This is a genomic window from Methylobacillus draconifructus, from assembly GCF_045984355.1.
Lineage (GTDB): Bacteria > Pseudomonadota > Gammaproteobacteria > Burkholderiales > Methylophilaceae > Methylobacillus > Methylobacillus flagellatus_A.
This window is the reverse complement of sequence record NZ_JBJQII010000001.1, coordinates 457,191-687,260: the sequence shown is the minus strand read 5'-3', so window position 1 is coordinate 687,260 and position 230,070 is coordinate 457,191. Positions and strand designations below refer to the sequence as shown.

General features: G+C 58.9%; 204 protein-coding genes, 1 tRNA gene and 1 riboswitch (2 of these 206 running past the window's edge). Of the genes, 85 read left to right on the top strand and 120 right to left on the bottom strand.

The window, feature by feature from the left end; genetic code table 11:
- The 11 genes from ACJSDX_RS03180 to ACJSDX_RS03130 all read left to right on the top strand — a co-directional run.
- Positions 1 to 442, top strand: the 3' portion of a protein-coding gene (locus tag ACJSDX_RS03180; RefSeq protein ID WP_407993457.1) for a sigma-70 family RNA polymerase sigma factor. Its footprint begins 77 nt before the window's first position; the window shows 442 of its 519 coding nt (coding positions 78-519); its start codon lies beyond the left edge, outside the window; it ends in the stop codon at positions 440 to 442.
- Entirely contained in the window at positions 439 to 1,422 is a 984-nt protein-coding gene (locus ACJSDX_RS03175; RefSeq protein ID WP_407993456.1) for a FecR family protein, read from the top strand. The genes ACJSDX_RS03180 and ACJSDX_RS03175 overlap by 4 nt, the downstream gene beginning before the upstream one ends.
- Positions 1,423 to 1,622: 200 nt before the next feature.
- Positions 1,623 to 4,049, top strand: a complete 2,427-nt coding sequence (locus ACJSDX_RS03170; RefSeq protein ID WP_407993455.1) for a TonB-dependent siderophore receptor — start codon at positions 1,623 to 1,625, stop codon at positions 4,047 to 4,049.
- A gap of 127 nt (positions 4,050 to 4,176) precedes the next feature.
- Positions 4,177 to 4,707, top strand: coding sequence for a sigma-70 family RNA polymerase sigma factor (locus tag ACJSDX_RS03165; RefSeq protein ID WP_407993454.1), 531 nt, complete (start codon positions 4,177 to 4,179; stop codon positions 4,705 to 4,707).
- A 4-nt stretch (positions 4,708 to 4,711) separates the two neighbouring features.
- Positions 4,712 to 5,680 (top strand): FecR family protein, encoded by a 969-nt coding sequence (locus ACJSDX_RS03160; protein ID WP_407993453.1) that lies wholly within the window; start codon positions 4,712 to 4,714, stop codon positions 5,678 to 5,680.
- Between the two features lie 82 nt (positions 5,681 to 5,762).
- Positions 5,763 to 8,222, top strand: a complete 2,460-nt coding sequence (locus tag ACJSDX_RS03155) for a TonB-dependent siderophore receptor (RefSeq protein ID WP_407993452.1) — start codon at positions 5,763 to 5,765, stop codon at positions 8,220 to 8,222.
- Between the two features lie 257 nt (positions 8,223 to 8,479).
- Complete coding sequence (locus tag ACJSDX_RS03150; protein ID WP_407993451.1) at positions 8,480 to 10,078, top strand: PepSY-associated TM helix domain-containing protein; 1,599 nt, start codon at positions 8,480 to 8,482, stop codon at positions 10,076 to 10,078.
- Positions 10,075 to 10,365, top strand: coding sequence for a DUF3649 domain-containing protein (locus ACJSDX_RS03145; protein ID WP_309565937.1), 291 nt, complete (start codon positions 10,075 to 10,077; stop codon positions 10,363 to 10,365). Before ACJSDX_RS03150 ends, ACJSDX_RS03145 begins: the two co-directional genes overlap by 4 nt.
- Complete coding sequence (locus ACJSDX_RS03140) at positions 10,362 to 11,165, top strand: DUF3325 domain-containing protein (protein WP_407993450.1); 804 nt, start codon at positions 10,362 to 10,364, stop codon at positions 11,163 to 11,165. Before ACJSDX_RS03145 ends, ACJSDX_RS03140 begins: the two co-directional genes overlap by 4 nt.
- Before the next feature lies 1 nt (position 11,166).
- A complete protein-coding gene (locus ACJSDX_RS03135; protein ID WP_407993449.1) occupies positions 11,167 to 11,502 on the top strand; it encodes a hypothetical protein in 336 nt (111 codons plus the stop codon).
- Between the two features lie 160 nt (positions 11,503 to 11,662).
- Positions 11,663 to 11,899 carry a DUF2789 domain-containing protein gene (locus ACJSDX_RS03130; protein ID WP_309565934.1) on the top strand — a complete coding sequence of 79 codons (237 nt, stop codon included), beginning with the start codon at positions 11,663 to 11,665 and terminating at the stop codon, positions 11,897 to 11,899.
- Positions 11,900 to 11,912: 13 nt separating this feature from the next.
- Here the strand turns inward: ACJSDX_RS03130 and ACJSDX_RS03125 are convergent, their stop codons facing one another.
- On the bottom strand, positions 11,913 to 13,145 hold the full coding sequence (locus ACJSDX_RS03125; protein WP_407993448.1) for a Fic family protein: 1,233 nt from the start codon (positions 13,143 to 13,145) through the stop codon (positions 11,913 to 11,915).
- Between the two features lie 270 nt (positions 13,146 to 13,415).
- Complete coding sequence (locus ACJSDX_RS03120; protein ID WP_407993447.1) at positions 13,416 to 14,000, bottom strand: MSMEG_1061 family FMN-dependent PPOX-type flavoprotein; 585 nt, start codon at positions 13,998 to 14,000, stop codon at positions 13,416 to 13,418.
- 146 nt (positions 14,001 to 14,146) lie between these two features.
- Here ACJSDX_RS03120 and ACJSDX_RS03115 point away from each other — a divergent pair, with 146 nt between their 5' ends.
- The 5 genes from ACJSDX_RS03115 (at position 14,147) to ACJSDX_RS03095 (ending at position 21,525) form a co-directional block, all read left to right on the top strand.
- Positions 14,147 to 14,641 carry a sigma-70 family RNA polymerase sigma factor gene (locus ACJSDX_RS03115; protein ID WP_407993446.1) on the top strand — a complete coding sequence of 165 codons (495 nt, stop codon included), beginning with the start codon at positions 14,147 to 14,149 and terminating at the stop codon, positions 14,639 to 14,641.
- Positions 14,642 to 14,654: 13 nt separating this feature from the next.
- Positions 14,655 to 15,617, top strand: coding sequence for a FecR domain-containing protein (locus ACJSDX_RS03110; protein ID WP_407993445.1), 963 nt, complete (start codon positions 14,655 to 14,657; stop codon positions 15,615 to 15,617).
- A 216-nt stretch (positions 15,618 to 15,833) separates the two neighbouring features.
- The gene (locus tag ACJSDX_RS03105) at positions 15,834 to 18,992 is read left to right on the top strand and encodes a TonB-dependent receptor (RefSeq protein WP_407993444.1); all 3,159 of its coding nucleotides are present in this window, start codon (positions 15,834 to 15,836) and stop codon (positions 18,990 to 18,992) included.
- Between the two features lie 232 nt (positions 18,993 to 19,224).
- Positions 19,225 to 20,004, top strand: coding sequence for a HupA family protein (locus ACJSDX_RS03100; RefSeq protein ID WP_407993443.1), 780 nt, complete (start codon positions 19,225 to 19,227; stop codon positions 20,002 to 20,004).
- Positions 20,005 to 20,115: 111 nt separating this feature from the next.
- Complete coding sequence (locus ACJSDX_RS03095) at positions 20,116 to 21,525, top strand: surface lipoprotein assembly modifier (RefSeq protein WP_407993442.1); 1,410 nt, start codon at positions 20,116 to 20,118, stop codon at positions 21,523 to 21,525.
- Positions 21,526 to 21,811: 286 nt separating this feature from the next.
- Here the strand turns inward: ACJSDX_RS03095 and ACJSDX_RS03090 are convergent, their stop codons facing one another.
- The 6 genes from ACJSDX_RS03090 to argS form a co-directional block, all read right to left on the bottom strand.
- Positions 21,812 to 22,114, bottom strand: coding sequence for a HigA family addiction module antitoxin (locus ACJSDX_RS03090; protein WP_407993441.1), 303 nt, complete (start codon positions 22,112 to 22,114; stop codon positions 21,812 to 21,814).
- A 16-nt stretch (positions 22,115 to 22,130) separates the two neighbouring features.
- Complete coding sequence (locus ACJSDX_RS03085) at positions 22,131 to 22,412, bottom strand: type II toxin-antitoxin system RelE/ParE family toxin (RefSeq protein ID WP_407993440.1); 282 nt, start codon at positions 22,410 to 22,412, stop codon at positions 22,131 to 22,133.
- A 95-nt stretch (positions 22,413 to 22,507) separates the two neighbouring features.
- Positions 22,508 to 23,302, bottom strand: a complete 795-nt coding sequence (locus ACJSDX_RS03080) for an SDR family oxidoreductase (RefSeq protein ID WP_407993439.1) — start codon at positions 23,300 to 23,302, stop codon at positions 22,508 to 22,510.
- A 16-nt stretch (positions 23,303 to 23,318) separates the two neighbouring features.
- Complete coding sequence (locus tag ACJSDX_RS03075) at positions 23,319 to 23,954, bottom strand: thiol:disulfide interchange protein DsbA/DsbL (protein WP_407993438.1); 636 nt, start codon at positions 23,952 to 23,954, stop codon at positions 23,319 to 23,321.
- A 75-nt stretch (positions 23,955 to 24,029) separates the two neighbouring features.
- Positions 24,030 to 24,641 (bottom strand): SPOR domain-containing protein, encoded by a 612-nt coding sequence (locus ACJSDX_RS03070; RefSeq protein ID WP_407993437.1) that lies wholly within the window; start codon positions 24,639 to 24,641, stop codon positions 24,030 to 24,032.
- Between the two features lie 134 nt (positions 24,642 to 24,775).
- Positions 24,776 to 26,434, bottom strand: coding sequence for an arginine--tRNA ligase (gene argS / locus ACJSDX_RS03065; protein WP_407993436.1), 1,659 nt, complete (start codon positions 26,432 to 26,434; stop codon positions 24,776 to 24,778).
- A 106-nt stretch (positions 26,435 to 26,540) separates the two neighbouring features.
- Between argS and ACJSDX_RS03060 the strand changes: the two genes are divergently transcribed.
- Both ACJSDX_RS03060 and ACJSDX_RS03055 read left to right on the top strand, forming a co-directional pair.
- Entirely contained in the window at positions 26,541 to 28,751 is a 2,211-nt protein-coding gene (locus ACJSDX_RS03060; protein WP_407993435.1) for a primosomal protein N', read from the top strand.
- A 62-nt stretch (positions 28,752 to 28,813) separates the two neighbouring features.
- Positions 28,814 to 29,653: a hypothetical protein gene (locus ACJSDX_RS03055; RefSeq protein ID WP_407993434.1), complete on the top strand. Its 840-nt coding sequence runs from the start codon at positions 28,814 to 28,816 to the stop codon at positions 29,651 to 29,653.
- Here ACJSDX_RS03055 and ACJSDX_RS03050 read toward each other — a convergent pair.
- Complete coding sequence (locus tag ACJSDX_RS03050; protein ID WP_407993433.1) at positions 29,650 to 29,940, bottom strand: DUF5666 domain-containing protein; 291 nt, start codon at positions 29,938 to 29,940, stop codon at positions 29,650 to 29,652. The genes ACJSDX_RS03055 and ACJSDX_RS03050 overlap by 4 nt on opposite strands.
- Positions 29,941 to 30,228: 288 nt before the next feature.
- Here ACJSDX_RS03050 and ACJSDX_RS03045 point away from each other — a divergent pair, with 288 nt between their 5' ends.
- On the top strand, positions 30,229 to 31,017 hold the full coding sequence (locus tag ACJSDX_RS03045) for an SDR family NAD(P)-dependent oxidoreductase (protein WP_407993432.1): 789 nt from the start codon (positions 30,229 to 30,231) through the stop codon (positions 31,015 to 31,017).
- Positions 31,018 to 31,084: 67 nt separating this feature from the next.
- On the opposite strand, the gene ACJSDX_RS03040 is transcribed toward ACJSDX_RS03045, so the two are convergent.
- From ACJSDX_RS03040 to thiD, 7 genes are all read right to left on the bottom strand, one after another.
- A complete protein-coding gene (locus ACJSDX_RS03040) occupies positions 31,085 to 31,339 on the bottom strand; it encodes a hypothetical protein (protein WP_309565923.1) in 255 nt (84 codons plus the stop codon).
- 18 nt (positions 31,340 to 31,357) lie between these two features.
- Entirely contained in the window at positions 31,358 to 31,834 is a 477-nt protein-coding gene (gene lysM / locus ACJSDX_RS03035; protein WP_309565922.1) for a peptidoglycan-binding protein LysM, read from the bottom strand.
- Between the two features lie 135 nt (positions 31,835 to 31,969).
- A complete protein-coding gene (gene hemE / locus ACJSDX_RS03030; RefSeq protein WP_407993431.1) occupies positions 31,970 to 33,034 on the bottom strand; it encodes a uroporphyrinogen decarboxylase in 1,065 nt (354 codons plus the stop codon).
- A 58-nt stretch (positions 33,035 to 33,092) separates the two neighbouring features.
- Positions 33,093 to 33,656, bottom strand: a complete 564-nt coding sequence (locus ACJSDX_RS03025; protein WP_407993430.1) for an ATP-binding protein — start codon at positions 33,654 to 33,656, stop codon at positions 33,093 to 33,095.
- Positions 33,653 to 34,939 (bottom strand): glutamate-1-semialdehyde 2,1-aminomutase, encoded by a 1,287-nt coding sequence (gene hemL / locus ACJSDX_RS03020; RefSeq protein ID WP_407993429.1) that lies wholly within the window; start codon positions 34,937 to 34,939, stop codon positions 33,653 to 33,655. Before hemL ends, ACJSDX_RS03025 begins: the two co-directional genes overlap by 4 nt.
- A 9-nt stretch (positions 34,940 to 34,948) precedes the next feature.
- Positions 34,949 to 35,578 carry a thiamine phosphate synthase gene (thiE, locus tag ACJSDX_RS03015; protein WP_407993428.1) on the bottom strand — a complete coding sequence of 210 codons (630 nt, stop codon included), beginning with the start codon at positions 35,576 to 35,578 and terminating at the stop codon, positions 34,949 to 34,951.
- Positions 35,565 to 36,404, bottom strand: a complete 840-nt coding sequence (gene thiD / locus ACJSDX_RS03010) for a bifunctional hydroxymethylpyrimidine kinase/phosphomethylpyrimidine kinase (protein ID WP_407993427.1) — start codon at positions 36,402 to 36,404, stop codon at positions 35,565 to 35,567. Before thiD ends, thiE begins: the two co-directional genes overlap by 14 nt.
- A 399-nt stretch (positions 36,405 to 36,803) precedes the next feature.
- Between thiD and ACJSDX_RS03005 the strand changes: the two genes are divergently transcribed.
- The 3 genes from ACJSDX_RS03005 to ACJSDX_RS02995 all read left to right on the top strand — a co-directional run bounded on the left by ACJSDX_RS03005 (position 36,804) and on the right by ACJSDX_RS02995 (position 40,804).
- Positions 36,804 to 39,494, top strand: coding sequence for a cation-transporting P-type ATPase (locus ACJSDX_RS03005; protein WP_407993426.1), 2,691 nt, complete (start codon positions 36,804 to 36,806; stop codon positions 39,492 to 39,494).
- 14 nt (positions 39,495 to 39,508) lie between these two features.
- Positions 39,509 to 40,375 (top strand): universal stress protein, encoded by an 867-nt coding sequence (locus tag ACJSDX_RS03000; protein ID WP_407993425.1) that lies wholly within the window; start codon positions 39,509 to 39,511, stop codon positions 40,373 to 40,375.
- Between the two features lie 177 nt (positions 40,376 to 40,552).
- Positions 40,553 to 40,804 (top strand): DUF2171 domain-containing protein, encoded by a 252-nt coding sequence (locus ACJSDX_RS02995; protein WP_407993424.1) that lies wholly within the window; start codon positions 40,553 to 40,555, stop codon positions 40,802 to 40,804.
- Between the two features lie 30 nt (positions 40,805 to 40,834).
- Here ACJSDX_RS02995 and ACJSDX_RS02990 read toward each other — a convergent pair whose 3' ends face one another.
- Positions 40,835 to 42,154, bottom strand: coding sequence for an OmpP1/FadL family transporter (locus ACJSDX_RS02990; RefSeq protein WP_407993423.1), 1,320 nt, complete (start codon positions 42,152 to 42,154; stop codon positions 40,835 to 40,837).
- 134 nt (positions 42,155 to 42,288) lie between these two features.
- On the opposite strand from ACJSDX_RS02990, the gene ACJSDX_RS02985 reads away from it, so the two are divergent.
- Positions 42,289 to 43,179 (top strand): crotonase/enoyl-CoA hydratase family protein, encoded by an 891-nt coding sequence (locus tag ACJSDX_RS02985; protein WP_407993422.1) that lies wholly within the window; start codon positions 42,289 to 42,291, stop codon positions 43,177 to 43,179.
- Positions 43,180 to 43,182: 3 nt separating this feature from the next.
- Here ACJSDX_RS02985 and ACJSDX_RS02980 read toward each other — a convergent pair whose 3' ends face one another.
- From ACJSDX_RS02980 to ACJSDX_RS02965, 4 genes are all read right to left on the bottom strand, one after another.
- Complete coding sequence (locus ACJSDX_RS02980; protein ID WP_407993421.1) at positions 43,183 to 45,321, bottom strand: ATP-binding protein; 2,139 nt, start codon at positions 45,319 to 45,321, stop codon at positions 43,183 to 43,185.
- A gap of 150 nt (positions 45,322 to 45,471) precedes the next feature.
- Positions 45,472 to 46,533: an HD domain-containing phosphohydrolase gene (locus ACJSDX_RS02975; RefSeq protein ID WP_407993420.1), complete on the bottom strand. Its 1,062-nt coding sequence runs from the start codon at positions 46,531 to 46,533 to the stop codon at positions 45,472 to 45,474.
- Between the two features lie 404 nt (positions 46,534 to 46,937).
- Complete coding sequence (locus ACJSDX_RS02970) at positions 46,938 to 48,119, bottom strand: MFS transporter (RefSeq protein ID WP_407993419.1); 1,182 nt, start codon at positions 48,117 to 48,119, stop codon at positions 46,938 to 46,940.
- A gap of 231 nt (positions 48,120 to 48,350) precedes the next feature.
- Positions 48,351 to 48,424, bottom strand: a tRNA-Gly gene (locus ACJSDX_RS02965).
- A 142-nt stretch (positions 48,425 to 48,566) separates the two neighbouring features.
- On the opposite strand from ACJSDX_RS02965, the gene ACJSDX_RS02960 reads away from it, so the two are divergent.
- Positions 48,567 to 50,717: a TonB-dependent receptor gene (locus tag ACJSDX_RS02960; protein WP_407993418.1), complete on the top strand. Its 2,151-nt coding sequence runs from the start codon at positions 48,567 to 48,569 to the stop codon at positions 50,715 to 50,717.
- Here the strand turns inward: ACJSDX_RS02960 and ACJSDX_RS02955 are convergent, their stop codons facing one another.
- From ACJSDX_RS02955 to ACJSDX_RS02890, 14 genes are all read right to left on the bottom strand, one after another.
- Positions 50,718 to 51,656 (bottom strand): hypothetical protein, encoded by a 939-nt coding sequence (locus tag ACJSDX_RS02955; protein ID WP_407993417.1) that lies wholly within the window; start codon positions 51,654 to 51,656, stop codon positions 50,718 to 50,720.
- A 169-nt stretch (positions 51,657 to 51,825) separates the two neighbouring features.
- Positions 51,826 to 52,032, bottom strand: coding sequence for a CsbD family protein (locus ACJSDX_RS02950; protein ID WP_226758103.1), 207 nt, complete (start codon positions 52,030 to 52,032; stop codon positions 51,826 to 51,828).
- A gap of 144 nt (positions 52,033 to 52,176) precedes the next feature.
- Complete coding sequence (locus ACJSDX_RS02945; protein WP_407993416.1) at positions 52,177 to 55,710, bottom strand: glycosyltransferase; 3,534 nt, start codon at positions 55,708 to 55,710, stop codon at positions 52,177 to 52,179.
- The gene (locus ACJSDX_RS02940; RefSeq protein WP_407993415.1) at positions 55,707 to 57,998 is read right to left on the bottom strand and encodes an N-acetylneuraminate synthase family protein; all 2,292 of its coding nucleotides are present in this window, start codon (positions 57,996 to 57,998) and stop codon (positions 55,707 to 55,709) included. The genes ACJSDX_RS02945 and ACJSDX_RS02940 overlap by 4 nt, the downstream gene beginning before the upstream one ends.
- A 2-nt stretch (positions 57,999 to 58,000) precedes the next feature.
- A complete protein-coding gene (locus ACJSDX_RS02935) occupies positions 58,001 to 58,693 on the bottom strand; it encodes an acylneuraminate cytidylyltransferase family protein (protein WP_407993414.1) in 693 nt (230 codons plus the stop codon).
- Entirely contained in the window at positions 58,681 to 59,853 is a 1,173-nt protein-coding gene (locus ACJSDX_RS02930) for an FkbM family methyltransferase (RefSeq protein ID WP_407993413.1), read from the bottom strand. The genes ACJSDX_RS02935 and ACJSDX_RS02930 overlap by 13 nt, the downstream gene beginning before the upstream one ends.
- Positions 59,854 to 59,877: 24 nt before the next feature.
- Positions 59,878 to 61,812 carry a hypothetical protein gene (locus ACJSDX_RS02925; RefSeq protein ID WP_407993412.1) on the bottom strand — a complete coding sequence of 645 codons (1,935 nt, stop codon included), beginning with the start codon at positions 61,810 to 61,812 and terminating at the stop codon, positions 59,878 to 59,880.
- A 151-nt stretch (positions 61,813 to 61,963) separates the two neighbouring features.
- Entirely contained in the window at positions 61,964 to 62,599 is a 636-nt protein-coding gene (locus ACJSDX_RS02920; RefSeq protein ID WP_407993411.1) for an acetyltransferase, read from the bottom strand.
- Positions 62,596 to 63,171 carry an SDR family NAD(P)-dependent oxidoreductase gene (locus ACJSDX_RS02915; RefSeq protein WP_407993410.1) on the bottom strand — a complete coding sequence of 192 codons (576 nt, stop codon included), beginning with the start codon at positions 63,169 to 63,171 and terminating at the stop codon, positions 62,596 to 62,598. Before ACJSDX_RS02915 ends, ACJSDX_RS02920 begins: the two co-directional genes overlap by 4 nt.
- Positions 63,168 to 63,932 carry an SDR family NAD(P)-dependent oxidoreductase gene (locus ACJSDX_RS02910; RefSeq protein WP_407993409.1) on the bottom strand — a complete coding sequence of 255 codons (765 nt, stop codon included), beginning with the start codon at positions 63,930 to 63,932 and terminating at the stop codon, positions 63,168 to 63,170. Before ACJSDX_RS02910 ends, ACJSDX_RS02915 begins: the two co-directional genes overlap by 4 nt.
- On the bottom strand, positions 63,929 to 64,981 hold the full coding sequence (locus tag ACJSDX_RS02905; RefSeq protein ID WP_407993408.1) for a ketoacyl-ACP synthase III: 1,053 nt from the start codon (positions 64,979 to 64,981) through the stop codon (positions 63,929 to 63,931). The genes ACJSDX_RS02910 and ACJSDX_RS02905 overlap by 4 nt, the downstream gene beginning before the upstream one ends.
- A 7-nt stretch (positions 64,982 to 64,988) precedes the next feature.
- Positions 64,989 to 65,213, bottom strand: coding sequence for an acyl carrier protein (locus ACJSDX_RS02900; RefSeq protein WP_407993407.1), 225 nt, complete (start codon positions 65,211 to 65,213; stop codon positions 64,989 to 64,991).
- Positions 65,214 to 65,240: 27 nt separating this feature from the next.
- Complete coding sequence (locus ACJSDX_RS02895; protein ID WP_407993406.1) at positions 65,241 to 66,401, bottom strand: DegT/DnrJ/EryC1/StrS family aminotransferase; 1,161 nt, start codon at positions 66,399 to 66,401, stop codon at positions 65,241 to 65,243.
- Complete coding sequence (locus ACJSDX_RS02890) at positions 66,398 to 68,056, bottom strand: O-linked N-acetylglucosamine transferase, SPINDLY family protein (protein WP_407993405.1); 1,659 nt, start codon at positions 68,054 to 68,056, stop codon at positions 66,398 to 66,400. The genes ACJSDX_RS02895 and ACJSDX_RS02890 overlap by 4 nt, the downstream gene beginning before the upstream one ends.
- Before the next feature lie 315 nt (positions 68,057 to 68,371).
- On the opposite strand from ACJSDX_RS02890, the gene thiS reads away from it, so the two are divergent.
- Genes thiS through mltA form a run of 4 tightly spaced genes read left to right on the top strand, consistent with a single transcriptional unit; the run spans position 68,372 to position 71,026 of the window.
- On the top strand, positions 68,372 to 68,578 hold the full coding sequence (gene thiS, locus ACJSDX_RS02885; protein WP_309565888.1) for a sulfur carrier protein ThiS: 207 nt from the start codon (positions 68,372 to 68,374) through the stop codon (positions 68,576 to 68,578).
- Positions 68,579 to 69,358: a thiazole synthase gene (locus tag ACJSDX_RS02880; protein ID WP_309565887.1), complete on the top strand. Its 780-nt coding sequence runs from the start codon at positions 68,579 to 68,581 to the stop codon at positions 69,356 to 69,358. It abuts the gene before it with no gap.
- Between the two features lie 24 nt (positions 69,359 to 69,382).
- Entirely contained in the window at positions 69,383 to 69,766 is a 384-nt protein-coding gene (apaG, locus tag ACJSDX_RS02875) for a Co2+/Mg2+ efflux facilitator ApaG/CorD (protein WP_309565886.1), read from the top strand.
- 3 nt (positions 69,767 to 69,769) lie between these two features.
- A complete protein-coding gene (gene mltA, locus ACJSDX_RS02870; protein WP_407993404.1) occupies positions 69,770 to 71,026 on the top strand; it encodes a murein transglycosylase A in 1,257 nt (418 codons plus the stop codon).
- A gap of 177 nt (positions 71,027 to 71,203) precedes the next feature.
- On the opposite strand, the gene ACJSDX_RS02865 is transcribed toward mltA, so the two are convergent.
- Both ACJSDX_RS02865 and ACJSDX_RS02860 read right to left on the bottom strand, forming a co-directional pair.
- A complete protein-coding gene (locus ACJSDX_RS02865; protein WP_407993403.1) occupies positions 71,204 to 71,971 on the bottom strand; it encodes a DODA-type extradiol aromatic ring-opening family dioxygenase in 768 nt (255 codons plus the stop codon).
- A gap of 191 nt (positions 71,972 to 72,162) precedes the next feature.
- Positions 72,163 to 72,549, bottom strand: coding sequence for a DoxX family protein (locus ACJSDX_RS02860; RefSeq protein WP_407993402.1), 387 nt, complete (start codon positions 72,547 to 72,549; stop codon positions 72,163 to 72,165).
- A gap of 126 nt (positions 72,550 to 72,675) precedes the next feature.
- Between ACJSDX_RS02860 and ACJSDX_RS02855 the strand changes: the two genes are divergently transcribed.
- A complete protein-coding gene (locus ACJSDX_RS02855; protein ID WP_407993401.1) occupies positions 72,676 to 73,533 on the top strand; it encodes a LysR family transcriptional regulator in 858 nt (285 codons plus the stop codon).
- A gap of 78 nt (positions 73,534 to 73,611) precedes the next feature.
- On the opposite strand, the gene pqqA is transcribed toward ACJSDX_RS02855, so the two are convergent.
- The 5 genes from pqqA to ACJSDX_RS02830 all read right to left on the bottom strand — a co-directional run bounded on the left by pqqA (position 73,612) and on the right by ACJSDX_RS02830 (position 77,721).
- Positions 73,612 to 73,683: a pyrroloquinoline quinone precursor peptide PqqA gene (pqqA, locus tag ACJSDX_RS02850; protein WP_081774944.1), complete on the bottom strand. Its 72-nt coding sequence runs from the start codon at positions 73,681 to 73,683 to the stop codon at positions 73,612 to 73,614.
- A gap of 151 nt (positions 73,684 to 73,834) precedes the next feature.
- A complete protein-coding gene (locus ACJSDX_RS02845; RefSeq protein WP_309565881.1) occupies positions 73,835 to 73,969 on the bottom strand; it encodes an entericidin A/B family lipoprotein in 135 nt (44 codons plus the stop codon).
- Positions 73,970 to 74,064: 95 nt separating this feature from the next.
- Positions 74,065 to 75,273, bottom strand: coding sequence for a lysophospholipid transporter LplT (gene lplT, locus ACJSDX_RS02840; RefSeq protein ID WP_407993400.1), 1,209 nt, complete (start codon positions 75,271 to 75,273; stop codon positions 74,065 to 74,067).
- 2 nt (positions 75,274 to 75,275) lie between these two features.
- Positions 75,276 to 77,399, bottom strand: a complete 2,124-nt coding sequence (aas, locus tag ACJSDX_RS02835) for a bifunctional acyl-ACP--phospholipid O-acyltransferase/long-chain-fatty-acid--ACP ligase (protein WP_407993399.1) — start codon at positions 77,397 to 77,399, stop codon at positions 75,276 to 75,278.
- A gap of 16 nt (positions 77,400 to 77,415) precedes the next feature.
- Positions 77,416 to 77,721: an ArsR/SmtB family transcription factor gene (locus ACJSDX_RS02830; RefSeq protein WP_309565877.1), complete on the bottom strand. Its 306-nt coding sequence runs from the start codon at positions 77,719 to 77,721 to the stop codon at positions 77,416 to 77,418.
- A 149-nt stretch (positions 77,722 to 77,870) separates the two neighbouring features.
- Between ACJSDX_RS02830 and ACJSDX_RS02825 the strand changes: the two genes are divergently transcribed.
- The 7 genes from ACJSDX_RS02825 (at position 77,871) to ACJSDX_RS02795 (ending at position 87,239) form a co-directional block, all read left to right on the top strand.
- Complete coding sequence (locus ACJSDX_RS02825; RefSeq protein ID WP_407993398.1) at positions 77,871 to 78,620, top strand: 2OG-Fe dioxygenase family protein; 750 nt, start codon at positions 77,871 to 77,873, stop codon at positions 78,618 to 78,620.
- Between the two features lie 256 nt (positions 78,621 to 78,876).
- Positions 78,877 to 82,563 carry an EAL domain-containing protein gene (locus ACJSDX_RS02820; RefSeq protein WP_407993397.1) on the top strand — a complete coding sequence of 1,229 codons (3,687 nt, stop codon included), beginning with the start codon at positions 78,877 to 78,879 and terminating at the stop codon, positions 82,561 to 82,563.
- Positions 82,564 to 82,646: 83 nt separating this feature from the next.
- A complete protein-coding gene (locus ACJSDX_RS02815) occupies positions 82,647 to 82,928 on the top strand; it encodes a DUF5666 domain-containing protein (protein WP_407993396.1) in 282 nt (93 codons plus the stop codon).
- Between the two features lie 289 nt (positions 82,929 to 83,217).
- Positions 83,218 to 85,017: a GGDEF domain-containing protein gene (locus tag ACJSDX_RS02810; RefSeq protein ID WP_407993395.1), complete on the top strand. Its 1,800-nt coding sequence runs from the start codon at positions 83,218 to 83,220 to the stop codon at positions 85,015 to 85,017.
- Positions 85,017 to 85,445: a GNAT family N-acetyltransferase gene (locus ACJSDX_RS02805; protein WP_407993394.1), complete on the top strand. Its 429-nt coding sequence runs from the start codon at positions 85,017 to 85,019 to the stop codon at positions 85,443 to 85,445. The genes ACJSDX_RS02810 and ACJSDX_RS02805 overlap by 1 nt, the downstream gene beginning before the upstream one ends.
- Positions 85,446 to 85,573: 128 nt before the next feature.
- On the top strand, positions 85,574 to 85,936 hold the full coding sequence (locus tag ACJSDX_RS02800) for a VanZ family protein (protein WP_407993393.1): 363 nt from the start codon (positions 85,574 to 85,576) through the stop codon (positions 85,934 to 85,936).
- Between the two features lie 67 nt (positions 85,937 to 86,003).
- A complete protein-coding gene (locus ACJSDX_RS02795) occupies positions 86,004 to 87,239 on the top strand; it encodes an MFS transporter (RefSeq protein ID WP_407993392.1) in 1,236 nt (411 codons plus the stop codon).
- 21 nt (positions 87,240 to 87,260) lie between these two features.
- Here the strand turns inward: ACJSDX_RS02795 and ACJSDX_RS02790 are convergent, their stop codons facing one another.
- Positions 87,261 to 88,175, bottom strand: a complete 915-nt coding sequence (locus tag ACJSDX_RS02790) for a LysR family transcriptional regulator (RefSeq protein WP_407993391.1) — start codon at positions 88,173 to 88,175, stop codon at positions 87,261 to 87,263.
- Between the two features lie 178 nt (positions 88,176 to 88,353).
- On the opposite strand from ACJSDX_RS02790, the gene ACJSDX_RS02785 reads away from it, so the two are divergent.
- From ACJSDX_RS02785 to ACJSDX_RS02775, 3 genes are read left to right on the top strand one after another with little or no spacing between them, the layout of a single operon-like run.
- Positions 88,354 to 88,815 carry a (2Fe-2S)-binding protein gene (locus tag ACJSDX_RS02785; RefSeq protein WP_407993390.1) on the top strand — a complete coding sequence of 154 codons (462 nt, stop codon included), beginning with the start codon at positions 88,354 to 88,356 and terminating at the stop codon, positions 88,813 to 88,815.
- Positions 88,812 to 91,112: a xanthine dehydrogenase family protein molybdopterin-binding subunit gene (locus tag ACJSDX_RS02780; RefSeq protein WP_407993389.1), complete on the top strand. Its 2,301-nt coding sequence runs from the start codon at positions 88,812 to 88,814 to the stop codon at positions 91,110 to 91,112. The genes ACJSDX_RS02785 and ACJSDX_RS02780 overlap by 4 nt, the downstream gene beginning before the upstream one ends.
- Before the next feature lie 4 nt (positions 91,113 to 91,116).
- Positions 91,117 to 92,121 (top strand): XdhC family protein, encoded by a 1,005-nt coding sequence (locus tag ACJSDX_RS02775; RefSeq protein ID WP_407993388.1) that lies wholly within the window; start codon positions 91,117 to 91,119, stop codon positions 92,119 to 92,121.
- Positions 92,122 to 92,295: 174 nt separating this feature from the next.
- Here the strand turns inward: ACJSDX_RS02775 and ACJSDX_RS02770 are convergent, their stop codons facing one another.
- The 16 genes from ACJSDX_RS02770 to ACJSDX_RS02695 form a co-directional block, all read right to left on the bottom strand.
- On the bottom strand, positions 92,296 to 92,892 hold the full coding sequence (locus tag ACJSDX_RS02770; protein ID WP_407993387.1) for a nucleotidyltransferase family protein: 597 nt from the start codon (positions 92,890 to 92,892) through the stop codon (positions 92,296 to 92,298).
- A 19-nt stretch (positions 92,893 to 92,911) separates the two neighbouring features.
- Positions 92,912 to 93,343: an NUDIX hydrolase gene (locus ACJSDX_RS02765; protein ID WP_407993386.1), complete on the bottom strand. Its 432-nt coding sequence runs from the start codon at positions 93,341 to 93,343 to the stop codon at positions 92,912 to 92,914.
- Positions 93,344 to 93,405: 62 nt separating this feature from the next.
- Positions 93,406 to 93,906, bottom strand: coding sequence for a ProQ/FinO family protein (locus tag ACJSDX_RS02760; RefSeq protein ID WP_407993385.1), 501 nt, complete (start codon positions 93,904 to 93,906; stop codon positions 93,406 to 93,408).
- Positions 93,907 to 94,037: 131 nt separating this feature from the next.
- Positions 94,038 to 94,859 carry a mechanosensitive ion channel family protein gene (locus ACJSDX_RS02755; RefSeq protein ID WP_407993384.1) on the bottom strand — a complete coding sequence of 274 codons (822 nt, stop codon included), beginning with the start codon at positions 94,857 to 94,859 and terminating at the stop codon, positions 94,038 to 94,040.
- A gap of 17 nt (positions 94,860 to 94,876) precedes the next feature.
- Entirely contained in the window at positions 94,877 to 96,829 is a 1,953-nt protein-coding gene (locus ACJSDX_RS02750) for an amylosucrase (RefSeq protein WP_407993383.1), read from the bottom strand.
- A 31-nt stretch (positions 96,830 to 96,860) separates the two neighbouring features.
- A complete protein-coding gene (locus ACJSDX_RS02745) occupies positions 96,861 to 99,038 on the bottom strand; it encodes an HAD-IIB family hydrolase (protein WP_407993382.1) in 2,178 nt (725 codons plus the stop codon).
- The gene (locus ACJSDX_RS02740; protein WP_407993381.1) at positions 99,035 to 99,970 is read right to left on the bottom strand and encodes a carbohydrate kinase family protein; all 936 of its coding nucleotides are present in this window, start codon (positions 99,968 to 99,970) and stop codon (positions 99,035 to 99,037) included. Before ACJSDX_RS02740 ends, ACJSDX_RS02745 begins: the two co-directional genes overlap by 4 nt.
- A 163-nt stretch (positions 99,971 to 100,133) precedes the next feature.
- Positions 100,134 to 101,147, bottom strand: a complete 1,014-nt coding sequence (locus ACJSDX_RS02735; protein ID WP_407993380.1) for a T6SS phospholipase effector Tle1-like catalytic domain-containing protein — start codon at positions 101,145 to 101,147, stop codon at positions 100,134 to 100,136.
- 168 nt (positions 101,148 to 101,315) lie between these two features.
- Positions 101,316 to 104,384, bottom strand: coding sequence for a type I restriction endonuclease subunit R (locus ACJSDX_RS02730; RefSeq protein WP_407993379.1), 3,069 nt, complete (start codon positions 104,382 to 104,384; stop codon positions 101,316 to 101,318).
- 11 nt (positions 104,385 to 104,395) lie between these two features.
- Complete coding sequence (locus tag ACJSDX_RS02725; protein WP_407993378.1) at positions 104,396 to 105,694, bottom strand: restriction endonuclease subunit S; 1,299 nt, start codon at positions 105,692 to 105,694, stop codon at positions 104,396 to 104,398.
- Positions 105,691 to 106,773 (bottom strand): virulence RhuM family protein, encoded by a 1,083-nt coding sequence (locus ACJSDX_RS02720; RefSeq protein ID WP_407993377.1) that lies wholly within the window; start codon positions 106,771 to 106,773, stop codon positions 105,691 to 105,693. The genes ACJSDX_RS02725 and ACJSDX_RS02720 overlap by 4 nt, the downstream gene beginning before the upstream one ends.
- Positions 106,770 to 108,956 carry a type I restriction-modification system subunit M gene (locus ACJSDX_RS02715; protein WP_407993376.1) on the bottom strand — a complete coding sequence of 729 codons (2,187 nt, stop codon included), beginning with the start codon at positions 108,954 to 108,956 and terminating at the stop codon, positions 106,770 to 106,772. The genes ACJSDX_RS02720 and ACJSDX_RS02715 overlap by 4 nt, the downstream gene beginning before the upstream one ends.
- An 82-nt stretch (positions 108,957 to 109,038) precedes the next feature.
- Positions 109,039 to 110,019 carry a restriction endonuclease gene (locus ACJSDX_RS02710; protein WP_407993557.1) on the bottom strand — a complete coding sequence of 327 codons (981 nt, stop codon included), beginning with the start codon at positions 110,017 to 110,019 and terminating at the stop codon, positions 109,039 to 109,041.
- Positions 110,020 to 110,205: 186 nt separating this feature from the next.
- A complete protein-coding gene (locus ACJSDX_RS02705) occupies positions 110,206 to 110,940 on the bottom strand; it encodes a dienelactone hydrolase family protein (protein WP_407993375.1) in 735 nt (244 codons plus the stop codon).
- Positions 110,941 to 111,098: 158 nt separating this feature from the next.
- On the bottom strand, positions 111,099 to 111,506 hold the full coding sequence (locus ACJSDX_RS02700; protein WP_407993374.1) for a PsiF family protein: 408 nt from the start codon (positions 111,504 to 111,506) through the stop codon (positions 111,099 to 111,101).
- Between the two features lie 121 nt (positions 111,507 to 111,627).
- Positions 111,628 to 111,750 (bottom strand): hypothetical protein, encoded by a 123-nt coding sequence (locus ACJSDX_RS02695; RefSeq protein ID WP_309565856.1) that lies wholly within the window; start codon positions 111,748 to 111,750, stop codon positions 111,628 to 111,630.
- A gap of 201 nt (positions 111,751 to 111,951) precedes the next feature.
- Between ACJSDX_RS02695 and ACJSDX_RS02690 the strand changes: the two genes are divergently transcribed.
- Positions 111,952 to 112,197, top strand: a complete 246-nt coding sequence (locus tag ACJSDX_RS02690; protein ID WP_407993373.1) for a hypothetical protein — start codon at positions 111,952 to 111,954, stop codon at positions 112,195 to 112,197.
- A gap of 22 nt (positions 112,198 to 112,219) precedes the next feature.
- Here the strand turns inward: ACJSDX_RS02690 and gnd are convergent, their stop codons facing one another.
- On the bottom strand, positions 112,220 to 113,731 hold the full coding sequence (gene gnd, locus ACJSDX_RS02685; protein WP_407993372.1) for an NADP-dependent phosphogluconate dehydrogenase: 1,512 nt from the start codon (positions 113,729 to 113,731) through the stop codon (positions 112,220 to 112,222).
- Between the two features lie 176 nt (positions 113,732 to 113,907).
- Complete coding sequence (locus tag ACJSDX_RS02680; protein WP_407993371.1) at positions 113,908 to 114,318, bottom strand: MerC domain-containing protein; 411 nt, start codon at positions 114,316 to 114,318, stop codon at positions 113,908 to 113,910.
- Positions 114,319 to 114,661: 343 nt separating this feature from the next.
- On the opposite strand from ACJSDX_RS02680, the gene ACJSDX_RS02675 reads away from it, so the two are divergent.
- The 3 genes from ACJSDX_RS02675 to ACJSDX_RS02665 all read left to right on the top strand — a co-directional run bounded on the left by ACJSDX_RS02675 (position 114,662) and on the right by ACJSDX_RS02665 (position 116,147).
- Positions 114,662 to 115,015 (top strand): hypothetical protein, encoded by a 354-nt coding sequence (locus ACJSDX_RS02675; RefSeq protein WP_407993370.1) that lies wholly within the window; start codon positions 114,662 to 114,664, stop codon positions 115,013 to 115,015.
- A 14-nt stretch (positions 115,016 to 115,029) separates the two neighbouring features.
- Positions 115,030 to 115,566: a glycine zipper family protein gene (locus ACJSDX_RS02670; RefSeq protein WP_309565852.1), complete on the top strand. Its 537-nt coding sequence runs from the start codon at positions 115,030 to 115,032 to the stop codon at positions 115,564 to 115,566.
- Positions 115,567 to 115,637: 71 nt separating this feature from the next.
- On the top strand, positions 115,638 to 116,147 hold the full coding sequence (locus ACJSDX_RS02665; protein ID WP_407993369.1) for a hypothetical protein: 510 nt from the start codon (positions 115,638 to 115,640) through the stop codon (positions 116,145 to 116,147).
- Positions 116,148 to 116,169: 22 nt separating this feature from the next.
- Here ACJSDX_RS02665 and ACJSDX_RS02660 read toward each other — a convergent pair whose 3' ends face one another.
- Positions 116,170 to 116,868 carry a uracil-DNA glycosylase gene (locus ACJSDX_RS02660; protein ID WP_407993368.1) on the bottom strand — a complete coding sequence of 233 codons (699 nt, stop codon included), beginning with the start codon at positions 116,866 to 116,868 and terminating at the stop codon, positions 116,170 to 116,172.
- A 166-nt stretch (positions 116,869 to 117,034) separates the two neighbouring features.
- Between ACJSDX_RS02660 and ACJSDX_RS02655 the strand changes: the two genes are divergently transcribed.
- Positions 117,035 to 117,331: a hypothetical protein gene (locus tag ACJSDX_RS02655; protein WP_407993367.1), complete on the top strand. Its 297-nt coding sequence runs from the start codon at positions 117,035 to 117,037 to the stop codon at positions 117,329 to 117,331.
- Position 117,332: 1 nt separating this feature from the next.
- Here the strand turns inward: ACJSDX_RS02655 and ACJSDX_RS02650 are convergent, their stop codons facing one another.
- The gene (locus tag ACJSDX_RS02650) at positions 117,333 to 118,232 is read right to left on the bottom strand and encodes a LysR family transcriptional regulator (RefSeq protein WP_407993366.1); all 900 of its coding nucleotides are present in this window, start codon (positions 118,230 to 118,232) and stop codon (positions 117,333 to 117,335) included.
- A gap of 117 nt (positions 118,233 to 118,349) precedes the next feature.
- Here ACJSDX_RS02650 and ACJSDX_RS02645 point away from each other — a divergent pair, with 117 nt between their 5' ends.
- Positions 118,350 to 119,102 (top strand): SDR family NAD(P)-dependent oxidoreductase, encoded by a 753-nt coding sequence (locus ACJSDX_RS02645; protein ID WP_407993556.1) that lies wholly within the window; start codon positions 118,350 to 118,352, stop codon positions 119,100 to 119,102.
- Positions 119,103 to 119,193: 91 nt separating this feature from the next.
- On the opposite strand, the gene ACJSDX_RS02640 is transcribed toward ACJSDX_RS02645, so the two are convergent.
- The 11 genes from ACJSDX_RS02640 to ACJSDX_RS02590 all read right to left on the bottom strand — a co-directional run bounded on the left by ACJSDX_RS02640 (position 119,194) and on the right by ACJSDX_RS02590 (position 131,827).
- The gene (locus ACJSDX_RS02640; protein ID WP_407993365.1) at positions 119,194 to 120,411 is read right to left on the bottom strand and encodes a hybrid sensor histidine kinase/response regulator; all 1,218 of its coding nucleotides are present in this window, start codon (positions 120,409 to 120,411) and stop codon (positions 119,194 to 119,196) included.
- Entirely contained in the window at positions 120,401 to 121,012 is a 612-nt protein-coding gene (locus tag ACJSDX_RS02635; RefSeq protein WP_407993364.1) for a chemotaxis protein CheB, read from the bottom strand. Before ACJSDX_RS02635 ends, ACJSDX_RS02640 begins: the two co-directional genes overlap by 11 nt.
- Positions 121,009 to 121,824 carry a CheR family methyltransferase gene (locus ACJSDX_RS02630; protein ID WP_407993363.1) on the bottom strand — a complete coding sequence of 272 codons (816 nt, stop codon included), beginning with the start codon at positions 121,822 to 121,824 and terminating at the stop codon, positions 121,009 to 121,011. Before ACJSDX_RS02630 ends, ACJSDX_RS02635 begins: the two co-directional genes overlap by 4 nt.
- Before the next feature lie 51 nt (positions 121,825 to 121,875).
- On the bottom strand, positions 121,876 to 125,340 hold the full coding sequence (locus tag ACJSDX_RS02625) for a response regulator (protein WP_407993362.1): 3,465 nt from the start codon (positions 125,338 to 125,340) through the stop codon (positions 121,876 to 121,878).
- Positions 125,341 to 125,559: 219 nt separating this feature from the next.
- A complete protein-coding gene (locus ACJSDX_RS02620; protein ID WP_407993361.1) occupies positions 125,560 to 125,757 on the bottom strand; it encodes a DUF3008 family protein in 198 nt (65 codons plus the stop codon).
- Between the two features lie 90 nt (positions 125,758 to 125,847).
- Positions 125,848 to 126,753: an efflux RND transporter periplasmic adaptor subunit gene (locus ACJSDX_RS02615; RefSeq protein ID WP_407993360.1), complete on the bottom strand. Its 906-nt coding sequence runs from the start codon at positions 126,751 to 126,753 to the stop codon at positions 125,848 to 125,850.
- A 13-nt stretch (positions 126,754 to 126,766) separates the two neighbouring features.
- Positions 126,767 to 126,964, bottom strand: coding sequence for a DUF1656 domain-containing protein (locus tag ACJSDX_RS02610; RefSeq protein ID WP_407993359.1), 198 nt, complete (start codon positions 126,962 to 126,964; stop codon positions 126,767 to 126,769).
- Entirely contained in the window at positions 126,957 to 129,140 is a 2,184-nt protein-coding gene (locus ACJSDX_RS02605) for an FUSC family protein (RefSeq protein WP_407993358.1), read from the bottom strand. The genes ACJSDX_RS02610 and ACJSDX_RS02605 overlap by 8 nt, the downstream gene beginning before the upstream one ends.
- The gene (locus ACJSDX_RS02600; RefSeq protein ID WP_407993357.1) at positions 129,140 to 130,576 is read right to left on the bottom strand and encodes an efflux transporter outer membrane subunit; all 1,437 of its coding nucleotides are present in this window, start codon (positions 130,574 to 130,576) and stop codon (positions 129,140 to 129,142) included. Before ACJSDX_RS02600 ends, ACJSDX_RS02605 begins: the two co-directional genes overlap by 1 nt.
- Before the next feature lie 51 nt (positions 130,577 to 130,627).
- Positions 130,628 to 131,131: a MarR family winged helix-turn-helix transcriptional regulator gene (locus ACJSDX_RS02595; protein ID WP_309565839.1), complete on the bottom strand. Its 504-nt coding sequence runs from the start codon at positions 131,129 to 131,131 to the stop codon at positions 130,628 to 130,630.
- Between the two features lie 96 nt (positions 131,132 to 131,227).
- Positions 131,228 to 131,827 (bottom strand): TetR/AcrR family transcriptional regulator, encoded by a 600-nt coding sequence (locus ACJSDX_RS02590; RefSeq protein ID WP_407993356.1) that lies wholly within the window; start codon positions 131,825 to 131,827, stop codon positions 131,228 to 131,230.
- 102 nt (positions 131,828 to 131,929) lie between these two features.
- Between ACJSDX_RS02590 and ACJSDX_RS02585 the strand changes: the two genes are divergently transcribed.
- The 4 genes from ACJSDX_RS02585 to ACJSDX_RS02570 all read left to right on the top strand — a co-directional run bounded on the left by ACJSDX_RS02585 (position 131,930) and on the right by ACJSDX_RS02570 (position 134,689).
- On the top strand, positions 131,930 to 132,721 hold the full coding sequence (locus ACJSDX_RS02585; protein ID WP_407993355.1) for a quinoprotein dehydrogenase-associated SoxYZ-like carrier: 792 nt from the start codon (positions 131,930 to 131,932) through the stop codon (positions 132,719 to 132,721).
- A gap of 89 nt (positions 132,722 to 132,810) precedes the next feature.
- A complete protein-coding gene (locus tag ACJSDX_RS02580; RefSeq protein WP_407993354.1) occupies positions 132,811 to 133,086 on the top strand; it encodes a DUF4242 domain-containing protein in 276 nt (91 codons plus the stop codon).
- Entirely contained in the window at positions 133,086 to 133,433 is a 348-nt protein-coding gene (locus ACJSDX_RS02575) for a c-type cytochrome (protein ID WP_407993353.1), read from the top strand. Before ACJSDX_RS02580 ends, ACJSDX_RS02575 begins: the two co-directional genes overlap by 1 nt.
- Entirely contained in the window at positions 133,430 to 134,689 is a 1,260-nt protein-coding gene (locus ACJSDX_RS02570; protein WP_407993352.1) for an FCSD flavin-binding domain-containing protein, read from the top strand. Before ACJSDX_RS02575 ends, ACJSDX_RS02570 begins: the two co-directional genes overlap by 4 nt.
- A gap of 36 nt (positions 134,690 to 134,725) precedes the next feature.
- Here ACJSDX_RS02570 and ACJSDX_RS02565 read toward each other — a convergent pair whose 3' ends face one another.
- The 3 genes from ACJSDX_RS02565 to ACJSDX_RS02555 form a co-directional block, all read right to left on the bottom strand.
- Positions 134,726 to 135,658 carry a GGDEF domain-containing protein gene (locus tag ACJSDX_RS02565; protein WP_407993351.1) on the bottom strand — a complete coding sequence of 311 codons (933 nt, stop codon included), beginning with the start codon at positions 135,656 to 135,658 and terminating at the stop codon, positions 134,726 to 134,728.
- A 177-nt stretch (positions 135,659 to 135,835) separates the two neighbouring features.
- The gene (locus ACJSDX_RS02560) at positions 135,836 to 136,750 is read right to left on the bottom strand and encodes a DMT family transporter (RefSeq protein WP_407993350.1); all 915 of its coding nucleotides are present in this window, start codon (positions 136,748 to 136,750) and stop codon (positions 135,836 to 135,838) included.
- Positions 136,751 to 136,835: 85 nt separating this feature from the next.
- Complete coding sequence (locus ACJSDX_RS02555) at positions 136,836 to 137,732, bottom strand: LysR family transcriptional regulator (RefSeq protein ID WP_407993349.1); 897 nt, start codon at positions 137,730 to 137,732, stop codon at positions 136,836 to 136,838.
- A gap of 118 nt (positions 137,733 to 137,850) precedes the next feature.
- Between ACJSDX_RS02555 and ACJSDX_RS02550 the strand changes: the two genes are divergently transcribed.
- The 3 genes from ACJSDX_RS02550 to ACJSDX_RS02540 all read left to right on the top strand — a co-directional run bounded on the left by ACJSDX_RS02550 (position 137,851) and on the right by ACJSDX_RS02540 (position 140,556).
- A complete protein-coding gene (locus ACJSDX_RS02550; protein WP_407993348.1) occupies positions 137,851 to 138,717 on the top strand; it encodes a pirin family protein in 867 nt (288 codons plus the stop codon).
- Between the two features lie 42 nt (positions 138,718 to 138,759).
- Positions 138,760 to 139,383 carry an isochorismate family cysteine hydrolase YcaC gene (gene ycaC / locus ACJSDX_RS02545; protein WP_407993347.1) on the top strand — a complete coding sequence of 208 codons (624 nt, stop codon included), beginning with the start codon at positions 138,760 to 138,762 and terminating at the stop codon, positions 139,381 to 139,383.
- A 174-nt stretch (positions 139,384 to 139,557) separates the two neighbouring features.
- Positions 139,558 to 140,556 carry a catalase family peroxidase gene (locus ACJSDX_RS02540; protein WP_407993346.1) on the top strand — a complete coding sequence of 333 codons (999 nt, stop codon included), beginning with the start codon at positions 139,558 to 139,560 and terminating at the stop codon, positions 140,554 to 140,556.
- 106 nt (positions 140,557 to 140,662) lie between these two features.
- On the opposite strand, the gene metE is transcribed toward ACJSDX_RS02540, so the two are convergent.
- On the bottom strand, positions 140,663 to 142,948 hold the full coding sequence (gene metE, locus ACJSDX_RS02535) for a 5-methyltetrahydropteroyltriglutamate--homocysteine S-methyltransferase (RefSeq protein WP_407993345.1): 2,286 nt from the start codon (positions 142,946 to 142,948) through the stop codon (positions 140,663 to 140,665).
- A gap of 105 nt (positions 142,949 to 143,053) precedes the next feature.
- Between metE and ACJSDX_RS02530 the strand changes: the two genes are divergently transcribed.
- Positions 143,054 to 143,944 carry a LysR family transcriptional regulator gene (locus ACJSDX_RS02530; RefSeq protein ID WP_407993344.1) on the top strand — a complete coding sequence of 297 codons (891 nt, stop codon included), beginning with the start codon at positions 143,054 to 143,056 and terminating at the stop codon, positions 143,942 to 143,944.
- A 223-nt stretch (positions 143,945 to 144,167) separates the two neighbouring features.
- Here ACJSDX_RS02530 and ACJSDX_RS02525 read toward each other — a convergent pair whose 3' ends face one another.
- On the bottom strand, positions 144,168 to 144,494 hold the full coding sequence (locus ACJSDX_RS02525; protein WP_407993343.1) for a hypothetical protein: 327 nt from the start codon (positions 144,492 to 144,494) through the stop codon (positions 144,168 to 144,170).
- A 185-nt stretch (positions 144,495 to 144,679) separates the two neighbouring features.
- Here ACJSDX_RS02525 and ACJSDX_RS02520 point away from each other — a divergent pair, with 185 nt between their 5' ends.
- The 3 genes from ACJSDX_RS02520 to ACJSDX_RS02510 all read left to right on the top strand — a co-directional run bounded on the left by ACJSDX_RS02520 (position 144,680) and on the right by ACJSDX_RS02510 (position 149,703).
- Positions 144,680 to 145,039: a hypothetical protein gene (locus ACJSDX_RS02520; protein ID WP_407993342.1), complete on the top strand. Its 360-nt coding sequence runs from the start codon at positions 144,680 to 144,682 to the stop codon at positions 145,037 to 145,039.
- Between the two features lie 323 nt (positions 145,040 to 145,362).
- Complete coding sequence (locus ACJSDX_RS02515) at positions 145,363 to 146,556, top strand: efflux RND transporter periplasmic adaptor subunit (RefSeq protein ID WP_407993341.1); 1,194 nt, start codon at positions 145,363 to 145,365, stop codon at positions 146,554 to 146,556.
- Between the two features lie 21 nt (positions 146,557 to 146,577).
- On the top strand, positions 146,578 to 149,703 hold the full coding sequence (locus tag ACJSDX_RS02510; RefSeq protein WP_407993340.1) for an efflux RND transporter permease subunit: 3,126 nt from the start codon (positions 146,578 to 146,580) through the stop codon (positions 149,701 to 149,703).
- Positions 149,704 to 149,876: 173 nt separating this feature from the next.
- Here ACJSDX_RS02510 and ACJSDX_RS02505 read toward each other — a convergent pair whose 3' ends face one another.
- Entirely contained in the window at positions 149,877 to 150,695 is an 819-nt protein-coding gene (locus ACJSDX_RS02505; protein WP_309565821.1) for an IclR family transcriptional regulator, read from the bottom strand.
- 154 nt (positions 150,696 to 150,849) lie between these two features.
- On the opposite strand from ACJSDX_RS02505, the gene ACJSDX_RS02500 reads away from it, so the two are divergent.
- The gene (locus tag ACJSDX_RS02500; RefSeq protein WP_407993339.1) at positions 150,850 to 151,506 is read left to right on the top strand and encodes a pyridoxamine 5'-phosphate oxidase family protein; all 657 of its coding nucleotides are present in this window, start codon (positions 150,850 to 150,852) and stop codon (positions 151,504 to 151,506) included.
- Between the two features lie 21 nt (positions 151,507 to 151,527).
- Here the strand turns inward: ACJSDX_RS02500 and ACJSDX_RS02495 are convergent, their stop codons facing one another.
- From ACJSDX_RS02495 to ACJSDX_RS02475, 5 genes are all read right to left on the bottom strand, one after another.
- The gene (locus ACJSDX_RS02495; RefSeq protein WP_407993338.1) at positions 151,528 to 154,080 is read right to left on the bottom strand and encodes an ATP-binding cassette domain-containing protein; all 2,553 of its coding nucleotides are present in this window, start codon (positions 154,078 to 154,080) and stop codon (positions 151,528 to 151,530) included.
- Between the two features lie 45 nt (positions 154,081 to 154,125).
- A complete protein-coding gene (locus tag ACJSDX_RS02490; RefSeq protein ID WP_407993337.1) occupies positions 154,126 to 155,133 on the bottom strand; it encodes a sugar ABC transporter substrate-binding protein in 1,008 nt (335 codons plus the stop codon).
- A gap of 26 nt (positions 155,134 to 155,159) precedes the next feature.
- The gene (locus ACJSDX_RS02485; protein ID WP_407993336.1) at positions 155,160 to 156,137 is read right to left on the bottom strand and encodes an ABC transporter permease; all 978 of its coding nucleotides are present in this window, start codon (positions 156,135 to 156,137) and stop codon (positions 155,160 to 155,162) included.
- A 124-nt stretch (positions 156,138 to 156,261) separates the two neighbouring features.
- Positions 156,262 to 156,918, bottom strand: coding sequence for a pyridoxamine 5'-phosphate oxidase family protein (locus tag ACJSDX_RS02480; RefSeq protein WP_407993555.1), 657 nt, complete (start codon positions 156,916 to 156,918; stop codon positions 156,262 to 156,264).
- A gap of 362 nt (positions 156,919 to 157,280) precedes the next feature.
- The gene (locus ACJSDX_RS02475; protein WP_407993335.1) at positions 157,281 to 157,910 is read right to left on the bottom strand and encodes a TetR/AcrR family transcriptional regulator; all 630 of its coding nucleotides are present in this window, start codon (positions 157,908 to 157,910) and stop codon (positions 157,281 to 157,283) included.
- 128 nt (positions 157,911 to 158,038) lie between these two features.
- Between ACJSDX_RS02475 and ACJSDX_RS02470 the strand changes: the two genes are divergently transcribed.
- Genes ACJSDX_RS02470 through ACJSDX_RS02460 form a run of 3 tightly spaced genes read left to right on the top strand, consistent with a single transcriptional unit; the run spans position 158,039 to position 160,885 of the window.
- Positions 158,039 to 158,695, top strand: coding sequence for an O-methyltransferase (locus ACJSDX_RS02470; protein ID WP_407993334.1), 657 nt, complete (start codon positions 158,039 to 158,041; stop codon positions 158,693 to 158,695).
- A gap of 46 nt (positions 158,696 to 158,741) precedes the next feature.
- The gene (locus tag ACJSDX_RS02465; protein WP_407993333.1) at positions 158,742 to 159,608 is read left to right on the top strand and encodes an SDR family oxidoreductase; all 867 of its coding nucleotides are present in this window, start codon (positions 158,742 to 158,744) and stop codon (positions 159,606 to 159,608) included.
- A gap of 56 nt (positions 159,609 to 159,664) precedes the next feature.
- The gene (locus ACJSDX_RS02460; protein ID WP_407993332.1) at positions 159,665 to 160,885 is read left to right on the top strand and encodes an arabinose transporter; all 1,221 of its coding nucleotides are present in this window, start codon (positions 159,665 to 159,667) and stop codon (positions 160,883 to 160,885) included.
- A 210-nt stretch (positions 160,886 to 161,095) separates the two neighbouring features.
- Here the strand turns inward: ACJSDX_RS02460 and ACJSDX_RS02455 are convergent, their stop codons facing one another.
- A complete protein-coding gene (locus ACJSDX_RS02455) occupies positions 161,096 to 161,809 on the bottom strand; it encodes a TSCPD domain-containing protein (protein ID WP_407993331.1) in 714 nt (237 codons plus the stop codon).
- A gap of 71 nt (positions 161,810 to 161,880) precedes the next feature.
- Positions 161,881 to 164,040 (bottom strand): adenosylcobalamin-dependent ribonucleoside-diphosphate reductase, encoded by a 2,160-nt coding sequence (locus ACJSDX_RS02450; protein WP_407993330.1) that lies wholly within the window; start codon positions 164,038 to 164,040, stop codon positions 161,881 to 161,883.
- Between the two features lie 465 nt (positions 164,041 to 164,505).
- Between ACJSDX_RS02450 and waaA the strand changes: the two genes are divergently transcribed.
- Entirely contained in the window at positions 164,506 to 165,783 is a 1,278-nt protein-coding gene (gene waaA, locus ACJSDX_RS02445) for a lipid IV(A) 3-deoxy-D-manno-octulosonic acid transferase (RefSeq protein ID WP_407993554.1), read from the top strand.
- 21 nt (positions 165,784 to 165,804) lie between these two features.
- Here waaA and ACJSDX_RS02440 read toward each other — a convergent pair whose 3' ends face one another.
- The 6 genes from ACJSDX_RS02440 to ACJSDX_RS02415 all read right to left on the bottom strand — a co-directional run bounded on the left by ACJSDX_RS02440 (position 165,805) and on the right by ACJSDX_RS02415 (position 173,565).
- Positions 165,805 to 166,362 (bottom strand): isochorismatase family protein, encoded by a 558-nt coding sequence (locus ACJSDX_RS02440; RefSeq protein ID WP_407993329.1) that lies wholly within the window; start codon positions 166,360 to 166,362, stop codon positions 165,805 to 165,807.
- 26 nt (positions 166,363 to 166,388) lie between these two features.
- Entirely contained in the window at positions 166,389 to 167,768 is a 1,380-nt protein-coding gene (locus tag ACJSDX_RS02435) for a TolC family outer membrane protein (RefSeq protein ID WP_407993328.1), read from the bottom strand.
- 25 nt (positions 167,769 to 167,793) lie between these two features.
- Complete coding sequence (locus ACJSDX_RS02430; protein ID WP_407993327.1) at positions 167,794 to 170,970, bottom strand: efflux RND transporter permease subunit; 3,177 nt, start codon at positions 170,968 to 170,970, stop codon at positions 167,794 to 167,796.
- Positions 170,967 to 172,061, bottom strand: coding sequence for an efflux RND transporter periplasmic adaptor subunit (locus tag ACJSDX_RS02425; protein WP_407993326.1), 1,095 nt, complete (start codon positions 172,059 to 172,061; stop codon positions 170,967 to 170,969). Before ACJSDX_RS02425 ends, ACJSDX_RS02430 begins: the two co-directional genes overlap by 4 nt.
- 9 nt (positions 172,062 to 172,070) lie before the next feature.
- On the bottom strand, positions 172,071 to 172,715 hold the full coding sequence (locus ACJSDX_RS02420) for a TetR/AcrR family transcriptional regulator (protein WP_407993325.1): 645 nt from the start codon (positions 172,713 to 172,715) through the stop codon (positions 172,071 to 172,073).
- A gap of 193 nt (positions 172,716 to 172,908) precedes the next feature.
- On the bottom strand, positions 172,909 to 173,565 hold the full coding sequence (locus tag ACJSDX_RS02415; RefSeq protein ID WP_407993324.1) for a protein-L-isoaspartate O-methyltransferase family protein: 657 nt from the start codon (positions 173,563 to 173,565) through the stop codon (positions 172,909 to 172,911).
- 170 nt (positions 173,566 to 173,735) lie between these two features.
- Positions 173,736 to 173,846: riboswitch (TPP riboswitch) on the top strand.
- Positions 173,847 to 173,914: 68 nt separating this feature from the next.
- Here ACJSDX_RS02415 and thiC point away from each other — a divergent pair.
- Positions 173,915 to 175,801 carry a phosphomethylpyrimidine synthase ThiC gene (thiC, locus tag ACJSDX_RS02410; protein WP_407993323.1) on the top strand — a complete coding sequence of 629 codons (1,887 nt, stop codon included), beginning with the start codon at positions 173,915 to 173,917 and terminating at the stop codon, positions 175,799 to 175,801.
- A 48-nt stretch (positions 175,802 to 175,849) separates the two neighbouring features.
- On the opposite strand, the gene ACJSDX_RS02405 is transcribed toward thiC, so the two are convergent.
- Positions 175,850 to 176,245: a type II toxin-antitoxin system death-on-curing family toxin gene (locus tag ACJSDX_RS02405; RefSeq protein ID WP_407993322.1), complete on the bottom strand. Its 396-nt coding sequence runs from the start codon at positions 176,243 to 176,245 to the stop codon at positions 175,850 to 175,852.
- Complete coding sequence (locus ACJSDX_RS02400; protein WP_407993321.1) at positions 176,242 to 176,466, bottom strand: AbrB/MazE/SpoVT family DNA-binding domain-containing protein; 225 nt, start codon at positions 176,464 to 176,466, stop codon at positions 176,242 to 176,244. Before ACJSDX_RS02400 ends, ACJSDX_RS02405 begins: the two co-directional genes overlap by 4 nt.
- Positions 176,467 to 176,582: 116 nt before the next feature.
- Here ACJSDX_RS02400 and ACJSDX_RS02395 point away from each other — a divergent pair, with 116 nt between their 5' ends.
- The 5 genes from ACJSDX_RS02395 to mutY all read left to right on the top strand — a co-directional run bounded on the left by ACJSDX_RS02395 (position 176,583) and on the right by mutY (position 182,974).
- Complete coding sequence (locus tag ACJSDX_RS02395; protein ID WP_407993320.1) at positions 176,583 to 177,767, top strand: pseudouridine synthase; 1,185 nt, start codon at positions 176,583 to 176,585, stop codon at positions 177,765 to 177,767.
- Between the two features lie 26 nt (positions 177,768 to 177,793).
- A complete protein-coding gene (locus ACJSDX_RS02390; protein ID WP_407993319.1) occupies positions 177,794 to 178,189 on the top strand; it encodes a YidB family protein in 396 nt (131 codons plus the stop codon).
- A 95-nt stretch (positions 178,190 to 178,284) separates the two neighbouring features.
- Complete coding sequence (locus ACJSDX_RS02385) at positions 178,285 to 179,094, top strand: undecaprenyl-diphosphate phosphatase (RefSeq protein WP_407993318.1); 810 nt, start codon at positions 178,285 to 178,287, stop codon at positions 179,092 to 179,094.
- Positions 179,095 to 179,178: 84 nt separating this feature from the next.
- A complete protein-coding gene (locus ACJSDX_RS02380) occupies positions 179,179 to 181,860 on the top strand; it encodes an AsmA family protein (protein WP_407993317.1) in 2,682 nt (893 codons plus the stop codon).
- 1 nt (position 181,861) lies between these two features.
- Complete coding sequence (mutY, locus tag ACJSDX_RS02375; protein ID WP_407993316.1) at positions 181,862 to 182,974, top strand: A/G-specific adenine glycosylase; 1,113 nt, start codon at positions 181,862 to 181,864, stop codon at positions 182,972 to 182,974.
- Positions 182,975 to 183,070: 96 nt separating this feature from the next.
- On the opposite strand, the gene ACJSDX_RS02370 is transcribed toward mutY, so the two are convergent.
- Positions 183,071 to 184,267: a PepSY-associated TM helix domain-containing protein gene (locus ACJSDX_RS02370; protein ID WP_407993315.1), complete on the bottom strand. Its 1,197-nt coding sequence runs from the start codon at positions 184,265 to 184,267 to the stop codon at positions 183,071 to 183,073.
- A gap of 235 nt (positions 184,268 to 184,502) precedes the next feature.
- Between ACJSDX_RS02370 and ACJSDX_RS02365 the strand changes: the two genes are divergently transcribed.
- Positions 184,503 to 186,623: a TonB-dependent siderophore receptor gene (locus ACJSDX_RS02365; protein ID WP_407993314.1), complete on the top strand. Its 2,121-nt coding sequence runs from the start codon at positions 184,503 to 184,505 to the stop codon at positions 186,621 to 186,623.
- Positions 186,624 to 186,690: 67 nt separating this feature from the next.
- Here the strand turns inward: ACJSDX_RS02365 and fae are convergent, their stop codons facing one another.
- Complete coding sequence (gene fae, locus ACJSDX_RS02360) at positions 186,691 to 187,242, bottom strand: formaldehyde-activating enzyme (RefSeq protein WP_309565772.1); 552 nt, start codon at positions 187,240 to 187,242, stop codon at positions 186,691 to 186,693.
- A gap of 344 nt (positions 187,243 to 187,586) precedes the next feature.
- On the opposite strand from fae, the gene ACJSDX_RS02355 reads away from it, so the two are divergent.
- Genes ACJSDX_RS02355 through ACJSDX_RS02330 form a run of 6 tightly spaced genes read left to right on the top strand, consistent with a single transcriptional unit; the run spans position 187,587 to position 194,485 of the window.
- Positions 187,587 to 188,012, top strand: coding sequence for a type IV pilin protein (locus ACJSDX_RS02355; protein ID WP_309565771.1), 426 nt, complete (start codon positions 187,587 to 187,589; stop codon positions 188,010 to 188,012).
- A 3-nt stretch (positions 188,013 to 188,015) separates the two neighbouring features.
- Complete coding sequence (locus ACJSDX_RS02350; RefSeq protein WP_309565770.1) at positions 188,016 to 188,555, top strand: GspH/FimT family pseudopilin; 540 nt, start codon at positions 188,016 to 188,018, stop codon at positions 188,553 to 188,555.
- On the top strand, positions 188,546 to 188,998 hold the full coding sequence (locus ACJSDX_RS02345) for a type IV pilus modification PilV family protein (protein ID WP_309565769.1): 453 nt from the start codon (positions 188,546 to 188,548) through the stop codon (positions 188,996 to 188,998). The genes ACJSDX_RS02350 and ACJSDX_RS02345 overlap by 10 nt, the downstream gene beginning before the upstream one ends.
- Positions 188,995 to 190,032, top strand: coding sequence for a PilW family protein (locus ACJSDX_RS02340; protein ID WP_407993313.1), 1,038 nt, complete (start codon positions 188,995 to 188,997; stop codon positions 190,030 to 190,032). Before ACJSDX_RS02345 ends, ACJSDX_RS02340 begins: the two co-directional genes overlap by 4 nt.
- Positions 190,029 to 190,637: a pilus assembly PilX family protein gene (locus ACJSDX_RS02335; protein WP_407993312.1), complete on the top strand. Its 609-nt coding sequence runs from the start codon at positions 190,029 to 190,031 to the stop codon at positions 190,635 to 190,637. Before ACJSDX_RS02340 ends, ACJSDX_RS02335 begins: the two co-directional genes overlap by 4 nt.
- A gap of 32 nt (positions 190,638 to 190,669) precedes the next feature.
- The gene (locus ACJSDX_RS02330; protein ID WP_407993311.1) at positions 190,670 to 194,485 is read left to right on the top strand and encodes a pilus assembly protein; all 3,816 of its coding nucleotides are present in this window, start codon (positions 190,670 to 190,672) and stop codon (positions 194,483 to 194,485) included.
- Between the two features lie 52 nt (positions 194,486 to 194,537).
- Here ACJSDX_RS02330 and gshB read toward each other — a convergent pair whose 3' ends face one another.
- The 5 genes from gshB to ACJSDX_RS02305 form a co-directional block, all read right to left on the bottom strand.
- Positions 194,538 to 195,479, bottom strand: a complete 942-nt coding sequence (gene gshB / locus ACJSDX_RS02325) for a glutathione synthase (protein WP_407993310.1) — start codon at positions 195,477 to 195,479, stop codon at positions 194,538 to 194,540.
- A 13-nt stretch (positions 195,480 to 195,492) separates the two neighbouring features.
- Positions 195,493 to 196,776: a glutamate--cysteine ligase gene (gshA, locus tag ACJSDX_RS02320; RefSeq protein ID WP_407993553.1), complete on the bottom strand. Its 1,284-nt coding sequence runs from the start codon at positions 196,774 to 196,776 to the stop codon at positions 195,493 to 195,495.
- A gap of 378 nt (positions 196,777 to 197,154) precedes the next feature.
- Positions 197,155 to 198,540 (bottom strand): ammonium transporter, encoded by a 1,386-nt coding sequence (locus tag ACJSDX_RS02315; protein WP_407993309.1) that lies wholly within the window; start codon positions 198,538 to 198,540, stop codon positions 197,155 to 197,157.
- Positions 198,541 to 198,550: 10 nt separating this feature from the next.
- Positions 198,551 to 198,889: a P-II family nitrogen regulator gene (gene glnK / locus ACJSDX_RS02310; RefSeq protein WP_309565763.1), complete on the bottom strand. Its 339-nt coding sequence runs from the start codon at positions 198,887 to 198,889 to the stop codon at positions 198,551 to 198,553.
- A 68-nt stretch (positions 198,890 to 198,957) separates the two neighbouring features.
- Positions 198,958 to 199,740: a TorF family putative porin gene (locus ACJSDX_RS02305; RefSeq protein WP_407993308.1), complete on the bottom strand. Its 783-nt coding sequence runs from the start codon at positions 199,738 to 199,740 to the stop codon at positions 198,958 to 198,960.
- Between the two features lie 254 nt (positions 199,741 to 199,994).
- Here ACJSDX_RS02305 and ACJSDX_RS02300 point away from each other — a divergent pair, with 254 nt between their 5' ends.
- The 6 genes from ACJSDX_RS02300 to ACJSDX_RS02275 all read left to right on the top strand — a co-directional run bounded on the left by ACJSDX_RS02300 (position 199,995) and on the right by ACJSDX_RS02275 (position 209,143).
- Positions 199,995 to 200,237, top strand: coding sequence for an accessory factor UbiK family protein (locus tag ACJSDX_RS02300; protein ID WP_309565761.1), 243 nt, complete (start codon positions 199,995 to 199,997; stop codon positions 200,235 to 200,237).
- A gap of 2 nt (positions 200,238 to 200,239) precedes the next feature.
- The gene (locus ACJSDX_RS02295) at positions 200,240 to 201,730 is read left to right on the top strand and encodes a YifB family Mg chelatase-like AAA ATPase (protein ID WP_407993307.1); all 1,491 of its coding nucleotides are present in this window, start codon (positions 200,240 to 200,242) and stop codon (positions 201,728 to 201,730) included.
- A gap of 5 nt (positions 201,731 to 201,735) precedes the next feature.
- A complete protein-coding gene (locus ACJSDX_RS02290) occupies positions 201,736 to 202,779 on the top strand; it encodes a VIT1/CCC1 transporter family protein (RefSeq protein ID WP_407993306.1) in 1,044 nt (347 codons plus the stop codon).
- A gap of 184 nt (positions 202,780 to 202,963) precedes the next feature.
- Positions 202,964 to 206,752, top strand: coding sequence for a methionine synthase (metH, locus tag ACJSDX_RS02285; RefSeq protein WP_407993305.1), 3,789 nt, complete (start codon positions 202,964 to 202,966; stop codon positions 206,750 to 206,752).
- Positions 206,753 to 206,810: 58 nt separating this feature from the next.
- Entirely contained in the window at positions 206,811 to 208,193 is a 1,383-nt protein-coding gene (gene mpl, locus ACJSDX_RS02280; protein ID WP_407993304.1) for a UDP-N-acetylmuramate:L-alanyl-gamma-D-glutamyl-meso-diaminopimelate ligase, read from the top strand.
- Positions 208,193 to 209,143, top strand: coding sequence for an energy transducer TonB (locus ACJSDX_RS02275; RefSeq protein WP_407993303.1), 951 nt, complete (start codon positions 208,193 to 208,195; stop codon positions 209,141 to 209,143). Before mpl ends, ACJSDX_RS02275 begins: the two co-directional genes overlap by 1 nt.
- A 311-nt stretch (positions 209,144 to 209,454) precedes the next feature.
- Here the strand turns inward: ACJSDX_RS02275 and ACJSDX_RS02270 are convergent, their stop codons facing one another.
- Positions 209,455 to 209,916, bottom strand: coding sequence for an HIT family protein (locus tag ACJSDX_RS02270; protein ID WP_407993302.1), 462 nt, complete (start codon positions 209,914 to 209,916; stop codon positions 209,455 to 209,457).
- A gap of 161 nt (positions 209,917 to 210,077) precedes the next feature.
- Between ACJSDX_RS02270 and ACJSDX_RS02265 the strand changes: the two genes are divergently transcribed.
- Positions 210,078 to 210,995: an SdiA-regulated domain-containing protein gene (locus ACJSDX_RS02265; protein ID WP_407993301.1), complete on the top strand. Its 918-nt coding sequence runs from the start codon at positions 210,078 to 210,080 to the stop codon at positions 210,993 to 210,995.
- Here the strand turns inward: ACJSDX_RS02265 and ACJSDX_RS02260 are convergent.
- Positions 210,992 to 211,558: an NADPH-dependent FMN reductase gene (locus ACJSDX_RS02260; RefSeq protein ID WP_407993300.1), complete on the bottom strand. Its 567-nt coding sequence runs from the start codon at positions 211,556 to 211,558 to the stop codon at positions 210,992 to 210,994. The genes ACJSDX_RS02265 and ACJSDX_RS02260 overlap by 4 nt on opposite strands.
- A 30-nt stretch (positions 211,559 to 211,588) precedes the next feature.
- A complete protein-coding gene (locus ACJSDX_RS02255) occupies positions 211,589 to 212,245 on the bottom strand; it encodes a pyridoxamine 5'-phosphate oxidase family protein (RefSeq protein WP_407993299.1) in 657 nt (218 codons plus the stop codon).
- 140 nt (positions 212,246 to 212,385) lie between these two features.
- On the opposite strand from ACJSDX_RS02255, the gene ACJSDX_RS02250 reads away from it, so the two are divergent.
- From ACJSDX_RS02250 to ACJSDX_RS02235, 4 genes are all read left to right on the top strand, one after another.
- The gene (locus tag ACJSDX_RS02250; RefSeq protein ID WP_407993298.1) at positions 212,386 to 212,901 is read left to right on the top strand and encodes a sigma-70 family RNA polymerase sigma factor; all 516 of its coding nucleotides are present in this window, start codon (positions 212,386 to 212,388) and stop codon (positions 212,899 to 212,901) included.
- 8 nt (positions 212,902 to 212,909) lie between these two features.
- Positions 212,910 to 213,875 carry a FecR domain-containing protein gene (locus ACJSDX_RS02245; RefSeq protein ID WP_407993297.1) on the top strand — a complete coding sequence of 322 codons (966 nt, stop codon included), beginning with the start codon at positions 212,910 to 212,912 and terminating at the stop codon, positions 213,873 to 213,875.
- Between the two features lie 116 nt (positions 213,876 to 213,991).
- Complete coding sequence (locus ACJSDX_RS02240; RefSeq protein ID WP_407993296.1) at positions 213,992 to 215,557, top strand: TonB-dependent siderophore receptor; 1,566 nt, start codon at positions 213,992 to 213,994, stop codon at positions 215,555 to 215,557.
- A gap of 52 nt (positions 215,558 to 215,609) precedes the next feature.
- The gene (locus ACJSDX_RS02235) at positions 215,610 to 216,461 is read left to right on the top strand and encodes a TonB-dependent siderophore receptor (RefSeq protein ID WP_407993295.1); all 852 of its coding nucleotides are present in this window, start codon (positions 215,610 to 215,612) and stop codon (positions 216,459 to 216,461) included.
- Positions 216,462 to 216,532: 71 nt separating this feature from the next.
- Here the strand turns inward: ACJSDX_RS02235 and ACJSDX_RS02230 are convergent, their stop codons facing one another.
- The 15 genes from ACJSDX_RS02230 to ACJSDX_RS02160 form a co-directional block, all read right to left on the bottom strand.
- Positions 216,533 to 216,940 (bottom strand): PIN domain-containing protein, encoded by a 408-nt coding sequence (locus ACJSDX_RS02230; protein WP_309565748.1) that lies wholly within the window; start codon positions 216,938 to 216,940, stop codon positions 216,533 to 216,535.
- A 3-nt stretch (positions 216,941 to 216,943) separates the two neighbouring features.
- Positions 216,944 to 217,177: a type II toxin-antitoxin system Phd/YefM family antitoxin gene (locus tag ACJSDX_RS02225; protein ID WP_309565747.1), complete on the bottom strand. Its 234-nt coding sequence runs from the start codon at positions 217,175 to 217,177 to the stop codon at positions 216,944 to 216,946.
- Between the two features lie 93 nt (positions 217,178 to 217,270).
- Positions 217,271 to 218,539: an FAD-dependent monooxygenase gene (locus tag ACJSDX_RS02220; RefSeq protein WP_407993294.1), complete on the bottom strand. Its 1,269-nt coding sequence runs from the start codon at positions 218,537 to 218,539 to the stop codon at positions 217,271 to 217,273.
- Positions 218,529 to 219,842: a hemolysin family protein gene (locus ACJSDX_RS02215; protein WP_407993293.1), complete on the bottom strand. Its 1,314-nt coding sequence runs from the start codon at positions 219,840 to 219,842 to the stop codon at positions 218,529 to 218,531. Before ACJSDX_RS02215 ends, ACJSDX_RS02220 begins: the two co-directional genes overlap by 11 nt.
- Before the next feature lie 12 nt (positions 219,843 to 219,854).
- The gene (gene lipA, locus ACJSDX_RS02210) at positions 219,855 to 220,832 is read right to left on the bottom strand and encodes a lipoyl synthase (RefSeq protein ID WP_407993292.1); all 978 of its coding nucleotides are present in this window, start codon (positions 220,830 to 220,832) and stop codon (positions 219,855 to 219,857) included.
- Between the two features lie 220 nt (positions 220,833 to 221,052).
- The gene (gene lipB / locus ACJSDX_RS02205; RefSeq protein WP_407993291.1) at positions 221,053 to 221,754 is read right to left on the bottom strand and encodes a lipoyl(octanoyl) transferase LipB; all 702 of its coding nucleotides are present in this window, start codon (positions 221,752 to 221,754) and stop codon (positions 221,053 to 221,055) included.
- Positions 221,755 to 221,775: 21 nt separating this feature from the next.
- Complete coding sequence (locus tag ACJSDX_RS02200) at positions 221,776 to 222,069, bottom strand: HP0495 family protein (RefSeq protein ID WP_407993290.1); 294 nt, start codon at positions 222,067 to 222,069, stop codon at positions 221,776 to 221,778.
- A gap of 5 nt (positions 222,070 to 222,074) precedes the next feature.
- Positions 222,075 to 222,941 (bottom strand): D-amino acid aminotransferase, encoded by an 867-nt coding sequence (locus ACJSDX_RS02195; protein WP_407993289.1) that lies wholly within the window; start codon positions 222,939 to 222,941, stop codon positions 222,075 to 222,077.
- Positions 222,942 to 222,952: 11 nt separating this feature from the next.
- Complete coding sequence (locus tag ACJSDX_RS02190; protein ID WP_407993288.1) at positions 222,953 to 224,110, bottom strand: D-alanyl-D-alanine carboxypeptidase family protein; 1,158 nt, start codon at positions 224,108 to 224,110, stop codon at positions 222,953 to 222,955.
- 50 nt (positions 224,111 to 224,160) lie between these two features.
- Positions 224,161 to 225,093: a septal ring lytic transglycosylase RlpA family protein gene (locus ACJSDX_RS02185; protein WP_407993287.1), complete on the bottom strand. Its 933-nt coding sequence runs from the start codon at positions 225,091 to 225,093 to the stop codon at positions 224,161 to 224,163.
- A gap of 43 nt (positions 225,094 to 225,136) precedes the next feature.
- Positions 225,137 to 226,231 carry a rod shape-determining protein RodA gene (gene rodA / locus ACJSDX_RS02180; protein WP_407993286.1) on the bottom strand — a complete coding sequence of 365 codons (1,095 nt, stop codon included), beginning with the start codon at positions 226,229 to 226,231 and terminating at the stop codon, positions 225,137 to 225,139.
- Positions 226,221 to 228,158, bottom strand: a complete 1,938-nt coding sequence (gene mrdA, locus ACJSDX_RS02175; protein ID WP_407993285.1) for a penicillin-binding protein 2 — start codon at positions 228,156 to 228,158, stop codon at positions 226,221 to 226,223. The genes rodA and mrdA overlap by 11 nt, the downstream gene beginning before the upstream one ends.
- Before the next feature lie 9 nt (positions 228,159 to 228,167).
- The gene (gene mreD, locus ACJSDX_RS02170; protein WP_309565736.1) at positions 228,168 to 228,647 is read right to left on the bottom strand and encodes a rod shape-determining protein MreD; all 480 of its coding nucleotides are present in this window, start codon (positions 228,645 to 228,647) and stop codon (positions 228,168 to 228,170) included.
- Positions 228,634 to 229,566 (bottom strand): rod shape-determining protein MreC, encoded by a 933-nt coding sequence (mreC, locus tag ACJSDX_RS02165; protein ID WP_407993284.1) that lies wholly within the window; start codon positions 229,564 to 229,566, stop codon positions 228,634 to 228,636. Before mreC ends, mreD begins: the two co-directional genes overlap by 14 nt.
- 122 nt (positions 229,567 to 229,688) lie before the next feature.
- On the bottom strand, positions 229,689 to 230,070 hold the 3' portion of the coding sequence (locus ACJSDX_RS02160; protein ID WP_230342680.1) for a rod shape-determining protein. The gene runs 662 nt beyond the window's last position; the window shows 382 of its 1,044 coding nt (coding positions 663-1,044); its start codon lies beyond the right edge, outside the window; the stop codon is at positions 229,689 to 229,691.

Here is a 230,070-nt window from a genome sequence, read left to right as displayed (position 1 = left end):
GCTGAGACGCAAGCTTGAGGGCGCGGCGCAGGCCGATGATCTGGCCCAGGAGGCGTTCGTGCGCTTGTTCAAGGCGCCGCAGCTGGAGGACGTACGCGAACCCCGCGCCTTCCTCACGGTGGTGGCCAAGCGCGAACTGTACAATTTCTGGCGGCGGCGCGAGCTGGAACAGGCCTATCTCGACGCCCTGGCGCAGATGCCGGAAGAGTTCGGCCTTTCACAGGAGGAATATGCCTTGCTCAAGGAAGCCATCCTCATCATAGACCGCCAGCTTGAAGGCTTGCCAGGCAAAGTGAAGCAGGCGTTCCTGCTCAACCGCCTGGAAGGCCTGACCTATGTGGCGATCGCGAAAGAAATGAATCTCTCTGTCGCGACCATCGAGCGCTACATGAAGCAGGCCATCATGCATTGCCACCTGGCGCGTCTTGAGGGCAGGTTATGAACCAACAAGCCTTGTCCCGTGAAGCGATCGAGGCCGCCGTCGACTGGCTGGTCAAGCTGAGTTCGGGCGCCGTGAGCGACGAGGTGAATACGCAATTCCAGTCATGGCTGGATGCCGACACCCATCATCAGGCGGCATGGCAGCAGCTTGCCCAGAGCATGACAGGTTTCGAGCAGGTCCACCACCTAACGAACCGGCAGGCGGGACATGCGAATGCGGTGCGCCAGGCATTGGCAGGCCATGTCTCCGCAGAGCGCCGCCATTTTATGAAAGGCGGCGTTGCCGTCGTGGCGCTCGGCTTGGGCACGGCATATCTGACCAACCGGGTCACCCCCCTCACCCACATCACGTCGGACCATGTCACGCCTACCGGCGAACGCAAGGACATTGCCCTCGCAGATGGCACCCGGGTGCAGCTCAATGCACGCTCCGCGCTCGACATTGCTTTTTCCGAGAAGCAACGCGTGCTCACCTTGCATCAGGGCGCCTGTATCGTCGATGTGTCGCCGGACCCCTTGCGGCCTTTGCTGCTGCGCACCGTGCATGGCGTGGTTCGGGCCGGTGGCGGGTGCCGCATGCTGGCAGGAATCTCCGGCGGGCAAAGTTATGCCATGGTGCAGCAGCAATCGCTGGTGGTCGCGCCGCTGCATCACCGCGAAGCCATATTGACCTCAGGCGAAGCCATGGCGGCCTGGTTCGATCAACACGCCCTGATCTTGAAGCCGGCCAATGTGAACGCCAGCATGGCGTGGGAACAAGGCCTGCTGGATGTGCGCGACCAGAGCCTGGAAGAAGTGGTGGAGAGCCTGCGCGCCTACCATACAGGCTGGATCAGGCTTGCGCCGCGCGCTGCGGGCTTGCGCGTGTTCGGCATGTTCCAGCTGGATGACGTCGGGCAGGCCATGCATGCATTGCAGGCCATCCTGCCGGTCAGCATTCGTCGGTACGGCAACCTGCTGACCATGATCGACCTGGTTTAGAACTGCCCACAAAATTCTTCTGTCGTTGTTGCTCTGCCTTGTCGTACCACTTGTACTGCCTGCGGCAGAGCGCTAGCCGGAATCGTTTCTCTGAATTTGTTGGCAAATTCTTAGCAAATGTTCAGAAAAAATTGAGGGGTTTTCCCGGGATTGTTGGACAAGGAAATAGAAGCCTTCGATAACACTCAGGGAGCAACTCAATGCAGTCCACAGTTTTCCGGCCTTGCCTACTGGCACTGGCCATTTCCTCAATCTCCCCGCTTATGCCGGCATTCGCGGCCGAGCCAGCCTCGCAAGCCGCTGCCGTGCAGTACAACATTGTGGTGGCAAGCTTGGCGGACGTATTGAGCCAGATTGCCGCTGCCAGCGGCCAGAATATCGTCGCCGAGCCCAAGCTGGTTGAAGGCAAGCGCGGCAGTGCGGTGCGAGGAAACTACACGCCGCGCCAGGCCATAGAACAGGCGCTGGTGGGGACCGGCCTGCAAGTCTTTGCCAATGAGGCTGGCGGTTTTGTCATCCGCGCGAGCGCACAGCTCAATAGCGCAGTGCAGGAAAACGCCTTGCCGGAAGTTGCCGTGAAGGCGGCGGCCTTCGAGGCGGTAACGGAAGGCAGCGGCTCCTACACCACGCAGGCCATGAGCACAGCCACCCGCCTGCCGCTGTCCATGCGGGAGACGCCCCAGTCTGTCACGGTAGTCACGCGCCAGCGCATGGACGACCAGGGCATGCTCAATATCAACGACGTGGTCAAAAGCACGCCAGGCATTTTCCTCAGTAACGCGGATGGCCCGGGGCGTCCCAACTTCGAAGCGCGAGGGTTCGGGATCAGCAACATCATGTACGACGGGGCGCTGGTGCCATGGTCTTCCTACATTCCAAGCGCACAGGCCAACCTGGCGATGTACGACCGTGTGGAAGTGGTGCGCGGCGCGACTGGGCTCATGCAAGGGGCCGGCAATCCTTCGGCCGCGATCAACCTGGTGCGTAAAAGGCCGACCAGCGAATTTCAGGGCTCCTTGACTGCCTACGCAGGAAGCTGGGATAGCTACGGCAGTATTCTTGACATGGGCGGCGCATTGAATGAGGCGGCTTCGTTGCGCGGGCGCGTAGTGGCTTCCGTGCAGGAGGCGGGAAGTTTCCGCAACGGGCAGAGCTATGACAACCATCTTTTCTACGCAATCGGGGAAGCCGACCTATCGGAGAAAACCACGCTGACCGTGGGCGCCTATAGCCAAAAAGACGGGACAAACGGGGCCTGGTGGGGAGGACTCCCCGTCAACCCGGATGGCAGCCACGTCAAGCTCAAGCGTTCTGCAACCCTGACGAATAGCTGGGAATACCTGGACCAGGAAACCAAGAGCATTTTCGCTATTATTGAACATAACTTCAACGACGACTGGAAGCTGAAGCTCAACACGACATACATGTGGAGCCACATCGACGGCCTTGGCACCTTCATGCGCAGTACGGTGACCGGAGGCAATATCAATCGCGACCTCATGGCATGGTGCGGAGAGCAGGAAAACAAGGCATCCAGCTATGACTTGGTCGTGAACGGCAAGTATGAGGTGTTTGGGCGGCAACATGAGCTGGTGTTCGGCGCTAATCGGAACCAGTTCGACTCCAGCCCGAGAAATTACGGAACGACGTATATCGGCAGCAATACGGATATATACAACTGGAGCAGGAGCGCATTGCTCAAGCCCAACCTTCCCTACACCAGCACCGGCCATACGCGCACGAGCCAGGACGCGGCCTATGTGACGACGCGCCTCAATCTAGCCGACCAATGGAAACTGATACTGGGCGGCCGGTTGGATTGGTACGACTACGACAACTACCGTAATGCCTCGGATTACAAAGTGGTGCGCAACGTCACGCGGTATGCGGGGCTGATATACGATATCAACGACCAGCATTCGCTATATGCCAGCTTCACGGATATTTTCAGTCCGCAAAGCAGCATTGGGCGGGATGGCAACGTGATCCGCCCGATTGATGGCGAGAATTATGAACTGGGGCTCAAGGGCGAATACCTGGACGGCGCGTTGAATGCCAGCATCGCCTTGTTCCAGGTGAACCAGAAGAATCGTTCGCGCGCAGTCAGGGATGTCAGCGAATGCCAGGTAGGTACAAGTTGCGCGGAAGCCTCGGGCGAGGTGCGCAGCCGGGGCGTGGATATGGAGCTGCAAGGCGCATTGCAGCCCAATTGGCAAGTCGGGGCAGGCTATACCTATACCAACACCGAATACATCAAGGACAACACTTATGACAAGGGTGACCGTTTCAATACGATGCTGCCAGAGCACATGTTCAAGCTGACGACCATTTATCGTTTCCTCGGCGATTGGGAAAAATGGAGGGTGGGCGCTAACTTATATCGCCAAAGCCGGATGTATGCGATGGCAGAAGAATCCGGCACTGCTAATGATGTCGAGCAAAAAGCCTATACCTTGGTGGATGTGATCGTAGGCTACAAGGCCAGCAAGAACCTTGATTTCCAGCTCAATATCAACAACCTGCTGGACAAGAGCTATTACCGAGGCATTTCCAACAGTGCTCAGTGGGCCTGGGAAAGCTATGGCGAGCCCAGGAGCGCCAGGTTGACCGCCAGATATACTTTCTAACCGTTCTTCATCGTATCGACCGCTTTCCAGGCTGCACCGCCGGAAAGCGGTTTTTTTATTGCTTAACCCAGGCATAAAATAATAAAATGAGAACCATTTCCATTCATTGACTGTGGTTCCTGCTGCCATGTCTTCGGCAAACACCCCTTCCCGCACCGAGATTCTGCGTACCTTGTACCTCGACCATCAAGGCTGGCTGCAAAACTGGTTGCGGCACAAGCTGGGGTGCCATCACCAGGCGGCAGACTTGGCGCAGGAGACGTTCTGCCGCCTATTGTCGGCATCCCGCGTCGATCTTGTGGATATTAAAACGCCTCGCGCCTATCTCACCACCACCGCTACCCGCCTGCTGATCGACCAGGCCAGGCGGCAGAAGGTGGAGCAAGCCTACCTCGAAGCATTGTCGCTGGCATGCGAGGGAAGCCATTCCGTCGCGCCCGAGCAGCATCTCGAAGTCATAGAGACCCTGACCCTGATTGCCGGCATGCTGGAAAGCATGCCCGAAAAGCCGCGCCAGGCTTTCATGCTGAGCCGCCTCGAGAATCTTACCTACCTTGAAATCGGCATCGTGCTCGGGGTGTCCAGCAGCATGGTCAAGCAATACATCGCCCTCGCCATGGTGCATTGCCACAATATCGCCTATGGCACGGATGGGTGACCGCATGCGAAGCCCTGCTTCCCCCATTGCCCCCGGCATCATTGAGCAAGCCGCCAAGTGGCATGCGCAGGTGCATTCCGGCGAAGCCACCGAGGCTGAGCGCGCGGAATTCGAGCAATGGCGCCAAGCGGATGCGACACATGCGGAGGCGTATGCGCGCATGGAAAATCTATGGTCCAGCTTCGACGAGGCGCAGGATGCGCCGGGCAAGGCCGCATTGAATGCCGTGCTCAAGCCGCGCCGTGGCAAACGCATGAAGACGGCTACCAGGATACTTTCGCTGCTGGCGGTTACCGTGGCGGCCGGATTGGCATCGCAGACCCAGCCCGCCCGGGTCATGCGGGCGGATTACAACACCGGCATCGGCGAGCAACGCGTGATCCAGCTGGCGGACAGCAGCCGGATCACGCTGGATACTCATAGCGCGGTGAACGTGGATTTCAGTCACGGGCAACGCCGGATAGAACTGTTGCAAGGCAAGGTTTTCGTGGACGTGGCCAAGGACAAGCAGCGGCCTTTCATCGTCGAAACCGCCGAAGGTACGGCAAGGGCGCTGGGCACGCAATATGCCGTCAGGCGGCAGAAGAAAGCGACGCAGGTCACGGTGATCGAGTCCAGCGTCGAGGCCTGCGGCCTGCAGTCCGAGTGTGTGACCCTGCAGCCTGGCGAGTCGGCCCGCCTGCAGCGCGGTCTGGCGCTCACCAAGGCCCAGGCCGACGTCCAGGCCGAAACCGCCTGGACGCGCTTCAAGCTGGTGGCGGACGACATGCCGCTGCCGTTGTTGCTGAAGGAATTGCAGCGCTACCATCGCGGGCATCTCTACTTCAACGACGAAGCGGTTGGCAACGTCCATGTGTCTGGCGTATTCGCGCTCGACGACACAGCCCACACCCTTAAGATGCTTGCGGATACGACTCCCGTCGTCATGACGCAATACACGCCCTGGCTGACGGTCATCACGCCTATCAAATAAAAATATTTCGCATTCGCTGTCCCTCCCTGCTTTTGATGCGTCATCGTTGATGAAGACAATACAACAGGGAGCACTACCTTAAATGCAACATTTTGACTCTAGGAGAAAGCCGTTGTCCGCAGCCATGCGGGTGGCGCTGGCTTTTTCATCCGTTTCCTTGCTTGCTTACGCATCATCCAGCCAGGCTGAACCTGCTGTGCAGGCTGAAAGTGTAAAGTTCTATGAGATTGCCGCCGGTTCCCTTACCGGCGTACTCAATAGCTACGCGCAAGCGGCGGGCGTGATTTTGTCGTTTGATCCTACCCTTACTTCAGGGAAAACCAGCTCCGGGCTTAAAGGCAGCTACACTATCAAGCAAGGCTTTGACCTAGTGTTGCGGAATTCCGGGCTGCAGGTGACACCGGCGGCGGATGGCGGCTACACATTGAAGAAAGTGCCGTTAGGCAGTATTTCATCAAGTCCTGATGTATTGCCGGAAATCTCCGTCAAGGCCGTGGCGGAAACCACGACTGTGACGGAAGGCACAGGTTCGTACACCACAAAAAGCATGAGCACTGCGACCAAGATGAACCTATCCTCCAGAGAAACGCCGCAATCTGTGAGCGTGCTGACGCGCCAGCAGATCGAGGACCAAGGCCTGATCACCTTGGACGACGCCGTACAGAACATCACCGGCTTGATCGTGCAGAAAGGCTATTACACAGGGGATTCAGGCGGCTTCTTCTCGCGGGGTTTCCAGATTTCCAACTTGTTGCTGGATGGCTTGCCAACCAGCACGGGGGCGAACGGTACGTTCAATGCCGATAACGACGCCCTGGATATCTACGACCGTGTGGAGGTCGTGCGCGGGGCTACAGGCCTGACCACCGGTGCCGGCACGCCATCGGCAGCGCTGAATCTCGTGCGCAAGCGGCCGACGGCGGAAGCGCAATCCAGCGTGACCTTGAGTGCGGGGAGCTGGAACAATTTCCGTGCGGTGCTGGATGCGAGCGGCCCGCTGAATGCCGCAGGCACCCTGCGTGGACGTACCGTGGTCACGGCACAGGATAACGATTACTTCTACGATGCTGCGCATGGGCGCAACCAGCAGTTTTATGGCATTTTGGAAGCAGACCTGGGCGATGCCACGGTCGCTGCGCTGGGCATACATTATCGCAGGGTAGATAACGACGGCCTGATTCCCGGCCAGCCTACCAATGCGGACGGCAGTTTTCTCTCCGGGCTCAAGCGCTCCACCAACCTTGCCAACGATTTCGACTATTGGAAACAAACGGACGTCACGTTATTCGCTGACTTGACCCACAAGTTTGCCAATGACTGGCAACTCAAGGCGGCTGCCGTCTGGAAGCGCCCGGAGCAGGACATGATGTTTTCAGGGCTGAGCCGCAACGGCGGCGTGCTCTACCAGAACAGCCAAAGCTACCGGCTAGATAACAAGCAGGATAGCTACGATGCCTCGCTCAATGGCCCATTTACCTTGTTCGGGCGCAGCCATGAATTGATGTTGGGCGCCAATTACCGCCAGTATGACAACAAGAACTGGGGCGGCTGGGCATCTTATAGCTGGTCGACCTCCGGCCCGGTGGTCGACCCCTACAACTGGAGTTCATCCAGCGTTGTTGAGCCGGGCATTAATATGTCGTTGTGGGAGATCGATACCACGACCCGGCAGAAAGGCGCTTATGCCGCGACACGCTTGAATATTGCCGACTCTCTCAAGGTTGTCCTGGGTGCGCGTTCCAATTGGTATGAAAACCAGAATCACCTGAAACACTCCGAATATAAGGTGACGCGAGAGATTACGCCTTATGCCGGCATTATTTACGATGTGAATGAAGCACACTCGGTCTATGCCAGCTGGACCGAGATTTTCGAGCCGCAAAGCAGCGTGGATAAGAGCGGCAACCTGCTTGATCCGATCACGGGCACCAATTATGAAGTGGGGGTGAAAGGGGAGTATTTTGGCGGCAGGCTGCATGCCAACCTGGCTACCTTTATCGTCAGACAGCAGAACCGCGCTGTCAACGACTTGAACGGCCCCAATCCTTGCCCAGGCACCACCGGGGGATATTGCCAGCGCGCCTCCGGCGAGGTGGAAAGCAAAGGCGTGGAGCTGGAAGTCAGCGGTGCGTTGACGCCAAACTTGCAGGTCATGACCGGCTATACCTATGTGGCGGCCAAATATACCAAGGATGACGACCCTGACAATATCGGCAGGCTGTATAACAGCAATTTGCCGCGCCACCAGTTCAAGCTGATGACGAATTACCGTCTGCCGGGCGAACTTTCACGCTGGCGCGTCGGCGGCAGTGTGTATGCGCAGAACAGCATCAAGGCGAACGACGACCCGCGTATCCAGCAATCTGCCTACGCGATTGTGGGGTTGAATGGCAGCTACACCTTGAACGAAAGAACGGAATTCCGCCTGAATATTAATAACTTGTTCGACAAGTATTATTACCAGACCATAGGCTGGGACACCGGGGGCAATGTATTCGGCACTCCCCGAAGCGTGTTGCTGACGGCACGCTACCGGTTCTAAGCTGTTACTATGATGCATACTTGGGATTGATATCCCCATCATGCAGGCCGCCTCTGTGCGGCCTGTTCGTTTTTATTGATGGCTAGGCAAAAAAATTTTGGGTTTGGGGTGTCCTTTTTGCATTCTCAAGTGTCATTACTAATAAGAGGGTAATATTTCGAAATATTGGCCCATCCGCATGATGGGCTGCCTCAATGAATATGCAAGGCGGATAGCGGCCCTATCCGCCTTTTGATTGAACCGAGCAAGGATTTGTCGTGAAAGAAGGTTTTCGCCAGAGCATGGCCTGGCTGCACACCTGGGTGGGCCTGCTGGTCGGCTGGGTGTTGTTTTTCGTATTCGTCACCGGGACGACGGGCTATGTGAACGCCGAAATTACGCGTTGGATGCAGCCGGAGCTGCCTCTGCCCAAGAAAGTGGTCGAGGTACCGTCCGCCCAGGTGCTGAAGCTAGGCCTGGACCGGCTCGAGCAGGTGGCGCCCGACGCCAAGATGTGGAGCATCACCTTGCCGCATCGCGGGCTGGCCGAGCGCACGGACCGTGAAGCCGGCATCGCCTGGGAAGACATGCCCCGTCCAGGGCTGGAGCGCGGGCGACGCGGCAACGAGAATTTCGACCCGGTGACCGGCGTTCCGGACCAGCCTGTGGAAGGCCGGGAGACCGGCGGCGGCTGGGAGCTGTATGAAATGCACTACGCGTTGCATTACATTGATTACGATGTCGCGTTCCGCATCGTCGGCGTATGCACCATGTTCATGCTGCTGGCGATCGTCAGCGGCGTGATTACGCACAAGAAGATTTTCAAGGACTTTTTCACCTTCCGCCCCGGCAAGGGCCAGCGCAGTTGGCTGGATGCGCACAACCTGGTGAGCGTCATGGCATTGCCGTTCTTCCTCATGATCACCTACAGCGGGCTGGTGTTCTTCGCATTCCAGTACATGCCGACCGTGAAGGACACCTTGTACGGCTCCTCGGAAAAGCAATTGCGCCAGCTGTACGACGAACTGTTCAAGCGCGACCCGGTGGATAAGGTCTTCGAACCGGTGAAGCGCCCTGCCGCTTCCGTGGAGAATATGATCGCGACGGCCCAGGCGGCCTGGGGCAAGGTGCCGGTCGCCACAGTGATGTTGCGCCACCCTGCCGCCGAAGGGCCGTACGTGGAGATCATCGGCGATTACTCCACCACGCTCAACCGCGGCTTTCCGCCCAAATTGCGTTTCGATGCGGTGACGGGCGAGCCGGTGGAATTCGACAATGAGACCAATGCCTCCATGCTGACGCGCAACGTGATGTTGGCCTTGCACGAAGGGCATTTTGCCGGCTGGTGGCTGCGCTGGCTGTATTTCCTCTCCGGCGTGCTCGGCTGCGCGATGATAGGCACCGGCCTCGTATTGTGGACGGTGAAGCGTCGCAACAACTACCTAGGCAAACACGGCGGCACGCCGGGCTTCGGCCACCGCCTGGTGGAAGTGCTCAACGTCGGCACCATCGTCGGCCTGCCCGTGGCCGTGGCCGCGTATTTCTGGGCCAACCGCCTGTTGCCGATAGAAATGGCGGATCGCGGCGAATGGGAAATGCATTGCCTGTTTGCCGCCTGGGGCTGGATGTTCATCTATGCCGGCCTGCGCCCTCTCAAGCGCTCCTGGCTGGAAAGCCTGTATATCGCCGTGGCGGTGTTCGGCCTGATCCCGGTGCTGAATTTCCTCACCACCGACAAGCACCTGGGCGTCACGCTGCTGCATGGCGACTGGGTGCTGGCGGGCTTCGACCTGACCATGCTGGCGTTTGCCGCCGCCTTCGCCTATATCGCCCATAAGCTTAAGAAGAGGTGGCTCAAGCAGGAGGGCAAGGCATGAGCGAAACGGCACGTTACCGCCTGGCGGTCGCCTCGCGCATAGTGGCCGCGGTCGTCGCCGGCTACGCCCTGGCTTCCGCGGTATCCATATTGTTCGCGCTGTTGCTGCCGGTCTCCAAGGCCGAGGCCGTGCTGGCTTCCACCATGTTGAGCTTTGCCGTCTATGCGGGCATCGTCATCTGGGTGTTTCATGCGCGCAGCGCGACGCGGGCCTGGATCGGCCTGCTGGTTCCCCTGGCCGTGATTTCGCTGGCTTGCTGGCTATTGATGCCGGGAGGCGCCGCATGACCGCATACCATGTCGCCGTGTTGCTGTTCGCCCTGGCAGGCTTTGCCGCGCTGGCCGCCAGCATGGAGAAGCACGGCAGGGAGCTGACCGGAAGAGAATTGAGCGCTGGCCAGCGCAAGTGGGTCTACTGGCTGGGCTGGAGCCTGCTGGCAATCGCATTGGCATGCGGCGTGGCGGGATGGCGCTGGAATATCGGCCCGGTGGTGCTGCTTGGCTGGCTGAGCGTGGTGGGCGTGCTGATCGCGTTCATGCTGCCCTGGTGGCCTCTGCAGCCGAAGCATGCGCCGCGCAAGGAAAAGCCGCTGCCGCAACTGCAGGATACAGTCCTGTCCTTGCCGTTGCGGGCCTTGCTGGTCCTGGCGTTGCTTGCCGTACCGGCATGGGTGGTGTTCAATGCCTGGAAAATGTCGGAGCAGGCTGTGCTGCGCGAGGACGCCATTCACGGCAAGATCGGTCCCTGGACGTTCGTGATCGCCGAAGAAAGCCAGGACGGCCCGGAATTCTTTGCCGGCAAGACGCCGGTCAAGGAATTCCATCTGCGCTTCTGCGAAGCCTGCGATGGCGAAATTCGCGCAGCCTACCTGAAGATACGCAAGCCGCGCTCCCTGCGTGCTGCAGGCCTGGCGTTCCAGGGTGCAAGGTGGACGAGGGAAGTGGCCATTTACATTCCTCCCGCTGCCACGCTGGAAGACCAGATCTGGCTGACGGTGGAAAGCAAGCGCGGCGAGGTGTATCACCAGGCCTTCGATATCGAGCGGCTATCTCCCGCCACCGCCAAGTTCATCAAGGAGAAGCGATAGCATGCAAGTTGGCAAAACCTTCATTTCCCGTATCCTCGTCCTGCTGGCTTTGCTGGGCAGCTCGCCGGCATGGGCGCACGGCGTGCATATCCCGATAGGCAAATGCTGGGCGGAAGCCAAGGAAATCGTCTGCGAGGGCGGCGAATCCGACGGCCATCCGCTGCTCAACGCGCTGGTGGAAGTGATCGACTACAACGAAAACATGCAGTTTTCCGGCAAGCTGGACGACCATTCCCGCATCCGTTTCAAGCGCCCCCAAGGCGAGTTCTACATCCTGATTGATGCGGGGCCGGGACAAGTGATCGAAATCGACTGGAAGGACATCAAGGGCGTTTAGCGCGGCTGGCACAATGCTCCTGGTGTCCCGCACGCTTGCAGGCCGCTCTTGCTTCCGATGTAGGCGTAGCGCTGATTGAACGGCATCACCGCCTATGCTTAAATCGACGGGTGATTGACCTGTGCAATGTTCACCAACGATTTGAGACGAGGTGCCACCCATGAGCCAGACCTTCCACCCTTTTTCCGAACTGTTTGCCCAGCTTGGCCTTCCCACCGATGAATTGGGCATCCGCCGGTTTCTCGCCGAACACTCTCCCCTGCCTCATGACGTTCTATTGCCTGACGCCCCTTTCTGGACGCCCGCACAGGCAGCCTTCCTGCGCGAAGGCTGGCTACAGGATGCCGACTGGGCCGAAGTGATCGACCAGCTCAATATCGCATTGCGTCCGAGCTGACTGGCAGATGATGTCATCGTGAGTTTGCCGGACGATATATTTGAGCTTCGGCCTCGGGCCAGAGGTTGGGGAATAGAAAACGCAGGCTACGCAGAGGAATGCCAAAATAGATTTTGCCTTTTGGGGTATCAGAACGTAGCAGCCCATAGTCCAGCAACGATTTGAGAGCGCGTTCGGCCGTTCGGTCCGACATGCCGGTCATGGGCTTGAACTGACCGCGCTCCATGGGACCATTGATCGCAATATAGTGTAAGGGGATCAGGGTTTCTTTGCGCAAGCCTGTTCCGGATTTCGCGCCTTCGAACGACAATAGCGCATCCAAACGCTCCCTGAATTCGGCTAGGTTGAGCATGCGCCCCATAAACTGTGCCTGGTCCAGACAAATCTGCAGAAAGAATTCGGCAAAGCGGACCAGACCCTGTTCAGACAGTGCCCCACGCCCATCGTAATCACCTTGCCGTGGTTCATCGGCATCGACGAGGCGGGCGTAATATTCCTCATGGCGTCGTGCGAGCCCCCGCATCGGGGACCATAGCCCATTGGTCAGGCCCATGTTGTGCAGGGCAAGATGTGAATGCAGCCTGGTGACGCGGCCATTGCCATCCCGGAAAGGATGTATCCAGGCTAGCCGGTGATGTGCGCAGGCCAACCCTATGAGCGCATGCTCGCCGTCAGGCAGTTTGCTGTAGGCTGCCTGCCAGCGCTGAAGAAAAAGGGGGAGCGATTCAACTGTGGTTGCCATATGCATGCCCACCTTTACTGTATGATCGCGCAGCATGCCTTCATTGACTGGCTCCCCGCTATCGGTGACCCTGTCCTCTATTGGCAATCCTTCATACAGGTGACGGTGCAGGCTGCAAATCACATCGGGCGCGAAAGTATTTCTCCAGTCAGCGGCGGCATATGTATTTTCTGCCCATTGCTCCGTGTCGAGATGGGCGAGCGCCAGGCGTTGCCGCCTGGCTTTGTCCGGGTTCGAAGAAAATCGCGAATGCAAGGCATCCTCGATATCCGCAGGTAGTGTTTGCTGGCCCTCGATCTTGTTGGTGTAATAGGAGTTCATTGCGCGCAGCAATGGCGTTAGGCTGGTATGCAGGCCGGGCATGGCGTTGCCGCCGAGCTTCCAGCAAGCGGTTTGCAGTTGATGTGCTAATGACAGCAGCGGTTCAAGTTTCGCTTGTGAAGGAAACAGTGGTTCGAATTGTTCAATCCCAGAAGCTGCAGGGGCGCGGATGATTGAGCTCATATTGGCGAAAGTTTATTTAAATGATTTAAAAATTATATATTGAAAAACAATAACTTGAAAATTAATTTAATCAGTATGGCGGAACTTTTGACGGATATTTTGGCGAAAATGGCAATGACGGGGTTTGATGGCGGCACTGAGTACTAAACCCTGGTTAGGCATTCTGCCGCAGGCAGTGCGATTGATACGGCAAGGCAGGATGTCAAAAGGACGTTATTAGCCGCCCCTAGTACAAATTCTTCTTCGCATCATGGTCCAGCGCCAGGTCGATCAGCTTGGCCGGGACAAATAGCTTGTACTGATCCTTGGCATCTGCCCCAGGGTGGGAAACTCCTTCCGGCTGATCTGCTTGTCCGTATTCCACAGTTCCGAGCGCCGCAACGCCTTGGAGCAATGCATATACACCTCCTTCACCTCCACCATGATCACGGCACGCGGCGGCTTGCTTTGGTGCACGAAGCGCTGCATGAGGTTCTCATCCAGGGTAATGGACGCCACGCCGTTGATGCGCAGCATTTCATGAATGCCCGGCAGGAAGAACAGCATGCCCACCCCAGGCGAAACAAGGATGTTGGTCAGCGTATCCAGCCGGTTGTTGCCCGGCCGGTCTGGAAAGGCAATGTGCCGGTCATCCAGCACATGGACGAACCCCGGTTCCCCGCCGCGCGGCGAAAGGTCGCCCAGGCCCTCCTGCCCATGCGAGCTGATGCAGAAAAAAGGCGATAGCCCGATAAACCTGCGACTATGTTCGTCCAGACCGGGCAATGCCTTGTCGCGGATGGCTTTGGCTGGCTCATCGTAAATAGCCCTGAGCTCCGACAGGGAGGAAATGGCAGTAATGCCGGGCAATGACATGGCATGCTCCTGAGTAAAAGTGATTGCATGGGAGATTGACCGTAGTTTATCATGATGTTAATAGTTCTTATTTGCGATAATCGCGGCGAATTGTCACTCCATGCTGACAGTTCATATTCATATCCAAGAATGAGTGCATAACTGAAATGACAATCTGTCATGTGGAGCAGCTATATAGCCATTACCGTGGCTGGCTGCATAATTGGCTGCGCGGGAAACTGGGCTGCAGCGAGCAGGCGGCGGATCTGGTGCAGGACACCTTTATCCGCGTGATGGCGGCGCGGCCCAATATCGCCAATCTCGGACAGCCTCGGGCCTATCTTTCTTCCATTGCCAGGAATCTGGTCATCGATCACTGGCGGCGCAAGGAGCTGGAGCAGGCCTATCTGGCGGCCATCTCTCTGCTTCCCGAGCAGGAAGCGCCTTCGCCCGAGCAGTCCCTGCTGGTGCTCAAGGCGCTGGAGCAGGTGGACAGAGTGCTGCAATCCCTGCCGCCCGCCACCAGGCAGGTGTTCCTGCTTTCCCAGCTGGACGGAATGACCTATGCCGCGATTGCCGAACGGATGAATTGTTCGGTGCCCACCATCAAGCGCCACATGCACAAGGCGTTCATCGCCTGCATGCAGGTAGAGCCGCTATAGGAGGCCAGCCGCCATGAAACCTGTCGATATCGATCCGACCATCCTGGAGCAAGCTGCGGATTGGCTGGTGCAAATGCATTCCGGGGAAACCGCAGCGGTCAACAATGCCGAGATAGCGCGGTGGCGCGCACAAAGCGAGCAGCATGAAGTGGCGTGGCAGCGGGCGCAGCAATTCATCGGCATCGTCCATACCCTGCCGCCGGAACTGGGAAAGACCGCGTTGCAGCGCCCGGTTTCCCCTGCCCGCCGCCGCGCAATCAAGAAACTCGCCGTATTGCTGGCGCTCAGTCCGGCAGCCTGGCAGGCATGGAAGGCGCAGCCCTGGCTTGAATACACCAGCGATTATCATGCGGCCACCGGCAGGCAGCGGCATGTCACGCTTGCTGACGGCACGGCGCTCCTCCTCAACACGGCAACCAGCGTAGACGTCATCTATGACCGGCATCAACGGCTTGTATGGCTGAAGCAAGGCGAGCTGCATATCACCACCGCTGCCGACTCAAGCGGCATGGACCGCCCATTCAGGGTGCAGACCAGGGATGGCGTGGCGCGTGCGCTGGGCACCCGATTCAGCATCCGGCAACTGGAACATGGCAGCCATCTTGCCGTATTTGAAAGCGCGGTCGAAGTCACCCCCAGATCCAGGCCGGACCGCAAGGCCATCATCCAGGCAGGCCAGCAAACGGAATTCGGCGAGATGGCGATGCAGAACGCCAGGCCCGTCGCCCATGCCCAGGAGGCGTGGACGCAAGGCATGCTGGTCGTGCGCGACCAGCCGCTTGCCGCCGTGGTTGACGAGCTACGGCGCTATCATGTGGGCGTACTGCGCTGCCATCCCGACATTGCCGATCTGCGTGTCTCAGGTACCTTTCCGCTCATGGAGGTCGGCCGCAGCCTCAACCTCCTGCAAAGCACCCTGCCTGTAAGCGTGACCAGGGTTTCGCCTTACTGGGTCAGCCTGGTTCCTTTGGCTTGAGGGCCAACTGATCAAGACCCAGGTTGTGATCCAGCTTTTCCTTATCCTCCGCCATTCCGGTAAGTAGGCAAAATATCGCTCCAATCGGCTTCGCTAGCCACACTGATTCAGCATTTCAGGCATTAATGATTCTCATTGTGATCCTTTTTTGTTTCCGGTTCGTCTTATTGAAGTAAGCAAAATTTTTATAACTCAACAGGAAGCAAGGAAATTGAAATGGGGAAATCGTCCAACCAAGGCGATGACAAGCCGCTGCAGGCAATGCGGCATCAGTTGATTCAGGGCGCCGTGGCTGGCGTGCTGGCCGGGATGGTGGCAGCCATGACCGCGGCGCATCCGGCCATGGCGGCCGATTTGGCAGGGGAAGTCAGGCAATACAGTATCCCGGCAGGATCGCTGCACGACGTCCTGACCTCCTATACCGTCACCAACAAGATCGCGTTGTCGTTCGATCCCGCATTGGTCGCGGACAAGCAAAGCGCGGGCCTACAAGGCAGCTATTCGCCGCGCGCAGGCCTGGAGCAAATACTCCAAAACAGCGGCCTGGGGCTGATGCCCAGAGGGGAGGACGGATACACCCTGTACAAGCTGTCCCCCACGGTGCCTAACCAAGCGGCTACTGCAAAAACGTCTGCAGGCGTGATGTTGGAAGAGGTCGAGGTCAAGGCGCTGCGGCCAGACGAAGAGCAAAAACGCGCCGTCTACCGGCAATCCGTGTCCACCATCTATATGGATGATACCAACTTCACCAAGTTCAAGGGCAGCAACGTCGCCGACATCTTCCGCGGGCAAGTGGGCGTCTACAGCGGCGACGCGCGCAACGGCGACGTGCTCGACCCCAACATTCGCGGCATACAGGGCCAGGGCCGCATCCCCTTGACCATAGACGGCACCGAGCAGTCCATCACCAAGAGCAAGGGTTTTTATGTCGGGGCGAACAATGCCAACTACATAGACCCCAACCTGATCGCGGGCGGCACCGTGGTCAAGGGCGCGGCGATCGACCGCAACGTGCAAACCGCCAGCGGCGGCGGCATTGCGTTACGTACCATCGGTGCACAGGACATCCTCAAGCCGGGCCAGCGCTTCGGCGTGCGGCTCAGGATAGACGGCGAGACCAACACCACCAGCCCTCGCTTCCCCGATACGATGCCGGAAGGACAGGTATATCACGTCAACAATGGTGCCGAGGCAACGCAGTTGATGCAGGAGTTTAGCAACCGCTATCCAACCAATATGACGCCTCGCGACAACCCTACATTGTTCAACTCCAAGTCCGGTTCGGCAATGGCGGCCGTTGCGTGGCAGAACGAGGATTTCAACTTCCTGGCAGCCTACAGCTACCGCAAGCGCGGCAATTACTTCGCCGGCAGGCATGGCGCCGAGAAATACCAGAATGCCGGCATGTACAGCAATAGCCTGCCTCAGCAATACACTACCACGGCTTCTATTGCCGAGTTCTACAAAGCCGGCAAGGAGGTCACCAATACCAGTAGCGAGGCCGAATCGTTCCTAGCAAAAGGGGAATGGAACATTACGGACGACATGTTGCTCGGCTTTGGCGTGCGCACGACGGAAATGCATACCGGCGCTATTTCTCCAACTGCCATCCGCAACGTGACCGAGGCGCAGCTGGCAAGCGGGCAAGTGTTTCAATGGCCGGAAGGCGAGTCGAAACAGAAAGCCTACAACCTAGATTATGCCTGGAAGCCGGAAGATAACCGCTTTGTCGATTTGCAGGCCAAGCTCTGGAAGACAGAGACCAATTCTGACGATTTTTCCGGGCGCGGCGTATTGAACGGATTGGTGGAGATCGTGCCTGACAGCGAATATATCAGTGCGCAATCTAACCGGTTGGACGTACAGAACGACCGCACCGGATTTTCCATCAGCAATAAATTCCAGTTGCATGACACCTTGAGCCTGCTGGTAGGCGGCAACTACCAGTATGAAACCCTGGACGTGAATGCCAGGTGGGCAGGCAATGTGCGCGGAGGCCAGCGGCACGAAAACGACATTTACTTCAATTTCAATTGGCAGCCGCTGAGCTGGCTGGAACTGGATGCAGGCTCCAAGCGCCGGGCTTTTTCCATGAAAGATAAAGGGTACCTTGAGTATCTAAAAAATAACCCTGGCGAAGCGGAGCGTCGTGAAAATCCGCTTGCGGCTATACCTTTTATGGTGACTGTAAAAGCCGAAAGTCAAACACGGTTAAGGAATGTTTTAAGAAGTAATTACAATTATCTCTCATACTCAGCTTATACCACGGCCGCTGAGCTAGATAACTATTTGAATAAAGTCTATCGGATGGATACCTTCTCGGTAGCAACTTATGTACAAGTGGATAGCGATGGCAAGCTGACGGGAAATGGCCTGAGTGATCTGCAGAGCAAACTAGATGCTACTTATGGCGCAGGGGTGGTTACTGTCGCCGATCTGGATTTATCGAGTATGTCGGTACTTAATTCGGCCTACCTGCAGTTGAGCGATGCGCATCGTGCAGCTCCAAACGGTAAGGTCAAGGAGACAGACTGGGTGCCATCTTTTGGCGTGACTTTTAAAGGATTACATTCGCGCCTGTATTTCCGTTATGCCCAGGATATCCGCATGCCTTCACTCGCCGAGGGTACGCAGGGTGGTTATATTGCGGTGTTATATAACCGAGATTATTTGGGTTTCGACCCTTTGCAGCCTGAAAAGTCGCGCAACATCGAGGTCGGCCTGAGCCATGATTTCAGCCGTTTCTTTAAGCAAGGTACGGTAGCGGATGCCAAGATCGCTTATTTTGACCAGAACACAAAGAATGTAATCGACACGGTGGTAGCAGGCGGCAGGTTTATTTCAGCCAATCTGGACCAGCAAAAAATAAAGGGGGTGGAATTCCAGAGCCGTTTCGACAATGGCCGTTTCTTTGCCGACTTCAGCGCCATCAAGAATCTCAAGAATGAGGTCTGCGACAAGACCGAAGCCATCCAATATTCAAGCTACCCAGGAGAGATTTCTGAATGTGTTAATTATGGTTTTCCGCACGGTATTTTGCTTAATACCAAGCAACCTGAACACTCCCTCAATCTGATATTGGGCAGCCGTTTGTTTGACAACAGGCTGGAATTCGGTACCCGGGTGACTTATTTCACAACTTATGACCGGGAAACCCAATACACCAGATTGACCAGCAACCTGGTCGGAATGCCGGTGAACTGGGCATCCACTACGGTGGTAGACGCCTATGCGAATTATCAGATCACCAAAAATACCTTGGTCGAGTTTTCCGCGATGAACCTGACGGATCGCTATTATGTGGACCCGCTCGCGCGTAGTTGGATGCCTGCCCCAGGCAGGACGGTGCGGATCGGGTTGCGTATCGACATATAGCGTGGTCGCCAGTTGCCTAAATAAGCAATGAAATGCCTGGGAGGCAGGCATAAAGCAGTTAGGAATGGTAGTGATGCAGTTTGTTCCCCCTGGAGTTACGGTTTGTAATCCGCTGCGTTATTGCCAATTTTTAATAACAACAAAAAATAATAAAAATCATTATGAGAATTATTTTTCAGATTACGCCTGACTTGAAAAGGCATTTATCCACATAAAACTAGGAAAGGAAGTAATGATGAAAAAGTTATCTTTGGCTTCGTTGGTTTTATTAACTGTCTCCAGCGTGAGCTTCGCAGCTGGTGAAAATGTAGAGGGTTTTACTACAAATGGTGGCTTGGTGAAGATAGGCCCATCGGTGTTTACAGGACCTACTCATGGTGCTGCAAATGAGCCTGGCATCGGCGTCTATTCGGTTGGCAACGGTCTTGCTGTTAATGCCCATGTTTTGTATGACACCCTGCGTACATCTATAGATAGCAATGGCATCGCCACGATTTCCGGCGGCACAGGCAGCCATGCAGGGATGGGTACTTGGGCTCTTGGCAGGGTTACCGGTAGCGATAGCAACAGGGTCTATTTTGGAGTATGGGAAGGTGTTTCACCGTCCAATTCTTCTGTTCCTGTCTATGCTGCTTATGTGGTGGGCGACAATGTGACTCGAAGCTTGGATTCCGTCAAAGGAAATTCTTATAACTACACTACCAGTGGCGTAGGCCAAGGTAATGAATTTTATACCGGTACATTGACTGCCAATTTTGCTTCAAATGGAACAAGCGGCACACTGACAGGCAGTATTGCTAGCGCAAACACTACCATTACATTGGATAGTGGCACTGATATATTCATTGTAGGAAGTGGGGCAACAGCTACTGCAAGGTTTGCAGGCTCAGCCAATAGTGATGCTTATTACATTGATGGTTTGTTCTATGGTAACAGCGCCCAGGCATTGGCTGGTACGGCTGACCATGCAACAGATGCAAGCAAGAGCGTCGGTTTTGCTGGCACTCGCTAATTGATTCTCTAGTCGTGTAAGTACAAGCCTTCGGGCTTGTACTTTTCATCGATGTCGTCAGACTGAGGTTAGCACTTGAAAGCCCTCTTCCCCTCCCTGATTTGCCTATGCTTGTCGTCCATATCATGGGCCAATGATTTTCTCGATAATAGTTCCAACCAGTGGCAGTTGATTGACCAGGCGCGTGACCGGCTCGATAACAGTCGCGGCCAGCCCACGCTTGAGGAGCTGATTCAGCCAGAGCCTGTGTTCACATTGGATGACGATCAGAGCAGCGTCGCTGCATTGGAGCAGGAAATATTCAATCAGATCAATCAGCAGAATTGGCCGCGGGTGAAGAGCCTCATGAGCCATTACCTGGTTTCGCCGCGTCGCGATCCCAGTTTGATAGCCTATGTAGAAGCCAACCTGGCCGAAGCCCAAGGCAATTTACCTCTGGCGCTGGAGAAATATGAGCGCGTGTTGTCCTACCTGCCGCAATTTACCCGGGGGAAAATGGATTATGCGCGGGCCTTGTTCAAGAATAGCGAGGATAAAGAGGCCAAGCAGATTTTCCTTTCGGTATTGACGCCCGACCTGCCAATGGCGGTGCAGAGCAATATCAATTTATATCTGGACGCGCTGGAAAAGCGTAATGAGTGGAAATTCTATGCGGCCCTGGATTATTTCAAGGACGACAACATCAACCTGACTTCCGACGCGTCGCTCTGCCTGCTTTCAATCGGCAATGATCTATGCGCGGCCCGGTGGTCTGCGCCCAAGGCGTTGCCGAGCCATGGGGTGAATTACACGTTGACGGCGGAGAAGTTCACGCCCTTGAAAGGCCGCCATGGCCTGATGTTCCGTTCGCTCGTCTATGGTTCCGACTATACGCAGGATAATCTGTACAACATCGGGCTATGGAATGTAGCGCTGGGTTATGCCTATCGCACGCCCAAACATCGCTTGTTTATCGCGCCTACCTTTGAGGCATATTGGCAAAGCAACCGCAGGCTTTACACTGCGGGAGGACTGATGGCCGAAGCGCGCAGCCAGATCACGCCCAATTGGCAGAATACCCTGACCATCAACTGGCAGGATATCCGTTACGTGAGGGATGAGGAAAAGGATAACGACGCCCGGCAATACCTGGTGACGTTGAATCAGCTATATGCGCTTTCCAATAAAACATTGTTGTTCGGCGGCGTGGATTACATTCGCCGCAAGCTGGATTTCCCGGTTGCCAGCTTTCATCGTTCCGGCGTGCGGGTGGGTATATTCCACACCTTCAACTCATGGTTGGACGTGACCATGTCAGCATCCAGGCGCTGGCGTAAATATGACGAATACAACGCCCTTTTCGGTGGGTTAAGGAAGGATACCGAGGATTTCTACAGCCTGGCGTTGGGTTTCCCCGGCTTGCAGGTGCAGGGCATCAAGCCTTCACTTTACGTGCAACATTACGACACCGAAAGCACGCTGCCGCTGTTTTTCTCCTATCGCCGGACACAGGCCGGGATCAGGATGGAAAAGTCGTTCTGAGTGCCGTGCGGTAATTGTTCGTGTCGATCATCGGGTGCGGATTGATTTGTAGTTGATGGCTATCTTGGCTTTTGTGCCGGGCTAGGCATGGCTGGAAATATAGAGGTGAACGCAACGTAGGAGGAGATGCCGGATTGAATCCGGCATGACAAAGAGAGAGAATTTTTACCGGGAATGACTGTTTCACTTGTCATTCCGGGCTCGACCCGGAATCTCGTCATTAGGCTGTAAATGGTAATGAGCGCTGCCAGGGTATGCTGCGGGCGAATGGCAAAGGCATAACGGGTTAAACGCGCGCGGGTTCAAATTTACGGATGCGCTCCAGTACATCGGCCATGCGTTCCTTTGCGATGATGGCATCGTAATCGAATTGCAGGCCGATCCAGAATGCATCGGATGTGCCAAAGAACTTGGATAGCCGCAGCCCGGTGTCTACAGAGATGGCGCGAGTTCCCGCCACGATGTCGCCAATGCGGCGTTGAGGCACGCCAATTTCTTTTGCCAGCCGGTATTGCGTGATGCCCATCGGCTTGATGAATTCATGCAGCAGGATTTCGCCGGGGTGCGGCCATTTGACTTCACGTGTCATGATGAACTCCTTTCTTTCAATGGTAATTGACGATTTCGACATCCTTTGGCCCTGTGGCAGACCATACGAAGCATATGCGCCATTGGTCGTTGATGCGGATGCTATATTGGCCTGCCCGGTCGCCTTCCAAGGCTTCGAGTCGATTTCCTGGCGGAATCCGTAAGTCTTCGAGTAGCGCGGCACGGTTGAGCATCGCCAGCTTGCGTAGCGCTACTGTTTCGATATTGACAAAACGCCGTGTGCGCTTGCCGTCAAATATGGATTCGGTATCCCGACATTTAAAGGATAGTATCGCCATGCGTTAATAGTATCGTATGGCGATACTATCGTAAAGTGATAGTAATATTGAATTCCAGATTTTACTTGTGAATTGATGGGGGCATGTGATGCAGTTCATATTCCAATGCGCGGTTTGTGCGGCGCGTTTTTGGTCAACCTATCCCATAACCATCGCGGGATGATGCGCAGGATGCGCGCTACCCAGCCCATTTGCCAGGGGATGACGACAAACCGCTTGCGCCGGGCGATGGCGTGGGCAAACTTTGCCGCGGCGATATCGACGTCCATGAGGAACGGCATGCTGTAGCCATTCACATCGGTCATTGGCGTACGGATGTAGCCTGGGGCAATGGTGGTGACGGCGATACCGTGGTGCTGCATCTCGGTACGCAGGCTTTCGAGGTAGGTGATCGCGGCGGATTTCGAGGCGCTGTAAGCGCCAGCCCCCGGCAGGCCGCGTATGCCCGCGACGCTGGCGATGCCGACCAGCTGGCCTTGCAGTCTGGATGCCCGCATGGCGGCAATAAATGGTTGGAAGGTATGCACCATGCCGAAGACGTTGATCTCGAACACGGTATGGAACGCTGCGGTATCTTCGGCCTCGGCGGTCAGGGTGCCGCAACTGACGCCTGCATTGGCGATGACGATATGCGGCACGCCCGCGGCCTGGATGAACGCCCGGGCAGCACCCTGCATGGCGTGGGCGTCACGCACATCTACTTGGTAGGGCAGGCATTGAGCGGCAGGAAATTCTGCGGCGAGTGATTCCAGCAGGGTCGATCTGCGGGCAGTGACGCCGACGATGGCGCCCTGCCTGAGGTAATGCCGTGCAAGCGCCAGGCCGATACCGCTGGAGGCACCGGTAATAAAAACCCGCTGGCCGGCAGCGGGTGTGGATGTGTGCAGCATCGCGACAGGCGGAAGATTACTTGGCGCCGCCGCTCTTTTCCTTGCGCACGTTCTCGATGAGGTAGTCGGCTACCTTGAGCACGTTCTGGTTGCCACCCGCCATGGAGCTGGAGGTGATGTAGCGGCCGTCAATGATGATGGCAGGCACGCCGGTGGCGCCGGAATCGCGGAAGGTGTTCATCGCGCGTACGACATTGTTGTTGGTGGAGAATGAGTTGAATGCTTCTTCCACTTTTTTGCGGTCCTGTCCGCCTTGCTTGGTGATCCAGTCGATCAGTTGCGCTTCCACGGTCGGGTTCACAGTGCGAGCCTTGTGGATGGTGTCGAACAGCTGGTTGTGCAGTTTCTCGGTCAGGTTGAGGGCTTCCAGCGCATAAAACGCCTTGCCAGCAGGCGCCCAGTCTGGACGAGGGACGCCGGGAACGCGCTTGAAGTAGACATCCTGCGGCAGCTTCTTCACCCAGGTCGCCAGGCTTGGTTCCAGGTGGTAGCAATGCGGGCAACCGTACCAGAAAATTTCCAGCACTTCGATCTTGGCCGGGTTGTCGGTCTTGATGGTCTTGGCTGTCTGGTTGAATTCGTTACCCAGTTGCGGATCCGCCATGGCCGTTGCAGATACCAACAGCATCAAGGCAGCGAGAAGCTTTTTCATATCATGTCCTTACGATCGAGTTTAAGTGGTTAACGTTGTGCAAATTGTTCTGGATGACCTTGGCTAATTGTCCGCTTATTGTCCAGGACTATTCACTTTGATCAGATCCGCCTTGAAGCCGTTTTGCGCAAGATCAGACTTGGCGCTATTGATTTGGTTCAGGTCGGCGAACGGGCCTACGCGCACGCGATGCCACACGCCCTTGCCGGGAATCGTGGCCGTCTGCACGATGGCTTCTTGCCCCAGCAAGGCCAGCTTGGCCTTCATGTTGTCGGCCTCTTGCTCGGTCTGGAACGCCCCGACCTGCAGGAAATAGCTTTCCTGCGTTTGCGCGGGGGCCGGGTCGGCCTCCTTCTGCTTGATTTCCTGCTCCGTTACCTGGCTTTCGGTGCCAGGCAGGATGGTGTAGAAATCGAAACGCGGCTTTTCGCTGGCGGATTGTCCATTGCCGGCTTCATTGGCTGGCTTGCTTTCCGGCTTGGGCAATGCGATTTCGCCAGGTTCCAGCTTGGGCTTGCCTGCCTTGTCCGAGAACGGGCTGTCGCTCTTCATGACGACGATGGCGACGCCGACGGAAATGCCGACACCCAATAGCAGGCCGACCAGCAAGCCGGTGAAAAACGGGCTGCCTTTGCTGTTGCCGCCGGAGCTCGATTTGCGCTGTGCTGGCTTGTAATCTCGACTCACGATAATTCCTCTTCCTCTTTCATTCACGTCCTGGCAGGCCTTGCATGGAGGCCTGCCTAGCGACTTGACTCAGGTTGCGATGGTTCCCCGTCAACAATCAATTCTTAAGCAATGCTTGAAGTTTACATGTTCGATTACATTTTTTCTGGCGCGCTCACGCCGAGCAGTTCCAGGCCGTTGCGCAGCACCTGGCGCGTAGCGCTGACCAGTGCCATGCGCGCTGCAGTGATATCGGCGTTTTCCACCAGGAATTTATGCGCGTTGTAATAACTGTGCAGGTCGCCGGCAAGATCCTTGAGATAGGTTGCCACCATGTGCGGCGCCAGTTCCTGCGCGGCATTGGCAACCAGCTCGGGAAACTCGCCCAGGCGCTGCATCAGCACGGCTTCGTGCTCGGTATCCAGCGGGCTGAGGTCGGCCTGGGCCAGGCTGGCGATGTCGCCGCCCCATTCGTTCAATACGCTGCAGATGCGCGCATGGGCATACTGGATGTAATAGACCGGGTTGTCGTTGCTCTGGGCGCGGGCGAGGTCGATGTCGAACACCAGTTGCGAATCGGCGCGGCGCGCGGCCAGGAAGTAGCGCGTGGCATCGCAGCCGACTTCCTCGATCAGGTCGCGCAGCGTGACGTAGCTGCCGGCACGCTTGGAAATTTTCACCTCCTCGCCGCCGCGCATCACGGTGACCATCTGGTGCAGCACGTATTCCGGCCAGCCCTTGGGGATGCCGACATCAAGCGCCTGCAAGCCGGCGCGCACGCGGGTGATGGTGCTGTGGTGGTCGGCGCCTTGCTCGTTGATCACGCGCTCAAAGCCGCGCTGCCATTTGTCGAGGTGGTAGGCCACGTCGGGGACGAAGTAAGTATAGCCGCCCTCGCGCTTGCGCATGACGCGATCCTTGTCGTCGCCGAAATCGGTAGTGCGCAGCCAGAGGGCGTCGTCCTGCTCGTAGGTGTGGCCGCTCTTGACGAGGTTGCCGACAGTGCTTTCCACCTTGCCGTCGCGATAGAGCGCGGATTCGAGCGAGAACACGTCGAAATTGATCTTGAACGCCTTGAGGTCGAGATCCTGCTCGTGGCGCAGGTAGGCCACGGCAAACTGGCGGATCGCCTCGGCGTCCTCGGCGTCGCCCTTGCCCGTGACGGCCTGGTCGTCGGCGGTGACGGTTTCCTTCGCCATGTAGGCGGCCGCGACATCGGCGATGTAGTCGCCGCGGTAGCCGTCTTCCGGCCAGGCGGCATCGTCAGGCGTGATGCCTTTGCAGCGCGATTGCACGGAGATGGTGAGGTTGTCGATCTGCGCGCCGGCATCGTTGTAATAGAACTCGCGCGTGACCGCCCAGCCGTTGGCGGCGAGCAGGCGTGCGAGACAGTCGCCGACTGCCGCGCCGCGCCCATGGCCGACATGCAGCGGCCCGGTCGGGTTGGCGGAAACGAACTCCACTTGCACCTTGCGCGCCTGACCTGCGTCGTTGCGGCCGTATTGCGCGCCCTGGCGCTGGATTTCGCGCACCACCGCCTGCTTGGCAGCCGGGCTCAGGTAGAAATTGATGAAGCCCGCGCCTGCGATCTCGACCTTGGCGACGTATTCGGAAGCAGGCAATGCCTTGATCAGGGATTCGGCAATCGCGCGCGGATTCTGGCGCAACGGCTTGGCCAGGGTCATGGCGAGGTTGGTGGAAAAGTCCCCATGCTGCGTGTTCTTGGGACGCTCAAGCTGGATGGCGCTGGTGCCCGCGTCGGCAGCTAGGCTGTTTGCGGCGACCTGCAGTAATTCGGTAAGATGTGCTTTCAAGGCGAGCGACGAACGTGAATAAAAGCATTATTTTAACCTACTGCAAGCTTGCACTGATATGCAATTGTCGAACTTCGTCATGCGGACGGCAGATGATGGAGACGGCATGAGCCAGCATTCTTCCGATATGCATATCCTCAAAGTCGCGCTGGATGTCCCGCTGGACGGCGTGTTCGATTACCGTAGCGATGTGCCCGTGCAGGTTGGGCAGCGCGTCGTCGTGCCATTCGGCCCGCGCAAGCAGGTGGGCGTGGTGGTCGATATTGCCTCCGCCAGCGATATCGCCCCGGCCAAGCTCAAGTCCATCATCCGGCATTTCGACCACGAGCCCGTGCTCGACAGCGAATTCTTCTCGCTGCTGAAGTTCTGCGCCGATTACTACCAATACCCTTACGGACAGGCCTTGCTCTCGGCACTGCCCGCGCGCCTGCGGCAGACCGAGCCGGCGCAGGCGAGGCAGCAGTTCCGCTATTGGCTCAACGCGGCCGGTCAGGCCGCCGACGTAGCGTCCATCCCGGCCCGCCAAACGGTCCAGCGCCGTATTTTCACAGCATTGCGCGAGCATGGCCGCCTGAACGAGGCGGAGCTGGCGGCACTCAGCCCGGGTTGGCGCAAGGGGCTGACGGCCCTGCGCGAACAGGGCTGGATAGAGGAAGAGCAAGTCTATGCAGGCTTGAGTTCGACATTGCACGCTTCCAACGTGCAGCCCGAACTGAACGACGAACAATCCCATGCCGTGCACAGCATCCTGCAGCAGCGGGACACGTTCAAGCCATGGCTGCTGCACGGTATCACCGGCAGCGGCAAGACCGAGGTCTACATCCGCCTCCTGCAGGCGGTGCTGGAGGGCAATCACGACCAGGCGCTGGTGCTGGTGCCGGAAATCAACCTCACGCCACAGCTGGAGGCGCGGTTCCGCACCCGGTTGCCGCAATATCCGTTGGTCACGCTGCACAGCAATCTCAGCGAAAGTGAGCGCTTGCAAAACTGGCGGCTGGCGCAAACAGGCGCCGCACGTATCGTGATCGGTACCCGCCTGTCGGTCTTTACTCCTCTACCCGGGCTCAAGTTCATGATCGTAGACGAGGAGCACGACACTTCCTACAAGCAGCAGGACAGCATGCGCTACCATGCCCGCGATGTGGCGCTGGTGCGCGCGCAACGCCGCAATATCCCCATCGTGCTGGGTTCGGCCACTCCGGCGCTGGAAACCTGGCATAACGCCCAAAGCGGGCGCTACGGCCTGCTCGGCATGCAGCAGCGGGCGGTGAGCCAGTCGCAGCTGCCGCGGGTGAATTGCGTGGACGTTTCCCGCGTGCAGATGCAGGAAGGCTTGTCGCCGCAGCTGATAAAAGCATTGAAAGCCCGCCTGGAGCGCGGCGAGCAGAGCCTGCTCTTCATCAACCGCCGCGGTTATGCGCCCGTGCTGCTGTGCAACGCCTGCCATTGGATCGCGCCCTGCATGCGCTGCAGCAGCAGGCTGGTGGTTCACCTGCGCCAGGGTTTCCTGCGTTGCCATCATTGCGGCCACGAACAAAAAATCGTGCGGCAATGCCCGAGTTGCGGCAATGCCGACTTGCACCCCACCGGGAACGGCACGCAGCGGCTGGAGGAAACCCTGGCCAAGCTGCTGCCCGATGCGCGCGTATTGCGGGTGGACCGCGACAGTACAAGGCGCAAAAATGCCTTGAGTGAGATGCTGTCCGCAGTGCATGCGGGAGAAGTGGATATCCTGGTGGGGACGCAAATGCTGGCGAAAGGCCATGATTTCCCCAACCTGACGCTGGTGGGCGTGCTCGATACCGACAGCGCCCTGTTCAGCCCGGATTTCCGCGCCGCCGAGCGCCTGTTCGCCCAGCTCATGCAGGTCGCAGGGCGTGCGGGCCGGGCGGATAAGCCGGGCGAGGTTTTGATCCAGACCACCTTCCCGGAGCACCAATTGTTCAATGCCTTGCGCGCTCAGGATTACGCAGCTTATGCCGCCGGCCTGTTGCAGGAGCGCGAAGTCGCCCAGTTCCCGCCCTACGAGTTCCTGGCCTTGATCAAGGCTGAGGCCAACGAATACGGCCCTGTGCAACGCTTCCTGCAATATGCTGCCGATGCCGCACGCGAGCTGGGCACCGACGCGCTGGTGTACGACCCGGTTAGGCCGCAGATGGAGCGCCTGAAAGGCATGGAGCGCGGGCAGTTGCTGTTCCAGGCGGCAACCAGGCAGGCCCTGCAATTGGTCCTGAGACAGCTCACACCGCAATTGCGCGCGCATCCGCTCGGCAACAAGATACGCTGGGCGGTGGACGTGGACCCGCAGGAGTTCTAGCCCGTGTCCAGCAAGCGCATAGCCCTTGGTACGCCGATTTTGCCACCGCCAGGAACGCGGCGTTGGAATTATCCAGCGCTGATTGGGACGCGGACGAGTGGATTGTCTCCGGCGGCGATGCATTGACCGCATTGCGGTATTGCAACGAGGAGATGATCGGTATATTGCGCCGTGACGATGAGGCCGAGGTGGACGGGGAGCTACAGGTTTCCAGCAGATGGATATCCCGCATCCTGCCGCGCCACGTGCGCTATGTTGGGCGTATTCATGAGCAGCCCGTCTGTCCCGGTATGCCGAGACGGCAACTGGCTCTGGTCGTCGGACATGACGGCTATTTGGAGCAGCACAAGGCGACCAAGCAAGGGCGCAACGAGGCTTTGCTGCGGTTGGAACTGGCATCGAACCCGGAGGATGCCTACCTCAATTACCAGCTAGGCAAGGAGCTGGAAATCTATGCGCGTTTTGCCGAGGCGGTGCCGTTTTACGAGAAGGCGTTGCTGCATACCGGCGCCAATGCCACCTGGCGGCACGACCTAGTGGTGCGCTGCCTGTTCAGCCTGAAGAAGGCAGGCCGTTTCAGTCAGTCTGTCGACCTGGCTGAGGCCGAGATGCCGCATTGGCAGCATTCGCCCGACTTTTTCTTTGCGCTCGGCGACGTCCTGCTGGACTGGGCAATTGCCGATCCTTCGCAAGCCGAGGCCCTGCTGCCAATGATTGCCTCAAGCTGGGAACGATGCCTGGAAATCGGCGACAACCCCGCCCTCAACAGCACAGTAGTCGGCAGGGGCAGCTTCCTGGCTGCCAAAAACCTGCACGCCTTCTACCTTAGCCTGGGACAGGCGGACCAGGATGAATACTTCGCCAACCTTAAACGCGAGCTGCTGCGGCAACGCCGTGTTTAGTTCTTGCCGCATTTTTCAGGCTTGACGGTTTCGATCTCGGATACCACGCCCTTGTCATGCTCTACCTCGACACAGGCGCCTACTACCAACGGGCCTTGATCGGGATCGATATCGGTCTTCTCGGTGACTTCCACCTGTTGCCCGCTGATCGTCCAGATACCCAGGTTGCCGGCTGGACGCGCGTCGATACGGCCGACGAATTCTTTATCCGCCATCGCGGGGGTGCTGACCAGCAAAGTACTGACAGTGAGTAGGGAAATAGCGCTGAATAGATTGGCGAGCTTCATATTGTTATCCTCTTGATGTTGAGCTTGGATGAAAGCAAGGTTAACCACTGGAATATGGCCGCCGTATCGGTATCAGGCTGATCTTGATGTAGGACTGCTTCTGAGAAGTTAGACACTGTCTAGCTGCAAATTGCAGGAGTTAGCAAACTGGCAGGTGCTTTGGCGTATGCCAGCCGGGTAATATTTGCACTGTGGAATAGTGCACTTATCACCTTCCATGCGAACTGCTTATCAAGTCCGTATATGGAGTGCATACTTGACCCCATTCATTGATCCATAGGAGCCATCATGCAACTCAACCTGGAAAATAAATTGGCGCTTGTGACCGCATCCTCCGCCGGGATCGGCCTGGAAATAGCGAAATCGCTGGCAAGGGAAGGGGCGCGGGTCATCATCAACGGGCGCAGCCAGGCCAGCGTGGACAAGGCGATCGACAAGGTCAGGCGGGATGTGCCACAAGCTGATTTGCTGGGGCTGGCGGCGGATAACGGCACGGTGGAAGGCACGCAGACGACGCTGGCGCAATTTCCGCAAGTCGATATCCTGGTGAACAACCTGGGCATCTACGAGGCGGTTGGCTTTTTCGACGAAACCGACGCTGCCTGGCAGCATTTGTTCGAAGTGAACATCATGAGCGGTGTCAGGCTGGCCAGGCACTACCTAGGCAAGATGCTGGAAAACAAGGCCGGGCGCATTGTGTTCATCTCGAGCGAGTCCGGCGTTACGCCTGCCCCTGAAATGGCGCATTACAGCGCTACCAAAACTATGCAACTCGGGATTTCGCGCTCCCTGGCGGAGTTGACCAAACAGACGGCGGTGACGGTGAATGCCGTACTGCCTGGCCCCACCCGCACTGAGGGCGTGGAGAAATTCATCCAGGATATTTATCCAGGCATCAGCCTGGAGGAAGCGGAAAAGAAATTCATCAGCGAGAACCGCCCCACTTCGTTGATCGGCAGGTTGATCGACCCGGCGGAAATCGGCGACATCGTGGCATTTGTCTGCAGCGAGCGTGCCGCCGTGATTAACGGCGCCACTATACGTGCAGAGGGCGGATTAATCCGCTCCGCTTTTTGATTAGGCAGGTGCCAGGTGAGAAATCTGTAGGAAGATACCCGGGCGCAGGCCCGGGTATTGATGGGAGTTAGTGCTCGGCGGAATGTTCTTCCTGATGCTCGGCAGCGGCTTCGCGCGCCTTCTCGATAGCGTCTTCAGCAGCGTCCTTTGCGTCGTCGACCGCTTCCTCGGCCCTGTCGGCAGCGTGTTCCGCATGCTCCTGGGCTTGCTCTACGGCTTCCGCTGCGGCAGCTTCAACATTCTCTTCTTCCTTGTTGCTGCAACCTCCCAGCGCCAGGCTGGCAAGGAAAATGGCAAGGACGGACGTTGATAGTAATTTCATCTGAATCTCCTGTTGATGTTATTGGGGGATACGTAGGGTCTGGCCCGGATAGATTTTATCGGGATGGTTCAGCATGGGCTTGTTCGCCTCGAAAATCTTCATGTAGGCATTGGCGTTGCCGTAGTGCTCCTTGGCAATCTTGGACAAGGTATCGCCGCGTACCACGGTGTAGAACACGGGGGCGGTTTCTGCCGCAGTGACCTTGAGGTTGTCCACGACATCGCTGACGCCGTTGATGTTGCCGCAACAGAGCAGGATCTTTTCCTTGATCTCCTGGGTGGCCGCAGTGCCGCTGACCGTGACCTTGCCCGTGGCGCCGTCGAAATCCACCTGCAGGCCGTCTGCGTCAAGCTCCATTTTGTGGATGTAGTTGAGTATGGCCTTGCTGGCCTCGGCATTGGCGGAAGCTACCGGATTTTCGGTTTTTGACTCGACGGCGGGGTGGGTGCCAAACAGCTTTTCGCCGGCGTCCTTGATGAATGAAATCAAACCCATTTGCTTATCTCCTTGTTGTTATGAAGTCGTGACAAACGAAACGCGTTAATAGTTCATCTTACTCCCATATTGCGGGAGATGGCGGCCGCGAATGTCATTTTTTGTCAATCGCGGCCATGGGGTATTAATGGGCTCTTACAGGTGATATTTGCTGCTGATGGCATGCACTGCCTTGATCATGGCCCCTGCATTCTCGGGCGGGGTGAATTGCGTGATGCCGTGGCCGAGGTTGAAGACATGGCCGCTGCCTATGCCGTAATCGGCGAGGATGCGTGCGGCTTCCTTTTCCACGGCTGCAGGGGTGGAAAGCAGGATGGCGGGATCCATGTTGCCTTGCAGGGCGACTTTGCCGCCCACGCGCTTGCGCGCTTCGCCCAGGGAGACCGTCCAATCCAGCCCCAGTGCGTCCGCGCCGGTTTCCGCCTGGGATTCGAGCCAGAGTCCGCCGCCCTTAGTGAACACGATGCTGGGCACGGCGCGGCCTTCGTTTTCCTTGGTCAATCCGCTGACGATCTGCTTCATGTACTGCAGCGAGAACTCCTGGTAGGCATGGTGGGAAAGCGCCCCGCCCCACGAGTCGAATATCATCACGGCCTGCGCGCCGGCGGCAATCTGCGCATTGAGGTAGTCGGTGACGGCCTGGGCCGTTACCGACAGGATATGGTGCAGCAGGTCCGGCCGGGCGTAGGCCATCTGCTTGATGGTGAGGAAATCGGTGCCGCCGCGGCCTTCCACCATATAAGTCGCCAATGTCCATGGGCTACCGGAAAAGCCGATCAGGGGCACGCGGCCGTCAAGCGCGCGGCGGATCTGGCTCACGGCGTCGGTGACATAGCCAAGCTCGCTACCGATGTCCGGCACGGCAAGCTTGCGGATGTCGCTTTCCTCGCGCAATGTGCGCTCGAACTTGGGGCCTTCGCCTTCCTCGAAATACAGCCCCAAGCCCATCGCATCGGGAATGGTGAGGATATCCGAGAACAGGATGGCGGCATCGAGCGGGAAGCGGTCCAGCGGCTGCAGGGTGACTTCGGTCGCCAGGTCCGTGTTCTTGCACAGGTCCATGAAGCTGCCTGCTTTTTTGCGCGTTTCGCGGTACTCCGGCAGGTAACGCCCTGCCTGGCGCATCATCCAGACCGGGGTGTAAGGCGTACGCTGGCGTTGCAGTGCGCGGAGGAAAACATCATTTTTCAGTGAAGTCATTACGGCTGATCCTGTCAATCAAGGCTTTATTCTAACGGCATAAGCGAGGCAAGGGCTATTAATGGAGCTCATGCCCAGGCAAGGCGGAAACGACTTGTGCCGCCAGGCGGTCGGGATGGTCGGTGCCGTCCAGGCGCAGGACCGGCAATGACTGCTGTGCAAGCCAGTTTTCATGTCGCGCCAAATTCCGCCCGGTATGGCCGGGTCCGGGCGATTCGTACTGAGATGCCCATTCGGCAAACGCAAGGTGCGCCTCGTACATGTCGCCGCCCGGCGCTATCCGTTCTCCATAACGTTGTTTTTCACGCTTTCTTAGCCTGTCCATGCGCACCGCATGGGGCGTGACCACAAACACGATCAGGCTGGCATGCTCGATCAGGGCGTCGCCCCAGCCATCGAACGAGCCGGCCAGGATCCAGCCATCCTCGCCCAATGCGTCGCGGATCAGGCTGACGCGCTCTTGCGGAGGGCGCTTGAGCGAAAAAGGCGGGTCGGTGGGCAGCCAGTAGAACTGGTCCACATCGATATGCGGCAGCCTTAACTGCCGTGCAAGCGTAGCGCCCAGCGTCGTGACGCCGGCACATGACGCACCCGTGATATAGATGCGCGGCCGGTTGGTCATTGGGCGTTGATTTGGCTGAATACGCTTTCTGCCGCGGCAATGGTCTGGTTGATATCCGCCTCGCTGTGTGCGATCGAGACAAAACCGGCTTCGAAAGCGGATGGCGCCAGGTAAACGCCCTCTTCCAGCATGCCGTGGAAGAAGCGGTTGAATGCGTGTTTGTCCGCCTGCATCACCTCGGCGAAGCTGGCGGGGCATTCGGCGCTGAAATAGACGCCGAACATGCCGCCGACGCTTTGTGCACTGAACGTGACGCCGGCATCGCGTGCCGCCTGGGCCAGGCCGTCGGTGAGTTGGCGTGTTTTCGCGGAAAGCGCTTCATGAAAGCCGGGCCGCTGCAATTGCTTCAATGTCGCCAGGCCGGCGGCAACGGCGACCGGGTTGCCGGACAAGGTGCCGGCTTGGTACACCGGTCCCAGGGGCGCGAGGAAGGCCATGACGTCGGCACGGCCGCCGAAGGCGCCCACTGGCAGGCCGCCGCCGATCACCTTGCCGAGCGTGGTGAGGTCGGGCTTGATGCCGAACAATTGCTGTGCGCCGCCCAAGGCGACACGGAAACCGGTCATGACCTCGTCAAAAATCAACAGGGTGCCGGATTGGGTGCAGAGCGAGCGCAATGCGGCAAGAAATTCCGGCGTGGGGCGCACCAGGTTCATGTTGCCTGCCACCGGCTCGAGGATGACGCAGGCGATCTCCTTGCCTAGTTCCGCGAACCGTTGTTCTAGCGCCTGCACATCGTTGTAGGGCAAGGTCAAGGTATGGGCGGCGAGCTCGGGCGGCACGCCGGCAGAGCTGGGCTGGCCAAAAGTGAGCGCTCCCGAACCTGCCTTGACCAGCAGGGAGTCGGCATGGCCGTGGTAGCAGCCCTCGAACTTGAGTATCTTGCTGCGGCTGGTGAAGCCGCGCGCCAGTCGGATGGCGCTCATGGTGGCTTCCGTCCCCGAGCTGACCAGCCGCACTTGCTCCATGCTGGGGACGAGCTGCGTGATCAGTTGCGCCATTTCCAGTTCCAGCGCGGTCGGCGCGCCGAAGGACAGGCTGTTGGCGGCGGCGGCCTGCACGGCGGCAACCACGTCGGGCTGCGCATGGCCGAGGATCATCGGCCCCCAGGAGCCAACGTAGTCGATGTATTCCTTGCCGTCTTCGTCCCATAGCCGCGAGCCAAGGCCGCGCTTGAAGAACACCGGCGTGCCGCCTACCGAGCCGAAAGCGCGCACCGGCGAGTTCACGCCGCCCGGGATCAGGGTTTGGGATTGTTCGAATAATTGCTGGTTTCTGCTCATGGCCTGGCTCTAACTGAAAAGTTGGTTGAATTGACTGGCTTGTGCCTGGATGTCGGGAGTGTTCCACAATGCCCCGATCACGGCGACGGCATCGGCGCCCGCGCTGATGATGCTGGCGGCATTCTCCAGATTGATCCCCCCTATGGCAACGACTGGCAGCCCGAGTTCATGCGCCCTGGCGAACAGGGCGATGTCGGCACGTGGCGCGTTTGGCTTGGTGGAGGAAGGAAAACATGCGCCGAAGGCGACGTAATCCGCGCCCAGGCCGGCGGCCTGCCGGGCGAGGGCGAGGTTGTTGTAGCAGGAGGCGCCGATGATCTTGTGTTGGCCCAATGCCGCCCGTGCGGCGGCAATATCGCCGTCGTCTATGCCCAGGTGCACGCCGTCCGCATCCAGCCCGGCGGCAAGCTGGACGTCATCGTTGATGATCAGAGGCACCTGGAAACGGCGGCACAAGGCCAGGAGCGCGCTGGCCTGGACGTAGGCCTGTTCGCCCGAAACTCGCTTGTTGCGGTATTGCAGCACCCCGGCGCCCCCGGCGAGGGCAGCCTCGCTGATGGTCAGCAGCCTGGGCGTGTCGGTTTCATCCGGGGTGATGGCATACAGTCCGTGGATTGCCGGGAGCTTATTCCGCGTCATCAGACTCTTCGCGCGCCCAGAACAAGCGGTCGGGGATATATTGCCCCATGCCGGGACGGAAGGCGTGGCGCAGCGAGTGCCAGGTATATTCCTGCGCTTCCGCGATGGCTTCCTCCATGCCCAGCCCATGCGCCAGGCAGGCCGCGATCGCCGAGGCCAGCGTGCAGCCGGAGCCGTGATAACTGCCCGGCAGGCGCTCGCAAGGATAGGAGCGCAACAGCTTCTGCGAGCCGTAAAGATTGTTGACGACTTGCGGCGAGCGCTCATGCGTGCCGGTAATCAAGACATATTCAGGCCCGAGCGCCAGCAGGCGTTCCGCCACCTCTTCGATAGAGGCGTGCTCGCTTTCGTCGGTATAGTCGCCGGTGAATGCCAGCCGCCGTGCTTCCAGGCTGTTCGGCGTGATCAGCGTCGCCTGCGGGAACAGCAAGTCTATCATTGCTTCCTGCATTGCCTCGTTGGCCAGCTCGTCGCCACGGCCCGAAGACAGGATCGGGTCTATCAGCAACGGCACATCGGGATAATCGGCGACGATCTCGGCAATCACGGCGATATTTTCCACGCTGCCGAGCATGCCGAGCTTGAAGGCCGATATCTGCATATCTTCCAGGATGGTACGCGCTTGTTCGTTGATGAGTTCCGCATCCAGGGGGACGACATTTTCCACTCCTACCGTATCCTGTACGGTGACCGCCGTGACGACAGACAAGGGGTGGCAGCCGATGCTGGCCAATGCCAAGAGATCTGCCTGCAGGCCTGCGCCGCTGCTCGGGTCGGTAGCGGCAAAGGTGAGTACGCTGGGAGGCATGAGGTTGATTGTTTCCATGGCGGATCCTGTCAGATGGATAAACTGGCTCGAATCAGGCAATGACTGGCCGGGCCGATGTTTGAGCCGCTGACAAAACCCTTCTGTCGTTGTTGCTCTGCCTTGCCGTACTCTTTGTACTGTCTGCGGCGGAGCGCCTAACCAGAATCACTTCGCTGGGTTTTGTTAGAGGCTCTTATTCAAGAGGTCTATTTTAGCCTAATCACTCCTGAAAGGAGAGGATTGGGTTGCGATGGGCAGATCCGGATGCCGGGTGACGCGCATCATTGTGGATTCAGGAGGAAATATGGCGAGTGTAATCGACATGCTTGATTAAGCCATATTTAAAAAATGGTTTTGCCTGATCGCGGCAAAGCCTTTTAGAATAAAAAGACACCGACCATTGAAAGGCCATTGCCCATGCCGCAATCCAGCCAGAATGATGCAGTTGCCGCACCGCCGTGGCATGCCCTCAAGTCGAGCGAAGTGCTTGAGCGCGTGCAGTCCAGCCCAGAGGGCCTGAGCAGCAGCGAGGCCGAAAAGCGGTTGCGGGAACATGGGCGCAACGAACTGCCCGCCCCGCGCCGGCAGCATCCCGTCATGCGCTTCCTGTCCCAGTTCAATAATGCCTTGATCTATTTCATGCTGTCCGCGGCGGTGATTGCATTCTTCCTTGAGCACGCCGTCGATTCGGCGGTGATACTCGCCGTGGTGCTGATCAACGCGATTGTCGGGTATATCCAGGAGGGCAAGGCCGAACAGGCGCTGGATGCCATACGCAACATGATGGTGCCGCATGTCACTGCATTGCGGGACGGACACCGCCAGCACCTGGACGTGGCCGACCTAGTGCCCGGGGACGTGATCGTGCTCGAGGCGGGAGACAGCGTGCCCGCGGACGCGCGTTTGCTCAAGGCGCGGCAGCTTTCCAGCGAGGAGGCCATCCTGACCGGCGAATCGGTCCCTAGCCAGAAGCAGGAGCAAGCCGTGGCAGAGGACGCCGACCTGGGCGACCGCCATTGCATGCTGTATTCCGGCACCATCGTGGCGGCGGGCCAGGGCCGTGCCGTGATTGTGGAAACGGGCAGCGCGACGGAAATCGGGCGCATCAGCAGCATGATTTCCAAGGTGGAAACCCTTGAGACTCCCCTCTTGCAGCAAATCAACCATTTCGGGCGCCTGTTCACCTGGTTCGCCCTCAGCCTGGCCGTGGCGTTGCTCGCGTTTGCCAAGCTGGTGCAAAACTACAGCTGGATCGACGGATTCATGGTGGTGGTGGCGATCTCGGTCGGGCTGGTGCCCGAAGGCCTGCCTGCCGTGATTACCATCACGCTGGCGATCGGCGTGCAGCGCATGGCGAGGCACAACGCCATTATCCGCCGCCTGCCCGCGGTGGAGACGTTGGGCGCCACCTCGGTGATCTGCTCCGACAAGACGGGCACCCTCACGCGCAACGAAATGACGGTCAGGCGCCTGGTGGCAGGCAAGGCGCATTATCTGGTCGAAGGCACGGGGTACGTGCCCGAGGGCAAGATCAAGCCGCAGGACGGTGCGTCAGACCATGAGTGGGAGGGCCTGGTGCGGGCAGGCCTGCTTTGCAACGATGCCAAGCTGGAGGAAGAGTCCGGGCAATGGCATGTCCTGGGCGACCCGATGGAAGGCGCGCTGGTGGCGCTGGCGATGAAGGCCGGCAAGGATGTCCAGCAGGAGCGCAACGCCTGGAAGCGGCTGGACGAGGTGCCTTTCGACAGCAAGCACAAGTTCATGGCGACGCTGCACCATCACGAGAAACACGGCACCTGGATGTTCATCAAGGGCGCGCCGGAAAGCGTGCTGGAAAGGTGCGGGCAGCCTGACCACGAGTACTGGGCGGAGCGCATCAGCGAGGCGGCACAGCATGGCGAGCGCGTACTGGGCTTTGCCGTCAAGCGTTGCGAGGACGGCAAGCAGCATCTCGAATTCAAGGACGTGGAGGGCAGCCTGGAACTGCTGGGCGTCATGGGCTTCATCGATCCGCCGCGAGAAGAGGTGCTCGATGCCATAGCCAGCTGCCGTTCCGCCGGTGTCAAGGTCAAGATGATTACGGGCGACCATGCCGCCACGGCGCAAGCGATCGCCAAGCAGTTGCACCTGGCGGATGAGCCGGGCGTCATGACCGGCGCCGAGCTCGACAAGGTGCCGGATGAGGAGTTGAGCGCCGTGCTGACGAAAACCAGCGTGTTTGCACGTACCACGCCCGAGCACAAGCTGCGCATCGTCAAGGCCTTGCAGCAACAGGGCGAGGTGGTCGCCATGACAGGAGACGGCGTCAACGATGCGCCCTCCCTCAAGCAGGCCGACGTGGGCATCGCCATGGGCAAGAAAGGCACGGAAGCGGCCAAGCAGGCCTCGGAAATGGTGCTGGCGGACGACAACTTCGCCACCATCGTCTCTGCGGTGCATGCCGGACGCACGGTCTACGACAACGTGCGCAAGGTGATCGCCTGGACACTGCCGACCAACGGCGGCGAGGCGCTGGCGGTGGTGGTGGCCCTGCTGCTGGGCATGTCCTTGCCCATGACGCCGGCACAGATTCTCTGGATCAACATGGTGCTGACGGTGACGCTGGGGCTGGTGCTGGCGTTCGAGCCTTCCGAGCCCGACGTCATGGAGCGTCCGCCGCGCCCGCGCAATGCCGCCCTGCTTTCCCCTTTCCTGCTCTGGCGCGTGGGTTTTGTCTCGGTCTTGTTCACCATGGGCGTTTTCATTATTTTCGAATATGCCATGCGGCGCGAACTTGGCGAGGAAGTGGCACGCACCATGGTGGTGAATACCCTGGTGGTGCTGGAAATCTTCTACTTGTTTAATGTGCGCTATCTCAATGCCCGGTCGTTCAGCTGGCGCGGGCTGGTCGGCACGCCGATACTGCTGATCGCGCTTGCGGTAGTGATCTTGGCGCAATTGGCCTTCACCTATGCCGCCCCCTTGCATGCCTTGTTCGCTAGCGCGCCGATTGACTGGAAAGACGGTCTCGTGATCATATTGATCGGTATTGTCTTCATGCTGGTGTTGGAATTCGAGAAAATGTTGATGCGAAAACGCGGCAAAACCAATGTGCTGGCAGAATCTTAAGGAAGGAAACCCTGGTGACGACAGAATTCAAGGCCAAACGGCCAAGCCAGTTGTTATTGGCTACCGATCTCGGCGCGCGTTGCGACCGTGCGCTGGACCGTGCGGTGCAGCTTTCGCGGGAATGGCATGCCCCGCTGACGGTGGTGCACGCCTTTGAGCAGATAGAACCGATCGCAGACGAGCCCGGCTGGCGCCAGCCGCAAGATGCCGCCTTGGCGATCCAGGCCGAGCTGGAGGATGAGCTGGATGAGACCGGCTTGCCCGGCATCACCGTCCGCGTGCTGAAGGGCAAACCGAGCGAGGTGGTATTGAATGTGGCCGAGGAGGTGCAGGCCGAGCTGATCCTCACCGGGGTCAAGCGCGACGGGGCCTTCGAGAAGGCGCTGCTTGGGGATACCGTGACGGAGCTGGCGCGCCATTCCAAGGTGCCGGTGCTGGTAGTGAAGAAACGCCTGCGCAAGCCTTACGGCAAGATCGTCGTGGCAACCGACCTTTCCGAGTTGTCCCGTGCGGCGCTTGCCCGCGCTGTGGACTTGTTCGGGCCGGAAAACCTGGTGGTGTTCCACGCCTCCTTCGCCCATTTCGCCAGCCGAATGGATGACCGGGTGGCGTATGAGAGCGAGCTACGCAGCGACGCCATCCAGAACTGCCGTGACTTTATCCGCGACGTGGCGGGCGACGCGGCTGCCGTCAGCATCGAAGTGGTGGTGGAATATGGCGAACCAGACCTGCTGCTGGAGAAATATGTGCAGGACAAAAAAGTGGACCTGGTTGTCGCTGCAACCCGCGGCCGCAGCGGCCTGCTGGGCGTATTGTTGGGCAGCGTCGCCATCCGCATACTGGATAGCGTCGCTTGCGATGTGCTGATTGTGCGGAGCTGAGCCGGTCATGATCCAGGGCTTGACCAGACGGATTGGGGTTGCTTGCTTTACCCAATGTTTTGTTAAGTTTTATTAGCCGCTGTTTAGGTAATTCTGACAGGGTTTTCAGAGCATTGCCTATCCAGCCAGACGTGGCGCACCCGTAAGCTGTAAGCTCATTTTGCAAGGAGCAATATCATGAGTCTTTCCCATGGAATCTTGCCCGGTATGCCGGTCATCTGTTCCCAGGGCGGCAAGTTCGCCACGGTGGACCATATGGAAGGCAGCAACCAGATCAAGCTGCAGAAGGATGAAAACGGCCAGCACCACTACATTCCGGTGAGCTGGGTGACTGCTACCGACAATGCCGAAGTCACGGTCGACCGCCCCGGCAAGCAGGCGATGCAGGACTGGTCCACTAGCCCATTGCCGGAGAAGCTTGATAGCTAGCAGAAATCTTCAGCTGTCATGGCCTGCTGATCAGAACGAGCGGCTCCACTGTGCGCTCAGTATGTCGACCCTGGAGGAGAATTCTCCTTGGATGTTGTGGCGCACAGCCCCCTCACTACTGTTGTCCATGCTGGAGTCCTTCATGCGCAGATAGGCGTAGCCGAGATCGATGGTATTGAAGGAGTCCAGCTTCCAGCTTGCGCCAACCGCGAACCACGTACGGTCGGCATCCGGGATGCGCGGGGTGCGGTGGCTGGAGTCGGGGACAGGCGTCTGATCATAGGCGATGCCTGCACGCAGGGTAAGCTGGTCGTTATAGCGGTAGTTACCGCCTAGCGAAATCCGGTAGCTGTCGTTCCACTTGGTGGTAGTGACATTGTCATCCAGCCCGCTGTCAAACTGGATGCGCAATTCTTTGAAGCGGCTCCAGTTGGTCCAGGTGACATCGGCCAGCAATTCCACTTTGTCGTTCAATTGTTGTGCCAGGCTGAACGAAACGGTTTCTGGCATGGAGAGGTTGGCAGTGATGTCAGAATTGCGCAACCTATTTGCCAACAGAGGGGAGGAAAGTCTAAAGTCTGCCTTCCCTTCCAAGGTGTGTTTAATATGCGAGCGGTAGCTGGCACCGAGCGTGGTTCCTTCCCATGGCTTATAAATTGCACCCAGGTTGAATCCCCAACTCAAGTCGTCCCCAGACATTTTGCTATAGCTGTCCGCAGTTACGAAGCCACTGGTGATGGTGCGTGCATCTATGGCGTTTGTAAGTTCAGCCTTGACATATTGCAGGCTGATGCCGCCGCCAATCGACCATTTCTCCGACGGTTTGAATGAAAGCGCCGGGTTGACATTGATAGTTATTACTTCAGATTTCAAGGCTTGGTAGCGGCCTTTCCAGCCGTTATCGTATTCCGAGGTCAGCCCATAAGGCACCGTAATCCCCAAACCAAACTTCAGGTCAGTGCTCAGGTCGCTGGCGAAATAGAAATTAGGTACCAGTTCCAAGGACGCGGCATCACCGCCATTGTTGCCGGAAATCGCCGTGCCAGTGTTTAGATTGCTGGCATTTGCATCACTCAGCTTCGCGCTGGGAAGAATGGCGCTGCCGCCCAACACGATCTGCCTGCCTGCAGGCAGCCATGAAAGGCTGGCCGGGTTGAAGAATTGGACGCTGGCGTCGTCTGCTCGGGCAGCCATGCCCGCATAGGCATTGCCGAACCCGGAAGCGCTTTGCTCAATCAGGGCAAAACCTGCCGCATGCGCCGTCATGTTCGCTCCACTGCTGATTCCCAAAATCGACAAAAAGCATAAGCGCTTGATCATTTTTTTATTTCCATCGGTGGTATTTGGCATCAAGAGTGGATATTAACGGCAAAGTTTAAAGAATGTTGAATTTCTAATAATCAATCAGGCATTTACCTTGCAATACAATTGTGCTACGTCTGTGCGTGTAGTGTGATTTTTTTAACCTTCATGGGGAGTTCTTTATGAATGCCGTTGTTGATTTCAATCCTTTAAACACTGTTCAATTTGAGCAAGTACGTGCCCACTATGAGCCCGAGTTCGGTATTACATGGCTATTTATGCAACCCAACCCGCGGCCGTGCTTCAACCGGATTTGCATGAGCGAGCTGCTGATGAACCAGACGCAGATCGAAGCATCGCATGCCAATCCGCTTCACCGTCCGCAGCAGGCTACAAACTACCTGGTGCTGGCGTCCGATGTGGAAGGCGTGTTCAACCTGGGCGGCGACCTGGCAACATTCAAGGAAGCCATCGAGAAGAAGGAAAGGAGCAAGCTGCTGGAATATGCCCATTTGTGCATAGACAACCTGTGGACCTTCTACAATATGCAGGCCCCGATCACCACGATTTCCCTGGTCAAGGGCCAGGCCATGGGAGGCGGATTCGAGGCTGCCTTGTCCGCGCATGTGCTGATCGCCGAGAAAGGCGCGCTCATGGGCTTGCCCGAGGTGTTGTTCAACCTGTTCCCCGGCATGGGGGCGATGAGCTTCCTGTCGCGCCGGATCGGATTGAGCGCCGCCGAGAAGATGATCCGCTCGGGCAAGGTGTACACTGCTGAAGAACTTTATGACATGGGCGTGGTGGACGTGCTGGCAGAAACCGGCCAGGGCGAGAAGGCGTTGCATGACTGGGTGCGCAAGACGCATAAGTCGCTGAACTCGTTCCAGGCGATCCAGAAGGCCAAGCAGCGCGTGAACCCGTTGACTAAGCAGGAGCTGCTCGACATCACGGAAATCTGGGTGGATGCGGCATTGCGGCTGACCGAGCGCAACCTCAAGGTGATGGAGCGCCTGGTGCGCGCCCAGAACACCAAGGTAGGAGATCAGGGAGAAGCCGTCAGGGCAGCAGGATGACAGCTAGCTCGAGGCAGCCTGCCGACTACTCAAGTAGTCGTTGATGGCTTGCGTGGCTGCCTCGAACTCTTTCTCGAGTTGATCCAGCATGATGGTGCCGCGGAAACGCAGCTCCTCAGGACTGGCTTTGTCCATCATATCCGCTTGTTTGCTCACGGTGACCGCACCGACGCTCAGGCTATTGCCCTTGAGCGCATGGCAAAATTCGTGCAGTTCGCCATAGCGCTTGGCGCCGAGATTCTGCTTGATGACTTTGACCAACGCTCCACAGTCGGTGACGTACTTGCTTAGGAGGCGGGGTACGAACATGCTGTCCTGCCCGCCCAGCAGTTCCAGTTCCGACAGCGTCGCAGGCGACAATACGTCGTTTGCCTTTGCCGCTTCCTGCGGCGGGGCCGCATTCTTTTTCGCATAAAACTGGGCCACCTGGCCCGAAACCGGCAGGCCGCCCTTGAGGCTGGCTATCGTGTCGAACAACAGCTTGGTTTCGATCGGCTTGGTCAGGTAGGCGTCGAAGCCCGCCACCTCGGCTGCAGATTTGGTTTCCACCGTCGCGTCGGCAGTGAACAGGATGAATTTGGTTTCCCTGTCGTCCGGTCGCAGGAAGCGATACAGCTTCAGCGCATCTATCCCGTTCATCCCGGCCATGTTGAGGTCGGACACCACGAGGTCGAATTGCTCGATTTCCAGCCTGTCCAGCAGCTCATCGGCATTGTCGACCACGGCGACGTTGTGGCCGGGCAATTGCAGCAGCTTGACGATGATGGTCTGGTTGGTGACATTGTCCTCGCAAACCAGGATCTTGAGCGGCTTGGTGTTGGTGGCAGATTGGGGATTGCTGTCGACCGCGGCAAGCGAAGCGGCTGGCGCAAGTGCGACGATTTCCAGCGTAAGGTCGAACCAGAAGCGGCTGCCGACATTGAGGCCGCTGTTCAGGTGCAGCTCGCTGCCCAATGCTTCGACCAGGCGCTTGGCGATGGTGAGGCCTAGGCCGCTGCCGCCAAATTTGCGTGTGGTGGAGATGTCCGCCTGGGTGAAGCTTTCAAAAATGCGTTCGCGCTGCTCGTCGGAAATGCCGATGCCGGTATCGATGACCTCGATGCGGTATATGCCCTGGTTGGCGGTCGACTCCAGTGTGTGCACGGCAAGCGTGACCGAGCCGCGCTCGGTGAACTTGACGGCGTTGCCTACCAGGTTGGCCAGGATCTGCTGCAGGATGTAGGGATCGCTTTTGACGCGTACCTCCTCGAGGTCGATGCTTTTTTCCAGGGTGATGCGCTTGTTGAGCGCCTGGCCCTTGAACACCTCGATGGTTTGCTCGGCCAGCTCGCGCAGGGAAAGCTCGGTTTTTTCCACTTGCAGCTTTTCCTGCTCGATCTTGGAAAAGTCCAGCACGTTGTTGAGCTGGGAGAGCAACAGCTTGGACGAGCTCTCGAGCGTGCGCAGCAGTTCGTCTTGCTCATGGTTGAGCTGCGTGTTGCGCAACAAGGTGCTGATGCCGATGATGCCGTTGAGCGGGGTACGGATTTCATGGCTCATGTTGGCGACGAAGCGGGTTTTTGCGTGGTTTGCGACCTCGGCCTTCTGCCTGGCCTCCTCGATGCGCGTGATCAGGGTGGCGACGTAGAGCGGCAACGCCACCAGCATGAGCAACAGGCTGTAGCTGATGGCCCTGTGTTCCAGCCAGAACGGGTTGACGTTGATGGTGTAGAGAAAGCCGATCAAGCTCAGCGCCTGGGAGTGCAGCAGGTATTTCTTGCCGAAGCGGAAGCCGTTGCCGAAAGTCACCCATAGGTATACCCCGACCAGGATGACCCCCAGTTCGCCGGTCATCGCCATGAACATGGTAGGCAGGCCGATATCGAGCCATGCGCCGGACAGCCTGCGCAAGGCGGCGTGGCTTGTCGTGAACAGGATCAGCCCGATCAATACGAAGGACAGCACCTGGAACACCACCGTCATCGGGATGGCGAGCGGGAAGGCATGGCTGATGGTATTGAGGCCGGTGACTTCGCGGTAGATCAGGAAAGACAGGAACGCCATGCACAGCCAGATGCGGATGATGGCCTGCTCAAGCTCCAGCGGGTCGCAATGCCTGCTCAGAGTCAGCCAGTACTGCCTGGCCCGCTTGAAGGGTTGCATCAATGACATAGGCTGGTCGAGTATTAAAAGTTGGAAAGCGCTGCAATCGAGATTGCAGCTTCTATTATTCCGGTGCGTGTATTAGGTTGCGCTTAGATAAAGTTATATTCAAGTCCCCTGAAGGGGAATTTGCAACTTTTAAACAGGCTCTTAGGAAGCATGACGCTTGTGAATTTCCTCGAACAGCATATGCACATCGGGTATGAGCTTGATCAATTCGGGGTCGAAATGCTTGCCGTTTTCCGCAATCAGGTATTCGATCGCCTTATCCACGCTCCATGGTTCTTTGTAGGGGCGGCGGCTGGTGAGTGCGTCGAATACGTCCGCTACCGCCACAATACGGGCCGATAGAGGAATTTCCTGGCCGGACATGCCATAGGGGTAGCCCGAGCCGTCAAACTTCTCGTGGTGCGCGAGCGCGATCTCGCTGCCTTTCTGCAGGTACTTGGACGGGCTGCCCTGCAGGATTTCATAGCCGATCAGCGGGTGCCGCTGCATGACCTTTTTCTCTTCCGGCGTGAACGGCCCTTGCTTGAGCAGCACGCTGTCGGGGATGCCGATCTTGCCGATGTCATGCAGCGGGGCGGCCAACTCGATCAGCTCTGCCTCGTCTTCAGGGAAGCCCAGCGCCTCTGCCAGCACGCGGCTGTAAAGCGACATGCGCAGCAGGTGCTGTGCGGTGTCGTAATCGCGGTATTCCCCGGCGCGGGCAAGGTGCATCAGGGTTTCCTTTTCCCGCATGAGGATGTTCTCGGTGGCCTCGCGCACCATGCTTTCCAGCAGCCGGCTTTTGTCTTCCAGGGTGAGCCGCTGCTGGCGCAAGGTGATCAGGTTCTTGCAGCGCGCCATGCATTCATGCATGTCCACCGGCTTGGTGAGGAAATCGGTGACGCCCGCATCCAGCGCGGCGTAACGGATCTCCACATCCTGCTTGATCGTGATCATGATGGTGGGCACGGTTTGATATTGGGGCAGGCGCGTGATTTCATTGATGAAGCACAGGCCGTTCATGCCCGGCATTTCATAATCGACCAGCAGCAGGTCTGCGGTGTTGTCTTGCGCCCAGAGCAATGCCTCGGTAGGCGAGGAAAACTCGAATGTTTTGATACCGCGCCCGAGGTTCCTGACAATTTTGGACAGGATAGAGCGGCTGACGGCCTGGTCATCAAGGATCAGCACCTTGGCGGTATCAACGAGGTTGAGGGTCTTCATAATTACCTATGTTCTTAGTCCAGGGGGGTACTAGGCACAGCCTCCACAATCGCTTCGAATGACGGACAATCGTTAATGCAGAGGATCAGTTGCATTATTATCATACAGCCAGATGCAAAAGATTGAAGCATTGATGACATTGATTCATATTCACCAAGATCAAATCCCAGCAAGCTATTGCAGGAAATTAGGCTTATTACCGTACTAAAATCATTGAGCAAAACTCGCCTGACATTGCGCTCTACCCTACCCCGCCCCTTGTACCGCCTGCGGCACGGCGTATGGCCAGAATCGCTTCACTGAATTCTGTCAGCCCTAAATAGCAGAATATCGGCAATCGCCAGCATTTCTGTAAAACTTGGTAAAACCTGAGTCCAATTAACACCCTCGCCGATATGCGGCCGTCAACTGCGCGGGGATACTGCACGCGCGAGGAAGAACGCCAGCCCCACAAAGAACAGTACCACCAATAAGGCATGGCGCAAGGAATAATGTTCCCCAATAAATCCCAGCAACGGCGGGCCTGCCAGGAAAGCGACATAACCAGCCGTCGCGACGATGCTGACGCGCGCGGTGGAATGGCCGCCGTCCCCGGTGTCGCCGGCCGCGGAAATGGTCAGCGGGAAACCAAGCGAAGTACCCAGGCCCCAGAACAGGACTGCCGCCGCGGCAACATAAGGATGATTGGCAAAAATGACCATGCCGATCCCGATGACGCCAAGCAGCGCGCTTGCTCGAACTACCGACACCCTGCTGTAGCGTTCGAGAAAGTAGTGGCCGCTGAAGCGGCCCAGCGCCATCATGCCGGCAAAGCCGGTATAGATCATGGAACCGATGGCGGCGCTGAAATGATGCTCATCCACCATGAGGATGGGAATCCAATCCGTCGCCGAGCCTTCTGCCAGCGCCATGCCCAGCACGATCAGGCTGATGCACATCAGTTGTAGGTCGCGCCATGGTTTGAACGGCTGGGCCGTCTCTTGCCTCAGTATGGATTGGCCGGATTTAGGCGACTCGATTCCTACCCCGGATGGAATAGCCCGCAATCCCCACAAGACAACCGGGACTCCCGCCAGCGCAGTGAGGGCAACATGCCATGTCACCGGGAACGCAATGCTGGCCAGGCCAATACCCACGATGCCTCCCAGGAAGGTGCCCAGGCTGAAACCGGCATGCAGCATGGCAAGCGCAGGCTTATGAGTGATGCGCTCGACTTCGGCGCCTTCGACATTGAGGGCGATCTCGCCCAGCCCGATGCCCAACCCGAACACCATGAGGCCCAGTGCGACCAATAGCGCCAGCGTCAATGCCAACCCCGCCGCCATGACGCCCAGGCCGACCAGCAGGGTCAGCATGCCTACGCGGATCACGGGCTTTGTGCCCCAGTGCTGTACCAGTTTACCCGAGCTCAAGATACCGGTCATGGCACCTACGGATATGCTGAATAGGATCAAGCCCATTTCTGCAATCGAGACCCCGAGCTGATCCCTGATGGCTGGAGTCCGCGTGACCCAGGAGGCAACGGCCAGCCCGGTCAGCAGGAAAAATGCGAATAATGCCTGGCGGCGGTGTATTGCGGTTTTCATGGATAAATACAGGCGTATAGGGCAATATCCGCTCGGTTGACAGCGACCAAGGTTAAAAAAACCAGGGCCTTGAAATCAGTTGGGCATCGTAACGTTGCCTTTGCCGCAGAAAATGTTATTGCCGTGAAATTTCTCGATGCTGCAATGGCCTGGCTAAGTGAATAACGACCAAGGGATTCATACTTCACCTCTTGCCGAAAGACTCCGGTCTACCGGGAAATTGCGAGGTATTGGAGCGGGCGACGGGAATCGAACCCGCGTATCAAGCTTGGGAAGCTGGCGTTCTACCATTGAACTACGCCCGCACAGGCGAGCAATTATACCTGTTTATCCCATGCAGCACATGTTCATGGTGCGACATTATGACGCATCGTTGAGATACCCCATTCCAACTACAATCCAGCGTTTTGCAATGTATCAATAACAGTTTTGGAGTCGGGAGCGGAAATGAAGGTCAAGGTAAGAGCGCGCGCGGGAGCGCATCAGGCAATGCCGCTGAAATGGACGGCACTGGTGCTGGCATCCGTATTCAGCAGTGTTGCGCATGCGGAGCATGAGCATCTGGAGCACCTGCCGGAAATCGAGGTGACGGCGCACGCGCATGACGGCAATAGCGATCTGCACAAGCGTATGGTCAACAGCCCTGACGCAGCCAGCCTGCTGCAGGATTACACGGGCGTGTATTCCTATCAGGCAGGGGGAATCTCCGCCCTGCCTAATATCCGCGGGATGAACGACAACCGCATCCGTATCCTGGTCGACGGTGCGGAATTGACGGCCGCCTGCGCCAACAACATGAATGGGCCGCTGACCTATATTTCGCCAGCCGCGGTGGCCAATGTCAGCGTGCTGGCCGGCATTACGCCCGTGAGCATGGGAGGCGACAGTATTGCCGGCACGATCGCCGTGGATTCCGCCAAGCCCATCTACGCCGCCAATGCTGATGCATGGCTATACCAGGGCAGCTTCTCCACGGTTTACCGCAGCAGCAACAACGGCTTGAGCACTGCGCTCAATGCGACCGCAGCCAGTGACAACCTCAGCCTGAACTTCACCAGCACCATGGATCGCGGCCAGAGCTACCGCGACGGCAATGGCGACAAGGTGCGTGCGACCCAGTTCGAGCGTCATATTCAGACCTTGACGATCGGCGCCAAAGGCGAGAATGAGGATTTCGTGCTGCGCCTCAGCCACCAGGAAGTGCCCCACCAAGGCTTCCCCAATCAATACATGGACCTGGTCGACAACAAGGCGGACTCCATCAATGCGAGCTACAGCCGCCGTTTTGCCTGGGGCGATCTGGATACCCGCGTCTATTGGCAGGAGGTGCGCCATGAAATGGGTTTCTTCACATCCGAGAAGACCGGCGCCATGCCGATGAAGACGCATGGCAAGGATATGGGCTATAGCCTGAAGGCGACAATTCCGCTCGACGATGTCCATATCCTGCGACTTGGGAATGAACTGCATCGCAATACGCTGGATGATTTCTGGCCTGCGATACCCGGCGATACCATGATGATGGGGCCTAACACTTATGTGAATATCAATGACGGCCGGCGTACCCGCGCCGGCATATTTGCGGAGGTGGAATCCCAATGGGACAGCCGTTGGAGCTCCCTGCTGGGTGCCCGTATTGACCATGTGCGCACCAGCACCGGCGAGGTACAGGCTTATGGCGGCATGATGGGTATGGCGGATATTGCCGCTGCGAGCGCGTTCAACGCGGGCAGCCGTTCTGCCAGCGACAATCACTTCGACCTGACTGCGACAGGGAAATACGAGATTTCCGAGAGTTCCAGCGTGGAGTTCGGATATGCACGCAAGACACGTTCGCCAAATCTATATGAGCGCTACTCCTGGGGAGCTGGCACCATGGCGCGCACCATGATTGGTTGGTTTGGCGATGCCAATGGCTATGTTGGCAACCCTGATTTGCGCCCGGAGAAAGCGAACACGGTAAGCGCCACCCTGGATTGGCATGATGCCAGGAAGAAGTCCTGGCAGGTGCGGGTGACGCCTTATTTCACCTACGTGCAGGATTACATCGGTGTCGAGCGTATCGGGACGTTCAATCCTCTGAGTCGCGTCGGCACCACCAATGCTTTGCTGCGTTTTGACAATCAGGATGCACGCTTCTATGGCATCAATGCCGATGGTGCCAAGCAGCTATGGCAGGACAGTGCCTGGGGCGAGGGCCGGCTGCGTGGCAGCTTGGCCTGGACGCGCGGGGAGCGCACCAACGGGGATTCGCTCTACCAGATCATGCCGCTCAATGCGCGCATCAGCCTGGAGCAGAAGAAGGGGCCCTGGTCGAATGGCATCGATGTGCAGTTCATCGACAGCAAGACACGCGTCGACGATGCGCGTTTTGAGCCTGAAACAGGCGGCTATACCCTGGTGGACCTGCGCAGCAGCTACCAATGGCAGAAGGCCCGTCTCGATTTCAGCGTGACTAACCTGTTTGACCGCTATTATCTGTTGCCCACCGGTGGCGTGAACTATGCAAATTGGAAAGCGGAGAATGCGGCAGGCCCGATGAGCGCGCTGGCTGGCATGGGCCGCTCGGTCAATGTTGGTTTGACGCTGGATTTCTGATCAGGCGCCCGCCTTGACGGGCCATTCCGCCCCGAACATCCGGACATAGCGTTCACGCATGGTGGCGCTGCCCTTCATGCCGCCCTGGTGCAGGTAAAGCCAGGGCTGCTTGAAATGCTCGCGGTGTTGCAGGATGCAGGCCCAGGCAGGCAGGTCGTACAGCAGGTCGAAACTGATGCCGGTTTCTGCCGCCAGTTCGGCCTGCAACTCCCACAGCTCGCGGTATAGCGAGCCAAAGCGGTAGTGCGGCTCATGTGTCAGGATGGCAGGAAGGTTTTGCTGCGGCAGGGGTGAGAATACCTGCTGCAGATAGGGCGTATCGCCATAAACCGGCGTCGTCATGACCGCCATTTCTGGCATCAAGGCGGCCAAATGGCACGCACTGGTCCCGGTCCCTGACGGCAGGAATACCTGGCGGAACCCCAATGTGTTGCCCACCTCAGCGATTTCATCGCCCAGGTATGCGAAGCCGTGCGCCGCATGCGCATGGTTGGCTCCCTCGGCGAATATCCATTCATCATCGCCTGGCACGAACGCCTGCTGCGTCATGCGGCGGTACAGTTTGCTGTCGATATGCAATTGCATGCCGCGATCCAATGCCAAGGCCAGGTTGCCCTTGGGCTGCGTTTTCAGCTCGTCGGCGATATATGGCAACACGTAATGAAATTCCGTGCCCATGAGTTGTGCGAGTGCACTCAAGGCCAGCATGGCATTGGACTGGGCTGAGCCATAACTCCAGATGCGTTTGGCAGGCGGCAGCGACGCAAGGTTTTCCAGGCAATAAGCCAGTTTGTAGAGTTTATTGCCTTCGATCGCTTCGAAATATTCTGCCGGAACGGCCTGGCAGAATGCGGGAGCCGGCATGGTCTTGAGAATGCGGTTGCCGGAAAGGATCGCGGGCGACAACAACCTGGACTCGATGCGCAGGATGAAATCCATTCCGGCAAAACTGCATTGTAGATAGCTGAAGCTGGGCAAGGCCATGGGCGAGACTCGGTAAATTCTTATGATGATACTTAAGCAAAACCCAGACCATCAACAAGAAAAAACCGGCCAAAAGGCCGGCAGAGGGAGTATTACTAGAGGAGAATCAAATCACACTATTTGACTAGTGTTTGGTACAGCTCTTGTTGAAGGACTCGATTTGCTTCTCGGCTTCTTCCTTGGAGATGCCATAGAGTTCCTGCAACTTGCCGGATAACATTTCGCGGTTGCCCTTGATTTGCTCGAATTGGTCGTCGGTGAGCTTGCCCCACTGCTGGCGCACCTTGCCCTTGAGTTGCTTCCAGTTACCTTCTACTTGATCCCAGTTCATGGTGTACTCCTTGTTGAATTGTTCAGTAGAAAATCGCATGGCGATTCATCTGGTAACCATGGTAGAGCACGTGCGGCTCGGAGAGAGTCGGGATGAGGATGAATTGCATGTCAGCATGCACTGACATGCAACGATGCGCCGACGTTAATCGCCGTCCGGCAACCAGGCGCGGCGCCAGTGGTATAGGTGCTCTCCTTCCAGCATCCAGTTGCTGAGCACTTCCTGGCGCAACGCATCCCCCGCCTCGGCTGCCGCATCCAGGTCTGCAATATGCGTGCGGATGGCATCCACCCAGTCGCGGAAGCGGTTCTTCACCCGGGTGACGGGCAGGTCATCCTCCTGGTAGCAACGGATGTCGCTGCAAATGACAGGAAAGCCGCATGCGCCGTATTCCAGCAGGCGCAGGTTGCTTTTGCACTCATTGAACAGGTTCTGCTCGACCGGTGCCAAGGCAAGGTCGAGATTCAGGCCGGCCAGGGCTGACGGGTATTTGTCGATGGCGACCCCGCCATGAAATTCGTGCACGTAGGGGCGCAGCATTTCCGGGCACATGCCGAAGAACACCCACTCCACCTCGTCCGCCAGTTCCTTGACCACATCGGCGATCAGTTCCAGATCCCCGGTATGGCTGTTGCCTCCGGCCCAGCCCACGCGAGGCTTTGCCGCGGTGCGGCGCTGGCTTTGCAGGTCTTTCCACCAACTGACGGGCAAGCGGTTCTTGACGACGCGGATATCGGCATGCAGACCGGCAAACGCTTCGGCCAGGGCGGGGGTAGAGACGACAAAGCGGTCGACGAACCCCAGCCCCTGCCGCAAGGCTTTGACGGCATCCTTGGTGACGTGCTTGCGGTACATGCTTTTCATCGGCAGGTTGGGCAGGTAGTCGTCCAATTCATACACCTTGAAAGCCTGGGAAAAGGCCTTGATCCTGCGGATCGCCTCGACCCGGTCTTCCGTGGTCTGGCGCTGCAGTACGACGGCATCGGGCTGGTAGCGCTCAAGCTCGACCGGCGATAGCAGGTCTCCGGATATCGTGCCATCGATGAGCGCCGCTGCACGCATGGCGATGAGGGGCTGGATGACGCGGTAATGGCCGCACCCGTAGGGATCGGCATGATGGGCGAGGATGGCCGGGAGCGGTTTCCAGGCTTGCAACGGTCGCCACGACAATGACGGCTCGGCAAGCTTGAAGCCTGGCTCGGCTTTGACCGAGAAGCCGGGATTGTAGGCAGGGTCGCGCGCAAGCACGGGCAGCCAGCGGGCGTACATGGCATCCTCTTCCCGTGCGCTGGCGGCAGCGGCGGCCGGCATGTCCATCAGCAGCGTCACCCGCGGTGTCCAGACGTTGAGGAAGCCCGCCTGCTGCAGTTTCAGGCACAAGTCGGCATCGCACCAGCGCGAGAGCAAGGGGTCCTCATCGAAACCTCCTGCCTGCAGGAATAATTCGCGGCGCAGCAATAGGCATTCCCTGCTCAATGCAGAGTACTGCTGGTCGACCTGCAAGCGTTGCATGTAGCCGCCCTCGTCGTGGGACAGGCCTTCAAACACGCGCCCCGCCGGGCCGTTGAGGCCGAGCAACAAGCCGGCATGGCGTATCTTGCCGTCGGCGGAAAGCAGCTTGCCGCCGACAGCCCCTACTTCGGGGCGCAAGCCGTGGTTGAGGAGCTGCTGCAGCCAGTCCTGGTTGAGGATGCCGGCGCCGTCTCCCAGCCAGAGCAGGAAGTCGCCATGGGCATGCTGGGCTGCCTGGTTGCACAGGGCCTCGCGCGCGATCCCAGCATCGAAGCGCAGGACGCGCAATTGCGGCAAGGCCATGGACTCAATGCCCGCCAGCCAATTGCGAATGTCCGCGGCCTGGTTGCCATGGTCCAGCAACAGTACCTCGTAATTGGGGTAGCTGGTGTGCTCGAGCAAGGTTTCCAGGCAGCGCTGCACTTGCGGCAGCCGGTCCTTGACGACGACCAGGATACTGACGCCGGGCTGCTGCGCATGGCCGTAATCGATTGCATAGCACCTCGGCAAGTGGCTGTGGACGACAGGTTGCTCGTAGCCGCGTGCGGCCAGGTGCTGCGCGATGACGGCCTGCTCTTCCGGATATGCCTGCAGGTCCAGCTGCTTGCCGATCAGCAGCGGCTCGCTGACGTGGGCGATGCTGCCCAAGCCCAATTGCTCGATCAGGCGCAATTGATATTCCAGCTCAAAGGCACGGCCCGATGTGGCGGAGAAGCCGCCTTGCTCAATCAGGGTCGTCCTGCGGAACAGCCAATGCGGCGACATGCTGGCGGGGAAGCTGAGCAGCAAGTCCAGGTTGAGGTCCGGGCGCAGGTTGAGGCCCAGCTCGTTGTCTTCCAGGCGGATGATGTCGTCGGCATAGGCGGCATGGCAGGATGCCGGCAGCGTCGGCAAGTCCAGCGCGGCGATCAGCAGTCCGCTGGGCATGAAGTCGGACCCGGCCTCGGCCAGCAGGACCCACTCCGCCTGCGTTTCGGCAATGGCGCCGTTGATGGCGATGGCGCTGTTCCCGCCTGGATCGAGCGCCACGACCTTGGCCTTGTCTGCAAGATGGGGCAAGGCCAAGGAAGAGAATACCCATATTTCCAGGTTGCGGTAGAGATTGCCTTCTTGCAGGCTGGCCAGCGTATGTTCGATAGCCTCGGCCGAGCCTGCGCGATCGAGCAGCATGACGGCAATGCGCGGTCCGCCCTGTTGCGCCGCCAGGCGCTGGTCGATGAGCGCCTGCTGTACCGTTGTCGGGCGGCGTATGCCCATCCAGTTTGCCAACGACACACTGCCTAGCCCTGCTGCGCGGTGCAGCGCCGCCAGCAGGTTGACCGGCTTGAATACCCGCGCCTTCAATTGCGTGATGGGCGCGACGCCGACCAGCTTGTTGTCGCCCGACGTGCGATACCAGCCCAGGTCGCGAATCGCCTTGCGGAAGTCGGCATGGCCCTTGTCGCCGATGCCGACCTGGTCGCGGCCTACCTGGCTGAACTGCGCGCTGGAGACGCGGAATTTGGTCAAGGGCTTGGCAAGAAACGCCAGGTTGCCCCGCTGCAACAGCTTGGCATACAGCGCCAGGTCGCCAACCCAATGAATGACCTTGCCATTGAGCGACATCAACTCGTCGGCAATCTCCAGCAAATCATCTCGCCGTGCCAATATACAACTGGGTTCACCAATGAAATTGATCGTGTGGTCGCCAAGAAACGAGACCAGCTCCTTGCCATTAATAATCACATCCCCGGTAAATGGGAAACAGGTGTGGAGAATATCCGGCAATGGCTCGCCATCATCGCCGATACGCTGGCGACGCGAAGAGGCCAGCGCGATGTCGGCTTCGTTTTCCAGTGCGGCTACCAGGGAGGCGACGCAGTCGGGCGCTAGTTCATCGTCGTCGTGCAGGAGCTTGACGTATTTTCCTTCGGCGAGCCGGATGCCTCGGGCTGTGTTGCTGAGCTCGCCAAGGCGCGTGTCGTTGCGGAAATACCGGATGGGGGAACCTGCGGCGGCCTTCTTCCGTTCGATCAGTTCGGTGACGCGGTCGTCCTTGCTGTCGTCGCAAATGACCAGTTCCAGCGCGGGGTAACTCTGGGACAGCGCGCTGTCCAGTGCAAGTTCCAGATACTGGAACTTGTATGCGGGCATGACGATGCTGACCAGGGGAAATTCATTTGTCATCTCTGACGACCTTTGTTGCGTGATAACGGGTAAATGGCGGCAGGCATCAGCGGCTCCAGCCGGTCCAGTGCCTTCCACGCGCCTTCGCCGCCGTTTTTGTGTCCCTGCCAGATTTCGGGGATGAAACTCGGGCGACTCTCCAGGTGTGCTAACTGGGCGAGTAATGACGGCCAGTCGATATCGCCATCACCAATCTGCAGACCCTCTCCATCCACGCCACGCGCGTCGGCAAGATGCAGGTGTGCGGTATGAGGGGCGACCTTTCGTACGAACTCCTCGAACGATTGCCTGTAGTGGTTGCAGGCGAGTTTGGAGTGGGAAACGTCGAGGCAGATACGCATGGCGTTGCGGCGGCAGAAGTCGGCGATGCTATCGGCATCCACGAACAGATTGTGGAATTGCTGTCCGCCGAAGTGCCAGGGAAAGGGTGGCATCGTTTGCGGGATGATTTCCACGCCGTCCATGTCAAGCTGCGCCAGGCTTTGTTCCAGCCGCGCATAAAGGGCTGGCAATACCTCGGCCGGCAGATGCGTGGTGCGGGAAAAGCCGCCGATATTGACGACGATGCATGGGCGGGCAGTGCGGCGAAAGAGCGGCGTCAACGAACGTGTCAGGTCGATCACCCGTTGCAGTTCGGCGATGGAGCGCTGGCGATAGGTGTCATCGTCCGAGCACAGATCCAGCGTATGATCGCCTGCGAACAATTCGGGCGCATGAACGACCAGGCCGAGATCCAGCGGTTCGGGAAGAAACGGGCGGAAGTCCAGTTCCATGTCCTTGTAGCTGAGATGGATCTCCAGCAGGTCCATGTTGGATTGCACGCGCATTTCCTGCAGGTCGTGATAGCGCACCGGCACTCCCCATGCAAGCGGAAAATGGTAATCGCGTGCTTCCGTCCTGCCCTGGTCGAGATCGGCAGGGAAGAAGAACTCGCCGCTCCTTTTGGCGACAGTGAGGACCTTGCCTATCAATTCGTGCTTGCGGTTGGGCTGCAATCCCTGTCCCGGACTGCAAACGCCGATCATGTCCATCGTGATGGCGATGCCGGCGGGAATCTCCCGCAATGCCACCAGGCTCTTGGCAAGATTCTCCCGATTCATCATCTCGCCTTGCGAGATGGATCGCTCTTCATCGGTGCCAAGTGCCTCCTCGACCTGGCGAATGCCTTTCACCATGCTGGTGAATTCATCGGGCAGCAGACTGACCTTGTGGTCATTGCCTTCGAGTGTCTTGTCCAGCGTGAAGTGCTTCTCGATAAGTTTCGCACCCAGCGCGACGGCTGCGATGGGAATGTGGATGTCGCGTTCATGCCCCGAGTAGCCGACCAGTCCCCCGCTGATGTCCTGCAGATGCCGGATGTAATGCAGGTTGACATCGCGGAAAGGGGCGGGGTAGGTGGAATTGCAATGAAGCAGGATGAAGTCGGCACCAATCTGCTGCAGATGGCGTATGCCATCGCGGATTTCCGCTTCGGTGGACATGCCGGTCGAGCAGATCATGGGTTTGCCTGTGGCGGCAATGGCATCCAGCAGGTCGTGATGCGTGAAATCCGCAGAAGCGACCTTATAGGCAGACATGCCGTAGCGTTCGAGTTTCTGCAGGCTGGCTTGATCCCAGGGTGTGCATAACGGAACCAGCCCCTTGCTGCGGCAATGGTCGAACGCTTCGAACAGGTCGCTATCGCTCAACTGGAAGCGTGACAGGATATCCAGCGTGTATTGCGTACCCAGATCCATGCTGGCGTCTTGCTGGACGCTTGCAGGTCGATAGAGTGACTGCATGTCGCGCATCTGGAACTTGGCACAATCGGCGCCGCTGGCGGCTGCCGCGTCGATCAGCCTTTTCGCCAAGGCAAGGTCACCCTGATGGTTGTTGCCGATCTCGGCAATGATGAAGCTCGACGATTGTTCATCGATGACATGTCCCTCGATGTCGATATGCGGCTTGTCGCTGAGAGCCACTGCCTTGAGCCGCAGGTTGTCGTCCAGCAGGGGAACGGCCAGCACCTTGCTGCTCAGCAGGCTGCGAATCCGCTCGGGCGCGTCTCCTTCGGCGGCACGAATGCAGTCGCGGTTGATGACGGCGGAAACGGGAACGTTGAGGTCGATCTCTGTGGCCTGCAGCAGCCAGCGCCTGAGATCGCCATCGGTCAGCACGCCTTCCAGGATGCCGCTTTCGGAAACGGCGAAGATCAGTCGGGCGCGATTGCTGCTCATCTTGTTCATGGCGGCAATCAGGCTGTCCTCCGCAAAAACAACCAGTTTGGCGAGGTTCTTTACGATACGCATGGTCAGATGTCGTCTCCGCGTTTTGCGGCAAGCAGACGGGAGACGGCTTCCCAGTCTGCCGGCTCGTCGATCTCGAGGGCCGTGTGTTCGGGCATTTCATGCACACCGATCCTGCCGCCCAGACGGCAGCGGGTTTGCAGCAGCAGTGTGTGACGCGTGATGTAGAACGCGCCGTTCTCCATCAAGGTCCCGTTGAAGTCCTGCCTGCGTGGACGGTGCAATGGATCATAGTTCATCGGCTGTGCATCGTCGCTCCAGAAGAAACGTCTGACGCGTACTGCGCTGAGCATGGAGTCCAGGCCTTCCATGTCGAACTGCTTCAAGGCTTCGCTCAGGTGTCGCGCCGTCAACAATGGGGAGGTGGCCTGTATCGTGACCAGCCGCTCGCAGGGGAATTGCTCGGCAAAATGCAGCATGACGGATTCGGTGGATGCTTCGTCTGTCGCCAGTTCTTCCGGCCGCTGGATGACGTGTACGTCAAGCCCCATTTCCATGACGGCCTGCCGGATGATTGCGGAATCGGTCGAGACGTAAACGGCATCGATGTCCGGGCAGGCAGCCGCCGCCTCCAGCACCCAGCCGCACAACGGCTTGCCACCAATCGGCTTGATATTCTTCAGCGGAATGCTCTTGGAGCCGCCGCGCAGCGGGACCAGGGCGATGGTTCTCCGGTGGTGCATGACTATCTTGCCCATTCGGGAGGATGAATGCCGTGTACGGGGGAAGCGTACAGGATCAGGTCGGTGAAGTTGTTGGGATTGTGCTGACGCAGTCGGAAGTGATAATCGGGGACGATTTCGTCGAAGCGAGCCACGATTTCCAGCAGGTCGGTCGCATAGTGATACGCCGCCACGGCAGCCCGCGGCCGCGTGGCACGGATCAGGTTTGCGCCTCCCTCCAGCGTTTTACCTTCGAAGCCTTCCACGTCCATTTTCAGAAATGTCAGGTCTGCCAGTTCATCATCCAGCCGTGTGCTTTCAATTGCCACATTGCCGTTCGTTTCGACATGACTCGACATGGTGCCAAATGAGTTGAAGCGCAAGGTTTCTTGTTTGTTTGATGTCGCTTTGTTGATGAACCGCATATTGGGCAGCAACGGGTGACTGATGGCACAAAGAGACTTGTAATTGTCCAGGTCCGGTTCGAATGCGGCGATGCTTTTATATTGATAGCCTGCGGCCCCGAGAAACTTCTTGATGATCGGCCCCTGATAGGCGCCGCAATCGCAGTAATGCTCGTTTTTCCCCAGGCTGAAGGTGGTCGTGTCCGGAAGTGCCGAGAAATATTCATCGGAAGGGTTGGACCAGACTTGCATCAGATATTCGCGATCATAGGTGAGTCGGAACAGCAGATTCGCATAGAGCGTCGCTTTGCTGAAGTCATCGTCCATCCGATCTGCGAGGCGGATGAATGCATCCAGATGCGCCACTGTTTTTTGACGATGTTCCGTTACCGTTTCATAAACCGCATTCAGGCCGAGTTGCGCACGCGCCTGCATGTAATCCCGTCTTTCGATATTCGCTTCGGCGCACAGCTTCTTTACCCATCCGCGTGCGTTCGGACCGCAGGAAAAATCGAGCGCGATGGCATGAGGATATTTTCGTGCGTGCGACAGAAATTGCGCACTATCCCAGCGAGGTGCGCCATGAAGCGTGGCCTCGGAAGAAAAATCGTCAATGACCGCAATGAGATTCTTTAAGTGCGGGGCGATCCTGCTTGTATAAAGGGTGCCGTAACTGGAGGAAGTCGCCAGCAAAAAAACGGGACGGGAGTCCAATTGCTCGATATGAGGTGCCGTCGTCTCGTTGGCAATGGCCAGCAACTTTTCCTTTAGTGTTTCCTTCAGCTTGTGCATGGGCATCTCTATTGACGTGATTGTTTAACGCTGTATTTCCGGGGCATTGATATATTCCAGTGGCAGATGCGGCGAAGGCGTGATCTTGGCCAATATTCTTCCGTTCTTCTCGAAATGCTTTCTTGCGACGAGGAAGGATTTTCGTGTGCATTCGGAAAGCCAGTCCTGAACTCCATTTCTACTCGGTACCGTTTCACCGTAAAAATATGGTTGCGAATAATCAAGTTCCACGCCACCTAGCAGCACACGTTCATAACCCATGTAGTAAGCGATCTGAACAGCATCCAATACACTGGTGTAACCCGAGTAGATGATCTTGGATGGGTCGTAGGAAAAATGATCGTCGCTTTCGAACATACAGTTGCCGGGCGTCTGGCTGACATCGAGCGCGATGATGTCCTGCTGCAGATATTCTTCTGGCCAGGTTTTTTCGACAAGGCTGTAGGTTTCCCTGCTGAAGAACTTGATGCCCGCTTCAATGTTCATGACCTCTCTGGTCCATTTGTGCAGGCCGATCGGGTCACGCAAGAAGTAATATTTGGGACGGAATGAAAACCCTTGCTCCTCCAATGCGAATGCCTTGTTGAACCAGAAGGACTCCAGGTTCATCAAAGCATCGATGTCAAGGGTCATGAGCGTTGCGGCATTGCCCAGAATGTAGGCGGTTTGTCCGCGCTTTGTATCCTTCAGTTGTCGAATGCGTTTTTGCATTCCATCTTCTGCGCCATGTTCCTCGGCGATGGTCTGGGGGACGGATACTTGCATTTTCTCCAGCGCATTGATGCGGTTGCGCAAAACGATGCCGCCGGATCGTTCGAATGCGCGCCACGGCAAGGGGCGTTCCCAATTGAGTACCTTTTCGTATTCTCTCCATTCGTCCAGCGTTTCACGTCCGAAGTGTCGGTCCAGTTGCGGCAGGCGCGGCAAACGAGGTGTGGGCGCTTCGGGGGCAAGTACCTGATGCCAGAACGCAGGCGCCAGAATATCTTGAAAATGAACCTGAAAATAACCAGTGTCCTGTGTGGGGGCGGATACGGTCAATGGTGTGAAAGGCTGGCCAAGCCAATGCGCCTTTTTGTCGAACCATGCTGCTTCTTGCAGCATGGCCGCGGAAATACCAACCAGTTCGATATCATCATAGGCACTCAGAATCTGATAAGTGCTTTGAGGGCAGGCGCGGACAGGTTTCCCCAGCAGACGGGCGAGGGCATTGCGCTGCTGGTTTGCAAAGGTGGACAAGTAGGGGCCAAAGTAGTCGATCATGAACAGCAATTCGCGATCTGTACTCAGTGTTTGCAACTGCTCTGAAAAATCGTCCGGATTTTGGAAATTACCTTCCTCGTTGAGCAAGGTAATGTCCTTGGGGGGCTGACTGACGTAAATCAATGTGCCATCCAGCTGGAATGTGTGGCGCATGCCTTCATTAAGCCGTGCGCGATGCGAGCGCAGGTTGGCCGAGAGTAGTGAGGCTTCTAGACGCAGTTCTTCATTGGTAATAGCCAAGGAAGCCAGACGTTCACGTAAAACAGTATGGTTGGTGTCGAGTGCAATATGGATATCACGTCCGAAACCGAGCGGGGATTGTCGGATGTCGAGGAAATGAATGTTTCTGGAAATGCAGGCGCGCCGCAACCAAGGCGGAATGTCATACGACAGCAGCAGTGAGTTTTCAGGCAGGTTGGCGAACAGATACTCCATAGCTGGAATGGGCATGTGGTGAAATGTTTTTGCCCAAAGCATATCCGGAGCGCTTAATTTTCCCTGTGACGCGAGATCCTCAAAACGTTGTAAATCGAATCTGGGCAATAGCCCATGCGTTTTTTTTCCGCCTGGCGGGTAGCCAATGCTAGCGCCGCATCCTTGCCGGATGGGTTCCCGTATTAAGTCAAAAATGCCTTCATATGCAGAACGCGATGGCTGCAATAAATCGGGTAGGCAAACAAGGTGCGCGAAATTCATGATGTTCTGTCTTCCTGGGGAAATGCATATGCAGAGTTCAATGATCCAGATGCGAGTGCAAGTATCTAGTCGTGACAGCGGTAAAGCCTTGCAGGCCGTGATTCCAGTGGTACGTAGGTGATTGCATGGAGTTTGCCGTCCGGTTTGAAGATCAGAAAATAACTTTGGCTGGATTGCCGAACACGGTGACGCCTGGTGGAACATCTTTGACTACCACTGCCCCTGCGCCCACCGTGGCGCCCTCGCCCACCTTGATGCCGGGCGTGATGGTGGCATGGGGATAGATGATCGCCTTGCTGCCGATCTGTGCCCCGCCGCCGAGGAACACCATGGCGCTGATCTGCGCATAATCGCCGATGCGCACGTCATGGCTGACGATGCTGCCGCTGTGGATATTGGCGAAATTGCCGATGTGCACATCGGGGCTGACCTGCACGCGGTGCGAGAGGATGGCGCCCAGGCCGATCTGCACCCGTACGCTGATCCAGCCCAGGGGGGCGTCATGCAACGTGAAGAACCTGCCGCCCTTTTCCAGGATAGGCTGGGCGAAGGACTGCCGTCCATTGGGCAGGCCGACGGCGCATACGAATAGCTCGTCCTCTTTGGGCAGATGCGTCAGCGGGTCGCCTACGATGCCGACATCGCAACCGGTGCCGTCCAGCATATGGGGGCGCGTATCGAGAAAGCCGGCAATGTCCCATGCCGAGCCGCAGTCCGCATGGTCCCGCAGCAGGATCAATACTTCCCTCCCCCAGCCGCCTGCGCCAATGATGTAAAGCTTTTTCATGAAGCCAGTTCCGTCCCTGCTCCGTTAACCGGCAAGCTGGTTCCAGTGATCCAGCGGCTCGCGTCGGAAAGCAGGAAAATAACGCCGTTGGCTACATCCGGCCAGAGCGCTTCATGGGCGGCAGGGGAAATTCCGTTGACGCGGATGCCGTGGGCAGCCTGCTCCAGGGCCAGGCACTTGATCAGGCCGGACAACGCCGCCTTGCTTGCCGCATAGGCGCCCTGCCCCTTGGCGCCTTGATGGGCGGCGGCGGAGAGCAGGAACACGATGGATGCATTGGGCGCCAGGCTTCCTGCCTGCAGCACTCGTTGCGTCAGCATGACGGGCTGGATGAGGTTGGACTGCAATACCTGCATGAGGTCGGATTCGCTCAAGTCCGCTACCGGGCATTCGAACTGCTGGTCCACGCAATGCACCAGGCCGTGAAGTTGCCGGCCTGGCTGGAATGTTGCCAGGATGTCGGCCCCGCGCTGCTCGCACGCCTGCGTAATTGCCAGTCCCACACCCGACGCCATGCCGTTCACCAAGATGGTTTTGCCCTGCAGCGAGAATGCCTTTGCCTGCGACGTCATGCGTGAATATCCAGCGGTATGCTCAATCCGCCGTCCACGAAAGCGTAGTGGCGGGAAATGTGCCGGCTGGCGTCCGAGAGGTAGAACACGGCGGCATGGGCCACGTCTTCCGGTTCGCCCATGCCGAGCGGGGTGCGGGCGATCAGCGCCTCCATGTTGGCGCCTCCCTGGGCCAGGCCGTCCAGCATGGGGGTGCGCACATAACCTGGCGCAATGCAGTTGGCGCGGATGCCTTGCTTTGCAGTTTCGATGGCCAATGTGCGCATCGCGCCCAGCAACGCGGATTTGCTGGCGGCATAGGCGCCCGTGGCAATGGCGCCGCTGTGGGATGCCAGGGCCGAAATGAAGAGAATGGAACCGTGCCGGGCGATGCGCCTCTTGGCAAGCAGCCCCTTGGTCAGCAGCAACGGGGCAAAGGTATTGCTGTCGAAGATTTCGGCCAGGTGGCTTTTATTGATGAGCCGGAAAGGCACCAGTTTGGAGATCCCCGCGGCATGCACGACGCCATCCAATACCCCGGCCTGCTCCGCAAGCAGGTCTATGCCTTCCTGCTGCGATATATCCGCAGGGATGGCGCCATGCCCTGTGCCCTGCAACGATGTCGCGGTCGCCTGCAGGCGCTCCGGGTTGCGCCCGGTGATCACCACTTCGGCGCCCATTTGCGAGCAGGTGATGGCGATTTGCCTGCCGATGCCGGAAGATGCTCCGGTCACCAGCACGCGTTTGCCGGCTAGTGAAAATGGGTCCTGCGCTGCGCTCATGAAATGATCAGTTCGGGGAATATGGCATTTTCCACGTCCACAATCGCGCCGCCCCAGGACAGGCCCACGCCGAAGCCGCAGAACAGCAGGCGTTTCCTGCCTGCGGCCAATGCATCGCGCAGGCGCGCGGTGACGGTGACAGGCAGCGAAGCGCCGCTGGTGTTGCCGAACTCGCGCAGGGTGGAGGGGACTTTTTCTTCCGGCAGGCCCAGTTTCTTGCGGATGGTTTCATTGATCATGCGATTGGCCTGGTGGAAGATGAAGTAGTCGATGTCATCCTTGGCAACGCCGGAATATCCAAACAGATTTTCCACCATCGGCGGCACGCGCTGCGTCGAGAAACTGATCACCGCAGGGCCATCCAGCAGCAGGTCCAGGTCTGAACGCCAGAAACCGTCATCGCCTTTGCGCGCAATGCCGTGTTCAAGCTGGAATGGGTTGCGGTGCCCGCCGACCGGCACGATGATGGCTTTGTAACCGCTGCCGTCACTGTTGAGGTCGAAGTGCATGGGCGCCGCGCCTTCCTGATATTCCAGTGCGGTGGCAGTGCCAGCATCGGAAAACAAGGGGTCTTTCAGCGGGTCTTTATGCTTGTAACTCGAACGATCGCCGAGCAGGATCAAGCCTTTCTTGATCGCGCCAGAGGCAATCATGCTGCCCAGAAGTTGCAGTGCAAACGGGTATGCGGAGCAGCCTAGATTGACGTCAAAGGCAATCGTGGAATGGGCTAGGCCTAGCCGATCTTGCAGGATGATGGCGGTAGCCGGCACCAGGTAATCCGGGGATTGCGTCACCACAATCAAGGCACCGATCTCGTCGCGTGACCATTGCAGTTCATTGAGCAGCTTGTCCGCGGCATCGTATGCCAGGTCGGAGAAGCATTGCCAGTCCGGGCAGACGCGGCGGGTTTCTATGCCGATATTGCGTACCAGGCGCTCACGCTCTGAACGCAGGTGCGGCGGCACGTCATGCACATTGTGGACCACATGCTTGGGCACGCAGGTCGCCATGCCTGCGAAGCGTACATTGTTGAGCGTGGAGGTAGCCATATCGATCTCAGGCAAGCAGTTGATAGAGGTCTTGCACGGTAGAGGCTTGTTTCAGATGTTCGCCGGTGATGGTCTTGCCGTATTCCATATCGAACATGACGATCACGCCCAGCGCCGCGAGCGAATCCCATTCCGGCAAGTCTGCAAGCCTGGTGTCGGGATTAATCTCGACGGCTTCCTGGAAGTCGACGGCGGTAATGAATTTCTCAATGAAGGTTTCGATGTTGTCCATGGTCGTTCTCGCTAGGGTTGATGAGTTCTAGGCTTGATGAGTTAAAGTTAAGCTGGCCGTGGCCAGGCTGGCCGCCTTGGTGACGCGGGCAATGTCTTCACCGGTCAGGAACGGTGAAAACGGCAAGCCGATCAGGCCTGACGCCACGGCTTCCGCCACAGGCGTCGGCTGCTTGATGATGGGGGCCACCTTCGCGGCATGCTGGTGCAGCAGCGGCTGGTACCAGCGCCGGGTGGCGATTTGCCGTTGCCGGCAGATTGTTTCCAGCCGGTCGCGCGCTTCTGCGGCCATGCGCAGGCAGAAAATCGTCGGCGCGGCCAGCGTGATGCCGGCCTGCCATTGCAGCAGGTCGCCGCAGGCGTTTTCCAACGCCTGGCGGTAAGCGCGGTAAATGTCCTGCCTGAGCCTGGCTTGCGCGTCCCATTGGTCCAGGCTGGCATGGGCGACGGCGGCATGGTATTCGGACAGCTTGGCGTTGCTGCCTACAAACGATAGGTGCCCGACCGGGAAGCCGGCGTTCGAGTCCAGGTTGATGCCGAAATTGCTGAGCTGGCGGATATGGACGTTGATGACGCTATTACCGCTGACGACCAGCCCGCCCTCGCCCGCCGCGAGCGACTTGGTGGCGTGCATGCTGTAGACGACCGGAATGTCGGGCGCCTCCACCCACTGGCTGCCGAACGCGCCTGCGGCATCGATCACGACATGGATGCCGGATTTGCGCTGGAAGTCGCTCCAATGCCTGGTATCCTGGGGTTGGCCGAATGCCGCGACGGCCAGCACGGCACGCGCCCCGGTCTGTATGGCGGCTTCTGTGGCGATTTCCGGCGTCAGCAGCCAGCTTTGCGCATCGATGTCGGCGATGACCGGGATATACCCTGCGCGGATGATGGCGGTCAGCGAGGCGACGAAAGTCAGCGCCGGCACAATGACCTTGCTGCCGGCCGGCAGGTCGAGGCTGCTAAGCGCCAGCTCCAGCCCGAGCGTGGCGCTGCTGGTGGTGGTGACATGCAGCGGATAGGCGCCGTGTTCTTCGAACATGCCGGCCAGCCGCGCTTCCAGTGCGTTGTTGAGCGGGCCGAAATTGGAGTAGTGCCGGTTTTGGTCCAGCTTGGCCAGGTATGGAGCGAGCGCCTCCCGGTCAGGCAATAGCGGGGTCAATAGCGGGATGGCGGCATGCTGGCTCATATGGGTTGCCCTTGCTTCTGGTCATAGGCGTTGCGTAGTTGATGAAGGTCTTCCGAATACGTGGCGCCCACCCTGAGGAACTTGGGGCGCCCGAGCAAGTAATTGATCCAGAGCTGGCGGTACGCGGTTTCCAGCTCGCGGCAACGGCCGGCATAGTCCATGAGCGCGGATGACTGCATCAGCCGGCGCGCCCTGGCGCGTTGTTCAGTCAACAACTCAGGATGGTCGAGCAAGTGCAGCACCTTGGCAATATATTCGTCCTCATCGCGCGCAACCCAGTCGTGCAGTCCCAATCCTTTCAGCGTGGCTGCAGTGGAGGCGGACACCGCATCGGTGGCATCCATGGCGACGACGGGCAAGCCCATCCACAAGGTATGCAAGGTGGTGGTGCCGCCGGACACCGGGAAGCTGTCGAGCGCGACATCCACAATCTGGCCGCGCGTCATGAATTCGGCCATGGGCACCATGGGCGAGACGATGATGCGCTCCAGCGGCAGCCCTAGCCTGATCAGCCTGGGTTCTATGGTGTTGACGGCGTCTTCTACGCTTTGCTCCTGCACGTGGATGAGCAGCTGCGCATCGGGACGGGCCTCGAGAATGCGTTTCCACACCAGCAGGGCGGCATCGGTGAGTTTGCGCGAGCTGTTGAGCGAGGCCAGCGTGGGCGGGTTGCCTTGCAGCATGGGAGGTGACGGCTCCAGCGGCGCGTCGGCGGGCGGGATGTAGCTGGCCATGCAGTTCAGGCGGAACAGCTTTTCCACGTAGAACTGTTCGTTGCCTACCGGGTCCATGCCCCAGTCGGTGAGGCGGTAGTCCATGCCCTGCATGCCCAGCGTGCCGCCGACGTAACCCAGCCATGTGACCTGCACCGGGGCCGCGCGGCGGGCAAAGACGAACAGGCGGTGGCCCTGGGTATGGCCGGAAAGGTCGACCAGGATATCGATCTGGTGCTTGCGGATCAGGGCATGGAGCGCCTGGTCGTTGAGTCTGGAGACATCATGCCAGTGCGGCACCAGCTTTTTCAGCCTGTCCGTGACGGCATCCGGCTGGTTGCTGGTGGCGTAGACGAAAACCTCTACCTGCTCTGGATCGTGATGGGCGAATACCGGCTCCATGAAATAAGCCACCGCGTGGTCGCGCAAGTCGCCGGAGACATAACCGATACGCAGCACGCGGTCGGGCGCGCGGTCATGGCCGAACGCGATGGGGTTCTTGCCCAGCGGGTCGGCAAAACGCCGACCCCATTCTTCATAGAGCTGGCGTTTGCGGGCCGGGTCGGGCTTGGCGAGCGAATGGATATTGGCGCGATCCAGCGCATAGGTATTGTTGTCCGGCTGCGTTTCCACCGCATGGTCGATGAAGGCGCAGGCTTCCTCGTGGCGGCCCAGGTAGAAATAGGCAATAGCCAGCCCGTAGATCGCTTCGATATTCTGCGGCTCCATGCCCAGCACGAACTCCATGGTTTCCGCGGCCTGCTGGTATTTCATGGTGCGCAGGAACAGGTTGCCGATCTTGAGCCAGGTCTGGAGTTGTCCGCTCCCGGCCTCGAGCGAGGCGGTGTATTTCGACAGAGCATCCAGGTAGTTGTGCTCAGCCTCGGCAGCTAGGCCGGCCTTGAACAATGCCTGTGAATGTGCGGATGGCTGATATGACAATTTCTCTGCCTAGTCTTATTCTCGTAGTGTTCACCCTGTATAATCTGCCGAAGCCTATATGGCACGGCATGTCCAGTCAAGCAGGGCTGTTGCGGGCATTTGCCCATGCTTCTATCTTACTATCGGTTATTCGGCTGCAATGTTGAGAGCAGCAGGGTAAATGGCTTGTTATTCAAGCATTTCAAATATCATCCCATATCCCTGGTTTGCTAATTGCCCATGAACCTACGTAAAATGTCGCTCTATCGGCAGCGGTTCCTGCCTGTCTCTAAATCGTTCATTTCACTTTGGGTAAATTCATTAGGGTAGTATCAATTGATTCATCTGACCATCAACGGAAATCCACGACAGTTCGATGTTGAGCGCCTGACGGTGGGAGAGCTGGTAGAAAAGCTGGGACTCGCCGGAAAGCGCCTTGCCATCGAGCGCAACGGTGAAATCGTGCCGCGCGGCAGTTTTGCCGAGGCGGTGCTCGACAGTGACGACAAACTTGAAATCGTGGGCGCAGTAGGAGGCGGTTGAATGGATACATTGAATATTGCAGGCAAGAGCTACAACTCGCGCCTGTTGGTGGGTACGGGCAAATACAAGGATTTCGAGCAGACCAGGGCGGCCATCGATGCCAGCGGCGCCGAAATCATCACGGTGGCGATCCGCCGCACCAATATCGGCCAGAATGCGGGCGAGCCTTCATTGCTGGAATACTTGCCGCCGGAAGAATTCACCTACCTGCCGAACACTGCGGGCTGTTACAGCGCGGATGACGCCGTGCGCACCTTGCGCCTCGCGCGCGAGCTGCTCGACGGCCACAAGCTGGTCAAGCTCGAGGTGCTGGGCGACCCCAATACCCTGTACCCGAACATGCTGGAAACCATCAAGGCGGCGGAAACGCTGATCAAGGACGGCTTCGACGTCATGGTCTACTGTTCGGACGATCCCATTATCGCCAAGCAGCTCGAAGACATGGGCTGTGCCGCGGTGATGCCGCTGGCGTCGCTGATCGGTTCCGGCATGGGCATATTGAACCCGTGGAACCTGCAGATCATCATCGAGAACGCCAAGATCCCGGTGCTGGTCGATGCCGGGGTGGGTACGGCCTCCGATGCCGCGATCGCGATGGAGCTGGGCTGCCAGGGCGTGCTCATGAACACCGCGATTGCCGCGGCGAAAGACCCGGTGCTGATGGCGGGCGCGATGAAGAAGGCGATAGAGGCGGGCCGCGAGGCTTTCCTGGCAGGCCGCATGCCGCGCAAGCTTTATTCCGCATCGCCCAGCTCGCCAACCACCGGCCTGATTGGATAAGCCGGGCCAGGACAAGGAAGACAGATGACCAAGGACAAGCGCTATGCATTTTCAGTGAAGGTGGAGACAGCGTTTGTGCCTGACCAGTCCGACGTGGAGCAAAACCGCTACGTGTTCACCTATACGGTCCATATCGAGAATACCGGCAACGTGGCCGCGCAATTGATCAGCCGCCACTGGATCATCACCGATGCCGCCGGCAAGACGCAGGAAGTGCGCGGCCTGGGCGTGATCGGCCAGCAACCCCTGCTCCAGCCTGGCGAGCGCTTTCAATATACCAGCGGCACCATGCTGAACACGCCCGTGGGCGAGATGCGCGGCTTCTACCACATCACGGCAGAAGACGGCACGCAGTTCGATAGCGAGATCGCGCCTTTCAAGCTCAACATGCCGCGCGTGCTGCACTGATCCATGAACATGCCTTTTTACAGCCTGCGCAAGCAGTCGTGGTTGTTATTGGCTTTGCTGTTGGCGGCGTGTGGCGGCCATCGCCACGTCAAGGTAGAGCAGCCCTGCCAGTGCCCGGAATTGCTCGCGCCATCCGTGCCTGTTCCGGAACAGCCCAGGCAGCCTCCCGCCACTCAAGCGCCCGCGAGCAAGATTCCTGATTACGGCTTGCTCAAGCCGGCCCATTGGCAGGACCTTGCCGGGTTCGAGCAGGCGCAGTTGGGCGCGGCCTGGCCCGCCTGGCTGCTGGGTTGCAGTACCCTGAAGAACCGCCAGCCGTGGCAGGCGGCATGCGAGGCTGCGGCGCATTTGCCGCCGCGCCCCGCCGATTCGCAGGTGCTTGCTTACTTCCAGCAATATTTCAACGTCTATCAGGCCGCCAACCAGGACGGCGGCGATACCGGCCTGGTGACGGGCTATTACGAGCCCCTGCTCAAGGGCAGCCGGGTCAAGTCGGCGAAGTACCGCTACCCATTGTACGGCCGTCCTGATGACCTGATTACCGTCGAATTGGCAAGCCTGTTTCCCGAGCTTGCCAACAAGCGCGTGCGCGGCCGTGTCGTCGGCAACAAGCTGGTGCCCTACTTCACGCGCGCCGAAATAGAGAATGGCATGGCGCCGGTGGCCGGTCGGGAATTGCTCTGGGTCAACGACCCGGTGGAATTGTTCTTCCTGCAAGTGCAAGGCTCCGGCCTGGTCCAGCTTGATAATGGCGAGGCGGTGCACGTCGGCTATGCGGACCAGAACGGCATGAGCTACCAGTCTATCGGCCGTACCTTGGTCGAGCGCGGGGAGCTGACGCTGGACAAGGCCTCCATGCAGGGCATCAAGCAATGGGGGCGCCAGAATCCCGCCAAGCTGCAGGAGCTGTTGAATACCAATCCCAGCTACGTCTTCTTCCGCGAGCTGCCTCCCAACCTGCCGGGGCCGTTAGGCGCGCTGGGCGTGCCCATCCTTGCAGAGCGGGTGATCGCGGTGGACCCCAAGTTCATCCCGCTGGGCGCGCCGGTGTTTCTCGCCACCACCTATCCCAACAGCAGCGCGCCGCTCAACCGCCTGGTGCTGGCGCAGGACACCGGCGGGGCGATCAAGGGCGGGGTGCGCGCCGATTTCTTCTGGGGGGCGGGAGACGCAGCCGGCCAGCAGGCTGGCGCCATGAAACAGGAAGGCCGCATGTGGGTGCTTCTGCCGAAAAATTTCCCGCTGCCGGTCGCCAAGTAGCGGTCATCTCCAATAGCCGCGTGCTGTTGCAGACGGATGGAGTATAAAAGCCTGTTCACGGTTTGAGCGCATAACAAAACTCAGCGGAGCGGTCCTGGCTAGACGCCTTGCCGTAGGCAATACTAAGGAGCACGACAAGACAGGGCAACAACGCCAGGAGAGTTTTGTCAGCCGTTCTTAATCCCAGACATAGGCATCCATCGCCAGGATGCCGAACGTATTTTCGGGTTGATAGCGGATGGCTTTTCCGCTGGCGGCGCCCAGGGCGACAAACAGCGGCATGAGGTGGTCTTCATGCGGGTGGGCGCGTACGCCGCCGGGCGCTTGCCGGCGATAGTCCAGCAGCGCCTCGGTGTCGCCCGCGGCAATTTTTTCCGCCATCCAGCCGCTGAACGCTGGAACATAGTCGAGGACGTGCGCATCGCGGTCCGCGCTGAAGAAATCATGCAGGTTGTGGGTAATGGCGCCCGAGCACAGCAGCATGACGTTCTGAGTGCGCAATCCTGCCAGCGCCTGTCCCAGCCGGTAATGCGTGCGTGGCCCGGCATGGCTTTGTATCGAGAGCTGGGCGACGGGGATGTCCGCCTCCGGATACATCAGCATCAGCGGCACCCATGCGCCATGATCCAGCCCTCGTACCGTGTCTATTTGCACTGCAATGCCTTGGGCCGCAAGTCCTTCCGCGACCGTGCGGGCCAATTCCGGGGCGCCGGGCGCCGGATATTGCATCTCGTACATGGCGCGCGGAAACCCGCCGAAATCATGAATGGTCTCGGGACGCGCTGCCGCACTGATGCGGGGTTGCTGGGTATCCCAGTGCGCCGAAACCGCCACGATGGCATCCGGGCGGGGCAACGATTTACCCAGCTCTGCGAGCATTTCACCAGTTTTCCCAGGCTCAAGCACCAGGCTGGGGGCGCCATGCGAAATGAACAATGTGCTCATGGAGTGCTCCTGTTTTTGCTTGTGTCTATTGCATCCGTCATGCCGAAGCATGATGAATGTTCTCGAGTTCTGCAGATATATTGAAAGCAGTCACAAAACCCAGCGCAACGATCGGTTGGCGTTCTGCCGCCGACAGTACAAGCAGTACGGTCAGGCAGGGCAAGAACGCCAGGATAGTTTGTTGGCCGCTGTTAACGGCGATAGGCATCCAGGCTCAGGCCGCCTGCGCCATGGACGGCGATCTGCAGCAGGCCGCCCGCGATCGCCAGGTTCTTGAGGAACATGATGGTCTGGACCTGGTTGTTCAAGTCGAAGTGGAACATGAACGCGGCGGCCAGCGTGAACAAGGCGATCAACAATGCCGAGATGCGTGCGCGATAACCGACCAGCAACGCGGCAGCCAGCCCCAATTCGACCAGCAACGCGATGGCATAACCCAGTTCGGGCAAGGGCGCGCCCGTGCTGCCGATGAAGGCGATGGTGCCGGTGGGGTCGGCCAGCTTGCCGAATCCGCTAATGATGAAAATGGCGGCCAGCAGCGCGCGGCCGAGCAATGCGGTGATATTTGCGGCATTCATGATGTTTCCTTTTTGGTTGAAGTGAAAGAATGAATGCATTGTATTTTGTGAACAAAATATTGATAATCAGGTTTTTATTGGTAAGACTGTCCCTATATAGTTGACAATATGAATCAACTGGAACAAATGCGCATTTACGCCGAAGTGGTGAAAAGCGGGAATTTCACTGCGGCCGCCAGACATCTGGGCATCAGCAAGCAACTCGTCAGCCGGCGCGTGATGGAGCTGGAAGAGCGCTTGGGTGCGCGCTTGCTGCAACGCACGACGCGCAAGTTGTCGCCGACCGAGCTGGGCCGGGTGTTTTTCACGCGCTGCCTGGCGATCCTGCAAGCAGTGGATGAAGCCGAGCAGGCAATATCCAGCAGCACGGGGGAACTGCGCGGCCTGCTGCGCCTTTCCGCCCCGGTGTCCTTCGCCAGCATGGTGCTCTCGCCCGCGCTCAACCAATTCATGCAACTGCATCCCAACCTGGAAGTGGCGCTGGATGTGGATAACCGCCTGGTGGACCTGGTCGGCGAGGGTTACGACATGGCGATCCGCATCACCAAGCAGCCGGACGAAGGCCTGGTCGCGCGCAAGCTGACGGATTCGGCCTTGGTCTATTGCTGCAGCCCGGGCTACCTGGCGCAATATGGAGCGCCGCAATCGCCGACGCAGCTGGGCCGGCACCGCTGCATCACGGCAAGAGCCGGGGAGTGGCTGTTCACCGATGCGGGCGAGCCGCTCAAACTGCAGGTGCATCCGGTATTGCGTTCCAACCATGGGGAGGTGATGTGCGAGGCGGCGATTGCCGGGCTGGGCATTGTAGGCCTGCCTGAATTTTATGTGCGGGAGGCGCTCGAGAAAGGCGAGCTAGTACAAGTCCTGCAGGAGTACACCGCAGACATCGGCGCTGTCTATGCGCTGTATCCGCAACACAGGCAAACCTCGCTCATGGTGCGCACTTTTGCCGATTTCTTGCAGAAGTGGTTCGAGGCGGCGTAGTCATAGCTGGCGTTGCAATCGCCGGAAAAACAAATGGGAGCGTAAGCTCCCATTCACTTGATGTACCTGGGCAATCGATTAGCGATTGCAAACGTACATTGTCACTTCAAAGCCGAAACGCATTTCGGTCACTTCTGGCTTGGTCCACATGATAAACCTCCTTAGTAGATGATTTCGGGGTTGTAACCGTTTTGCAAACTGCAGAACGTGGATCAAACTCTACGCCCCTCGAACAGGTTTGGCATGCGTGCAAGCCATTAAAACCAGCTCATGATTTTCATGAGCATGAATGTGCTTGAGCTTACTTATGGCGTTCTGCCGAATCTTCCAGCTTCTCGCCGCCGCGCTGGATATCCTGCCCGGCGCCCTTCATGGTATTACAGCCAGTCAGGGCAATAAACCCGCACAACATCAGGAACGCAGTCAATTTCTTCATGGTGCTCTCCTCGTAAATGATCAGGTCTTAGCAATATAGTGGCTTTAGCTCAGCAACAAATTCAGGCATCGGCTGAATGATATGTAGGATGGCTCCTACCTGGCTTCCTGGCGGATGCGGGACCAGGCGAGCCAGCCGATCGCCAGGAACACCAACCCGCCTATGGTCACGGTAATCGGGATGACGGGCAACTGTTGCTTGCTGAGCAGGATGTAGAGTCCCATCATCAAGAGCATGCTGATATTCTCGAACAGGTTCTGGATCGCGATGGCGTGGCCGGAGCCCACGGATTCGTGGCCCCTTTCCTGCAGCAGCGCATTGAGCGGCACGGCGTAGAAACCGCCGAGAAAGCCGATCAGCAGCAGCCATGCGATCGCGGTGGCGATGTTGCCGCTATAGGCAAACGCCATGATCGCCAGCCCGATCAGGACGCCCGCGGGCAAGGCGCGGTTGACCGTGCGCAGGTTCACCCAGCGCGCGGCGGCAATCGCGCCTAGCGCAATGCCGATGGCGACGGCGCCGCTGAGGTTGGCCGGCGTGCTCAGGTCGTGGATGTTCAACGCGACCGGCACCCAGGCCACCAGCAGGAAGCGCAAGGTGCTGCCCGCCCCCCAGAAAATGCTGGTGCCGACGATGGAAAACTTCGCATCCCGGTCCTGCATCAAGGTGCGGGTTGCATGGAAGAAGTCCCGGCACATGGCGAGCGGCGCGAAGTTGGTAAGGACATGGGAGGGCGGCAGCCGGGGGATCAGCAGGTTGATGGCGGCGGCAAGCAGGTAGGCCGTTGCGATGGCATACAATGCGCCGGCCAGCCAGTAGTCCGCGAGCCAGCCGCCTACCACCGCGCCTAGCAGGATGGCGACAATGGTGGAACCTTCCATGAGGCTGTTGGCCTTGACCAGCTTTTCCACTGCCACCAGTTCGCTCAGGATGCCGTACTTGGCGGGCGAGTAGGCGGCCGCGCCGAGGCCGACCATGCCATAGGCGAGCAAGGGGTTGAGCCCCGCGAGCATGGCCGCGGCGCCGAGGAACTTCATGCTGTTGGCTATCAGCATCACGCGCCCCTTTGGCAATGTATCGGCGAACGGCCCGGCAAAGGGCGCCAGGATGATATAGGCAATCACGAAGAATTCCTGCAATAGCGGAACCTGCCATGCCGGGGCGCTACCGGCCTTGATCAGGGCGATCGCGGCAAACAGCAGCGCGTTGTCGGCCAAAGCGGAGAGGAACTGGGCAAGCATGACGGCCAGCATGCCGCGGCTGAGCAGCGAGGTTTGCGGGACGGTCGGGTTGTGAGCTGTCATGGTTATCTTTCGTTTTCAGCCATTTGCTTGAGCGTGACGTAGTCGGTCTTGCCGGTGCCGAGCAGCGGCAGCGCCTTGACGGCCACGATCCTGCGGGCAACCGCGAGTTCGATGTTGCCGGTGTGGCGTGCGGCGTGCGCCAGGGCATCGCGGGCCAGCGCGGCATCCGTGGTATACAGCACGATATTCTCTCCGCGTTGTGTGTCGCTTTGTGTAGTCGCGGCATGCTGGTGGTCGGGCGACGCTGCGTGGGCGATTTGCTCCACGGTTTCCAGCGAGACCATTTCACCCGCGACCTTGGCAAAGCGCTTCACCCGTCCCTGGATGGTGACGAAGCCGCGGGCATCCATGTCGACGATGTCGCCCGTGTCGTACCAGCCGTCCTGCGGCGGCTGCAGCTTGCCGGGATTGTCGTAGAAATAGTAGCCCAGCATCACGTTGGGGCCCTTGACCTTGAGCAGGCCGCCGCCGTCGATGCCGGGCACCGGCTCCAGTTGATGGTCCAGGCCGGGCAGCAGCATGCCGACGCTGCCGGCCTGGTTCGCCATGGGAGTGTTCACCGCCAGTACGGGGGCGCACTCGGTCGCGCCATAGCCCTCCAGGATGCGGATGCCGAACTTGTCCATCCACAGTTTGCGGACTTCATTGCTGAGCTTTTCCGCTCCCGCCACCACGTAACGCATCTTGTAGAAGTCATATGGATGCGCGAACTTGGCATAGTTGCCGAGAAAGGTGCTGGTGCCGAACAGCGCGGTACAGCCGCGGTCGTAGATCACTTCCGGGATGACGCGGTAGTGCAGCGGCGATGGGTAGATGAACACCTTGCTGCCGCATACCAAGGGCATGATGCCGCCGCAGGTGAAGCCGAAGGCATGGAACAAGGGCAATGCCATCATGAACTTGTCGCGGTGCGAAAAATCGATCACGGCGCGGATCTGCGCAATATTGGCGAGGATGCCGCGGTGACTGTGCACCACGCCCTTGGGCTTGCCTTCGGAGCCTGACGTGAACAATACCACCGCGGGCGCGTCTGGGTTGCGTACCCGCGCAATGCGCTTGGGAAAGCGTAACGCATACGCCATCAGCCATAGTTTGTCGGCAAGTCCAAACTCGCTGCGCATGTCTTCCAGGTACACCACGTCGATATGACTTAGCTTGGTGACGGCATCGACCAGCTTGGCGGTCTCGAGGAATTTGCGCGAGGTGATGACGGTCTTGATCCCGGCGGCAATGCAGGCGTTCTGCATGCCCCTGGTGCCGGCCGTATAGTTGAGCATGGCGGGGATGCGGCCAAGAGCGCTCATGCCGAAGATCAGGCAAACCGTGTTGGTGACATTGGGCATCAGCACGCCGACGGTCTCCCCTTCGGCGCTGACCTTGCTGGCAATGCGGCCGAGTGCCAGGCTTTTCTTGAGCACGCTGCCATAGTCCTCCTCTACTTGCTGCATGTCCTCCACCAGCTTGCGCTTGCGGCCATAAGTATCAATCGCGTTGAGGAGCGCGCCGTACAGGGTGTCGGTGGGCTCGGAGGCGAACATCATGTGCTGCATGATGCCTTGCATTTGTTCGCCTGCCAGGCGGCGCCTCTGCTTGGCGCTGGGCGCGTCAGGCATCGGCAGGGCGGTAGGCGGCAGGATAGTGAGCGTGATCTTGGGCAGCAGCTGGCGCGGGAAGTCGCGCTCCAGGCGGCTGAACCAGCTTCTTGCCGCGCCGCGGATGCGTACCGGCAGGATGGTGGCGCCAGTCTTGGCGGCAACGAAGGCAGGCCCGTCATAGACTTTCATGAGGCTGCCGGTGAGCGTGATGCGGCCTTCGGGAAAGATCATCACCGATTCGCCAGCTTCGAGAAGGCGGATGACTTTCTTCATCGCCAGCGGGCTGGCGGTATCGACGGCCAAATGGGGGACATGGCCCAGTATCCAGCGGAAGAACCAGTTGTCCAGCACCGTGGTATGCACGACGAAGGTGGTGCGGATCGGCAGGAACAGGCCGAGCAGGAAGCCATCGAGAAAGGAATCGTGGTTGCTGATGATGAGGAGCTTTTCAGGCGATGGGATGTGTTCCTGCCCGAATACTTCAATGCGGAACAGCAGGCGGGTGATGGTCTTGGTCAATGACAGCAACATTGGGGAATCTCTTTCGTTAGATTTCTTGTTGGATGTAATGCAGCACGCTTTGCAGGGCGGTCTGCATATAGTCTTTGTCTATGGAAAAAAGCACCTCTTTACCTACTTTTTCACTCTTCAATGCGCCTCCCTGTTGCAGCACCTTAAGATGATGGGTGATGGCGGTCCGACTCAGGTCCGAGGCGCTGACGATCTGGCTGATGCTCAAGCGCTCGCCAGGTTCGAACGAAAGCAGGATGCGCTGGCGGTGCGCATCGCCAAGTGCGACGAATAGATCGGAAATGTCCTGCCATTCGGTTGGGATATTGACGGGCGTTTTCATAACTAAATAATTAGTTATGTAGTGATGATTGTCAATAAGTTTTTTTCAAAGATCGTTCGCGATTCGCTAATATGCTGGTGTAGTTCGCAGGACATGTTGATGCCTGTGGATGCTTGAGAATAATGAGAACCAACCCCTGGCGGTGTTAAGTGAGTGAAAAGCTTTTGATGCAGGTAAATGATACGGTAAGCCTTTGTGAAAAGATCACGGGCGATGGATTCAGCTTTGTCCCGGGGCAACAAATAAAAGCATGGCTGCTGGCTTCCAATCCTGACGCGTTATCGGACTGGCAGGCGTTTGACGCCAGCTGGGACGGGATGCCCCTGGATGAATACATGGCGGATGGCGGGCGCTACCGCCGCCGCCGCTTTGCAACGCTGAGCGCCGAAGCCGAAGGCCCTATCGTGCTGGAGCCACACCAGCCGCATTACCAGAGCCGGGAGTACAACTCGCTCAATGGCGGGATTGCGCGCATCTACGAACCCATACCCTCCAGCCTGATCCATGGGCAGACAATGCAGGGTATCCTGCAGCTCAGCCGCGACTTGTTCAGCCGCCTGCGCCCGCAGGCGCGCTGGCATATCGAAGTGCACCAATTCCGCATAGAGGCCAACCAGCAGGAGCATGGCCAGCCTGCACCCGAAGGCGTGCATCGCGACGGCGTGGACTATGTGCTGGTCATGATGGTCAAGCGCGTTAATATTTCCAGCGGCACCACGACCCTGCACAACCTGGATAAAGTCGTGCTGGACAGCTTCACCCTCACCAACCCGCTGGACTGGGCGCTGGTGGACGACCGGCGATGTATGCATGGCGTGACGCCTGTCGAGCAGATCGACCCCGCCATGGCGGCATATCGCGACGTCCTGGTGGTGACGTTTACTGATAAGAGCAGCTAACAGCGCTCTTATCTGTCGTTGTCGTCCTGCCTTGCCGTGCTATTTTGTAGTGCGCTGTTTTGTATTCCCCGTTGCAGAGTGCCTGGCCAGGAACGCTTCGCTGAGTTTCGTTGGCGGCCCTAAGTCCTGAAAGGGATGTGTTCGTGTTTCTGTTGAACCTGATGGGTGCAGTATTGAGAGTATTTCGCTGAGCGGCAGCAGTTTGCTCTGTCGGCGAAAGTGAAGGAATATGGACTGTTCAATTCATCATATTGTGATGCGTTTCTTGTTATTGAGCCTCCTGCTGGTGAGCGGGCAAGGCTTTGCCGAGCCTTTGGAAAAGGTCAGGCTGCAACTCAAGTGGTATCACCAGTTTCAGTTCGCCGGCTATTACGCGGCCCAGGCAAAAGGCTTTTACCGTGAGGAAGGCCTCGATGTCGAGATCGTGGAAGCGGACATGGCGCACTCTTCCATCGAGCGCGTTGTCTCCGGCACGGCGCATTACGGGGTCGGGGATGCCGAAATCGCCATCGCCCGCCTGCACGGCAAGCCGATCGTGGCGCTCGCCGCGATCTTCCAGCACCCTCCCCACGTACTGCTGAGCAAGAAATCCAGCCACATACGCAGCCCTGCAGACCTGGTGGGCAAGCGCATCATGTTGGCGAATACCGAATGGCGGGACGCCCAGCACCGGGCATTGCTGCGCAAGCATGGCATTGACATGCAGGAAGTCACCATCCTGCCACACAGCGGCAGATTGGAGGATTTGCTGGAGGACAAGGTGGAGGCCATCTCCGCCTATGCCACCGTCGAGCCCTTGCGCATGGCGGAGCTAGGTGTCGAAACCTCGATGCTGATGGCGATGGATTTCGGCGTCGATTTCTACGGCGACACGCTGTTTACCACCGAGTCCGAGCGCAACGCGCATCCGGACCGGGTGGAGGCCTTTCTGCGCGCGAGCCTGAAGGGCTGGAAATATGCGCTGGCCAATCCGCATGAAATCGCGCAGCTGATCGTGCACATGCCTTCCGCCAGGAAACCGGCCCCCAGCTTGAAACAGCTGATGTACGAAGCCAAGGAGATGGAGCGCTTTATTCTGCTGGATGTGGTTGAGCTGGGGCGCATGACGCGTGCACGCTGGGAGTTCATTGCTCGCATGTTTGTCGATCTCGGTCTGATTGAGCCCGGTTATTCACTCAATGGATTCCTCTTGAAAGAGGAGGAAGACACCACGCATCTGGTCAAGTGGTTCGCGGGCGGCGCGTTGCTGGTGAGTCTGGCTGCGGGCCTGGTATTGCTCTGGAACCTGCAAATCCGCAGAAAGGTGCGGGAGCGCACGGAGGCATTGCATGCGGAAATCCATCAGCGGAAGCTGGTCGAGATGGAACTGGAATCCAGCCAGGAGCAAGTCAGGCTGACTTTCCACAGCGCCTCCGCTGGGATCGCCATGATTTCCATCGAGGGACGGTTTCTGCTGGTGAACCCGGCTTTCTGCGACATCGTCGGCTATTCCGAGAATGAGTTGAAGAGCCTGCACTGCCATGACCTGGATTATGGGCAGAATGACCTGGAGGCGTGGAAAAACCGGCAGCGCCTGTTGGAGGGCGAGATCGACCATTCGGTAGTGGAAAAGCGCTACAGGACGAAGTCCGGCCGTTCTGTCTGGGTGCGCATCAGTGCGACCCTGGTCAAGAACCCGGACGGCAGTCCGCGCAACCTGATCAAGGTGGTGGAAAACATCGAGCAGCAAAAGCGCCAGGAAAGCCTGCAGGTCGAGCAGCGGCACCTCTTGGAGCGCATTGCCGCCGGCGCCGTCCTCGACGACGTGTTGCTGGCGACAGTGGCGTTGCTGGAGGAGCAATATCCGGACGTGCTGTGCTCGATCATGTTGCTGGACAAGCCGGATACGTTCGGCAGAAGCATTGCGCTGCGCTTGCCGAAACGTTATCTGGACAAGCTCAAGGGCTTGCAGATCGGGCCTTCGGTAGGCTCTTGCGGTACGGCGGCGTACGAGCGCCGCACGGTGGTGGTGGCGGACGTTCAGCAGGACCCGTTATGGACGGATTACCGCGACCTGGCCAAGCGCTACGGGCTGAGGGCGTGCTGGTCGATGCCGATCTTGTCGAGCAGCCAGCAGGTGCTGGGCACGTTCGCCGTGTATGGCCGCGAGGTGCGCGTGCCCGAACAGCGTGAAATGGAATTGGTGAGCGCATGCTCGCATATCGTCGGCATCGCGATCGAGCGCCATCACTCCGAGGAGCAGCTCAAACTGCTGGAAACCAGCATTGCCCGCCTCAACGACATCGTGCTGATCGCCGAGGCCGATCCGGAAGGCATACAAAGCCCGCGCCTCATTTTCGTCAACAAGGCGTTCGAGCGGCTGACCGGCTATACGGCCGAGGAGGTGCTGGGCAAGGACCCCGGCCTGCTCGATGGGCCAGGCACGCAGATGGATGAAATGCGCAGGGTGAAGGCCCTGCTTAAGCAGGGCGAATCCGTGCGCACCGAGCTGATCAATTACAGGAAGAACGGCGATGAGATCTGGCTGGAAATGGATATCCTGCCGATAGCGAACAACGCCGGGGTGTTCACGCACTGGGTCGCGGTCGAGCGCGATATTACCGAGCGCAAGGCGGCAGAAAGCAGGATCCAGCATCTGGCGTTCTACGATATGCTGACCAATCTGCCCAACCGGCTGCTGTTGCTGGACCGGCTCGAGCAGGCACTGCTCAACAGCATGCGGCTCAAGCGCTCCGGTGCCCTGCTGTTCCTGGACCTGGACAATTTCAAGACGCTCAACGACACCCATGGCCACGATTTCGGCGACATGCTGTTGGAGCAGGTGGCGCAACGCCTGCTCGGCAGCGTGCGCATTACCGATACCGTGGCGCGCCTGGGCGGGGACGAGTTCGTGGTGGTGCTGGAGAACTTGAGCGAGCAAAGCGGCGACGCGGCGCAGGAGGCCAGCCTGGTCGCCGACAAGATTCTCCTGGCGTTGAGCCAGCCGTTCGGGTTGTCGGGATATGAGCATTATTCGTCCTGCAGCATCGGGGTCGCCTTGTTCTGCATTGAGCAACAGGTCACTGTGGATGAATTGTTGAAGCGGGCCGACTTGGCCATGTACGAGGCAAAAGCCGCCGGGCGCAATACCTTCCGTTTTTTCGACCCGGCGATGCAGGCATTGATCACCAAGCGTGCCGCCATGGAAGAAGACTTGCGCCAGGCCTTGCGGCGTGAAGAAATGCGCCTGTACTACCAGCCACAGGTGGACAGCCACGGCCAATTGCAGGGTGCAGAGGCGTTGATACGCTGGGAGCACCCGCAACAAGGCTTGCTCTCCCCGGCAGCATTCATTGAGCTCGCCGAGGAAACAGGCTTGATCCTGCCGATTGGCGAGTGGGTTCTCAAGACCGCATGCCTGCAGCTGGTGGCTTGGGCAGAGCGTCCGGAAACTGCAAACTTGGGCTTGTCTGTCAATGTGAGCGCACGCCAACTGCACCAGCATGATTTTATTGACCACATATTTGAGATCCTCAAGGAGACGGGAGCCAATCCGCAACTCCTCAAGCTGGAGCTCACGGAAAGCACCCTGGTGGAAAATATCGAGGACATGATCGTCAAGATGAATACCCTCAAGGCCATGGGAGTGAGCTTTTCCATGGACGATTTTGGTACGGGATATTCATCATTGGCCTACTTGAAGCGCTTGCCGTTGTCCCAGCTCAAGATCGACCGCTCGTTCGTACGGGACGTGCTGGTCGACAGCAATGACGCCTCCATCGTGCAAACCATCATCGCCCTGGGGCAGGGCTTGGGGATTGAAGTGGTGGCGGAAGGCGTGGAAAGCCGCGAGCAGCAGCTGTTCCTGGCGGAGCATGGTTGCCTGGCGTATCAAGGCTATCTTTTCGGCAAGCCGCAACCAGTCGAACAGCTTGAGTGCGAGTTTGGCCTGGCTAGAAATTGACATCAGGCCGGTTTTTGGGAACTATTCCTCTGGATGTGTGCAATTTTTCACATATCTTCTGTATTCACACGAGGAGAAGTGCCATGAAAAAAATACTATGTTCGGGTGTTGCTATGCTTGTGCTTGCCGGATCGGCATTGAGCGTGCAGGCGGCGGAAGAAGAGTTCTACGGCGTGCTTGAAAGCCGTCCGCAAACAGCGGAAGGCACCTGGGTGGTATCCGGGCGCAAGCTGGAAGTGACCAAGAAGACCGAGCTTGAGGAAAAGCATGGCCCGCTGGTCGTCGGCGCCTGTGTAGAGGTTGAAATCGAGGACGGGCTGGTGGAGGAAATCGAAACCAAGAAGAAGGAAAAGTGTGCCAAGTAACGCAACCTTGCCATGAGGTTGCTTGAGGCGCCAGTCATCAAGCCGCGGGATTTGCCTTCTTGCATTGAGTCCCAGCAATGCGCTTGATGACTGCCCGGACCTGGCCTGTTCTACTCTGCCAGGGACATTGCCTGCCATGACGCTGCATCCGCAGAATGCCGGGGTAAAAATCTGCTTGATCCATATATTGAATCCTCCTGATTAGCGCTATGCTAATCGCCAGGGTTGCATGGGGCAGCCTGACGGCCGTCTCGGCCAACTTCACTATTTGTCTGAAGATTGAGCAATCATGCAAGAATCCGCTTCTGCCATTGAGATTGCGCGTCAAACACTGATACAACTTTCCTCGCGCAAGATACCGCCCACGCCGGACAATTTCCGTATCGTCTATGACGAAATTGCCGGGGTGAAATCCATGGATAGCGCTGCCGAGCTTGCCAATGCCTTGGATGAGGTGCTGCTCGTCGCAGGCGTGCAGAGCCCGAAATACCTGGCTGCGGCGCAGGCGATCAAGCAGTCAGTGTATGCCCGCAACTGGCCGCGCTTCAAGGAGCAGCTGGGCAACCTGCTGCCTCAGGCGGCGGCAAAGGACGATGTCACCTGGCCCGCGGCATTGCGCCATTTGCTCAAGCAGCTGGAAAGCAGCCACAGGGGCATCACTCTCAGCCGCAAGCGCGAGGGCTTGCAGCGCTTGCTGAACAATTTCGAGCAGGATCCTGCATTGCCGCAGAAAATCCATGCATTGGCGAGCTCATGGGGGGCAGGCATCAGCGAGGACTTGGTGGACGGCGCCCAGCAGGAGGGGGCGGCAGTACAGGAATCATCCCCAATGCAGGCCGGCAATGAGCAGGAACCGGCACGCACCTATTATGCGAGGATCGCCGATCATTGGCGCAATATGCTGATGCGCACGATCAACCTGATCGTGATCCCCCAATTGGCGGCATGGCCTGAAATGGCGAAGAAGGCGGAAGCCTTGCTCGAGGATATCCGCCTCGCCTATGCGGAAAACGATGTGCTGAAGCAGGCGGAAAGCCTGAAAGCCGTCCTGTTCACGCTGGAAATGCACGGCGACACCCAGCAGCGCACCCATGAAGGCCTGCTGCAATTGCTGCGTTTGGTGGTGACCAGCATGAACGAGCTGGTGATGGAAGATCAATGGTTGCACGGGCAGGCCATGATCGTGCAGGAACTGCTGCAAAAGCCGTTGTCCCTGGATATGCTGTACGACGCGGAAAGCAGCCTCAAGGAGCTGATTTTCAAGCAGGGGCAGCTCAAGCCCCGCTTGCTGGACGCCAGGGATTCCATGAAGAAAATGGCGGAGGTCTTTGTCGGCCGCCTGGCGGACCTGGTGGACAGCACCAACGAATACCAGGAGAAAATCGACGGCTACAAGCAGAAAATCACCGAGTCTGAAGATATTGTCGAGCTGAATGCGCTGATCGACCGCATGCTGGAAGATACGCGCAGCATCAGCTTCAATATCCGCCAATCGCGGGAGATACTGACAGAAACCCAGCAGCGCGTGGTAGAGTCCGAACGCCTGGTGCAGGAACTGACTGCCAAGCTGGAGCATGTGAATGAAGTCGCGCATGAGGATTTCCTCACGGGCACGTTGAACCGGCGCGGCATGGAGCAGGCGCTGGAGCGCGAGTTCGACCGGGCGAACCGCCATGCCACGCGCTTGAGCCTGGCGATGATGGATATCGACCATTTCAAGCGCCTCAACGATAAGCTCGGCCATGCGACGGGCGACAAGGCCTTGGTGCATTTGTCCAAGGTGATCAAGGAATCCTTGCGCAGCACCGATGTGCTGGCGCGTTATGGCGGCGAGGAATTCATCATCATCCTGCCGGGCACGGGAGAGGCCGAGGCCGTGGAGATCATGAAGCGTGCGCAGCGCGACCTCACGCGCAATTTCTTCATGCACGACAATGAGCGCGTCTTGATCACCTTCAGCGCCGGCGTCGCGGAACGCGAGCAGGACGAACCGGCCCAGTCGTTGCTGCCGCGGGCGGACAGGGCCCTCTATCGCGCCAAGCAGGCGGGCCGCAACCTGGTGGCCGGCGCGGCCGATATCGCCAAGTGATGTTCACCGAGATTGCCTATGGTTCCGATCTCTACCGGCAGAGCCTGCATTTGCGGGAGCAAGTGTTGCGCATCCCGCTCGGCCTGACGCTGAGCGCCTCGGACATGGCCGGAGAGGATCAGCAAAAACATTTTGGTATCGTCGAACAACACGCATTGCTGGCTTGCCTGGTGATCAAGGCCGGGCAGCAGCCATTGGCGAAGCTGCGGCAAATGGTCGTAGCCCCCGCCATGCAGGGGCGGGGATTGGGCAGGCTGCTGGTGGATGCCGCAGAGCTGTGGCTGCGGCAGGCCGGATTCGACCAAGTCGTATTGGATGCGCGCGAAACCGCGATCGGCTTTTACCAGTCGTTAGGATACCGTGTCGATGGCCCTGTATTCCAGCAGGTGGGCATCCCTCATCGCTGCATGTATAAGCTGCTGGCATGACCCGTGCATGGGTTAATGATGGCTGCTGGAGCCCTGCCGTGCTAGCATGACGCATCCGCTGCCATGAGGCGTGGCGCTGTCACCGCGGTTCGCCGCATATCATTTTTACTGGCCTGAATACAAAGCAATTGATTACACCTGAACGCCTGAAGTACCTGGCACTGGGCATGCTCATCCTGTTGGTTGCCGGCATTTTTATCGGAGGGGAAGCGCCCGGGGCAGGATCGTTGTTCCCGTCGCCTTGGGATAAAGTCGTGCATTTCTTCGTCTTCGGCACTATCGGGGTGCTCGCGGGCCTGGCGTTTTTACGGCTGCCGCTGGCTGCCGTCTGGATCATCGTCGTGGCCCTGGGCGCTGCCGATGAGCTGCACCAGTTGTATATTGAGGGGCGGCAAGCCGGCCTGGACGACTTGCTGGCAGATGCACTGGGAGGCTTGGCCGCATTACCGGTGCTTGCCTTGGTGCGGCGCTGGCTGGGCCAATATTCGTGACCTTGGGGAAATAGTCTTAATCTGTGCCATAGTGTCATGAGGGCGGCGCATTCTTTACAATACCGACATGACCCCTGACGTTTCACCTTATCCGCTACGCAATATTGCGTTCCTGAAATTGCTGGCCTTCCGCGTCAGCATCACGTTTTCCTACCAGATCATGGCGGTGGTGGTGGGCTGGCATGTCTACCAGATCACGCGCGACCCCCTGTCGCTGGGCCTGATCGGTTTGGCCGAGGTGGTCCCCTATTTCTGTACTGCCCTGTTCGCCGGTTATGCCGTCGACCATTATTCGCGCCGCATGTTCGGCGTGATGGCGTGCATCGTGCTGGTGATCAACGCCCTCGTGCTGGCGGGGATCGCGGCCGGGTGGTTGTGGCATCCCAGCGAATCGTCGCAATTCATTTATCTTTCGATTGCCTGCGTCGGTTTTGCGCGCGCTTTCATCGGCCCGTCCTATAGCGCCCTGTTTGCACTGGTATTGCCGCGCCAGCAATTCGCCCGGGCGGCCAGCATCGGCAGCTCGGTACTGCAGACCGGGCTGGTGCTGGGGCCGGCGATCGGGGGCGGGGTGATCGCCCTCGCGGGAATCAGCACGGCTTACGCCTGTTCCGCAGTGTTCGCAGGGGTCGCCGTCGCCGCCATGCTGAGCCTGCAGGTGAAGACGCCGGTTGTCGAGGCGGATGCGCCAATCTTTGCCAGCATCGCCCAGGGCTTGCGCTTTGTATTCAGCAACCAGGTCATGCTGGGTGCGCAGGCGCTGGACATGTTTGCCGTGTTGTTCGGCGGCGCAGTCGCCATGCTGCCGATGTTTATCCATGACGTGTTCCAGCACGGGCCTGAAGGCCTGGGCATCTTGCGTGCCGCCCCCGCAGTCGGCGCGATAGCCACCGGCGTCTGGCTGACGCACCACCCGGTCAATCGCCGTGCCGGGCGGATATTGCTGGTGGCTGTGGCCGGGTTCGGGTTCAGCATCATCGCTTTCGCCTTGAGCAGGAATTTCTGGCTAGCGGCGTTCCTGTTGCTGATTTCAGGTATTTGCGACGGCGTGTCGGTCGTGGTGCGGACGACCATTATGCAACTGGTCACCCCGGATGAAATGCGCGGCCGTGTCTCCGCGATCAACGGCATATTCATCGGCTCCTCCAATGAGCTGGGCGCATTCGAGTCGGGAATGGCGGCCAGGCTGATGGGCTTGATCCCTTCCGTCATTTTCGGCGGGGCGATGACAATTGCGGTAGTGGGCGCAGTAGCGCGTTTTGCGCCCAAGCTGCGCCGCCTCAATATGCGTGACTTGCATTGACCTATTTAAGACCGCAGCCGCCTAACGCTGAGTAGGGAAATGCGCCGGGTCGCTCAATGCCTGGACAATTTCGTCATACACCAGGCGGATACGCTCCGGCACCGGGCCGCGGCGCGGACGGTAGACATTCAAGTCCCAGGCCGGCGCCACGAACTCGTCAAGCACGCTCACCAGTTCTCCGCTTTCGAGCTGCGGTATCACCAGCGGGGCGCCGATCTGGGCGAAGCCGACGCCGTCCAGGGCAAGCGACACCTCGCTATCGGAATCGTCGGTGATGAAGCTGGCCTGCCGGGGGTTGATCTGCTGCCCGTCGGCGAAGAACCAGGGCCAGTTCTTCCCGCTGCTCTTGTCGACGAGGGCGATGGTGGGGACGTGATGCAAATCCTCCAGTTGCTGCGGCGTGCCTGCGCGTGCCGCCAGCTCCGGCGTGGCGACGACGAGGAACGATACCTTGGCGAGCGAGCGGGCGACAAAACTGCTGTCGCGCAGCAATCCCACGCGCACCCCGATATCAATCTGCTGTTCCACCACGTCGCTGTGCATGTCGGAGAGGCGCAAGTCGATGGTGATATGCGGATGCTCCCTGGCGATGCGGCTCAGTATGGGCTGCAGGAAACGCCTGCCGATCACGACCGGGGCGGTGATGCGCACCACGCCGCCTATGTCCCGCTCCTGCCGCTTGCCGCTGGTCATGAACAAATCATCCACGCCGCTGATGGCGTCGCGCCCGCGCAGGGCCAACTGCTCGCCAAACTCGGTGATGCGTATCTGCCGCGTATTGCGGTAGAACAGGGGTTCTCCCAGCAGCGATTCCAGCTCCTTGACCGCGCGGGTTACCGCCTGCGGCGAGATGCTGAGCCTTGCGGCGGCCTCCTTGAAGCTGGAGGCCTCGGCGGTGGCGCAGAAGATACGCATCATTTCCAGGCGGTTGAGCATAACGGTTCCGGTTGAAAGTCCAGCCCTTATTATTCCATAAAATGGAATTCTAAAATGAGCATATTTCCATTTATAGAATAGGGGAATTTGCGCATACTCGGCATATCCCATTGATAGCAAACGATATATTTAATCGTATATAGCGTTTGCCGGTTTGCAAAAAAAGAAAGGAATTCACATGGTAACGCTGGACATCAACGGCAAAAGCCAGCAGCTCGATGTGCCGAACGATATGCCCTTGCTGTGGGCGATCCGCGATATCGCACAATTGACCGGGACCAAGTTCGGCTGCGGCATGGCGTTGTGCGGGGCATGCACCGTGCATCTGGACAGCGAGCCCGTCAGGGCTTGCGTCACCCCGGTGTCGGCCGCGGTGGGCAAGAAAATCACGACGGTCGAGGCCGTGGGCGAGGACAAGGTCGGCAAGGCGGTGCAGGCGGCCTGGCTGGAACTGGGCGTCGCCCAGTGCGGCTATTGCCAGGCCGGGCAGATCATGTCGGCAACCGCGCTGCTGCGCACCACGCCTAATCCCACGGACGAGGATATCGACGAAGCCATGAGCGGCAATATCTGCCGCTGCGGCACTTATCCCCGCATCCGCGCGGCGATCAAGCTTGCCGCCAAGGAGGGTGCGAAATGAGCCGGGAACTGGTATTGGACTTGCCGGACCTCAGCCGCCGGCGCCTGCTCAAGGGCATGGGCCTGGCGACCGGCCTCGCCCTTACGATCGGCGTCAACGGCCTGGTGCGAGCCGCAGTGGAAGAGCCCAAGAAATACGGCGGCGACGCCATGCCGGGCGGCCTCAAGGAGGACGTGCTGGTATTCGTCTCCATCGGTACGGACGGCATCGTCAACATCGTCGCGCACCGCTCGGAAATGGGCCAGGGCGTGCGTACCAGCCTGCCCTTGGTGGTGGCTGACGAGTTGGAGGCGGACTGGGCGCGGGTCAACGTGGTGCAGGCCGAGGGCAACGAGGCGCGGTATGGCAATCAGAACACCGACGGCTCGCGCAGCATGCGCCATCACTTCGAGCCTATGCGCCGCATCGGCGCAACGGCCCGCATGATGCTGGAAGCCGCCGCTGCCGCCACTTGGGGCGTGCCTGTCGGCGAAGTGCAGGCAAGGCAGCATCAGGTCATCCACAAGCCTAGCGGCAAGACGCTGGGTTACGGCGAGCTGGCGACGGCAGCGGCCAAGATTCCCGTGCCTGCGAAAGCGCAATTGAAGCTCAAGCCGGCTTCGGAGTTCCGCTACATCGGCAAACAGAACACGCGCAATGTCGATGGCCAGAAAATCGTCACCGGCACCACGCATTACGGCATCGATACCAAGCTGGAAGGCATGCTGTATGCCGTGGTGGCGCGGCCGCCGGTATTCGGCGGCAAGGTGAAGTCCTTCGATGCCAGTGCCGCGCTCAAGGTGCCGGGCGTCGCCAAGGTCATCGAGCTGCAAAGCAGCAGCCTGCCGCCATTGTTCCACCCCCTGGGCGGCATCGCGGTGCTGGCGAGCAATACCTGGGCTGCCATCAAGGGACGCGAGGCGCTCAAGATCGACTGGGACCACGGCGCCAATGCCGCTTACGACTCGCCCGCCTTCCGCAAAACCCTGGAGGATGCCGCACGCAAGCCAGCCAAGGCCGTGCGCAACAACGGCGACGCCGCGGGCGTGCTGGCAAAATCCAAGCAGATTTTTGCCGCCGAATATTACCAGCCGCATATTGCCCACAGCACCATGGAGCCGCCGGCAGCGACCGTGCGCATCGTCAACGGCAAATGCGAGGCCTGGGCATGCGTGCAGGACCCGCAAGCGACGGTGAACGCCTTGGCAGGCCATCTCGGCTTCAAGCCGGAAAACGTCCGCGTCAACGTCACCTTGCTCGGCGGCGGTTTCGGCCGCAAATCCAAGCCGGATTTCGTGGTGGAAGCCGCCCTGCTATCCCAGGCGATGGACGGCAAGCCGGTCAAGGTCACCTGGACGCGCGAGGACGACCTGCACCACGACTATTTCCATACGGTCTCGCTTGAGCGTATCGAGGCCGCACTGGATGCCAAGGGCGTGCCGACAGCATGGCTGCATCGCACGACGGCGCCCACCATCGCCTCGACCTTCGTCGAGAACGCCAAGGGCGGCGCGCCGTTCGAGCTCGGCATGGGGGCGGTGAACCTGCCGTTCAACATCCCCAACATGCGGGTCGAGAGTCCTGAAGTGCCCGCGCACACCCGTATCGGCTGGTTCCGCTCGGTGTCCAATATTCCGCACGCCTTTGCCACCCAGTCCTTCGTGGCCGAGCTGGCGCACAAGGCTAAGCGCGACCACCGCGATTACCTATTGGACCTGCTCGGCCCCGCGCGCAAGGTCGCCCCGGACAGCATCTCCGATAGCTGGAACTACGGCGAGTCGCCCGAGCGCTACCCGCTGGATACCGGGCGCATGCGCCACGTGGTGGAACTGGCCACGCAGAAAGCCGGCTGGGAACGCAAGCTGCCCAAGGGCCACGGCCTGGGCCTGGCGTTCTGCTACAGCTTCGTCACCTATGTTGCCGCCGTGGTCGAGGTGGTGGTGGGCGATGACCGCGAGATCAGCATTCCGCGCGTGGACATCGCCGTGGATTGCGGTCCGCAGGTCAACCCGGACCGTATCCGCTCGCAGGCGGAGGGCGCGTGCATCATGGGCGCCAGCCTGACGCTCACGGGAGAGATCAGCTTCAAGAACGGCGTTGCCCAGCAGAGCAATTTCCATGAGTACCAAGTGATGCGCATAGAGGAGGCGCCGCGCGAGATTCGCGTGCATCTGGTCGAGCACAAGCTGGATGTGCCGTTGGGCGGCATCGGCGAGCCTGTGACGCCGACGATCGCCCCTGCGATCTGCAACGCCATTTTTGCCGCTACGGGCAAGCGCATCCGTACCCTGCCGATCCGCGACCAGTTGAAGGCATAAGCTCATGCATGCTCCTGAGCAGGAAGTGCTGGAACACGCCATCGCCTGGTTGCAGGCGGGCCATCGCGTGCATCTGTGCACCGTGGTACGCACCTGGGGCTCGTCGCCGCGCCTGCCGGGCGCCATGCTGGCATTGCGGGACGATGGACAGTTGCTGGGCTCCGTTTCCGGCGGCTGCATCGAGGACGAGCTGATCGACCAGGCGCGCCATGGCCGCCTGCCGGAGGTGAATGGCTTGCTCGAATACGGCGTCAGCCGCGACGAGGCGCAGCGGTATGGCATCCCTTGCGGCGGCCGTCTGCAGATTTTCGTCGAACAGGTGACGGACGCCAGTGTTTTGCTGCCGGTCTTGGACAGCCTGCGGCAACGCAGATTGCTGCGCCGCTCCGTCCGGCTTGGCACGAATGAAGTTATTCTGGGCGAAGCCATGCCGGGTGCCGTGGCTTGCCTGGAGGATGGCTGGTTCCACCATTATTTCGGGCCGCAATGGCGCTTGCTCGTCATCGGCGCCAACCAGCTGGGCGCCATGCTCGCGAGCATGGCGCAGGCGCTGGAATTCAATGTGCTGTTGTGCGACCCGCGCGAGGAAATCCGCGCGCAATGGCAGGTCGATGGCGTGCAATGGTGCGAAGGCATGCCCGATGACGTGGTGCTGGAGATTGCGCCTGACGCCTATACCGCGATCGTGGCGGTGACGCACGACCCCAAGCTAGACGACATGGCCTTGCTGGAGGCATTGCGCTCGGAAGCCTTCTACGTCGGCGCGCTCGGCTCTAGGCTCAACCAGGATAAGCGCCGCGAGCGCATGCGCATGTTCGACCTCAACGAGGAGGAAATCGGCCGCTTGCACGGCCCGGTAGGCCTGCCTATCGGCAGCCGCACCCCTGCGGAAATCGCGGTCGCGATCCTGGCCGAGATCATCCAGATCCGCTCGCAGCAGCGTGCGGCGGCGATCACCAGCCAGTCGATTGCAAATGCGCTGTCGGCAGGCAGCGCTTGCGCCAGTTAAGAGCGGAGAGGCGAACAAAACTTTCCTGGCGTCGTTGCCCTGTCTTGCCATACTGCTTCTTGTACTACCTGAAGCGGAACGCCTTGCCAGGACCGCTTCGCTAAGTTTTGTCAGCCGCTCTAATAAGCGCAAGCCGCTACATTGCTTTTGCTTTCTTCCTGCAGGCTTGCCCGGTCAGGGTTGCGGCAATAAGCGCTGCAGTTCCTCCCAGGTGTCGAAGTCCTGCAGGATGCCCGGGTCATCGCATTCCAGTAGCCGAATTTCTTTTGCATGGCGGCGCAGCACCGAGCGTGCGCCCTCGTCGCCGGTCAAGCTCGCCAGCTCGGTAAAAAAACGCCTGCCGAAGCCTACCGGGTGTCCGCGTACTCCTTGGTACGCAGGCGCGGCGATATGTGCGCCTGCCGCGAGCTGCCCGGCGACGGCGACAATAGTCTCCGGGCGGATGAACGGCATATCCGCCAGCGCTACAACGACGGCATCCGGAGGTGCGGTCCGTAAAAGGACATGCCGCACGGCGGCAGCCAGGCTGTCGGCCATTTCCTGTTGCTCGGGCTGGCAGACGAGGACTTCCATGCCGATGCCTGAAAGCAATGTGGCGAGATCGGGAGTCTCGGGCCTGACCACGGCCAGGCTCTCGGGCAAGGCCGCGAGCAGGTGTTGCGCGGAGACGATTGCGGTCGGCTGTCCCGGCTGTAACGGGAAAAGCAGCTTGTTGCCATGAGTGAAGCGACGGGAGTGGCCGGCCGCGAGCAGGATGCCGGTAACGTTCATGTCCTATCCAATATCGGCGCTAACACCCGTCAGCAGCCATGTGCGATATGCCCAGGCGGGCGACCTCGGCCACATCCTTGCTCAACAGCAAATTGGTGTCATGGAGCGCGTCGAGCGAGAACCACCCTGTCTCCAGGGCATCGTCGGCGGGAGCCGGCGTGCCTGAAATCCACCGGCATAGCACCGCGATCAAGATGAAATGCTGCTGGCTAGAAGGCTGAGCATCGCCGGAGAATGCGTCCAGCGCCGTCAGGACGCTGATCGCCTTGCCCTCGATGCCGGTTTCCTCGAGAAGCTCGCGGGTGGCGGCCTGCTCGATGCACTCGCCGGCATTGATCTTGCCGCCCGGAAACCCCCAATAGCCCGCATCAGGCGGGTTGGCGCGCCTTACCAGCAATACCTGGCGATCATGGACGATGACGGCGATGGCGGCGGGAACCGGGTAAGGCATCAACGCGACGGGGATGGATTGGCAGGGACGTCATGCAGGTCGGCGGGTCTTACTAGGATGCGTCAGGCGGCCGGTTCTGCGGGATTCTCTTCGGGAGGAGTGGCGGCTGGCGTTGCATCCGGCTTGGGCTTGCGCGGCTGCTTGCGCCGCGCTTCCAGGGAGCGCGCCTGCGCGGCATCGCGTGCCGTGACCTCTCCCGCCGGGTTGCCTTCGAGGTCGACGCGAGGCGCCCCCTCGACGATGCTGGCCCAATAGCGCGTGCCGCGGCACCAGGTCTTCACCGCATCCGTGATCGTGGCTTCCTCCAGGCCGATTTCCTTGGCTTTCGCCAGCAGTTCCTGGTGGATGCCGATCTTGAGCGGCAGCTTGGGCGCCGGGTTCTTGGGAAATGTCTTGGGAAAGTGCCTTTGCAGCCTGCCTATGCTGAGCACCACGGGGTCGACCGGGTTCTCCGGCTTGCGCGGCGCGGCGGTCCTTGGCTTTGCCTGGGGCTTGGCCGGACGTTCCGCCTTGGCCTTGGCTGCCAGTTGTTTTTTCAGTTCTGCGAGTTGTTCGAAGCCCATGATGGTGTTTTGGAAACAAAAACGGGATTCTACTACTGAAAGCCGGGTAGCCAGAAGGTTATTGCATTCCCTAGCGTTGCAATCTTGCTTGCCCTGTCAGCAAGGCTGCATATCCCGGCGAAAAGCGCATGTCAGCTGGCCTCTTGCACCGGTGTGTCCAGTGCCTGTTTCAAGCGGTAGATGAATTCCCTGCGCACGCTGCTCTTTTCCGATGGCCGGACCTGGAAGCGGGCGCGCAGCACGGCGGTTTCGTGGTCCATCTGGTCGACGCCGGCCACTTCGAGGTCGCCTTCAATCTTGTTCTGGTAGGCTTCTTCCGCACGCAATTGCTTGCCGATTTCACGCATGGTCTGCAGGATGCGGCTGAAATCGCTGGCGATCGGCACCTTGATGTCGATCACGGCATAGGCAAAGCCGCGGCTCATGTTGCTCACGGTGGTGATGACGCTGTTGGGGATGAAGTGCACGGTGCCTTCGTAGTCGCGCAGTCGGATGTGGCGCAGGGTCACCTCTTCCACGGTGCCGCTCTTTCCCGCAGCCTCGATCGAGTCGCCCTGGCGGATCTGGTTTTCCAGCAGCATGACCAGGCCGTTGAAGTAATCCTTGACCAGGCTCTGCGAGCCGAAGCCGACGGCCACGCCGACGATACCGGCAGCGGCGAGCACTGGAGCGAGCGAGATGCCGAATTCATGTAGGACCTCGATCACGGCAATGCTGCCGATCACGGTGGAAGCGATATAGCTGATGACGCGTCCCAGGGTCTCGATGCGCTTGAGCTCCTCCAGGTTCTGCTGCGCATGCGTGCGCAATCTGCCCTTGAGCAGGCGGATCGCCTTGTTGCATAGCTGCACGAGGATGATGGCTGCAAGGACGATGAACAGGATGCGCAGGCCGGACAGGATCAGCGGGATGATGTTCTCGGGAACGCCTAGGGAAGCGAGGAATGATGGCATGGGTTTCCTTTTCTGGGTTAGAGCTGTAGCCAATAAAAGCCGAGCGGCGGGATTTCCAAGGTGCCGCTCCTGGTGGAGAGGGATTTCCCGCTATAGAGATCCTTGGCCTCGCGGCGCTCGAACAGGTTGACCGCCTCGAGCTCCCTGAGGTTCATGGTTTGCGGCGAGACGTCGAAATTGGCGGTCACGAGCACGCGCGAGTGCAAGCCGCGCGATGTGAAGCGCAGGAAGGTGAACAGGTGCGGGTTGCTGATCTCGAATATCTCGCGGTTGTTGAGGTCGGCAAAAGCGGGAATTTGCTTGCGTACGGCCAGTATTCTCTGGATGGCGGTAAAGATGCGGTTTTCCACCGTACCCGGCTCATGGCGGCGCGCCGCCTTGTTCCAGTCCAGGGCGGGGCGATGCACCCAGCGGCTGTCGTGGTGCTTGTTCTCGTCGTCCAGGTAGGTGTTGTCGTTGAGGGTGCCGATCGAGTCCCCGTAGTAGAGCAAGGGAATGCCGCCAAACGAGGCGATCAAGCTATGCAGCAGGATGATGGTACGGATACTGGCGTCAATGGCATGCTCGTCGTTTTGCAGCAATGCGGTTTCCAGCCCCGCCAGCGAGGCCAGCGAGCCCGAGATGCGCGCGTCGCCGGTCTTGGGGTTGACGCCGAAGGCGACGCCGGTGGCCGTGGAGCCCGGGTAGGCGCCGGTATAGTAGTCGACCAGGAAGCGGCGGTGCGCTTGCGGATCGTAGCCCGAGGCGCGGATGTCGTTGTCGTCGAACCCCAGGCCGATGTCGTCATGACAGCGCACGTAGTTGAGCCAGGTGGCGCTGTCGAGCTTGGTGGGCAGGCTGCGCAGCCCGCGGTTGAGCAGCAAGGTCTTCTTGGTGGCGACGGCTTCCCACAACAACGCCATATAGGTCGCGTTGTAGGCGATCTCGCATTCCTTGGCGTTGACCGCATCCTCGCCGAAATACTTGATGATCTCCAGCGGGGCGACAATGGCCTCGGCGATGAATAAGGTGCCCGGCGCGGTGACCTGGCAGCAGTCCTTCATGAGCTGCAGAATGAGGTGCGCTTCGCGCTCGTTCTGGCTGGCGCTGCCGATCTTCTTCCAGAGGAAGGCTACTGCGTCGAGGCGCACCACGTCCGCGCCATGGTTGGCCCAGAACAGGATGATGTCGATCATCTCGATGAAGACAGCGGGGTTCTTGTAGTTGAGGTCCCACTGGAAATTGTTGAACACCGTCATCACCCAGCGGCCCATCTTGTCGTTCCAGGTGAAATTGCCGGGCGCGGTTTCGGGGAATACCTCGGGCATGGTCTGCTCGAAGAGGTCGGGGATTTTCCGGTCCGAATAGGTGTAGTAGTACTCCTGGTATTTCTTGTTGCCTTTCTGCGCTTTCAGCGCCCATTCGTGTTCATCAGAGGTATGGTTCACCACGACGTCGAGCACCAGCAGCATGTCGCGGCTGCGCATGTCGGCGCTCAGGGCGTCGAGGTCGTCCAGCGTGCCGTATTTCTCGTCGATCTTGCGGAAGTCGCGCACGGCATAGCCGCCGTCGTTGCGTCCCTTGGGACCGTCGAGGATGGGCATGATATGGACCAGGTTGATGCCCAGTTCCTGCAGGTAATCCAGTTTCTCGTGCATGCCTTTCAGGCTTTGCGCGTATTCCTGGCAATAGAGGGCGTATCCCGCGAGTTTCTGGCTCAGGAACCAGTCATGATCCTTCTCGCGCGCCAGGTCGCGCTGGCGGAATTCCTGGGGACGGTTGACGTATTGCTTCGCCATGACGGCCACCAGCTTGTGCATTTGCAGGCGGAAATCGCGCCGGTCGCCATAGAGCTGGTGGAACAAGGAATGGATGGCGTAGAAATTGGCCCCCAGGCGGATGTAGAAGTGCTTGAGGTCTTCACATCCTACCTTGGGGTCGAGGCCGATCAGGATATCGTTCAGCAACGAGTGGGAAACTTGTTCATACATGCCGGTTCACTTTCTTGCGGTGACGATGATGCTAGTGCTCGTTAACGGGAATGGGCTCGATTTCATCGAAGCGGTAATGGGCGATGCCCTCGAGGATGCCGGCGGCATAGCGTCCCTGGGCGAAATAGACTTGCTCCATGCCGCGCAGCTCGTCCAGCTCTTCGCTGTGGTTGCCGACCACCACGCCCAGCGTGTCGCCCACCAGCATTTCGTGGTCGTTGCCCGAATCCCCGGCCACCAGGAAGTGCCGGACCGGCACGCCCCATTTATAAGCCAGATAGCGGATGGCATGGCCCTTGGAAGCGCGGATGGGCAACAGGTCGAGGAACTCGTTGTGCGAATAGATCAATTGCGCGAATAATTGCTGGTCGCGCAGGCGGCGGTTGATTTCCTCGACCGGCAGCATCTTGTCCGGGTCCGCGATGTAGCTGAGCTTGAACTCCCGCTGGTTCTCCTGGGATTGCAGCGTCAATCCCGGGAAATCCTTCATGGCTTCCTCCAGCGCGTCGCGGCGCCATTTGTGGCGGATATGGTTGGCCCAGCCGGTATCGGGGATCAGGCGCGCGCCGTAGTGGATCTCGCTGCCGACGGAGGTGATCAGCACTTCCGGGACGGGGACCTGCCATTGCTTGAGGATATCGACCGCGCTATCGATGGTGCGGCCCGTGGCGATGCCGAAGGCAAACTTGCCCTTGCGCTCCTTGAGCCAGTTCACCAATTGGCGCAGCGAGCGTCTGTCGCCCAGCAAGGTGTTGTCGATGTCGCTGATCAGCGCGGAATTGACCAGCGGCATGTAGGCCTTGCCCGAATCCAGCGTGATGACCAACTGGCGGCGCCAGCGCTTGCGGTCTCGCCGCAACACGTGGCGCACCTGCTTCATGTAGGTGTTCACATGGGCCGGCCAGTTGTAGTGGCGCCTGATGCCCGCCAGGCCGTTCTTGGCCCAGGTGCGCCAGCGCTTCTTGTCCGACAGCACTTCCTGCAGGGCCTCGGCGATTGCGCCACTCTCCAATGTGTTGGCGAGCAGGCCGCTGCGGCAGTTCTGCACGATGTCGCGCGGGCCGCCATCGTCCGGCGCGACAAACGGCAGGCCGCTGGCGGCGGCCTCGATCAGCGTGAGGCCGAACGGCTCGGTGAGGGCCGCGTTGACAAAGACCCCGCGGCGGCGCGCCGCGAGGCGGTAAAGCTCGGGGATATCGTCCTGGGATACGTGCTTGGGGATGGCGACCTTGCCCCAGAGGTCGTAGCGGTCGATATCCAGCAGCAGCTCCTGCATGACTTGCTGTTGCGACTCTTCCAGGTTGCGGATGTCGTCGCGGGTGCCCGCCACGATCAGCAGGTTGGCTTGTTGCCGCAGTTCCATGCTTTCGCCAAAGGCGGCGACCAGGCCCTTGAGGTTCTTGCGTACCTCCGGACGGCAAATGGTCAGGATCAGCGGTTTGTCGGGATCGGAAAAAAAGCGGTCCATATTCTCCTGTAATTCCGAAGCGATTTTCCTGCGGCCGGGCGGCGAGAAGCGCGTGGTGTCGGTACCGGGCGGAATGACACGGAAGCGCTGGTGGTCGAAGTGGCGATACAGGCTGTATTGCTCGTCGATCTCCTGCTGCGTGCTGGTGATGATCATGGAAGCGTGTTCCAGCACGGCTTCCTCCGCGGCAATCCGGCGCTCGAAATTGAACTGGCGCTCTATGCTGGATGCCTTGCGGCCCGAGGCAAGCAGGCGCTCGCGCTTGGAGTGGCCGAGAGAGTGCCCGGTATGCACCTGCGGGATGCCGAGCAGCAAGGATAATTGTTGCCCGACATAACCCGCATCGGCGTAGTGGGTATGCAGCAGGTCGGGCAGCCGTCCGCCCTGGTTGCGCAGGAAGTGCAGGCACTGGTCCACCATTTGGTCCAGGTGCGGCCACAGGGATTCCTTGCGCAGGTAACGCTTGGGGCCGCAAGGCAGGCGGACGATACGGGCATTCTGCTCGAGCTGCTCTTCAGGGATGTTGTAGTCCGCCGGCAGGCTGTCGTCATCGATGCGGCGCGTGAGCAGGTCGACTTTTTCCACCATCGGGTGCTTGCTCAGCGCGCGAGCGAGCTCGACCACATAGGTGATCTGGCCACCGGTGTCGGCATCGCGGCCCAGCTCCAGGTTTTCCGAGCGGATCAGCCCGTGCATGCTGATCATCAGGATATAGATAGGACGTTCGTCGGGCGCGCTCATAGTTGCCATTCCTTCTTGTATGGCGCATAAAACTCCATCGAGGACGGCGCCGCCCCGCGTACTCCGCACAGCGCGGCGGCAAACTGGTTGGCGCGCGCGAGGGTCACGTCGGCAGGCCAGCCCTTGAGTATGCCGAGGATAAAGGCCGAGGCGAACGCATCGCCGGCGCCCACCGTATCGACAAAGGTCTTGGGCGGCTCGGTGCCGTCGACGGTGATGACCTGCCCGGCCCCATCCATTAACCATCCACCGTGTTCGCCTTCCGTCACTAGGAGCAGGTCGAGATTGAAGCGCTTGATCAGCGCGGCAGCATGTTCATGCGGCGTGCGTCCAGGCAGCCGCAGCATTTTCACCAGGGTAGCCAGTTCCTCGTTGTTGAGCTTGACGAGGTCGGCGCGCAGCAGGGAACGGCGCACCGTATGCTTGTCGTACCAAGGGTCGCGCAGGTTGATGTCGAGGAAGCGCGGGCTGGTGCCGTAGTTGAGGAAGTTATCTACGGCTAGGCGCGATTCCATATTGCGCTGGGCCAGGGTGCCGAAATACACCAGGTCGGGCTTGGTCGCCATGGTCACCATATGCGTCACCCCGGCATGGATGTAGTCATATGCCTGGGAAGGCAGGATCTCGAATTGATGCCCTTTGGGGGAGAGGCGGACCTTGACTTGCCCGGTCGGGTTGAGCGGGTCGACCTGCACGCCGCTGGTATCCATGCCGAGGCGCTGCATTTCGTCCAGCAGCTCGCGCCCGAGGTCATCCTGGCCAATGCGGGTGATCATGACGGGATGCAGGCCGAAGGCCTGCAGGTGGCGGGCTACATTGAACGGTGCGCCGCCCAGCACGCTTCCGTCGGGGAAGACATCGGCGAGCACCTCGCCGAAAATGGCAACCGCATGGCCGTTGTTTTTCTTGAAGTCGCGTTGAGGTAATGCCACTGCTGCTCCTTTATTTATTATGTAGAGCGGCTGACAAAACTATCGGTCGCATTGCCTTTATGCCGTTGACGATTGGCTAGCTAGGCTGACAGGCTGAGTTTTGTGAGTCGCTTGTTCTGAGCGCAAGGCGTTTTCACGCGCGGCAAGCGGTTAGCGTATTGAATCAGACCACGGCTATCCTGCTCCAGTCGCCGCCCGCTCCATCGAGCAGCCGCGCAAGGGCCTTGCTCTTGCTACGGTAGTTGTCTGTATTGGCTTCCCAGCGTTGCTTGACCGACTTGTGAACTGGCCCAGAGATGGTACGGACATGCTCTTCGCGGGCCAGGTAGATACCTTTGCGCTCATTGTGTTGCTGGTCATGTGCATCAGGTTGGATGGCATTCTTGAGGTGAGGTTCAAAAATTAGTCCGCTTTGTTCCGCTTCCGCGATCATCCACTGGGCCGCGCAATAGCTTAAACCGGGCTGGGGATAGCCGCCGCCGATATCGGAATGCACACCTGCGAACCAGACCTGTTTCAAGTCCAGCCCAGGTTTCTCGCTCCATAATGTCGGCTCGAAATCCTTGCGATTTTCATCAATCGACACGGCATGGCGGGCGTGCAGGATGATCTTGCTGGGCTCGGTATCGTGGAACAGGAATTCGCGCTCGCCCAGCGTGCCCCAGAACGGGATGGGGATGCCAAGCGCTCCCACTGTATCCCAGACGCCGACGAATTCGATATGGGTGATATCCGCCACGGCGTAGGCCTGGCGGAATGCGGTGGCTTCCGGCGCGCCTGGGCCGCTGTTGCGCGAGCGCTTGCGGTAGAGCTTGTAGGCTTCGCCGATGCGGCCCGCATGCTCCCGCCTGAGCAAGCCGCTGTTGCGGATGAAGCCCGCCAGCGAACGCACGGTGTAGGCGCCGCGGCTGAAGCCGAAGAAATACAGCTCATCGCCGGGATCGTAGTTGTGCACGATGAAGCGGTAGCAATCCATGATGTTCTTGTCTATCCCGGCGCCGGTGATGCCTGCGGTGATCTTGTTCCCGTCAGACCCTATGCCCCAGTCGTAGAACGCCACCTGCTCTGTGCCGCCCGTGTTCGGGCTGACCGCCTGCGCCATATGCAGCACGTTGGTGGGTTGGGATTGCTCGGGCGAATTCCAGGTGCCGTCGGCAAAGATCGCGATCCTTTTCATGGTTGCTCCCTGTTGTCAGTTAATAAATGTGCAGCGCGTTTTCCTTTTTTTATATTCAACTCAAAATACTAAATATTATGAGGATATGACATTGTGTTGCAGCAGCACGAGCCGAAGTCGGTAAACATAAGAAATTCAGGGGCGCTGTTGCTGAGCAGTTTTTTTCTGTTATTTCCCTGCAACCTCTCGCGCACGCCGGAAGATTTCGAATGCCAGATGCTCGTGGGCAGCCGAACGGAAAGCCTTGTCGGTCATGATGCGCGAGAAGATTTCCTCGTTGCCTTCCATCCGGTCGATGAACAACTCATCCAGTGCACGTTCCAGATAGGATGAGAAATCCCCCAGATTGTTGGCACGAGCAGCCTCGATGATCTGTTCGTTGCCCTCCGCCGTGGCGCGAATCTGGTCGAAGAACAATTGGTCGGCCTCATTGAAGTCGGTGCCGAAACGTTCATTGAGCTTGTCTACCAGGCTCGACAAAGTCACCGGCTCCTCAGCCACACGCAAGGTGCCCACATCGGTCGGCCCCTTCAACATATCCGCATAACCTTTGCTTAGTTCGATAGAGCCTTCGGTCATCTGCTGCAGCCGGAAGTAGCGCAAAGCCACCTCGTCATCCAGCACGAATACTTGCCCGTCACCCGGGGGTGGCAGCTTGGCGATCAGGTTGCGCACGAAGGCGTACAGCTTTTCAAGCTCGCTGTCCTGATAGGGAATGATCTGCGAGAGGAAGGCGTACAGATTCCGGTAGGCGGTGAGCTGCCCGCGGAATTCCTCCTGCTCGTGTGCCTCGCGTTCGCGGAAACGTTGCACCACCAGATCCAGCAAGGCATTCATCGCACGGTGGTCGCTGGCCGAGTGCTCACGCTTGGGCCGGTACCAAACCTCGGCAAAGGCGTCCACATCGGCAGGCGCGAAGATGGCCCATTCCAGCAGTTTGTGCTGCAACTCGGAGAGCCGATGTGGATCGGCATTCTCACCAATGGGCGTTGCTTCGTAGTAGGGCTTGAACGCCTTGTAAATATCGTCTTCCTCGTTGGCGAAATCCAGCACGAAGGTGCGCGCCTTGCCCGGCGCCATGCGGTTGAGGCGCGAGAGGGTCTGCACCGCCTGCACACCGGCCAGCTTCTTCACCACATACATGGTCTGCAGCAGCGGCTGATCGAAGCCGGTCTGGTACTTCTCGGCGACCAGCAGCACGCGGTAGTCGTCACGTTCGAAGGTCTCGGGCAGTTCGCTTTCGGCCAGCCCATCATTCATGGACACTTCGGTCCACGATGCACCAGGATTTTCCGGGTCTTCCACCGTGCCTGAAAAGGCCACCAGCGAGCGGATGCCGGTGTAGCCGTTGTCCTTGATGTAGCGATCGAACGCCAGCTTGTACTTGACGGCTGCCAGCCGTGAGCCGGTGACCACCATCGCTTTGGCCCGCCCGCCAAGCTCGTGCATCACGTAAAGCCGGAAATGCTCCACGATCACTGACACCACCTGCTCGATGTTGACCGGGTGCAATTCCAGGTAGCGGGTCAGCGCCTTGGCAGCTTTCTTGCGTGGAACTTCCGGGTCGTTCTCCACCTGTTTGATGAGGCCGAAGAAGCGCTTGTAGGTCGTGTAGTTCTGCAAGACGTCCATGATGAAGCCTTCTTCGATGGCCTGCCGCATGGTGTATTCGTGGAACGGTGAGGTACCCGACGGTCCCGGTTCGTCGAACAATACTTTGGTCTTGAACTTCGGCGTGGCGGTAAAGGCGAAGAACGACAGGTTCGGCTGACGTGCACGCTTGAGCGCATCGCGCAGTAGCGCCGCCCTAGCCTCGGCAGACAGATCGTCGTCCTCCTCGTCCGACATCTGCGCGGCAATCGCGGCCTCGATGCCGTCCCGGTTCAGCATGCCGCGCAGTGCGGTTGCTGTCTCGCCGCTTTGTGAAGAGTGCGCCTCGTCCACGATCACGGCAAAGCGCTTGCCTGCCGTGTCGATCTTCACGCCTGCGCCCTTGCTCTCGAGCGTGGAGAGCGCCTGCGAGATGAAAGGGAACTTCTGGATGGTGGTGATGATGATCGGCGTGCCTTGCGACAAGGCGCGTACCAGTTGCTGCGTATCCTCGTCGATCTTCTCCACCACACCGGTCTTGTGCTCAAACTGGTAGATGGTGTTCTGCAACTGCTGGTCGAGTACGCGCCGGTCGGTGACCACCACCACCGAGTGGAATACTTTCTGGTCTTGGGCATCGTGCAGGCTGGCGAGCCGGTGCGCCAGCCAGGCAATGGAGTTGGATTTGCCCGAACCTGCCGAATGCTGCACGAGGTAATTGCGCCCCGCGCCATTCGCACGCGCGTGGGAAACGAGTTTGCGCACTGCATCGAGTTGGTGGTAGCGCGGGAAAATCATCGTTTCCTTGCGGATGGTGCGCGCACCCTTGTCGGTCTTGACCTGCCGCTCCTTCACCTCCAGATGCATAAAGCGTTGCAGGATGTCGAGCAGGCTGTCGGTCTGCAATACCTCATCCCACAGGTAATGGGTTTTCCAGTTGCCCTCCACGGGCGGATTGCCCGCGCCGTGGTTGTGGCCCCGGTTGAAGGGCAGGAATACCGTCTCCTTGCCTTTCAAGCGCGTGCTCATCCACACCTCGTCCGGGTCCAGCGCGAAATGCACCAGGGCGCGTTTCTTGAAGGCGAACAGCAGATCGCGTTCGTCGCGTGCCTCGCAGTACTGGCGCATCGCATCCGCCGCGCGCTGACCGGTCAGCGGGTTTTTCAATTCCGCCGTCACTACCGGCAAGCCGTTCAGGCTCAGCGTCACGTCGATGATGCAGCGGCGATTCTTGCCATCAGCGTTCTTCATCACCGAGGTGAAAGATACTTGCCGTGTAATGGTCAGCCGATTGGCAGCATACAGCGTGGCCGCCTCCGGGTTCATGCCCGAGTTGGGGCGGAAATACGCCAGCCGGAAGGTCTTGCCGTAGCACTTGAAGCCGTGGCGCAGCACGTGCAGCGTGCCCTTGACCTCCAGTTCCTTGGCAAGGCTGTCGAGCACTGTGGCTTCGGTCTTGGTACCGAGCAGCGCTTCGAGCTGCGCCCATCTCGTGGGTTGGCTGTCTTGCAGGAAGCCGGCCACGTCATCGGGAAACAGCGCCAGCGATTCATCGTAATCAGTGGGCAAGCGCTTGGCATAGCCGCCTGTGCCGATCAGTCCGGCTTCGATGGCGGTCTCAAAATCGTGTTCGGTGTGGCCGGACATCGGCAAGCTCCTTATCCATTGAGTTCCGGGAGTTGGCCGGTAATAGCACTAGTGATGAGGGCGGCCCGGTACTCAAGAAGTAATTTAAGGCTTTGCTGAACCTTGTCGGCCCGGCCATTTTCGTACTCAATATTTTGATCTATGTACTGAGTAATCGATATTTGATCAGGAACTGGTGGAACAATAAGAGGGAATAGGCCGAGAATTTCTTCGTTTAGATTTGCCATTGTTGCCCCAACGCTATTTAGGGAAAACCATTCCTGCGAAAAATTTGAACCGAGTAATATCTCAATAAACCTAGGCAAAATGATATTTGTGTCAGGAGTAACAACAATGCATCCTGTCCCACAAAGCCAACCATCCTGCTCCTCTACAACAAGTGCACAGCGACCCATTTCACCGCGTCTGGCAAAAATAATGTCATTAATTCTCATGCTGTACGCTGCGAGTCGCTTAGCCGTTTCGTTTGTTATGGTGTTGTGAATATTTTGAATAATTTTCCCATCCGAGATATCACTTGGATTAATGACAGGAATTTCGTTTTCGACGAATTCATCTGATCTCAGTTGAGCACCAAACGGTCCTGTTTTTATTCGATGGGTGATCCAACGTAGATTGGTTATATTCCAATGCGCCGGAATATCGCCTAGCCAGTCGATACCGGAGGGCTTCATGGGGGCATCGGGGTTCAGGCCCTTGGTGACGGCGCGGGTGATGAGGGCTTGGCGCTTTTCGGCCAGCCGATCCAGAAGTGCGCGCTTCTTTTCAATCAGCCCGTCGATTTGGGCGGTCTTTTCATCCAGAAATCTTGCAATGCGTTGCTGTATCTGGATATCTGGAATATTGACCCGAGTATCTAAATAGCTACCCAAGTCTAAATTTTGTATGCCAGTGCTTTGCTTGATATGTGGGTAGGTGCCACGTCCGACATAAATTGCCAGCATCAGGTAGTTGAGATAGCCAGAATCAACTCCTTTCGCAGGACGGCAGCGAGCAAGGAAGTTGGAACAGACACTAGGGCGATCATCTCCGAACAACACCGTCCGACCAACGAGCTGCTTTTCACCACCGCCCGATTTCTCCATGACAAGATCACCAGGGCGTAACGCAATTTTGTCGAGCACCTCTGATTCAATTGTTCGCAATGTCCGCTCACCATCATTCAAGCGGCCTGACTGCCCATTAAAATCAGCTGCACGGATGCAAACAACATCATTCTCTCCGTCAGGCTCACTGCCCCATGCGCCGTTTTTACAGCTTTCAAAGGCCCATTTCAGCCGTTGCCTTTGTTCTTCTTGTGCAAAAATCACGACTTTCTCCCATTCTTTGATGCCTTTCGGACACCACTTGCTGGTTTGCGCCTTGACTTGACGGCTTCCGCTGCACTGCGTAAATCATCCAGATACTGGGCCTCCGCTGCTCGTTCGGCTTCGAGTCTCCGCCGCTCGGCGAAGGCGTCGTACTGATCTTCAGCCCAGTCCAGCGCCTGCTGGCGGCTGACCTTGCCGGCGTGGTCCAGCACTGGCAGTTCGGTATCGCGCAGGAACTTGTCGAGAAAGCCATCCCAGTCGGCCAAGCGGATGTCCTGCCGGCGCATGGCACGGAACTCGGCCTGATCCAGGAACATCACGGTGATGCGGTTGAGGGTGTCGATTTCCTGTGCATCCAGGTAGTTCTTCGCCGTGCCCACGTCCTTCTTGAGCACGTGGCTGCCCTTCCAGGTGTTGACGCCCATGTTGGGTTTGGAGGCATCGGCACGCTTGCGGATGATTTCCGCCGCGGTCAGGCCGGTGGCGGCGTAGTGCATCTTGTTCTGCATGGTGGCGAAGAAGCGCTGGGTCGCTTGATCGCCCTCGCGGTAGTCCACCGCCAGCTTGAAAATTTCACGGATGCGCTGATAGACCCGAGCCTCGCTGGCGCGTATTTCGCGGATTCGGGCCAGCAGCTCATCAAAATAATCCGTGGGGCTGGCATTGCCCTTGAGCCGCTCGTCATCCAGCACAAAGCCCTTGGTCAGGTACTCGCCCAGGCGCGCGGTGGCCCACTGGCGGAACTCGGTGCCGCGCGCGGAGCGCACGCGATAGCCGACGGCGAGAATGGCTTCCAGCCGGTAGTGCTTCGTGCTGCGGGAGACGGTTCGTCCGCCCTCTTGGCGAACTTGTAAGTACGGCTTACAGGTTGCCGCCTCCTCCAGTTCGCCTTCGGCGTAGATGGCCTTGAGGTGCTGGGTGATGTTCTGCGGCGTGGTCTGGTAAAGCTCGGCAATCTGGGCCTGGGTCAGCCAGACTGTTTCACCGGCCAGCAGCACACGGATGCCTCCCGCTTTGCCTCCGGCCGGATAAATCAGCAGTTCGCCTTGCGTGGCAGGAACAATCTCCCTCTTGCTCATGCCAGCAGTCCTCTGAGCAAATTGGCAATCTCGCCTTCCAGTTGCCGGATGTCAGCCTCGATCTCTGGCAAGGGGCGCGGCGGCTTGTAGACGTAGAAATACCGGTTGATCGGAATTTCGTAACCGACCTTGGTCTTATCGTAATCGACCCAGGCATCCGGCACATGGGGCAGCACTTCCTTCGCCATGTAGGCGTCGATCACATCGCGAAAAGTCTCGATCAACCGGTCATTGGGCTTGTCCGGGCCAAAGTCCATCGGCAGTGGGAGTATGGTGCCTGCAGGCAGCGGAATGTTCTCGGTGTCGCGCAGTTCGCTGTCCGGCTCCGGCCTGCCCTTGGCGTCACGGCAGATCTCAGCCTCCGGGTCGCGCTCGCCCAGTGCGGCGAAGATGGCCTTCTTGATGGGGCCCGCCAGTTTCACCCCAGCGGCTTTGGCGGCTCTGTCCAGATCGGCTTCGAACGCCTTGCGATCCCTATAGCGGCCTTTGGCCTCCAGTCTGGCCAGCAGGTTGCGGATGGCGTCTTGCTGCTCGCGGCCTTCCTCGATCTCGCGTGCGGCGGCCTGGTCGTCTTTGCGCTTCTTGGAGGTCGCCAGGTTGGCGAAGGTGGATTGCGCGTCCAGCCTCGCAATGCGCTCGGCGCTGGCCTCGAAGTTCATGCGCAGAGGGCGTTCCACCGTCACCTTGAGGAAACCGAACTCGCGGTTCTCGAAGATGCGGGAGACGACGCGGGTTTCCTTCTCTCCAGTCTTGTGATCAATCACGACCTCTGCCGTCTCGCCATCCCGGAAATTGCCGTAGAGGCGAGTCAGTTCGCGTATCTGATCTTCGGTGATTTCGTGGCGCTTGTTGTTGAGGCTTTTCTTCATGCGCTGACAAAACCGTGTGCCGTCGATCAACTGCACCTTGCCGCGCCGCTCGGGCGCCTTGCGGTTGGTGACCAGCCAGACATAGGTGTAGATGCCGGTGTTATAGAACAGTTGATCAGGCAGAGCGACGATGGCATCGAGCCAATCATTCTCGATAATCCAGCGGCGGATATTCGATGGCCCCGATCCTGCATCGCCAGAGAATAGCGGCGAGCCGTTGAAGACGATGGCGATCTTGGAGCCGACAGCGTTTTCATCCCCGGCCGTGTAGGGATGCATCTTGGCGATCATGTGTTGCAGGAACAGCAACGAACCGTCGTTGATGGCGGGCAACCCGGCGCCGAAACGGCCGGAGAAACCCATTTCCCTGTGTTCGCGTTCAACGAACGTCTTCTGATCCTTCCATTCCACCCCAAACGGTGGATTGGCCAGCATGTAGTGGAATTTCTCGCCTTCGAAGCCGTCGCGGGTTTTGCCGTCGCCCAAGGTATCACCGAGCACGATGCTGCTGGTGTCCTCGTCCTTGATCAGCATGTCCGAGCAGCAGATGGCCCAGGATTCGTCGTTGTATTCCTGACCGTAGAGTCGCAGGTTAGCGCTGCTGTTCTGATCCAGAATGAACTTTTCCGATTCCGACAACATGCCGCCGGTACCGCAGGCCGGATCGTAGATGGTGCGGAAGATGCCCGGGGTGTAGACGTCCTTCTCACCCGTATAGACGAGATTCGCCATCAGGCGGATGACTTCACGCGGAGTGAAATGATCGCCCGCTTCTTCGTTGGCCTGTTCGTTGAAGCGCATCACCAGATGCTCGAACAGGTAGCCCATTTGCAGGTTGTCAATGCGGTCAGGATGCAGGTCCACATCGGCCATAGCCTTGACGATGGTGAACAGCCGGTTGCTGGCATCGAGCTTTTCGATCTGGTCGGTGAACTTGAACCGCTCGAAGATGGTTCTCGCCGTGGGGGAGAAGCCGTTGATGTAGGAGACGAGGTTCGGTGCAATATTCTCCGAGTCGCCCAGCAACCGCTCGAAGGTGAATGGACTGGTGTTGTAGAGCGGATGATTGCGGTGGGGGTCCGCTGCGCGGCCAAGCAAGCGCTCCATCGCACTTTCCGGCATGTTCTGTGCCGTCAGCTTTTCGTATTGTTTGAGTACCTTGTCCTTGGTTGGCTCCAGCACGCAATCCAGGCGGCGCAACACCACCATCGGCAACATGACCAGACGATATTGAGGTGGCCGGTAGGGGCCGCGCAGTCGGTTGGCGATCTCCCAGATGGTGCTTTTCAGTGCTTCGTGTGTATGGACATTCATCAAAAATCTTCTTGTTCCAAAATACATAAGTTCGCTAGCACTGGTTGTGTCCTGGCATTCGCGAAGTGTTTTCTCGGCAAGTTCAAGCTGGCCAGTACAGCCGCTTGAGCGGCACGATTCGTTTGGTTTCGGCGTCGGTACCGTCGTAGTGCTCGATCAGGCCGCGTACCACATGATCCAGCGTCCACATCGCTAGCGGGATGGAGGCACGGTCGGCTTCGTATTGGGCATCTTTGGTAAATCCGCCTGTGCTGACGTACAACCCACGATCATCTTTATGGCGGCCTCCCAGAAAGCTGCGAATGTCCTGGCTGCCTATTTGTCCTTTTTGGTGTTTGACCTCTACGACGATGCGCGGGTGCTCGAAACCAAAACCGTCTGGTGAGGCGACGATATCCTTGCCTCGATCCGAGCCGGGAGGGGATATTTGGGTCTTGTAGCCCATGGCGCGCAGGATGCCTGCAACGAGTTGTTGCATTTCATCCCAATCCAGCTTGTTGACCAGGTCTTTGATTCGCTCAAGGGCTTGGGAGTCAATATCTGCAAGCGGGTCATCAATGATGTCATCTGTTGCAGCTTCGGTGGGTTGAGATGTGCCTTGCAATATTCCGAGGATTTCATTTATCACTATTGCAGGAACTTCAAAAACAGTCATGGTCGAGCCGAGGCTGTTTTTACTGGGGGTGCTTAAATCATCACGGGCCAACTCTTGAGCTTGCCATTTTACCTGCCGCACAAGAGCCATGCCTTGATCTGCTAAGTCCTGGTGATATTCAGACTGACTGAGAATTTTGCCGACCAGATAAGTACGATTGATAGGAGAGTAGGTAATAACCCAATCATCGACACTGATTTCATTCACAAATCGCCAGACCTGCGATGCGCCAGAAATAATGGTGCCTGGTTTTGCGTGAGGCTCTATTTGTTCGTAGAGGGCAATTAATTGCTTGCGGGAAATGCCGGGTTTTGCATGCTGTGCGAATTGGCTCCAACCGATTGCGGCGATATTGTTTTCTCTGAAGGCCTCGTAAAGGCTTCCGCCATCTCCCCGTATCATCCACATTCTTGCCAATCTGTTTCTCCCTTGGTTAAGCCTTAATTTTTGTTTGATTTTATCAGTTATCGATTTGCAAATGGCCGCAAGTATGGGATTCGAATATGCAGCTTGTCGGGGTTAGAGACGATGATCAAATTGGAAAATGCAGATAATAAAAAACCGCAGGTATGAAGCTGCGGTTTTGAGTTTTGCTTACAGCGTATTGCTGAACAGCTGCAAGGCCAGCTGGTAGCCTGTGGCGGCGAGCTGTGGATCATAGCGCTCGCCCTCGTCGCGCATGAAGGCGTGCTGGCCGTTGAACTCGTGCCAGGTGAAGCTGAGGCCTGCGTCCGTCAATTGTTGGTAAACCTGCACGCGGCCTGCGGTGGGGATGTGGTTGTCCTGTTTGCCCCAGATCATGAGCAGCTCGCCCTTGATGTCGGCCAGGCGCTCCATGCTGTGCTGGCCCGGCTTGTTGGGGATGACCTGGGTATGCAGGTCGGTCGCGTAGAAGCAGGCGGTGGCCTTGACCTCAGGTTGCAGGGCGGCGCGGAATGCAAGATGGCCACCAATACAGAAACCTGCGGCACCGATGTTGCCGTTGAACCATGGCTGGGTTTGTACCCATTCGATCATGGCACGGTTGTCGCTGTCGTAGCCCTGCACGTCCTTGGTCGACTTGTCGGCATTGCCCTTGTCGCGGCCCGCATCGTCGTAGGCGAGCACGGTGCCGATCGGGTTGAGTTCGTGGAAGACTTCCGGCACCAGCACAGCGTAGCCGTGGCCTGCCAGGAAGCGTGCGGCACGCTCGATCGGGCCGGTCTGCTGGAATATCTCGGAGTAGAACAGGATCGCAGGGAATCGGCCTTCGCCGGCAGGACGATGCACAAAGGTGCGCATGATGCCGGTTGGGGTTTCCAGGTCGACGATATGGCTTTGAATCAGCATTACGTGGCTCCTCCCACAAAATAAATTATCAATGGCTGCCTATATTCTATCGCGCCAGGCGCAATTCATGCAGGGATATCAAGCGGATGCGGGGCAAATCAGGCAGGCCAGCCCCGGAAACGGCATTGAACAGGCGCCGGGGCTGGCTGGATGGCGGGTTAGTTGGTGGACAGGCAGCTCTTCATGAAATCCTTGCGAGCGTCGCCGCTCAGGTTTTTCTTGCCTGCCTCGGTATTGCAGCTCTTCATTTTCTGCTGCTGGGAATTGCCGGCTAGCTCAGGCGTTCCGGACAGACAGTTCTTCATGAACGCCTTACGTTCGTCGCCCTTGAGGTTCTTTTCGCCAGCGGAGGCGTTGCATGACTTCATGCGCTCCTGCTGGGTGTTGGCCGGCGTATCGGCGGTGGCGGACAGGCACGATTTCATGAAGTCCTTGCGGGCGTCACCGCTCAGGCTCTTGGCGGCAGCCTCGGCATTGCAGGACTTCATCTTGTCCTGCTGCGGGTTGGCCTGGGCGGTGCTGATACAGAGGATGGATAACAACAGGGCGCTGATGAGCGGTTTCATTGCAAAGGTCTCCTCGTCGGATGGTTGAGCCAAGTCCTGGCTTGTCGGGAACTGCAATGCCTATCTTACTGCCAATTCCGCCCACGGGGTCGCTGTGGAGCGGTGAAGTGACAATTGTTGACTAAGACAATTCTTCCACAATGTCCATCAAGGTATGCTGCACGTAAATGACGCCCAGCGCCAGGGCGTTGGCTAGGCGCAGCAGGGGCTGGCTGAGGAGTTGCATGGCGGTTTCCTGATTCATGAAATTCCTCGCCATCATCCCTCGACAGTATGACAATGATGTGATCCGAAAACCGGTGCCGTGCCAACCGATGAATGCATATACGGGTCGGCGTTGAAAAGCATGCAACGCGGGGATCAAGGCTTTAAACCCTTGCAGGAATTGGTATCCGGCCTGCAAAATCCACATAAATACAGTCGTTGATTGACGGGGGATGATGTTATGCAGCAGTCATTGCTACAAGCCGTGGAGCTGGCGTTGAATGACGATTGGGATGCTGCCCATGAGATTGCGCAGGATTCCAACGACGTGGTTGCGCATTGGATCCATGCCGTATTGCACAAGATCGAGGGCGACGAGTGGAACAGCCGCTATTGGTACCGGCGGACTCCGCACGAATATGAGGAGTATGCAGACCCCAAGGCGGAACTGCGGGCGATTGCCGCGGCATTGAAAGGCGGGAACTGAAACTTCCCGCCTTAAGTCACGTTTATACCTTTAACTGAGGACGTCCCGGTTCAGGCCAGTCGGTGTGGAAGAATTCGCCGCGTGGCTGGTCCGTGCGTTCGTAGGTATGGGCGCCGAAGTAGTCGCGTTGCGCTTGCAGCAGGTTGGCCGGTAGCGACGCGCTGCGGTAGCCGTCGTAATAGGACAGCGCTGCGCAGAACGCCTGGGCCGGGATGCCGTTGCGTACCGCAAGCGATACCACTTCCCGCCAGCTTTCCTGTCCTTCATCGAGCGCCTCGGTGAAGTAAGGGTCCAGCATCAGGTTCTTCAGGCGTGAATCCAGCGCATAGGCATCGGTGATCTTCTGCAGGAAACGGGCGCGGATGATGCAGCCGCCACGCCAGATTTGCGCAATCTCGCCGAAGTTGAGCTTCCAGTTGTAGGCGACCTGGGCCTTGTCCATCAATTGGAAGCCCTGGGCGTAGGCGCATATCTTGGAGCAATACAAGGCATTGCGGATCGCCTCGATCAGCTTCTCGCGGTCGGATTCCAGCTTGATTGCAGGCCCCTTGAGGATGCCGCTGGCTTCGACGCGTTCATCCTTGACTGTCGACAACGCGCGCGCGAACACGGCAGCGGCGATCGCATTGGCCGGGGAGCCCAGTTCAAGCGCGTTGGCGGCGGTCCATTGACCGGTGCCCTTCTGCCCTGCGGCATCCATGATCTTGTCCACGAGGAAGCCGTCGCCGGCAGGGTCCTTCTGCTGCAGGATGTCCCCGGTGATCTCGATCAGGAAGCTCGACAGCTCGCCCTTGTTCCATTCCTCGAATACCTTGCCGATTTCGTCCGCTCGCATGCCGAGCAGGTTCTTCATGAGCCAATAGGCTTCGCAGATCAGCTGCATGTCGATGTATTCGATGCCGTTGTGCACCATCTTGACGTAATGTCCCGCGCCGTCTGGGCCGATGTACTCGGCGCAGGAGAAGCCGCCTTGCAACGGCTTGCCCGGCTCGGCGCCCTCGATGGGCTTGCCGGTGCGCGGGTCCACCTTGGCGGCGATGTCGCGCCAGATCGGCTCCAGGGACGACCATGCCTTGCGTGTGCCGCTGGGCATGAGCGACGGGCCGAAGCGCGCGCCGGTCTCGCCGCCCGATACGCCCGAGCCGATGAATTCGAGTCCCTTGGCCTTGAGTTCCTTCTCGCGGCGGATGGTATCCGTCCAGAGTGCATTGCCGCCATCGATGATGATGTCGCCTTCCTCCAGGAACGGGATCAACGCATTGATGGTGACGTCGGTTGCGCTGCCGGCTTTCACCAGCAATACGATCTTGCGGGGACGCTTGATGCTCAATACGAAGGTGGCGAGGTCTTCAAAGCCCTTGAGGTTGCCGGCGGAAGGCTCGTTGTCCTTGCAGTGGGCGATGAATTTGCGTGTTTTTTCCGGGTCGCGGTTATAAACGGAGATCGTGTAGCCGTGATCTGCGATGTTGAGTGCTAGGTTCTGCCCCATGACTGCCAAACCAATGAGGCCAATATCTGCGGTATTTGTACTCATGATGATTGCTTCTTGTTAATTAGGGTGGATAGAAACGAGAGCCAAAACCAACGCGCGAGCATATATAACTCGGTAAATATACAACTCTGTAAAACGGCTCCCAAGCCAGACTATAGACCTTTATGGAAAAACCTTCAAAGCCAAAGTTCCGGGAATTTTGGAAATTGTGATGGTTTTTATGGGTTTGCCGGGCTTGTGCCGGCGAGGTGGGAAATGAGCTTGAGACGGCGGTTGAGGGTATGGCCTGCGATCAGAAGCAAACTGCCCGGTATCGTCAGTGCGATTTCGGCAGCGGTGTTCATGGGCACGAATGCGGCGGCGCCTACCAAGGCCAGCCCGGCGGCCAGCAACAGGCTGGGCTTGCCATCGCCGTGATGGCGCAAACCCGACCATGCGCCGAAAATGGCTGCGGGCAGCAGGGCAATGAACAGCCAGACGTGCACAGCCTCATCGAGGAACACGGAAAGCGGCAGGATCATGGCGATCAAGGGCAGCACGGTACAGTGGATCAGGCAAAGCAGCGAGACGAAATTGCCGAATTTGTCCCAGCTAAGGAATTTTGGATCGGTGAGGCGGATGATGTGCACCACAGTTGCAGAGGTTAACGAATGTGGATTCTAGCCCAATGCGTGGCGTGGAGCAACTGTGTTGCAATTTTATGACACGGGGAACCGGTAGTTTTTCTCAGCCTGTGGTTATTCTCTTTGCCTGCCCAATCCGGCAGTCGGTCGACTGAGAAAGGGCATGCTGGCTGCGATGGCTCTCAGAGGATTGTTTACCCAGAATTACCTAACTTTACACTGGCCCTACAAACTTAGGCTCAGCCTTGCCAGTCTTACGTTTACTTTCCAAACAAGGGACGAATCGAGGTGTATGGTGGCAATCTCTAAACGGTCGATGATACTTCTTGCACTGACCGGCAGCTTGCTGATGAGCGTGAGTGCCCAGGCTGACCCATGGCGGGGCGGGCACCGTCATGGCGGCGGCCCCAATATCGGGTTTTATTTTGGCCCAGGTTTCTATGGTCCCGGCTGGGGGCCTTATTATCCGCGCCCCTACTACGCAGTGCCTACCTATCCCTATTACCCGCCCGTGATCGTCGCCCCCGCGCCGGCGCCCGTGCCGCCGCCGGTCTACATCGAGCAGGTTCCGCAGCAAAGCGCCGCGCCCGAGGCGGCGGATAGCGGGTATTGGTATTACTGCAAGCAGCCGGAAGGTTACTACCCCTACGTGAAGGAATGCCCTGCGGGCTGGCAAAAGGTTGCGCCGCAGCCGGCACGGTAATGGAAGGAAGCATCATGAAACGCGTTGCCGCATTGATTCCGTTGCTGTTGTTGAGCGCCTGCGCCACCTTGCCCCCGGACGGCCCGAGCCGCATGGCCCTGCCGGGCAGCACCAAGAGTTTCGACCAATTCCGCTATGACGACGGCATTTGCCGCCAGTTCGGCCTGGAGCAAAGCGGCTCTGCCAAGACCGCGGCCCAGGATAGCGCAGTGACGAGTGCCGCAGTGGGCACGGTGGTGGGCGGTTTGCTCGGCGCCGCGGTCGGCGGGCATGAAGGGGCTGCCGTCGGCGCGGGTTCCGGCTTGCTGGTCGGCACCATGGCCGGTACCGGCATGGCGGCGGACTCCTACCAGGCTTCCCAAGCGCGTTACGACAATGCCTATACGCAATGCATGTACGCCAAGGGGCACAAGGTGGCGGTGTCGGGCAGGCTGGCCCAGGTTCGCGAGCAGGCGGCCCCTGTGCGCCGCAGCGTGCCGCCTCCGCCCCCGCCGCCGGGATATCGCGGCGAGCCGTTGTCGGCAGGCGTACCGCCGGATTACCGGGAATAGAACATTTTCAAGTTGTTTGCATGTATCGGGGATAGACAGCGCGTTCGAGAACGCAGGATCAGGAGGACAGTATGAAACAGGTGAATAAAAACAGACTTTGGTCAGCCCTTGGCATGGTATTGATTGCCAGCATGCTCGGCCAGGCGGCCGCCTATGCGGACCGGGACGACAGGCATGATCGGGGGCAGCGTCAGGAGCAGCGCTGGGATAGAGGCCATGACCGTGGTCATGGCGACCGGCAGTACCGGCAGCAAGACAGGCGTTGGGATCGCGGTGCGCGTCCCGTGATTGTGCAGCAGAACGTGCACTATCAATTCCGCGACCAGGACAGGGCAAGGCTGTATACGCAATACCAGCGCAGCCTGCGCGGGGTCAGGTGGGACCACAGGCCGGATTTCCGCGCCGGCTACGCCGTTCTGCCCGCGTATCGTCCCTATATCACTCCCGTACCGGTCCATGTGCTGCGCACGTTGCCACCGCCGCCGCCAGGATATGTGATCGGCTACTACCAGGGTTATAACGTGGTTTACGATCCTACCACCTATGTCATCCTGACGGCGATAGACCTGCTGGCAAGGTAACGCCGGGGCTGGACAGTGCGGTTCAGCGGGCTATCGGCTCTCCCCACTGCACCTCGCCCAGCCCAAAATTGCGCAATGCAGCATTGACCCTGGAATAGGGTTGGCTGCCGAAGAATCCGCGATGGGCGGACAGCGGAGAAGGGTGCGCCGAGCTGATGACATGATGCTGGGGAGCGATCAACGGACGGAATTGTTGCGCATGGCTCCCCCAGAGGATGAACACCAGCGGCGTCTCGCGCTGGCCCAGGTAGTGGATGACGGCGTGGGTGAACGCCTGCCATATCCTGCTATGGGCGCCCGCAACGCCGCCGCGCGTGGTGAGCGAGGCGTTGAGCAGCAGAACCCCTTGCTTCGCCCACGGCATCAGGTTGCCGCTCGACAGGGTCTGGCCCACGTCCGTTTGCATCTCCTTGATCATATTGCGCAATGATGGCGGCGGCCTGACCCCTTCCGGTACGGAAAACGACAAACCATGGGCTTGCTGGATGCCGCGGTCCTCGCCATGGTAAGGGTCCTGTCCCAGCAATACCACCCTCGCCTTTGCCGGCTCGACCTGGCGCAATGCCTCGAACCACAATCCCCGGCGCGGGCGTACATCCTCCACCGTCTCCAGGCTGGCGCTGATGCTGTTGTACAGCGCTTGCAATTCAGGAATCGCTTCCGCCCAGGCGGCAGGGAGCGACTCGGAATGCGGATGGGTCACGGGATCTAATACTGTCATTGTCGGTCTCAGGCATGTGGAAATGATGCGGCCTACGGTACTAAATTCATTGGTGCCGGGCAAGCGCAAAAGGCGTAATATCGTTCTGGCGTGTACCGCCCTGAGAATAGATACCAAGACAGGCGCCAGACTTGTCGGCGATATGATTCAACACTATGGAGAAAGCATGATGAAAACCCTGGCTATCCTATCCTTGTCCCTCTTTGCCACCATGCCTGCCATCGCCAAATCAGTGGCAGAAGATGAGTTCCAGGTCATGAAGGCTTGTCATGTGAATGCGACCGCCATGAATCTTGATGGGCACGTGCGTGAGCACTACCTCAACAATTGCGTGCTGTCGAAAACCTATGCGAGCGAGGCGGCACACCAGGTCCGCAAACAGTGCCAGATCAGTGCCACGGCGATGAACCTGGACGGGGATACGCGGCGTAATTACCTCGCCTCATGCCTGGCGAGCAATTGAATCAGGCAAGGTAGTCTTGTAACCGGCTCGCCAGCCAGTCCATGAATACGCGGACCCGGCGCGGTTGGTGGCGCCGGTTCGGGTATAGCATGGAGACTGGCATCGGCGCTGCGCGGTATTCCGGCAGCAGTTCGACCAGCCTGCCATGCTGGATATGAGTCTTGGCTGCCGCCTGCGGCACCTGGATGATGCCCAGCCCGGCCAGGCAGGCCTGGGTATACGCATCGCTGTTGTTCACCGTGATGATGGATTGCATCTTCATGCGTTTGGCGTCGTTTCCCTGCACGTATTCCCAGTACGCTTCCTCCGAACCCAGCACCTGCGCGTAATGCACCATGAAGTGCCGTTCCAGGCCGTCCAATGACAGCGGCATGCCGTGCCGCTGCAGATATGCCGGGCTGGCGCAGTTGACGATGGGGTGAATGCCGATCTGGCGCGCGACCAGCCCGGAATCCCCCAGGCTGCCGACGCGCAGCACGCAATCGAAGCCTTCCGCTACCAGGTCTACCCGGCGGTCGGTGCTGCTGAGCTCGATCTTGATGCCGGGATGCTGCTGCAGGAACGCAGGCAAGTGCGGTATCAGCACTTCGCGTGCGACGGCAAGCGGCACATCCACGCGGATGCGCCCTTGAATGCCTTTTTCGTCGAGCAGGAACATGGATTCCAGCTCGTCCACGTCGGTCAGCAAATCCTTGCAGCGCTGGTAGAACAATTGGCCGTCATGGGTGAGTACCACCTTGCGCGTGGTGCGTTGCAGCAGCCTGGTCCCTAGGTGGGCTTCGAGGTTCTGCACCGCCATCGAGATACTGCCCTTGGGCAGGCCGAGGCTGATGGCGGCCTGGGTGAAGCTCGAGAGTTCCGCAACGCGCGCAAACACCGTCATGGCATGCAGCTTGTCCATAAAGTGATTTCCATTTTGTTCAAATTATTTGAACAGTGTAATCATTTGTTTAGTATTTATCACGATTTGTTATCGCAATAGACTGTGTCCACATTCATTTACCAAGGAGGCAGCATCATGGGCAAGATCGCGATTATCACCGGCGGCAACCGCGGACTGGGGCGCAACATGGCCCTCCACCTCGCGCGCAAGGGCGTGGACAGTATCATCACCTACCGCAACGGCAGGGAACAGGCAGACGCGGTGGTCGCCGAGATTGGGCAATTGGGGGCGAAAGCCGCCGCCTTGCAGCTGGACGTGGGCGACAGCAGCAGCTTTGCGGCTTTTGCCGGGAGCGTGCGCCCACTGTTGCAGCAATGGGGCAGGCAGGATTTCGATTTCCTCGTCAATAACGCCGGCATAGGCATTCATAGCCCGATCATCGAGACCACGGAGCAGCAGTTTGACGAACTGGTGAATATTCATTTCAAAGGCGTGTTTTTCCTCACCCAGGCATTGCTGCCCTTGATGCGGGACGGCGGGCACATCCTCAACGTCTCCAGCGGCCTCACGCGCTTCTCGCTACCGGGCTATGCCGCCTACGCCGCAATGAAGGGCGGGATCGAGGTGCTGACCAAGTATCTTGCCAGGGAGCTGGGCTCGCGCGGCATCCGGGTTAACGTGCTGGCGCCCGGGGCCATAGAGACCGACTTTGGCGGCGGCGCGGTGCGCGACAATGAGGATATCAACCGTTTCGTAGCCGAGCAGACGGCATTGGGACGCGTAGGCCTGCCTGACGACATTGGAGGGTTGGTGGCGGTGTTGCTGTCGGAAGAGAGCGGTTGGGTCAACGGCCAGCGCATCGAGGCATCCGGCGGAATGTTCTTGTAACGCATATGTTTGGCTTGTAAGCAGGTGCCGATCCACGCACCTGCTGCCGGGACTTAATATTCCGCACGCAGCCATCGCGGACTTTCTGTGTTTAAGCGTGGTGCGCCGTTTGCTGGATTTGCAGCGGCAGATGCAGCGTGAACGTGGAGCCTTCGCCGAGAGTGCTTTGCACCGTGATCCTGCCCTGGTGCGCTTCTGCCAGTTGCTGTGCAATATAGAGTCCCAACCCAAGCCCCGCGCTCACCTGGTTGCCCTGGCAGCGCTCGAAGGCGAGGAAGATGCGGGCCTGGTCTTCGGGCGAGATGCCCAATCCCTGGTCCTTGACGGCAATCAAGGCATGGCCTGCTTGCTGTTGCAGCGAGATATGGATGGGTTTTGCATTGCCATAGCGCATGGCGTTGGTGAGCAGGTTGGCAATGATCTGCTCCAGGCGGAAAGCGTCCCATTCGCCGTGGATCTGTTCTTCCGCGTCCAGCTCGAGGGTATAGCCCAGCGTCTTTGCCTGCGGCGTCAGGTCGTGCACCAGGCGTTGCAGCAGTTCGGTCAGGTTGGTGCTGATCGGGCGCACGGACAATTTGCCGCTGGAGATGCGTGTGAGGTCCAGCATGTCGTCGATCAGGCGGATCATGTTCTTGATCTGCCGGCGGTCGCGTTCCGTCATCTTTTGCAGTTCCGGCTGGGTGAAGGCGGCGAGGTTGTCGCGCTCCAGCTGCAAGGTGCGCACCTGCACATCCAGGAACAGGGTGTTGAGGGGCGTGCGCAGTTCGTGCGCGACCATGGAGATGAAGTTGTCGCGGACGGTGATGGATTTCTCCAGCTCGGCTTGCGTGTGGCGCAGTTCCGCCAGCAGCGATTCCTGTTTTTTCCTGCTGGCTTCCAGCTCGGCGACCTGCCGCTGGATTTCCATGCGTTGTTGGTGCAGCGCGACGAAGACGTTGACCTTGCTCTTGACGGCGCCGATGTCGAGCGGCTTGTGGAGGAAATCGACGGCGCCGGTGGCATAGCCGCGGAAATCGAAGTTGGACTCAGTGGCGGCCGCGGTGACGAAGACGATGGGGATGTCGCGTGTCTTGGCCGTGCCGCGCATGAAGTTGGCAAGCTCGAAACCATCCATGCCCGGCATCTGCACATCGAGGATCGCCAGGGCGAAGTCGTGCTCCAGCATCAGCGCCAAGGCTTCTTCTCCCGATCGTGCCTCATAAATGACACGGTCCTCACCACGGATGATGGCAGCGAGCGCCTGCAGGTTTTCTGCCAAGTCATCCACAATCAGCAACTTGCTGGGCAGCAGCTCTGTATTAGTGGACATGTCTTTCCCCCAGTGTGATCAATAGTTGTTCGATATCCGACAGGCGCAGTATCAAGTCGGGCTTTTGCAGACTGATGGCTGCGCGCGGCATGTAATCTATTTCCGCTTCATCCGGATCCTGCACGACACTGAGGCCGCCGGCTTGCTTGACTGCCTGCAGGCCGGCGGCACCGTCCTGGTTCGCGCCCGTGAGCAGGATGCCCAGCAGGGCGGCTTCATAGGCGTCTGCGGCAGATTCCATCAGGATATCGATGGCCGGCCGCGAAAAGTGCAATGGCGCTTCGCAGCTCAGCGAGAACTGCAGGTTGTGCTCGATCGACAGGTGGTAGCCTGGCGGGGCGAAGTACAGGGTGCCGGGAGCAATCTCTTCCTTGTCTTCGGCCTCCTTCACCGGCAGGCTGAGATGGTGCTGGAACAGCTCCGCCAGTTTGCTTTCGCGCAGGTTCTGCATATGCAGCAGGGCGACGATGGGAATGGGGTAGCGCATCGGCAATCGATGGAAGAGTTTCAGCATGGCGTCGACGCCGCCTGCGGAAGCGCCGACGACGACCGCCTGGATCGTGCGCTGCTTCAAGGATTGAGTGAGTTTTTTCTGCATCATCCTATCTTGCGGAAAATACGTTCACGTTTCTGCACGGCTTCAAAATGCTGGCTGTAATCGGAGAAATCGATGCTTTCCTTGCTGCCCAGGCCCAGGAAGCCTCGATGGCACAACGATTCATGGAACAGCCCGAGCGCACGGTCCTGCAGCTTGCGGTTGAAGTAAATCAGCACGTTGCGGCAGGAGATCAGGTGCGTTTCCGAGAACACGCTGTCGGTGGCGAGGCTGTGGTCCGCGAAGGTGACGTTTTCACACAACGAGCGATCGAATAGCGCTGCATTGTAGGCCGCCGTATAGTAGTCGGAAAACGCCTGCCTCCCGCCTGCCTCCTGATAGTTCTTGGTGTAAAGCTGCATGCGCGACAACGGGAAAACGCCCTTGCGCGCCTTGTCCAGCGAAACCGGGTTGATGTCCGTGGCATAGATGATGGTGCGTTCCAGCAGGCCTTCCTCGCGCAGCAGGATGGCCAGGGAATAGACCTCCTCCCCGGTGCTGCATCCCGCGACCCAGATCTTGAGGGAAGGGTAGGTCCTGAGTATGGGCAGGACTTCCTCGCGCAGGCTGGCGTAATAGCCGGGGTCGCGGAACATCTCGCTCACCGGGATGGTGAGGAATTGCAGCAATTGCATGAACAGGTCGGCGTCATGCAGGATGCGCGCCTGCAGCTCCGAGACGGATTTGCAGGCGAAGGCGCGCACGGCCTGTACTACGCGCCGCTTTTGCGACGAGCCGGTGTAATCGCGGAAATCGTAGTTGTAGCGCAGGTAGATCGCCTCCGCCAGCAAGCGCAGCTCGATATCCAGCGTGCTCATGTGAGCGTGCGGCTGTTCCGGGGGGTGTCCAGGCTTTTGTTGCATCGCGTTTTACTCGATATGGTTGAGCCCGGCCGGCAGCCAGACGCGCAGCAATGAATACAGGCGCGAAAGCTCGATAGGCTTGGCGAGGTAGTCGTTCATGCCCGCCTTCATGCATTGCTCCTGGTCGTCCTTCATCGCCTTGGCGGTGATGGCGATGATGGGCAGACGCTCGAAGCGGCCGTCGGCGCGAATGCGGCGCGTGGCTTCCAGGCCGTCCATTTCCGGCATCATGACGTCCATCAGCACCAGGTTGATGTCGGGAATCTGGTTCAGCTTGTCGATGGCCTCGAGGCCGTTGCGCGCCACTTCCACCTTCATGCCCTTCTGCTCCAGCGCGCTGGTCAGGGCGAAGACGTTGCGCACGTCGTCATCCACCAGCAGGATATGGCGGCCGTCAAACACGCGTTCCCGGCTGCGCAAGGCTTGCAGCATGCGCTGGCGTTCGCTGGAAAGCTCGGATTCGACCTTGTGCAGGAACAGGGTGACCTCGTCCAGCAGGCGCTCGGGCGAGCGCGCACCCTTGATGATGATGGAGCGCGAATACTTCAGCAGTTCCGCCTCTTCATCACGGCTGAGGTTGCGGCCGGTGTAGACGATGACGGGCGGGAAGGCGCAGATGTCCTCGCTGGACATGCGCTGCAACAGCTCGCTGCCCTGCATGTCCGGCAGCTTGAGGTCGATGATCATGCAGTCGAAGATATTGCTGCGCAATTGCTCCAGCGCCTGCTCGCCGAATTCCACCGCGACGATTTCCACGTCGTCGTCGGCGATCAGCTGGTGCACGCTCTCGCGCTGGCGCGCGTCATCTTCCACCAGCAACACGCGCTTGATTTTCTGCGACAGTTTTTCCTCAAGGCGCGCAAACACCTGCTTCAGCTCTTCCAGCGTCGTGGGCTTGAGCGCGTAGCCGATCGCGCCCAGGTGGAGCGCGGCTTCGGTATGGTCCTCGCTGGAAACCACATGCACGGGGATATGGCGGGTGCGGGTGTTGTTTTTCAGGGTTTGCAGCACGCTGAGCCCCGATTCGTCCGGCAGGCGAATATCCAGCAGGATCGCCTGCGGCTGGTACTCTGCCGCGAGGTGCAGGCCTTCGTCGGCGGCGTGGGCCACTAGGCATTGGTAGCCCATTTCGTGCGCGAGGTCGAAGAGGATGCGCGCAAATGCGGGTTCATCCTCGATCACCAGCACCAGGCGCTGCGAATCCTGGGCTTGCTCGCGGTCATCAGGGAATGCCGGGCCGGTGAACTGCTTGGCAGGGGGTTCCTGCTGTTGCGCGGGTTCGGCCGTATGGGATGGCGCAGGTTCCGGCGGCAGCAAGATGGCGTTGGATTGCCATTCCCGCGGTACCAGCAAGGTGAAGCTGCTGCCTTCGCCGCGGGCGCTTTCCACGCTGATGGAGCCGCCCAGCAAGGCGGCCAGGTTGCGCGAAATCGACAGGCCGAGGCCGGTGCCGCCATAGCGGCGGCTGGAAGTCCCGTCCACCTGGCGGAAAGGCGCGAAGATGGCCTCGTGCATGCTCGGGTCTATGCCGATGCCGGAGTCTTTTACCGTGAAGCTGACCTGGTCGTACTCATTGGCCGAGATGCGCAGGGAAATATTGCCGCGGTCGGTGAATTTGATGGCATTCGACAACAGGTTCTTCAGTATCTGTTCCAGGCGCTGGCGGTCCGTGTAGACCGTGTTCGGCGTTTCCGGATCGACCTCGATCTTGAAGGCGAGCTTTTTCTGCTGCGCCAGCGGCTCGAACACGGACTCCAACGAGCTCGCCAAGTGTTGGAGGGCGAGTTCCTGCGGCTTCAATTCCAGCTTGCCCGCTTCAACCTTGGAAATGTCGAGGATATCGTTGATCAGGTTGAGCAGGTCGTTGCCCGCGGAATAAATGGTTTGCGCAAACTTCACCTGTTCTTCACTGAGGTTGCCTTCCCGGTTGTCGGCAAGCAGCTTGGCGAGGATGAGGGAGCTATTGAGCGGGGTGCGCAGCTCGTGCGACATATTGGCCAGGAACTCGGATTTATACTGGCTCGCCCGTTCGAGGTCCTCTGCCCTTTCCTGCAACTGGGTTTGAGCCTCTTGCAGGGCAGCGTTCTTTTCATCCAGCCTGAGCGCCTGCTCGGCCAGCTTGTCGTTGGTCTGCTCCAGCTCGGCCTTCTGGTTTTCCAGGGTGGCTTGGGATTCCTCGAGCACGCGGGACTGCTCTTCCAGTTCTTCATTGCTGGTGCGCAGTTCCTCTTGCTGCACTTGCAGTTCCTCGTTGAGCTGCTGGGTTTCAGCCAGCAGGTCCTGCAGGCGCTGGCGCGACAATGCCGCCTCGATGGCGATGCCGAGGTTGCCTGAGATTAAAGAGAGGAATTCTATGGTCAGCGGTTCCGGCTTATGCATGAAGCCCAGTTCAATCACGCCATTGATGCGGCCGTCGTTGTTGATCGGCACGATGACCAGATGGCGCGGCGTTGCGTCGCCCAGGGACGAATTGACCTTGATATAGTCGTGCGGCAGGCTGTCGAGGTCGATGAGGCGGTTTTCTGCCACGGCCTGGCCCAGCAGGCCTTGATGTTCGCGCAATACGGAGTCGCGCTGCTCATGTTCGGGGCTGAAGCCGTATGTTGCAAAGCGGCGTAACGCGCCATCGTCATCGCGTACATATATCGCACCCACCTGCACGCCGATATAGCTGGCCAGGAAGTCGAGGGAGATGCGGCCGAGTTGCGGTAACGCCATTTGCCCGATGCCCAGCTCGGCCAGGGCTGTCTGGCCCGTGCGCAGCCAGGCCTGCTGTTGCTGGGTGTCCGCGTGTTCCTGCTGGCGCTGCAGGGTTTCCTCATAGTTGTTCGACAGGCTCAGCAGCTCGCGGCGCCCGAAATAGCCTAAAAAGCCGGTCAGTCCCAGTACGAACAGCAGGTAGGATGTGAGCGAGAAGGCGATGGTCTTGCGTGCATTGTCATTCCTGTACTTGAGCATGCGCTGCTCGTCCATGACAAAATTGGAAAGCTCGTTGCGGATCTCGTCGAACTGCAGTTTTCCATGGCCTAAACGCAAGGTGGACAAAAAGTCTTCGTTTGCCCGCCGCTTGTCGATCATGATGCTCGCGTAGGCATCCCATTGGTCGATATAGGTTTGGGTACGCTTGAGGCGGTCTATCTGGGTTGGGTTGTCGCTGACTAATACCGTCAATGTCGAAATTTCAGCCTGGATCTTGGGCTTGCTGAGCAGGTAAGGGGCAAGGAAATTATCATCTTTGCTAAGCAGGTAACCGCGCATCCCGCTTTCCATATCGACCGTGAGCTTGGATATTTCCTGGGCCTTGCCGATCACGCGTTCGGTATGCTCCACCCAGTTCATGGAGTCGAGCAAGTTGAGGATGAGGACGACAAAGAGCGCTGCGCTTGCAATACCGACCCCGAGCGGCAGCATGATGTTGCGGCGCAGGATGCGCTTGAAACTGGCTTGATCGATATTGGCTTGACCGGTCATGGAGTGCATATCCTGCAGATTTCAAGATGCGGTAGTGTAGCGCAACTGATGGGTTTGCAGGCGTCAAAATCGCCGAATATCGGGAGAATTTCCGGCAAAAACCGGTAAATTCATACAAAGTAGGAATTGTCTTACAAGGGAGGGTAACGGGGTCCTACATAAAAACGCCGGCAAGCCAAAATATCCCTTGCCGGGCTTTTTGATCATTCAATAAATAGCTTAATGGTGCTTGTTCTTGTCCACCTTGTACGGCTTGTCCTTACGCTTGGTGGAAGCGAGCTTTTCCAACTCCTTCTCGCTCATGCTGTTGACCATGCTGCGCGAGGCACCCTTCAGGTCTTTCTTGCTGGCCTCACCGCGCTTTGCCGAAAGCGCTGCGCCTGCGGCCATTTGCTGAGCCTTGGATTTTGCGGGCATGATGCTCTCCTTTGAACTAAGGTCGAACCAGTATGCGCGATATCAGGACATGTTGCAGTCAGCCGATGCCGGGTTTAGTTGTCGGAGAAATCAAGCAGGCGGTCCTGCGCTTGTTCTCGTGGCTTGGGCGGCCGGATGCACGATCACCGAGCAGGTCATGCCGGCGACCAGCACGGCGTTTTCAGGGACGTCGTCGATATGGATACGTACCGGCACGCGTTGCGCGAGGCGCACCCAGTTGAAGCTCGGGTTGACATTGGCAAGCAGCCTCACGTCGGTCGGGTTGTCGCGGTCGGTGATGCCGCGGGCGATGCTTTCGACATGACCGTGCAGGACGAAATCGGTGCCCAGCATGCGGATTTCCGCCGGGTCGTTCACATGGATGAGGGCGAGCTTGTGCTCCTCGAAGTAGCCGTAGACCCAGTAGGATTTCTGGTCGATCAGCGCGAGCTTGGCCTCGCCCGCCTGCGCATAGTCTCCCGGCCGCACCAGCAGGTTGGATACCCAGCCGTCGACAGGCGCCCGCACCTCGGTGCGCTTGAGGTCGAGCTTCGCATGGCCGAGCTCGGCGTGGGCCTGGTCCAGGTCCGCCTTGGCTGCCAAGGTGATGAGGTCGGAATCCTCGCGGTCTTCGCGCGAGATCACCTGGTCGTCCAGCATGGCGCGCCGCGTCGATTGCCCGCGCTTGAGGGCGAGATTGATCTTGCGCTGTTCCAGCCTGGCTTCCGCTTCTTCCAGTGTGTGGTGGTAGCGCTCGGCGTCGATACGGAACAATAGATCGCCTTTTTTCACGAACTGGTTGTCGCGCACCACTACCTCGGTGACCAATCCCGATACGTCGCTGGCGATATTGACGACATCTGCGCGTACCCTGCCGTCGCGCGTCCATGGCGAGTCCATATAGCGAACCCAGAGCAAATGGCCCAGGACCACGGCCGCCAGTACGATGACCAAGGTGAGCGAAATGCGCAGGATGTGCTTGTAAAGGTCTTTCATGTGCTTTCCATTGTCAGTAAATCAGGAGTCCGAGCGAGCAGAACAGGCAGACGAACAGGCCCAGGCGGAACAGCGCGCGGTACCAGATGAATTGGTAGCCGCCCAGCCACACCAAGGCTGTGTCCAGCAGCCAATACAGCAGCAATGCCACCAGGAAGGCCAACATCAACGTCGGCATCAGCGCGTCGAGAAAGGCGATTTCCCTAGGCATGTTGCGGTGCTCCTGACGCCGGCGTTTCATCAAGCGGGGCGATGGGCGTGAGCACCGAGTCCTTGTCCAGCAGTGCGCCGCGGATGAAATGCAGCATCGCGAGCAGCTGTGCCTGGTTGGATACGGTCAGCGCGGTTCTGGATTGCACGCGTTCGATGCTGTTGGCGACCGAGGCGATGGCGGTATGGCGCAACGCAGTGCTGGGCTGCTCGAACAGCCTGGCCAATTGCAGCAGGCTGTGGTCTATCGAGCCGCGAATGGCAGGATCGTCCGTGCTGTTCAATTCTGTCCGCAGTGCGATGACGGCCTGGCTGATTTCCAGCGTGGAAAACAGCCAGTCGACCACTTCCTTGTCCTTGGCATCGGCAACGCGCCGTGCCGACCCCATGCGCAGGAGCAGCTCGCGCGCATGGGTCTCGAGCTTGACGCGCGCCGGCGGCGGCGTTTGCACGCAGGCGTCCTGGATCAGCTCTCGCAACGCCTGGGCGACGCGGGTGCGCGACCACAGGTTGTTGGTGAGGTCGATCAGGCTGTAAAACAGGCCGGCGAGCATGATGGCAAGCAGGTCGGCAATCGCTTCATTGATGAAATTGACCGGGTTGGCGGCAAATACGTTGTTGAAGCCGATATGCAGGAAAAACACGATGAATATGCCGGAGCCGATCACGGCGATGGCAGGCCTGGTGGTGAACCAGGCCGCAATCGCGATTGCGGGGCACAATGCCAGCGCCAGCATGGCGAAACCCTGCGCCTGCGTCAGCAGGTGGAAGTTGCACAGGTAAAGCAGCGCCGTGCCGATCAATGCGCCGATGATGAACTGGCGCACCGTCCTGCCCGGCGCAGGCGACGAGGCGAACAGCGTGCTCGCGATGGTGGCAATGGTAATGGCCTCTATGCCCGAACGCAGGTCGCAGGCGATCCAGAGGAAGGACATCACCGCGAACACCAGGCCGCCGCGTATTCCTGCCAGCAAGGCCGCCAGCGGGTCGAAATGCATCCCCAGCCCCGGGGACTGCCGGGTCTTCAATGTGCCTGCTTTCCCCGGCCTGTTCAGTCCGGCATAGGTATGCACGTAGGCATGCAGTTCCGAGAGGATGCGCAGGCCCAGCTCCGCACCGGTGGCGAAATCCAGTTTTTCATTCTCGCCGAGTGCGGCCGGCAGGGAGGACTGCACCTCGTTAAGGTGGATGGGCCAGCGCTGCAGCAATGCATCGATAGTGAGCGCTACCTGTCTTGCCTCATGTTCATCGCGCGCTTCGTGCCCGCGGGTCAACACGGCGGACTGGATCGGGGCGAACAATGCCAGCAGGCCGTCCACTACCTGCGGGTGGCCGCTTGCATGCAGGCGCCGCATCAATTGCTCGAACGAGTGCAGGCTGGTGGTGACCGTCATGAACTCGGAGTTCAGCAAGTTGAGCTGCTCGCGGTAGGCGCGCGAGTGGCTGCTCTCCATGGACGAGGAGGCATGGAATATTTCCAGCTCGAATACGTCGCCCACCATGCGCAGGGTTTCCGCCTGGGCGGCGGGGCCGGCGAGTTTCTTGCGGTCCAGGCTGGCAAGCAGGCGGGAAAAGTCGCGAAAGCGCTTGCGCACGGCATTGCGCAGCAGTTCGCTGATGCCCTGGGGAAACACGAGCGCGCTCACCAGGCTGGCAGAGGCGAGCCCGACCATGATCTCGGAAAGCCGCGTCATGGCGATGTCGAAGGTCTGCCCCGGGTTGAGCGTGGCCGGCAGGCCGACGATGCAGATGGTATAGCCCGCCAGCACGAAGGCATAGGATTGATGGTGGCGGAAGACGATGGAGCCCGCGGTGCAAAAGCTGATCCACAATGCCAGGTAGATGAGGAAAGGCACGCGTTCCTGGGCGAACAGCGCGACCAGCAGCACCGAAGTGGCAATCCCGACCAGGGTGCCGATGAGCCGGTAATAGCTTTTGGCCAGTACCATGCTGGTCCTGGTCTGCATGACGATGGCGACGGTAAGCAGCGCGGTGCGGGGCTGTTCCAGCTCGAACCTGAGCGAGACCCACATGGCGAGCATGCATGCCAGCAGTACCTTGCCAATGTAGATCAGCGTCTGCGCGTCCTCGCGCGTCCAGTCGCGCAGCACGCCGAGCAAGGCGTAGCGCCAGCGCGCGTGGCGCATGACGGCCGGGCCGGTGCTGTTGCGGCTCATCAATGCGCCCCGGCAGACGGCTGGCCGGCTCCGCCGCCCAACGCCTTCATCAGTCCGGCATAAGTGCTGAGCCTGGAGGCTTCCAGGTCGACCAGGGCTGTACGCTGGCTGAGCACCTGGTTTTCGGCGTCCAGCACCTTGAGGTAGTTGGCCAGCCCGGCATGGTTGCGGGTCTGGGCGAGTTTCCTGGTTTTCTCGGCAAGGCGCAGCCCCTCGAGCAATTCCGCCTGCTGGATCGCGTTGGAGTGCAGCGTGACCAGCTGCGCGCTGATTTCCTGCATGGACTGCAGCACGATGGCGTTGTATTGCTCGACAGCCAGGTCGTATTCCGCAGCCGTCGCTGCGAGATTGCCGCGGCGTTGCCCGCCGTCGAACAACGGCAGCGAAACCGCCGGGCCGACGCCTGCCACCAGGCCGCTTTCGCTGAGGATCTTGCCGAAGCCCATGGCCTGCAGGCCAACAAAGCTCAACAGGTTGATGTTGGGGTAGAAAGCCGCCTTGGCGCTGGCGATATTGTGGCTGGCGGCTTCGATCCGCCATCTTGCCGCGACGATATCGGGCCGGCGGCCCACCAGGTTGGCAGGAAGGGCATCGGGAAGGCCGATGTCGGCGTCCAGGGATAGCCTGGGCGCTTGCAGGTGCTCGGTAAAGCCCGGCCCCTCGCCAGCAAGCGCTGCAAGCTGCTGCCTGGTCAAGGTGATGCGCTCGTCGCTCACTTCCAGTTGCGCCCGCAATCCCGGGACTGCGGATTCCGCCTCGCTGACCTCGATTTCAGTTCCTAGGCCTGCGGCAAGCGCGCGCTTGCGGATATCCAGTTGCTGCTGCGCGATATCCAGCCTCTGCTGGATGATGTTATGCAGCGCATGCTCCCGCGAGAGCGCGATGTAATGCATCACCAGGGCGGTGGTTAGGCTTAGCCGGACTTGCTGGGCCTCCGCAGCGGTCGCCTGGATGCGGTCGAGCGCGCCTTTCCATTGCTGTTCGCGCTGTCCCCAGAGGTCTAGGTCGTAGCCGAGGTTGAGCGTGGCCTTGTTGTTCCACTCCGTATGGCCTCCCCACGGCGGCGGGATGAATTGCAGGTTGGTAAAGCGTTCGCGTACGAAGTTGCCGTTGATGCCGGCTTGCGGAGCGAGCAGTGCGCCGGCGGCCTGCGCCTGTGCTGCCGCCAGGGCAGTGCGGCTGCGTGCCGCCCGGATATCGGGATGTTGTTGCAGGCTGTGGCTGACTAACGCATCGAGTTGCGCATCCTGGAAGACCTGCCACCATTCCTCCCTGGGCCATGGCAGGTCGTGCCGGGCCTGGGCGATGTCATGGCCTGCATCCAGCAGGGCGGGGTCTTTAGGCTGCGACGTGGTGGAAATGCCGGACATGCTCATGCATCCAGGCAACACCGCGATCACAGCGGTGCTGAAAGCCTTGAGGATGTTGCGATGCATGTTGGACTCCCGCCCAGGATAACGATGTAGAAACGGTTTGGTGCGCTTTTGTTACTTGATGATGTCGGCGTTGGCGCCCAGGGTCTGCATATGGCGCACTACGTCCTGGCGATGCTGCAGCGACAAGGTGGACATCAGGGCCGCGACGTTGGTGTAGTACACCGGCATGACCTCGTCGAGCTTTTTGCGCCCGGCCGCCGTGAGCTTGATCTTGAGCTTGCGCCTGTCCTTGCGGTCGGTGAGGCGGCTCACCAGCCCTTCGCTTTCCAGCCCGTCGATGAAGCCGGTCATCGTGGCCTTGGTGACGCCGGCCTTCTCGGCCAGCTCCGACGGGGACGAGCTGAGGTTGTCCTCGCGCAGCAGCAGCACCAGCACCCACCAGCGCCCTTGCAGCAGGCCGTGTTGTGCCAGCATTTTGTCCAGTGCGTCCGAGAGGTCGGATGCGGCACGCAGGATATTGACGAATTCCCAGATCGCGACGATGTCGGCTTCCGGGTAATAGCCTGCAAATTTTTTCAGCGACTCTGAGGTCGGCAATTCTTTAATCAGTAGCATCGTACGGATTATGATAGTTAGGTGCCATAATGAGTGTCAATAGTCTGCATGGATATTTCCATAAAAATTTTATGGGTTTTATGCATGGAGGCCTGGCTACCGCCTGGCAACCTCGAGCAATTGCCGCTTGTAGAGCGAAAGTGTGCGGGCGATCACTTGCGTGTCGTTCATGGCCTTGGCAAGTAGCAAGGCGCCCTCTAGGGTGGCGATATACAGCTCGGCCCAGGCGGCCGCATCAAAGGCGGCAAGATGCTGTTCGGCCTTGATCTGCTCGAACATGCCGGCTAACTGGTTGCGCCAGTCCTGGAAATATTGCCGGGAGACCTGGAACAGCCGCGGGTTGGTCTCGGCAAGCCCCATGGTGAAGATGGCGAGCATGCAGCCCTGGCTGAGCTGCGGGCCCTGATAGGAAACAATGGCATCGTCCAGGTAGGCCACCAGCTGCTCCAGCCTGGAGGCGTGCGTCGATTGCATGACGTGCTGCTGCCGTTCCAGCGCATCTTGCCAGAACTGCTGCAATACCGCTTCGCCCAGCACTTCCTTGTTGGAGAAGTGATGGAAGAACCCGCCCTTGGTGATGTCGGCCTGTGCGCAGATCATATCGATCGACATTGCGGAAAAGCCGCGCGAGAGGATCAAGTCCCTGGCAATATGCAGGATGCGGTCACGCGTGGATGCAGTGGTCTGGCTGGGCATATGAGTGTTCCGTCGAAGTCCTTTATGATGCTATTGACAAATCTGTATACTGGCATAACATACCAACTGGTTGGTATTCTATACGATGAAATGGATAAAGCAATGATGACACGTTTGCTTTCACGAGCACTGCTCGCATTGGGGTTGGCATTATCAATGGCCGCCACGGCGGAAGTCACGGACCAGAAGTGGCAGAGCATGCAGCGCGACTTCTTCCCGGGCAAGACCTTGCAGCAAAGCGATCTGGTCAAAATCACCGCGCCCAGGCGTGCGGAAAGCGGCGCCCAGGTGCCGTTTGCGTTTTCCGTCGACCAGCCGGGAGACGGCCAGTACGTGAAGTCGGTCTCGGTGATCGTGGATGCCAACCCGGTGCCGCTTGCCGCCGTGTTCCATTTCAATCCGCAAAGCGGCAAGGCCGAGGTCGCGACCCGCATCCGCCTGGAGACGGATTCGCTGGTGCACGTGGTGGCAGAGACCAGCGATGGCAAATGGTATGTCAATGCAGCGACAGTGAGGGCGAGCGGCGGGTGCGGCGGCACGATCGACGGCGACGAGAATGCGGCCCGCCAGAGCGCAGGCAAGATGCGCCTGGCCCTGGATAACGAGGCTGCGGAGGGCGACCTGCGCTACGCCAAGCTGCAGATCAAGCACCCGATGTTCACGGGCCTGCAGCGCGACCTAGTATCTCAGGGCTTCCGTCCCGCGTTCTACATCAGCAAGATCGACGTGCGCTACAACGGCGAGCCGGTGCTGCAAGCGGATACTTACATCGGCATCAGCGAAGATCCCAATATCCGCCTGCCATTCATCGCCAAGCGCGATGGCACGCTTACGGTCACTATCCAGGACAATGAAGACAACGAGTTCACCCAAAGCCTGGCCGTCAAGCTGTAGGCGGCGGGCAACACTCTCGTTTCAGTGGTTTCGTTAGCGGCTCTGCGCCAGTTTCAATCGACTCATCATCCCATCATTAAGGAGGAGCAATGCCGAAATTCATCATCGAACGGGAAATTCCAGGCGCTGGCAGCCTGGGCGCCGAGGAATTGCAAGGCGTTTCTGCGAAGTCATGCAGTGTATTGAAGGCCCTGGGGCCGCAAATCCAGTGGGTTGAGAGCTACGTCACCGACGACAAGATTTATTGCGTCTATATCGCGCCATCTGAAGAACTGATCCGCCAGCACGCGAGCGAAGGCGGATTCCCTGCCAACCGCATTTCACAAATTAGGCGCATGATCGACCCGACGACAGCAGATTCCTGATGCGGCTTTTCCTGATCGGCCTGCTGGGTATGGGCTATCTCATACCAGGGGCGGCATGGGCCGGTGCCAACAGCCATATCCGCACGCTGGCGGCTTCCTGCGCGGCGTGCCATGGGTATGAGGGCAAGAGCCGCGGCGAGATTCCCAGTCTGGCCGGCATGTCTGCCGAACATTTCCTCGACAAGATGCGGCAATACCGCGATATGCAAGATGACGGCAGCGTGATGAACCAGCATGCCAAGGGCCTGGAGTGGGAAGAGATTGCAGGCCTGGCCGGCTATTTCGCCTGCACCGCTCCCGAGGCGGCGGCCTGCCGTGAATACCGGCAACAGGCGGGCACGCAATGAAGCGCCGCAGCTTCAACAAGCTGGCATTGGCCAGCCTGCTGCTCCCTGCTTCATTGCGTAGTTTTGCTTCGTCGGCAGGCGCGCCGCGCGTGGTAGTGGTGGGCGCCGGGTTTGCCGGCGCGACGGTGGCGAAGTATCTGCGCGTATGGAGCCAGGGCGGTATCGAGGTCATCCTGATTGAGCCGGGTAGGACCTTCGTCTCCTGCCCCGCGAGCAACCTGGTGTTGGGCGGCAGTAGGCAGATGCAGGAAATTTCCCATTCTTACGACCAATTGGTGCAGCGCCACGGCGTCCAGATGCGGCAGGCCAGCGTTGCCGGCATCGATGCGCACAAGCGCAGCATCACCCTGGACGACGGCAGCCGTATCGCGTATGACAGGCTGGTGCTCGCGCCGGGGATCAGCTTCGACTACAGCCACCTCAATGTCCTGGCAGGCACGGATTTGCAGCAACGCTTCCTGCATGCCTGGAAGGCGGGCCAGCAGACGGCCGCCCTGCGGCAGCAATTGCAGGCCATGCCCGACGGCGGCGTATTCGTGATCACCGTGCCGGCGCTGCCCTACCGTTGCCCGCCCGGCCCTTACGAGCGGGCATGCCAGGCGGCTTATTACCTACAGCGGCACAAGCCGCGCTCCAAGGTACTGGTATTGGACGCCAACCCGGCGATCACTTCCAAGCGCGCGCTGTTCGAGAAAGCCTGGTCCGAACTTTATCCGGGGCTGGTCGAGTACCACGCCTCAAGCGAATTGAAAGGCATAGACCCGGGCAACGGCACGCTTGAAACCACTTTCGAGCGGGTCAAGTTCGACGTGCTGAACCTGATCCCGCCGCAGACCGCGGGCCGGCTGGCTTTGGACAACGGCTTCGGCAATGCGGACGGGCGCTGGTGCGACGTCGATTACGTCACCTACGAATCCCCGCAGGCGCGCCACGTGCACATCCTCGGCGACGCGCTGGATTCCGGCCTGCCGAAATCGGCGCATATCGCGACTTCGGAAGCCAAGGTGTGCGCAAGCGCGATCATCGCCTTGCTGGCCGGCGAGGAGCCCGATCCCGCGCCAGTGTTCGCCAATACCTGCTATAGCTATGTCAGCGCAGACGAGGCCATGCACGTGGCTAGCGTCTACCGCTTCGACGAGAAAAGCCGCGAGATGAAGCCGGCGCCGGGCGGCGGCGTCTCGCAGGCCCGCTCTGCCTCCGAGGCGCGCGAGGCGCGTTCCTGGGCGGCCAATATTTGGCATGACGTCCTGGGCTAGATAGGACCTGGACAAGCCAAGCCGCCTACCACCCTGCTAGCCGCCGTTGACCACGCAGTCGCGGCCACGCAGCTTGGCCTGATATAGCCGCTGGTCGACCTGCCCGACGAACGCCATGGCTTGGTCCTGATGGGTGGGCACCATGGTGCCCACGCCCATGCTCAAGCTGAGTATCCGCCCGCCGGGCGAGTTCGCATGCGGGATCTGCTCCTGGAGGACGAGCTCGCGGCAGCGGTGTGCCACTACCTGCGCGGATTCAGCGTCGGTATTGGGCAGGATGAGGACAAACTCTTCCCCGCCGAAGCGCGCCAGGAAGTCCCTAGCGCGCACCGCGCCGCTCGCAAGCAGCCTTGCCACCCGCTTGAGACATTCGTCGCCTTGCAGGTGGCCGTAATGGTCGTTGTACTGCTTGAAGTAATCGATGTCGCACATGATGAGCGACAGCGGGCTGCTATGGCGCTGCGCCGTGGCCCACTCCACGCTCAGCACGGAGTCGAACATGCGGCGGTTGGCGACGCCGGTGAGTCCGTCCTTGAAGGACAGCTCCTCAAGCTCCTTTTGCAGCTTGAGCAGTTGCTCCTCGTTTTTCTTGCGCTCGCTGATATCGAACATGAAGCCGATCAACGACTTCACTTCGCCAGCGGCATCGCGCACCACATGCACCACGTCCCGTATCCAAATGTATTGCCCGTCCTTGGTCAGGGCGCGGTAATCCGCCTCGTGGTCGTTGCCGGAACGCGATTGCGCGACGCAGAAATCCACCACCCGGGCCTGGTCGTCGGGATGCATGCGGGCGGCCCAGTCCTGGGCGCTCACCCAACTATCCTGGCTCCAGCCGAGCAAAGCCTCGATCTGCGGGCCGATGTAGGCGAATGTCATGGTCTTCCAGTCGATCTTCCAGGGAATGGCCTTGGTGGATTCCAGCAGGGTCTTGTAAACGGCAGGGTCGTCGGTGTTGGGCGTACTCATGGTGGAGGCTCTCGGTGGTTCCTGTTATGCGCAATCTGGCGTAGCTTACAAGCGAATTGCATGCCATGTCTGTATCGGCGGATTCTGTTGAAAATGAACGGGTTGGCGGAAATTTAGGGGCCGGCCTTGCGGAAAATATGACTAATTCGTTGACAATCCGGCAGGAAGATATGGCCACTAGGCCGTATTGCGCGTGGACAATGCCAGCCCGCCCAGGATGGCGGCAATGCCGACGGCATGGAACAAGTGCAGGCTCTCGCCCAGGAACAGCACGGACAACACGCTGCCGAACACAGGCATCAGGTGGATGAACATGCCGGCGCGGGCCGCTCCTGCCCTGGCGACGCCAATGGTGTAGAGCGTGTAGGCGATCACGGAAGGAAAGATGCCGACATACGCGAGCGCCAGCCAGGTTTCATGCTTCCATGCCGGCGCCGGGCCGGTGTGGTATTCCCAGGCATATAACGGCAGCAGCAGAACGATGGCGATGAATATCTGCACGCCCATGAGGCCGATGCGGTTGATATGCGAGGGCAACCCGCGTAGCCAGAGGGTATAGAGCGCCCAGCAGATCATCGCCGAGAAAATCACCAGGTCGCCGCCGGAAAAGTCCAGGGCCGTCAGCCGCGCCCACTCCCCGTGCAGGATGATGGTAAGCACCCCGGCAAACGACAGCGCGAGCCCGAGAATTTGCAAAAAATGCAGTTTCAGGCGGTAGAACAATGCGCCGAACAGCAGGATCAGGATAGGGATGCAGGAATTGAGCAGGATGCCGTTGGTCGCGGTAGTGTGGTGCAAGCCGCTGTAGACCAGGGTGTTGAACGCCGCGACGCCCACCAGCGACACGGCCAGCAGGCGCCAGTGGTATTGCCGGTAGAGCCGCCAGTCACGCCGGATGGCCGGCAAGGCGAAAGGCAGTATGCAGGCGAAGGCGATGACCCAGCGCCCTAGCGAAAGCGTGAACGGGGGAATGTCCGCATGCACAGCGCGGCCGACGACAAAATTGCCGGCCCAGAACAGGGGCGGCAGCGACAGGACCAGGATGAGCAAGAGCGGCGAAAGCGGAGCTTGGCTGGTGGCAGGGGTTTGCATAAGGCATACAGTATAGTCGGTCAGTCTGTGTTGCGCGCTGTGATCGTGGGGCGGTAATGCTCAGGTTTCCCCGCCGGTTTATGGCTCAGGAATTGTCGTCGAACCATGGCCTCAACTCGGACTGGGCGATGTCGATGAACGCGCGCAGCTTGGGCGGCATGAAGCGCTGGCGCGGATACACCAGGTGGATCGGGTCGCTTTGCGCCTTCCATTCCGGCAGTACGCGCTCGAGTTCGCCGATGATCATGCCGGGCTTGCATACATAGGTGGGCAGCAATGCAATGCCCTGCCCGTTCAACGCCATGTTGCGCACGATGCCGATGCTGTTGGCCATGGTGCTGCCCTTGAGCGGCACGGTGACGCTGCTGTCTCCGCGCCTGAACGTCCAGGAGTCGCGGCCCATGGGGCTGAACTGCAGGCAGTGATGCCGGTTCAGGTCTTGCGGGTGCTGCAATGCCGGGGCATGCTCAAGATAATGCCGGTGGGCGAAAGCCGCCCAGCACACGTTGCCCAGGGGCTTGGCGATCAGGCTGGAATCCCGCAGTGCCCCGGTGCGGATGGCGGCATCGATGCCTTCCGCGACCAGGTCGACGTAGCGTTCCGTCAATAACAGCTCCATTTCCAGCGCGGGATATTGCGATTGCACCTGTTTTACCAAGCCTGCCAGCAGGCTGTCGCCCAGGTCGGCGGGAGCCGAGACCTTGAGCTTGCCCTGCGGCGCCTGCCTGGCGGCATCGATCGCGGCTTCGGCTTCCAGCATATACCCCAGCCCCAGCGCGGCGTGTTCGAAATAGGCCTGGCCGGCCTCGGTCAGGTTCAGGCGGCGGGTGGTGCGCTGCAGCAGCGTGATGCCCAGCCGCTGTTCCAGCCTGGCGACCCTCGTGCTGACGGTGGAGGTGGGCAATTTCAGTTGCCTGGCCGCTGCGCTGAAGCTGCCGGCCTGTACTACCTTGACGAATACGGCGGCCTCGTTGAAATCCACGATTGTTCCATTAATTGAAAAGTAATTTCATATTTAACCATCTAGTGCCATAAAAGTCTTCTCCTTATAGTAGGCCCATCAACGTCCACTTATCGATATTCACTTCAGGAGAACCATCATGAAGAAACTGGCATTCATCAAACGCAGCAACGGCCGCCATTGGGTGGGCGACGGCTTTCCGGTGCAGAACATTTTTTCCTACCGCGACATCCACGAGGAAATGTCGCCGTTCCTGCTCATGGATTACGCCGGCCCCGCGCAATTCGAACCTACCGAAAAGCGCCGCGGCGTCGGGCAGCATCCGCACCGCGGGTTCGAGACGGTCACCATCGTCTACGACGGCCAGGTCTCGCACCATGACTCCACCAATGCCGGCGGCACCATCGGCCCGGGTGACGTGCAGTGGATGACGGCAGGCTCCGGCATCGTCCACGAGGAATACCACGGCGACGACTATGCCAGGACCGGCGGCGAGTTCGAGATGATCCAGCTCTGGGTCAACCTGCCTGCCAAGGACAAGATGGCCAAGCCGGGCTACCAGGGCATCACAAGGGAGCAGATTCCCGAGGCGGCCTTGCCGGGCAATGCGGGCAAGGTGCGCGTGATTGCGGGCGAGTACCAAGGCAATCAAGGCCCGGCGCGCACCTTCAGCCCCATGCAGGTGTGGGATGTCCGGCTGAATGCCGGCAGCGAGGCACGGTTCGCCCTGCCCGAGGGCCACACCACGGCGATCTTCGTTTTGCATGGCGCCATCGGCGTGGGCGACGTGCATACCATCCGCCCGGCAGAGCTGGCCGTGATGCAGCGAGAAGGCAATGAGCTGGTATTGGAGGCCCGGCAGGATAGCGTACTGCTGCTGTTGAGCGGCGAGCCGCTGAACGAGCCGGTGGTTGGCCATGGGCCCTTCGTCATGAATTCCTGGGAGGAAATCAACCAGGCGATTGATGACTACAACAATGGCCGTTTTGTCACTGCGGAAGTTTGAGCGCCTTGAAACATCAACATCATTCATGAAAAGGAGAAAACCATGACCAAGCCCTATGTACGTCTGGACCGCGATAACGCCGCCGTATTGCTGGTGGACCACCAGGCCGGATTATTGTCCCTGGTGCGGGACATTGAGCCGGACAGGTTCAAGAACAACGTGCTGGCACTGGCGGATGCGGCGAAGTATTTCAACCTGCCCACCATCCTCACCACCAGTTTCGAGACTGGGCCCAACGGCCCGCTGGTGCCGGAGTTGAAGCAGCTGTTCCCGGACGCACCGTATATTGCGCGCCCGGGCCAGATCAACGCCTGGGATAACGAGGATTTCGTCAAGGCGGTCAAGGCGACGGAAAAGAAGCAGCTGATCATTGCAGGCGTGGTGACGGAAGTGTGCGTGGCATTCCCTGCCCTCTCGGCACTGGAAGAAGGCTATGAAGTTTTCGTGATCACCGACGCATCCGGCACCTTCAACGCCATGACGCGCGATGCCGCCTGGGAGCGCATGGTGGCGGCCGGCGCGCAATTGATGACCTGGTTCGGCGCGGCCTGCGAGCTGCACCGCGACTGGCGCCGCGATATCGCGGGCCTGGGCGCCCTGTTTTCCAACCACATTCCCGATTACCGCAACCTGATCACTGCCTACGATACCCTGACATCCAAATAGGCGGAAACGAAATGGTTCCCCGGCTGCCTGGCATGGCGCCGGGGGTCAGGGCCGTAGGGGTTGCCACCGGCTCATGCTGGACAGTTTGCATAAGCGGTTGATTGATATTAGGCTAATCGTATTGGCCCAACTAATCTGCAGCCCAGCTTTTTTACGTAATCAGGAGCTTTCATCATGCAACCTGTCGTCCGATCCATGCTGTTCATGACGCTGCTTTTCAATATGCTGCCGACCGTATTTGCCGAGACGCCCGCCAAGCCGGTGGCGGAACAATTGGTGGATACCCTGACCGAGCTTGCCGGGGGGCCGCATCCCGGGTTTCGCTCCAACCATGCCAAGGGCATCGTCGTGGAAGGCCATTTCACCCCTGCGGCCAGCGCTGCGGAGGTGACCAAGGCCGAGATATTCACCGCGCCGCACCCGGTCGTGGTGCGTTACTCCAACGCCACCGGCGTGCCCAATAGCGCGGATAACGACGGCAGCGCCTTTCCCAAGGGAATCGCCATCCGCTTCCAGCTGGCGGACGAGGCCAGTGCGGACCTGGTATGCATCTCGGTGAACGGCTTCCCTGCGGCTACCCCGGAAGAGTTCCTGGGCTTGCTGCAGGCCGTCGCGGCTTCGCGCGATAGCCAGGCGCAGCCCAAGCCGATCGAGGCCTTTCTCGGCCAGCATCCAGCTGCGCTCAGGTTCGTGACGACACCCAAGCCAGTGCCTGAAAGCTTCGCCACCCAGCCTTTCTTCGGCGTGAACGCGTTCAAGTTCACCAACGCCCAGGGCGAAACGCGCTACGGGCGCTACCGCATCGAGCCGGTCGGTGGCGCCAAATTCCTGAGTGCTGACGCTGCCAAGGCAGTGGATGCGGACTACCTGATGCACGAACTGCCCCGCCGCCTGCAACAGGCGGCGTACAGCTACCGCATCTCTGTGCAGCTGGCTGATCCCGGCGACGAGGTGAACGATGCCACGTCGGTTTGGCCGGACAGCCGCCAGGTCGTGGAACTGGGTACGTTGACGATCGACCGTTTCCGCACCGATGGCGCGGCATTCGAGAAAACCGTGATGTTCAGCCCGCTCAACCTGGTGGACGGCATCGAGGCCAGCGACGACCCTATCCTGCATGCCCGCCCTGTGGCCTACAGCATCAGCTTCAACCGCCGCTTGCAGTCACATTGATTGACGATGTGAAAAAACTGGACCGGGGTTCGTGAAGTGAACCCCGGTCCAGTTTTATTTGCGTTCTCTTGCTGTCTCGTGAACAGGCGCTCAGAGGCTACGGCATTCAGGCGCGTAAGGTTTTCGCCGCCGCCACCATGTTGGTGAGCGCGGGGATGACCTCGGCCCACTGGCGCGTCTTCAAGCCGCAGTCGGGGTTCACCCACAGGCGTTCGGCGGGAATGCGCTCGGCCGCCTTCTTCATCAGTTGCACGATATGCTCCTGCGTCGGGATGTTGGGCGAGTGGATGTCGTAGACGCCGGGCCCGATCTCGTTCGGATACTTGAAGTCGTCGAACGCATCCAGCAGCTCCATGTCCGAGCGCGAAGTCTCGATGGTGATGACGTCGGCATCCATATCCGCGATCGAGGCGATGATGTCGTTGAACTCGGAATAGCACATATGGGTGTGGATCTGGGTTTCGTCCTCCACGCCGTTGGCCGTGATACGGAACGATTCCACCGCCCAACCGAGGTATTCCTTCCACTGGGATTTGCGCAGCGGCAGTCCCTCGCGCAATGCGGCCTCGTCGATCTGGATCACGTGCACGCCGGCTTTTTCCAGGTCCAGCACTTCCGCGCGGATGGCCAGGGCCAGCTGGTAGCAACTGACGGAACGCGGCTGGTCGTCGCGCACGAAGGACCAGTTGAGGATGGTCACCGGGCCGGTGAGCATGCCTTTCATCGGCTTGCTGGTCAGCGATTGCGCATACTTGATCCATTCCACGGTCATCGGCTGCGGGCGGCTGATGTCGCCGAACAGGATGGGCGGCTTCACGCAGCGGGAGCCGTAGGACTGCACCCAGCCGAACTGGCTGAACGCATAGCCTTCCAGTTGCTCGCCGAAGTATTCCACCATGTCGTTGCGCTCGGCTTCGCCGTGCACCAGCACGTCCAGGCCCAGCTTCTCTTGCTCGCGCACGCTGCGTTCGATCTCCTTCTGCATTGCCGCTTTGTAGCCGGCCTCGTCCAGGCGTCCGGCCTTGAATTCGCTACGGGCATGGCGAATGTCGGCGGTTTGCGGGAAGGAGCCGATGGTGGTGGTCGGGTACAAGGGCAGCTTGAGAGATGCGGCCTGCTTGGCTGCACGCTGGGCATAAGGGCTCTTGCGCTGGCCGAGCTTGGCATCCAGCTCGCCGAGGGCGGCTTTGACGGCAGGGTTGTTCACCCGCTTCGAGTTGCGCCGCGCGTCGATTGCGGCCTGGTTGGCGTCTAGCGCCGCTTTCACCGAGGCGCGGCCGTTGCGCAGGGCTGCCGCCAGCAGCTTGAGCTCATCCAGTTTCTGCACCGCAAACGCCAGCCAGGATTTCACTTCCGCATCCAGGCGCTGTTCGCTGTCGAGGTCTACCGGCACGTGCAGCAGCGAGCACGACGGCGCAATCCACAGGCGGCCGCCCAGTTGCTGCGCCAATGGCTCGATCCAGTCCAGCACGGCATTGAGGTCGGTCTTCCAGATGTTGCGGCCGTTGATCACGCCCAGCGACAATACCTTGTCCGTGGAAAGCAGTTTCAGGAGCGGGGCGACATCGTCACGGCCGTTGATCGCGTCGACATGCACGCCGGCGACCGGCAGGCTCGCCACCAGTTCGCGGTTTTCCAGCAGTTGGCCGAAATAGGTCGCCAGCAGCAACTTGACTTTGACGCTCTTGAAATAGCTGTAGGCGGTCTCGAAAGCGTCCTGCCAGGCGTCGTCGAGCTCGGTGACCAGGATGGGCTCGTCGATCTGCACCCATTCCACCCCTTGTGCTGCCAGCGTTTCCAGCAATTCAGCATAGACGGGCAATAGGCGGCTCAACAGGTTGAGCTTGCTGGAGTCGTCCTTGGCCTTGCCGATCGCCAGGTAGGTGACCGGTCCGATGATGACCGGCTTGGCCTTGACGCCTTGCGCCCTGGCCTCGGCGAGTTGTTCCAGCAGGCGGGAGGCGTCCAGCTTGAATTCGGTATGGCCGTTGAATTCCGGCACGATGTAATGGTAGTTGGTGTCGAACCACTTGGTCATTTCGCCCGCGGCCACCCCGTCGCAGCATGATGCATGTTCCTCGGCGGATTTCGCCGAGCGGCCGCGCGCGACGCGGAAGTAATTGTCCAACTGGTCGCCGTGGAAATCCTTGACGCGCTCGGGCAGGTTGCCCAGCGTGAAGCTCATGTCCAGCACCTGGTCGTAGAAGGCGAAGTCGCCGACAGGAGAGAAATCCAGGCCGGACTGGATGTCCCAGTGGCGCTTGCGCAGCGTGGCGCCCAGCGCTTTCAGTTCGTCACGCGAGGATTCGCCCTTCCAGTACGATTCCAGCGCGAACTTCAATTCGCGTTTGGCGCCGATACGCGGGAAGCCAAGGTTGTGGATGGTGGTCATGTCGGGTCTCCAGCTTTTGAATTTGAGATCACGGCATGTTAGAGTGATGAAACCATGAGGTAAAATGGTTTTATTTCACGAATTGATGAATTTTATTCATATATTATGCTGGACAGGAACCATCTCGCCATCATCCAGGAAGTCGAGCGGCAAGGCTCGCTGACCGCAGCGGCCAACGTGCTGTTCCTGACGCAATCCGCATTGAGCCACAGCATGAAAAAGCTGGAGCAGCAGCTCGGCACCGAGATATGGCTGCGCGAGGGGCGCAGCCTGCGCCTGACGCAGGCCGGGCAGTACCTGCTGGCCGTCGCCAACCGCGTGCTGCCGCAACTGAGCCTGGCGGAGGAGCGCCTGCGCCAGTTCGCCCAGGGAGAGCGCGGCACCTTGCGCATCGGCATGGAGTGCCATCCCTGCTACCAATGGCTGCTCAAGGTGGTGTCGCCCTACCTGGCGGCCTGGCCGGATGTCGACGTGGACGTGAAGCAGAAATTCCAGTTCGGCGGCATCGGCGCATTGTTCGGCTACGAGATCGACATGCTGGTGACGCCCGATCCGCTCTACAAGCCCGGCCTGCACTTCCAGCCCGTGTTCGATTACGAGCAGGTATTGGTGGTGGGGCCGCGGCACGGGCTGCGCAAGGCCGGTTTCGTGCTGCCGGAGCAGCTGGCGGAGGAAACCTTGATCACCTACCCGGTGGAGATCGACAGGCTGGATATCTATACCCAGTTCATGCTGCCGGCGGGCATCAGCCCCAAGCGCCACAAGCCGATAGAGACCACCGACATCATGCTGCAGATGGTGGCGAGCGGGCGCGGGGTGGCAGCGTTGCCGCGCTGGTTGGTCAATGAATACCAGGCTAAGTTCGACGTGACGCCGGTGCGTCTGGGCAGGGACGGCATCGCCAAGCAGATTTTCCTCGGCATCCGCGAGGCCGATACGCACATCGATTACGTCAAGGCTTTCGTCGAGCTGGCACAGGCGCGGGATAAACAGTAGACCATGCGCAATTTCAAGCGCAACCCTTTGCCATCGTCCAACGGGCACAACAAAGCGCTGCTGCATTCATACTGGGTGCCGTGCAGCGGCGAAGCCATGCTGGCTTCCGGAAGCATGGATTACACCTTTTTTCTACAACCGCAACATTACCCGCTCAAGGCGTATGGACTGCGCAAGGAGTATCCGTGCCGAAGCGTCGAGGCAAACAGTCAGGCGGGGACGGTTAATGCACGACCTGGTTTTCCTTGTCTCTCAATATCTTGCCGTTGGTGTACGCACGGTATAGCGCGATACCGGCCTCGCGTAACTCGCTGGCATCGCCGGTCAGGGCGGGATGCCCGAACGATTCTTCACGCACTTTGTAAACCGGGTTGATTTCAAGATTGTTCTGGGATGAGAGCGACTCAAACCACAGGTGACCGACGATCAGGCCATTCATGTAGAAATTCACCCTGTAAATCTGTTCGACGGAGATACTTACCACATTGCCGGTGTCGAGGGTGATCAATTGGTCACGCTTGTTGATGGCTTGAATATCCAGGATGGGCATGATCTGGCGCTTTCGATTTGGGTATCAGCCGGCATTATCTGAAAAATGGCGAGAAAGTAACAGATTCAGAATCCGTGATGAATTGCATATCAGATTGATGGGCTCGATCGGAGGGGCAAGCAATGTCTGTTGGACAAGACTTTCCCATTCGATGCAAATTCCGGCAATTCATGTACACTAACGCCATGATAAGAATCTTTATCAAAATGCTCGTGTTCGTCTTCCTGCTGGAATCCTCTGGTGCGGCAGTGGCCCAGTATTGCGAGCATGATCTTTACCCGTTGGTTTCCGCCAAGCTTTCTGCTTCAGGCTCGGCGCAAGGCTCCATCCAGGCCGCGGCAATTTCCATGGACCAGAGCAATGCCAATTCTGTTGCAGATAATGAATGCGGCTTTTGCCATGTCGGCACTGTTAAATCCTTGATGCTGAACTATGGATTGGTCAGCCCGGATTTGACGCTGCCGCTTGCTCCCGAATCCTTCTTGATATCCCGAACCCGTTCCCCCGACCTGCCCGAACGCCCCAATTGGTTCTTCGCAACCTAAGAGTTGCTGACACAACCCTTCTGGCGTTGTTGCCCTGCCTTGCCGTACTTAGTTGTACTGTCTGCAGCAGAGCTGCCTAGCCAGAATCGCTTCGCTGGGTTTTGTCAGCAGCTTTAAGTCCAGCGAAAACTTCCACATGCAATAAATCATGCGATCTTTTCGCTGGATTCTTCATGTTTATCGGAGAGTTCAATGCGAACAACCTATGTCGTCATTTGTTTTACCTTGCTCACGTCTTCGGAACCTGCGCTCTTTTCCTCCACTACTCGGAATATGTCTGGCCAGCCAATATCCAGCATTGCCAATGGATATCAGGAGCGATCATGACGTTAAAAAAAATCTCGTTATTCACCAATATTGTATTGATCGCCGCGCTATTGGCGCTGGTCATCCTGCATTTCGGACAACCCTCTCCTCGCGACGAAGACGAAGTAACCGCAGCACGGAAGGCTGCAGAAATCGAGCATGGCCACGACCACGCCGAGCACAATGACCATGTTTCCATGACCGACAGGCAATTGTCGCTGAGCCGCATCGAGATACTGGAAGCGAAACCCGCCATCATCAAGACCAGCCTGAACCTCATCGGCCAGATCAAGCTGAATGCGGACAGGAGCGTGAATGTGACTTCGCGCCTGCCGGGGATTGTCGAGTCCGTCGCGGTCAATGCCGGGGACCATGTGCGGAAAGGCCAAGTGCTCGCCGTCCTGTCCAGCCAGGCGCTTGCCGATCAGCGGGGCGAGCTTCTCGCAGCGCAAAAGCGCTTGGCGCTTGCCAAGGCCACTTATGAGCGCGAGCAGCGGCTATGGGAGGCCCATGTCTCGGCGGAACGGAACTATTTAATTGCCAAGCAGGCATTGGAGGAGGCGGAAATCGTCCTGGCCCAGGCCGAGCAGAAACTGCGCGCGATCAATACCGGCCTGCAAGGCAGGGACCTGACCCGCTATGAAATCCGCGCGCCTATAGCGGGTGTCGTGACAGAAAAATTCATCACCACCGGCCAGGTGCTCAACGGAACGGAAATGATCTATATGATTTCCGATCTTGCCAGCGTGTGGGCCGAGCTGACTGTGTATGCCAAGGACATTAATTCGATCAAGGTCGGGCAGCAGGTCGCCATCAAGTCTGCTACGTTTGATGGCCATGCCCCAGGGGTGGTGTCCTATATCGGCTCCCTGGTCGGCGCGGATACGCGGGCCACCATCGCGCGGGTGGTGCTGCCGAACCCGGAGGGTTTGTGGGTGCCTGGCTTGCCCATCAACGTCGAGCTCAGCATGAAGGAGGTAGAGGTGCCGTTGGCCGTGTCGGTCGAGGCATTGCAATCGATGGCGGGCGAAACGGTGGTGTTTGCGCGCCATGAGGATTCCTTCGACGTACGCAGGGTCAGCCTGGGGCGCAGGGACGGGCGTTATGCGGAGGTGCTTGACGGCCTGCGCCAGGGCGAACGCTATGCTGCCGGCAACAGCTATCTCGTCAAGGCTGAAATCGGCAAAGTCGGTGCCGAGCATGACCACTAGGAAAGTAGGAGCGCCGATAGCATGTTTGATAGATTGATTCGATTCGCCGTTACTCAGCGCTGGTTCGTCATGCTGCTGACCGTGGCGGCGGCCGTCATGGGCGGCTACAGCTACCTGAAGCTCCCGATCGATGCCGTCCCCGACATCACCAATGTCCAGGTGCAGGTCAATACGGCCGCCCCAGGCTATTCCCCGCTGGAAACGGAACAGCGCATCACATACCCGATCGAAACCGCCATGGCAGGCATCCCCGGGCTTGAGGAGACACGCTCCATCTCCCGCTACGGCCTGTCGCAGGTGACCGTGGTGTTCAAGGAGCATGTCGATATCTATTTCGCGCGCCAATTGGTCAACGAGCGCATCCAGCATGCCAGGGAATCCCTGCCGCCCGGCATCGCCCCTTCCATGGGGCCGACTTCGACCGGCCTCGGCGAGATTTACATGTGGACGGTGGAGGCGGAGCCGGGCGCGCTCAAGGCGGACGGAACGCCATATAGCCCGATGGACTTGCGGGAAATACAGGACTGGGTGGTCAAGCCCCAGTTGCGCAATGTCGCCGGCGTGAACGAGATCAACACGATAGGCGGCTTTGCCAAGCAATACCAGGTTTCCCCGTTGCCTGACCGCCTGGTTGCGCATGGGCTGTCGATGGCCGATGTCGTTTCGGCGCTGCAGAGAAACAATGCCAACGTAGGCGCGGGCTATATCGAGAAATCCGGCGAGCAGTACCTGATCCGCATACCCGGGCAGGTCCGCAACATGGACGAGATAGGCAATATCGTCGTCTCAGCCCGCCAGGGGGTGCCCGTCCGCATCCGCGACATCGCCGATGTGGGCTTCGGGCAGGAATTGCGCAGCGGCGCCGCCAGCGAAAACGGCGAGGAAGTGGTGATCGGCACCGTGTTCATGCTGATCGGGGAAAACAGCCGCGAGGTATCTGCGGCGGTGGATAAACGCCTGGCGGAGATCAACAAGACGCTGCCCAAAGGCATCGTCACGAAAACCGTCTACGACCGGACTGTGCTCATCGACAAGGCGATCGATACCGTCAGGAAGAACCTGGTCGAAGGCGCATTGCTGGTCGTGGCCGTGCTGTTCGTGTTCCTCGGCAATATCCGCGCAGCTGTCATCACGATGCTGGTCATCCCCTTGTCCATGCTGCTGACCTTTACCGGCATGCTGGGCAGCAAGGTCAGCGCCAATCTGATGAGCCTGGGCGCGCTGGATTTCGGCATCATCATCGACGGCGCGGTCGTCATCGTCGAGAACTGCATCCGGCATATGGCGCATGCGCAATCCAGGCTGGGCCGCCCGCTTACACGGGAAGAGCGCTTTGCGGAGGTCTTCGCGGCGGCAAAAGAGGCACGTCGTCCCCTGGTCTATGGCCAGCTGATCATCATGATCGTCTACCTGCCGATATTCGCGCTGACCGGGACGGAGGGCAAGATGTTCCATCCCATGGCGTTCACCGTGGTGACGGCATTGCTGGCCGCGATGGTATTGTCGGTCACCTTCATTCCGGCTGCGGTTGCGCTCTTCATCACCGGCTCCGTGCAAGAAAAAGAAAGCCGTGTTTTACACGGCATGAAGCAGAGATACCCGGACATGTTGCGTTGGACGCTAGCCAACCGGGCTATCGTCCTTACGGCAGCTGCCCTGGCTATTGCTCTGGGCGGTCTGATGGCCAGCAGGATGGGCAGCGAGTTCATGCCCAATCTGAACGAGGGCGATATCCTGGTGCAATCCGTCCGCATGCCTGGCACCAGCTTGAGCCAGTCCATGGCGATGCAGCGCGAAATCGAGCATACCATCATGCAGTTCAAGGAGGTGGAGCGGGTGTTTTCCAAGGTCGGCACGGCGGAGATTGCCAGCGACCCCATGCCGCCGAGCGCGGCGGATACCTATGTGATGTTGAAGCCAAAAAGCGCATGGCCCGACCCGCGGCTCAGTAAGGCAGCCTTGATTGCACGTATCCAGCATGCGGTCGAGCTGGTGCCCGGCAACAACTACGAAATCACCCAGCCGATTCAAATGCGGTTCAACGAGCTGATCTCTGGCGTACGCAGCGATGTCGCCGTCAAGGTCTTCGGCGACGAGATGGGCGTGATGCAGAACACTGCCGGCCAGATCGCGAACGTGCTGCGCAGGATTCCCGGCGCGGAGGACGTCAAGGTCGAGCAAACCAGCGGCTTGCCCATTCTGACGATCCAGATCGACCGAGAAAAAATCGCCAGGCTGGGCATCAATGTGGACGACGTGCAGCAAACCATGGCGACCGCCCTCAACGGGCAATCCGCCGGGTATGTGTTCCAGGGCGACAGGCGCTTCGGCCTCATGGTCAGGCTGCCGGAGCATATCCGCGTCGATATTGAGGCCATCAAGCGCCTGCCGATACGATTGCCCGATCTTGCGGCGAGGAGCTACCTGCCGCTCAGCGAGCTTGCCGACATCGACATCGCGCCCGGCCCCAACCAATTCAGCCGCGAGAACGGCAAGCGCAGGGTCGTGGTCACTGCCAACGTGAGAGACCGGGATATCGGTTCGTTCGTGCGGCAGGCGCAGCGGCAGATAGAACAGGATGTGGAAGTGCCGCCAGCTTACTGGCTGGTGTGGGGCGGTACCTTTGAGCAGTTGCAATCCGCCATCCAGCGCCTTGCCGTCGTGATTCCTGTGGCGTTGCTGCTGGTGATGGCGCTCTTGTACGCCATGTTCGGCAATATGCGCGACGGCCTGATTGTGTTCACCGGCATTCCGTTTGCCCTCACGGGCGGCATCCTGGCGCTCTGGTTGCGCGGGATCCCCTTATCGGTATCGGCAGGCGTGGGGTTCATCGCCCTCAGCGGGGTTGCCGTTCTCAACGGACTGGTCCTGATCAGTTTCATCCGGGGCCTCCGGGAGGCCGGAGCCCCCCTGCTCAATGCCATCGAGGACGGAGTCGTCACGCGCTTGCGGCCTGTGCTGATGACGGCATTGGTCGCCTCATTGGGCTTCATCCCCATGGCGATAGCGACCGGCATCGGCGCGGAGGTGCAACGCCCATTGGCGACCGTCGTCATTGGCGGGATATTGTTCTCGACGATCCTGACGTTGCTGGTCCTGCCCTTGCTGTACTGGATCGTTAACCACAAGGAAGAAGTCCAGCCTTGATGCGGGCCGGGCAGTCCGGCAGGAGGGGAGCATCCTTTAAACAGGCGCAAGACATCAAGATAATTGGTTGGCGATCAAGTTCGAGAAAATCTGAGCGCGTCTCTCAATCGGCTGGCGATAGCGTATTGATGGCGGCTTGTCGGCAGTGTTCATGAACAGATATTGAATAGGCGCTAAGACTCTATCATGTGGAATTTCTGCAATACGCCTGAAATAAGCTGGGCGGATTCCTGCATCTTGGCAAGGCAGGCATTCAATTGGTTCTTGTCCAGTTTCCCGGTGGGGAATGTAGTGCCTATGCCCGCAATCGGGTAGCCGGTTTGGTCGCAGATCGCCACCCCCAGGCCGCTCATGGAGCGGTCAAGCACGATGCCGTCGTAGGTGCTGTAACCGTCCTTGATCGCTTTTTTCACCGCGTTGCGGAAACCGCGTTCATCGAAACCTTCGATACGGTAGTAACGCGGCAGGTTGAGATTGATCACCGACTCGATCTCATGCAACGGGAGGCGGGCCAAGATCGCCATGCAGCTTGGCGTCAGCCCGAGCGGATAGCGCAGGCCGGCCCGCCCTTTTCCTTCCTTGATGGTCAGTTCGCTTTCGTAGCGGCCGATGCATGTATGATCCAGCCCGGTACGGACGCCCAGGTATACGACCTGCTTGAGGGTAAGCGCCAAGTCGTTGAGGTATATCGAGGCAATGCGTTCGATGGCGTGGCGGCTGATGGCTGTGTAGCCGAGCGCAGCCAGGCTTGGGCCCAGGTTATATAGCTGCGTGGCTGGATCTCGGTACGCCCAGCCAATTTCCATCAGCATATCCATGGTGCGGTGGATGGTGGGACGGGGCAAGCCAGTCCTTGCGACCAACTGGCTCAGGGAGCTGCCTTTGCTGGACCCCTGCGCGATCACCTTGAGCAGGATGACGGCGCGGCTGAGGCTGCCTTTGGCTGACGATTCGTCGATGCTGCTGAAAAGGAATTGGGACTCTTGTTTCATTATCACTGGCGCATTGTGATGCGGTTTGGAACCCCTGGCTCCGACTTGACTTGGCGTCTGTTTATGTTAACACTTTTCAGCAACAGGCCGCTTGAAAGCCGCGATCGAGCCAGGCACGAGCCTTGGCTGAGATATACATAACGAAAGAGTGCAGATGAGTGATTTCTATAGTAAACAGCATCGGCATGTACAAGAACGGTTCGAAACCACTCGGCTTGCCGACGCAGTACGCAAGAACATCGTCGCGTCGAGCATGACAGCGTCCCATCGCGAGTTCATCGAAAGCAGGGATATGTTCTTCCTGACCACGCTGGACCACCGGGGCTACCCTACTTGTTCCTACAAGGGCGGCGACCCAGGTTTCATCAGGGTGCTGGACGAGAAGACGCTGGCCTTTCCCAGCTACGACGGCAACGGCATGTTCCTCTCGATAGGCAACATGATCGCCAACGACAAGATCGGCATGCTGCTGATTGATTTCGAGACCCCCAACCGCATCCGTATCCACGGCACCGCCTCGGTGGATTTCGACGATCCCTTGCTAAGCGCCTATGCGGGCGCGGAGGTGGTCGTGCGCGTCCACGTCACGGATATCTTCACCAATTGCCCGCGCTATATCCACCGTTACCAGCGCATCGAGCGCTCGAAGTACGTGCCCAGCGCCGAAGAGCCGACGCCGCAACCCCAGTGGAAGCGCATCGACGACCTGCAGTCCGCACTGCCCGAACGCGCCCATGGGATAGCGGAGTCGTTGGGCGGCCTCATTAGCCAGGAGGAATATGCGGACAAGGTGAAGAAAGGCGAAGCCTGATTTAGGGCCTGTTAACAGGCCCTAGTGCGCCGCCAGGTCCAGGATGTCGTCTTGGCTCGCCTGTTCCAGTTCGCCAGCCACCTTGCCCTTGCGCAGCACCAGGATGCGGTCCGACAGCTTGAGGAGCTCGGGCAGGTAGGAGGAAATCAGGATGACGATCTTCCCTTGCGCCGCCAGCTCCCGTATCGCCTCATGTATCTTCGCGATGGCGCCTATGTCCACGCCGTGGGTGGGTTCGTCGAAGAAGACCGCCTGCGGCGAGAGGATGAGCGCCCGCGCGATGAGGATTTTCTGCTGGTTGCCGCCGGAATAGGTCGCAACCGCCTGCTCGGCATGCAGGCCGCTGATGCCGAGCTTGGCCGTCCATGCCGCGGCCAACTCGCGCGCCACGCGGCGTGAATACCAGAACCGCCAGCCCTTGCGCGTTGAGAGCAAGGCCAGGTAGAGGTTGTCGGCCACATCCATGGTCGCGAACAAGCCGTCTTCATGGCGGTTCTCGGTGACGTAGACCAGGCCGTTCTCGATAGCCTCTCGGGGGTTGCGCAGACTGACTTCCCTGCCTCGCAGCAAAACCTGGCCCTTGACCTTGGCCTGGTCGCGCGAGGTGCCCGTCGCGGCCCTGGCGATTTCCGTCCGTCCGGCCCCGACCAGGCCTGCCATGCCGGTGATGCCGTGGGGAGGGAAGTCCAGCGAGATATCCTCGCCCAGGCCAGGCAGGCTGAGGTTGCGCAGCGCCAGCCCGGCGCCCGCAGCGGCGCTGGGCTTCGCATGCGCCGCCGGCACGGCGTAGCTATCCTCAAGCTCCCGCCCCACCATGTGCCGGATCAGGGCGGCGCGATCAAGCCCGCCAACCGGCTGCCGCTGCAGAACGCAACGCCCGTCGCGCAGGATAGTCACCTGGTCGGCGACCGCCAGCACCTCTTCCAGGGCATGCGTGATCAATATGATGGCGACCCCCTGCAGCCGCAGATGGCGCAGCAAGGAATAAAAATAATCTGACTCGGCCTGGCTGAGACTTGCCGTGGGCTCGTCGAATATCATCACCTTGGCCTGGAGGCGGATGGCCCGCATGGTTTCCACAAGCTTTTTCTGGGCAATGCTGAGGTCGGCGACTTCTGTAGCCGGGTCGAGCTCCAACCGGAATTCCCGCAACAGGCTGCGTACCTGCTCCATGGCGTCATGCGTAGGGTAAAGCCAGGGCTCCTGGCCAAGCATGATGTTTTGCGCGACCGTCATATGCTCGATCAGGCTGCTCTCCTGGTAGATCATCGCGATTCCCGCCTGGATACTGTCGGCAGGGGTGCGGAACGTCATGGGCGAGTGCCGGACCGATAATTGTCCGCTGCTCGGCATGACCGCCCCGGCCAGGATCTTGCACAATGTGGACTTGCCCGCGCCGTTCTCCCCCAGCAGCGCCATGATCTCGCCCGGGTAAAGCTCCAGGCTGACATGCCGTAAGGCATGCTGCCCGCCGTATTGCTTGCCGATATCGTGCAGGCTCACCACGCAGGCGCGGCTGCTCGGCATCCCGGCAGCTGCATGGCCGGATGCAGCATCCAAGGGCACGTCCAGCGGCCTGGGCACGCCGGCGCCGGGCAGCGCGGCCAGCACTTTTTCCTGCCTGGCCCTTCCCATGACAGCAATCGCGCCCAGTAGCACGATGCCGGTCAGCGTGGCGGACAAACTGCCGCTGATATTGAAGCGGATCAGGCCGTTGATGAGCAGGAAGATGAAGGCCGTGCCGAGCAGGGCGCGCATGATGGAGCCCTTGCCGCCGGAAAGACTGATGCCGCCAAGTACGCAGGCGGTGATGGCCATGAGCTCCATGCCGATGCCGGTATCGGTGCCCGTACTGTTCTGGCGCGCGGCATACAGGATGCCCGCCAATGCCGCCAACAGGCCGCTGCAGGCATACGACAGCAGGACGACCCGGTTGACGCGGATGCCCGCATGGCGCGCGGCCTTGTTGCTGGCTCCCACTGCGGCAAGGTAGGTGCCCCAGCGGCTTCGTGTCAGCAGCAGGTGCGCCAGCAGGCCGCACGCCGCCAGCACCAGCATGTTGACCGGAATGCCCGCAAGCGCGCCGCTGCCGATGAAGTCCCAGGCCTCGCTCTCGTGATAGGCATCCACCAGGTCCATGGCGTAGGCATCCGACACCCACTCGTAACCCGCGCGCAAGATCAGCAGCATGGCCAGGGTGGTCAGGAAGGGCGGCGTCCTGACATAGCCGATGAGCAGGCCGTTGGTCAGGCCGATCAGGAGGCCGACAGCCAGGGTCAGGGGAATCGCGGCTTCCAGCGGCACCCCGTGCAGCTTGAGCAGGAAAATCGCCGTGAAGTTGGCGACCGCGAACACCGCGCCCACTGAGAGATCTATCCCACCTGCGATGATGACGATGGCCATGCCCGCGACAATCAGCGCGGGCTCGGCATAATCCCGCAGCAATTGCTCGACGTTCATCGCGCTCGCGTAGTGCGGCAGCAAGGCGGCAAACACGCCGAACAAGGCCAGCACTGCAACCGCCAGCGCCCAGGCGCCAGGGTCGGCATGTTTCATCCAGCCCGGCTTACGCATGCTCCGTCCTTGCACGACCAGTCACGGCCTTTCCGTACAAGGGGCTTATTTCGGCAGGTCGTAGCAATAGTTGCGCTCCTGCTTGCCGGTGACCCAGTAATTATTGGAAAGGATGGTCATGTGCTTGCTGCCGGGCTTGTTGCCGCTTTGCAGCAGGCTGATCACGGCATTCGACACCTGCTCTCCCTGAACGTCGGCGCGGAAAGACAGGATCTTGTGGAAGAGCTTCTGTTCGACCAGGTCGCAATCCGAACGCGGACCGTCACTGGAAGCGTATACCTTGACCTTGCCTTGCAGGCCCGCGGTCTTCACGGCCTGGGCCGCGCCCTGCTGCATGATGCCCCAGGAACCGTAAGTGGCGCACAGGTCGGGGTGCTGCTGCAAGGTGGTGGCCGTGATCTGGTTGGCCAGGTTGCTGTCCCACTTGGCCGACTGGGTGGAGACCAGCTTGATGCTCTTGTCCTGCTTGAACACTTCCATGAGGCCCTTGAGCTGGTCTATGCTGTCCGTGGCCGTGGCCTCGCCCTGCACGAAGGCGACCTTGCCAGAGGACTTGCCGCCGCCGCATTCCTTGACGATGTCCCTGGCGATCTGGCGCCCGACATCAACGTAATCCACGCCCACATAAGCATCGGTCGGCTGGTTCGAAAGCAGGTTGACCTGCACCACGTAAATGCCGTTGTCCATGGCGCGCTTCAACTCCTTGGTCAGCAGCGTGACATTGGCGTTCTGGACGATCAGCACGTCCGGCTTCTGGTTGATGAGGTTGGTGACCGCCTGCAACTGGGCACTGGTGCTGAAGTTGGGGTCGCGCACCAGGAACTTGACGCCGTACTTCTCGAAGTTCTGCCGCATGGCGGCGGTCCACATGTCGCCTATCGGGTTGCCGAGGGTGATCGGCACCCATGCCACGGTCTTGCTCTTGACCGCCTTGTCGAAATCGAGCCGCATCTGGTCCCGCGGCGTGGCGTAAGCCACTGTTCCCGCCGTCAGCGAAAGCATCATGCCGCCGAGCAGTAGCTTGCGTAATGGGTGGTTTTTTTTGGTTTTCATGAATCATCTCCTCTTTGTCAAACTGGTCAAATACTTTGCCGGGCGGACTCCTCGTCCAGCGGGTTCAGGCATTTGTCTACGATGAGCACGGCAAGCAGCACCGTGCCCTTGATCATGTTCTGCAACTGGCTGTTGATGTCCATGATGGTCATGGCGTTGAGCAGCACGCCCATGAGCAGCAATCCGGCCATCACGCTCGCCACGCTGCCGCGGGCGCCGGAGAAGCTGGCCCCGCCGATGATCACCACCAGGATCACGTCGAAGATCAGCGTGGAGCTCACGGTCTTGAGGTCGACGATGGCCGTGCCCGACACCATGAGCACGCCCGCAATGAAGGCCAGCAGCGCCGAGCTCATGTAGGCCATGAACAGGATGGAGCGGATGGGCATGCCGTAGAGCCTGGCAGTCTCGGTATTGTCGCCATAGGCATAGAGGAAGCGGCCGGGCGTGGTGTGCGCCAGGAACAGATGCATGAGGAGGGCGCAGGCGGCAAATACCAGCATGGGCACCGGCACGCCGTGCCAGTTCATCGAGAGTACGGTCAACTCCAGCTTTCCCGGGGGCAGGTTGATGATCATCGAGGGCAGCACGGTAGTCCTCGCCAGGCCGACGAAGATGAAGACGGTGGTCAAGGTGACGAACAGCACCGGAATCTGCAGGCGGTCCACCAGCAGGCTGTTGATCGCGCCCATCGCCAGGGCCAATGCCAGCCCGGCCAGCAGGCATAGCGGCAAGGGCAATCCCAGGACAATGCACTTCACCACGATGGCCGACGACACCATGCTGATGCCTACCTGCGAGAGGTCGATGCCGCGCACGATGACGACCGGGATCATGCCGAGCGCCAGTATGCCGAGCACCGACACGCTGCGTAGCAGGGTCATCATGTTGCCCCAGGTGGCGAAGGCGTCCAGGGTCATGGCGAACAAAAGCGCCAGCAGGAGCGCCGTCAGCAATACGGCGGTTTCCTGGCTTATGATGCGGGTTCTAAGGAGGGACTTCATGTTCGTGTTATTCATTCAACCAGACAGAACGGAAAATCTGACGACTTCCACGAAGCCGCCGATGAAGGACAGTACACATGCCTTTGCAGAGGTAATTGAACATGATCGCAATGCCCGGTGAAAATTAGGCCTTGCCTGTCCTGACCAATACCTCGTACTCATCAGGCGTAATAGTGCCGCCCAATGCCTCGGCGATATGCTTGTCGCGCTGGGGTAACGATTCCTGAAGGTTGTCGATGCGCTTCCATTCGGGCAGCCTGGTTTCGGCGCCGTGGCGCGGTATGTAGTCGGAGTCCGCCACGCGCTTGAAGCGGTGGATATAGCGCGAGCAATTGACGAAGAGCTCGGTGATCTCCACCCGCACCACCAGCTCGCTGCCGGCATACTCGGCCAGGAGCGGGTCGTCGCGGTCTATGCTGGCTTTGCCATGGATGCGGATGCGGTGCGGAACTTCGAAGTCGATCAGCAGCATGCCTACCTGGCGGTTGCGCTTGATGTTGCCCGTGGAGAGGAACATGCCGTTGCCGTCATAGCTGGGGAAAGCCAGCGTCTTCTCGTCCAGCACCTTGATGAAGCCGCGGTCGCCGCCTTTATAGGAGCAGGTCGGGTAGCCGCGGTGGTCCACCGTGCTCAGGAAGAACATGTCCCTGCTCTCTATGAATGGTTTATGCATTTCCTCGATTTTCTGGCTGACGATGTTGCTGTGCACTGCGGCGGCCAGCTTCAGGGTCTCGAAGTCTTCTTGCAGCGCCAGATGCTGTTCGCCGTACAAACTGTCCAGGTGGTGGCTGCTACCCATATTGATATCCTCGCTTCATGCCGCTCGGCTTCATCAGCCTGCCCCTTGCCAGATGCATGCCGTCCGGTCCCGTTCCGTGCATATAGGCAAGTTATGAAGTTTCTCTTCGGTAACGTGAGGATAAAGAATTACAGGACAGGGTCAATGGAAGTGGCTGAATAACCTGTCCGATATTCGGACAGAATTTCTATGGTGGGCCGAAGAAGATGACACGAATCGATTACTTGATACGGTTGGTTCACAAAAATGTCCGGTAAGCCATAAACTGAAAACCAGCCTAAGTGACGATTTATCAATTGTATTTTAGGAAAGATAAAAGTCCCACTTCCTGTTCAGGCCATCCTTCATGTAGAGAGACTATTGATATAGGCGCAAAACATATCGGCCAGTGCTTCCGCATAGCGTTCCATTTCTGCTGATGTTCGTGGAATAGATGAGAACTCCTTGCCTACAGTGCTCAGTGTGGTTGATATGATGTCGCAGACCAGAGCTCGCGTCTCTGCGGGATGTTCCGAAAGTATCTCATCAAAAAAGTCCTGATAGACGCGTGCACCCTCGGCGTGCGCTTCACGCGCTTCAGGGGCATCGCGGTATAGCGGAGCTGCGTCATCTAGAGCACCGCGCATTTTGGCTTCCTCGAGCTCGGATCGAATGAACGCATGAACCAGGGCACGCAACCGCTCAAGTTTAGACTGGGTTTGATCTGTCAATATGTTGCGGAGCATCTGCAATGTTTGACGCCATTCATCGCTCTGGAGTCTAAACAGAATCGCTGCTTTATTGGGGAAGTACTGATAGAGCGATCCAATACTCACGCCAGCCTTTTCTGCAACGCGCGCTGTCGTAAAGCGGCTTGCTCCTTCCTTCTCCAAAACCTGAACAGCGGCTTGCAAAATTGTCGTTACCAGCTCATTGGAGCGAGCTTGTTTAGGTTGTTTTCTTGAGGAAACCTGGGGTGTTTGACGGCGAGCCATCCATGAAACTCCGGACGTATGGAAATGCGAATAGAAAATGCGATCAATTCATCACATAATAAAAATGCGATGAATTGATCGCATTATTCCATGGCGCAACAATGCGTTCAACAAAAATGAGGTTTCATATGGCAACACTGACTACCGCACCAATGGCACAGCTGATTGATCGGCTATTTCAAGAAGCTGAAGCAGCCCATAGCCCAGAATTTGCTTCAATTCCTCATGAGGAGCGAGAACGGCTAATGCGTAGCAAGGATGAATACGTCACGCTCTATGGCCTGTTGAAAGATTCATGGCTTCCAGTATCTGCAGAGACAGGTCGTTTAATGTATGTGCTGGCACGTGCGATTGGTGCAAAAAATATCGTGGAATTTGGTACTTCTTTTGGCTTGTCGACACTTCATCTTGCGGCCGCATTGCGTGATAACGGAGGGGGTATGTTGATAACCAGTGAGTTTGAACCATCAAAGGTGGCTCGCGCGAGAAGGCATCTATTTGAAGGAGGAGTGGCTGATCTGGTCGATGTCCGCGAAGGAGATGCCATGAAGACTTTGGCTACAAACCTGCCTGACAGCATTGACCTGCTTGTCCTGGATGGTGCAAAAGCACTCTACGGAGAAATCCTCGCTCTAGTTGAATCCAGGCTTAGGACAGGTGCCCTTGTACTGGCTGACGACACCGATTATAACCAGGGCTACCTTGATTACATCCGCTCGCCGGAAAACGGATATCTATCTATTCCATTTGCTGAGGATGTGGAATTGTCGCTGCGGATTGGCTAGACGTTTTTGATCGTTCCCCCACTGATTTAAATTTAAGGATTAGGAAATGAAAATATTTGTTACCGGTGCTACCGGTTGGGTTGGCGCCAGGGTGGTACAGGACCTGGTTGATGCGGGGCATCGGGTGGCTGGAATGGCGAGGTCTGCCGAAAAAGCCAGGGCGCTCACCGATGTAGGCGCGCACGTTGTCATGGCGACGCTGGAGGAATTGGATGTTTTGCGGGAGATCGCTTCCGATGCCGACGCCGTCATCCATACTGCTTTTAATCATGATTTCAGCCGCTTCCTTGAAAGTTGCGAAGAGGATCGGCGGGTCATCCAGGCGTTGGGCCGCGCCTTGGAAGGGTCTGGCCGCCCAATGCTGGTCACTTCCGGGCTGTCAGGTTTGCCTCTCGGCGCCACGGAAAACGATCTTCCATCCTCGAGTGGCCCACGTCAGTCTGAAGCAACGGCCCGTCTCCTGGCGGCGCGCGGCATCCGCGCAGCCACGGTCCGCCTCCCGCCTTCTGTTCATGGGGTTGGCGACCATGGCTTCATGGCTGTCCTGGCAGGGATCGCGCGTAAAACAGGGGTATCAGCATACGTTGGGAACGGACAAAACTGTTGGTCCGCAGTTGCGCGCGCGGATGCTTCACAAGTTTATAAGCTTGCGCTGGAGACCGGGGTAACCGAAAGCGTCTATCACGCTGTAGCTGAAGAAGCCATTCCTTTCAAGTCGATTGCCGAAGCCATTGGAAAACAGCTCGGATTGCCCGTCGTTTCGCGCCCACCAGAGCATTTTGGCTGGTTTGCCCGCATGGCAGCAAACGATATGACCGTTTCGGCAGAATATACGAAGGCAATACTCAATTGGGAACCAAAGGGCTCGGGGCTGCTGAGTGACCTTGAGCTGCCAGAATACTTTTCTGGCTAAAGGATATTTGCGAGGCTGCTGTCCTGCTATCCCAAGTTAATCATTGGATAAATTACATGAAACAACACCACCAGAAGCAAGAATCTTCCATATCTGCATTGTCTCCTCCAGTGACGAATGTGTTGATGAAGGTTCTCCCAATTGTAATGGCAGTGTTCGTAGGCTTTCTCACTATTGGCATTCAACTGCCGGTATTGCCCTTGCATCTGCATGAAGGGCTTGGCATGGGAACTTTAGTGGTAGGCATGGTTATAGGATCTGAGTTTGTCGCAGCGCTACTCACTCGGGCATGGGCTGGGAACTATGCAGATATGCGTGGCGCCAAGCGGGCAATGCTGCTTGGTACCATGATGGCGGCCTGCTCAGGGATGGTTTACCTTATCTCGCTGGCATTCGTTGAGACACCTGAAGTTTCGGTCTGGATATTACTGGGCGGAAGAATTCTTCTGGCTTTAGGCCAAAGCCTCCTGGTCACAGGCTCGATGAGTTGGGGTATTGGGCTCGTTGGCCCCAAGAATGCGGGTAAAGTGATGGCATGGAACGGCATTGCGATGTACGGTGCGTATGCGATTGGAGCACCATTGGGTGTGGCGATGAACAGTGAATGGGGGTTCCAGGGCATCGCGGTGGCTATATTCTTTATACCATTGTTAGCATTGGCGATTACAGTTGGTACTAAAGGGGTGGTTCCAACAAGCGATCGTCGCATTCCATTCTACAAGGTCCTGAGCGCCGTCTGGTTGCCTGGCTTAGGTCTGGCGCTCTCGAGTGTTGGGTTCGGCGTCATAAGCGCATTCATTGCTTTGTTATTTGCCGCCAAGCATTGGGGACACTCATCCATTGCATTTGCTGTCTTCGGGCTGGCTTTCATTGGGGCACGTATATTTTTTGGGCATTTGCCCGACAAAATAGGCGGGGCGAAGGTTGCATTAGTCAGCGTGATGATCGAAGCCGGGGGCCAATTTCTTATCTGGGGAAGTGATATGCCCGAGATTGCATATGTGGGAGCCGCATTGACAGGGTTTGGTTACTCCCTGGCTTTTCCCGGGTTTGGAGTTGAGGCTTTACGCAGGGCGCCTCCGCAAACACGAGGCCTTGCCATGGGTGCTTATGCTGCATTCCTGGACCTTTCCCTCGGGATTGCCACTCCGTTAGCCGGCGCAATAGCCAATGCCTGGAGCGTTGGATCAGTCTATCTTGTAGGTGCTATCAGTGTTGGGTTATCTATTTTTGTTGCCATAAAACTTCTCAATGTTGCTTCCGTACAACATGGTTAACATGGCTGATCTAAAGTCGGAATATGGCTACTGCAATGATCGCCAGCACTAAAAGCGCACGAGTTTTGATAATTCATTTTGGATTTAAGAAAGCTGGAGTGAAACGTTTCAGCGTTCATCCATCCAATGTATTGCAGAAAATTAAAGAGTTATAAAAATATACGGTTTTAGATGTAAATCAATAAAAAGCCCGCATTTGCGGGCTTTGCCTTAACCACATTTACTATCCCCGCAATTGAGGCACGTCAGGCACCCGTCCATGACGATGGCGGCCTTTGTTTGGCACTTATTGCAAAGTTGCGCGCCGGGCGGGAAGCCTTCGGCATTGGTTTCGGCACCTGGTTTGGCGTGTTTTTCCATGTATTCGGCGCGCTTTTCGTTGATGAGTTTCTGCTGGTGTTCGTCGGGGCCGGATTTCTTCAGCATGCCGATCTGATAGAGGTGTTGTTCCAACACCTCGCCGATCTCGGCGACCAGGCTGGGGATGTATTTCCCGCCTTTCTTGAAGTAGCCGCCGCTGGGCTCGAACACGCTCTTGAGCTCTTCCACCAGGAAGGTGATGTCGCCGCCCTTGCGGAAGGTGGCCGACATGACGCGCGTGAGCGCGACGATCCACTGGAAGTGCTCCATGTTCTTGGAGTTGATGAAGATTTCGAACGGACGCCGGTGTTCCTGTGGGGTGCCTTCGTTCATGACGACGTCGTTGATGGTGATGTAGAGGGCGTGCTCGGTCACAGGGGTCTTGATCTTGTAGGTGTTGCCGATGAGCATTTCCGGGCGGCTGAGCGGCTCGCCCAACTGGACGATTTCGGCGAGTTTCTGCTCGTGCGCCTTTTGCTCGGCGGCGGCTTGTTCCGCCTTGAGCTTGTCTTCTTCGGTAATGACGTTGTAACCGGTGATTTTCTTGTCGATCTTGATTGCCATGTTCGTCTCCTGTGCGCGTGCGTCACTGGGACAGACAAACGGTCTTTTAATCCGTTTGTCTGCGATATTGTTTAGAACTTGCCGTAGTAGCCTTCCTTGAGGGCGTCGTAGAGGTTGGCGGCGGTGTGGATTTCGCCGTCGTACTCGATTTCCTCGTTGCCCTTGGCCTCGATCACGGTACCGTCGTCCAGGGTGAACTTGTAGGTGGTGTTCTCGAGGTCCTTCTCGGTCACCAGCACGCCCTGGAAGGCTTCGGGATTGAAGCGGAAGGTGGTGCAGCCCTTGAGGCCCTTCTCATAGGCGTAGAGGTAGATGTCCTTGAAGTCGTTGAAATCGTAGTCGGTCGGCACGTTGATGGTCTTGGAAATGGAGCTGTCGATCCATTTCTGCGCGGCGGCCTGGATGTCCACATGGGCCTTCGCGGCGATGGTGGAGGAATCCAGGAAGTATTCCGGCAATTGCTCTTCAGCCTTGTCGGAGAACGGCATCGCGTCCGGATTGACCAGTTCGCGGTAGGCGAGCAGTTCGTAGGAGAACACGTCGACCTTTTCCTTGGATTTCTTGCCTTCGCGGATGACGTTGCGGCTGTAGTGGTGCGCGAACGACGGCTCGATGCCGTTGCTGGCGTTATTGGCGAGGCTGAGCGAGATGGTGCCGGTCGGCGCGAGCGAGCTGTGGTGGCTGAAGCGCGAGCCGGTCTTGGCGATCTGTTTGCGCAGTTTTTCCGGGAATTGCTGCATGTAGCGGCTGTAAAGGCCCATGAGCACCTTGCCCTTGATCTTGTCGCCGAGCTTGATGCCGTCTTTCGCCATTTCCGGACGCTTGGACAAGAGGTCGGCGGTGATCTCGAACTCTTCCTCCATGATCGGCGCAGCGCCCTTTTCCTCGGCGAGTTCCACGCCGACTTCCCAGCCGACCTCGGCCATGACCTTGGTGACCTCTTCGGTGAACTGCAGCGAATCGGCCTCGCCATATTTCATCCTGAGCATGGTGAGCGTGGAGCCCAGCCCCAGGTAGCCCATGCCGTGGCGGCGCTTGCGGGCGATCTCGTCGCGCTGCTGCTGCAACGGCAGACCGTTGATTTCGACGACGTTGTCGAGCATGCGTGTGAAGATGGCGACGACTTCGCGATATTCGTCCCAGTCGAAATAGGCGCTGTCGGTGAACGGCTGGCGCACGAACTTGGTCAGGTTGACAGAGCCGAGCAGGCAGGCGCCGTAAGGCGGCAAGGGCTGCTCGCCGCATGGGTTGGTGGCGCGGATGTTCTCGCAGTACCAGTTGTTGTTCATCTCGTTGACGCGGTCGATGAGGATGAAGCCGGGTTCGGCGAAATCGTAGGTGGAAGACATGATCACGTCCCACAGTCGCTGCGCCTTGATGGTCTTGTAGACGCGGCAGGCTACCTTGCCGTCGGATTCGCGCGTGAGGTACTTGTCCTTGACCGGCCATTCGCGCCAGACCACGGCTTCCTCATTGTGGACGTCGAGGCCGTCCTGCTCGGCTTCCTTCGCCGTGACGGGGAAGGCGAGCTTCCATTCCGCGTCGGCCTTCACCGCTTCCATGAACTCCTTGGTGATCAAGGTGGAAAGGTTGAACTGGCGCAGCCGTCCCGCCTCGCGCTTGGCCTTGATGAAATCGGTCACGTCGGGGTGCGAGATGTCGAAGGTCGCCATCTGCGCGCCGCGGCGGCCGCCGGCGGACGAGACGGTGAAGCACATCTTGTCGTAGATATCCATGAACGAGAGCGGGCCGCTGGTGTAAGCGCCCGCGCCGGCGACGAACGCGCCCTTGGGGCGCAGGGTGGAGAACTCATAGCCGATCCCGCAGCCCGCCTTCAAGGTCAGGCCGGCTTCGTGAACTTTCTCCAGGATGCCGTCCATGCTGTCCTCGACGATGCCGGAGACGGTGCAGTTGATGGTGCTGGTGGCGGGCTTGTGCTCCTGCGCGCCCGCATTGGAAGTGATGCGCCCGGCGGGGATCGCGCCGCGGCGCAACGCCCAGAGGAACTTCTCGAACCACAGGCCGCGCTTCTCCTCGGTCTCTTCCACATCCGCCAATGCGCGCGCCACGCGCTTGTAGGTGTCGTCCATGTCCTGGTCGATGAAACTGCCCTGCTTGGTTTTCAGGCGGTACTTCTTGTCCCAGATGTCCAGGGAAACGGACTGCATCGGGACTTCTGGCACGTCGGCCTCCTGAGTTGCGGGTTTAGCAGTTTTCACGGCCTTGAGCATGGGGGGATCCTCTCTAGTTTTCTGGCTGAATTCGCTGTTTGTTTGAATACCCGCTTAAATGTTGCGGAATATCCGCCGACCACAACATATAGTGAGTGAATGGAAAGTTATGTCATTTTATTGTGTTGGTCAAGGGTGTTTTTTGGTGCATGAGCGAATGGACATGCATCGGAAAGGGGCGGGCTGGACGAATGCCTTTTACCTGCAGCGTCTTGGCGCGGGGTGAGTCCTTGCTTCGCTTTATTTTGCTGCCTGGAAAGTATTGGCTGGGCGAGTCAATGGAAGTTTCAGGTAGGCAGCAATGCATGATGAGTGGGAACTGAAGTCCTGTTGCTGGACCTGGCCGATATCCAGCCCACGCAAAGCAGTCAAGAGGAAAACGAAGGTTCTTGGAGTCACCGCTGTCAGGTAGAGGCAAAAATCACGAAGCGTGATTATGCCCTGTATTCATGCGAAAATTGGCTGATGCCGCGCCTAATTTACACCTTCCTGATTTATCTCCTGTTGCCTTTTGCCCCTTTGCGTTTGCTGTGGCGCGGTATGCGCCAGCCGGAATACCGCCGGCACTGGGGGGAAAGGTTCGGTTTTTTCAAGACGCCGGTGACCAAGCCCGTCATCTGGATGCATTGCGTGTCCGTCGGGGAAACCCGTGGCGCGGCGCCCTTGATCAAGCTGCTGCAACAGCGATATCCGCAATACCAAATCCTCATTACGCATGCGACGCCCACCGGGCGCGAGGCGGGGGAGCAATTGTTCGGCGACAGCGTGTTGCGCTGTTATCTGCCTTATGACACGCCGGGCGCGGTTGCGCGATTCCTCGGGCATTTCCAGCCCAGGCTGGGCATGCTGATGGAAACCGAACTGTGGTTCAACCTGATTGCAGGCTGCAAGACGCGCGATATCCCCATCCTGTTGGTGAATGCGCGGCTTTCCGCAAAGTCTGCGCAAGGATATGCCCGGCTGGGACGCCTGGTCGGCAATGGTTTGCGGCAATTGACGGCCATTGCGGCGCAGACCATGCAGGATGAGGAGCGCTTGCAATCGCTGGTTGCAGCGCATGGACATAGCTTGCCGGTCGAGGTGACGGGCAACTTGAAGTTCGATGTGACGCCGCCGCCAGAGGCGTCGGCGCAGGGCGAGGCATTGCGCGAGCATTTTGGCCGTACTCGGCCGGTGTTTCTGGCCGCCAGCACGCGAGACGGCGAGGAGGCGATGATCCTGGATGCGGTTGCTGCGGCAAAATTGCCGCAGTTGCTGACTGTCATCGTGCCGCGCCATCCGCAACGCTTCGACGAGGTAGCCAACCTGTTGACGCGGCGCGGCATTCATTTCTTGCGACGCTCCAAGCTATCGCAGGCGGTACCCGCCAATGTGGAGGTGGTGCTGGGCGACAGCATGGGGGAAATGTTCGCCTACTATGCGGCCTGCGATGCCGCCTTCATCGGCGGCAGTTTGCAGCCGCTGGGCGGGCAGAACCTGATCGAGGCCAGCGCCATGAGCAAGCCGGTGCTGGTCGGCCCGCATACGTTCAATTTCGCCGCGGCGACGGAAATGGCGATTGCGGCCAAGGCTGCCTGGCGCGTGCAGGACGTGGCAGACTTGGCGCGGGCCTTGCAGCGCCTATTCGGCGATCCGGAGCTGCGCCAGTCCATGAGCTGGAAGGCGCTGGAATTCAGCGCCAGCGCGGGAGGCGCTACGCAGCGCATTGCGGATTTGGTGTCGCGCTACCTGCCCGATAGGTAATCCCGGCCCGACTGGGCCGGATTACCGCACCAGCCGGGAAACCGCCTTGAAGGCTTCGCCTTCGGCAATGCCCAGCCACTCGAACACGATGGATTCCGTATTGCTGATGATCACGCCCGCCTGGCGCAGCCTCGGCAATGCATTGGCCTTGTTGGCCGGGTCGCGCGACAGCACGGCATCTTCCGCCACGATTGCCTGGTAGCCGTCCCGCTGCAATTGCAATGCGGTCTGCAGCACGCAGATATGGGCTTCCATGCCTGCAAGCACGATTTGCGGCCGGTCGGCGTGCAATCGCTCGCGGAACGCGGGCACCGCGTAACAGGAAAACGCGGTTTTCTCTATCCTGCAGGCATGGCCCAAGCTGTCTTGCAGGCCGGCGATCGTATTGCCCAGGCCCTTGGGATATTGCTCGGTGCAGATGGCGGGCACGTCGAGCAGGTGGGAGGCCTGCAGCAGGATATCGCAATAACGCGCCACCGACGTCATGGCATCCTGGTCCATGGCGGCGGCGAGCCTTTCCTGGACGTCGATGACGACGAGCTGGCTGAGGGAGCGGACGGCTAAATCGGTGGCAGGCATGGACTTGTTCCCGGCTCTATCGTCGCTCAGTCCGACAATTGGCTGGTCAGGACCAGGCGCTCGTTGACTTCGCTCAAGTCGGCCTCATTCAGGAGGCCGACGGCATATCTCAGGCGGAGCACATTCATCAGGTAGTTGTAGCGCGATTGAAGCAGGTCGCGCTTGGCGGTGAACAATTGCTGCTGGGCATTGAGCACATCCACGCTATTGCGCACCCCGACCTCGTAGCCCAGGTTGGTGGAATCGAGCTGGCTCTGGCTGGAACTGAGCGCCTGTTCATAGGCCTGGACCTGCGCCACGCTGCCGGTGAGGTTCAGGTAAGCCTGGCGCGTATCCAGTTCGGATTTCCTGCGTGCCGCCTCGACTTCGTCCTGGGCTCTTTGCTGGTTGGCGACGGCTTCGCGCACACGGGAGCTGACGGCCCCACCTTGGTACAGCGGGATGTTCAGCCTGAGGCCGATGGTGGCGTTCTGCAAATCGCTGCCGAAGCCATTCGGACTGCCGCTCGCGCGCGTATCGGCATAGCTGCCCACCATGTCCAGCGTGGGCCAGTGTCCTGCGCTCATGCGCTCGACTTCTTGCGTGGCGAGCCGCAGCGCTTCCTGCTGGATGCTCAGCGTCAGGTTGTTCTGTACGGCAAGGTTGACCCATTGCTCCATATCCAGCGGCTGGGGCGACCGGGTTTTCAGGTCCTGGCGCACTGTGGCAAGGCGCTCGGGCAAGCGTCCCGTGATGGCCTGCACCGCGCGCTTGCGTACCTCGTAATCGTTGAGCACGGTGATTTCCTGGGCCTTGAGCAGATCGAACCTCGCCTGGGCCTCATTCACGTCGGTGATGGTGGCAGTGCCGACCTCGAAATTGGCCTTGGCTTGTTCCAGTTGTTTGGAAATCGCCGCTTTCTGGCTGTTGATGAGGTCGATCTGGTCCTGCGCCATCAGTACGTCGAAATAGGCCTGGGCGCTGCGCAGCATCAACTCCTGCTGCGATTGGATCAATTGCTTGTCCGCTTGCGAGACCTGGGTTTCCGCCTGCTTCATCTGCACCCAGTTTTCCTTGCGCAGGATGGGCTGGCTGAAGTTGACGCCGAAGCCGAAGGTGTCAAAGGACTCCCGACCCGCATTGCGGAAAATGGCGTTCTGTCCAAGATAGCGGATGTCGGTCTCGGAATGGCTGGCATCCGTTGTGAAGTTGACGGTTGGACGGTACAACGCCTTGCCCTGCTCGATTTTTTCCTGTGCCGCCAGGTTGCCGCTGCGTGCGGCGGCCAGCGTCGGGTCGTTGGTCAAGGCGATTTCGTAGATGTCGAGCAGGTTCTGCCCATTGGCGGCGGCTTGTGCCTGGAACGAAGCCAGGCCGGCTACGGCAATGATGAATAATGGAATGTGGGCAACTCTCATGGCAGTCATCTCTGAAATATCTGTTAATACCTTGTCAGGGTTGGTCGTCCGGCATTCTAACCCGATACCAGGCGGCATACAGTGCCGGCAGCGACAATATCGTCAACACGGTGGCGACGGTCAGCCCGCCCATGATCGCGACCGCCATCGGGCCGAAGAACGTGTTGCGCGTGAGCGGTATCATCGCCAGGATCGCCGCCGCGGCGGTGAGCATGATGGGCCGGAAGCGGCGCACGGCGGATTCGACGATGGCTTCCCATTCGGGCTTGCCTGCGCGTTTGTCCTGCTCGATCTGATCCACCAGGATCACCGAGTTGCGCATGATCATGCCCGATAGGGCGATGGTGCCCAGCATCGCGACGAAGCCGAAAGGCTTGTTGAAGATGAGCAGGGCGATGGTGACGCCGATCAGCCCGAGCGGCGCGGTCAATACCACGAGGAAAGTGCGGGAGAGGCTTTGCAGTTGCAGCATGAGGATGGTCAGCACGGCAAAGATGAACAGCGGCACGCCCGCCGCCACGGATTGGCCGCCTTTTGCCGACTCTTCTACTGCTCCGCCCGTTTCCAGGCTGTAGCCCAGGGGTAAGCGCCGGCGTAGCTCGACCAGCTGTTTCTCAACCTGGCCGGAGACCACCGGCGCCTGCAGGTCGCCGATCAGGTTGGCGCGTACCGTGATCGTGGGCGTGCGGTTGCGGCGCCAGATCACGGCATCCTCGAACCCCGGGGTGATGGTTGCCAGTTGCGACAATGGCACGCTGGCGCCGGCGCTGGTGGGTACCATCAATTCAGGCAGGTGCGAGAGATGAGTGCGTTCCAATGTGTCGCCGCGCAGCACCAAATCTATGCGCTCGATGCCTTCGCGGAACTCGGTAACGTAAAGCCCGCGCATGGCGGCATTGAGCAGGTTGGCAATGTCGGTGGAGCTGACGCCGAGCAGCCTGGCCTTGGATTGGTCGACTTCTATCTTCATCACTTTGCTGGGCTCTTCCCAATCCAGCTGCACATTGCTGAGGTTGGGGTTGCGGCGCATGATGTCGGCCACCTGATGGCTGATGTCGCGGATTTTATCCACGTCGGGTCCGGAAACGCGGAACTGCACGGGGAAGCCGACCGGCGGCCCGTTTTCCAGGCGCAATACCGAAGCCCGGAGCGCGGGAAAGTCGGTATCGAACAAATGCAGCAGCTTGCCGCGCAGCGCCTCGCGCTCGGCATTGCCTTCCGTCAGGACGACGAACTGGGCGAAGCTGCGCTGCGACAATTGCTGGTCGAGTGGCAGATAGAAGCGCGGGCTGCCGCTGCCGATATAGGCCACGTAGTTTTCTATGCCGGATTGTTTTTGCAACCATTGTTCCAGCTTTTTCACCTCGGCATCGGTGGCGGCGTAGGAAGAGCCTTCCGCCAGGCGCAGGTCGACGATCAGCTCGGGCCTGGTGGAATCCGGGAAGAACTGCTGTTGCACCAGCCCGAAACCCGCGACCGAAGCGATGAAGAGCAACACCGTGACAATGATGACAATCCAGCGATGGCGCACGCATTGGGTGATGAGGCTGCGCAAGCGCCGGTAGAAGCGCGAATCGTAGATATCGGCGTTCTCGCCCGCGGCCATGTGCTGCAAGTGGCGCTGCCTGCGCTCAGCGAGGCGTCGGCTGATTCTCGGGGCGATGCGTTGCAGCCAGCACGCCATGCGGGACGGTGGCTTGGCCGCCTGCTGCCTGTAGTCGGGTAGCAGGTAGTAGCCGAGATAGGGGACGAAGATCACTGCGGCCACCCAGGAGGCCAGCAAGGCGATTGCCGACACCTGGAAGATGGAGCGCGTGTATTCGCCCGTGGAAGACGCGGCTGTGGCGATCGGCAGGAAGCCGGCCACGGTGACCAGCGTGCCGGTGAGCATGGGGATGGCGGTGGAAGTGAAGGCGAAAGAAGCGGCCTTCATGCGTTCCCAGCCCTGCTCCATTTTTGACGACATCATTTCCACCGCGATAATGGCATCGTCCACCAGCAGCCCCAGGGCGAGGATCAATGCGCCCAGTGAAATCTTGTGCAGGCCCACGCCGAATATCTCCATCAGCAGAAAAGTGATGGCAAGGACGACCGGAATCACGATGGCGACCACGATCCCGGTGCGCAACCCCAGCGACAGCAGGCTGACTCCGAGTACGATGACCAGCGCCTCGACCAGCGAGCGGACGAAGTCATCGACGGAGTGGACGACGGCCCGGGGCTGCGACGAGACGGTATCCAGGCTGAGGCCCACAGGGAGCTGGGCGTCGATGCGCGCGACGGCGTGATCCAGCGAATGGCCGAGCTGGATGATGTCGCCGCCATGGTTCATGGCGACGCCGAGCAGCAGGGTTTCCTTGCCCATGTAGCGCACGCGCGCAGTAGGCGGGTCTTCGAATCCCCTGTAGACCTTGGCGATGTCGCCAAGGCGGAACTCGTTGCCGTTGGCGCGCAGTTTCAACTCGCGCAGGTTGTCCAGCCGGTCGAATCGACCGCTCACCGCAAGCCGGATATGCTCCGGCCCGCTGTCGTAAGCCCCGGCGCTATTGACCTGGTTCTGTTGCTGCAGCGTTTCCAGCAGGGTGCTGGTGCTGATGCCCAGCGTCGCCAGCTTGGCATTGGCCAGCTCGACATAGATGCGCTGCGGTTGCTCGCCGAAAAACTCCACCTTGGCGACATCCTTGATCTTGAGCAACTCGCCGCGGATGGATTCGGCCTGTTCCTTCAGCCTGGCATAGTCGTAGCCTTCCCCGTGCAGGGCGTAGAGGTTGCCGTAGACGTCGCCGAACTCGTCATTGAAGAACGGGCCTTGAATACCGTCCGGCAATGTATTGCGGATATCGCCGATCTTTTTTCTCGCCTGGTACCAGACATCCGGCACGGCGGATGGCGGCGTGGAGTCCTTGGCCAGGATGAAAATCAGGGATTCCCCAGGGCGTGAGTAACTGCGCAGGATATCGAGGTAGGGCAGCTCCTGCAGCTTCTTTTCGAGTTTGTCGGTGACCTGCTGCTCCACTTCGTGGGTGCTGGCGCCTGGCCACATCGTGCGCACTACCATCACCTTGAAGGTGAAGGGCGGGTCCTCCGACTGTCCGAGCTTGGTATAGGCCAGCATGCCGGCCAGGGTCAGCACCAGCATGAAGTAAAGCACCAGGCTGCGATGCTCGAGCGCCCAGCTTGAGAGATTGAAGGATTGGCGCTGGTCGTTCATTGGTTGACCTCGGTTTTGACCGGAGTGACCACTTGCCCTTCGTTGAGGGTATGCACGCCTGTGACGATGAGGGTTTCATCGCCCTTGAGCCCGGAAACGATGCTGACTCCCTGCTCGCTATAGCTGCCTATGCCGACCGCCCGCGAATGCACTTGATTGTTCGCCTCTACGACCCAAACCTGCGCCTGGCCATGTTGTTCCGATACGGCGGTGCTGGGCAGCACGAATTCGTGCTGATCGCCTCCCAGCCGTGCACCAGCCGTCATGCCGATTTGCACCTTGTCGTCGGCATCCAGCAACGATACCTGGGTCTTGAAGGTACGGGTCGCAGGATCGGCGGCGGGGGCGATTTCCCTGATGCGTCCCTGGTAGGTCTGGTCGCGGTTCGACCAGAGGCGCACGACAGCGCTTTCTCCTACCTTGATGTTTTGCATGCGGGATTCCGGGACGGCGATCTGTATTTCCAGTTCACTAGGCACCGCCACCCTGGCAACCACCTGTCCGGCATTCACCACTTGTCCAGGCTCTGCGTCGATCGCGGTGATGATCCCGTCGCGCTCTGCTGCCAGCGTGGTGTATTGAGCCTGGTTGCTTGCAACTTTCACCTGGGCTTGCGCCTGCTGCACCTGGGCCCGGCTCGATTTCAGGCGCGTTTCCACTGAATCCAGCGCTGCCGCGGAAATGAAGCGCTGCTCGAACAGCTGCCGCTGGCGCTTGCTGTCGGCCTCGGCCAACGCCAGTTGTGCTTCCGCTGAGTGCAATGCGGCCTGGGCGGATGCCAGCGACAGCCTGTTGTCCTCCGCATCCAGCCGTGCCAGCACTTGGCCCTTCTTGACATGGTCGCCGACTTCCACGTGTCGTTGGACGATCTTGCCCGCGATGCGGAAGCCTTGAGCCGACTCATAGCGAGGACGCACTTCGCCGATAAGCCACTGGCCATGGTCGCTATGCTGTGCGGCATCTAGCTGCATGACGAGGGCCGGCCTCGGTGGCGGCGTTTCAGATGCCGGCTTCTGGCAGGCAGCCAATGCCGGGATGGCGAGCGCCAGCATCCATGGGTTAAGCAGTGTTCGGGAAAATGGTAGAGGCATATCGATTACCTAGTGCTGGGTGTGAGGCCTCGTGAGGCCTTGAATCATGGCGTTTTGCATGAGGGAAACGCGCTGGCCTATTGGCTGCCAGTTCACCCAGTCGTCTCCCGCCATGCCGATTTCCAGGGCGCATACTCCATGGATGCCGGCCCATAATGTCTGGGCGATCAAGTCCATGTTGACCAGGTCGCCACGGAATGCCTGCTGTTCAAACGCCCGCTGCACCATGGAGCGCAGGTAGGCATAAGCGTCCTGCTCGATATTGCCTTGGCGCAACTTGGATTTTTCCTTGCTGTTGCTCGGCTTGGGCGTCATGAACATGAAGCGGTAATGATTGGGATAGGCCAATGCGAAACGGGAATAGGCGCTGCAGAGTACCTTCAATTGCTCTACTGCGTCGGGCACGGCGTCTGCGTTGATATTGCGCAGGTCGTTCGCCAATATCAGGGAGTCGTGGTCGCACAAAGTTTGCAGCAGGTCGTTCTTGTCCTTGAAATACAAGTATATCGTGGTTGGCGAATAGCCGACCCGTTTGGCGATCTCGCGCATGGAGACTGCCTCCACGCCGTGCTGTACAAACAGGTCGCGCGCGGCATCGAGGATCAGCTTCTGCAGTTGCCGGCGTTCTTCTATGGTTTTGACTCTGGGAGGCATGCGCTGGAACATTGACATCATCAAGGATGATTATTAAACGATGTTAACTTAACGGTGTCAATTTATAGTTTGAGTGAAAGGAAATCAGAAATAGAAAAAGCTGGTTTTGCTTGGATTGATGCCGACGCAGGCGGAAGGATAATTGCTGGCAGTACAACGAAAAACGGGAGCCTAGCTCCCGTTTAGAACATGGCTAGAAGCTGAATTTTTCCGGCTGGGGGGCGTTTTCGAGCTGAGGGAGCGTGGTCTCGAAAATCACGTCCTGCCGCAAACTGTCTTCGCTGATCCGCCGCACGATGGTGGCTTCCATCACCGGAGGTTCACCGATGACGGCAAACAGCCTGCCGCCGATATGCAGCTGTTTGGTTGCCAGCGGCGACAGCGCCAACGAGCCAGTGAAAACGATCACATCATAAGGGCCGTTGTCCGGCCACCCGCGCGCGCCGTCGCCTACATGCAGCGTCACATTGCTGATTTGTTGCTGGAGCAGCCTCGCATTTGCCTGGTGGCTAAGCTCGGCGTTGATCTCGACGCTGTGCACCTCTTGCGCAAGTGAGGCAAGCAAGGCGGTGAAGTAGCCGCTGCCGGTGCCGATTTCCAGCACTTTATCGGTGGGCTTGATTTCCAGCGACTGCAGGACGCGGCCTTCCATCTTGGGGGAAAGCATGGTCTGGCCGAAACCGATGGGGATTTCGATATCGGCAAACGCCAGGCCGCGATATTGCTCGGGGACAAACGCTTCGCGCGGCACGCGGCCCAGAAGGTCGAGCACGGTGCCGTCAAGCACTTCCCAGGGGCGGATCTGCTGCTCTATCATGTTGAAGCGGGCTTGTTCTACATCATGGTGCATTGCAATTGTCCTTATCCATCGCATGGCTATCGGTTTGCCGATTATAGCGCCAGACGGCAGAGTTTCAAGCTGGATCGCGTGACCTGCCAACTTTAGGCACATGCTGCTCTGCATCAACTGTGCATTGTCCACAATAATCTTGATCTAATCAGGGTTTTAACGTACATTCCTTCCATCGCTAGGGGTCTGCTGTTGCACGCTGAGGCATGCAATGGCAGTGAGAATTACCCTTTGAACCTGATGTGGATTATCCCACCGTAGGGAAGCGCAGTTTGGTTTGATGGGGTGGTTTCTATTTTTATTCCCCTGTCGGTACTCCAAAAACGCTTCCCGCATTTTGGAGACTTGAATGAACGCCACCGACAAAAACCTGCAGCAGAATTTCCTCAATGCCACCGCCCAGGTCGACCCTGGCGCAACGCAGCCTTTTACCAATTCCCGCAAGATCTATATCGAAGGCTCGCGCCCCGACATCCGCGTTCCTTTCCGCGAGATCAGCCTGTCGGATACGCCGTCGGCATTCGGCGCCGAGAAGAACCCGCCGGTGATTGTCTACGACACTTCCGGTCCTTACACCGATCCTGAAGTCAGTATCGACATCCGTAACGGTTTGCCCGCCTTGCGCGCTGGCTGGATTGCCGAGCGCGGCGATACCGAGCAACTGGACGGCCCGACTTCCAGCTACGGGCTGGAGCGGCTGAACGATCCCAAGCTGGCCGACATGCGCTTCAACCTGCATCGCAAACCGTTGCGTGCCAAGGCAGGCAGGAACGTGACGCAGATGCACTATGCGCGCCAAGGCATCATTACTCCGGAGATGGAGTTCATCGCCATCCGCGAGAACCAGCGCCGCGAAGGCATGAGCGAACTGTTGCAGACTCAGCATGCCGGGCAGCATTTCGGCGCTTCCATTCCTGAAATCATCACGCCTGAGTTCGTCCGGGACGAAGTGGCGCGCGGCCGGGCAATCATTCCTGCCAATATCAACCACCCCGAAATCGAGCCGATGATCATCGGCCGCAATTTCCTCGTGAAGATCAATGCTAATATCGGCAATTCCGCCGTCAGCTCAAGCATAGGCGAAGAAGTCGAGAAGATGGTCTGGGGCACCCGCTGGGGCGGCGATACCGTGATGGACCTGTCCACCGGCAAGAACATCCACGAAACGCGCGAGTGGATCATCCGCAATTCGCCCGTGCCGATCGGCACCGTGCCTATCTACCAGGCGCTGGAAAAGGTCAACGGCAAGGCCGAAGACCTGACTTGGGAAATCTTTCGCGATACCTTGATCGAGCAGGCGGAGCAGGGCGTGGATTATTTCACCATCCATGCCGGCGTGCGTTTGCAGTACATTCCGATGACCGCCAGGCGCATGACCGGCATCGTCTCGCGCGGCGGCTCCATCATGGCGAAGTGGTGCCTGGCGCACCATAAGGAGTCTTTCCTCTACGAGCATTTCGAGGAAATTTGCGACATCATGAAGGCCTACGATGTCAGCTTCTCGCTCGGCGACGGCCTGCGTCCCGGCTCGATCTACGATGCCAATGACGAAGCCCAGTTTGCTGAGCTGAGAACCTTGGGTGAATTGACCCGGATCGCCTGGAAGCATGACGTGCAGACCATGATCGAAGGCCCTGGCCACGTACCCATGCACATGATCAAGGAAAACATGGACTTACAGCTGGAGCATTGCGGCGAGGCCCCGTTCTATACTCTGGGACCTTTGACCACCGATATCGCACCCGGCTACGACCACATCACCTCCGGCATCGGCGCCGCGATGATAGGCTGGTACGGTTGCGCGATGCTGTGCTACGTCACGCCGAAGGAGCACCTGGGCCTGCCGGACAAGGAAGACGTGCGCGTCGGCATCGTCACCTACAAGATTGCGGCGCATGCCGCCGACCTGGCCAAAGGTCACCCAGGTGCGCAGATTCGCGACAACGCCCTGTCCAAGGCGCGTTTCGAGTTCCGTTGGGAGGACCAGTTCAACCTCGGCCTCGATCCGGAGAAAGCCAAGGAATTCCACGACGAGACCCTGCCGCAGGAAGGCGCCAAGCAGGCGCATTTCTGCTCCATGTGCGGCCCGCACTTTTGCTCGATGAAAATCACCCAGGACGTACGCGAATATGCCGACAAGTTGGGCGTGGACGAACAGGTGGCGCTGAGCAAGGGCATGCAGGAAAAGGCGATCGAGTTCGTCAAGCGCGGCAGCGAGGTTTATCAGAAGGTTTGATGGCAGGCATTGCCTGCATGAGGTAACGGCCAGTTTAACTGGCTGCTTTTATGTCAACACAGTGCTGTGGCGTCTTATCCAGTCTGCAAAAGCATCTTCACGGAGGTTGCCAGCAGCGACATCCAGCATGGTGAGCACCTTGTCTGTATCGGTTGCTGTGAGATCAAAACCGTTCAAACGTAAGAACAGTAACGTCGCCACAAATGCACTGCGCTTGTTGCCATCGGCAAAGGGATGGTTTCGAGCGATGCCATAGCCGTAGGCCGCTGCAAGTGCGGCGCAATCCGGAGTGCCATAGGTAGCCAAGTGCTCGGGGCGAGCCAACGCAGATTCCAGCAAGCCCTGATCGCGGATACCCCTTAATCCGCCGTGCTCGGCCAATTGTTCGTCATGGACGGCAAGAATGATGGGCAGGGGAATCCATACCCAGTCACCTTTGTTCATTTTGCTAATTCACGCAGGACGGCGCGGTTTTCCTTCATGATCTTGCGTGCAAGTTCCATTTGCCGTTCGAATTCTTCATTATGTGGTGTAATGCTGAAACCATCGGGCGTTTCGGTGACAAATAACTCATCACCTTTTTCCAGTTTGAACTTGCCAAGCAATTCCTTGGGCAGGATCACGCCCAGCGAATTGCCGATTTGCGTCAGTTTGAGTGTGGACATGGCGATTGTCCTCATGAATGTTATAACTTTGGTTATAATACACAAGTTTCCCAGGCGTTCCAATGCATTGGTGCGTCAGTCCTGATTGCGATAGCCTGCTATGCTAAAATCACGCCATGACCACGCTTAAATTGAAACCCGGTGCGGCAACTTCGCCGAAGAGTCCCGGCAAGCCGCCGGTACGCAGGGCCGACCCCGCCAAGCGTTCGCGTACGTCGGCGCCAGAATATGTGGCGAAGGCTTTGCCGGCAGCCGTTGCAGAAGCGAAAGAACCAGCAAAAAAAGAGCCAGCAAAGCCTGTTCCCGCGACTGGACGAAGAGCAGCAGGGCCTGGTCGTACTGGCAGGAGTAATGCCACTGGTAAATCCCCATCTGCGACAAAGCCAGCAGCGCAGCGGCCAGCATCCGCCAGGAAGCCTTACGGCAAAAAAGACGATAATCCTCGCCAGTTTTCTGACCGAGACACGCCGCGCCGTGGCGGCAAGCAACGTGACGGATTCGAGCCTGGCGAGTTCAACCAGGACCGGAAGACCAATCCCAAGTTTTCGCCCAAGCCGGTTCCCAGCCAGCCTGAATTGCCCAGGCTTTCCAAACGCATGGCCGAGCTCGGCCTGTGCTCGCGCCGCGAGGCGGATGAGTTCATTTCAAATGGCTGGGTGACGGTGAATGGCGAGGTGGTCGACGTGCTGGGCACGCGCGTATCGCCCGATGCCGAGATCAAGGTCAGCAAGGAGGCGCACAAGCACCAGGCGGAGATCGTCACCATACTGCTGCACAAGCCGGTAGGCTATGTCTCAGGCCAGGCGGAGGACGGTTATGAGCCTGCGGTGGTCTTGGTGCACCCGGACAACCAGTGGGAGGAAGACCCGACCCAGACGATATTCAAGCGCGGTCATTTACGCGGCTTGGCGCCCGCAGGGCGCCTGGACATCGATTCCACCGGCTTGCTGGTGCTGACCCAGGACGGCCGCGTGGCGCGCCAATTGATCGGCGAGGATTCGACGATCGAGAAGGAATACCTAGTGCGCGTCACCGGGACGCTCAGCGAAGAAGGGCTGAAAAAGCTCAATCACGGCCTGAGCCTGGATGGGGTCAAGCTCAAGCCCGCCAAGGTTTCCTGGCAGAACGAGGACCAGCTGCGCTTCGTGCTGCGCGAGGGGCGCAAGCGCCAGATCCGCCGCATGTGCGAACTGGTCGGGCTCACCGTGGTCGGACTCAAGCGCGTGCGTATCGGCAGCGTGGCCCTGGGCAAGCTGCCTGTGGGAACTTGGCGCTATTTGCGGCCTGGCGAGCGCTTCTAGGCGGGTTGCCTTATCGAGGAACATAAATGGGATTGTTTGACAGTATTGCAGGTTCGGTGATGGGCAAGCTCGCTGGCGGCAGCGGCAACCCGATGGTGCAGGCCGGGCTGGAGCTCATGAACAAGTCCGGCGGGCCGCAAGGCGTGCTCGACAAGCTGCGCGCCAATGGCCTGGGCGCCGAGGTCGAGTCATGGCTGGGCTCCGGCGGCAACCTGCCATTGAATCTGCAACAAGTGTTGCAGGTATTCGGCACGGAGTTGATCCAATCGATGGCGGCGCAGTTTTCCCTGCCTGTCGACGATTTCGGCCGCAAGCTGGCGGAATACCTGCCGCAGGCGATCGACAAGCTCAGCCCGGACGGCAAGCTGCCGAGCAGCCAGGCGGAACTGATGGCACGGGCATTTTCCTTGCTTAAGGAATAGCGGTTCCTGCGGGAGCGTCGGGGGGCGGTTCATCGCAGGGTCACAAGCATGCGGCATGATGATGCCGCCAATATCAACAACAAAGACAGCAGGACATGGATATCTTATTACTATTCAAGGCATTTATCCTCGGCGTCATCGAGGGGGCCACCGAATTTCTCCCCATCAGCAGCACGGGCCATCTCATCATCATCGGCGATTTGCTCGATTTCAACGACGACAAGGGCAAGGTGTTCGAGATCGTCATCCAGCTGGGCGCCATCCTCGCCGTATGCTGGGAATACCGCAGCCGCTTGACCGCGGTGGCAACCACCTTGCATACCAATACGTCGCAGCGTTTTATTCTCAACCTGTTCGTCGCATTCCTGCCTGCGGCCATCCTAGGCCTGCTGCTGCACGGCTTCATCAAGGAACACCTGTTCTCCTCGATTACCGTGGCGTGCGCCCTGATCATCGGCGGCTTCGTCATCCTGCTGGTGGAAAATCTCTATTCGCACGACAAGGCCCCTGCCGCCAAGGCATCGAACCTCAACGAGATTACGCCATGGCAGGCGCTCAAGGTCGGTTGCGCGCAATCGCTGGCGATCATGCCCGGCGTGTCGCGTTCCGGCGCCACCATCCTTGGCGGCATGATCTTCGGCCTCAACCGCAAGACGGCAACCGAGTTCTCCTTCTTCCTGGCAATCCCGGTGATGCTGGCGGCGACGGTCTATGATGTCTACAAGAATCGCGAACTGTTTGTCGCAGAAGACCTGGCGATGTTCGCCGTCGGTTTCATCACAGCCTTCCTCGCAGCGTTGGTGGCGATCAAGACCTTGATCCGCTACGTGGCCAACCACGATTTCAAGGGTTTTGCCTATTACCGCATCGTGCTCGGCATCATCGTGCTGGCTTATTACTGGTAATCGCCCGCATCCGTATCGCTGCCGGTCAGGCGCCGACAATGATACACTCATCCTCTTCGCGCGCAATCAAAACAGGATAGGTTAATGAATAAAATCCTTAAGTATTCCTTGTTTGGCCTCGGCGGAATCGTTCTGGTGCTGGTCATCATCGTGGCGGTGTTCGCCGCCACCTTCAACCCGAACGATTACAAACCCATGATCGTGAAACTGGTGCAGGACAAGAAGCAGCGCACCCTCAATATCGAGGGCGACATCAAGTTGGCGTTCTGGCCCAAGCTGGGTGCGGACCTGGGCAGGATTTCCCTGTCAGAGCACAACAGCGACAAGGAATTTGCCGCCGTGGAGGGGCTCAAGGTCTCCGTGGCGTTGATCCCGTTATTGAGGAAAGAGCTGGTGGTCGATGCGGTCTATGTGGACGGCGCGCTTGCCAATATCGTGCGCCACCAGGACGGCAGCACCAATTTCGACGATTTGCTGAGCGAGGACAAGGACGAGCCTTCGCAGGAAATCAATTTTGATATTTCCAGCATCAACGTCAGCAATTCCGCCGTGAGCTTTCATGACGAGGCCGCGGACAGCACCTATGCCGTCAAGCAGTTCAACCTCAAGACCGGGCGCGTTGCGCTTGCCACGCCATTCGACCTTGCGAGCGATTTCGAAGTGAGCGCAAGCGCGCCGAAGATGGAGGCTAAGGTCAAGCTGCAAGGTAGCTTCATGGCCGATGTCGAGAACCAGCATTTCGCCGCGCAAAAGCTGGATGCCGTGGTCAAGGGCAATATCGCGGATGTGCAGGATGCGGACATCCGCCTGACAGGCGACGTGGATGCGCGGCCTGAAAACATGGAATTCCTCGTCAACGGCCTCAAACTCGCGTTTTCCGGCCAGCTTGCCGATGCCAAGCTGGTGGCGGATTTCGCTGCGCCCAAGCTAATGGTGCGTCAGGATGAAGTGTCTAGCGAGAAGGCTGAACTGGCCTTCAGCCAAGAAAAAGCAGGCGACAGCATCAAGGCCCAACTGACGTTGGCGGACATCAAGGGTTCGCCAAGGGAGCTGCAAAGCAGCGGCATCAATGGCGAATTCAGCCTCAAGCAAACCGACCGCAGCGTGGAAAGCAAGTTCTCATCGCCATTCAAGGGCAACCTCGAAGACCTGGTGTTCGAGCTGCCCAAGCTGGCAGGCAAGATAGACATCAAGGACAAGGCCTTGCCGAAAGGCACTGCCCAGGGCGAGTTCGCCTTCAAGCTGCTGGCTGACGTCAAGCAGGAAAAGGTAGACAGCGATTTCAGCCTGGATGTCGAGGACACCAAGCTCAAGGGCGACGTGGCCGTGGCCGGCTTTGCCAGGCCAGATGTCCGCTTCAACCTCAGCGGCGACAAACTGGACTTGAACAAACTGCTGGGCAATAACGCAGCCAATGCCAAACCGACGCAGAAAGCCGCAAGCAAGCCGGCGGCCGAGCCGGCAGCGCCCGATCTTTCCGCATTGAAAGACCTGCTGTTGCAGGGCAATGTGAACATCGGCAGCATCGTCTACGAGAAATTCCGCCTGGCCGGGCTCAAGCTCGGCATCAAGGCCGACGGCAAGACGCTCAATGTCAGCCCGTTCAACGTGAGGCTGGATGAAACCACGATCAATGGTAAGTTCGGCATTAGCCGGTTCGAGCGGCCGATCTACCATTTCGACGTCGATATCGACAAGCTGGATGCGGACCGCTATATCACCGATTCCGAAGCGAAGCCTGCGAAACCGGCGCCAGCCACGGCGAGCAAGCCGCAGGAAGACGCCCCCATAGACCTGAGCGCATTGCGGCAATTGAATGCGGACGGCGAGCTGCGCATCGGCTCGCTCAAGGTGGCCAACGTCAAAAGCACCAATGTGCGCATCAAGCTAAAGGCGGACTCGGGGGTGGCCGAACTCGCCCCTTTTTCCGCTAATCTCTACGAGGGCTCCATGAACGGCGCCCTGACGGTCGACGCCCGCAGCACGCCGAATATCGCCATCAAGCAGGACATGAAGAGCATCGCGATCGGCCCCTTGCTGACAGACGCCATCAACAACGACATGCTCAACGGCAAAGGCAGCCTGAACCTGGACATCACCACCAGCGGCGATACCGTGAATTCCCTCAAGAAAGGGCTGAACGGCAAGGCTGCACTCAACCTCAAGGACGGTGCGGTCAAGGGCATCGATATTGCCGGGACGCTGCGCGGCGCCAAGGACAAGCTCAATGCGCTCAAGGGCAGCACCAGTGTTGCGGGCGACAAGAGCAAGCAGACGGATTTCAGCGAGATGTCCGCCAGCTTCAATATTCAGAACGGCGTGGCGCACAACGACGACCTCGACATGAAGGCACCGTTGTTCCGCATTGCGGGCAACGGCAGCGTCGACATTGTCAACGAAACCCTGGATTACCTTGCCAAGCCTACTGTCGTCGCCTCCCTCAAGGGCCAGGGCGGGGCCGGCTTGCAGGAGCTCAACGGCCTTACCGTGCCGGTCAAGCTCACCGGGACCTTCACTAAGCCGGCCTACGCCATCGACTTTGCCGGACTGGCTGCTGCCGTGGCCAAGAACAAATTGTTGGAAGGCGCCGGCGGCGCCAAGGGCGAGGCGGTCAAGAACCTGCTGGAAGGCAACCGTGAGGAGGCGGTGAAATCCCTGCTCAACAAGAAAAGCGACAAGAGCAAGGACGAAGCCGGCAGCGAGGCCCCGCCTGCCTCCTCTGAAGACAAGGTCAAGCAGAAACTCCAGAACCTGTTTGGCCGTTGAAATGAATCTCGCTGAGATGACCCTGACGCAATACCCTCCCATCGCCGACAGGCTGGTAGCCTGGCAGAAACAGCACGGCCGCCACGACCTGCCTTGGCAGAATACGCACGACCCGTATGCCATCTGGGTGTCGGAGATCATGCTGCAACAGACGCAAGTGGCGGCGGTGATCGGCTACTACCAGAAGTTCATGCGGCGTTTCCCGAGCATTGCCAGCCTTGCGGCGGCCAGCCAGGATGACGTCATGCAGCACTGGAGCGGCCTGGGCTACTACTCGCGCGCGCGCAACCTGCACAAGGCGGCGCAGCAGGTGGTGAGCCTGCATGCGGGCGAATTTCCGCGCGATTTCGATGCCATCCAGGCCTTGCCGGGGATCGGCCGCTCCACGGCAGCCGCTATTTCCTCGTTTGCCTTCGGGCTGCCGCAGCCGATCATGGACGGCAACGTAAAACGCGTATTTGCGCGGTATTTCCTGGTCGAGGGCTGGCCGGGCCTGCCCAGCGTCGAGAAAAAGCTGTGGCAGATCGCGGAAGCAATGCAGCCCCAGGCGGAAATGGGCACTTATGCGCAGGCCTTGATGGACCTGGGAGCCACGGTTTGCGTGCGCAGCCGTCCGCGTTGCGCCAATTGCCCATTGCAGGAGGATTGCGGCGCGCTGCTGGCGGAGCGCGTCAGCGAATTGCCTGCTTCCAAGCCGCGCAAGACCATCCCGGAGAAAGCCGTGCAGATGCTGGTGATGACGCATGAAGGCCGAGTCTTGCTGCAGAAACGCCCGGATAGCGGTATCTGGGGCGGGCTATGGAGCCTGCCTGAACTGGAGATCGGCCAGGACGGACGGGCATGGGGGAGTCAGGCATTCGGCTTGGAGGGAGCTGCGCCGGTTTCGCTTGTGCAGCTGACCCATGTATTCACGCATTTCAAGTTGCACATCACCGCCAACCATATGCCTGTGGACGCTGTGCCTTTACAGGCGCGGGAGCCGGGCCTGCAATGGATTGCGCTGGATGATGCGATCGACGCCGCGCTACCGGTGCCGGTGCGCAAGATACTGCAAGCCTTGGCTGCGCAGCAACAGGTTGCAAGCTCGGGCCAGCGGCAGCTGGCACTGGTTTGATGTAGAGCCGCTAATCCTTCTGTCGTTGTTGCCCTGCCGTGCTGTTTGTATTGCCCGAGGCAGAGCTTGGCCAGAATCGCTGCGCTTAATGCGAGTCTAGGCGGCTCTCCTGGCCCGCAGGTCCAGCCGTCGCGATTGCCGCTTGCGCAGCCAGATGATGATGCCTGTCACGCTCAGCATGGCGACAACCGCCCCCATGACCGAAATCAGGATGCGCCCCGGCAATCCCAGGATACGTCCGGAGTGCAGCGGAAACTGGGCTTGCATGAAGATATCCCCGGTGCTGCCTGTGCCGGGAATGCTTTCTCCGGCCATGCTGCCGTCCTTGCCGTCGAAATAGAGCCAGGGGTTGCCCAGGCCGCCGTCGCCATGGTCGTTGCCGGCCTCGAAGAATCCCACGCCATAGAGCCCGAACGCGGGCGAGTAGAACACGGCGCCAGCCGGTGCCGTCCAGCCGCGTTTGCGGGCCTCTGCACGCGCAATCTCCAGGACTTGCTCGCGCCGGATGCCCGGCAGCAACGGTTCGTCCTCGGGCTGCGGCATGCGGGATGCGAACGGGCTGGGGCTGAGGCTGGAGAAGGTTTCCACCAGCGGCCGCATGACCTGGAAATTCAGGTTCATGGAGACGGAGGTAACGGCTAGCATGAGCAACAGCAGCCATACCCAGACGCCGCCGGAGCGGTGCAGGTCGAAATTGAGTTTGTAGCCGCCCTGCTTCCAGCGAAAGGCGAACGATTTGCGCCAGGACTTGAAGTTGGGAAACGATATCCACAGCGCGATCAGGTTGTCGAACACCCAGATGATGGCGATGATGCCCATGAACAGCATGCCGAGTTCCAGGCCCCAGGCGTTGGGGATATGCATGCTGTAATGCAGCTTGTAGAGAAACGGCAGCAGGTTCTCGCGCGTCAGCGACACGGCGCCCCATTCGCGCTGGCCTTGGATTTCGCCATTGGCCGGGTTGAGGGCCACCTGGTTGTAACCCAGCGGTTTGGCCTTTCCAGTCACCGGATCCGGTGTGGCGCTGACGCTCATGCCCAGCGTATGGCCCGGTTCTATGGCAAGCGGCAGATACGTTACCATCAATTGCGGGCGCTCCTGTTCCAACTGGTTGGCAAGCGCCAGCGGGGATTGCGCGGTTCCTTCGCCGACTGCGTGGAACAATGCGGGGTTCAGCCATTCGTCCAGCTCGTGGTCCCAGGAGATCACGGCACCGGTCAGCCCGGCGATGAAGAGGAACACGGCCATGGCGAGGCCGAACCAGCGATGGATGACAACCAGGTATTTACGCATTGAAAAGCAATAATGGGTGGAGGTAAAAGTCGATATTTTATATAATAGATAATGAGTTTTATTAAAAATAATCAAGCACAACAGTAATTTTGTGCATCTTGTAGGCCGGAATTTCGACTGGCTGCATCAGTATCACCATATCCGATCGGGGAATTTGCACCGCTGGGCAATTCCCTGCCTCACGCCTTGCGTTCGCAGGCTTGCCCGGCATTGCTGAATTCAATGCGGGAGCATCATGAAATCCAAATCTACACATTACCGTATGTGCGGGTGGCTGGTCAGCCTTGCCATCATGCAGGCACACGCTGCCGAGGAGAAATTGCCGGAAGTGCAGGTGAGCAGCCACTTGGAAAAGGAAACCCCCACAAGCGCCGTACGCGGCTATACCGCCAAGCGAAGCGCGACGGCGACCAAGACGGACACCAGCATCCTGGAGACGCCGCAATCCGTCTCCGTGATCACGGCAGACCAGATTGAAGACCAGCGCGCGCAATCGATACAGGAGGTTCTGCGCTACACTGCCGGGGTCGTGTCCGACCAGTACGGGCTGGATTCAAGGTCGGATTCCTATGCCATCCGCGGCATGGATGCCACGCAGTACCTGAATGGCCTGCGCCAGATCAACACCTTCTACTCCGAGACCGTACGTCCCGACCCTTATGCCATGGAGCGCATCGAGGTGTTGCGGGGGCCTTCTTCCATGCTGTACGGGGCGGGCGGCGTCGGCGGCGTGGTCAACCTGGTGTCCAAGCGCCCGCAGACGGAAACCAAGCGCGAAATGAGCGTCCTGCTCGGCAATTACCAGCGCAAGCAATTGCAGGCCGATTTCACTGGGCCGGTCGCGGATACAGACAATTTGTTCTACCGTTTGGTGCTGTTGGGGCGAGATAGCGAGAGCCAGGTCAAGCATGCGGGGGACGAGCGCACCCTGATCGCGCCTTCGCTGACCTGGAAGTCGAACGATCGCACCAGTGTGACCTTGCTGGCCCAGTACCAGCGCAATGACGGGCGGCCCACACCGCAATTCCTGCCTTGGTCCGGCGTGCTGCGCCCCAACCCGAACGGCAAGATTCCGTTCGACACCTATCTCGGCGATCCCGGCTTCGACCGCTACGTCTCTGAATCCACCCATCTGGGCTGGGCACTCGAGCATGCGTTCAGCGACCACCTGAAGTTCAGGCAAAACGCCCGCTACACCAGCAGCACGAACGATTACCGCAGCCTCTACCCCGACAGTTTCAGCGCCAACCCTTATATCGATGCCAACCAGCGCGTGCTGAACCGGTACGTGGATGTTTCCGAGACGAATTCCAAGACCGTCAATCTCGACAATCACCTGGAAGCCAGCTTCAATACCGGCGATTTTTCGCATACCTTGCTGCTGGGTTTTGATTACGGACGTTTTCGCCAAGCCAAGAACGCCGGTTTTTCCCTCAATCCCAATAACTCGATTGACGTCTACGACCCCATCTATAGCTTTGTAGATACGTCCGGCCTTGTATTGACGCCATCGTTCTCGCGCCTGACCCAGGCCGGGGTCTACGTGCAGGACCAAGTGCGCTACAAGCAATGGGTACTGACGGCCGGCGTACGCCGCGACGAGGCCAAGAATGAGGTCCAAGGGGCTGAAACCAAGCGGGATTACGCCACTACGGAGCGCTACGGCCTGAGCTATGTGACCGAGAACGGCTGGGCGCCTTATGTCAGCTATGCCGAATCCTTCTTGCCTGTTGCCGGAACAGACCGCTTGGGCGGCCTGTTCGAGGCGCAGCGCGGCAAGCAATGGGAGCTGGGGGTGAAGTACGAGCCGCCAGGGTCCCGTACGCGCCTGACTGCGGCAGTGTTCGATATGCGCGACCAGAACCGCCAGACGCCCGATCCCGTCAACCCCAGCTATTCAGTCCAGAGAGGCGAAATTCATACAAGAGGCCTCGAATTGGAAGCGACCAGCTCTTTGACCAACCACCTGAGCCTGATTGCAAGCTATAGCTACCTGGATGCGCGCTACAACAAGACCAACAACCCGGCCGAGCGAGACAATCAGGTCGAGACTATTCCCAAGCACCTGGCTTCTGCATGGGCGGTGCAGCGTTTTGCGCTGGGCGACCTGCACGGGTTCCGCGCCGGTCTAGGAGTGCGCTACATCGGCAGCAGCCAGGATGCCAACGAGCAGGTTAAGGCGCCCGACGTCACGCTGGTCGATGCCATGCTCGGGCTGGATTACGGGTCGTGGCGCTATGCGCTCAATGCCAGCAACCTGTTCGATAAGGAGTATGTATCCACTTGCATCTCGCGGGGCGATTGCTGGCTGGGGCCGCGCAGGCAAGTGATTGCCAGCGCCACCTATTATTGGTAAGCGCTTGCTTTCGATGATGAGGCAATAAAAAAGCCCGCTCAGCGGGCTTTTTAGAATGAAGCCAGGCTTAGATATCGCCCCAGCTTTCCTCCCACATGCAGTGCTTGATCTTGTGGCGGTTGGCGATGAGTTCGTCGATGGTCGGCTCATCGTTCAGGGCGCGCTTGATCGCGAGCTTGGTGGCTTCGTAGTTGTTCTTGTACATGTCGGCCTTGTCCAGCTTGCCTTCCTTCGCCAGCGGGCCGCAGCCTGGATCGATCCAGACCAGGCTGATGATGGCCAAGTCGTTGACCTGGTCCTTGGGGATGATGCCTTCGATCACACAGTCGAGGATCGCATCGGCAGTAGCGGCCTGCACTACGCCGCCGAACAGTTCGATGTTGATAGAATCCTTCAACGTCACCTTAGGCACCATCATGGTGGCGGGACGTACCAGCTGGTTGATGTCGCGTACGGCGAACATGGCGGAATGGCCCTTGGTCTGCGCCATCAGGTTGGCAAACGCCTGGCCGACAGGGCCGTCAACAGCGCCGATCACGATTTCTGGCATTGCGGCGGTGACGTCCTTGCCTTCGCTGAAAATAGTGGCTTCACCAGCCTTGAAAACGATTTTTGACATCTGGATATCCTTAAGGGAAGAGGTAAATAAACGAAACGCCATATTTTACCCAAGCGGCAGGGGCGGGGCAAACTTCCGGCATGTTCAGCCCCTTGCTAAAGTTTGCTAAAGGCGTCTGACAAAACTCAGTGAAGCCATCCTGGCTGGGCGGCTGTGCCGGGACACTAAAAAAGTGTCGGGACAAGGACGCCAGGAAAGTTTTTGGCAGCCGCTCTAAATGGCTAAATTCAGCTGAGCTGTGATCGTTATACCGTTTATCGGTGCAGCGCTTCCGTTTGTCGGAAGAATTGGCAAACGAGCAGGCTTGCACTGCATGATGCATTCTGGGTAAAAAAGGAGTTCTGATGAAACCTGGGCAAAAGGGCTTTACCTTGATCGAACTGATGATTGTGGTGGCCATTATCGCCATTCTGGCATCCATCGCCGTGCCTTCCTATTCGCGCTACGTGGCGCGTGCTAAGGTGGCCGAGGCCATTTCGCAATTGTCCGATATCCGCAACCGCATGGAGCGCAACTACCAGGATAAGCGCCGTTACAGCTGCGAGGATGTCGTCATGCCAGCCGCCCCTGCGGTGCAGTATTTTACTTACGCATGCGGCACGCCCAACGGAGACCAGACCTTCCTCATCACGGCTACTGGCGTGGCGGCGCAAGGCATGACCGGTTACGAATTCACCATTAACCAGGATAATGCACGCCGGACGACGGCGTTTCCCGATGCCACGGTGCCGGCGAATTGCTGGATCACCAAGCACGGCGGGAGTTGCTGAGGCATGAAGCAACGCGGCTTTACATTGGTGGAATTGATCGTGACCTTGACGGTATTGACGATTCTACTGGCGGTGGCCGTCCCCAGCTTCCGGGAAATGTTGCTGAACTTCCAGATACGCTCCGCTGCGGAAGGCTTGAATACCGGCTTGCAACTCGCGCGGGCCGAGGCTATCCGCCGCAACGTCAATGTCGTGTTCACCTTGAGCGGCAATGCCACCTGGACGATCGGCTGCCAGGTGGTGGTCGCCGATGCCGACAACGATGGCGTGGAGGATTGCCCCGAAGTCATCCAGAGCAAGGAAAGCACTGAAGGCGCGGTCAACGTCAATGTCGAAGTGGTGCCGGCAGGCGCCACCAGCGTGACCTTCAACGGGCTGGGCCGGGTCACGTTCAACAATGACGGCAGCAACGTCATGCGCCAGGTGGATATTGCCGCGAACGAAGGCAACGGCCGCAACCTGCGCATCCTGATCCGGGGCGGCAGCGTACATTTCTGCGACCCTGGCATTTCGACAGTTGGAGACCCACGCGTATGCGCCTAAGGCCTGTACATCAAAAGCTACGCGCTGCCCAGGGCGGCTCCATCCTGCTGGAGGGGCTGATCGCGATCCTGGTGTTTTCCATGGGCATATTGGCGATCATCGGCTTGCAGGCCGCTTCCATGAGGACCGTATCCGACGCGCAATACCGCTTGGAGGCAAGCTATCTTGCCAATCGCCTGGTTGCCAGCATCTGGACGGCCGGGCCATCCCAGATCGCGAACTACGGCCTGCCGGGAGGCAGCTCAGAAACGCTGGCGGAGTGGCTGGCCGACGTGAAAAAGCGTCTGCCCGGTGCCGAGACCAAAGCGCCCACGGTCGTGATCTCGGGAGACGCGACCGCAGGCTATACCGCGACGGTGACCGTATTCTGGCAGCCGCCTTCAGAAACCGAGCCGCATAGCCATACCACCGTGGCCTATATCAACAACAATCCAACGCCATGAAGACGAGCGCAATCTTGAAGCATCATGCCGGGTACAGCCTGGTGGAAATCATGGTCGGCATGACCATCGGCCTGCTGGGCCTGCTGGTGATCGCGCAGGTATTGTCCGTATCGCAGGACAGCAACCGCACGACCAACAGCGGCGGCACTGCCCAGCAGAATGGTGCGCTGGCCCTGTTGGCGATAGAGCGCGATATCCGCCAATCCGGCTACGGCATGAACGTATCGCAGAACCTGGGTTGCCAGGTGGTAGGCGTCGATAGCACCACAGGGCGAGATGTGCGTTTCCTGTTTACCCCGACGGTGATTACCCAGGGACTGGCCACGGCTCCGGATGAGATCCAGTTGACCTACAGCAATGCCAGCATGGTGACCAGCCCGTCTGCGCTCATGAAAGATTCAGCGGCTACCGGCACCAATACGGTATACACGGTCACCAATCGTTTCGGCTTTACTGTCGGCGATGTGGTTGTCGTGGCAGCGCCGGGCCTGGATTGCGATTTGGCCCAGATTACGGCTACGCCTGCCAACCCTTACCAGAACGACATCCAGGTCGCTGCCACGGCGCGTTATCGCGGCAGTCAGGTGTTCGGTGCCGGTGCGCAGGTCTACAACATGGGCAGGAATCCGGTCAGCAACCGGTATTCCATCGTGGATGGCGGGTTGCAGGTATTTTCCGAGCTCACTGGCGAGGTGGAACTGGTGGCGGATGGCATCGTCGATCTGCAGGCCGATTACGGCCTCAACTTGGATGGCGACACGGAAAACACCGTGGACGAGTATCGCGCGTCGGCAGATTTGGATAGCAATGGCGTGGTCAGCTGGGATGAGTGGGAGAAAGTCATTGCCATCCGTATCGGGCTAGTGAGCCGCAGCAGTAAAAAGGAAACAAGCGCAGTCACCACGGAAGTGCCGAGCTGGGCAGGTGGCACATTCAGCAACGTGTCCAACCTGGCGGATTGGCAGCAGTATCGCTACCGGGTGTTTGAAACCACCGTGGTGATCCGTAACATCTTATGGAAGCCTCCTTCATGAAGACGTCCTTGCTAACAAGTTCGAGCGTCATGCGCCAGCGGGGCGTCGTGCTCATGGTGGCGCTGATCGTGCTGATCGCCATGACGCTGGCAGGCCTGGCCTTATGGCGCGCCGTGGATTCCGGCAATGTCATTGCCGGCAATCTTGCCTTCAAGCAATCAGCCACCATGTCCGCCGACCGCGGTTTGCAGGCGGCGCTGGTTTGGCTGGATAACAACCGCAATGCGCTGAATGACAACAACACCTCCCATGGCTATATCGCCAACACCCTCACCACGGAGCCGGACTGGTATGGCAATGCGGTCTGGAGCAATGCCGTGGACCTGGGCACCGATGCAGCAGGCAACCGCGTACAGTACCTGATCCACCGACTCTGCCGTACCACGGGCGCTTATAACGGCGAGGACGGCACAGGCCAGGCAAATTCCTGCTCCACCTCTTTATCCAAGGCGCCAGTCACCAATGCCTCGCTGGGCAGCAGCCTGCAGATCGGCGCGGCTGTTTACCAGTCCAACCCGTCGGTGTATTACCGCATCACGGCCCGCGTGCTCGGACCAAGAAACACCGTCAGCATCGTGCAAGCCACGGTCATGGTGCCGGTATAAATAGAACCCCAGCATTTTCAGGGAGCAAGACAATGCAGCAACAAAAAAATCAAAGAGGTTTATGGAGGCAGGCTCTGCTGTTGGCGGGCTGGTTGATGGGGTTTGCATGGTCTGCCAATGCTGCGGTGACAGATATTTCCAGTAATCCGCTTTCCACAGCTTCCGGTACGGTAGTCAGGCCGAACGTGATGTTTGTGCTGGACGATTCGGGAAGTATGAATTTTAATTTCATGCCGGATTATGTTGGGTATTCGCAGCACAACTATAAGTGCCGCAAAGGCCAAAACGGGAGGACTAATTCTGGTAACGGTAGATGTGAAGGGGCTGTCACTGATGGACAAAATAAGATCACGGAGGGGGGGGATCCCCCTGTTTACAGCCATTATTTTAATGCTATCTATTATAACCCTAATGTGAGTTATACCCCTCCAGTCAGCCCGTGTGATGTTACCCAGTATTTACCATCCATGACGAGCGGGAATACAAACGGTTGGAAATCAGTCAGAGTAAATGGGCACAGTATCGATAATACCTGTACGCAGAATTCAGGTATTGCCAACCTGGTTACTGGGTATCCAGAGCTATATTATTGCACTACCAACTCTAATAGTAATTGCATGAGAAATGGAAAAGATAATCGTGTGCCAACGCCCAACAACGAATACGACAATCAGGAAGGAGACTATGATTGGCCGTTTGGAGACTACACAAGAGCAGTCACTAAACAAACCAGTAATCCACATTATTTTCAGATTTTTCCTAAAGAGCATTGCACAAACAACGAGCTGAGTGAGTGCACCTTAAGTGCTACTCCGACTGCAACGCATCCTGTACCTGCTTATGTCAGGTTCTGTCGCACCAGTAATTTTGCCGATGATTCTACATCTCAAGCTGTGAGTGGATTGAGTGGTGACATAAATAAATGCCAGTCTAAACTAGATGACAATCATTTATACGCACGTTACGGCAATTTCAAGCGTATTGATATTGTGTCAGGAGCTACCTATGCCAAGTCGGTAGACCGTATTGACTGCGCAGGAGCAAGTTGCAGTTATGCAGAGGAAATGACCAATTTTGCGAATTGGTATGCTTACTATCGCACGCGCATGATGACTATGAAAACCGCTGCAGGTGCGGCATTTTCAACCATTGATAATAGTTACCGCGTGGGGTTTGTGACGATTAACCCTAGTAGATCCGGTGAAGTGTGGAGTGAGAAATATCTCAAAATTGATAATTTTGAGCCTACGCATAAACAAAACTGGTATCAAAAGTTTTATGCATCAAAAGTGACTGCAAATGAAACCGGAAGTGGCACACCATTGAGGCAGGCATTATCCCGGGTTGGGAGGCATTATGCCGGGATTACAAGTGGCATTAATAATGGTATGGGAGATGACCCAGTGCAGTTTGCTTGTCAACAGAACTTCACGATTTTGACTACTGATGGGTACTGGAATGGAGCAGCTGGCGTGACAGTTGGCGGGCAAGACATCGGTAACCAAGATAACGAGGATTCCGAGTTCTCCAGGCGGGTAGATGGCGCCTTTGATGGTGCATTGTCAGGTGCGACTAATACGCTTGCAGATGTTTCAATGTATTACTACAAGACTGACCTGCGTCCCAATATGGATGACAAAGTGCCTACTACCAGCAAGGACAAAAACGCAAAACAACATATGAATACTTTCACGTTGGGTCTCGGACTTGATGGTGAAATGAATTATCGCTCTGACTATGAAATTGCAAATGATGGTGATTTTGCAATGATTAAACAAGGTGCTATTGATTGTCATTGGAACCCAGGAAACAATACTTGTAATTGGCCGGTTCCTCAAGCCAATGCTCCAAGTACTCTCGACGATCTCTGGCATGCCGCAGTCAATGGCCGTGGCTTGTATTTCAGCGCCAAACAGCCAAAAGAACTGATATCTGGATTGCGTAGTGCATTGGCTGGCGTATCAGATAGAACGGGTGCAGCGGCCGCATCTGCAACCAGTAGCCCCAATATTACCCAAACCGATAACTATATCTTCAGCTCCACTTACCGTAGCGTGCACTGGGACGGCGATGTGCAGGCGCAGACGATCAACCCGGCCGATGGAACCGTAAGCGAAGCGCATGTATGGAGCGCGCAGGCTCAGTTGAGCGGCGGACGGAGCATTTTCAAGTTTAACCGTGATACCAAAGCAATCGAGCCGTTTGCCTGGGACAACCTGAGCACAGAGGAAAAAGCCTATTTCAATAACAAGTGCGAATTGCTCTCGCAATGTAATGGTTTCAATGCGGAGACCAAAGAGGCTGCAAATTCGGGCGAGAACCTGCTGAATTACCTGCGCGGGCAGTCTGTCAATAGCGGCGAAGTGAGCCAGACGGACAAGGCATACCGTTTGCGCACGCATTTGCTGGGCGATATCGTGAATTCGGCGCCCGCATACGTGAAGCAGCCGCGATTCAACTTCATTGACAACGTGGCGCCTAATTATCAGACCTTCAAGAATGATCATGCCGATCGCCATGGCATGCTGTATGTCGGCGGCAATGACGGCATGCTGCACGCGTTCAACACCACCAACGGCAATGAGAGCTGGGCCTATGTGCCGCAGTCCGTCATGCCGAACTTGTACAAGCTGGCGGACAAGAACTATGGCGCCAATCACCAGTTCCTGGTGGATGGGTCGCCCCAGGTCATGGATGTTTACGATGCCGCTACTTCGGCCTGGCGCACGATTCTTGTCGGCGGGCTGAATGCTGGCGGGCGCGGATATTATGCTCTGGATGTGACCGATGAAGACAATCCGAAGGCGTTGTGGGAATTCTGCCATACCAACAGCTATTGCAACCGTTGGGATGAGGACCTGGGCCTGACATACGGCAATCCCATCATTACCAAGCTGCCCGAGGGGAATGCTCGTCCCGGCCGCTGGGTGGTGATTTTCACGTCGGGCTACAACAATGTCTCGCCAGGCAACGGCCAAGGGTATTTGTATATCGTCGATGCCATTACAGGCGAATTGCTTGATAAAGTCGGCACAGGTGTAGGGACGGCGGAAAGCCCGAGCGGTTTCGCCAAACTGGCCAGCAGTTCGGGCATCAACGGCAATGCCGATATCAATGCAACCTCCGTAGCGGTATATGGAGGCGATCTGGAAGGGAATTTATGGAAGGTGAATCTTGAGGCAACTTCTTTACAAGCTGTCCGGATGGCCAAGCTGACTGATCCCAATGGCTTGGGACAGCCCATTACTACAAGGCCGGAAATCGGTAAACTGCCCAAAGTGGCGGAGCCAGTGATTTTTGTGGCAACAGGCCGTTATTTGGGGTTAAGCGATGTGACGAATACCCAGGTGCAATCTGTCTATGCAATCCGTGACAATGGCGTAAGTTATAACGGGCGTGCTTTGACGCCAAGGACGATTACCCATGGTGATACGACCTCTTCGATTGCAGGCAGCGATCTGGATTGGGCAGGCGGAGGCTGGTATGTCGATTTGCCCGAATCGCGCGAGCGGGTGAATCTTGATCCCCAGTTGGCGTTAGGCACGCTGACGGTCAACAGCAATACGCCGCAGATCGACAACGTGAATTCAGATGGTTGCTCACTGGGCGGGACAACCCGGGTTTACCAGTTTGATTACAGGACGGGCTTGATGGTGCCCGGCGCGACGCATTTCGGTCAGAAGCTTGCAACGGGGTTGTCCGTGGGGATGGTGATTGTCCGGTTGCCGAACGGACAGCTCAAGGCCATCATTACCGACGCGCAAGGCCGGAAGACCACTATAGGCATTGATACGGCTGCATCTGATAGCGTGTCAAGACGTACAGGCTGGCGTGAGCTGACCAAATAGCGAGTGAGGGAAATAACCTCTTAAAGCCAGGATTGTTCCCTGGCTTTTTTATTTATTCCTGAGCCAATTTTTCCAGCCTGTCTAGCAGGATGCCGGCCGGGTTGCATTCTGTTTGTGCGGCAATTTCCACCATGCCGGTCGGGCTGGTGACGTTGATTTCGGTCAGGTGCTCGCCGATCACGTCCAGGCCGACCAGGAACAATCCCTTTTCCTTGAGCACCTTGCCGACGGCATTGGCGATTTCGTAGTCGCGCCCTGTCAGCGGCTGGGCCACGCCTTTGCCGCCTGCGGCCAGGTTGCCGCGCGTCTCGCCGTTTTGCGGGATGCGGGCCAGGGCGTAGGGCAGCGGTTCGCCGTCAATGACGATGATGCGTTTGTCGCCTTGCGTGATGGCGGGCAGGTAGCGCTGGGCCATGATGGTCTGGCTGCCGTGGCGCGTGATGGTTTCAAGGATGACGCCGAGGTTGGGGTCGCCTTGTTGGAGGCGGAACACGCTGCTGCCGCCCATGCCGTCCAGCGGTTTCACGACAATATCCTGGTGTTCCGCCAGGAAATTACGGATCAGTGCCTGCTCGCTGGAGACCAGGAACGCAGGGGCGAACTGCGGAAAGTTGAGCACCGCGAGCTTTTCGTTCCAGTCTCGAATGGAGCTTGGGTTGTTATAAACGCATGCGCCTTGCCTGGCGGCCTGTTCCAGCAGGTAGGTGCTGTAGAGATATTCGTTGTCGAACGGCGGATCCTTGCGCATGAGGATGGCATCGAATGCTTCGGGAGCTTCTTCATGGATGTCGCCTAGCGAATACCAAGGATCGCCCTTAATGAACCTGAAAGGCCGGGTACGCAGTTTGGCTTCATGATGGCGCAGCAAAAGGCCGTGCTGCAACGCCACGGAAAGGGAGTGCCCGCGCGACGCGGCTTCGCGCATGATGGCGAGGCTGGTGTCCTTGTACGGCTTGAGGCTGTCGAGCGGGTCGAGGATGAAGGCGATGCGCATTATTAGCCCCTAGTCAGTCCAGCAAGTCCGGGTCGGTTTCCTGCAGCTCGATGGTGGCGGCAAGCAAGGCCAGGCGCGCTACCACGCCGTAGGCATAGAAGCGGTTGGGTGCCGCATCCGGCGCGCCGGCACAGTCCGGCGTGGAGCATGGCGTCTCGAATGCCAGGGGTTCGAAATGCATGCCTGGCGCATTGAGGTTTTCGTCGGCGCCGCGTGAAGTATGGACGCGGTAGAAGCCGCCCACCACGAAGTGGTCCATCATGTAGACGACAGGCTCGGCCACGGCGTCGTTGAGGTGCTCGAAGGTATACACCCCCTCCTGCAGGATGACCTCGCTCACTTTGAGGCCCTCCTTCACCACGGACATTTTGTTGCGCTGCTTGCGGTTGAGGTCTCGGACGTCGTCAGCGCTTTTGACGGTCATGATGCCCATGCCATAGGTGCCGGCGTCGGCCTTGACGATGACGAAGGGCTCTTGGTTGACGCCATATTCCGCATATTTTTCGCGGATTCTAGCCAATAAGGCTTCCACTTTTTCGGCGAGTTGCTCTTCGCCGGTGCGGGCGTGGAAATCCAGCCCGCCACAGGTGTCGAAATAGGGATTGAGCAGCCACGGGTCTGTGCCGATCAACGGGGCGAATTCCTCCACCACGCGGTTATACGCGGCGAAATGCTTGGACTTGCGGCGGGTGGCCCAGCCTGCATGCAAGGGTGGGATCAGCGATTGTTCAAGGCCCTGCAGGATATCGGGAACGCCGCCGGAGAGGTCATTGTTGAGCAGGACGGCGCAGCTGTCGAAGTTATCCAGTAACAGGCGGTTGCCTTTGCGTTGCACGGGCTCCAGCAGGATGCTGTGGCCGTCGTGCGTTTCCAGGAAGGTGGGCCCGGTGATCTCGGGGGCAATGCTGCCGATGCGGACCTCCAGGCCGGCCTGGCGCAGGATGTGGGTGAGGGCATGGACATTGCGCAGGTAGAAGGTATTGCGCGTGTGGTTCTCCGGGATCAGCAGCAGGCGGCGCGCATCAGGGCAGATTTTTTCCACCGCCACCATGGCGGCCTGGATGCACAACGGCAGGAAGTCCGGGTTCAGGTTGTTGAAGCCGCCCGGGAACAGGTTGGTGTCCACCGGGGCGAGCTTGAAGCCCGCGTTGCGTAGATCCACCGAGGCATAGAACGGCGCGCCGTATTCCTGCCATTGGCTGCGGAACCAGTGTTCGATGCGCGGCATATTTTCCAGCAGGCGTTTTTCCAGGGTGAGCAATGGGCCGGTAAGGGCCGTCGTAAGGTGGGGAACCATCATGTTGTAAGGGGCACCTGATAAGCCAAGAGAGTAGGCGGAGATTTTAGCCTAAAGCAGGGGGGAGGCGAAAAAAAAAGGGCGCTAAAAGCGCCCTGAGGAGGAGGAGATAATGCATAAAACTAGGCAGTAAGATGTTCCTGGTCTTGCGACGTAAAGATCAAATTACGCTTGCTAATACATAAGCAATCACTGTGCCAGTTTTATAGGCTAGAATCAGCCCGGTTTAGGCTGGTTTAACGCCGGCATTGTGATGAAGTGGTGCAGGATTGCCCCGATTGGGTGCAATTGGATATTTTTTTATGCGCGATGCTGGCAGGGGAGTGTAAAAATACAAACGGGCGCTTATGCGCCCGTTTGTATCGAACCTAGAAGGTCTTAGTAGTGATAGGCACGTTCACCGTGCTCGGAGGTGTCCAGGCCCTCGCGTTCAGCCTCTTCGCTGGCACGCAGGCCGATGACCAGATCCACGATCTTGAACAGGATGTAACTGCCGATGCCGCCCCATACAATGGTTACGCCAATGGCCACCGCTTGTGCATAAAGCTGGCTGCCCATGGTCACGCCCTCTTCGTAGCCTATGCCACCGAAATCAGCGCTCATGAGGATGCCGGTGCCGATGGCGCCGATCAGGCCGGCTACGCCGTGGATGCCGAAGACATCCAGGGAGTCGTCATAGCCAAGCTTGACCTTGAGGCTGGTCACAGCCCAGAAGGCAATGACGCTGGCAATGAAGCCGAGCACGATGGAGCCGACAGGTCCGAGGAAGCCGCAAGCAGGCGTGATGGCAACCAAGCCGGCGATGGCACCGGAAACAGCGCCCAGCAGCGAAGGCTTGCCCTTGAACAGCCATTCGGCAAATACCCAGCCCAGTACTGCAGCACCGGTGGCTGCCTGGGTGTTGATCAATGCCAAGCCGGCAGTGCCATCGGCAGCCAGTTCACTGCCGACGTTGAAGCCGAACCAGCCTACCCACAGCATGGAAGCGCCTACCATGGTCAGCGTGATGCTGTGCGGAGGCATGGCTTCCTTGCCGTATCCGAGGCGCTTGCCGACGACGATGGCGCCTACCAGCGCTGCAATGCCGGCATTCATGTGAACGACGGTGCCGCCTGCGAAGTCAGCCGCGCCGAGGTCGCCCAGGAAGCCGCCGCCCCAGACCATGTGGGCGATCGGGATGTAGATGAATGTCACCCACAGTGCGAGGAACGCCAGCACTGCGGAGAATTTCATGCGCTCGGCAAAACCGCCCACAATCAGCGCAGGGGTGATCGCCGCAAAGGTCAATTGGAAGGTGACGAATACATATTCAGGAATGGTGCCGCCATCCAGCAAAGTGTCTGGCGTGATGCCGGACAACAGGGACTTGCTGAACCCGCCGATATAGGCGTTCAGGCTGCCGCCGTCGGTAAAGGCCAGGCTATAGCCGTAGACGACCCAGATCACGGACATCAGCGCTGTCGTCACGAACACTTGGGTCAGGACGGAAACCATGTTCTTGGTGCGAACCAGGCCGCCGTAGAACAAGGCGACGCCGGGAATGATCATCGCTAGCACTAACACAGTGGCGACGATGGTCCAGGCCGTATCGCCGGCGCTGAGCGACAGTACTGCTTCAGCCGTCGTTTCTACCGCTTCTGCGGCAGCGGGTGCAATTTCAGTGGCGACGGCTTCATCGACGATGACAGCTTCTTCTTCAGCCAGCGCAAAGCCGGAAAAACCCAGCGCGCCAACCAGTGCAATCATGGAAAGAATTTTTTTCATATCAAACCCCTTAAAGCGCATCTGTGCCGGTTTCGCCAGTACGGATGCGATAGACTTGTTCCAAGTCGAAGACAAAGATTTTGCCATCACCGATTTTGCCAGTTGTGGCAGATTTTTCGATAACTTCCACTACCTGGTCAAGTAATTCATCGGCGATCGCAACTTCCAGTTTGACCTTGGGCAAAAAGTCGACCACGTATTCTGCACCACGGTAAAGCTCAGTGTGGCCTTTCTGACGGCCAAAGCCTTTGACTTCAGTGACGGTGATCCCCTGCACGCCGATGGAGGAAAGGGCTTCACGCACTTCGTCAAGCTTGAAGGGCTTGATGATGGCGGATACGAGTTTCATGGTTATCTCCTCTAATAAAAAGCAGAAAGGCAAGGCGATCTGCCTTGCCTTCTATCATGTCTGTCTTCTTAGAAAGTCTTTTGGACGAAGAAAGTCCAGTTTTCCTTGCCGGAGAACACAGGGCCGTAAGTGAACGCGCCGCGGTCAGCATCGGTGTCGGTATAGTAGCCGCCGACGACGATGCCGTTATCCCAGGCCTTGCTCAGGCCAAGCTTCCAGTCGGTGTAGTCGAATTCGTTGGGACCGTTACCGAATTCCTGGCGGCCAACGTGGGCAATGGCGCTGTAGCCGCTTTCACCAAATGGAATTTCCAACGTAAGATCAATATAGCTGGCACCACGACCTTGGAAGCCGAAAGCGGACTTGCTCGGAGACCAGTAGTATTTGCCGGAGATCCATTTGTAGGAAAGGCCGCCGTAGATTTCGGTCGTATCGGCATTATAGGTGCCGCTTACGGAATTGCGGCGGCCAGGATAGATGTACTGGTTCACGCCGACGTCGTAGGTGATGCCGGTTTCGCCGATTTCAGACGTGTAGCCTGCATAAATATCCCATTCCATACTGGAACTGTTATAAGCGCGGCCATCACCTACTTCTGTATCTGCCAGCCAACTGATGCTGGAACCCCAGGTACCGGCATAGAAACCGCTGGCGTGGGAGTAGTCCACACCGCCTTGGATCGCTGGGCGGTCGCCGGATTGGCTGGTGCCGCGGAATATGTAGTTGCTTGTGAGGCCGATGTTGTATGTAATGGTGTGAGGAGAGGTTGCCTCAGCAGCTTCTTCGGCCATGACGGCGGCAGGTGCTGCAAAAGTGCCAACGATGGCGGCAAGTAGAAGCGAATTACGCATGATGTACCCTTTCAAGGTTTTGAAAAATAAAACAGCAACGAAAACTCTGCGTTGGGTAATAAGCAACACCTGTGCCATAAAAACAACATTCATATAAAACAACAGGTTAAGTGGTATTTTTTGGGAATTTTCCCGGTCTGGAATGGTGCATTGCTTGTTTTTTATTTGTAAGTGATTGAGTTTGTTATGTTTAATTTGGATTTTTGTAGGTGAAAAACTGCTAAACTGCGGATGTTTTGGGAGGTTTTTACGTAATGAGTACTCCGTTTATTGATGAATTATCCAATAAAATCAAAGAAATATATTCTTCCTTGCCAGCCGATGGCGCAGAGCGCAATTTGCATGCACTATTACAGGGCGCATTCACTAAACTGGAGCTTGTAACGCGTGAGGAGTTTGATATCCAGGCGGAAGTGCTGCGCAAGACCCGGGCTCAACTGGCTGATCTGGAAAAGCAATTAGCCGAGATTGAAACGAAGCTGGGGCAGTCTTCCTGAGCATGGCGCTGGCGGTTTTGCATAGCCGTGCCCTGGCCGGTATGGAGGCGCCGGAGGTCGCGGTGGAAGTCCACCTTGCCAACGGCTTGCCGAGCTTCACCATCGTCGGCTTGCCCGAAGCCGAGGTCAAGGAGAGCAAGGACAGGGTGCGTGCCGCCCTGCAAACGGCACAGTTTGAATTCCCGGCCCGCCGGATCACCGTCAACCTGGCGCCTGCGGACCTTCCCAAGGAAAGCGGCCGTTACGATTTACCGATCGCGCTGGGGATTTTGGCTGCCTCCGGGCAAATACCCGCAAAAGGGCTGGATCAATATGAGGTGGCGGGCGAGCTTGCGTTGACCGGCGAACTGCGCCCGATACGCGGTGCATTGGCCATGGCGTACAAGGCCAGGGAAAGCGGCCGTACCTTCATCCTGCCCCAGGAGAGCGCCGCCGAGGCGGCATTGGTGCAAGGCGCTACAGTCCTGCCTGCAGCTAGCCTGCTGCAAGTATGCGCCCATCTGGCAGGCCGTGAGTTGTTGGTGCCGCAACCAGTCAATATCCCGCAAAGCTTTGCAGTCGATGCCGATTTTGCCGAGGTCAAGGGGCAACTGCAGGCCAAGCGAGCATTGGAGATTGCAGCCGCAGGCGGGCACAGTGTGCTGATGTCCGGGCCGCCCGGCACGGGGAAATCCATGTTGGCCTCGCGTTTTGTCGGCTTGTTGCCCGCCATGACGGAGGCCGAGGCGTTGGAATCTGCCGCCATCCAGTCGTTGAGCAAGGGTTTCCGTGCCGGCGATTGGGGCAAGCGGCCTTATCGTGCGCCTCACCACACGGCTTCGGGCGTGGCGCTGGTGGGTGGCGGCGCGATTCCCAAGCCCGGCGAGATATCTTTGGCGCATTACGGAGTCTTGTTTCTGGACGAGCTTGCGGAGTTCGACCGCAAAGTGCTGGAGGTCTTGCGCGAACCCCTGGAATCCGGGCATATCACGGTCTCGCGCGCTGCGCGCCAGGCGGAGTTTCCCGCACGTTTTCAATTGATTGCCGCCATGAATCCGTGCCCATGCGGCTACTTCGGGCACCCCAATGGCAAGTGCCGATGCACGCCGGACCAGATAGCCCGCTACCGCCACCGCCTTTCCGGGCCGTTGCTGGACCGGATCGATATTCATATCCAAGTACCGGCGTTGAGCGAGGATGAATTAATGCACGCGCCGGCAGGAGAGGCGAGCGCCGCGATCAGGTCTAGGGCCGAGGCGGCAAGGCAGCGCCAGCTGGATCGGCAGGGGGTCTGCAACTATTTGCTCACAAGCCCGCAGGTGGACGAGCATTGCCAGCCGGACGAAGCAGGCGGCGCGCTGCTGAAGCAGGCGATCACCCGCCTTGACCTTTCCGCGCGCGCTTTTCACCGCATCCTCAAGGTGGCCCGCACGATTGCCGACCTGGCTGCCAGCGAAGCCGTGCAAAGCACGCATATCGCCGAAGCGGTGCAATACCGCAGGCTGGGGCTGTAGCCGCGGTGGATTTATTGCAAGGTTGGCGCGAAGAGCAGCGCTCCGCGTATTTATACAGGGAGTTGTCCCGGCGCGAGCCGGACAAGGCGCTTGCCGACATGTTTCAGGGCTTGGCTGCAGCCGCCGCTGAGCAGGCTGGAATCTGGGAGGCAAAGCTAGTTGCGGCAGGACATGTGGTGGAAACCTACCGGCCGGATTTGCGAACCAAAGTGGTCGTGTTGTTGCTGCGCAGCCTGGGGCCCAAGCGTATCCGCCCGGTGTTGGCGGCAAGCAAGGTGCGGGGCCTTTCGGCATATGGCGCCAAGAATATTGCATTGTCCTCGCATGCCATGCCGATGCAGGCCAATGAAGTGGGCGGCCGGCACAAGCTGGCTGGCAGCAACGGCGGATTGAGGGCTGCCGTGTTCGGCGTCAATGACGGCCTGGTATCGATTGCCTGCCTGGTGCTGGGGGTGGCGGGGGCGGCAAGCAATGCCTCGGTCATCCTGTTGTCAGGCGTCGCTGGGTTGTTGGCCGGGGCCTTTTCCATGGCGGCGGGCGAATATATTTCCATGCGTTCCCAGCGCGACTTGTTCGAGTACCAAATTGCGTTGGAGCGCGAAGAGCTGGACCTGTACCCGGAGCAGGAAGCAGCAGAGTTGGCGCTGATCTACGAAGCGCGAGGATTGACGCAGGACGAGGCGCGGCAACTCGCCGGCCGGCTGGTGGCTGACAAGGAGTTGGGGCTGGATATCCTGACCAGGGAAGAGCTGGGCCTCAACCCCGACGAATTGGGTTCGCCGTGGATGGCGGCCATATCCTCATTCGCATCGTTTCTGGTCGGGGGCACGATCCCGTTGCTGCCGTGGTTGCTGAATGTTTCATCCCATGCGTTGACGCTGGCGTTTGGCCTGACCGGCGGTGCCCTGTTCCTGGTGGGGGCCTTGCTTGCACTGTTCAGCGGGCGCAACATGATCTACGGCGGCGCCCGCATGCTGCTGATCGGCGCTGCGGCAGGCGGCATGACTTACTGGGTCGGCAGCCTGCTGGGCTCGGGCATACCTGTTTAACGGCAATCAAGAGCGATCCCGGTCAGGCACTGCAGAGGTATGGCAAAGCAACAGCGTCAGGAGAGTCTTATTGGCATGCCAGAATGTTGGGCATGTTATGCGCCATGCCGCTCCTGTTTTATAATCACGCCCTGAATATTCAATCACCTGGCAATTATCCGATTCGCCGGCATTAAGGTTCCGCATGAAACGTTACGAAATGTCCCCCACCGAGGTCTTGCTGCGAGAAATCCTCGCCAAGCGCATCATGATTCTGGATGGCGCGATGGGGACCATGATCCAGCAATACAAGCTGACCGAGGAGGATTACCGCGGCGGCCCGCAAGGGCGTTTTGCCGATTTTGCCGCGCCAGAGGGCGAGCGGGAGCTGTTCGTCAAGGGCAACAACGAGTTACTGACTTTCACCCAGCCGCGAATCATCCAGGAGATACACGAGCAATACCTGGCAGCCGGGGCGGACATTATCGAGACCAATACGTTCGGCGCGACCAGTGTGGCGCAGGAAGACTATTTCATGGCCCACCTGGCCTATGAAATGAACGTCGAGGCCGCCAAGCTGGCGCGTGCGGCGTGCGACAAGTACTCCACGCCGGACAAGCCGCGCTTCGTGGCGGGCGCGCTGGGCCCCACGCCCAAGACCGCCTCCATCTCCCCGGACGTGAACGACCCGGCGGCGCGCAACGTGACGTTCGACCAGCTGGTGGCGGCTTACCATGAGCAGACTCGCGGCCTGGTCGAGGGCGGCGCGGACATCCTGATGGTCGAGACCATCTTTGATACGCTCAACTGCAAGGCGGCCTTGTTCGCGATCGACCAGTATTTCGAGGAAGCCGGCAAGCGCCTGCCGATCATGATTTCCGGCACCGTGACGGATGCTTCCGGGCGCATTCTTTCCGGCCAGACCGTGCCCGCGTTCTGGAACTCCGTGCGCCATGCGCGTCCGCTGACGATAGGCCTCAACTGCGCCCTGGGCGCTGCCCTGATGCGGCCGTATGCCGAAGAGCTGAGCAAGATCGCGGATACCTTCGTCTGCATCTACCCGAACGCGGGCCTGCCCAACCCGATGTCGGACACCGGCTTTGACGAGAAGCCCGCGGATACTTCCGCCTTGCTCAAGGAGTTCGCCGAGAGCGGCTTCGTCAATATTGCCGGCGGCTGCTGCGGCACCACGCCGCCGCATATTGCCGCGATTGCCGAGACGGTCAAGGATATCCCGCCGCGCCGCATCCCGGAAATCCCTGTGGCGACCAGGCTGGCCGGGCTGGAGCCGTTCACGATCGATGAAAACTCCTTGTATGTGAATGTCGGCGAGCGGACCAACGTCACCGGCTCCAAGGCCTTTGCGCGCATGATCCTCAACGAGCAATACGAGGAAGCGCTGGTCGTGGCGCGCCAGCAGGTGGAGAACGGCGCGCAGGTGATCGACATCAACATGGACGAAGGCATGCTGGACGCCATCCATGCCATGACGCACTTCCTCAACCTGGTGGCTTCCGAGCCAGACATCGCCCGCGTGCCCATCATGATCGACTCGTCCAAGTGGGCGGTGATCGAGGCCGGGCTCAAGTGCGTGCAGGGCAAGTCCATCGTCAACTCCATCTCCATGAAGGAGGGCGAGGCCGAGTTCCTGCGCCAGGCCGCGTTGTGCCGCCGCTATGGCGCAGCGGTGATCGTCATGGCGTTCGACGAAGTCGGGCAGGCCGATACTTTCGAGCGCAAGGTCGAGATCTGCAAACGCGCTTACGACTTGCTGGTGGAAAAGCTGGATTTCCCGCCCGAGGATATCATTTTCGACCCTAACATCTTTGCCGTCGCGACCGGCATCGAAGAGCACAACAACTATGCCGTGGACTTCATCAACGCCACGCGCTGGATCAAGGAAAACCTGCCTTATGCGCGCATTTCCGGCGGCGTATCGAACGTGAGCTTCAGTTTCCGCGGCAACGAGGCCGCGCGGGAAGCGATACACACCGTGTTCCTCTATCACGCCATCCAGGCCGGCATGACCATGGGTATCGTCAACGCCGGCATGATAGGCGTGTACGACGACCTCGACCTCGAGCTGCGCGAGCGCGTGGAGGACGTGGTGCTCAACCGCCGCGAGGATGCCACCGAGCGCATGATCGAGTTTGCCGCCACGCTGGCGGCGGGCGGCAAGAAGCAGGAAGCCACGCTGGATTGGCGCGGCACGCCGGAAAGCCCGGTGACGGTGGAAAAGCGCCTGGAATATGCCATGGTGCACGGCATTACCGAATTCATCGTCGCGGATACCGAGGAGGCGCGGCAGAAGGTCATGGATGGTGGCGGACGCCCGATTCACGTTATCGAGGGGCCGCTCATGGACGGCATGAACGTGGTCGGCGACTTGTTCGGCCAGGGCAAGATGTTCCTGCCGCAGGTGGTGAAGTCGGCCCGCGTCATGAAGCAGGCGGTGGCGCACCTGGTGCCGTTCATCGAAGAAGAAAAGCGCGCCGAGGAAGCGCGCACGGGCATCGTGTCCAAGCCCAAGGGCAAGATGGTGATCGCCACCGTCAAGGGCGACGTGCACGACATCGGCAAGAATATCGTCTCGGTGGTGTTGCAGTGCAACAACTTCGAGGTAGTCAACATGGGCGTGATGGTGCCTTGCGCGGAGATCCTGGAGCAGGCAAAAGCCACAGGGGCAGATATCATCGGCCTTTCCGGCCTGATTACGCCTTCGCTAGAGGAAATGGCCTACGTGGCGCGGGAAATGCAGCGCGACCCGTATTTCCACGGACTCAAGATGCCGTTGCTGATCGGCGGAGCGACCACTTCGCGCGCGCATACCGCGGTCAAGATCGCGCCGCACTACGACGGCCCGGTGATTTACGTGCCGGACGCCTCGCGTTCGGTCTCCGTGATGCAATCCTTGCTGACGCCGGAGCAGCGCGACAGCTATATCGCCGAGCTGGAACAGGATTACGAGCGGGTGCGCACCCAGCATGCCAACAAAAAGGGCACGCCGATGCTCAGCCTGGCCGAGGCCAGGGCCAACAAGGCCAGGCTCGATTTCACCGGCGAATATGCCCCGGTCAAACCCAAGTTCATCGGGCGCCGCGTATTCAAGAATATCGATTTAGCCACCATCGCCCAATATATCGACTGGGGCCCGTTCTTCCAGACCTGGGACCTGGCGGGGCCTTATCCCGCCATCCTCAAGGATGAGGTTGTGGGAGAAGCGGCGACCAAATTATTCGCCGAAGGCCAGGCCATGCTCAAAAAGATCATCGACGGCCGCTGGCTTACGGCCAGCGGCGTAATCGCCCTGTTGCCGGCCAATACCGTCAATGACGACGATATCGAGATTTACACGGACGACACCCGCACCCAGGTAGCGTTCACTTACTACGGCATGCGCCAGCAGACGCAGAAGCCGGTGGTGAACGGCGAGCAGCGGCCCAACCAGTGCCTGGCGGATTTCATCGCGCCCAAGGACAGCGGCATTGCCGACTACATCGGCATGTTCGCCGTGACGGGCGGGCTGGGCATCGAGAAATACGAACAGCGTTTCGAGGCGGAGCATGACGATTACAGCAGCATCATGCTGAAGTCGCTGGCCGACCGCTTGGCGGAAGCGTTTGCCGAATACCTGCATGAGCGCGTGCGCAAGGACTTGTGGGGCTATGCGCCCGGGGAGGCATTGGGCAACGAGGCGCTCATCAAGGAGCAGTACCGCGGCATCCGTCCGGCGCCCGGGTATCCTGCGTGCCCTGACCACACCGTCAAGCCTGACATGTTCAACCTGATGAAATGCGAGGAAGTAGGCATACAACTTACCGATTCGTTTGCCATGATGCCGGGCGCCGCGGTTTCCGGTTTCTATTTCGCTCACCCGGAATCGAAGTATTTCAGCGTCGACAAGATCGGCGAGGACCAACTGCTGGACATGGCCAAGCGGCGCGGATTGCCGCGCGAATACCTGGAACGCTGGCTGGCGCCGAATTTGTCGTAAGCTTACGATGCTGCCGCTTTGCTACAATCAACCCTGATTCGAAAGTTTATTTAGCGTTATGCATATCCATATTCTCGGTATTTGTGGCACCTTCATGGGCGGCATCGCGGTGCTGGCGAAGGCGGCCGGGCATCGCGTGACCGGCTGCGACGCCAATGTCTACCCGCCCATGAGCACGCAGCTCGAGGCACAGGACATAGAACTGATCGAAGGCTTCGGCCCGGAACAGGTTTCCCTCAACCCCGACATCTACGTCGTGGGCAATGTGGTGGCGCGCGGCAACCCGTTGATGGAGGAAATTCTCAACCGCGGCCTGCCCTACATCTCCGGCCCGCAATGGCTGGCGGAAAACATCCTCTACGCCAGGCAAGGCGAGCAGGCAAAGTGGGTGCTTGCTGTTGCAGGTACGCACGGCAAGACCACGACCACTTCCATGCTGGCATGGATACTGGAATATGCCGGGCTTGCGCCTGGCTTCCTGATTGGCGGCGTGCCGGAGAATTTCGGCGTATCCGCGCGGCTGCCCGGCGTGCCGCACCAGGACGACAAGAGCATCTCGCCGTTTTTCGTGATCGAGGCGGATGAATACGACACGGCGTTTTTCGACAAGCGTTCCAAGTTCGTGCACTACCGTCCGCGCACGGTTATCCTCAACAACCTCGAGTTCGACCATGCCGACATTTTTGCCGACCTGCATGCGATAGAAACCCAGTTCCATCACCTGGTGCGCACCGTTCCCAGCAATGGCCTGGTGGTGGCGAACGGCAAGGAAGACAGCCTCAAGCGCGTGATCAAGCGCGGATGCTGGACGCCGGCGGAATATTTCGGTACCGATTGGCAGGCGGCGGATGTCGATGCGGAAGGCAGCTTCACGGTGCGCTTCAAGGACAAGGCGCAAGGCCGCGTGCAATGGCAATTATTGGGCGAGCATAACCGCATGAACGCCCTGGCTGCGCTGGCCGCGGCCCGGCATGCCGGGGTCGCCATCGATGCCGGGATAGAAGCCTTGTCCCAGTTCAGGAACGTCAAGCGCCGCATGGAGGTGCGGGGCGTGGCGAACGGCATCACGGTTTACGACGATTTTGCCCACCATCCCACGGCGATCGCCACCACGGTGGCCGGCTTGCGCGACAAGGTCGGCAAGGCGCGCATTCTTGCCGTGCTGGAGCCGCGTTCGAACACCATGAAGCTGGGCGTGATGAAGGATGCATTGCCCGGCAGCCTGGCCGACGCGGACCTGGTGTTTTGCTATGGCGAGCATTTGGGCTGGGATGCGGCAGCGGCCCTGCAGCCGATCCAGCACAAGGCGGCGGCGTTCGACAGCATGCCGGTGCTGATCGAGGCGATCGCCGCCGAGGCGCAGCCGGGCGACCATATCCTGGTCATGAGCAACGGCGGCTTTGGCGGCATTCATGAACGCTTGCTGGAGAGGCTGGCCTAGTGAAGCTGCAAGGCCTGAAAGAGATGGGCGTCCTCGGCTGGGCCTTGCTGCTTTCGGCCGTATTCCACGTCATCCTGATTCTTTCAGTCAATTTCGAGGCGCCCGACCTCAAGTTCCTCAAGGACAAAATCCCGCCGCTGGAGGTGGTCCTGGTCAATGCCAAGACCGAGTCCAAGCCGAAGAAGGCCGATGCCCTGGCGCAGGCCAACCTCGATAAGGGCGGAAATACCGACCAGGACAGGCAGATGAAGACTGCCCTGCCGCCGCCGAGGAAAAAGAAGACCGAGGTGGCTCCCAAGCAGGCGGTAGAAGCCTCGGCCGCCTCGCGGCCGGGCGAGGAAAAGCAGGAACAGACCCAGCAGGACAAGGTGGCGGAACTGGAGCGCCAGGCGCAGGAGCTCATGACACAGCTCAAGGAGCAGAAAAAGCTGGAGTCCGCGCCTGCGCAAAGCGCTGCGACTTCGACGCCCGACCACGGACAGCAGCAGGATGCGCCCAAAAACCTCAATGCACGCGACCTGATTGCCAGCAGCATGGATATTGCTCGGCTGGAAGCGCAGATCGCCAAGCAGCAGGATGAATACCAGAAGCGGCCCAAGCGCAAGGAGTTGGGCGGGCGTACGCAGGAATACCGCTTTGCCACTTATGTCGAGGCGTGGCGGCAGAAGGTGGAGAAAATCGGCAACCTCAATTATCCCGAGGCGGCCAAGGAACAAAAGCTTTACGGCAAGTTGCAGCTGTCGGTCGATATCCGTGCGGACGGCTCCATAGACAAGATCCAGGTTACGCGCAGCTCAGGCCACAAGATACTCGATGACGCGGCCAAACGGATCGTGGAGCTGGCGGCGCCTTATGCGGCGTTCCCCGAGGATATCCGCAAGGAGTACGACATCATCGGCATCACCCGCACCTGGACCTTCACCAAGGAAGACAGCCTGGCGACCCAGTGAGCGCTTAGCGATCTCTGTTACCGGAGACCTTGTCCTGTCATGGCAATGGCAAACCGTCATCCCGGCCCCAGAGCCGGGATCCCGTGGCGCTGAGGAATGGGCCAGGCGGCAGGGCATGGGGCGAGATACCGGGTCAAGCCCGGTATGACAAGGGGCCGGTATGATGAGGGGGCTGGTATGTTGCGGTGCCATGCATGCCTCATGATAAAGATCGTGAACAGGCTCTAAGAGCGAATAAACAAATCCGGCATAGCTATCTTTCTACTAAGAGCGGCTCACAACACCCAGGAAAGCGATCCTGACTAGCCGCTCTAAATGCCCATGAAAACGTGCTCGCCCTGGTCCAGCCGGACGGAAATCGCTTTCTTCAATGCGGCGCTACTGCCGTGGTCCAGTGTCTGCGGCAAGCTCTCGCGCTTGGCTTCCCCCCATATCGGGTTGGGAAAGTGGCGGTCGCGCTTGAAACGGGGAATTACATGCCAATGCACGTGCGGCGTCATGTTGCCGAGGCTGGCGAGGTTGATCTTGTCCGGGCGCATGACTTCACGCACGGCTTCTTCCACCGCAAACACGACCAGCATGAGATGGTCGCGTTCCGCAGGCCTGAGGTCGCTCATTTCCTTGACGTGGCGGTTGAGGATGACGCGGCAGAACCCAGGGTAATCCTGGTCTTCCACGCGCACGACCCTGCAGAGCTCGTCCTGCCAGAGGATTTCGCCTCCGGCGGTGGTACAGAGTTCACAATTCTTGTGGAAGGGCATTGTTCTGGTCATGAGGGGTTGTGAGACTTAAAATATTGGCACGTTTAATGCTGAGTGTTTGTATGGATATGATATTCAATGTGAAACTTTGTGCCCGCGTGCACAGTCATGCATTGGATTCGTTTTGGCCGCAAGTCGGCGGCTGCAGGTATTTTCAGGGATTATAAATCAGGATGTCCAGATTTCTGCCGGGCAAGCGCTTGGGCTTGCTGTTGATCATCATGGCTGCATTGCTGACCGTCGCTTACGCTTTCAGGCTGGAAGCCATCGCATGGCACTTGTGGGGCACGCAGCAGGTCAAGCACGATACATTGGGCCTTAAAAATTACACCGTCGAACATGAGGCGATCGAAATACCGGGAGTCGGGTCGGACCTTTCCGATTTGAGCTATAACCACGAAACCCATACCCTGTTCACCGTTTCCAACCAGCAGCCCTTGATTGTCGAATTATCCCTCACGGGCGAAGTGCTGCGTACAATCCATGTCAAGGGCATCAAGGACATGGAGGGTATCGCCCATATCGGCGGCAACCGCTTTGCCCTGCTCAACGAGGCCAAGCATAGCCTGGTGATTGCCGACCTTCACGCCGGCGTGGACGAGCTGGATGTCAGCGGGTCGCCTTCCCTCACGCTTGCGATGTATGCCCATGACAACAAGGGATTCGAGGGCATCGTCTGGGACAAGGAGCGCCAGCGCTTGCTGGTGGCGAAGGAACGTTCCCCCAAGCGCGTGATCGCCATTCATGGCTTCGTCGATGCGTTGCCAGGTCGGCCCGTGGATATCCATATCGAAAAACTGCAGGAAACCGCTTCCTGCGGCCTGAGGGATTTGTCCGCCGTGACTTACGACGCCAGCACAGGGCATGTCCTATTATTAAGTGATGATTCGCGTATGGTGGCGGAATACGATGCCGAGGGCAAAATGCTGGATACGCTCGCGTTGTGGCGCGGTTTCCAGGGCCTCTCCCGCAGCGTGCCGCAAGCTGAAGGCTTGGCCATCGGGCCGGACAAGCGCATTTACGTGATCAGCGAGCCCAACCTGTTTTATGTTTTCAAGCCGGGCTCCGCCGGCAGAAAGTCTACGATTTAGCTTGAGGATTTAGCCCGGGCCGCAAATTGCGCAAAACCTTGGACGAATTTCCCCAGCTCATCCTTGTGGCGCTGGTCAGTCAGGTTGCCTTGATCGTCAAACGACTCATGGGCGCGGGAAAGAAGCAATTTCCCACCGTTCCAGTATTGGACGCCGAGCTGGCGTAGCACAGTCAGCCAGGCATTTTGCGCCAAAATGGTGCCGAATCCCGAGGGCGTGGCGCCAACCACGGCAAAAGCGCGTCCCTGAAATACCTTGGGAATGTCCGCGGGCGGGCGCGACAGCCAGTCGACCGCGTTCTTCAACACGCCGGGAATGCTGCCGTTGTATTCAGGCGTGGCAATAATGACGCCGTCGCTGGCGATGATCTTTTGCTTCAATGCCGTCACGGCTTCCGGAATGCCGGATTGCCCTTCCAGGTCGCCGTCGTAAAGCGGTATGCCGTGCAAGGTGGCAATTTCAAGCTCGATACCTTCTGGCGCCAGCGTTTTGGCGGCGTTCAACAACGCCGTGTTGAATGATTGTTTGCGTAAACTGCCGGAAATCCCGAGTAGCTTTGCCATACCAGTCTCCTATGAGGTTGTGCTTTTCTGTCAGGCATTGCCTTTCATCACGAGTTCCCCATATTGCTCGGGTGAAATCGTGCCGCCCATGGAGGCCACCTTGGCGAGATCCTTCGGCTGCAGGACATCCTGCACGGCGTCAAGGCGCTTCCATTGAGGCGTCGGCGTGACGCAGCCCGGCTGCGGAACGTAAGGGGAGGCCTGCACGCGCTGGTGCTTGTGGATATAGCGCGGGCAATTGATGAAGATTTCCTCGATCTTGACTCTCACGACTAGTTCGGCTTCCTGGTATTCCGCAAGCAAGGGGTCGTCCGGCGTAATGCTGGCAGTGCCATGCACGCGGATGCGGTGCGGGGTTTCAAAGTCGATGAACAGCATGCCTATCTTGGGATTGAGCGAGAGATTGCCCATGGAGAGATACATGCTGTTGCCGTCCAGGCTGGGGAACGCCAATGTCGTGTCGTCCAGTATTTTCACAAACCCGGGCTGGCCGCCCTTGTGGGAGCAAGTGGGGAAGCCGCGGTGATCTATGGTGGAAAGGAAAAAGAAATCGCGGCTGCCGATAAAGGCAGCATGCTCTTCCGGGATGCTGGGCAGCACGATCAGGTCGCGCACCCGGTCCGCCATCGCTACCCCGTCGAATTGTTCCTGCCATTGCCTATGCTGCTCTCCGTAGAACTCGCCCATGTTCACCTCCTCCATCACTTTGTATTTACTGACCTGTATAGCGTCATGGTAGGGACAGTTCTTTCCATGAGTCAAGAGTCCTTGCCTGATAAATTGGCGCTAATATAAAATGAGAAATATTCTCATTAATTAATGGTCAAATGGAAACGCTTCCGGATTCGCAGCAACAAATGCTGGGCACGCTGTATACCGAGCATCACGGCTGGTTGCAGGGTTGGCTGCGCAAGAGGCTGGGCTGCGTATTCGAGGCGGCAGACCTGGCGCAGGACACCTTCGTGCGGATCGCCTTGCAGCGCGAGCTGGAAAACCTGCGCGAGCCGCGTGCCTACCTCACCACCGTCGCGCATGGGCTCATGGTCAACCAGTTGCGCAGGCGCAAGCTGGAGCAGAGCTATCTCGAAGCCTTGGCGCAGGCTCCCGCCAGCGAGGCGCCCTCGCCGGAAATGCAGGCCATGCTGCTGGAAACCCTTTTGGAAATCGACGCCATGCTGGACGGCCTTCCTGCCAAGGTGCGCATCGCTTTCCTCATGGTGCAGCTGGAAGGCGCCTCGCATGCGGACATTGCCCGCCGTCTTGACGTCTCGGTGAGCTCGGTGCGCAAATACATCATGCGTGCCCTGGCCCACTGCCTTTCCGTTGAAACGCCCGCAGTTTAGGTCCCTGCATGTCCATTATCCCGCCTTCAACCGAACAGGCCGCCTTGCAGGCTGCCATTGCCTGGTATGCCCAGTTGAGTTCGGGCGAGGCCAGCGAAGCCGATCATGCCGCATGGCAAGCCTGGCACGAACAAAGCGCCGAACACCAGGCCGCCTGGCAACGCGTGGAGGCCATCACCGGCAAGTTCGAACAAGTGCCGGGCAAGCTCGGCATGGCGACCCTGACCCCGCAAAAGCGCCTGGAGCGCCGCAAGGCGCTCAAGCAGCTTGCCGTACTGCTTGCCGTGGGCGCGGGCTGGCAGGCCTATCGGGAACTGCCTTGGCAAAGCTGGAATGCCGATATCCGCACTGCGGTTGGCGAGCAGCGCACATTGGCGTTGGCCGACGGCAGCCGATTGGTCGTCAATACCGATTCCGCGCTGGACGTAGCATTCGATGCCCGGCAGCGTCTGATTCGCCTGCACCGCGGCGAAATCATGATGGATACCGGCCAGGAAACCGGGCCATACCGGCCTTTTGTCGTCCAGACCAGCGAAGGGCTGCTGACCGCATTGGGCACGAAATTCAGCGTGCGCCAGACCGATGGCGGGACCTTGCTCAGCGTGCTGGCGCATGCCGTCAAGGTCGAGCCGCAGTCCGCGCCTGGGCAGGCTTATACCGTCAGCGAAGGCATGGCCAGCCTGTTTTCTGCCCATGGGCAGATCACCCTGGGCCCGTTGTCGCCACAAGCGTCGAGCTGGGCCGATGGGTTTATCTATGCCGACAATCTGCCCTTGCCGCAATTCATCGCAGAACTGCAACGCTACCGCAAAGGCTGGCTGCGCTTGGACCCTGAATTGCATGGGTTGAAGATTTCCGGCTCCTTCCCGGTCAAGGATACCGATGCCGTATTGCACAGCATTGCCAGGACCCTGCCGGTCGATATCATCATGTTCACCCGCTACATCGTGCTGCTGGAGCCTCGCGCAACATAAAGCCTGACCTCCGGTTCGGGCAAGCCCGCCAAAATAATTTTCATTTTCGATTGTCACTTTTCGATTTTCGTTTGGCAAAGCAGATAGAGACGTTCAATCACTATCCAGGGAGCATCATGCCAGAAGAAAACAAAACCCATGCATTCAAGCGCAGCACCATCTCGTTGCTCTTGCAGGCCAGCCTTGCAACAGGCGCATTGATGCCGATGCATATGACACATGCCGCCGAAGCGATTTCGGCAGAAGCAAAAACCTACGCTATCGCAGCAGGCCCTCTGGGCGCGGCGCTTTCCACGTTTGCCACCCAGGCTGGCGTGCTGCTGTCTTTTGATCCAGTGGTAACCCAAGGAAAAACGGCGACAGGCCTCAATGGCAGCTACACCATCAGCCAGGGATTTGATGTTTTGTTGAAAGGAAGTGGCCTTGCCGCGAGGCAAGAACGTGATGGTGGCTATGCCTTGACCAAAGCATTGAGTCCACAGGCAAAAGGTGAGGATATTCTGCCTGAGGTGAGTGTGAGGACGAGGCGTGAAAAAGCGAATGACAGGCTGGTCACGGAAGGTACAGGATCTTATACAGCATCAGGCGCAAGCATCTTGAAAGGAGTGGATTCGCTGAAAGATATTCCCCAGTCAGTGACCGTGATGACGAGGCAGAGAATAGACGACCAGCGACTGGATACGCTGGCGGATGTACTGGCCAATACGCCTGGAGTGACGTTGGTCAAGCGCACGGGCGGCGGCAGCGATATTTATTCGCGGGGGTTTCAAACCAACATCATCCAATATGACGGGGTGCCCTTGTCCCGCAGTTACACTAACGGCAACCTGCTGTTGGCAAGTTCTGTCTACCTGGACCGGGTGGAAGTGTTGCGAGGGGCGCAGGGCTTGCTGGAAGGGGCAGGCAGCCCTGCTGGCGCGATTAATTTGGTGCGCAAGCGCGGATTGGCTGAAACTTCGATCATGGCTGAAGGCCGTGCGGGTTCCTGGGATAATTATGGTGCGCGAATCGATGCCGGAGGCGCGCTGAATGAGGCAGGAAGTATCCGTGGCCGTGCCGTGCTGGATTATGAGGATAAAAATTCATTTATAGACAAAGTGTGGGATCGCAATCTGAACGCCTATGCCGCTATAGATGTTGATCTGACTCCAGATACTACGATCGGGGCAGGTATCGCTTTCTCGCGTTTGAATGGAAATAGCAGCCTCTATTACGGGTTGCCGCGCTATGCCGATGGCACGACATTGCCCATTTCCAGAAAAGCCAATCTCGATGCCGACTGGAGCGAGGCGACGCGTCGGGAAACGCAGTTGTTCCTCGACCTTGAGCACAGGTTCAATGCGGATTGGACGTTAAAGGCGGCCGGGGTGTATACTGATGAGGAATATGATGCCGTGACTGCCCTTTCGTATTTCAGGTTGATTCCTGTGAATGGAAACTCGATGACGGCCCCCGGTTTTGAATATGATTTCGGCGGTAAGAGCAAAGGGTTCAATGCCAACGTCAATGGCAAATTGCAGGCGTTTGGCATGACACACGAGGTGGTGCTTGGCGCGAATTATTCAGATCAGGAGCGTCGTGATGCCTTTAATGAATATGCGAATACGACGGTCAACGTCTTTGACCATCAGGCGGCTATTTCTACACTTGATTCGCGGGTATTGAGCCGTACTGAGCTCTGACACTACCCAGAAAGGCATCTACGCGCTTTGGCGTACTCATTTGACGGAGCGCATGACGTTGATAGTCGGCGGACGTGCCAGTTGGTACAAGTATGCATCTTCCATCGTCAACCCTGTAAATGGCGCGATTGTAACCAGTTCCAACGAGAAAGAGAGTGGCGAGGTCACGCCGTATGGCAGGCTGGTATATGCGCTGACGCCACAGTGGTCGCTGTATGCGAGTTATACGGAGATATTCGAGCCGCAAAGTGCATTGGATACCCAGTTGAAAGTCCTGCAACCGATGACGGGCGTCAATTACGAGGCGGGGGTCAAGGGCGAGTTGTTCGATGGCGCCTTGAATGCATCCTTGGCCATTTTCCGTGTCGATCAGAAGAATCGGGCTGTCATAGACTATGACACTCCCATGATATGCGGCGGATCATATTGCTCCCGCTCGGCAGGAAAAGTCCGCAGCGAAGGTTTCGAGATCGAAGCGCATGGACTGGTGGCAAGCGGTTGGCAGGTCAGCGGCAGTTATACATACAATCGTAACAAGTACCTGGAAGACAGCGACGAGAGCCTGGTCGGCAAGCCGTTCAGTTACGAAACGCCCAGACATATGCTGCGCCTGTGGTCTGATTATCAATTACAGGGAGCGCTCGATAAATGGCGCGTTGGCCTGGGCGTCAATTACCGCAATGAACAGAAGACAGACAGCGATACCATGCTGAACCCTGTGCAAGGAAGTTATGCAGTGTGGAATGCGCGGGTCGGTTACCAAATCGATAAAAACTGGTCGGCATCTATGAACGCCGACAACTTGTTCAATAAAGAGTACTACTCTTTTATCTCGAACAACTATTTGAACAATTATGTAGGCGAGCCGCGGAAAGTTTTATTGACCTTAAGGTATAAATTCTGACGTTCGGTTAACGCTCTGGACATTACATCTGACCACTGCCGGTTTTCTACGGCAGTGGTTTTTTGTATTAGTCATTCCGCTATCCAGTTTTCCAGAAACAGGCCGGGCACTCGCTGGAATTCGCGCTGGTTGTCGGTGACCAGCGTAGCGTCGATCGCAAGGGCCTGGGCGGCGATCCAGAGGTCGTTGGCGCCGATGGGGGTGCCTTGCCGCTCGAGCAGGGCGCGGATACGGCCATAGTGTTGTGCGGTGTCGTGATCGACGCCGATTGGTTGCAGGCGATGGGTGAGTTCAGCCAGCCTGGTGTGGTTGCGTTCGGCGAAAACACTTTTTTCCGCACCGAACTCCAGCTCTCCCAGTACGATGCTGGAAAGCCGCAGGCTGCTAAGCGGCGTGTTTTCCAGATGCCGCTGGACCGTGGGATGGGCTTTTAGCGCTGCAATCAGGATGTTGGTATCGAGCAGGTAAATGACAGCCATGCATTAATCATCCAGCGAGGCGACATCTTCGGCAGGATTGTCACTGGGGGCTTGCAGGTCGTTTTCCTTGTCGGCCCAGAGGTCGCGGAAGGCTTCTGCGGCCATGCGCGGCCGATCCGGCACCAGGCGGGCGACCACCTTTCCGTGTCGTGTCACTGCGATTTCCTCACCGGCTTCGACTTCTGCGAGCAGTGAGGAAAAGCGGCTCTTGGCTTCCACTACCGAGATGTTTTTCATGAGGCCTCCAATTTGACTGGTTAATTATGACTATAAGGTCATATTATCAGCGGGAGTGCATCATGTCATCTTTAACCTTGCTATTTCATAATGCTATGTATGCCGCTGGATGAGTTTCTGCAAAGGGGAAAACAAGCGGGAAGCAGGTTGCGGATTCAATCCCAATGCATAGCGGATGACTTCCCGCTTGAGCGGGCCGTCGTGATCTGCAAGCTTGAGCCCGAGATTGCGTAAGGCGCGCAAAGGGGCGATATCGTTGCTGAAGCCATAACTGAACGCATCCATGGCGCGCTGCATGACGAGGTTGGCGAGCTTGCGCTGGCGTTCATAGCCTTGAAGGCGGGATAGTGCGGCAAGGTCGCCGCCGTCTTGCCAGGCCTGCTGCAGAATCTCGCTGAGCACGGCGGCATCCTGGAAACCGAGATTGACGCCCTGGCCTGCAAGCGGATGGATGGTATGGGCGGCGTCGCCGATCAGCACGACGCCTTGGCGAGTGTAAGCCTGCGCATGGCTGCGCGCGAGCGGGAAGCTGCCGCGTTGCACCAATTCCGTGATCTCGGGCAATGCGGCGGGGAAGTGCTGGCGGAACGCGTCCAGCAGCGCATCGTCGTCCAGCGCCAGCAACCGGCGCACTTCGCTCGGGCGGTGGTACCAGACCAGCGAGGCATAGTCACCGGGCAGGGGCAGCAGCGATTGCGGCCCGTCAGGGGTGAAGCGCTGCCAAGTGATGTCGCGTTCGCCGCCTTGGATGCGGACGGTGGCGACCAGCGCATGCATGGGGTATTGCCGGCTGTCCAATGCAATACCGGCGGCCTTGCGCACTTGCGAGTTGGCGCCGTCGGCACCGATGAGGAGTCTTGCCTCGAAGGCCTGGCCGCTTTTCAGGCGGATGTGGCTGCCTTCGGGCCGATAGGCGATCTGATCTATTTCGTCCGGGCACAGTAAGGTGACGTTGTCATGACCTTGAAGCGCCTCCAGGCAGGCGAGCTGCACCAGCCTGTTCTCGACGATATGGCCGAGCCAGTGCGCATCGACTTCCGCGGCATCAAACAAGGTGCCCTGGTCCCGGCGGTTTTCCCAGACCTGCATGCGCTTGAACGGCGCAGTGCGCATGGCTTGTATCGCCGGCCATGCGTGGGATTGATCAAGAAAGCCGATAGAGGTGGGGCTCAGGGCCGATACGCGCAAATCGGGCGTGCTTGACGCGTCAAAAGCGGCGGGCGGATGGTTCTCCAGCAGGGCGATCCGCATGCCGCTAGGCGCGAGCCTGGCAGCCAGTGCGCTTCCTATCATGCCGCCGCCGACGATGAACAGATCGACTTTTTGCAGGCCGTTCAACTCGGGTGCGGTATCACTCATCATGCTTCTGCTTCGGGTGGATGCGGATCAGGATGATGCGCGGGCCGTTCATTTTCTTGACGACGATGTCGAATTGCTCGAAGGCGATGCTCTCGCCCTCCTTGGGGATGTAGCCTAGCTTGGACAGCACCAGCCCACCGACGGAATCGACTTCGTCGTCGTTCTCAATCTCGATGCCCAGGGCGCGTTCCAGCGTGAAGATAGGCAGGCTGCCCTTGCCGATCAGCGTGCCGTCGTCGAGTTTGGTCCAGTCGTTCTGGCTCTGGCGGAACTCGTCGCGGATCTCGCCGACCAATGCCCCCAGCATATTGTCCAGGGTGATGAAGCCCTGGGGTTCCTGTCCCTTGCGGCCGACGATGGCGAAGTGGCTGGCCTTGCCCTCGCGGAAGCGGCGGAACAGTTCTATCGCAGGCAGGTCGGGAGCGACAAACGGGGCAGGGTGCACAAAGCGGCTCAGGTCCTGCAGTTCGTCCTCTTCGAACTTGGCGAGGAACAGGCTCTTGAGGTGGATGACGCCCTTGACCTTGCCGTCCTGCTCCACGAAAGGATAACGGCTGTAGCGGTGCTGGGAGATGATTTCCAGGTTTTCCTCGAAGCTGTTTTTTGCCGATAGGGAAATGGCCTCGTTGAAGGGCCGCATGAGGTCGGCGACTTCCAGGTCGCTGAAATCCAGCGTATGGGCGAGGATGTTCCATTCATCCTTGGTGAGCTCTTCCGAGGCACGGCTGCTGCGCAGGATCAGCTTCAGCTCGTCAGCCGAATAATGGGCGTCGCTGGCATGGCCGGTGCTGAGGCCGAATTTGCGCAATATCCAGTTGGAGCTGGCATTGAGCAGCCAGATGGCGGGGTACATGACCCAGTAGAAAACATACAGGGGCGCGGCCGTCCATAGGCCGACCGTTTCCGACTGGCGAATCGCCATGGATTTGGGGGCGAGCTCTCCCAGTACGATATGCAGGTAGGAGATGGTGAAGAAGGCGACCACGAATGAGATGCCGTGCACGAGTTCGGGCGCAGTGACGCCAACGCTGAACAGCAAAGGCTCCAGCAATTGGGCGAACGCCGGTTCGCCAACCCAGCCCAGGCCGAGCGAGGCCAGCGTAATGCCCAACTGGCAGGCGGACAGGTAGGCGTCGAGCTGGCTATGAACCTTGGCGAGGATGCGGCCGCGCCAGCCGTGGGTCTTGGCAATCGCCTTGACGCGGGTTTGCCGGAGTTTGACCAGCCCGAACTCGGCTGCCACGAAGAAGCCGTTGAGCAGGACCAGGAAGAATGCGAGCAGGATGAGTAGAAGGTTGCTTTCCATGATGGCGGAACGTTAGAAACTGACTCCCGCTTGTTGCGCCTGGTTGTCGGCATGGTAGGAGGAGCGCACCATGGGGCCGCAGGCCGCATGGGTGAAGCCCATGGCGAGCGCTTGCTGCTCGAATTCGACAAAACGCTGCGGCGTGACGAAGCGCTTGACCGGCAGGTGGTGCGGGCTAGGCTGCAGATACTGGCCCAGGGTGAGCATGGTGACGTTGTGCGCGCGCAGGTCGCGCATCACTTCCAGGATTTCCTCGTCGGTTTCGCCCAGCCCGAGCATCAGGCCGGACTTGGTCGGCACTTCCGGGTGCAGTTCGCCGAATTCCTTGAGCAAATCCAGCGAGTTCTGGTAGTCGGAACCTGGACGGGCTTCCTTGTAGAGTCGCGGCACGGTTTCCAGGTTGTGGTTCATGACGTCTGGCGGCGCGGCCTTGAGGATATTGATGGCGCGGTCGAGGCGACCGCGGAAGTCGGGCACCAGGATTTCCACCTTGATATTGGGTGAGTGGGTGCGCACTGATGCGATGCAGTCGACAAAATGCTGGGCGCCGCCGTCGCGCAAGTCGTCGCGATCCACGCTGGTGATCACCACATACTTGAGACGCATCTGGGCGATGGTGCGGCCCAGGTTCTCGGGTTCGTTGGCATCGGGCGGCAGCGGTTTGCCGTGCGATACGTCGCAGAACGGGCAGCGGCGCGTGCAGATGTCGCCGAGGATCATGAAGGTGGCGGTGCCGCCGCTGAAGCATTCGCCGATATTGGGGCACGATGCTTCTTCGCAGACAGTATGCAGGTTGTTCTCGCGCAGCACCTGCTTGATTTCGCGGAAACGAGCGCTATCCGGCACTTTCATGCGTATCCATTCCGGCTTGCGCATGGCCGGCATGGGAATGATCTTGATCGGGATGCGCGCCATCTTCTCGGCGCTGGTTTCCTTCACGCCCGCGACCTTGCGCGGCGGCGGGACGATGCGTTCTGTCGTTTCTGTCATAAGGTGTTCTCGGTGGGGTCTGTTCCCGTTTTATTCGTGTCTGCGTTGCTGTGGCAAATGGCGTCAGGCAAGACGCGGGACGCAGGCAATGGTTACTCCCTTGCCAAGTCCCGCAACACAGCATGGCGCCATTTGCCACAACAACCCTAAAGGGCCGGCACCGGTTTTTGCACGGTACTGCGTTATTCGTCGTTCATTTGGAATGACCAAACTTCTCTCCTCATGCCTTGCTCCGCACAAAAACCGGTGTCGGCGCGGACTCGAATAAAACGGGAACAGACCCCGGGCCTTCAGTATAGCCTAACTGTGATGTCAATTTATCAAGCAGCTTTTGTGCCGCCTCTTCGGGTGTCAGGCCGATTCCGAGGTCGCGGGCCTGGGTGACCTGCAATCCCTGGTAGCCGCAAGGGTCGATGGCGAGGAACGGGGCCAGGTCCATATCGATGTTCAGCGCCAGGCCATGATAGCTGCACTGGTTCTTGAGGCGTAGGCCAAGCGAGGCGATCTTGGCGCCGTTGACGTATACGCCGGGTGCATCAGCCTGTGCTACTGCCGTGACGCCGTGCTCTGCGAGCAGGGCGATGATACTGTTTTCCATCGCGCTGACCAGCGAGCGCACGCTCATGCCACGACGCTTGAGGTCGAGCAACACGTAGATGACGACCTGGCCCGGGCCATGGTAGGTGATCTTGCCGCCCCTATCCACCTCGATCAATGGAATATCATCCCGGCCCGGCGGGCGCACGGCCTTGCGGTTCAAGCCCAGGGTGTAGACGGGGGCGTGCTCGGTGAGCCAGAATTCATCATTGCTGTATTCGGTCCTGGACTGTGTGTAGGCCTGCATGGCCTGCCAGGTGGCGAGGTAATCGGTGCGGCCCAGTGTACGGATGACCAAAGGCCGGTTCATGCGCTCATGCTGCATGGGGTATCGCTGCCGCCGTCATCAAAGTACGTATTTCACCTTGGGGTGCGATGTGAGCGAGCGGTAGATGTCGTCCAGCTGCGGCTTGGAGTGCACGAGCACGGTGCAGGTCAGGCTGACGTATTTGCCGCCGGTGCTGGCCCGCATCTCGATGCGCGTGGCGTCGAAATCCGGCAGGTGCTGCTGGATCACGGCCAGGATCAGGTTGGCGAATTCCTCGTGTGCCTCGCCCATTACCTTGATGGGAAAGTCGCAGGGGAATTCGATCAGCGTTTCCTGATCGTCGGGCTTGTTGTCATTGGGCGCATTTGCCATATTGCTTACCTCGCGGGCCTCATTACTTGGTTCTTGAACGCCTGGTACAGCGCATGCATGCGCTTGAATACCGGGCCGGGCTTGCCGTCATTGACCGTCACGCCGTCCAGCGCGACTACGGCAAGCACTTCCTTCGTGGACGAGGTGAGCCAGATTTCATCCGCCGCGCGCAATTGCGCCTCGCTTACCGGGCCGACCTTGGTCGGCATGCCGTTTGCCTGCGCGAGCTCCAGCACCACGTCATAGGTGATGCCGGGAAGCATGAACTGGTTCTTGGGCGGTGCCAGCAATATGCCTTCTTTCACGACAAAGATATTGCTGCTGCTGCCCTCGGTGAGATAGCCGTCGCGCAGCATCAGGGTTTCCGCAACGCCATGATCCACGGCTTCCTGCCGCAACAATACGTTGGCAAGCAGGGAGATGGCTTTTATATTGCAGCGCTGCCAGCGAATATCAAGTGCCGTGATCGCGCTCACGCCGGATTCCACCAGTTCGCGCGATGGCGTCACCAGGGGCATGCTCATCGCCAACACGGTTGGGCTGACTTCCGGCTGGGGAAATGCCTGGTCGCGAGGTGCGACGCCGCGCGTGACCTGAATATAGAGCGATTGGTCGGCCAGCCCGGCATTGGCGGCGACCAGGCGCGTGCAGACGTCATGCCATCCGGCCGTATTGAGCGGGTTGCGGATGCGGACCGCTTCCAGGCTCTGGGCCAGCCGGGCGAGGTGTTCGTCAAGGCGAAACGGTTGTCCCGAATACACCGGGACGACTTCATACACGCCATCGCCAAAGATAAAGCCACGGTCCAGCACCGGGACCGTGGCCTGAGCCAATGACAGGAATGAGCCGTTGAGGTAGACGGTTTCATCCATGCGCTGCGGGATTACTCGAACCAGAGCTTGATCGTGTCCAGCAGGCGGCCGAAGATGCCGGCCACTTCCACGCCCTTGGCGGCGACCAGCTTGTGCTCGGCAATCACTTTATCATCCAGGATGAACTGGATGGTGCCCACCTGCTGTCCGGCGCTTACCGGGGCCACCAAAGGCTGCTGGCTCACCACCTTGGCCTTGACGCGGGCATATTCGCCCTTGGGCAGGGTGATGGAGACATTCCTGGCCACGGTCGCCACGACGTTGTTCTCTGCGCCCTTCCATACCTTGAGGCTGCTGACTTCCGCGCCGCGCTTGTACACCAGCTTGGATTCGTAGAACTGGAAGCCGTAGTTGAGCAGCTTCTGGCTCTCGGTCGCACGCGCGGAATCGGACGGAGCGCCGAGCACGACCGAGATCATGCGGGTGTCGCCGCGCTTGGCCGAGGTGACCAGGCAGTAGCCCGCGCTCTTGGTATGGCCGGTTTTCATGCCGTCAACGTAAGGGTCCAGCCACAGCAGGCGGTTGCGGTTAGGCTGGCTGATCTTGTTATAGGTGTATTCCTTCATGGAATACAGGCGCTTGTACTGATCGGGGAAGTCGCGGATCAACGCGGCCGCGAGCAGGGCCAGGTCATGCGCGGTGGTGTAATGCTGCGGGTCGGGCAGGCCGGTGGCGTTGACGTAATGGGTCTCTCGCATGCCCAGGCGCGCAGCCTCCTTGTTCATGAGTTCGGCAAAGCCCTCCTCGGAGCCGGCAATGCCTTCGGCCAGCGTGATGGAGGCATCGTTGCCGGACTGGATGATCATGCCGTGCAGCAGTTCATCGACGGTTACGGGCTTGTTGGGTTCGATGAACATCTTGGAGCCTTCCACCTTCCAGGCCTTGACGCTGACCGGCAGGGTCTGCGTCAGGGTCAGGTGGCCGTTCTTGATGGCCTTGAATGCCAGGTAGGCCGTCATGATCTTGGTGAGCGAAGCCGGCTCGACACGGGAGCTGCCATCCTGTTCCGCAATCACGCGCTCGCTGTTGAAGTCATAGAGCTGGTAGGACTTGACGGCCAGCGCCGGGGGTTGGGGGATGTCTGCCGCTTGCGCCGTCAGGGCGCTGGTCACAAAGGCGGTCACTGCAGCGATGAGGATCGCTGGCTTGCGGGTGGAAAGATAGGACATAGAATCTCTTTAACTCAATGATTTAGGGTTCAAGCCGGTAGCCAACAAACTCACTGGTATACCACGATCGCGTTGGTATTGAGTGTTTGCTTGATTTTTGCCGCCGCTGCCTCGGCCTGCTGGCGGCTGCTATATGGCCCGAGGCGCACGCGATAAGTTCCGGCATTATACCAATTCTCTACCTGGACATTGTCCGCGAGCTGGTTTTGCTGCAAGGTCTCGACCAGCCGGTCGCCGTTGGCCTTGACCGAGAAGGCGCCAACCTGCACATAGGCGCCGGTGATCGGCTGGTTGGTGACGGTTTCATTCATGGCGTTGGTGAGGCTGCCGTTGCCTGCCTCCGCAGCAGCGGGCTTGGCCTGTTGCTCGACAGTGGCCCCGGCTGGGTTTGAGATCGGCCTGCCATTTTCGTCCAGCGCCTCCACATCGACAATGCCGCTGCCTTTTTCGACCAGGCGCAGCTTGTAGGCTGCAGCGTAGGAAAGGTCTATCAGCCGGTTGTCATGGAACGGGCCGCGGTCATTGATGCGTACGATGACGGAGCGGCCGTTCTCCGGGTTGGTGACGCGTACGTAGCTCGGCAGCGGCAGAATGGTATGCGCGCCGGTCATGGCGTACATATCGTAGACTTCGCCGCTCGAGGTCTTTTGCCCGTGGTAGCGCTTGCCATACCAGGAAGCGATGCCGCGTTGCTTGTAAGGGGTGTGCTCCGTCAGCGGGGTATAGCGGCGTCCCAGCGCGCTGTACGGGCGCATGGCGCGCGGCAGCGGCGTTTCGGCGCGTGGCTTGGCATCCGGAATGCTGTCGATGTCGGCGGGCGGGTTGTCGCCAGGGCCGTCATCCAGGTAGTAGCCGCCTTTCTTGGGCGCGGGCTGTGTCGTCGGGGCAGGCTTGCCCGCTTCCGGTTTGACGCTGGTGCCGCCACCACAGGCCACCAGGGTGAGGGCAATCATGCCAGGAATCAGGTTGCGTATCAGTTTCATGAGGTCTGCAGGCTTTCGACGGCCCGACTCGCTCCTTTCTTTCCTATGAGGTAACAAGCTTCTTATGCGTATGGATACTCATGAGTATGCCAAAACCGACCAGCAAGGTGACCAGCGAAGTGCCGCCATAGCTGATGAGCGGCAAGGGCACGCCCACTACCGGCAGGATGCCGCTGACCATGCCGATGTTAACAAACACATAAGTGAAGAAGGTCAATGTAATGCTGCCTGCCAGCAAGCGGCTGAACGTGCCTTGCGCCTGTGCCGCGATCACGAGGCCGCGGCCGATGATGACGGTGAACAGCAGGATCAGCAAGACGTTGCCCAGCAGGCCGAACTCTTCGCCGAACACCGCGAAAATGAAGTCGGTGGTGCGTTCCGGCAGGAAATCGAGCTGCGACTGGGTGCCGTTGAGCCAGCCCTTGCCGGCGAGGCCGCCGGAGCCGAGCGCAATGCTGGCCTGGATGGTATGGTAGCCGGCGCCTAATGGGTCCTGGTACGGATCGAAAAGGATTTCAATGCGCCGCCGCTGGTAATCATGCAGCATGGACCAGAGAATGGGGGCCATGACGGCCACGCTGACCGCCGCGCCGATCAGGATGCGCCAGCTCAAGCCGGCCAGGAACAGGACATAGAAGCCGGAGGCGGCGATCATCAGCGAGGTGCCGAGGTCGGGCTGCTTCATGATCAGGCCGACCGGGATGGCAAGCAACACGGCGCCAATGACATGGTCCTTGAACGTCGCGGCGGATTCGCGGCGGGAAAAATACCAGGCCAGCAGCATGGGCACGGCGATTTTCATCAGTTCCGAAGGCTGTATTTTGGCGACGCCGATATGCAGCCAGCGCCTGGCGCCGTGGCTGATCTCGCCGAACAGCGCAACGCTGATCAGCAGCAGCACGCCCAGCACATAGGCGGGCAAAGCGATGCGTTCCAGTATCTGGGGGGAGATATTGGCGGCGATCCACATCAGGCTGAGCGCTACCGTGATGTTGACCAATTGGTTGCTGATCTTGCCCATGCTCTGCCCGGAAGCGCTATAGAGGACGCACAGGGCAAGCACGATGGTGACGATCAGGCAGCTCATCAGGAAGCCGTCGATATGCTTCATCAGGCGTTTCATCAATTTACTCATCATGGCTTTGGGCCTCCGGGGTGACGGGCGCGCCAACGCTGGCATCTTCCACGGCTGGTTTTGCCGAAGGAGGCTCCTTGCCCAGCAAGTAGTAATCCATCACGCGCCGTGCGATCGGCCCGGCGGTGGAGCCGCCATGGCGGCCGTTTTCCACGATCACGGCAATCGCGATCTTGGGGTCTTCCGCCGGCGCGTAAGTGATGAACAAGGCGTGGTCAAGGTGCCGCTCGTGCATCCTGCTTTCATTGTACTTCTCATTCTGCTTGATCCCGACCACCTGGGCAGTGCCGGTCTTGGATGCCATGAGGTATTGGCTGTCGGCTCCCAGCCGTGCCGCGGTACCGCCCGGCAGGGTGACGTCCATCATGCCTTGTTTCACGATCTCGATATTTTTGGGGTTGAGCGCAACCTGGTCGACGACTTCGGGCGAAATGGAGTGGACATGGCCGCCCTTGCTCTCCTGGATCGCAGCGACCAGGTGCGGCTTCATGGCCTTGCCGTTGTTGGCGAGAATGGCGGTTGCCTGCGCCAATTGCATGGGGGTCGCGAGCATATAACCCTGGCCGATGCCGACAATCACGGTTTCGCCCGGGAACCATTTCTGCTTGAAGCGCCGGCCTTTCCATTCCGGGGTCGGCAGCAGGCCGCTCATCTCACCCTTGATGTCGATGCCGGACGGCTTGCCGAAGCCGAAGTGGCTGACGAACGAAGCGAGCCTTTCTATGCCCAGCTCCATGGCCAGCCCGTAAAAGAACGTGTCGCAGGAGACCGCAATGGCCTTGCGCATATCCACGGTGCCATGGCCGCTGGGCTTCCAGTCGCGGTAACGGTGTGTATTGCCCGGCAATGTGAAAAAGCCCGGGTCGCTGATGCTGAACGGGGGTGCGCGTTTTCCCGCTTCGAGCCCGGCCATGGCGACGAACGGCTTGAAGGTGGAACCCGGAGGGTAGACGCCGCGTAACGGACGGTTGATCAAGGGCTTGTCCAGCGATTCGTTGAGTTCTTTCCAGCTTTCGCTATCGATGCCGTCGACGAAAAGATTGGGGTCGTAACCGGGCTGGCTGACGTATGCGAGCACTTCCCCCGTGCTGGGCTCGATCGCCACCAGGGCGCCGCGGTAGTCGCCGAACGCTTCTTCGGCGATGCGCTGCAATTTGCTGTCCACGGAGAGGATCAGGTTATTGCCCGGGATGGGCGGGGTGCTGGATAGCACGCGCACTGCATGGCCGCCCGCGTCGATTTCCACTTGCTGGAAACCGGTGATGCCGTGCAGCTGCGACTCGTAATACTGCTCCAAGCCGCTCTTGCCGATATGGTCCGAGCCCTTGTAGTTCGAGAGGTCACCGGACTCCTTGAGGTTCTCCAGGTCGCGGTCGTTGATGCGGCCTATGTAGCCGATGATGTGGGAGCCTGACTTGCCTTGCGGATATTGGCGGAACAGGCGGGAGCGGATCTCCACTCCCGGGAGGCGGAAGCGATGGACGGCGATCTTGGCTGCTTCATCCTCATTCAGGTGCGTACGGATGGGCACGCTCTCGAAACTATGGGTCTGGGCGCGCAGCTTCTTGAAGCGCTTGCGGTCATTGGTGCTGACTTCGATCAGTTTCGCCAGTTCATCGATGGTTTCTTCCACGGTGTTGGCGACCTTGGCCGGCGTGATTTCCAATGTGTACACAAAGGAGTTCTGCGCCAGCACCACCCCGTTCCGGTCCAGGATCAGCCCGCGGTTGGGCACGATGGGAACCAGAGAAATGCGGTTGTTCTCGGCCATGGTCTGGTAATGGTCGTACTTCGCGTATTGCAGGTAGACGAAGCGGCCGATGAGGATGCCGAAGCACGTGATGACCAGCAATGCGCCGGCCGCCAGCCGCGCACGGAAATCGTGCTGCTCCTTCTGGTAGTTCTTGAGTTCTGAACGGCGGGATCTCATGGGCAGGGATCAGGCCTGGTTGGAGCGGCTGTCGATACGAAGGCGCGAGAAGATGACGAACTGCCAAAGCAGGATGCCGCTGACGCTGGGCAGGAAATATTGCCAGCCTGGCAGTTCTCCGCCTGCGAACAGCTTGAGCACGAGCGTAATGACTTGGGTAAATAGCAATAATAGGAATACATAACCGGCTTGCTGCCAGATATTGAACAATGCCAGGCGTCGCTGATAAGCCACTGCGAAATACGACGTGATGGAGTAGGCGAGTGCAAACTGACCAAACAGTCCGCCCGAGATCAGGTCCATGAGCAATCCTGCAAACCAGGCGGTGCCGATGTTGCACAGGTGCGGCGCCCTCAGGGTCCAGTACAGTACGGTCACCAGGAGGAACTCGGGACGTACCGTCAGCAGGCTGCCGGACCATGGCAGGATTTGCAGTATCAATGCCAGCAGCAACGACAGGTATACAGGTTTGAAGCTAGTTGTTGACATGGCGTTTTGGCGGCGTTGTTTTTTTGGGGGCAGGCTTGGCCTTCACTGTATTGCTGTCCGCCGGGCGCTCGGCCTGGGGTATGCTGACCAACAGGAGCTGTCTGTGGTGTTCGATGCCTGCAAGAGGCTTGCCGATAATATGGGCAAATGGCGAGTCGGCATTGGTATCCACCTGGACGACTTCCGCGACGGCGAGTCCTGGAGGGTAGATGCCGTCAATGCCGGAGGTGACCAACTTGTCGCCTGCCCGGATATCGACATTGGCTGGCAGCGAAGGCAATTCCACCGTGGCATTGCGGCCTTGTCCGAATGCGATTGCACGCAGGCCGTTGCGCTCGACCTGCACTGGGATGGAAAGCTCCTTGTCGGTAATGAGCGTTACCTCGCTGCTGAAGGGGTAAACGCGCGTGACTTGCCCGATCACGCCATTCTCATCAATTGCCGCTTGGCCTGCCACGATGCTCTGGCGCGATCCCAGGTTGACGACGATCTTGTGGCTGAATGGATCGCGCCCCATATGTAATATCTCAGCGAGGCGGGCTGGCTGGCTGGAAAGCTGGGCGGCTCCCAGCAAGCTGCGCAGGCGCTCGTTTTCAGACGCCAGTGCCTTGAATCGCTGCAGTTCCGCTGCATGTTCCAGCGCCTGGTGGCGCAAGCGGGTGTTCTCTTCGGTGAGCGTGGTCTGCGTATGCAGGTATGCGCTCACATCCTGGGCGAGATTGAGCGGTGCGTTGGCAATGATCTGCAAGGGATGCAGCAGCGCGATGAATCCCTGGCGGACTTCGACAAGGTAGTTCAGTCGTGCGTCCGTGGCAATCAATACCAGGGAAAGCACGGAGAAGAAGAATAAGCGCGCCGTAGGGCTCGGGCCGCGAACAAAGAAGCCAGTGTGGTGTTGGTGTTCTAAGGCGCGTGGCATGAGGAGTGTGTGATGGTTGTCTGGTCTAGTGTGCTAGTGGTGTTCCGGAACCTGCGAAGCTCCTGATGATAAAAAACAGGCCATCGTGACATGGCCTGATTCTGTTCTCATGATAACGCAATTTACTCGTAGGCAAACACATTGCCCAGCTTGTCCATTTCTTCCAGCGCACGGCCACAGCCGCGGGCGACACAACTCAATGGATCTTCCGCCACGATCACCGGAAGGCCGGTTTCTTCCAGCAGCAGGCGGTCGAGGTCGCGCAGCAATGCGCCGCCGCCGGTCAGCACCATGCCCTTTTCGGCGATGTCGGCGCCGAGCTCAGGCGGCGTTTGCTCTAATGCCGACTTCACTGCGCCGACAATCGCGTTGAGCGGTTCGGTCAATGCCTCGAGGATTTCATTGCTGGAGATGGTGAACTTGCGCGGCAGACCTTCAGCCAGGTTGCGGCCGGTCACTTCCAGCTCAAGCACCTCGGAGCCTGGGAATGCGGAGCCGATCTGC

Coding starts and splice junctions, on each gene's coding strand:
- ACJSDX_RS02720 (WP_407993377.1), bottom strand. CDS start 106,773: ATGAGCAAGAGGGAGATTGTTCCTGCCACGCAAGGCGAACTGCTGATT.
- ACJSDX_RS02715 (WP_407993376.1), bottom strand. CDS start 108,956: ATGAATGTCCATACACACGAAGCACTGAAAAGCACCATCTGGGAGATC.
- hemE (WP_407993431.1), bottom strand. CDS start 33,034: ATGACTTCACTGAAAAATGATGTTTTCCTCCGCGCACTGCAACGCCAG.
- gnd (WP_407993372.1), bottom strand. CDS start 113,731: ATGAGTACAAATACCGCAGATATTGGCCTCATTGGTTTGGCAGTCATG.
- ACJSDX_RS02785 (WP_407993390.1), top strand. CDS start 88,354: ATGGTAACGCTGGACATCAACGGCAAAAGCCAGCAGCTCGATGTGCCG.
- ACJSDX_RS02635 (WP_407993364.1), bottom strand. CDS start 121,012: ATGATGCAGAAAAAACTCACTCAATCCTTGAAGCAGCGCACGATCCAG.
- ACJSDX_RS02550 (WP_407993348.1), top strand. CDS start 137,851: ATGAAGAAACTGGCATTCATCAAACGCAGCAACGGCCGCCATTGGGTG.
- ACJSDX_RS02955 (WP_407993417.1), bottom strand. CDS start 51,656: ATGGATTTCATCCTGCGCATCGAGTCCAGGTTGTTGTCGCCCGCGATC.
- ACJSDX_RS02960 (WP_407993418.1), top strand. CDS start 48,567: ATGAAGGTCAAGGTAAGAGCGCGCGCGGGAGCGCATCAGGCAATGCCG.
- mltA (WP_407993404.1), top strand. CDS start 69,770: ATGAACATGCCTTTTTACAGCCTGCGCAAGCAGTCGTGGTTGTTATTG.
- ACJSDX_RS02255 (WP_407993299.1), bottom strand. CDS start 212,245: ATGGGCGAGTTCTACGGAGAGCAGCATAGGCAATGGCAGGAACAATTC.
- ACJSDX_RS02185 (WP_407993287.1), bottom strand. CDS start 225,093: ATGAAACTGATACGCAACCTGATTCCTGGCATGATTGCCCTCACCCTG.
- ACJSDX_RS02670 (WP_309565852.1), top strand. CDS start 115,030: ATGAAACGCGTTGCCGCATTGATTCCGTTGCTGTTGTTGAGCGCCTGC.
- ACJSDX_RS03085 (WP_407993440.1), bottom strand. CDS start 22,412: ATGGCGATACTATCCTTTAAATGTCGGGATACCGAATCCATATTTGAC.
- ACJSDX_RS03045 (WP_407993432.1), top strand. CDS start 30,229: ATGCAACTCAACCTGGAAAATAAATTGGCGCTTGTGACCGCATCCTCC.
- ACJSDX_RS02365 (WP_407993314.1), top strand. CDS start 184,503: ATGAAATCCAAATCTACACATTACCGTATGTGCGGGTGGCTGGTCAGC.
- ACJSDX_RS02235 (WP_407993295.1), top strand. CDS start 215,610: ATGACGTTGATAGTCGGCGGACGTGCCAGTTGGTACAAGTATGCATCT.
- ACJSDX_RS02525 (WP_407993343.1), bottom strand. CDS start 144,494: ATGCCCATCCTGGATATTCAAGCCATCAACAAGCGTGACCAATTGATC.
- ACJSDX_RS03100 (WP_407993443.1), top strand. CDS start 19,225: ATGATGAAAAAGTTATCTTTGGCTTCGTTGGTTTTATTAACTGTCTCC.
- ACJSDX_RS02450 (WP_407993330.1), bottom strand. CDS start 164,040: ATGCTCAAGGCCGTGAAAACTGCTAAACCCGCAACTCAGGAGGCCGAC.
- ACJSDX_RS02860 (WP_407993402.1), bottom strand. CDS start 72,549: ATGAATGCCGCAAATATCACCGCATTGCTCGGCCGCGCGCTGCTGGCC.
- ACJSDX_RS02900 (WP_407993407.1), bottom strand. CDS start 65,213: ATGGACAACATCGAAACCTTCATTGAGAAATTCATTACCGCCGTCGAC.
- ACJSDX_RS02330 (WP_407993311.1), top strand. CDS start 190,670: ATGCAGCAACAAAAAAATCAAAGAGGTTTATGGAGGCAGGCTCTGCTG.
- ACJSDX_RS03025 (WP_407993430.1), bottom strand. CDS start 33,656: ATGACCAACCGGCCGCGCATCTATATCACGGGTGCGTCATGTGCCGGC.
- lipB (WP_407993291.1), bottom strand. CDS start 221,754: ATGCAGCATGAGCGCATGAACCGGCCTTTGGTCATCCGTACACTGGGC.
- fae (WP_309565772.1), bottom strand. CDS start 187,242: ATGTCAAAAATCGTTTTCAAGGCTGGTGAAGCCACTATTTTCAGCGAA.
- ACJSDX_RS02760 (WP_407993385.1), bottom strand. CDS start 93,906: ATGGGCTTCGAACAACTCGCAGAACTGAAAAAACAACTGGCAGCCAAG.
- ACJSDX_RS02470 (WP_407993334.1), top strand. CDS start 158,039: ATGGCAACACTGACTACCGCACCAATGGCACAGCTGATTGATCGGCTA.
- ACJSDX_RS02300 (WP_309565761.1), top strand. CDS start 199,995: ATGAGTACTCCGTTTATTGATGAATTATCCAATAAAATCAAAGAAATA.
- ACJSDX_RS02940 (WP_407993415.1), bottom strand. CDS start 57,998: ATGCGTATCGTAAAGAACCTCGCCAAACTGGTTGTTTTTGCGGAGGAC.
- ACJSDX_RS02585 (WP_407993355.1), top strand. CDS start 131,930: ATGATGACACGTTTGCTTTCACGAGCACTGCTCGCATTGGGGTTGGCA.
- ACJSDX_RS02610 (WP_407993359.1), bottom strand. CDS start 126,964: ATGCCTAGGGAAATCGCCTTTCTCGACGCGCTGATGCCGACGTTGATG.
- ACJSDX_RS02690 (WP_407993373.1), top strand. CDS start 111,952: ATGCAGCAGTCATTGCTACAAGCCGTGGAGCTGGCGTTGAATGACGAT.
- ACJSDX_RS03165 (WP_407993454.1), top strand. CDS start 4,177: ATGTCTTCGGCAAACACCCCTTCCCGCACCGAGATTCTGCGTACCTTG.
- gshB (WP_407993310.1), bottom strand. CDS start 195,479: ATGCGCATCGCCTTCATCCTCGACCCGCTCGACAGCCTCAAGCCGTAC.
- ACJSDX_RS02625 (WP_407993362.1), bottom strand. CDS start 125,340: ATGACCGGTCAAGCCAATATCGATCAAGCCAGTTTCAAGCGCATCCTG.
- ACJSDX_RS02675 (WP_407993370.1), top strand. CDS start 114,662: ATGAGCGTGAGTGCCCAGGCTGACCCATGGCGGGGCGGGCACCGTCAT.
- ACJSDX_RS02355 (WP_309565771.1), top strand. CDS start 187,587: ATGAAACCTGGGCAAAAGGGCTTTACCTTGATCGAACTGATGATTGTG.
- mutY (WP_407993316.1), top strand. CDS start 181,862: ATGAATCTCGCTGAGATGACCCTGACGCAATACCCTCCCATCGCCGAC.
- ACJSDX_RS02905 (WP_407993408.1), bottom strand. CDS start 64,981: ATGGCTACCTCCACGCTCAACAATGTACGCTTCGCAGGCATGGCGACC.
- ACJSDX_RS02735 (WP_407993380.1), bottom strand. CDS start 101,147: ATGAAAAGGATCGCGATCTTTGCCGACGGCACCTGGAATTCGCCCGAG.
- ACJSDX_RS02455 (WP_407993331.1), bottom strand. CDS start 161,809: ATGGCAATCAAGATCGACAAGAAAATCACCGGTTACAACGTCATTACC.
- waaA (WP_407993554.1), top strand. CDS start 164,506: ATGCCGCGCCTAATTTACACCTTCCTGATTTATCTCCTGTTGCCTTTT.
- ACJSDX_RS02660 (WP_407993368.1), bottom strand. CDS start 116,868: ATGACAGTATTAGATCCCGTGACCCATCCGCATTCCGAGTCGCTCCCT.
- lysM (WP_309565922.1), bottom strand. CDS start 31,834: ATGGGTTTGATTTCATTCATCAAGGACGCCGGCGAAAAGCTGTTTGGC.
- ACJSDX_RS03130 (WP_309565934.1), top strand. CDS start 11,663: ATGAGCCAGACCTTCCACCCTTTTTCCGAACTGTTTGCCCAGCTTGGC.
- ACJSDX_RS02580 (WP_407993354.1), top strand. CDS start 132,811: ATGCCGAAATTCATCATCGAACGGGAAATTCCAGGCGCTGGCAGCCTG.
- ACJSDX_RS03140 (WP_407993450.1), top strand. CDS start 10,362: ATGACCGCATACCATGTCGCCGTGTTGCTGTTCGCCCTGGCAGGCTTT.
- ACJSDX_RS02945 (WP_407993416.1), bottom strand. CDS start 55,710: ATGACAAATGAATTTCCCCTGGTCAGCATCGTCATGCCCGCATACAAG.
- ACJSDX_RS02220 (WP_407993294.1), bottom strand. CDS start 218,539: ATGATGAGTGATACCGCACCCGAGTTGAACGGCCTGCAAAAAGTCGAT.
- ACJSDX_RS02425 (WP_407993326.1), bottom strand. CDS start 172,061: ATGCCTCTACCATTTTCCCGAACACTGCTTAACCCATGGATGCTGGCG.
- ACJSDX_RS02245 (WP_407993297.1), top strand. CDS start 212,910: ATGTCCATTATCCCGCCTTCAACCGAACAGGCCGCCTTGCAGGCTGCC.
- ACJSDX_RS02405 (WP_407993322.1), bottom strand. CDS start 176,245: ATGAACAAAGGTGACTGGGTATGGATTCCCCTGCCCATCATTCTTGCC.
- hemL (WP_407993429.1), bottom strand. CDS start 34,939: ATGAGCAGAAACCAGCAATTATTCGAACAATCCCAAACCCTGATCCCG.
- ACJSDX_RS02340 (WP_407993313.1), top strand. CDS start 188,995: ATGAAGACGAGCGCAATCTTGAAGCATCATGCCGGGTACAGCCTGGTG.
- ACJSDX_RS02695 (WP_309565856.1), bottom strand. CDS start 111,750: ATGAATCAGGAAACCGCCATGCAACTCCTCAGCCAGCCCCTGCTGCGC.
- ACJSDX_RS02600 (WP_407993357.1), bottom strand. CDS start 130,576: ATGCATCGCAACATCCTCAAGGCTTTCAGCACCGCTGTGATCGCGGTG.
- ACJSDX_RS02540 (WP_407993346.1), top strand. CDS start 139,558: ATGCAACCTGTCGTCCGATCCATGCTGTTCATGACGCTGCTTTTCAAT.
- ACJSDX_RS02595 (WP_309565839.1), bottom strand. CDS start 131,131: ATGCTACTGATTAAAGAATTGCCGACCTCAGAGTCGCTGAAAAAATTT.
- ACJSDX_RS02855 (WP_407993401.1), top strand. CDS start 72,676: ATGCGCATTTACGCCGAAGTGGTGAAAAGCGGGAATTTCACTGCGGCC.
- ACJSDX_RS02380 (WP_407993317.1), top strand. CDS start 179,179: ATGAATAAAATCCTTAAGTATTCCTTGTTTGGCCTCGGCGGAATCGTT.
- ACJSDX_RS02770 (WP_407993387.1), bottom strand. CDS start 92,892: ATGAACGTTACCGGCATCCTGCTCGCGGCCGGCCACTCCCGTCGCTTC.
- ACJSDX_RS02950 (WP_226758103.1), bottom strand. CDS start 52,032: ATGAACTGGGATCAAGTAGAAGGTAACTGGAAGCAACTCAAGGGCAAG.
- ACJSDX_RS02385 (WP_407993318.1), top strand. CDS start 178,285: ATGGATATCTTATTACTATTCAAGGCATTTATCCTCGGCGTCATCGAG.
- ACJSDX_RS02655 (WP_407993367.1), top strand. CDS start 117,035: ATGATGAAAACCCTGGCTATCCTATCCTTGTCCCTCTTTGCCACCATG.
- ACJSDX_RS02630 (WP_407993363.1), bottom strand. CDS start 121,824: ATGAGCACGCTGGATATCGAGCTGCGCTTGCTGGCGGAGGCGATCTAC.
- ACJSDX_RS02390 (WP_407993319.1), top strand. CDS start 177,794: ATGGGATTGTTTGACAGTATTGCAGGTTCGGTGATGGGCAAGCTCGCT.
- ACJSDX_RS02200 (WP_407993290.1), bottom strand. CDS start 222,069: ATGGCAAATGCGCCCAATGACAACAAGCCCGACGATCAGGAAACGCTG.
- ACJSDX_RS02350 (WP_309565770.1), top strand. CDS start 188,016: ATGAAGCAACGCGGCTTTACATTGGTGGAATTGATCGTGACCTTGACG.
- ACJSDX_RS02775 (WP_407993388.1), top strand. CDS start 91,117: ATGCATGCTCCTGAGCAGGAAGTGCTGGAACACGCCATCGCCTGGTTG.
- ACJSDX_RS02730 (WP_407993379.1), bottom strand. CDS start 104,384: ATGTCCGGCCACACCGAACACGATTTTGAGACCGCCATCGAAGCCGGA.
- ACJSDX_RS02345 (WP_309565769.1), top strand. CDS start 188,546: ATGCGCCTAAGGCCTGTACATCAAAAGCTACGCGCTGCCCAGGGCGGC.
- ACJSDX_RS02240 (WP_407993296.1), top strand. CDS start 213,992: ATGCCAGAAGAAAACAAAACCCATGCATTCAAGCGCAGCACCATCTCG.
- ACJSDX_RS02315 (WP_407993309.1), bottom strand. CDS start 198,540: ATGAAAAAAATTCTTTCCATGATTGCACTGGTTGGCGCGCTGGGTTTT.
- ACJSDX_RS02920 (WP_407993411.1), bottom strand. CDS start 62,599: ATGAAAAAGCTTTACATCATTGGCGCAGGCGGCTGGGGGAGGGAAGTA.
- ACJSDX_RS02755 (WP_407993384.1), bottom strand. CDS start 94,859: ATGCCATCATTCCTCGCTTCCCTAGGCGTTCCCGAGAACATCATCCCG.
- ACJSDX_RS02475 (WP_407993335.1), bottom strand. CDS start 157,910: ATGGCTCGCCGTCAAACACCCCAGGTTTCCTCAAGAAAACAACCTAAA.
- ACJSDX_RS02295 (WP_407993307.1), top strand. CDS start 200,240: ATGGCGCTGGCGGTTTTGCATAGCCGTGCCCTGGCCGGTATGGAGGCG.
- gshA (WP_407993553.1), bottom strand. CDS start 196,776: ATGGTTCCCCACCTTACGACGGCCCTTACCGGCCCATTGCTCACCCTG.
- rodA (WP_407993286.1), bottom strand. CDS start 226,231: ATGATGAGTAAATTGATGAAACGCCTGATGAAGCATATCGACGGCTTC.
- ACJSDX_RS03080 (WP_407993439.1), bottom strand. CDS start 23,302: ATGCTGCACACATCCACACCCGCTGCCGGCCAGCGGGTTTTTATTACC.
- ACJSDX_RS02910 (WP_407993409.1), bottom strand. CDS start 63,932: ATGAGCGCAGCGCAGGACCCATTTTCACTAGCCGGCAAACGCGTGCTG.
- ACJSDX_RS02430 (WP_407993327.1), bottom strand. CDS start 170,970: ATGAACGACCAGCGCCAATCCTTCAATCTCTCAAGCTGGGCGCTCGAG.
- ACJSDX_RS03115 (WP_407993446.1), top strand. CDS start 14,147: ATGACAATCTGTCATGTGGAGCAGCTATATAGCCATTACCGTGGCTGG.
- ACJSDX_RS03125 (WP_407993448.1), bottom strand. CDS start 13,145: ATGAGCTCAATCATCCGCGCCCCTGCAGCTTCTGGGATTGAACAATTC.
- lplT (WP_407993400.1), bottom strand. CDS start 75,273: ATGACAGCTCACAACCCGACCGTCCCGCAAACCTCGCTGCTCAGCCGC.
- ACJSDX_RS02560 (WP_407993350.1), bottom strand. CDS start 136,750: ATGCAAACCCCTGCCACCAGCCAAGCTCCGCTTTCGCCGCTCTTGCTC.
- ACJSDX_RS03135 (WP_407993449.1), top strand. CDS start 11,167: ATGCAAGTTGGCAAAACCTTCATTTCCCGTATCCTCGTCCTGCTGGCT.
- glnK (WP_309565763.1), bottom strand. CDS start 198,889: ATGAAACTCGTATCCGCCATCATCAAGCCCTTCAAGCTTGACGAAGTG.
- ACJSDX_RS02565 (WP_407993351.1), bottom strand. CDS start 135,658: ATGAGTACGCCCAACACCGACGACCCTGCCGTTTACAAGACCCTGCTG.
- ACJSDX_RS02270 (WP_407993302.1), bottom strand. CDS start 209,916: ATGACCAGAACAATGCCCTTCCACAAGAATTGTGAACTCTGTACCACC.
- ACJSDX_RS02435 (WP_407993328.1), bottom strand. CDS start 167,768: ATGACTGCCATGAGAGTTGCCCACATTCCATTATTCATCATTGCCGTA.
- ACJSDX_RS03090 (WP_407993441.1), bottom strand. CDS start 22,114: ATGACACGTGAAGTCAAATGGCCGCACCCCGGCGAAATCCTGCTGCAT.
- ACJSDX_RS02930 (WP_407993413.1), bottom strand. CDS start 59,853: ATGCACAAGCTGAAGGAAACACTAAAGGAAAAGTTGCTGGCCATTGCC.
- ACJSDX_RS02305 (WP_407993308.1), bottom strand. CDS start 199,740: ATGCGTAATTCGCTTCTACTTGCCGCCATCGTTGGCACTTTTGCAGCA.
- mpl (WP_407993304.1), top strand. CDS start 206,811: ATGCATATCCATATTCTCGGTATTTGTGGCACCTTCATGGGCGGCATC.
- ACJSDX_RS03005 (WP_407993426.1), top strand. CDS start 36,804: ATGCCGCAATCCAGCCAGAATGATGCAGTTGCCGCACCGCCGTGGCAT.
- ACJSDX_RS02765 (WP_407993386.1), bottom strand. CDS start 93,343: ATGCCTTACCCGGTTCCCGCCGCCATCGCCGTCATCGTCCATGATCGC.
- ACJSDX_RS02925 (WP_407993412.1), bottom strand. CDS start 61,812: ATGAATTTCGCGCACCTTGTTTGCCTACCCGATTTATTGCAGCCATCG.
- ACJSDX_RS03075 (WP_407993438.1), bottom strand. CDS start 23,954: ATGAAAAAGCTTCTCGCTGCCTTGATGCTGTTGGTATCTGCAACGGCC.
- lipA (WP_407993292.1), bottom strand. CDS start 220,832: ATGACAGAAACGACAGAACGCATCGTCCCGCCGCCGCGCAAGGTCGCG.
- ACJSDX_RS02985 (WP_407993422.1), top strand. CDS start 42,289: ATGAATGCCGTTGTTGATTTCAATCCTTTAAACACTGTTCAATTTGAG.
- ACJSDX_RS02230 (WP_309565748.1), bottom strand. CDS start 216,940: ATGGCTGTCATTTACCTGCTCGATACCAACATCCTGATTGCAGCGCTA.
- mreD (WP_309565736.1), bottom strand. CDS start 228,647: ATGTCAACAACTAGCTTCAAACCTGTATACCTGTCGTTGCTGCTGGCA.
- ACJSDX_RS02645 (WP_407993556.1), top strand. CDS start 118,350: ATGGGCAAGATCGCGATTATCACCGGCGGCAACCGCGGACTGGGGCGC.
- metE (WP_407993345.1), bottom strand. CDS start 142,948: ATGACCACCATCCACAACCTTGGCTTCCCGCGTATCGGCGCCAAACGC.
- ACJSDX_RS02265 (WP_407993301.1), top strand. CDS start 210,078: ATGTCCAGATTTCTGCCGGGCAAGCGCTTGGGCTTGCTGTTGATCATC.
- ACJSDX_RS03145 (WP_309565937.1), top strand. CDS start 10,075: ATGAGCGAAACGGCACGTTACCGCCTGGCGGTCGCCTCGCGCATAGTG.
- ACJSDX_RS02990 (WP_407993423.1), bottom strand. CDS start 42,154: ATGCCAAATACCACCGATGGAAATAAAAAAATGATCAAGCGCTTATGC.
- ACJSDX_RS02530 (WP_407993344.1), top strand. CDS start 143,054: ATGCTGGACAGGAACCATCTCGCCATCATCCAGGAAGTCGAGCGGCAA.
- ACJSDX_RS02895 (WP_407993406.1), bottom strand. CDS start 66,401: ATGAGCCAGCATGCCGCCATCCCGCTATTGACCCCGCTATTGCCTGAC.
- ACJSDX_RS02495 (WP_407993338.1), bottom strand. CDS start 154,080: ATGCGTAAGCCGGGCTGGATGAAACATGCCGACCCTGGCGCCTGGGCG.
- ACJSDX_RS02465 (WP_407993333.1), top strand. CDS start 158,742: ATGAAAATATTTGTTACCGGTGCTACCGGTTGGGTTGGCGCCAGGGTG.
- ACJSDX_RS02650 (WP_407993366.1), bottom strand. CDS start 118,232: ATGGACAAGCTGCATGCCATGACGGTGTTTGCGCGCGTTGCGGAACTC.
- thiC (WP_407993323.1), top strand. CDS start 173,915: ATGAACGCCACCGACAAAAACCTGCAGCAGAATTTCCTCAATGCCACC.
- ACJSDX_RS02700 (WP_407993374.1), bottom strand. CDS start 111,506: ATGAAACCGCTCATCAGCGCCCTGTTGTTATCCATCCTCTGTATCAGC.
- ACJSDX_RS02335 (WP_407993312.1), top strand. CDS start 190,029: ATGAAGACGTCCTTGCTAACAAGTTCGAGCGTCATGCGCCAGCGGGGC.
- ACJSDX_RS02250 (WP_407993298.1), top strand. CDS start 212,386: ATGGAAACGCTTCCGGATTCGCAGCAACAAATGCTGGGCACGCTGTAT.
- ACJSDX_RS02640 (WP_407993365.1), bottom strand. CDS start 120,411: ATGTCCACTAATACAGAGCTGCTGCCCAGCAAGTTGCTGATTGTGGAT.
- ACJSDX_RS02570 (WP_407993352.1), top strand. CDS start 133,430: ATGAAGCGCCGCAGCTTCAACAAGCTGGCATTGGCCAGCCTGCTGCTC.
- ACJSDX_RS03155 (WP_407993452.1), top strand. CDS start 5,763: ATGCAACATTTTGACTCTAGGAGAAAGCCGTTGTCCGCAGCCATGCGG.
- ACJSDX_RS02865 (WP_407993403.1), bottom strand. CDS start 71,971: ATGAGCACATTGTTCATTTCGCATGGCGCCCCCAGCCTGGTGCTTGAG.
- ACJSDX_RS03105 (WP_407993444.1), top strand. CDS start 15,834: ATGGGGAAATCGTCCAACCAAGGCGATGACAAGCCGCTGCAGGCAATG.
- ACJSDX_RS03060 (WP_407993435.1), top strand. CDS start 26,541: ATGAGCCAGCATTCTTCCGATATGCATATCCTCAAAGTCGCGCTGGAT.
- ACJSDX_RS02805 (WP_407993394.1), top strand. CDS start 85,017: ATGTTCACCGAGATTGCCTATGGTTCCGATCTCTACCGGCAGAGCCTG.
- ACJSDX_RS02500 (WP_407993339.1), top strand. CDS start 150,850: ATGAGTGATTTCTATAGTAAACAGCATCGGCATGTACAAGAACGGTTC.
- apaG (WP_309565886.1), top strand. CDS start 69,383: ATGACCAAGGACAAGCGCTATGCATTTTCAGTGAAGGTGGAGACAGCG.
- mrdA (WP_407993285.1), bottom strand. CDS start 228,158: ATGAGATCCCGCCGTTCAGAACTCAAGAACTACCAGAAGGAGCAGCAC.
- ACJSDX_RS02915 (WP_407993410.1), bottom strand. CDS start 63,171: ATGACGTCGCAGGCAAAGGCATTCTCGCTGCAGGGCAAAACCATCTTG.
- ACJSDX_RS03120 (WP_407993447.1), bottom strand. CDS start 14,000: ATGTCATTGCCCGGCATTACTGCCATTTCCTCCCTGTCGGAGCTCAGG.
- ACJSDX_RS02395 (WP_407993320.1), top strand. CDS start 176,583: ATGACCACGCTTAAATTGAAACCCGGTGCGGCAACTTCGCCGAAGAGT.
- metH (WP_407993305.1), top strand. CDS start 202,964: ATGAAACGTTACGAAATGTCCCCCACCGAGGTCTTGCTGCGAGAAATC.
- thiE (WP_407993428.1), bottom strand. CDS start 35,578: ATGACGCGGAATAAGCTCCCGGCAATCCACGGACTGTATGCCATCACC.
- ACJSDX_RS02995 (WP_407993424.1), top strand. CDS start 40,553: ATGAGTCTTTCCCATGGAATCTTGCCCGGTATGCCGGTCATCTGTTCC.
- ACJSDX_RS02795 (WP_407993392.1), top strand. CDS start 86,004: ATGACCCCTGACGTTTCACCTTATCCGCTACGCAATATTGCGTTCCTG.
- ycaC (WP_407993347.1), top strand. CDS start 138,760: ATGACCAAGCCCTATGTACGTCTGGACCGCGATAACGCCGCCGTATTG.
- ACJSDX_RS02620 (WP_407993361.1), bottom strand. CDS start 125,757: ATGCCCGCAAAATCCAAGGCTCAGCAAATGGCCGCAGGCGCAGCGCTT.
- ACJSDX_RS02665 (WP_407993369.1), top strand. CDS start 115,638: ATGAAACAGGTGAATAAAAACAGACTTTGGTCAGCCCTTGGCATGGTA.
- ACJSDX_RS02970 (WP_407993419.1), bottom strand. CDS start 48,119: ATGAAAACCGCAATACACCGCCGCCAGGCATTATTCGCATTTTTCCTG.
- ACJSDX_RS02420 (WP_407993325.1), bottom strand. CDS start 172,715: ATGCCTCCCAGAGTCAAAACCATAGAAGAACGCCGGCAACTGCAGAAG.
- ACJSDX_RS02935 (WP_407993414.1), bottom strand. CDS start 58,693: ATGGGCAAGATAGTCATGCACCACCGGAGAACCATCGCCCTGGTCCCG.
- ACJSDX_RS02820 (WP_407993397.1), top strand. CDS start 78,877: ATGCGTTTCTTGTTATTGAGCCTCCTGCTGGTGAGCGGGCAAGGCTTT.
- ACJSDX_RS02415 (WP_407993324.1), bottom strand. CDS start 173,565: ATGCACCATGATGTAGAACAAGCCCGCTTCAACATGATAGAGCAGCAG.
- ACJSDX_RS02975 (WP_407993420.1), bottom strand. CDS start 46,533: ATGAAGACCCTCAACCTCGTTGATACCGCCAAGGTGCTGATCCTTGAT.
- ACJSDX_RS02485 (WP_407993336.1), bottom strand. CDS start 156,137: ATGAAGTCCCTCCTTAGAACCCGCATCATAAGCCAGGAAACCGCCGTA.
- ACJSDX_RS02750 (WP_407993383.1), bottom strand. CDS start 96,829: ATGTATGAACAAGTTTCCCACTCGTTGCTGAACGATATCCTGATCGGC.
- ACJSDX_RS02815 (WP_407993396.1), top strand. CDS start 82,647: ATGAAAAAAATACTATGTTCGGGTGTTGCTATGCTTGTGCTTGCCGGA.
- ACJSDX_RS02520 (WP_407993342.1), top strand. CDS start 144,680: ATGATAAGAATCTTTATCAAAATGCTCGTGTTCGTCTTCCTGCTGGAA.
- ACJSDX_RS03110 (WP_407993445.1), top strand. CDS start 14,655: ATGAAACCTGTCGATATCGATCCGACCATCCTGGAGCAAGCTGCGGAT.
- ACJSDX_RS02745 (WP_407993382.1), bottom strand. CDS start 99,038: ATGAGCGCGCCCGACGAACGTCCTATCTATATCCTGATGATCAGCATG.
- ACJSDX_RS02510 (WP_407993340.1), top strand. CDS start 146,578: ATGTTTGATAGATTGATTCGATTCGCCGTTACTCAGCGCTGGTTCGTC.
- ACJSDX_RS02880 (WP_309565887.1), top strand. CDS start 68,579: ATGGATACATTGAATATTGCAGGCAAGAGCTACAACTCGCGCCTGTTG.
- ACJSDX_RS02400 (WP_407993321.1), bottom strand. CDS start 176,466: ATGTCCACACTCAAACTGACGCAAATCGGCAATTCGCTGGGCGTGATC.
- ACJSDX_RS02370 (WP_407993315.1), bottom strand. CDS start 184,267: ATGCGTAAATACCTGGTTGTCATCCATCGCTGGTTCGGCCTCGCCATG.
- ACJSDX_RS02195 (WP_407993289.1), bottom strand. CDS start 222,941: ATGGATGAAACCGTCTACCTCAACGGCTCATTCCTGTCATTGGCTCAG.
- ACJSDX_RS02710 (WP_407993557.1), bottom strand. CDS start 110,019: ATGTGGATGATACGGGGAGATGGCGGAAGCCTTTACGAGGCCTTCAGA.
- ACJSDX_RS02260 (WP_407993300.1), bottom strand. CDS start 211,558: ATGGCAAAGCTACTCGGGATTTCCGGCAGTTTACGCAAACAATCATTC.
- ACJSDX_RS03160 (WP_407993453.1), top strand. CDS start 4,712: ATGCGAAGCCCTGCTTCCCCCATTGCCCCCGGCATCATTGAGCAAGCC.
- ACJSDX_RS02980 (WP_407993421.1), bottom strand. CDS start 45,321: ATGCAACCCTTCAAGCGGGCCAGGCAGTACTGGCTGACTCTGAGCAGG.
- ACJSDX_RS02590 (WP_407993356.1), bottom strand. CDS start 131,827: ATGCCCAGCCAGACCACTGCATCCACGCGTGACCGCATCCTGCATATT.
- thiD (WP_407993427.1), bottom strand. CDS start 36,404: ATGGAAACAATCAACCTCATGCCTCCCAGCGTACTCACCTTTGCCGCT.
- ACJSDX_RS02790 (WP_407993391.1), bottom strand. CDS start 88,175: ATGCTCAACCGCCTGGAAATGATGCGTATCTTCTGCGCCACCGCCGAG.
- ACJSDX_RS03175 (WP_407993456.1), top strand. CDS start 439: ATGAACCAACAAGCCTTGTCCCGTGAAGCGATCGAGGCCGCCGTCGAC.
- ACJSDX_RS02780 (WP_407993389.1), top strand. CDS start 88,812: ATGAGCCGGGAACTGGTATTGGACTTGCCGGACCTCAGCCGCCGGCGC.
- ACJSDX_RS02830 (WP_309565877.1), bottom strand. CDS start 77,721: ATGAAAACGCCCGTCAATATCCCAACCGAATGGCAGGACATTTCCGAT.
- ACJSDX_RS02615 (WP_407993360.1), bottom strand. CDS start 126,753: ATGAAAGACCTTTACAAGCACATCCTGCGCATTTCGCTCACCTTGGTC.
- ACJSDX_RS02190 (WP_407993288.1), bottom strand. CDS start 224,110: ATGTCCTATCTTTCCACCCGCAAGCCAGCGATCCTCATCGCTGCAGTG.
- mreC (WP_407993284.1), bottom strand. CDS start 229,566: ATGCCACGCGCCTTAGAACACCAACACCACACTGGCTTCTTTGTTCGC.
- ACJSDX_RS02705 (WP_407993375.1), bottom strand. CDS start 110,940: ATGCTGATTCAAAGCCATATCGTCGACCTGGAAACCCCAACCGGCATC.
- ACJSDX_RS03050 (WP_407993433.1), bottom strand. CDS start 29,940: ATGAAGCTCGCCAATCTATTCAGCGCTATTTCCCTACTCACTGTCAGT.
- ACJSDX_RS02490 (WP_407993337.1), bottom strand. CDS start 155,133: ATGAAAACCAAAAAAAACCACCCATTACGCAAGCTACTGCTCGGCGGC.
- ACJSDX_RS02215 (WP_407993293.1), bottom strand. CDS start 219,842: ATGGAAAGCAACCTTCTACTCATCCTGCTCGCATTCTTCCTGGTCCTG.
- ACJSDX_RS02460 (WP_407993332.1), top strand. CDS start 159,665: ATGAAACAACACCACCAGAAGCAAGAATCTTCCATATCTGCATTGTCT.
- ACJSDX_RS02810 (WP_407993395.1), top strand. CDS start 83,218: ATGCAAGAATCCGCTTCTGCCATTGAGATTGCGCGTCAAACACTGATA.
- aas (WP_407993399.1), bottom strand. CDS start 77,399: ATGTTGCTGTCATTGACCAAGACCATCACCCGCCTGCTGTTCCGCATT.
- ACJSDX_RS02440 (WP_407993329.1), bottom strand. CDS start 166,362: ATGCCTGCCACCGATTTAGCCGTCCGCTCCCTCAGCCAGCTCGTCGTC.
- ACJSDX_RS03170 (WP_407993455.1), top strand. CDS start 1,623: ATGCAGTCCACAGTTTTCCGGCCTTGCCTACTGGCACTGGCCATTTCC.
- ACJSDX_RS02225 (WP_309565747.1), bottom strand. CDS start 217,177: ATGAAAAACATCTCGGTAGTGGAAGCCAAGAGCCGCTTTTCCTCACTG.
- ACJSDX_RS03040 (WP_309565923.1), bottom strand. CDS start 31,339: ATGAAATTACTATCAACGTCCGTCCTTGCCATTTTCCTTGCCAGCCTG.
- ACJSDX_RS02515 (WP_407993341.1), top strand. CDS start 145,363: ATGACGTTAAAAAAAATCTCGTTATTCACCAATATTGTATTGATCGCC.
- ACJSDX_RS02605 (WP_407993358.1), bottom strand. CDS start 129,140: ATGAGCCGCAACAGCACCGGCCCGGCCGTCATGCGCCACGCGCGCTGG.
- ACJSDX_RS02575 (WP_407993353.1), top strand. CDS start 133,086: ATGCGGCTTTTCCTGATCGGCCTGCTGGGTATGGGCTATCTCATACCA.
- ACJSDX_RS02845 (WP_309565881.1), bottom strand. CDS start 73,969: ATGAAGAAATTGACTGCGTTCCTGATGTTGTGCGGGTTTATTGCCCTG.
- ACJSDX_RS02505 (WP_309565821.1), bottom strand. CDS start 150,695: ATGAAACAAGAGTCCCAATTCCTTTTCAGCAGCATCGACGAATCGTCA.